Source organism: Chryseobacterium sp. G0162 (genome assembly GCF_003815715.1).
GTDB lineage: Bacteria > Bacteroidota > Bacteroidia > Flavobacteriales > Weeksellaceae > Chryseobacterium.
The window spans coordinates 1092621-1312500 of record NZ_CP033922.1 but is presented as its reverse complement, the minus strand read 5'-3'; the positions used below and the strand labels follow the sequence as shown (position 1 = coordinate 1312500).

Sequence of the window (219880 nt, the reverse complement as noted above, 5' to 3'; positions counted from 1 at the left end):
AAAGACAGTAATGTCATAGCCGAGTAGTACTAATTACCCGTAGATTTATAGCCTGATATGGCGCACGAAAGTGCAGCAAGGTTAGCTCTTTGTGAAAGTTTTTATCGCTTAAAACAGATATCAGAGATTAGATCTCAGATATCAGACAAATTCGTCTGACATCTGATGTCTTGCATCTGACATCTTATATACAACCTTTAGGGTGGTTTTAGCGGTGGGGCTCACCTGTTCCCATTCCGAACACAGAAGTTAAGCCCACCAGCGCCGATGGTACTGCTAACGCGGGAGAGTAGGCCGCCGCCAGTTTTTATTTTATTTTTAAAAGTCTCATACAATTATGTATGAGACTTTTTTTTGCTCTATACTCCACAGCAAAACAAGAATCGATAAGTAATGGGTAATAAGCAATGAGTAATATCCCCACTTCTATTGAATATTGGCTGTATACAATACAAATAGTACTTAGATTTACTCAATATATTGGACATTACAGATTGCCCCATTATTGATTATTCATACCTCTTTCCTAGCCCTGATAGGAACGGTTACCCCGCAGCATGGGTTGGCCCTTGGGTTAGGCGTAGGGTAAGGTAAAGGCAACGGCGCGAGGAGTATGAGTGGATAGCAGGATTAAGCTCCTGAAAATAAAGGATTGGATGAAATTAATTTCCGCAATAAAGGGCCGTTACTCGAATAATTTCAATAAGTTTGTATTAGTTTTCCAAAAAGAATTATAATGTCAGGAAACATTCTGATCATCGATGATGAGATCAAGCTCCTTAAGTTATTAGGAATGATCCTTTCCCAAGAGAATTTTAACGTAAAAGAAGCTTCAACAGCCCGCTCGGCTATGACGATGTTGGAGCAGTATGATTTTGATGTTGTGCTAAGCGATGTCCGGTTACCTGATGCGTTTGGAGTAGACCTTATAAGGTCTATTAAAACAAAATATCCATATCTGGAAATTATTCTGATGACTGCATTTGGAAATATTACTGATGCTGTACAGGCTATGAAAAATGGAGCTTATGATTACCTGGTAAAAGGGGACGATAATGAGAAAATTATTCCTTTGGTGTATAAAGCACTGGAGAAAGTAAAAGATAATAAAACCAGAGTAGTTCAACCATCCTCATTATTAAAGGGTTTTGAGCAAATTATTGGTAGCTCCCCTTTGATTTTGCATGCTAAGAAATTAGCTGAAAAAGTTGCGCTAACAGATGCAACAGTACTTTTAACTGGTGAAACTGGGACTGGAAAAGAAGTTTTTGCCAATGCCATTCATGAAGGAAGTGAGAGAAAGAAAAATAGTTTTGTAGCAATTAATTGCTCTGCTTTTAGTAAAGAAATTCTTGAAAGTGAGCTTTTTGGACACAAAGAAGGTGCCTTTACCGGGGCAATAAAAGATAAGAAAGGATTGATTGAAGAAGCCAATGGCGGAACATTATTTTTGGATGAAATTGGTGAAATGCCCATAGAACTTCAGGCAAAATTGCTTAGGGTTCTTGAAACCGGGGAGTTTATCAAAATGGGGGAAACTAAGGTTTCCAAATCTGATTTCAGGCTCATTGCTGCTACCAATAGAAACCTGGAAAATGAAATAAGACAGGGAAATTTCAGGGAAGATCTCTATTTCAGACTGAATGTCTTTGAGATTACGCTTCCTGCTTTAAGAGAAAGAAAAGAGGATTTGAAAATGCTGGCTAAGAATTTTATTGATCTATTTTCAAATAAGTTGCATCTGGCTTCTATTCAGGTTTTGCCGGATTATTATAAAGCCCTTGAGAAAAATGAATGGAAAGGGAATATCAGAGAATTAAGGAATGCTATAGAGCGTAGCTTGATCCTAATGAATGATAATATTCTGGATATGGAAAGCCTTCCACATTATTCTGAAAAAACTGTTCAGGAGAGTGATTCTTTAAGTATGAGATCACTTGAAAAAATTCATATCCAAAAAGTATTGCAATATACAAAAGGTAATAAAGCAGAAGCGGCCAGACTCCTTGAAATAGGAATTGCTACGTTATACCGTAAACTCGACGAATACGGACTAAAATAAATCGTTTATCATTTTAATAAAGAGCCTATCATTTTGATAGGTTTTTTTGTTTTTATACAGATTGTATACTTGGTTTAATTATTTGTTTTATAGTGTGTTATGTGTTTTATTTAAGGATTGGACCTTCTTTTGGCATATAGTCATTGAATAAAATATTTAAAAATGACAATTTCAAAAAAAACGTTTAAAAAACGGGAGCATTCCACTTTTAGTTTGCTGATTGTATCGTATGTATTGTTTACCCTTTTAACCTTAATAATAAAGATATGATGCTGATAAGTTTAATTGTGCTCTTTGCAGTATTGTTTTGGCTTTTATATAAATCAGTTGAATTTTTTGATAGAATATAAATTATGTGGAGTTTATTTTTCCTTTCAGTACTTGCCTTTGTGTATATCTGTTATGTTTTAATGAAACCTGAAAAATTTTAGAGCTCATGAATACAGAAATTTTAGGCATCATAGCCATGTTTGCTATCACATTAGTTATCGGAATATTTTTAGGTAAATATATAGCTAATGTCTATGGATACAAAAAAACTTTTCTTGATCCGGTTTTTGGACCTATTGAAAAGTTAATTTATAAAATATCAGGGATCAATTCCAATCGCCAGATGAACTGGAAACAGAATATGTATGCGATGCTGGCGATTAATCTGGTTTGGTTTGTAATAGGCTTTATTCTCCTGATGACTCAGGCCTGGTTACCTTTGAATCCAGATGGGAACCCGAATATGTCACCTGATCTGGCTTTTAATACAACCATTTCATTTTTAGTGAACTGTAATTTACAGCATTATTCGGGAGAAACGGGAGTAAGCTATCTGAGCCAGCTTTACCTGATGTTTTTACAGTTTGTAACGGCTGCAACAGGAATGGCTGCTATGGCTGTTCTTTTTAAAGCCTTCAAAGAAAAAACAGCTACAGAACTTGGTAATTTCTATGATTATTTTACTAAGTCAATGATTCGGATTTTACTTCCGATCAGCGTAGTGGTCGCTTTAATTCTTTCTATCAACGGAAGTCCAATGACTTTCGAAGGAAAAGATCATATTACAACATTGGAAGGACAAAAAATAGAGGTCTCCAGAGGTCCTGTGGCTGCTTTTGTTGCCATTAAACATTTGGGAACCAATGGTGGAGGATTCTTCGGAGCCAATTCTGCTCACCCTCTTGAAAACCCTAACTATATAACAAATATGACGGAAATGGTCACTCAGATGATTATTCCTTTTGCATTGGTCTTTGCGCTAGGTTTTTATTTAAAGAAAAGAAAGTTATCATGGGTAATTTTTACCGTAATGACCGTTGGTTTTCTTGCACTTGCTATTCCGAATATCGTTAATGAAACTGGTGGTAATCCTTTGATTACAAAAATGGGAGCAGAGAGTAGCCTGGGGGCGATGGAAGGAAAGGAAATCCGTTTCGGAAGTGCGGCATCAGGATATTGGAGTATTGCCACAACAGTGATTTCTACCGGTTCGGTAAACTCTATGCACGACAGTACGATGCCTCTTTCAGGGATGAATGAACTTCTTGCCATGATGATTAACTGCTTTTACGGTGGTTGTGGTGTAGGGATTCTAAACTACTTTATCTTCATCATTCTCGCAGTATTTATCAGTGGTTTGATGGTAGGAAGAACTCCTGAGTTTATGGGGAAAAAGATTGAGGCCAAGGAAATGAAGATTGCAATGATTGTTGCCTTGTTCCACCCATTTTTAATTTTGGTGGGGACAGCTTTAACAGCTTACTTACCGGAATTTGGAGCCAAAACATTAAATAATCCGGGATTCCATGGATTCAGTGAAATGCTGTATGAATTTACTTCTTCTTCGGCCAACAATGGATCTGGATTTGAAGGGTTGGGAGATAATACCCCATGGTGGAATATTTCAACCGGAATTGTATTGCTGTTATCAAGATTTATCCCAATCATAGGACCGGTAGCCATTGCAGGTTTACTGGCTCAGAAAAAATTTATTCCGGAAAGTTCAGGAACATTAAAGACAGATACAGCAACATTTGGTTTTATGACCCTGGCGGTTATCTTACTTATTGCTGCATTGTCATTCTTCCCTGCGTTGACTCTGGGACCTATTGCAGAACAGATACAGTATTTCTCTAAATAAATTGTGAACATTAAAAATTAAAATCAATATTCAACCATTAAGGAAGCCGAATAGTTTAGAGAACTAGTCTAAAACTTACCGAAACGTTCACTCATAATATTATCCATTTCTACTCTCTATAATTGGGTTTACCTTGATGGTTATTATTGATTTATAATGATATAAACTCTTTCAAAAAAATGAAAAATCAATCACAAACATTGTTTCAAAAAGATTTGGTAAACGAAGCGATTAAACAGTCTTTCGTGAAACTGAATCCGAAAATTATGTTTAAAAATCCAGTTATGTTCCTGGTGGAGATCGGAACAGTGGTCATGTTTATAGTAAGCATGTTCAGCCTGACTGGTGATAAAACCCAGGGAAGTTTTTCTTATAATTTCCTGGTCTTCATCATCCTGTTTTTTACGGTATTATTTGCCAATTTTGCTGAAGCGATTGCTGAAGCCAGAGGAAAAGCACAGGCTGATACCCTGAGAAAAACCCGTGAAGAAACTCCTGCTAAGCTGGTTCTTGAAAATAAGCCAGGCTTTCAGGTGGAAACAGCCTTAAAAATGTCGGCTGAAATGAAGCTAGGCGATATTTTTCTTTGTGAAGCTGGAGATCAGATCCCGATGGATGGAGAAATCATTGAAGGTCTCGCTACCATTGATGAGTCTGCCATTACCGGAGAAAGTGCCCCGGTCATTCGGGAGGCAGGTGGAGATAAGAGCTCGGTGACTGGAGGTACAAAAGTACTTTCAGACAGAATTAAAGTAAAAGTAACTACCAAACCGGGAGAATCCTTTTTGGATAAAATGATTGCTCTTGTAGAAGGAGCTTCAAGACAGAAAACACCAAACGAAATCGCATTAACCATATTGTTAGCAGGGTTTACTCTTACTTTTATTATTGTTACCCTGACTTTAAAGCCTTTTGCAGACTATGCGCAGACTCCGATTACCATCGCAGCATTTATTTCACTTTTCGTATGCCTTATTCCGACAACTATTGGAGGTCTGCTTTCTGCCATCGGAATTGCAGGAATGGATAGAGCTTTAAGAGCGAATGTTATTACAAAAAGTGGGAAAGCAGTAGAAACAGCGGGTGATATTGATGTTTTACTACTTGATAAAACAGGTACTATTACTATTGGGAACCGTAAAGCGACTCAATTTCATCCGGCCAACGGAATTAAGATTGAAGAATTTATTAAAGCTTCTGCTCTGAGTTCGGTCGCAGATGAAACACCTGAGGGTAAATCGATTATAGAACTTAGCCAGCTGAAATCAGAAGACCTGCTGGTTCCTAATCCAACATACATTGATTTTACTGCTGAAACGAGAACTTCAGGGATTGATTTTGAGGAAACAAGAATCAGAAAAGGAGCTTATGACACAATTAAAAAACTGACTGAAAAAGCCGGGAATCTTTTCCCACAGGAAACCCAGGATGCGGTAACCAAAATCTCTGAAAATGGAGGAACTCCTTTGGTAGTGGCTGTCAATGAAAAAGTATGGGGAGTGATTGAACTGCAGGATATTATTAAAACCGGCATCCAGGAACGTTTCCAGAGATTGAGAAAAATGGGGGTAAAAACGGTAATGGTCACCGGAGACAACCCTTTAACCGCAAAATTTATCGCAGAAAAAGCAGGAGTAGATGATTTTATTGCCGAAGCCAAACCGGAAGATAAGATGAACTATATTAAAAAGGAACAGCAGGAAGGAAAACTGGTTGCAATGATGGGAGATGGAACGAATGATGCTCCGGCTTTGGCCCAGGCTGATGTGGGCGTAGCGATGAACAGTGGAACTCAGGCCGCGAAGGAAGCGGGAAACATGGTAGATCTTGATAATGACCCTACCAAACTGATCGAAATCGTAGAGATTGGAAAACAGTTACTGATGACCCGTGGAACCTTAACCACTTTCAGTATTGCCAATGATGTTGCTAAGTATTTTGCTATTATTCCAGCACTGTTTATCACGTTTATCCCATCGCTTCAGAAGCTTAATATCATGAATCTTCACAGTCCGGAAACAGCCATTTTATCAGCGGTTATTTTCAATGCAGTGATTATTCCTTTCCTGATTCCATTAGCATTGAAAGGAGTGGCGTATAAGCCAATTGGAGCCAGTGCATTATTGAGAAGAAATCTTTTGATCTATGGGTTAGGCGGTGTCATCGTTCCTTTCATTGGAATCAAAATTATTGATGTACTGATTAGTTTATTCTATTAAAATTTAAAAAATGAAAAATCATATCGTTTCAGCATTCAGACTCACTTTGGTAATGCTGGCAGTTGTAGGAATTTATCTGATCATTGTATATGGAGGATCAAAAATATTGCCTACCCAGGGAAATGCAGAGATTATTAATTATAAAGGGCAAAAATTCTATGCCAATATCGGGCAGGAATTTAAATCTGAAAAATACTTCCATGGCCGTCCATCCTCAGTAAACTATAATGCTGCAGGAAGCGGAGGAAGCAATAAAGGTCCCAGCAATGAAGAGTATCTGGAAACTGTACAGAAAAGAATAGATACACTGAAATTGCAAAACCCCGAAATGGGAAGTACTAATGTTCCTGTTGAGCTTGTTACAGCAAGTGGAAGTGGGTTAGATCCTGATATTTCAGAAGAAGGAGCATTGTATCAGGCTAAAAGGATTGCCCACATGAGAAGTCTTTCCGTTGAACAGATCAACAATTTAATTAAAAATCAAACTGAAAAGCCATTTTTAGGACTTTTCGGACCCTCAAAAGTGAATGTCTTAAAGCTTAATATTGCTTTAGACCAGTTAAAATAACTAACCATTAACCATGTCAGGGTTTTAATCTTGATGTGGTTAACATCCCCTAAAGTTAACGTGAAAAAATATCTATTTATAGGTGCAGTATTGGGAACATTTTTTTCCAAAGCACAATCATCAGATTCATTAAAAACAGGAAATAAAGTGACATTTTCTGCCTATGCAGAACTCTTCTATACTTACGATTTTAATGAACCGGGAGATCATCTCCGTCAGAGTTTTTTATATTCATACAACAGGCATAATGAGCTAAACCTTAATCTGGGATTGATAAAAGCTAATTATCAGAGCGAAAATGTTCGAGCCAATCTTGCATTAATGGGCGGAACTTACGCACAGGACAATATGGCTGCGGAACAGAATGCTTTACGATATATTAATGAAGCGAATGTAGGAATCAAAATATCCAAAAATAAAGACCTATGGATCGATGCGGGAATTATGCCCTCTCATATTGGTTGGGAAAGTGCGATAGGAAGAGATAATATTAATCTGACCAGAAGTTTTGCCGCTGAGAATTCACCTTATTTTGAAACTGGAGCTAAAATTTCTTATACTTCAGATAATGGAAAATGGTTTTTAAGTGGATTGGTTCTGAATGGCTGGCAACGTATTGCAAAAGTGAAAGGAAATCAGAGTATTTCTTTTGGGCATCAGGTGACCTACAAACCAAATGATAAAGTAACTTTGAATAGCAGTTCATTTATTGGAAATGATAAAGCTAAAGATGAGAAAAGAATGCGTTATTTCCATGATTTGTATGGAAGTGTCCAATTGACGGATCAGTTTTCAGCTTTGCTAGGATTTGATATCGGAGCAGAGCAGAAGGCCAAAGGAAGTGAGCAGTATAATATATGGTACAGCCCGAATGTACAAATGAAATATCAGGTTGACAGTAAATGGGCACTGGCCGGAAGGCTGGAATATTATAATGATAAAAATGGAGTCATTATCAGCACAGGAACTCCTAATGGTTTTCAAACTTTCGGGTATTCGCTGAATGTGGATTATGCTGTGTTTAAAAATGTTGTTTTTCGTACTGAAGCAAGAGGATTTACTTCCAAGGATGCTATTTTTGCGAAAAATGATGATTTCAGAAAAGGAAATTTCTTTGTTACAACAAGTTTAGCGGTATGGTTTTAACCAAAGGAAAGAGTGTTTAAAATAAAACTAAAAAGAATAAAATCAATGTCATCAGCAAAACATTTTTTAGAATTGATCCAGAAATCCCGGAAAGGAAAATTCAAGATCTATATTGGGATGAGCGCAGGTGTTGGGAAAACTTTCCGGATGCTGCAGGAGGCTCATGCTCTTGTACGGAATGGCATTGATGTAAAGATTGGTTATATAGAAACCCATGACCGGGAAGAAACGGTAGCTTTGGTGGAAGGAATTCCGGAAATTGAAAGAAAATCAGTCTTTTATAAAGGTAAAAACCTGGAGGAAATGGACCTCCAGGCTATTATCAATGAACATCCGGAGGTAGTTCTTGTAGATGAGCTGGCCCATACCAATGTGGAAGGCTCTAAAAATAAAAAGAGATGGCAGGATGTACTGGAAATTCTGGATAACGGAATCAATGTCATCAGTGCCATGAATATCCAGCATATTGAAAGTCTTAATGAAGAAGTTAAAAAAATTACAGGGGTTGAAGTTGCTGAAAGAGTTCCGGATAAAATTTTAGCGCTGGCGGATGAAGTGGTCAATATCGATCTTACTGCTGATGAGCTGCTCACGCGATTGAAGGAAGGAAAAATCTATAAGAAAGAGAAAATTCAGACTGCTCTCAGTAATTTCTTTCAAAGCGGACACATTCTCCAGCTTCGTGAGCTTTCGTTAAAAGAAGTGGCAACGCATGTAGAAAGAAAGGTGGAAGCTGAAATTAAGACAGAGAATTTTAAACCTATAAAATTCCTTGCTTGTATCAGCAGCAATGAGAAAATTGCTAAAACGATCATTAGGAAAACAGCCAGATTGGCGAGTTATTATAACAGTCCATGGACGGTTCTCTATATCCAGAAACCTTCTGAGAATCCTGAAAAAATAGCCCTGGACAAGCAGCGGTATTTGATTAATAATTTTAATTTAGCACAGGAATTAGGAGCCAAGGTTGTCCGAATCAAGGAAAGCAGCGTTCATAACGGAATTCTGGAATATGTGATTGCCCATAACATTACCACAGTTTGTATTGGAAAACCTCATGCAAAACTCTGGCAGCGTTTGTTCGGTTATAGCTGGATCTATACTTTGATGAACAGGCTGAATGAAAGACAGGTAGACATTATTATTTTATCTTAAAAGTAATGAAATCGCGATGATTTGGAAACACAAACACCGATAAAGATGACGCGATTGCATATGTCTTTTAAAAAACAATAAGTATTCTCATATGAAACTTAAAACAAAACTCACCTTAGGCGTTGGCCTTTTATTTTTACTGATCGTCCTGCTTTCAGTGATAGGTTCTGTATATATTAATAAGCTGAAATCGGATACTGAAAAAATTCTTACAGCCAATTACAACAGTCTTGAGTTCTCTAAAAATATGCTTCTTGCCCTGGATCATATTGATACAGACAGTGCTGTTGCAGTAGCTGATTTTCAGAAAAATAACAGGCTCCAGGAAAAAAACCTTACAGAATTTGGAGAAAAAGAGGCTACCCAGAATCTGAATCTGCATTTCAGCAGCTATTTAAAAGAACCATCTTCAAATAAGGAGAAACTGATCCGGGAAGATCTCGCTAAAATTATGTCTTTGAATATGAAAGGGATTGAGCGTAAAAGTGATATCGCGATTATTACAGCCGGAAATGCCACTTTTTGGATTGTCAGCCTCGGAACAGTCTGCTTCCTGATTGCTTTTATTTTACTTTTCAATCTGCCTCAGACCATTGCTGAACCTATCAATCAGTTGACATTCAGTATCAGACAGATTGCAGATAAAAATTATAATGAAAGGGTCCATTTTAAAGGGAGTGAAGAATTCAACAGTCTTGCAGATTCTTTTAATGTGATGGCAGAAAAACTTCAGGAATATGAAAGCAGTAATCTTTCTAAACAACTGATGGAGAAAAAAAGGATCGAAACTTTGGTCAATAATATGCATGATGCTGTGATTGGCCTGGATGAAAATCATTTTATCTATATGATTAATGATGAAGCTTTAAAGATTACCAATCTCCACAAAGAAGATATCATTGGAAAAACAGCCCATGAAGTTGCCGTTAATAATGATTTGATGCGTGAATTATTGAAGAATATCGATCATCCGGTGAAAGAACCTATCAAAATTGTTCGGGAAAACAAAGAAAACTACTTTGAACAGGATATTGTTCCCATCAATATTGTCAAAACAGGGGAAAAGGAGAAGAAATATATTGGAAAAGTGATTTTGCTGCGAAATATTACACCTTTCAAAGAACTGGATTTTGCTAAGACCAATTTTATTGCAACCATTTCTCATGAGTTGAAAACTCCGATTTCTGCTATTAAAATGGGAGTACAGCTGTTGGGAAATCAGAAATTCGGAGAGCTGAATGAGCAGCAACAGGAATTATTGAAAAGCATTAATGAAGATGGGCAGCGGTTGTTGGATATTACCAGTGAACTCCTTAATCTTTCGCAGGTGGAATCCGGAAATATCAGGTTAACGGTTGAAAAATGTTCCCCTAAGGAGATTGTACTGGCAGCTGTGAAAAATGTTGAAAAACTGGCAGAGCAAAAAAATATCTCAATACATACATCATATCAGCTGGAAGATACTGATTTTGTAACTGCTGATTTTGACAAAACGGTTTGGGTAATGAATAATTTTCTTACCAATGCAGTCAAACATTCTTTTCAGGATGAAGAAATCCGGATTGTAGTGGAAAAGATGGATGCTTTTATCCAGTTTAATATCATAGATACAGGAAGTGGTATTGATGAAAAGTATCACAGACAGATCTTTGACCGCTATTTCCAGGTTCCGGGTGAACATCAGAATGGAACAGGTCTTGGGCTGGCGATCTCCAAAAATTTCATTGAGAAACAGAATGGAGAAATTGGAGTCAGTAGTGCTTTGAATAATGGAAGTACTTTTTATTTCAGACTTCCCATTGCTTAAAGTTTTATATATTTGAATCCTATCAAATAGAAACTATGAAAGAGCATCATTTTTATTCCAGTAAAATTAAAAGCCTGGTACTGCTTATCATTTCATGTGTTTTTACTTTTGGTCTTTCCTACTCGGATTTCAAGGATGAGAATATTTTTATAATAGGAATTCTTTCTCTTGGAATTACGCTTTTTTCATTTGGAATACTGTACTCAATACTGCTGCTAGTACGAACAGAGCCTTTACTGACTGTAGCAGATCAGCAGATTATTGTTTATAATGTATTGAGAAAGCCCACATTCATCAAGTTTGACGAAGTCACTTTATTTTTTATAGTAGATATGCGGCATTATGGGATTAAGACCTCATCCTATATCTGTGTTATCACGAAGAAGCCAAAAGAGAATCCTAATGTCATAGACAAGGTATCTACAACAATATTGCCTCATTTAAAAGGAATCCGTTACAGTATTCAGACCGATATCTTAAATGTAAAGGCAAAGGTTTTGCTGAAGCTTTTGAATAGCAGGATCAGACCTTATAGCTTGCTGGGTAAAGAAGATAAATGGTAGGCAAAAATTATTATTATTCTATATTTGCCCCAATTAACGAAATGAAGAAAGATATAAACTTATTAGCCATATCATTCTGTATGATTCTGAGTGTGAGTTTTTCTGCTCAAACTTTTACCTTAGAACAATTTACCACGCTCAACAAATTGGGAATGGCTGATTTTAAAAAGGAAATGAAAAGTCTTAATTACAGGTTTTATGATAAAACAGAAGGTTTAGGCTTTGTCTTGAATGAATATGAATCAGCTGATTACCAATCTAAAATCGGTAAGTTTGAATACAAAGATCAATCAGATGACCGAATTGAATATGAATTCCAAAGTAAAAAAGAGTACGACGAATACGTTAAGATCATTCTCAAATCCGGATATAAAGAGACTGAGAAAGGGAAGACAATCACCAAAGATTCTTATGTAGATTATTTTAAAAATAAGGAACACATCAGATTGGTTACTCCTAAAGATGTGAAGAATAATCGATATGCGATTCTTGTTTTTAAATAAAATACAAAAGGCTGCGAAAAACTATTCGCAGCCTTTATTATAGAGTTGTTTTATAAGTTTATTCTTTAATGAATTTCTGTACAGAAACTTTATCTTCTAAGAATAGTTTAATCAGATAATTTCCTTTCGGAAGATCCGAAACTGGAACGGAATTTCCTTTTGTACCCATAGAAGTAATGACTCTTCCGGTTGCATCATAAATTACAACCTTACTTACTTCATTTGCAGATTGAATATACAGGATGTCTTTTACAGGATTAGGATAAATGCTTATTGTATTCTTATCGTTTTTGATCTCTGAAGTAGCCAATGTACCCATCACCGATGTTGTATAAGTATTGGTAACAATAGGAAAATTGTAATCAAAGTAGATCTTGGCCGTATTGCTGAAGCTATTCCCTACCGCTAAAGTAGATTTTGTTTTAATCTTAAATGATATATATCCGTCATTGTTAGCATCATCAAAAGGCAGCTGAATATTTTCGAAAATAAATTCTATCACATTAGGATCAGTTATTCTTGTTACGTAGCTGTGGCTTCCATTCAAAGGAACTAAAGAAGAAATATCAAATTTTGAGGTATCAATCTCATCTTTTACCACAATGTTTCTGGCATTGGCTGTTCCTGTATTTTCAAATCGGATTAAGTAATGGACGTAGTCTCCAACCTGGGTTTTTGAGATAGCAGCTCCTTCAAGACAGGTTTTATCATTAGGATCAAAAGAGTTCACAACTGTTTGGTTCAGTACAAAATTATTATCTGCAGGAGTGTCATCAGTAGCTCCGTTAATCTGTGCAGTGTAATGCAGAATATCACCCCCATTTAAAGCTGGAGTTTGTGTGGGAGTATTTAGCTTAACTGTAACGATAATTTCTTTGGTTTCAAAGGGTTGAAGATTTGTGAAATTCCAGTTCAATGTTCCGGAAGATTGAGAAGATGGAGACAATGTCGCACTCATATAATCCATTAAATTATCATTGTAAGTAAATATCAGATTGCCTGATTGTGTGACAGTCCCTTTGTTTTTATAAATGATTTTATAGGTTGATTCGAAGCCCGGAGAAGCGTCTGTTACCGGTATAATTACTGTTTCCAAGTCATTATGAATCCCGTTGGGAGTTATGCAGAAATTTTGAGTAAATGGACTTGCTTGTTGAGGGAAGCTTGCTGTAAAGTTTGTAGGTGAAATATTGAAATATGTTGGGTTTTCAAGAACCGGAGTCACCGTATGGGTGCCTGCCTGAACCGGAATAGAAAAATTGCCGGAAGTATTGGCAATCGCAGTTCCTGTATTGCTGCCTCCTGTTATGATGAACTTTTGCAAAGCCTTGTTGGCATCATTGGTATCACAGCCATTGTTATTGCCATCTACTTTTACATTTCCCTGAATGGTATAAAATGTACCTCCAGGGTTAAATGAACAGTATGAATTGATTTCTGTCTTACCATTATTGACAGAAACATTATTAGCATTAAAATAATTAATTTCGTTTTCATCACAACAAATATAAGCAAGGCTTGGATTAGGAAATAAATGAGTAAGAATAAAAGCCTGAGAGGTTCCGTTCTTTAAAAAGATTTTTTGTAAATTATGATTATAACTACAAGCTACATATTGCATTGCTTTATTTTTGGAAAAATCAAGTTCTGTAAATAGATTCTCAGTACATTGAAGGGAAGTAAGATTGGTCAGAATGCTGACATCCAGACTTAGCAGATTATTAGAACTGCACCATAAAGTTTCGATATTGGTAGCTGTAGACAAATTAAGAGCAGTAAGCTTATTGTTGCTGGCATACAGAGTTATAAGATGAGGTGCGTTATTGATGGTAAGATTGGTAAGTTGGTTACTATAACATTCAAAATGCTGCAGACCATAAAGGTTGTTTAAAACTACAGAAGTAAGTTTATTATTCGAAAGATACATCATGCTGAGCAAAGGAAGATTATTAATACTCATGCTTGTAAGAAAGCAGTTTTCCAATCTTACCAAAGAAAGAGCAGTGCAGCCGTCAAGAATTGCCGTCTGAAATTTATTATTGTTACCTTCTAGTGTTTTAAGGCCTGTAAGATTGGTCAGGTCAAGATTAATTAAACCCGTGTATTGCATTGCTAAACTCTTAAGTTGTAAGGAACCGCTCAAATTGAGTTGTGATAGCTTAGATGCATTACTTATTTCCAATTCCTCCAAAAAAGGCATATTTGCTGCATTAATTGTTTCAAGATTAGAATAGCTTATCAATACTTTTTTTACTGCTGGAATTCCTTGTAGATTTAAATGTTGCAGTTGATTACCTCCGGTATATAAATTGGCTAAAGAGTTATTGGTAAGGGCCTGCGTTGAAAGATTGTTGCTTGTGATGTCAATTGATTGGAGAAGCGGGCAATTAGTAATATTTATAGAAGTCAGATAGTTAGAAGAGATGTTCAGAGATTTAAGTTCAGGAAAACTGAGAGATGCTGAGATTAGATTATTACTCATTAAATTTAATTCTTTCACATTTGAAAATGCTTCAAGACCACTTATATTAACGATTGCAGAACTCTCAACGTTAAGTTTCTCAACGGCGAGAGCTTCAGACAGCTGAATTTCACCATCATTATTGGCATCTATCTTAATACTGCTTCCTGTGGAATTCATTGCAATATTATTTGTAGCCGTTGAAGATAAAAGTTTGTTTTTTAATTTAACATCAGGAATCGTAACGATTTGTGCCTGTAGGGCAGAGAACATAGTCATCAGAAGGACTAAGTAAATTTTTTTCATGGTTTAGTTTTAGTATTAGTTTTTTATTCTTTATATAGAATATATTGCAAAAATAAACCATTAAGATAATATCTTAATGGTTTATTTAATAATTATTTAAAAATGCTTTTATTCCTTTATTGTTTCTCAATCAGATCCAAAAACTGTTGCTCATCCAGAATTTCAATCGTTCCGATATCCTGAGCTTTCTTCAGTTTACTTCCTGCCTTTTCTCCTACTACAAGATAGTTGAGGTTTTTAGAAACTGCAGAAATATTCTTTCCACCGTGTTTCTCTACCATTTCCTCAGCAGCTTCTCTGGTGAATAGAGATAATTTCCCAGTGAAAAGAAATGCTTTTCCTTCCAGAACGTTGGATAAAACTTCATTCGTACTTTCTCCTTTTTCAAGCTGTACCCCGTAAGATTTTAACCGCTCAATCATCAGTATGTTTTCGGAATTCTGGAAAAACTCAACGATGCTTACTGCAATTTTAGCCCCGATATCTTCTACCTGGCAAAGTTCTTCTACAGAAGCATTCTTTAATTCTTCAATGGTTGGGAAGTTTTTTACCAGTTTTTTTGCAACTGTTTCTCCTACATGCTTGATCCCGATTCCATACAATACTTTTTCAAATGAAATCTCTTTTGACTTTTCAATTCCTGTGATGATATTCTGAGCAGATTTCTCCGCCATTCTTTCCAGTGGAAGAAGCTGTTCTTTGGTTAACACATAAAAATCAGCAGGATTTTCAATCAATTTTTCCCTGTAAAGCTGTTCGATCGTTTCACTTCCAAGATTATCAATGTTCAAAGCTTTTCTTGAAACATAATGAATCATTCTTCCTACTACCTGTGGTGGGCAGTGAAGTTCATTCGGACAGAAATGGATCGCCTGGTCTTCAATTTTTACCAGCTCAGTTCCACATTCCGGACAATGTTTGATATATTCTATTTCTTTGCTCTCTTCGGTTCTTTTGTCTGTATTTACTCCAACAATCTTTGGAATAATTTCACCTCCTTTTTCTACATAGACAAAATCATTCTCATGAAGATCAAGCTTTTTGATGATATCTTCATTATGTAAGGATGCTCTTTTTACAATAGTTCCGGCCAATAAAACCGGTTTTAAGTTGGCAACAGGAGTAATAGCTCCGGTTCTTCCTACCTGGTAAGAGACACTTTGAAGTTCAGTTTCTACCTTTTCAGCCTTAAATTTATAAGCCATAGCCCAACGTGGAGATTTAGCCGTGTATCCAAGCTGTCTTTGCTGCTGTAAAGAATTTACTTTTAGTACAATTCCATCAATTTCGAATGGCAGATTGTGACGTTCCGTATCCCAGAATGTGATAAACTCTTTCACCTCATCCAATGTTTTACAAAGCTTTGCCTGTTGGGAGGTCTTGAATCCCCAGCTTTGTGCCTTTTGTAGCAATTCCCAGTGTGTCTCAGCAGGAATATCTTCAGAAATGAATTGGTATAATACGGAAGAAAGTGAACGTTTTCTTACCTCTGCACTGTCTTGCATTTTCAAACTTCCACTTGCCGTATTTCTGGGGTTCATGAATGGATCCAGTCCCTCTTCTTCGCGAAGTTTATTAAGCTTGTCAAAGTTCTTTCTCGTTAAATAAATTTCACCACGCATAAAGAATTGCGAAGGGAAATCACCTTTTAACGTTAAGGGAATATCAGAAATGGTACGGACATTCGGCGTAATTTCGTCTCCCTGGAAACCATCACCACGGGTTACCGCCTGAGTAAGTTTTCCGTTTTCATAAAGAATAGAGATCGAGGCTCCGTCATACTTCAATTCAGCCACAAATTCTACAGGTCCATCAATAGTTTTGATAATTCTTTTCTCCCAGTCTTCAAGATCATCAAAGTCATAAGAATTATCCAAAGAATACATTCTGAATTTATGCTGAATCGTTGGGAATACCTTTGTAATACCACCACCTACACGCATGGTAGGAGAGTTTTCATCATAAAACTCAGGGTGCTTGGCTTCCAGATCCTGAAGTTCCTCCAATAACATATCAAATTCGTAATCTGTAACGGTAGGAGTATCCAGAAGGTAGTAGCTTTCGTTATGCTGGTGCAGCTCTTTGCGGAGCTGTTCTATTTTTTGTTGAATGTTTTCAGACATCGGGTTTATATCTTTTGAGCAAAAATAACTAAAGTAATCTCATTTAAAAAATAAGAGAATTAAATATTACAGGAAAATTAATAATCTGTAACATGCTTTAACCAACTGGCTCTGTAGAAAATAAAACAGATGTTTAAAGTAATTTAACATATCGTTTCAGTTTAATTAAAAAAATGTTAAAACTCCCTTAAACAGATGCCTCTCAAAGTAAAAATACCTTTGCACATCTAATTTGAAGACATGAGAAAAGTAAAGATTGTACTGGGGTTATTGTTTTTAGGACTTGGAACTATAGCGTATGCACAGACTACGCAGGCATCCATCGTAGGAAAAGTGACCGGGCCGGGAAGTGCGGCTCAGGAAAAAGTGAAAGTAACCATCGTTAATGAATCCACAGGGTTCAGGACGGAAACGGAAACGAACTCAAAAGGAGAGTATATTTTTAAAGAAATTCCTTTGGGAGGGCCTTATACGGTGATCGTAAATGATGATAAAAGAGAAGGTTACAATGTCAACTTCGGAGATCAGGTAACGGTGAACATGGATTTGGGTAATGAAAAACATATTGAAGAAGTAAAGATTACCGGAAACCTGAAAAACAAAATCGGAAACCTGGGAGCCGCTACAGCTATTTCTGCGAAAAACATCGGTATCTTGCCAGTAAACGGACGAAACTTTACCAATCTTACAGAGTTATCTCCTTTAAGTGGAAAAGGAGGAAACCTTTCCGGGCAGCTGGGATCTTCTACCAACTTTACCATTGATGGAATGACAGCTAAAAACCCAACTTCTGCAGGATCTACTACCAGCCGAAGTGGTGCCCCTTTCTCTATCTCCATTGAAGCTGTACGTGAATTTAAAATTACCACCAACCAATACGATGTGACCTTGGGGAGAAGTGGTGGTGGAACGGTAAGTGCCGTTACCAAATCCGGTACGAATAAATTTTCCGGAAGTGCCTGGGAATACCTAAGAACTAACTGGCTTTCTAGTCCCTATGACATCAGAGGAAATAAAAGACAGAATGATTTTTCTACTTCTCAGTTCGGATTCTCTTTAGGGGGACCGATTATCAAAAATAAACTTCACTTCTTTGCAGCATGGGATCACCAGCTGGATTCAAGACCTTTGATTATTGCAGATATCAGGTCTAAAGATGATGAAAAGAGATTCAACACCACAACAGAAACGCTTAATAAATTTTTAGACATTGCAAGGGCTAAATATGGAGTGGGAAATACTCCACAGTTCGGAAGCTTTGACAAAGTAAGAAACTCTGATGCTGCGTTTCTACGTTTAGACTGGCAGATTAATGAGAAGCATTTGTTGACTTTAAGAAACAATTTTACTTACGACCTGAATAAAAATGGACTTGGTGATAATACCAGTATCAATTTCTTTGAATCTTATGGGAATGATAAAAACCTTGACAACAGTTTATTATTGACTTTAAGATCAAATTTAAAGCCTAATTTAACTAATGAATTAAAGGCTCAGTATTTATATACTTTCCAGGATAGTTATCAGAATGATGAATTAGGAAGACCTGTACCAAGAGCGATTGTTGAAGGAGTAGCATCAAGTGCAGGATCTACGAATATCCAGATCGGTGGACATCGTTTTGCCCAGGAAAGCTTCAGAAATAATGTGTTTCAGATTGTAGATAACTTATACTACAATACAGATAAAGTAAAATATACTTTCGGTGCTGATTTAATGTATACCACTTCAAAATCTGTTTACGGAAGTGAGGTCAACGGAAGATTCCATTTTAAGGATGATCCGGATAAAAAAATAAGCAGTCTTGATAATTTTGATAATCTTAAACCTTACAGATTTTATAGAGAAGTCCCTTTAATGGATGATCCGTCAGTAAGGTCTAATATCTGGAATATCGGTGTTTACGGACAATTCCAGACTAAAATTGCAAAAGGTTTAGATTTGATGGCTGGTTTGAGATTAGATTATGGAGGGTATCCAAAAGCAGAACTCAATCAAAAATTGCTTGATGAAATGGGGATCAGAACGGATAATAAAATCAAATCTTTCGTCATTCAGCCAAGATTTCAGTTTGAATGGAATATCAACGAGCAGAATAAAGACTTCTTAAAATTCGGAGCAGGGGTATTCTCTTCAGATATCAACAATTATATGATTATCAATAATCTGGTATTTGACGGAAAACATCTGGCTACAGTAGATGTAGATCCGGCAACGGCTGGACTGACACCGGATTTTAACAGTTATAGAAATAATTACGCCTCTGTTCCTACGCTTGCTAAGGATCAGGTTCCAACCATCAACTATACCGGGAAAGATGCTAAAATCCCAATTGTTTACAAAGCGAACATCTCTTATACCCACTTCTTTAATGATAGATTCAGAGCAGGATTGGCAGCCTATATGGCTTTGGGTAGAAATAACTACTATTACTACGACAGAAACATGGTAGCTAATCCATTCTTTACATTGGATAATGAAGGAGGAAGAGGAGTGTATGTTCCTACCTCTGCAATAGACGGCGCAAAAATTGACTGGAAAAAAGGAAGAATCAACAATAATTTCGGTAGAGTATTGGAGCTGGTGAGTGATGGTAAAGTCAATCAGTTTTCATTTGTAGTAGATACCAGTTACCGTTATTGGAAAGATGGGGAAATTACAGCAAGTTATACCTGGTCTGATATTAAAGACAATACATCATACAACGGAAACGTAGCGAATTCTGCAACGCTATCTACAATGGTTCAGGGAGATCCTAGAGATTTGAAAATGACATATTCAGATAACCAGTTCCGTAATAAAGTGGTTATTTATGGTAACTCACCTACTGTTGCAGGATTTACACTAGGAATCAGGTATTCAGGAATTGGAGGAACACGTTTCTCTATGACAGCAGGAGGAAATATTAATGGAGATTTTGTAGATAGCAATGATCTTGCTTATATCTTCCCGAATATTGCCCAATCTATTATTGATGATCCTAATGTAGGAAAAGCATTGAAAGATTATGTGAGTGAATACAATGGTAAAATTGCAGAACGTAACGGCGGTAAGAACGGATTCTATGGAGTTTGGGATCTGCGTATAGCCAAGAAAATAAAATTTGATAAAATTGGTGCATTTGAACTTTCTGTAGACATTTTCAATGTTGCCAACCTGCTTAATAAAGAATGGGGTGTCAATGAATCCTATGGAAATACCTCTATGTACAAAATTAAAAGCTTTGATCCGGTTACCAAAAGATTTGAATATACAAAAAATGTGAGCGGTAACGGATTAGCACCTTTGTCAGGAAATCCATATCAGATTCAGATTGGAGCGAAGTATAGTTTTTAAGAAATTATAAAATAATAGTTGGTTGCCACAAAAGACAGGATTTTTAAGAAAGGTATTCTAAAAATACAAGATTAAGACCTTTCTTTTGTGGTTTTATATTTCTCAATAAGTCCTATAATAATTACCTTTATCAAAAGTTTCAGGACTTTGTTTTAATTATCTAAATTATATTATGAAAAATTTTATCTTAGGGTTAGCAGTTTTAAGTACAGTTTTAATGAAAGCACAAACCCAGATCATTGCCCATAGAGGATATTTCCAGGCTCAGCCTCCTACAACGGAAAATTCTATTACATCGTTAGAAAATGCACAGAAATTAAAAGTTTACGGTTCCGAATTTGATGTGAGAATGACAAAAGACGGAGTATTGGTCATCAATCATGATGAGCATCACGGTAAAATGGAAATCTCTGAAACATCATTCAAAGAATTAGAAGCTTTAAAATTATCAAACGGAGAGAAGTTTCCAACTTTAAAGGATTATTTAAAACAAGGGAAAAAAGATGCTTCCGTAAAACTGATTGTAGAGATCAAACCGGCTAAAACGCCTGAGATTGAAAATGAGATCACACAAAAGACAATCAAGATGATTAAGGATATGAAGCTGGAATCTCAAAGTGAATTTATTTCTTTCAGTCTGAATATCTGTAAAGAGATCAAAAAACTGGCACCATCATTTAAAGTTCAGTATCTGAATGGAGAATTGTCACCGGAGCAGATCAAAAAAGAAGGTCTTGACGGGATGGATTATCACTACAGTGTTTTCCAGAAAAATCCAACATGGATTGCTGAAGCAAAAACGTTAGGACTTATCACCAATTCATGGACAGTAAACGATATTGCTGTATATGATGAATTGAAAAAGCAGGGAATCGGTTTTGTAACAACAAACATTCCTGAGCAGCTGAAAAATAAATAACAGTAAGCAAAATAACAACCCATAATTTTCTAAAGTCTGTCCTTTCAAGGGCAGGCTTTTGTTGTATAAAAGTTCTTATTTGTAAGGATCATAAAATCAATGTATTCAATTGTTTGATCTTATATTATCTCAGGGCAAGACAATAAAGATACACAAATAAGCGGAAATTGAAAATAGTGTTAAAAATTCTTAATTTATTAAGTGGTTGTGAGTTAGGGTTTTGCCTAATATTGTTAAGAAATACTTAATATATTATTCAATGAACATTTAATAAACGTTAAAATGTTGTTAAAATCATACTCATAATGTCGTTTTAATTTTGCGCAAACAAAAAGGAAATGCGTAAAGAGACACAAAAGTTGTTGGTTTTGTCGCTGTTAGGATTATTCAGCGCCAATCTGACCGCTCAGCAAAAAGCTAAAAAAGACACTATTAAAGGACTTGACGAAGTAGTTGTGACCGCTTTGGGAATTAAAAGGCATGATAAGTCTTTAGGGTATTCTACCCAGACAGTTACCTCAGAAGAAATTCTAAGAACCCAAAATAATAACTGGGCACAGGCGTTAGAAGGGAAAGTAGCTGGATTAAAGATTCAGACCGCCGGAGCGGGACCTTTGGGTACAAGCCGTATCACCCTTCGTGGAGATATTTCTATGAATATGGGGAATAATGATGCTTTAATTGTGGTGGACGGCGTTCCTTTGAGTGGAAAAAAAACAGGAACCGGCACAGCGGCTTATGGAGCAGGTTCAGGAGGGGATTTACCTATTGATTACGGAGACAGTTTTAATAGCATTAATCCTGATGATATTGAATCTATCTCTATCCTTAAAGGACCTACAGCATCAGCCTTATACGGTTCAAGAGGCTCAAGAGGAGCCATTATGATTACGACCAAATCCGGAAAAAGTAAAAAAGGAAGGGTTCAGGTTGCCTTCAATTCTTATTCAAGTTATGATTCCGTATTGAAATGGCCGGATTATCAATATGAATACGGGCAGGGAACTCAGCAGAGAGATAAAAACGGGAATTATTATTACTCTTATAATGCATCTCCTGATGGGGTGAATACAGGTTCTACCAGTAGTGCTTTCGGACCGAAGTTTGACGGACAATATTATTTTCAATATGATCCCAACCGAGAAGGTCAAAGTTTAGAAAGACAGCTTTGGAGACCTTATAAAAATAATATTAAAGATTTTTGGCAGGTAGGATCTAATTATTCAAATAGCTTATCTGTAGAACATTCCAATGAAACTACAGCTTTCAGGACATCACTCAGTTATCTGAAAAATGAATGGATGATGCCTAATACAGGCCTGGACAGATTCAACGTGGCTTTATCCTTAGACCATAAACTAAGCAGCAGACTGAAAATAGGAACTAAGATTAACTTTAGCCAGACGAAAAGTGATAACCTTCCTGCAACGGGATATAACAACCAGTCGATCTCCTATTTTATGATTTTCCAGAATCCAAACGTAGATCTTGCCTGGTACAGACCTATCTGGAAGAAAGGACAGGATCAGGTAGATCAGATTCACCCTTTCAGCTCTTATATCGACAATCCTTATCTGATTGCCTATGAAAACCTGAACGGAACCAATAAGAAAACAATTACCGGAAATATTAATGTCAGCTATCAATTGGCAAAAAACCTTGATGTAGCCTATAAAACAGGTTTAGAATGGAATAATGAACTCCGTACCCAAAGAAGACCATGGAGCTCTGCCAACTATGCGAAAGGATATTACAGGGAACAGTACATCCGATACATGGATCTGAATAATGATGTTTTATTCACCTATAAAAATAAATTCGGTAACATTGGGATAACAGCTTCAGCTGGAGGAAATATCAGGTATCATGAATATACCATGAATGATTACAGAGGAAACGGACTTAACAAAGCAGGGCTTTACCAGCTTTCTAATGCTCTGCAGGTAGAATACAAATTGCCAAAGCCTAATGATAATCAGGTAAACAGTGCATATGCATTGGCTAACTTCAGCTATAAAGACATGATTTTCCTGGATGTTACAGCCAGAAATGATTGGAGCAGTACACTTCCTGCTCATAACAGATCATATTTTTATCCTTCTGTATCATCATCTTTTATATTATCGGATATTTTTAAGCTAAAATCAGATAATTTAAACTTCTGGAAACTAAGATTATCATGGTCTAAAGTAGGGAACGATACTTATACTTATATGCTGGACAAGTATTATGAAAATAGCGGTTTCGTTGGGTCTGTAGAATCTCCGCTGCTATATCCAAATCCAAACCTGAAACCTGAAATGATTACCAATATTGAAGGAGGTATGGACTTTACTCTTCTTAAAAACAGGTTGACTTTCAATTTTACAGCGTATCAGAATAACTCTAAAGATCAGTCTATCATTATTCCAATGTTGTATGAAACAGGATATAATAAAAGAATTATCAATGCTGGTGAATTGAGAAACAGAGGAATTGAAATGACTTTAAATGCTTATCCAATCAAGAACAAAAACTTCTCATGGAATGTAAGTGCAAACTGGTCTATGAACCGAAACAAGATCCTTTCCCTTCCGGAAGAATATAACGGAAAACCTTATACCATGGGAAGTATAGGAGGTGTAGTGTTCTATGATGCTATAGTAGGCGGTTCTCTGGGAGATATGTATGGTGCAGGGTTATTGTATTCACCGGATGGTCAGGTTATCTATGATGCAAAAGATGGTTTAACCGCGAAGTCTACCGAAATGAAAAAAATAGGAAATGCTTATCCGAAGTGGAGGGCAGGTCTTCAGAATGAATTCAAATACAAAAATATTACAGTGAGTTTCTCTTTTGACGGTCAGTACAAAGGAATTGCTTACTCTCACTCCCATCACAAGATGTCTGAACAGGGGAAACTTACCCATACCCTTGTGGGAAGAGATAACCCGGGCGGTTTAATCGTTGGCCAGGGAGTGGTTCAGAATCCTGATGGAAGCTTTTCACCTAATACAAAAGGGATTCCTGTTGCTACTTATTATGGAGATTACTACAGAAGAGCAAACGTGGAAACCAATTCATTTGATACTTCATTCCTTAAGTTGAGAGATGCCAGAATCTCTTATTCTTTCCCGAAATCAATTGTTGAGCCTTTAAAGCTTACAGATATTACCCTTGCTGTATTCGGAAGAAATCTTTGGATGTGGACAAAGTTCCCATTATTCGATCCGGAAGCGGCTACTTTGGATGATTCTACCATTACCCCGGGAGTTGAGATGGGTCAGTTACCTCAGGCAAGAACTATTGGTTTCCAGTTAAATGTTAAATTTTAAAATCAAAAAAAATGAAAAAGTTAATCTATATATCTTCATTTCTTGCTCTTATGGGCAGTACTGTTTCGTGTGACAGAAGTCTTGATGAGATCAATAAAGATACAAGTAGAATTAATGTACCGGTTGCCAGTGCCTTGCTGGTTCCTATTCAGTACAATATGTCTGCAGTAGGGTACAATAGAGCTAATGATCTAACCTTTGATCTTATGCAGGTTTCTTTAGATTTTCCCAATGAAGGAAATTCATTGAGCCGTTACTATTTAACAGAAAAAACTGGAAACGGTTTTTGGGACAATTCTTACCGATGGCTTAAACAGGTGGATGATCTTAAGAAGGCAGCCATTTCTGAAGGTGATAAAAACTACCAGGCTATTTCGATGGTACTGAATGCCTGGATTTACTCTAATCTTACGGATACCTATGGAGATATTCCCTTTTCTGAAGCTTCACAGCTGGATGACAAAATCATGTATCCGAAATTTGACAGACAAAAGGATATTTATATCAAGTTATTGGATGATTTAAAAACAGCAAACTCTCTTTTTGTTGCTAATAAAGCACTTACCGGGGGAGATTTGTTCTTTAAAGCAGATACAGATGCTGCCAACGGAATTCTAGGCTGGAAAAAATTCTGTAATTCTCTTTCTTTGAGATTGTTGATCAGAATCTTGAGTAAGGATGGAGAAGTGAACGTGAAGGCAAGAATTCAGGAGATTATTAGCAATCCAACAACATATCCTATTTTTCAAAGTAATGCAGATGGGGTAAAAGTAGATATAACAGGGATTTTTCCTTTAATGACGCCTATTGCAAGACCTCAGGATTTTACTACAGGTAGAGCTGCTTCAGAATTTTTTGTAGAAACGCTGAAAGCTAATAATGATCCTCGTATGGCTATGTTCTTTTCGCAGGCAAAAGATCCAAACAATAATAATATAGGATATTTAGGAGCACCATCAGGATATAAATTTGGAACTGTATTTAATTACCAGCCATCCAATCTTAATCAAAACCTGGCAAAAGCACCATTGAAAATTTTAGTGTATCCTTATGCAGAACTTCAGTTTACATTATCTGAATTAGCATTCAAAGGAGTGATACAAGGAAGTGCAAAAACCTATTATGAAAACGGAGTAAAAGCTGCTATTGAACAATGGGGAGCTGTAGTTCCGGCCAATTACTTTGATAATCCGGTGGTAGCATTTGGAACCGGAGATATGAAGAAAATTATGCTTCAGAAATATGTCGCTTTATTCTTTGTAGATCAGCAGCAATGGTTTGAAAAAAGGAGAACAGGATTCCCGGAACTTCCTAACAACGGAGGTCTTTTAAATGGTGGAAATCTTCCCCAGCGATTAATGTACCCAACGAATACCAGAGTACTGAATAAAGATAACTACCAGGCTGCAGTTCAGCAGATGGGAGGCGATGATATCAATGTAAAAGTTTGGTGGAGTAAATAAGTATAACCAATAAAAAAATAAAAAATGAGTATCAATATAAAACTTTTAATGCCATGCATGCTGGTATCAGCAATGGCTTTTTCCCAGTCTTCTGTTTCAGGATATGTATATGAAGACAGTAACAAGAACCAAAAGAAAGAAAACCGCGAAAAAGGAATTGAAGGGGTAGCAGTTTCCAATGGTATTCAGGTGGTATTAACCGATAAAAATGGACGTTACAGTCTGCCAGTTCAGGAAGATCAGACAATTTTTGTTATCAAACCATCAGGATATCAAACTGCTTTAAACAGCAATAATCTGCCACAGTTCTATTACCATCACAAACCCAAAGGTTCTCCGGCAGATTTTAAATATAAAGGTGTTGCTCCAACAGGTGAACTTCCTAAAGAATTGAATTTCCCACTTTACAAACAGAATGAAAACAAAAACTTTGATATTCTGGTTTTTGGAGATCCACAGCCTTATACAGAAAAAGAATTGGATTATTTTAAAAGAGGAATCGTAAACGAGGTGAAAAATACCAAAAAGAATGCGGTATTAGGAATCAGTTTAGGAGATTTGGTAGGAGATAACCTTAGCCTGCAGAAACCTTATGCTGATGTAATGAAGGAAGTAGGATTGCCTTGGTATAATGTAATGGGGAACCATGACATGAACTATGATGCTAAAGAAGATCAATTTTCAGATGAAACTTTTGAATCCAATTTTGGCCCTGCCAATTACTCATTCAACTACGGAAATGTACACTTCATTATTTTAGATGATATTCTGTATCCTGATCCAAGAGACGGAAAAGGATATTGGGGTGGCTTCCGTGAAGATCAGCTTCAGTTCATCGAAAACGATTTAAAATTGGTTGATAAAAACAAATTGATCGTAGTGTCTTTCCATATTCCGCTGGAGCATAATAACGAAGATAGTTTCAGAAATGCAGACCGTCAGAAATTATTCGATTTCCTGAATCCTTTCCAGAATGTATTGCTTTTGTCAGCTCATACTCATATTCAGCAACAAATTTTCTACGGAAAAAAAGCAGGTTGGAATGGGATCAAAGAACTGCATGAGTATAACGTAGGAACCACTTGCGGAGATTGGTATTCCGGAACGGCTGATGAAGCTGGGCTTCCTACTTCAACCATGAGAGACGGAACTGCAAAAGGCTATTCATTTATCAGTTTCACTGATAATCAATACAAAGTAAAATATAAGACTGCCGGAAAACCGGATGATTATCAGATCAAATTGTATGTTCCGAAAGTAATTCCGTTCCCGTCAAAAACTTCTGCAAAAGTGTTGGCTAACTTTTTCATGGGAAGCAAAAAAGACAAAGTGGAATACAGAATAGACAATGGCAAATGGGAAGAAATGGAATATGATGAAACTATAGATCCAAATTTTGCTCTTTCCGTTTTTAAATGGGATACTACAGAGAAAATTCTACAGGGAAGAAGACCTTCCAATCCTGAAATGTCAAAACATATCTGGGAAGCAGATTTTCCTAAAAAACTAGCCTTAGGAAAGCATAAAGTTGAGGTGAGAGCCGTAGACATGTATGGAAATCAATTCTCAGCTTCAGAAGAATTTGAAGTACAGAATGCCATCCAGATTCCTTAAGCCTTTTCATTTTTTTACTATAATTTTTTTAGATTTATAAACCGGTTGTCTATGAGCCGGTTTTATTTTGGATTTATGTTGAAGAGTTTAAACCACAAAAGTCCCAAAAGATTATTTTGCTGTTTTAGAATAGTAAAGATTTGTACAATTTTGGATAAAAGTTCACATAAGATAAAATCTATGATTTTATAAAACTTAAGTGTCATAATAACTTCTATTTTGCTTAAGTGTTTTAGACTTTTTTGCCTTTAGTAAAACCTAAGTTTTCAATATTCCTCTGAAAACCATTAAAAAACTATTAAATCTCCTTTCTTTCCATTCCATAAAAATGTTCTTTCGTAACTTTGTCTTACGAAAAGTATTACACTATGAATATAAATGGAAAAAATGCCATCGTAACAGGTGGTGGAAGAGGACTAGGAAAAGCTGTAGCACTGGCTTTGGCGAATGAAGGAGTGAACGTTGCCATTACAGGAAGAAATGAAGAAAATCTTAAAAATACAGTTGACGAAATCCAAAAACTAGGAGTAAACTCTGCATATGCAATATTCTCTATTGATGATGAAGCAGCGGTAAAAGCAGGAATTGAAACTTTAGCTGAAAAACTAGGCGGAGTAGATATCCTTGTGAACAATGCGGGAATCGGAGATTTCGGAACTATTGAAGAGATGCCGTCTGAAACTTGGGAGCAGGTGATTAAAACTAATTTATTTGGAGTGTACTATGCTGCTAAAGCAGTTCATCCATTTATGAAAGCTAAAGGAGAAGGAGATATCGTGAATGTTGCTTCTACTGCAGGATTAAAAGGAGGTCCAAATATGTCTGCCTATGCCGCTTCAAAAGCAGCTGTCGTTTCTTTATCTCAATCAATGATGGCAGAATGGAGAAAACAAAACATCCGTGTAATCACATTGACGCCAAGTACGATTGCTTCTGACATGAGTATCCAGGGCGGACTTACAGACGGAAATCCAGACAAAGTATTACAGCCTGAAGACTTCGCAGAATGGGTAAGAGATATCCTGAAAATGAACAGAAGAGCGCTAATTGCTAATGGTTCTATTTTCTCTACCAATCCATAAGAAGTAAAGTTTAAAATTCAAGGGGTTAAAGTTGTCATAAAACAATTCTATCCAATTTTAAATTATACACAAAGAAATTCAATAGAAGCGGACTTTAGTCCGCTTTCTTTATAATGTCAAATTCCAATGGCTTTAGCCAAAACCTAAATAAAACAAACACCTTTTTATCTGCGTTATCAGTACAATCTGCAAGAGATAAAAAATCAAGAGAAGAAAGCCTTATTCCAATAAACGGAACCCAAAATCTTTCAGCTTTACCCAAAACTTACCCTTTCCATTTTTTTAACCGTAATAACATTAGTATTTTTGCAGCAAATTATTCACATGCAAAATTATTTAGAATTCAATTTCAAGATTTCTCCATTGCAACCTTGGAACGAGATATTAATGGCAGAGCTTATTGAAATAGGTTTTGACAGCTTTACAGAAGAAATTCACGGAATTTTAGGATATATCCAGACCGATTTATTTAATGAAGATCAGCTTAAAGCACTTCCGATCTTTGAAAATGAAAATGTAAAAATCGAGTACTCTTTTGAAGAAATGCCGAATATCAACTGGAATGAAGAGTGGGAAAAGAACTTTTCACCCATCAATATTGATGATAAAGTACTCATCAGAGCAGAATTCCATGAGTCTGTACCGGGAATGCACGAGATCATTATTCAGCCTAAAATGTCATTCGGAACAGGGCATCATCCTACTACCCACCTGATGATCCAGCAAATGATGGATATTGATTTCAATGGAAAGAAAGTATTGGATATGGGATGTGGAACTTCCGTATTGGCTATTTACGCTAAACAACAAGGAGCCGGAGATACAAAAGCCATCGATATTGATGAATGGTCTGTAGAAAATTCAAAAGAAAATGCAACAAGAAATAGCGTTGAATTGGAAATTGAGCAGGGAGCAGCAGATAATCTAGGAAACGAAAATTTCGACATCATTTTAGCCAACATCAACAGAAATATTCTGATCTCAGATATTCCAACGTATGTGTCTGTGTTGAATGAAGGTGGAAAATTATTGCTTTCAGGACTTTGTTTCTTTGATGTAGATGATATTCTTGAAGTGTGCAAAGAAAGTGGTCTTACCTTAAAAAAACAGCTACAGAGAGAAGAATGGGTAAGCTTACTGCTTGAAAAATAAAAAAACGAAATAACAAACATGAAAACTTTATGGACTGCTTTATTTTTACTGATGATACAACTTTTTGTAGCTCAGGAAAATGAAGTATATGCAGATGGTGTTTTTAATTTTACTGAAAACAAGAATCAGAAGATCTTTACAGATTGGACAAGAGTCAGAAAAGAACCAGGTGTTAATGCTCAGATGTTGGATTCATTGCAGAGCAATCAGCAGGTTATGATCCTTAAAAAAGAAGAAGGGGTACCGGTTTTACAACTCGGAGAAAGAAGAGCTAATTGGTATAAGATTTCTTACCAAAAAGGAGATGTTACTTCTGAAGGATATGTTTGGGGAGGTAATTTATGCGTAGGGTACCGTAATAAAAACGGCTATGACTTCCTTTTTGGTCTTTCCAAGACTGTAGATAGGAAAATTAAGGACTTGAATGAACCCAATAAGCAGAATATTGCAGGAATAAAAGTAATGGAAGGCAATACGCTGATTGATGAGGTGTATTTTGATACGGGAAAAGGGGAAGAGTTGAGTACAGCTTCTTTTAGTATTGAAAGCAATCATAAGTTGCAGGAGGTAGAATTTACATTAAAGGCAATGGTGTCAGGAGAAGCATGTGGCATTGGAACTTATGACCAATACGTTCTTTATAAAGATAAGAAACTTATTGCCCTTCCACAGTTGATGAATATAGGAGATGCCGGAGCTTACTATCATAGTGAAGAATATGTTTTTCCTAATGATAAAGGAGGAATACCTAATGCATTTATCCTGAAAGTAGAAGATATGGAAACCGATGATAAAGACCGGGAGAAGAAAAAACGTTCTTCTAAAACTTATCTTTGGAACGGAAGTTCTTATAAGCTTAAATAGATTCTTTTATTTAAAATAAATGAAACCGTTGTCATTGTACAACGGTTTTTTTGTTCAGAATATTCCTTTCTCAATTGAAAAAAATAAAATACATTTAATGATAAAAAAACTGAACAATGAATATACTGGATGATGTACTTCCCATTCTTTTCTCTGTAATTGTAGGAGGTATAATCGGGATTGAAAGAGAATATCAATTGAAGTCGGCAGGGCTTCGTACCATGATATTGGTAACCTTGGGGTCCTGTATCTTTACAATGCTTTCTATGAACCTTGGAGAGACGGGGAGTCCGGATCGTATTGCTGCCAATATTATCACCGGAATAGGTTTTGTGGGAGCAGGAGTGATTTTTAAGGAAGATAACCGAGTTTCGGGGCTTACAACGGCTGTTACCATATGGATATGTGCGGCTCTGGGAATGACAATAGGAGCAGGATATTATCAGGAAGCAACAATTGGTTCGCTGGTTGTATTTTTATTGCTAATCATGTTCAAATATATTCAGAATGTAATTGATAGGATCAGTACCCGGTATACTTATCAGATTACACTTTCCTATGAAGATGGCATAATGGAGAAATATGAAAATCTCTTTAAAGAACATGGCTTAAAATCAATCAGAGGAAAGCAGGTGAGGAGTGGAGAAAAATATACAGCGATCTGGCGGGTACAGGGAGCTTCAAGGAACCATGACGTTTGCACGAAAATGTTACTGAATGATCCAACGATAGATGAATTTAAATTTTAAAAATAATTGAGCCTTTACCTAATGTAAGGGCTTTGTTTTGCTTGTAGATATTACAAAACAAAATAGGGCTGGAATACCCAACCCTACCCAAACATGATTAAGTGTATAGTTTAGCCATAAATGGCTATAAGGAATATTTGCACAAAAAGATTTTTATTGATGCTTAACCAATGTTTCCTTAAATAATAATTAAAACTAACTTTTATACCAGCTTCCCGGTAAAAGCTTACCCTGTAAAAATACTACGAATTGAAGTTCATCAGTGGAAAAGTTAAGTTGACTCCGCAAAATAGATCAGTGAAACGGAATTTTTTTGCTGTGAAGCGTATGAGATGATCCGTTCTTATCAACCATCAATTAAAGTCGGTTATTTTTACAGTTTTGTAAATATATATTGAATCGAGTATGCTATGGTTATTTTAAAAGATGCTATAAAAAAGCAAAGTAACAATTCTTGAATTTCTCTATGAAGTAGGTTTTAATTCAAAGCTTTTCTTTAATACTGCCTTTAAAAAAATACGGGAAATACATTTTTTTTATTTTTAATGTATTGTTTATTAGTGTCTTGTAATTACTCGTACTTGGTTTTGAAAGTATTTGTACTCATTTTTTTTAACAAAAAAGATCAAGTACGTTTATTCGGTCGTATAAGGTTTTTCTATTTTTCAAATTTGTATCGAAATAAATATTTAACCTTAAAAAACGATACAATGAAAACTTCATTCACATTTTTCGCAGTACTATTATTCATCAGCAGCTTTTCTTTTGGACAAGATTTCACCCAAAAAATTGATTCCATCGTAAAAGACAATTATCAAAAAAATCCGGAGGTAGGAATCAGTGTTGGCTTTATCAATAATAATAAAGAATATTATACAGCTTATGGAAAACTGAGTAAAGAAAGTAATGTAGATATTAACAAAAATTCACTATTTGAAATTGCTTCTATTACTAAAATACTGACTTCAAACTTAATTGCACAAGCTGTTCTGGATCATAAACTAAAACTGGATGATTATATGGATCGTTATCTTCCAAAAGGATATGCTTTAAATCAAAATATCAAGAATAAGATCAAAATTTCAGACTTAGCTTCTCATCAGTCCGGACTACCTGATATAGATTTTGCCAAATTAATAGAACAAAATCCGCAGCAGCCTGTAAGTACCATTACTGAACAATCATTAACCTCTATGATTAATAGCTGTACAGAGCTTATTGACTATGGAAAATACCGTTATTCTACCATTGGGTATACTTTACTTGGGCAAATATTAGAAAAAGTATATGGAAAGACTTACGATGAGATCATTCATGAAAAAATAATAAATCCTTTAAAAATGAACCGTACATTCACAAAAGAATTTAATGTAAAAAACAAAACAACAGGTTATAATCCTAGTGGAGGTGCTCAGGAGTTTTTTAATTGGAATGTTACAGCATCAGCGGGATTGATAAAATCAGATGCTTCTGATATGGTAACCTATTTAAAAGCAATTCTGACTAAAGGAAATCCAATATCTGAAGCGGGCTTAATCACAGAAAAAATTTATTACAAAGATGAAAAGAGAGAAATGGGACTAGGACTTAACATGAGTACTGATGAACAGAATACAATCTATCTGAAGTCTGGAGATTCTATGGGGCAATCATCCATCATTTGCTACAACAGAGCCAAAAAATGGGGAATTATCATTCTCTTAACCCAAAGAAATTCAAAAATGAGACAGAATCTGCTGAACGAAATCTATGAGAAAGTTCTAAAATAAATTGGATTAGAAAATAAAAATTATTAAAAATAAAACCCCTCACAGTTTTTGTTGTGAGGGGGTTAAAATTTTGATCCTATACCTATTTTGTCAGGAGTATAATATTTATAGAATGTATTAAGGAGCTGCCTTTACAGCGTTATACATCATTGAATCTTTTTGCTGAGGGGCGTAATCATACTTGTATTGATAAAAAGAAGATTCCCAATCTCCATATCCGACATTAGGAATAATAATGAATTTTTTGCCAAACTCATTTGCTGAATTTTTCACCGCAGCTGAGCGTTCCGTTTCTGATTTTTTATCAAATAGGTTAGAGAAATCGGCGAGATTATCACCCAGCAGGAGTACAATATTGTAATTTTTGGCAATATCCAAACGTCTGGCTTCCTTACTGCTTTCTTTAGATCGAAGAATAAGATGAGCTTCACTTTGAATAGGGTAATTGTATTTTTTCAGGTTTTTCAAAGTTCCTGCACGTTCCTGTTCCACGCGATTGGTAACATAGAATACCTGCACTCCTTTACTGGCGGCATACTGATAAAACTCCTGGGAACCGGTAAGGGGTGTTGCGATGCCTTTGGCAGTCCATTCCTCCCATGTTTTTTGATCGTAATCTTTTCCCATTTTTGAACGCTCAACAGCATAATAGGAATTATCTAAAAAGGTTTCGTCAATATCTGAAACAATAGCTAATGGCTTATCCGGTTTTTGTGCTAAGGCTTCATCCAGACGAAGTTTTGCGATATTGTAGGCTTGAAGACATAGTGCTTCATATTCTGCAGCCCTTTGCTGATAAAAAGCAGCATATATTTTACCGTCACGTCCAAGATTTTGATAAGGTACATTCTGCACAGAAGCCTGTGAAACTGGAGATGCTGTTTTACACGACAAAGTCAAAGCAAAGAAACAGCTTGCGATAATGAACTTGAAATTTTTCATTGAATTAAAATAGAGAGCACAAAATTATAACAATTTGAATTTTATGACAACTATTTTCGAGGTTTATAGTTTATTTGAATCCATGAAATGTCTGAACAAAGTCTGAATGTTTTCAGACATTTTTCAGATTATTGTGGAAATATCAGAATAGCAATCTAAAATAGATCATCAGAAAACAAAAAAAGTCTCTGAAACAGAGACTTTTATAAAGTGAGCGCGAAAGGATTCGAACCTTTGACCGTCTGCTTAGAAGGCAGATGCTCTATCCAGCTGAGCTACGCACCCTTTGAAAAAAAGTCGGGGCGGCAGGATTCGAACCTGCGACCTCCTGGTCCCAAACCAGGCGCGATGACCGGACTACGCTACGCCCCGATAAGGTCATCTTTAATGAATTTTACTTCATTGTTTTAATTTTAAAAAAACAAGATGCTTTCAAAAATTAAAATAAATAAACTTACATCAATCAGTAAGTCTTTTTGTGAGCGCGAAAGGATTCGAACCTTTGACCGTCTGCTTAGAAGGCAGATGCTCTATCCAGCTGAGCTACGCACCCTTTGAAAAAAGTCGGGGCGGCAGGATTCGAACCTGCGACCTCCTGGTCCCAAACCAGGCGCGATGACCGGACTACGCTACGCCCCGATTAAAGGTCATCATTAACGAATTTTACTTCGTTTTTGCGGTTGCAAAGGTACAATACTTTTTGAAATAAAAAAATAAATTAAAGGATAATTTTTAATTAAATTTTGGAGAAACTTTTTTGTTAACTTTACTTGATTAATAACCATGGATTTAGATTATCAGAGGAATTTTACATTTTTTTATGGTTCAATAGCAGATCCACAAATTTTGCCATCACAATTTTTAAAATTTAAAAATACAAGAACTCATGATTTTCATAAAATAGACCTTCCCATTCTTGAAAAAACATATAAAATGGTGACATGAACTATGAGATTTATAAAGAAGCAGAAGGAATAAATTGATGTCATTACTTTGTATACGCACTTGAGCATCTCTACACTGATGAAACTCATACAGCCTGTATATTGGGTATTTTGAAGATATAGAAATGTTCGAAAAAGCAAAAGCATTAATTCTCCCTGGGTTTAGAACCTATCCTGATGATTTTACAGTGGGAAGGTTTACTTTAAACAATTTGTGATGGATTTCTGGATTTTAAATTTATAAAAATGTGAAAATATTTCAGTTAGGATGCAGGTAGATGGTATTGTTAAATATGGATATAGTATAGATTCCAATTATAAAAGCATTCACGAAATAAAGAAAAAAGGAAAATAGATGGAGATATTATTAAGTAATAAGGATTTAAGAATAAGTTATATAAGGTTAACGAGAAATGAAAATATAATTAAAGATAAATAAGATAGTGTCCTTCTTTATCCAGATCCTTTAATCCTTATATTTGCCCCATGAAACGATTAATGTTGATGAGCATACTTTTCCCGGCCATCCTGTTTTCACAAACAAGCGGAAAAGTAATCAAAATCTCAGATGGAGATACAATTACAGTACTTTTAAAAGGCAATACCCAAAAGAAACTTAGATTGGCGGAAGTAGATTGTCCGGAAAATGGACAGGCTTTCGGAAAAAATGCCAAACAATTCACCTCTGAGCAGGTGTTTGGAAAAACGATTACGTTTAAAGAGACCAGTACGGACCGTTATGGACGTTCCATTGCCAAAATTTATTATGATAATGATAAATACCTTTCCAAAGAAGTGATAAAGGCTGGAATGGGATGGTGGTACTTTTCTTATTCTAAAGATGATTCTCTAGGAAAGCTACAGGAAAAGGCTCAACAGAAGAAAATTGGTCTTTGGCAGGATGTTCATGCTGTTGCTCCCTGGGAATACAGAAAAATGAGACGGGAACAATCGAAAAATAAGAAAATGGAAGCATCTAAAATTCAATTGAAAACGAAAAAAGATGCTTGAAAATAGGGAAGAGCCTTAGATTATTTCTAAGGCTTTTTTTTGTTCTTAAAATTATCAGAATAAAATAAGAGGTGTAATTTATTATATTTGTGATACAGACACTTACAATAAACGCAATAAATAGTCTGTGCAATTAAAGAACTTAACTATGAAGCAGACTGCTACTTTTATACTATTGTTCTCTCTGTTCGGACACTATCTAACGGGACAAAAAAATGATAGTATTTCCATTTTTTATAATGAGTTTAAAATCGAATCTAAAAGAAATATTGAACTTTGGAATAAAGATCTCTATGGTCCTCTCCTTTTAATTGATCCAAAGACAAGAGAAATTTTTGCCAATGAGGCTGATGAAAATGATATTTTAAAGGCTAATGGCACTATTTATACCGGAGTTTTGCCTGAGAAAATTAATATTGCCAATACGGCTGTGAACTGGAATGGAAAAAGATGGGCAATGATGATGCTTCCACTTCCTAAAAATAAATACAATAGAATGGGTTTGCTGGCTCATGAGTCATTTCATCGCATACAACCCTCATTAGGTTTTGAACTAAACAATGTTGAAAATAACCACCTGGATCAGAAAGAAGGTAGGATTTATCTTCGTTTAGAACTGGAAGCTTTGAAAAAAGCGTTGAAATCTGCTTCAAAAAAAGAATTACAGGAACATCTTACGAATGCACTCACTTTCAGGAAATTCAGACATAGTCTTTACAAAGGTTCAGGTTCAAATGAAAATCTTCTGGAACTCAATGAAGGAATTGCGGAGTTTACAGGGGTAATAGTAAGTGGTAGGGATAAGACGCAGACAGCTGCTTTTTTAGTTGATGGAATTAATGATTTTTTTAAGAATGCAACGTTTGTACGATCATTTGCTTATCACACAGTACCTGTTTATGGGTATTTACTCTATAATAAAGATAAAGAATGGAATAAAAAAATCACGGCAAAAACAGATCTTACCAACTATTTTATCAAAGTATTCAATAGTAAAGTTGCTGGTGATTTAGATGAGGTTGTTAAAAGATTAGCTGAGGATTACAATGGCTCAGCAATAACTGAGGAAGAAACAAAAAGAGAAGAGAAAACAAAAAAACTCATTGCTGAATATAAAACCAAATTTATAGAGAATCCCCATTTTGAAATAAAATTTGAAAAGATGAATGTCTCTTTCGATCCAAGAAATATAATACCGATTGAAGATAAAGGAACAGTATATCCCAATATCAGGGTTACTGATAAATGGGGAATTCTGACCGTTGAAAATGGAGCATTAATGAGTTCAAACTGGGATAAGATTTCGATATCGATTCCTGCTAAAACAGAAGGTAGAAAGATATCAGGTGATGGCTGGACTCTTGAACTGACTGATGGATATGGAATAAAGAAAAATGAAACTGATGGAAATTATGTGCTGGTTAAAAAATAGCCAGACATCATAAGTGAAAAATAGAATATAATAATCAGGTGGTATTGTTGAATAATAAAAGCCTTACAATTCAAATTGTAAGGCTTTTGTTGTTTATAAATATTAAGATTTATATTTTACAAGTCATTTGGGTTTGGGAACGGACCACATAAGCATAGTCCGTTAGGGTCACAACCTCCTTGTTCAAAACCTTGCTCCTTACATAAATCTCTACAAAATCGTGGAATACATTGATTTGGTAAGGTTCCTCCTAAAATAGTTTTCAATTCATTTCTCTTTAGAGCACTGTGTTGTTTTTTGAATGTTTTCACGGTAATTGTTTTTTTATAGGTTAGTGAACCAAATATATAAAAATATCCTTTATGAGTGAAAAAATGTTTATGATAAAATTATGATTAAAAACTTTAAAGATAGAACTTAGATGATAACCTCTGTTGCGAGTGTGAAATGTTGATTCTATCGACTATTTGCTTAGAGAAGAGATAGGGCTTCTTGTTAGGTTTAGTTTAGAATTAAGCTGACTGTGAATAAATTATTGGAAAATCAATATATTCATAATATAAACAGAAAATGAGGTTTTGTAATCGCAGAAGGATTCGAACCTTTAACCGGATTAAAAAATAGGAATGTTTTATCCTTGATAATCTAAGCTTTAAAATAAAGAATGGTAATAAAACAAAAAACCTCACCATAAAATGATGAGGTTTTGTGAGCGCGAAAGGATTCGAACCTTTGACCGTCTGCTTAGAAGGCAGATGCTCTATCCAGCTGAGCTACGCACCCTTAGAAGTTGATTCTCGCTTATAATAAGCACATTAAAAAAGTCGGGGCGGCAGGATTCGAACCTGCGACCTCCTGGTCCCAAACCAGGCGCGATGACCGGACTACGCTACGCCCCGAGATATATAGAGTGCGGAGGGTAAGGGATTCGAACCCTTGCGACACTTTCGCGTCGACAGTTTAGCAAACTGCTCCATTAACCACTCTGGCAACCCTCCTTTTTGTTTATTTTTTAATGATCGTTGTTCCGTTATTGCGAGTGCAAATATAGAATAGATTTCTTTATTTACCAAATAAATTTCAAGAATTTTTTGTGTATTTTTGAGCTAATAAATTGATAAAAAACCAAACTGATGCGTAAAACATTATATATCATCGGATTAAGCACTTTAGTTTTTTCATGTACTTCTCAGAAAAATGTGAAAAAAAATACCTACCAACCGAAAACCCCCGTGGCACAGCCAAAAACAGCAGTAAAGACCCCAACTCCTGAAGCTCCAAAACCAAAAGTTGTAAGTGATCATGGAGTAGACTTTTTTACTACTAATATAGCAGACCCAGCAAAAAATGATAATACGGCAAGTTATGGTTCTATTGTCTCGGCAAAACCTGCAGGATATAAAGTCGTAAAAACTTATTTCCCTGCCATGGCACAGAACTTCAGACAACGTTATCTGATCATGCATTATACAGTGCTTCCTGATGACAAGTCTATTACCGTTCTTACCCAGCCGGGAGTAAGTGCCCATTACCTGGTAAACAATACAGGAGATAATGAAATCTACCAATTGGTAGATGAGAATAAGCGTGCCTATCATGCAGGAGTAAGCTCATGGAGAGCTGATAAGAATCTTAATGATACTTCTATAGGAATAGAAATTGTGAATCCTGGCTTTACTACGGATGCTACAGGGAAAAGGATTTTTGTTCCTTTCAGTGATGCACAGGTAAGAAAAGTGGCAGCATTGGCAAAAGATATTGTAACAAGATATCAGATTCCGGCAACCAATGTTATTGGTCATGCAGATATTGCTCCTACAAGAAAACAAGATCCGGGACCCATGTTCCCATGGAAAAAATTATATGACGAATACCAGATAGGAATGTGGTATGATGAGGCAGCAAAACAAAACTACTTCGAGCTTGCGCAAACAGAACTTCCGGCAAAGTATAGTGATACGGTCTTTATTTTCACTATACAGACTGCATTACAAAAATTCGGATATGGAATAGAATTGAGCGGAAAATGGGATGATGCTACTAAGAAGACTATTGAAGCATTTCAGTATCATTTCCGCCCACAAAATTATGACGGAATTATGGATGCCGAAACATGGGCAATATTACAAGCTTTAAATGTAAAATATTCAGTAAAATAATTCAAATTAAAGCGCATCGGATCGATGCGTTTTTGCTATCTTTAAACGATCAAAAACAGTAAAATATCTGTAATGGAAAATTTCAGAAAAGAAAGTGATCTATTAGGCGAACTGAACGTGCCTTTAGATGCTTATTATGGAGTGCAGACGCAAAGAGCAATCAACAACTTCAAAATTTCGGGACAGCTTTTGTCTTCATATCCGGATTTTATCAAAGGACTGGCTTTCGTAAAAAAAGCTGCCGCAAAAACCAATTATGAATTAGGACTTCTTGATGAAAGCCTATATTTCAAAATAGCAGAAGCATGTGATGAGATTGTAGCAGGGAAATATCATGACCAGTTTCCGGTAGATATGATCCAGGGAGGAGCAGGAACTTCAATCAACATGAATGCGAATGAAGTAATTGCCAATGTAGTATTGGAAAAATTAGGGAAAAATAAAGGAGAATACGAATTCTGTTCACCTAACGACCATATCAACCTTTCGCAATCAACGAACGATGCTTATCCTACAGCCATCAAAATGGGGCTGTTGCAGATGAATATCGGTTTGGTAGAAAGATTGGAGAAAATCATAGCTGCTTTCCGTACAAAAGGGCAGGAGTTCCATGATGTTATTAAAATGGGACGTACTCAGCTTCAGGATGCTGTTCCTATGACATTAGGCCAGGAATTCGAAGCTTATGCTGCTACCTTGGAAGAAGATATTTCCAAACTAAACAATAATGCAGATCTTTTCGTAGAAGTAAATATGGGAGCTACAGCCATCGGGACAGGGTTAAATGCTCCGGTTGGGTATGCTACACTTTGTGCTAAAAATTTAGCTCAGATCACAGGGTTTCCTATTATTTCTGCACCTAACCTGGTAGAAGCTACACCGGATACAGGATCTTATGTGATTTATTCTTCAGCTATGAAGCGTCTGGCGGTAAAATTATCAAAAATCTGTAATGATTTAAGATTACTTTCATCAGGACCAAGAGCGGGACTTTTTGAAATCAACCTTCCGCCAATGCAGCCTGGTTCATCTATTATGCCGGGTAAAGTAAATCCTGTTATCCCGGAAGTGGTGAATCAGGTTTGCTTCAAAGTAATTGGAAACGATTTAACGGTAACGTTTGCAGCAGAAGCAGGACAGCTACAGCTTAATGTAATGGAACCGGTTCTTTCTCATGCAATCATGGAAAATATCAATTTCCTTTGCAATGCATTGGATACCCTTCGTGATAAGTGTGTAGTAGGAATTACAGCCAACAAAGAAGTATGCCTGAATATGGTAAAACACAGCATCGGAATTGTAACGGCATTGAATCCTTATATCGGTTATAAACAATCTACACAGATTGCAAAAGAAGCATTGGAGACTGGGAAAAGCGTATACAATCTTGTTTTAGAGAAAGGGATCCTTTCTCAGGAAAAGCTGGATGAAATCCTTGATCCGAAAAACATGCTGATGCCACACAACAAATAATATAAAAACAATCAATAAGTGATAAGTGATGGTTTTCATCATTTATCACTTATCATTCATTACTTATAAATTACTCCGTGAGGTTTTTAATTATTATTCCTGCCCATAACGAAGAGCAGAACCTCTCCTTCACTCTGGACTCCTTACAGCAGCAAAGTAGTAAGGATTTTAAAGTGGTAGTCGTTAATGACGGTTCCACAGACGGTACTTCTGATGTTATCAGAAAATATACTGCACCTGATTCCCGTTTTGAAACCATTAATCTTCAAAAATCAGAACATCAACCCGGTTCAAAAGTAGTTCATGCTTTCAAAAAAGGTTTGCAGACACAGTCAGTAGATGATTTCCATATCATTTGTAAATTTGATGCCGATATTATTCTTCCTGAAAATTATCTGGAAACTGTAGAAAAAGCTTTTAATAACAATCCCGAATACGGATTGGTAGGAGGGTTGCTCTACGTAGAAAAAGATGGAAACTGGGTATATGAAGGGAATTCTAATAAGCATCATGTAAGAGGCCCTATGAAGGCTTACCGGAAAGAATGTTTTGTTCAGATGGGAGGCTTAAGGGAAACATTAGGCTGGGATAATATAGATTCTATTCTATTGGAGCATTTAGGCTGGAAAGAAGTTGTCTTACCTGAACTTCATGTAAAGCTTATTAAAGTAAAAGGAGCGGATTATACCATAAGACCAGCCGATTATTACGGGCGTTATTTCTATTTTTTAGGATTGAACAGATTTCTGGCTTATATTGCCTCATTAAAGGAAGCAATGAAAAGCAAATCTCCATCATTTTTCTTTGATATTGTGAAATCCTATGAAGGTTGTAAGGCTAAAAAACTGGAACTTAAAATTTCAAAAGAAGAACAAAAAGCCGTTAACGATCAACGCTGGAAAATGCTGAAGAAAAAATGGCTGAAAATGTAATGCTGTAAACCAATATAAACATCAATAGAAACGGACTTTAGTCCGTTTAATACAAAATAAAAATTCAACCGGCTTTAGCCAAAAATTAAAAATAATTCCAATCGGTCAGTGAAAAAAATAGCCTACATAGAAATAGATACCCACGCAGAAATAGTACAGGCTTTCATGAATGTCATGGAGGGATCTCAGAATTTCAGTGTAGATTATTATTTTTCCAAAAGGATCAAGGATCAGATCCGTGAGACCGGATCAAAGGTTTTTCTGTCGGATAGTTCTATGATTTTAGATCAGCTGAAGACCAGAGAATATGATTTGGTTATTATCGGAACTGTTCATCGTTTTTTCAATACATTTTTAGCGATAACAAAAAAATACAATACGGCTGTTATTACTCATAATCTCAATTTTACCAGAGCCTCAAAACTTGATTTAATAACAAATGTATTCAAAGGTGATGTCATCTACAGACTAAAACTATGGTGGAAAGAAGGATTATTGTATGCTGGTAAAGTGTATCAGCAATCAAAATCTCTGATAGTACTGGATGAAGCGCTGATCTCTGACAGGCATCAGTTTCTGCCTCTTTTTTATGCCAGAGACTATGTGTCATCTGAGAATGAAAGTCTCATGATTGTTATTCCGGGTGGTGTTTCTCAGAAGAGGAGAGATTATGCCCATATTTTTGCAGCCATTCAGAAGATAAGATCGGATCAAAAATGTGAATTTATTTTTCTTGGAAAAGCCCAGAATTATGAATTAAAACAACTTGAACGCCTGTCTTCACACTTGCCGGAGAATATCTCTGTAAACTATTTTCCAGAAAGAGTCTCGTCGGAAGACTTTGAGGCATGGATGCAGAAGGCAGATGTACTTTGGTGTCCGATTCAACAGGAAACGGAATTTTTCAGCATAAAAGAAACGTATGGGAAAACCAAGATGACAGGGAACCTTGGTGATGCTATTGCCTACGGAAAACTGGCTGTTTTCCCCAAAAATTACCCATCAAAACTGAATTTCATTTTTCCCGAAAAAGAAAATATCCTTGAGCAGATGAATGGGCTTATAAACACCCGTTTCGATTTTCAAAAAAATTACGGTAAGTCAGAAGTCCAAAGCAGATTAGAACAGGTATTAAACAGCCTTATTGCTGATTAAATTGGTCTTGTTCTGTTGTTTTTATCTTCTAAGTCTTATTTAAACTTAAAAATACTCTTAATAAACCTCATATTCAGATAATCCTCTATTGGGAAAATCTTTGTAAAGTAGTTTCCAATATAGATTAATAGGAGTACTACAGCAGGTTTGTAGATCAGATTGATGAAGTTGCTGTTGAAATTAGGCAAAACAATGGCTACAGTAATCGCTAAAGTACAAATGATTGAAATGAAGATCATTTCGATACTCAATGGTGAAACTTTGAAAAGAATATAGTTGAATAAGATTTTAACAACATTATAAATCGTAAGGGAAATGGCTGTGGATAAAGCAATTCCGATAAGTTTCAAGTCTGTATTTTTGATGAAATAATAGTTCAGCCCAATCGTTAATCCGGCTAATAAAAGCATCACCAGAATGTTGAATCTGTAATACTTTGAAAGAGAGATGATATTTCCGTTGAATCCTGTGGCTAAGTCAATTAAAACTGCAGATCCCCAGATCCATACAACCGGTTCATATTCTCTGAGCATTACCCCATTTTTTGGCATAAACTGAGTCAGGTAAGGAAACCCGACCATAATGCAGGAAAATAATACCGCTCCCAGAAAATATAACGTTAATGAAGTCTTCTTATGGAACTTATCCAGGCCTTCCATGTCACCATCAGCAAGATGTTTACTGATAATGGGTGCTGAAATATTAAATAAACCCAGCTGTGGAATAGAGATCAATGAAATAAGAGCATATAATACAGAATAAATACCATTTTCTTCCATACCCATAAACTCTCCGATCATAAAGCTATTAATCGCCAGGTAATTTCCAAATGTTCCCAGAAAGCCAAAGAAACTGTAGTTTAGAAATTCTTTCCAGAAATTGTCTTTCTTAAAATAATCTGTACTGATGTCAAAATGGATTTTCTCAAGTTTATTGGTATAATAAATATATCCGAAAAGCATTAAGGTAAACATTCCAAAGAAGAAAGCCAATGCTATATTCTGAGACAGAGAAAAATAAAAGAACAGACAGAATGCTCCCAAATTGGCTATTTTAGGGAATAGATTGTCAAAGATATTAGAAACAACAATCCTTTTATAATTAGAAGTGTATTTATTGAAAATAGCACAGATAGATAAAACTAAAATAAGAGGTAAGATAATTTTTTTAATTTTCCAGGCTTCCGAATGAATGAACTTGGGATAAAAGTAAGGAAGAACAAAAAATATAATGGAAAATATAATGAAGTTAATTAAAACAGTAACAAGCGATAAGGAAAGCATATTCTGATTTTTACCATCTTTCTGTAAAGAATGAAAAAATTTTACATTCGCATAAGAAATTCCAAAAACAACGAAAGGAACAAGCATTTCTGCAGTTTGCATACTGTAGCGGAGTTTTCCATAAAATTCGAAGTCATTGGGAAAGATGAATATTGCAGAAACTGTACCCAGCAAAAAACCAATATAACCGATAATGGAATATTTGAAGCCTTGTCTCGCTACTACGCTCATAAAGTTGTTTTAAGGGTTTTTAGGTATAAAAATAATATTGTTGATGTACTGAGTTTTATTTTTTTCGTCGTTTGTATTTTGTAGCAGAATATTCTCTGTAAGGGTTTCAAGGGTAAAGGTGTTCCTGTTCAGGTACTTTACTTCATATCCCCAGCGTTCCACTTCAGAGATTTCATTCCATATAGGTGTTTGGTGATGCCTTTGTTCCATCTCAACCATTAAAGTAGGCATAAACTGTCTGATGGTTTCTTTAGCTCCCGAAAGAGTCTTTATTTCATTGCCTTCAACATCAATCTTGATAAAATCCAGTCGGTTGAAGTGTTCCAGAGCAGCCCATTCGTCCAGTTTGATAACCTTTACTTTCTCAGTATAGCTTTTCTCTTCGCCTTTTTCTTTGTAGTCCGTATTTAAGGTTCCACGGGAAGCGATGGTTTTTCCGTTGATAATGGGAACTTTGAATTCCGCAATTGTATTTTCGTCAGAAAGTGCCAAAGGAAGTACCCTCATCGTGGGGAATAATCTTTTCAGTCTGGTGTAAAGCTTTTTATTAGGCTCAAAAGCATAAATATGCTCGTGGTCTAATTTATTTTCCAGTTGATATAGGAAAGTTCCTACATTGGCGCCAATGTCCAGTATTACAGCATTTTTTGGAAGGTATTCTTTGATCCATACCAGTTCCGGTTCTACATTGCGTTCCGAAAAATTATCTTTATTAAGATTGTTTAAGGTCTTAAAATATCTTTTCTTATAAAAATCCGGACTTATATATTGTAGTTTTTCTGCAATTTTTTGGTATAAAGACATCCTTAGCTTTTTGACGAACAGCAAAGATAAGCAAAAATGTAAAACTTTTCTTAAAAAATGTTAAATATAATGAATTGATTTTCAGTTGATAGTGTTTGTGTGTTGTTTTGTAAGACCTTGAGCTCTAGTATATTTTGAATTTGTCACATAAACGCCTTGTAGGAGTGTTTTTTACTTTGTAGAATATTTATGCGTAAAAAAACAGAATTTCATAGGTCTATACAGGCATTTTTTAGATACTACAATAGTAAATGCAGTTGCATCTGTGAAAGTCTTAGCCATCTGTAATAAAAAATACAAATGAAATCCAAAAGTTGCTTATTCTTGAACGATTTTTAATCCTGGAAAGGAGTATTCAGGAAATCATTAAAAGGTTTCATTAGTTTGAAAATCTTACTGAGATTTTTCACAGCATTTTTATCTAAAACTTCTTCATCTTTGATGGGGTATACCACAATGAAGTTTTTAAGCTTTAAATATTCCGCCATAGGATCTTCTTTTTCAAAACCCTGAGGCACCTTTTTCAGTTTATCTTCCTGATCTAGTTCAGGAAAGTGTTTTTTGAAATCTTTATGATTTAAAATTTTAAGAAAATCATCGCCATACAAAGAGATTTCCTTCCGTACTTCTTTTAAAACTGAAGATTCAGGCATATATATACCACCGGCCAGAAAAGATTTACCAGGTTCCATATGAAGGTAATATCCGCCTTTCTGATTTCCTTTTCCCATCCCCAGAGAAGCTCCGAAATTAGTTTTGTACGGGGATTTATCTTTCGAAAAGCGGGTGTCACGGTAAATTCTGAAAAGTGATTTTTTACTGTCAATTTTAGCAAGTTCTTCATCAAATCCGGACATTTCTTTAATCAAGCTGTCTAAAAAATCAATGACATTTGACTGAGATTCAGTATACAGATTCTTATTTTCATTAAACCATTCACGGTTGTTATTTTTGGTTAACTTTTTTAGAAAATCAAAGGTTTTAGAAGAAATACTGGCTGACATATTTTGTTGATGTTTATTAATTTTTCTGGTGGCTATATTCTGAATCTCATCATCCCGAAAACTCGAAACCCGTGCCCATACTCCACAACACTATCCAAATTTACATAAAACTATTCATATCTCAATGCTTCAATAGGGTCAAGTTTTGATGCTTTTAAGGCAGGATAATAGCCGAAAAATACTCCGGTGACGGCACAGACAATAAACGAAATAATAATGGATGACTCGGTAATGAAGGTAGGCCATGAAAGAAAAAAAGTAACCAACTCTGAGGAAAGAATCCCGAGGATGACTCCCAATATTCCTCCGGTAATACTGATGAGTACGGCTTCGATCAAAAATTGGTACAGAATGTCTTTTCCTCTGGCTCCAATTGACATCCTTAAACCGATTTCTTTGGTTCTTTCAGTCACAGAAACATACATAATGTTCATAATCCCGATTCCTCCTACAATCAATGAGATTCCGGCAATAGCAGAAAGCAGTACGGTCAGAAGCTGGCTGGTAGAACTCATGGTAGAGATCAGTTCCGCCTGGGTTTTTACACTGAAGTCGTCGTTGCTTCCATCAACGGGAAGCTTGTGCTGTTTTCTTAAAATTTCTGAAACCTGATCCGTAGCCTGTTGTGACGTGTTTGCATTCGTAGAAGCCGCATAAATGGTCTGCACATAAGTAATTCCCAGAAATCTTCTCTGAACTGTATTAAAAGGAGCAAGGATGACATCATCCTGGTCCTGGCCGAAAGCATTGGATCCTTTAGGAGAGAGAATTCCAATAACCTTCATGGGAACTTTATTAAACCTGATAATACTTCCTATCGGGTCTTCTCCGTTGGGGAAGAGATTCGTATAAACCGTCTGTCCAAGCAGGCAGACTTTATTGGCAGAGGAAACATCTTTCTTGCTGAAAAAATTACCACTTGCTACACTCCAATCCCTGATTTGAGAATATTCTTCATTAACACCCTGCAATTGGGTAGGCCAGTTATTGGGTCCGTTGATCGACTGTCCATTGGTTTGTACAGCGGGAGAGACATAAGAAACATCAGGTGCTCCTTTGGAAATAGCGTCAGCATCCTGTGATTTCAGTGTTTGCAATCCGGAGGCTCCTATTCTTGCCCCTCCTGAAACATTCACATTGCTTGAAGGCCGAATCGTAATCATATTGGAACCCATAGAAGAAAGCTGATCGCTGATACTCTTTTTAGAACCTTCGCCAATGGCAGTCATAGCAATTACGGAAGCAACACCAATAATGATCCCAAGCATCGTTAAAAATGCTCGAAGCTTGTTTCTTAAAAGGGCTTTCCAGGCAATTCTGAAGAGGTTTGAGAGGTTCATTGCAATGAGGTTTTAGTGTTTATTGATAATCATCATTGACAGGAAGAGCATCCAGCGCTTCTCTGGCAGATTTTATATTGTCATTTTTAACATCCTTAATTACTTTTCCGTCCCGCAGTGTGACTGTTCTGCTGCTAAAAGTAGCGATATCGGGTTCATGCGTTACAAAAACAATGGTACGTCCCTGTTTATGTAAATCCTGCATGAGTGCCATGATCTCGTAGGAAGTTCTTGTATCAAGATTTCCAGTGGCTTCATCGGCAAGGATCATAACAGGTTCATTCACTAAAGCCCGGGCAATAGCTACTCTTTGTTGTTGCCCACCTGACATTTGATTGGGAAGGTGATCTATTCTGCTTTCCAATTTTACGGCAGTCAATGCTTCTAATGATCTTTTGTGTCTTTCCTCTGTTGAAATTTTTGCATTGTAAAGAAGAGGAAGTTCCACGTTTTCCCTTGCTGTAGTTCTGGGAAGAAGATTGTACGATTGGAACACAAAACCTATTTTTTTATTCCTAAGAACAGCCAATTCATCTCGGTCAAGATTTTTAACATTAACTCCATCAAGAATATAATCGCCGCTGGAGGGTTTATCCAGGCAGCCCAAAATATTAAGCAAGGTAGATTTTCCCGAGCCACTGCTTCCCATGATCGTCACGAATTCTCCTCTTTCTACAGAAAAAGTAACTCCTTTCAACGCATGAACAATCTCTTCACCCATTCTGAATTCCCTTTTCAGATCCATGATATCAAGAATTTTTTCTGCCATGACTTTTTTTTTGCTAAATATTAGGTTAGATTTTGGGCTTTTTATTGTCTGGGTCCACCGCCGCCGCCTTTATTATTGTTACCACCACTTCTTCTTTGAGGCATAAACGGGCTTTTTGTCTGTCCACCGGAAGATTTTTTAGAGAGCAGCTTGTAGCCTGTGATGATATTATCATTTTTATCTAAACCAGAAATAACTTGTATTTCAGTATCACTGTCCATTCCTGTTTTAATCCTTTTGTGGGATATGGTGCTGTCTTTGGCAATAACCCATACACCGGCCTCATTTTTCTTGTCTGTACCTTTCTTCATCCCTTGCTTTTTCCCTTGCCCTTTTTCATGGGCCTTAGCATTGGCAAATGGTGAATTGATCTTGTATTTTTGAATAACCAGACTGTCTGGTCTGAAGCTGGTTGCAGCAGTCGGGATTTTCATTACATTCTCTAAAACCTGTGTGTAAATTGTAATATTTGCGGTCATTCCTGGCTTTAATTTCAAACCAGAGTTGTCAGCATTAATGATGGTAGTGTAGTTTACAACATTCGATGAAACGGTAGGGTGGAGCCGGACTTCAGCAACTTCACCATTAAATGTTTCATCAGGAAAAGCATCTACAGTAAAAGTTGCCTTCTGTCCCACCTTCACATTTCCAATATCAGCTTCATCTACTGAAGCACGAACCCTCATTTTAGTAAGGTCTTTAGCAATACTAAATAGAGTAGGGGTACTGAAGCTGGAGGCTACAGTCTGCCCTTCGCTTACATTCCTGTTGAGAACGGTGCCGTCTATCGGAGAATAGATATAGGTAAGTGAGAGGTTTTTATTAGCAGTAGAAAGCTGGGCAGTTACAGTACCTACCTGTGCTTTTGCCATATTGTATTGATTGGTGGCAATATCATAATCTGCTTTGCTGATGGCTCCTACTTTATAAAGCTGTGACTGTCGGTTGATGTTGATTTCATTGTAAGCAAGATTACTTTTTGCATTCTGAAGATTGGCTTTATACTGTTCAGATTGGAACTGAAGAAGATCCGGATCCAGAGTCGCTAAAAGCTGTCCCTTTTTTACAGTAGAATTAAAATCTACATAAATATTTTTGATAATTCCTGATACCTGAGTACCTACCGCAACAGTATCCACTGGTTGAATAGTTCCTGTGGCAGTAATAGAATTGGAAAATTCTCCCATTTCAGGTTTTACCGTTTCCAATTGGATTTTTATTTCTTTTTCTCTGATGAAGAAAAACCAGACTGCACCTATAGCAATGATGCCACCCACAACCCAGTATAACCATTTTTTATTCTTTGTTTTCATATGCTAGCCGTTTATTGTTTTTAAAGGTCATATGCAATCGCGTTATCCTCATCGGTATTTTGTTTGTAAATCATAGCGATTTCATAGTTTACTTTAGATTTATAGGGTTACCTGCATAAAATTCGTAAATCTGTTTATTGAGAACCGCAGTGTATTTAGCCTGCAGATAATTTTGAATAGACTGAATGTAAAGCAATCGTTGCTGTTGAAGCTGTACATAGTCAATACTGCCAATTTTCATCTGAGCATTCACAATATCGTAGCTCTGTTGGTTGAGCTCCATTTGTTTGGAGGCGGAATCGTATTGTGATACTGCATTTTGTAAATTGATATAGGATTGCTCGATCTGTTGGTTGAGAATCGTTTTGGTATTTTGAAGATCAAGATTAGCCTGCTCTATCGCAATTTTTGATTTTTCAATCTGCGTTTTGTATATTCTGTTATTATAAAGCGGAATACCAAGGCTTAATCCGATAGGCATGTAGAAATTATTACCTAATTGATTAAAATAATTGCCATTCCCATTGGTATAATTGGTTGAAACATTTCCTACTACACTTAAGGTGGGTTGAATAGAAGCCTGAGCCATTTTAAGATTGGTATTTGAATTTTCCACATTCAGTTCCCCATATTTTACTTCAGGGCGTTGGTTTTGGGCAAGACTCTGAACGTCTTGAAGGGATTTTAGCTGGTCATCCACCATGAGACTGTCCGGTTTTACAATCTGGAAGTCATAATTCGTCGGCAATTGCAAAATTTGTTTTAAATTAACAATATTGGTGCGCAAATTATTCTGAGCTGAAATTAAATTATACTGATCCTGAGCAACCTGTGATTGAATCTGAAGATAATTAAGTTTAGAAAGACTTCCCGCTTTATAAAGTTGATCTCCCTGTTTTAACTGGGTTTGGGTTGTTTTTAAAACATTTTCCAGTGAAATGATATTTTCTTCATTCATCAAGATATTAAGATATGCCTGTGTGATGCTTATGGTAATATTGTTTTCAGATTCCTGTACAGATAAATCAGCCATCTGAACGAGCATGTTTTTTGATGCTTCATTATTTTTAATATAATTGGCATGGTAAAGGGTCATCGAAGAATTGGCTCCAATACTTTGAGTTTGTGCTCCGGTTACGTGAAGCCCGTCATTTCCGTTAAGAGAAAAAAGACCTTGTGAAACCGTTCCGTTAAGGTTGGGATATTTTGCTTCTTTAGCCTGCAGCAGATCCTGCTGAGCTGAATTTTTTGAAAGCCTTAATGAATTGATAGAAATATTGTTCTCCTTTGCATATTCAATACAATTATCCAGGGTCCACCGGGTGGGATAATTGGGGGTCTGAGCAAATATTTCAAGCGTTATCAATGAGAATATCAAAAAGAAAAATCTGCGTTTCATAGTTTTGTTTTCGAAAATTCATAAATAATCCAGAAAAAATCAATCCAATTTAATAAAAAAAACTAATGTTTAACAAATTTTTAACCCAAAGCTTGTTTTTTTGGATTTAATTTTTCAAATATTAAAAAAGTATTAAAAGATTCTGAATTTAAGTTTGTATATTTAAAACTTTGTTCAAAAACAAGTCAAATATTTATTGTATCTTTGCAAAAATTTTAAAATAGTTAATGAATTTATTTACGGAAACCAATTTAAGTCCTGATATCCTTAAGGCAATTGGCGAACTGGGTTACGAAAGCCCAACAGAAATCCAAAAACAGACTATCCCTTTTATTCTTTCAGATATTCGCGACTTGATCGCACTTGCGCAGACAGGGACAGGCAAAACAGCAGCGTTTTCGCTTCCGATTTTGGATATGATTGACGATACGAGTCGCAAAATCCAATTATTGGTGCTTTGTCCGACACGGGAATTATGTCTTCAGATTTCTAAAGACATAAAGAATTACTCTAAATACATGGACATCAAAACTACTGCGGTTTATGGTGGAAGTAGTATTGTAGATCAGATGAGATCTTTAAAGGATAAACCACAGATTATCGTGGGAACTCCAGGTAGGGTAATTGACCTTATCAACAGAAAAGCATTAGACTTTTCTGCGATTCATTGGTTAGTATTAGACGAAGCTGATGAAATGCTTTCAATGGGATTCAAGGATGAATTGGAAACCATTCTAAGTGAAACTCCGGAAACTAAACAAACTTTCTTATTCTCGGCTACGATGAATAAAGAAGTGGAAAGAATTTCCAAAAACTATCTTACAAAACCACACCGTATTTCAGTAGGTTCTATCAACGAAGTGAAGAAGAACATTACGCATGAATATTATGTGGTAGGATACCGTCAGAAAAAAGAAGCATTAAAAAGATTAATTGATGCTAACCCGAACCAGTATTCCATTATTTTCTGTAGAACAAGAATGGAAACTCAGGAGGTTGCAGATTTCTTAATGCAGAACGGTTATGCAGCTGATGCCCTTCACGGTGACCTTTCTCAGGCACAGAGAGATACAGTAATGAAGAAATTCAGATTGAAAAACATTGATATTCTTGTGGCTACAGACGTTGCAGCAAGAGGATTGGATGTTAACTCTCTGACTCACGTTATTCACTTCTCTTTACCTGATGATCCTGAAGTATTCGTTCACAGAAGTGGAAGAACTGGTAGAGCAGGAAAAGACGGTATTTCTATGGCTTTAATCAAGCCTGAAGAAAGCAGAAAACTGAAGCAAATCAAATCTGCTACTAAAATTGAAATTAATGAGAAGTTCATTCCTACAGGTGGAGATATTATCAAAGCTCAGGTAGGAGGTGTTTTTGAAAAATTATTGACGGAACACGAAGATATTTTCGAATTTGATGACAGTTTAATTCCAGATCTAAGTAACTTTACAAAAGAAGAATTGGTGCACCAGTTGTTACAATTCCAATTGAAAGACCTTGCTTTATACTACAAGGATAAACATGATCTTGCTGAGCAGAAATTGAGCAGCAGAGATGATGATTATTCAAGAAGAGATCGTGGTCGTGATAGAGACAGAGATAGAGGAAGAGATCGAGACAGAGATCGCGGAAGAGACAGAGATCGTGGTGGAAAGCCAAGAAGAAAAGATGAAAACATGGTAAGATTCTTCTTCAACCTTGGTAAAAAAGATCACTTGAAAAAACTTGATGTTTTAGATATTATCAATAAAGCTACTGCTGGTGGAAAAACCAAGAAAAGAGCTGAAATCGGAGATATCGAGATTCTTGAGAAATTCTCTTTCTTTGAAGTTGAAAAATCATTCAAAGACAATGTTTTAAGTAACATTCAATCGATGAAATTTAAAGGAAAAGATATGAGAGCTGAAGTAGCTAACTAATCTCTTTTTATACCCTATAAAACTGGCAGTAATGTCGGTTTTTTTATTTGGTAATCAGCAGGTAAGCGAATGTTAACAAAACTTAATGTTATATAGTTTCAGGTACAATCCTTTTTTAAGAAATTTGCACTCGAATTATAAATACTAAAAAATGGGAATTGGTAATATTTTCCACGCTTTTCAACCAAAAGATAAAATCTTCTTTGTACTTTTTGAAAAGGTAACTGAAAACCTAGTTGCAATGTCTGAGGAATTCAATGCTGGAATCAAGGATTTCGATCTTAATGACGATTCAATGTTGAAAAAAATGAGTGATTACGAACATAAGAATGACGAGCTTACTCACGAAATCTTCGTAGAACTGGGAAAAAACTTCATTACTCCTTTTGATCGTGAAGATATTCACACACTGGCAACAGGATTAGATGATATTGCTGATTATATCTACGCTTCTACAAAATATATCTTCTTATACAAATCTCCTGAGATGAAAGCTTATTCAGATTTCTCTCTTTTGATTCACAAAGCATGTCTTGAAATTCAGAATGCAATGAAAAACCTTAAAGGGTTTAAGAACATGGAGCAGGTGAAAGAAGCTTGTATTAAAGTAAACTCTATTGAGAATATTGCAGATGATTTGCTTTCCAACTCAATGGTAGATTTATTCGAAACTAATGATGCAATTAACATTATTAAAGTTTCATCTGTATTGAACTATCTTGAAATCGTAACGGATAAAGCAGAAGATGTTGCCAATACAATTGAGAACATCATGATTAAATACGCCTAAAAGATAACAATACATAGCAAAAAATGGAATTTCCGATTTTACTTGTAGTTATTATTGCGTTGGCGTTAATCTTTGATTATATCAATGGTTTCCATGATGCGGCCAACTCAATTGCAACTATAGTTTCTACAAAAGTTTTAACTCCATTCCAGGCTGTACTTTGGGCGGCACTTTGGAACTTTGCAGCTTTCTTTATTGCTGCTTATATTATTGGAGAATTTAAAATTGGTAATACAATTGCCAAAACAGTTAACGAGAATTTTATCACGCTTGAAGTTATATTTTCCGGTTTGATGGCAGCTATTGCCTGGAACCTTCTGACATGGTGGTTTGGGATTCCTTCCTCATCATCACATACCTTGATTGGAGGATTCCTGGGAGCAGCTTTAATGCATGCTTTTATGATGGATTACCATGATGTGGCAGCAGCACAGCCTGAACTTGGGGTGTGGGAAACGACTAAAGAAGCTTTCAGCCAGGTAACTCATCAGGGAGTGGTAAAGTTTGATAAAGTTATTCCTATCTTCCTGTTCATTTTCATGGCACCGATCATAGGGATGATTATCTCGATCATTATTACATTAATTATTGTTCACCTTTATAAAAAATCAAATCCACACAAAGCAGACAAATCTTTCAAAAGATTGCAGTTGGCTTCGTCAGCACTGTTTAGTTTAGGACATGGTTTGAATGATGCCCAGAAAGTAATGGGAATCATTGGAGCGGCGGTAATTTATTATCACGTGAATATGCTTCAGGATGCACAGTATTTGAATATTCCTTCTGCAGGACGTTTCGATTATTTTGCTCAACACTATATCTGGGTTCCTCTGGTTTCGTTTATTGCTATTGCTTTAGGAACTATGAGTGGAGGTTGGAAGATCATTAAAACAATGGGAACAAAGATTACTAAAGTAACTTCATTAGAAGGAGTGAGTGCAGAAACTGCAGGAGCAATTACTTTATTCATCACAGATCACTTTGGTATTCCTGTATCTACCACACACACCATTACAGGGTCTATCATCGGGGTAGGATTAACAAAAAGAATTTCAGCAGTAAGATGGGGAATTACAGTAAGCTTACTTTGGGCTTGGGTATTAACCATTCCGATTTCAGCAATAGTAGCTGCTATCACTTATCTTATTGTAACTTTCTTATTTTAAGATAAAAAATCACAATTATCATATAAACTTTGTCCATTTGGGCAAAGTTTTTTGTTTTATAAAGCCTTGAAAAATCGTATTTTTGTTCAAATTATAAGATTTTATGGAATTTTTAGACAGATACCAGCAGCTTGTTGGGGACGCCATCAATAAGTATACTTTTAAAGATAAGCCTACGCAGTTATATGAGCCGATGAATTATATTATTTCCCATGGTGGAAAACGTCTTCGTCCCATTATGGTGCTGATGGCTTGTGATCTGTTCGGTGGAGATCTGAAGCAGGCTATAAAACCGGCTTTGGCTATCGAGTTTTTCCATAATTTCACCCTGATTCATGATGATATTATGGATGAGGCTCCTTTAAGAAGAAATAAGCCTACAATCCATACCTTACATGGAATTAATGTGGGGATTCTTTCTGGAGACGGATTGATGCTTAAAGCATATAAATTCTTTGAAGATCTTGAACCTGAAATCTTTAAAGCCTGTATCCGAATCTTTACCCATACTGGTCTTCTTTTATGTGAGGGACAGCAGTATGATATTAATTTCGAAACTCAGGAGAATGTAACTTTTGATGATTATATCAGAATGATTACCTATAAAACAGGAGTATTGAGTGCTTCTTCTTTTGAGATCGGAGCTTTAATTGCAAAGGCTGATTTTAAAGATGCTAAAGCGATTTTCAACTTTGGAAAACACATCGGAATCGCATTCCAGATTATGGATGATTATCTTGATGTATTCGGAGATCAGGCACAGTTTGGTAAAAAACATGCCGGAGATATTTATGAGAACAAGAAAACAGTTCTTTATCTGTTAGCAAGAGAACATGCGACAGAAGAAGAAAGAAAAGAACTGGATTACTGGTATTCTAAAAAGACTGATAACATCGATAAAATCTACGGTGTTGAAAAGATATTCAGAAGAACAAAAGTAGATGAAAAAGCCCTTCGTCTGATCGAAAAACACAATGAAATCGGACAAAGCTATCTGCAGAAAATTGATATTCCTGAAGAAAAGAAAAAGCCGTTCATTGAACTGGCCAACTATTTATTAAGAAGAGAAAGCTAAATAAGGTTGCAGATGATAGGGAGTAGGTCGCAGAATTGCCTGCTACCTATTGCCTCCCACCTAAAATCTATACAATGAAATTCAGAACAGAAGTTGATATTCCGAAATCAGAGAAGAAGATAGAGATTGAAGATAGGATATTCTCAATTGGTTCCTGCTTTGCCTCTGAAATGACTGAATTACTGAAAGATGGCCAGCTTCAGACGCTAAATAATCCTTTTGGGACAATTTTTAATCCCTTTTCCATCAATAATGCAGTAAAAAGGCTTCATGATTCGGAGTTTTATATAGAAGATGAGTTGATTGTTTATAATGAAGAATATATTTCTTTAGATCATCATACGAGTTTTGATACCAGGTATATTCATCAGACTTTAGACAAGATTAATGGAGCCATTGAAACAGGAAATGCATTCCTTCAGGAAGCTGACTGGATTATTATTACTTATGGATCTTCTTTCATTTATGAGTTTCTTCCAAAGCAAAAACTGGTAGCCAACTGTCATAAGATTCCTCAGAAATTCTTTGAGAAGAGGCTGCTTACCCATCAGGAGCTTACAGGGTCCATTTACAATACCATTCTGGAACTTAAGGATATCTGTAAAGAAGGAGTTCAGATTTTGTTTTCTGTTTCTCCGGTAAGGCATACCAAAGATGGAATGGTGGAGAATCAGTTAAGCAAGTCCAAGTTAATTACCGCCATTCATGAATCTATTTCCCTGTTTGAAGACTGTCATTATCTCCCTGTTTATGAGATTTTGATGGATGATTTGCGGGATTATCGTTTCTATAAAGAAGATATGATTCATCCAAGTACTCAGGCCGTTAATTATATTTTTGATAAGTTTGGAGACTCTTATTTTTCAGAAGAGACTAAAGAATTTATTAAAGAAAATTTTAAGATCATGCGGGCACTGGAGCATAGAACCAATGATGTAAAAGATCCTAAATTTATAGAATTCAGGGGAAAATTGGATCAGAGAATCGAAAATCAAAGAAAAAAAGTAAAACATACCATATTCAAATGATTGATTTTACAAAGATCGACTATCTGAAAACAGGAAATGAAAGGCAAAGAAGAGCTTATGAAATTCTCACAAAGCATCGCATTTTTGAAAAGCTAAAAGAGTATTCACCAATTTTAGCAGGAACCATTCCTATTGAAATTGACATAGAAGGAAGTGATCTCGATCTTATTTTTGAGGTGGATTTAAAATTTGAAGAAGACTTTCTAGATGATTTAATGTTGAGTCGCTTTATTCCTCATGATGTAGGAGTGGAATATCCCATTGTAAACGGCGAAAAATGCATTACATTAAATTTTATGTTAGAAGGGCTTCCTATTGAAATTTTTGGACAAAATAAACCTACGACTCAGCAAAATGCTTACCTTCATATGATTGCTGAACACAAAATATTACAGGAAAAAGGAGAAGAATTTAAACAAAAAATAATAGAACTTAAAAAAAAGGGAATCAAAACAGAGCCGGCCTTCGGAATGTTGCTGGGCCTTGAAAATCCTTATAAAGATCTGTTGAAATTTTAAATAAAATGATTGATACACATACCCATTTATATGCAGAAGAATTTGATGCAGATAGAAAAGAAGCCATTCAAAGAGCTTTGGATAAAGGAATTACAGAGTTTTATCTTCCTGCTATTGATTCCGAATCCCACGGGAAAATGTTGCAGCTGGAAGCTGAATATCCCGGACAGATTTTTTCAATGATGGGGCTTCATCCGTGCTATGTAAAACCTGAATCCTGGGAAAAAGAGCTGGAAATCGTTAAGAATTATCTTGACCAAAGACATTTTCCTGCAATAGGGGAGATCGGAATTGACCTGTATTGGGATAAAACAACTTTGGATATTCAGGTACAGGCTTTCGAACAGCAGATTGATTGGGCGATAGAAAAAGACCTTCCGATTGTAATCCATACCAGAGAAAGCTTTGATGAAACCTTCGAAGTGCTGGAAAGAAAGAAACATCCCCAATTAAGAGGAATATTTCATTGTTTTTCAGGAAATCTGGAGCAGGCACAGCTTGCAATTGACCTGAACTTCATTTTAGGTATTGGTGGAGTAGTGACTTTTAAAAATGGGAAAATTGATCAGTTTTTGAATGAAGTTCCTTTAGATAAAATTGTTTTGGAAACAGATTCTCCTTATTTAGCTCCGGTTCCACACAGAGGAAAAAGAAATGAGAGCTCGTATCTTGATCTTGTAGCCGGGAAGTTGGTGAATATTTATGGTAAAGATTTTACTGAGATAGACAGGATTACTACGGAAAATGCAAAGAAGATTTTTGCTATCTAAGAGATAAATTAAATATGAAAAGACTTCCTAATATTACTTCCTTGAGATTTTTCCTGGCTTTATTGGTTGTGATTTTTCATATTCCCCAGTTTTTTGATAACAGAGGATTGCCTACTTTTTATGGTTTACCTCTGTTTGATAAAGGACGTGAAGCTGTATATATGTTTTTCTCTTTAAGCGGTTTTCTTATTATCAGACAGCTGTTTGATGAAAAAAGAATTACCGGTAAAATAAATCTGAAGAACTTCTATATCAGAAGGATAATCAGGATTTTTCCCCTGTATTATCTCGTGGCCATTATAGGATTACTATACTACAATATTATTCTTCCACAACTAGGTTTTGAATTTAAAAGTGAATACAATCTATGGGAAGGAATAATTCTCCTTTTTACATTCTTTCCTAACATATTTGCAACTTTCGAACCAGGAGGGATTCTTGAAATACTCTGGTCTATAGGAATAGAAGAGCAATTTTACCTGCTGATTGCTCCTCTTATTTTGTTGATTTCTTTAAAGAATATCAAAGCATTCTTACTGATCTTCACCGTTCTATTCATAGGGTTATATCATATGCCCGGTCTTGAATTCTTAGATGAATATAGAATGATGTTTTTCTATTTCTCTTTTGCGGGATGGTGCTCTTTGCTAAAGTTTAAAACTAATAAATATTGCAATATTCTTCAGATCATAAGCGGTGTACTCCTCCTGATTTATTTTACGACAGACCTATTTATTAATAGTATGTCTGAATTTCAGTACAGAGTTTTCAGTATGGTTCTGTTTGGTTTTTTCCTTATTTTCTTTACCCAAAAAAAAATCAGTTTTTTTGAAAATAAAAAACTGATTTATCTTGGAAAAATTTCTTATGGAATCTATATGTATCACACCATTGTAATGCAATCCATAGGGTTTATTTTACTTCAATTGGTTTCAAAATACAATATAAGTGATTATGCCGTCATTGTTTCAAGTTATCTGATGATCCCATTGATAACAGTATGGATCGCGCACTTTTCATATCAGCATTATGAAAAAAGATTTCTTGCTCTGAAAAGTAGTTACAGAAACATCTCTCAGTAATCTTTATTTCTTTCTTGTAAAATTCTTATTCTTAGGCTTTTTAAATCCAGTAGAAGGAGTTTCTGAAGGGTTAGGCTTCTTTTTATTTCTATTATTGGGTCTGGAATTATTGTTAGGCCTCTTTGGTTTCTCCCCACCTGGCTGAACAGGCTTATTATTGGAATCTCTTTTCTGTGCTACAAGATCATCTGTATGGAACGGATGGTCTTTAATAATAGGAATTTTCTTCCCAATTAGTTTTTCTGTATTTTTCAGATTAAGAAGGTCTAATCCATCTACAAAAGAAATAGAAGTTCCTTCTGCTCCGGCTCTACCTGTTCTTCCGATTCTGTGTACATAGGTTTCAGAAACATCGGAAAGTTCAAAGTTGATAACGAATTTTAATTCATCAATATCAATTCCTCTTGCTGCAATATCAGTAGCTACCAGAACTCTTGTTTTCCCTGATTTGAAGTTATTAAGGGCGTTCTGTCTTGCATTTTGAGATTTGTTCCCATGAATAGCCTCTGCAGAGATATTGTCTTTTTGAAGCTTTCTGGCGATTTTATCAGCACCATGCTTTGTTCTGGAAAATACCAATACGGAATCCGCAATATCATTTTGGAGAATATGAGATAATAAATTTAGCTTGTTTTCTTTTTCTACAAAATAAACGGATTGTTTAATGGTATCTGCAGTAGAGGAAACCGGAGTAACTTCTACTTTTACAGGATTGTTCAGGATAGAATTAGCCAGTTTCTGAATTTCTCCCGGCATCGTTGCAGAGAAAAACAAAGTCTGTCTTTTCTGTGGTAAAAGTTTGATGATTCTTTTCACATCATGTACAAATCCCATGTCAAGCATTCTGTCTGCTTCATCAAGAACAAATATTTCAAGATTTTTTAAGCTAATAATACCCTGGGCAATGAAGTCAAGAAGTCTTCCCGGTGTAGCTACCAAAATATCAACACCTCTTTTGAGTGCAGCTTCCTGGTTCCCCTGTTTCACCCCGCCGAAAATAACAAGTTCTTTTAAAGGAAGATATTTACCGTAAGCATGAATGTTTTCCTCAATCTGAATCGCCAATTCTCTGGTAGGCGTTAGGATTAAGGCTTTAATATTTTTGTTCGGTATTTTATTTTTAGATAGATTCTGTAAAATAGGAATGGCAAATGCTGCTGTTTTCCCTGTTCCGGTTTGTGCACAGCCTAAAAAGTCTTTGCCTTGTAAAATTTCAGGAATAGATCTTTCCTGAATGGGCGTTGGAGTTGTATATCCCTGTTCCTGGATTGCTTTAGCAATAGGTTCTATTAAGTTTAAGTCTGTAAAATTCAAATGAATTATTTTAAAATTTAAATAAAAATTCCCTCTGTCTGAAAGAATTACATTCTGCAAAGGTAGGTTAAAAAATTAAGAACTTAATAACCTCTGTTTGATTGGTAGATCGTTGTAGGTGAGAAAGGGGAGAGATGAACATGTTTTTAATTTGGAATTGTCAGGATTATATCAAAAGTAGAGAAATCGAAAGGCTTAAAAAAAATAATTCCTCTTTAAAGAGGAATTATTTTTCAGAATATAATTTAGATATTTTATTTCACCTTAGTCCATTGCTGGTTCTTTCTCAGATCTTCAAAAAAATGATATACTTCTGAGAGTTTTTCACTTCCACGTTTTCCATAATCTTCCACATTTTTTGAAGTACCATCATCAAATTTGATTTTTAAATAAGAGGTAGGTAAATCCGTGATGTTTTTTTCTCCGTATTTGTCCTTCAAGTTTTTTACTTCTAAACCATCTAGTAAACTGATGAGTTTATTGTAATCCTCTTCTTTAATAGTTCCTTTAAAAGTTCCTTCGCGAGGTTTGGAAAATTCGTCTTTTGAAGGCTTATCATTAAAATTAAAGTGCTCTGCTTTAAAAACGGCTGTTCTATCCGGATTGATGGTCATTGTGAATACAGGACAGAATCCAAAACAGGGAGTTGCCTGATATTCTATTTTAGAATATTTAGAATTTACTTTCTGAGAAGTACAGGAAAATATAAATATAAAAGCACAAAGGCCTAGGACATATTTCATAGCCGACAATTTTATAAACAGTCTTCCAATAATTGTTCCAAAGAGTTTTAAGGCATCTTTTCCCAGTCCTGATTAAATCTTAGGTTGAACAAGATTTTATAAAGTTTTTTAAGCCCATAAGTTCCTACTAACCCGTAGTCTTCAATCTTCTTTATTTTTTTTATTTTTCCAGTATTGTAAACAATCGTAAGGGTAGAGGACGGATTATCAGTTGCGGAGATTGAATAACTGTTATTGAGGTTTGGAAAGTCAATATAATTCAATAGCTCTTCAATAGCAGCAATGTCTGAAGGCTTTATCTGACTTTTAAAAACCCCTTCATTTTTACCTTTATTTAAATTTCCGATTGCATTAGCTGCTGCTGCTCGATCATTATCATCTATGAAGTTAAAAGCAAATGCTGTGAATGTAGAAATCTTATTTTTATTGAGTTCTAATTCAAACATGGGGCAGGTTCCGTAGCATGGCCCTGCTTTGTAAGAAATCTGTTTAATAGAATGCTTTTTCGGTTGGGAATTGTATTCTATTCTATGAAATCATCAAATTTATAGGTTAGAATTTTAGATAACATTTTTTCGGGTGTATTAGAAAACATGCTGTTGTCTTCATAGGTGATGTTAATATAATCCATTCCATTAATTTTGATGACTTTTGGAATGGTAAAATCACGATGACGTCGCATCACATCTTTAAGTACATACCCCGATTCCAAGTCGAAGATTACCTTGACACTGGTATTACAGGAGGTCTCTTTTTTTGAGTCCATGGAAGTTTGTATACAGCTTTTATTATCACCTATAAAAAGGAGATCGGTTCTGCCATCATGATTGAAGTCTCCCTTGTAAAAGCTTTTACCAACACCTAAGGCTTTTGCTTTTTTCTTAATTTTTGGAGAAATGACCGTGTTATCAAAATCCTTGATGGTTTTCAATGTAAATTTAGAAAGAAAATCATCTTTGCTTTTGGAACAGGATCTTATAAAAGACTCAACCTCGGGGATCGTCCCGAGGCTGTCTATTTTTGAAGTATTACTTTGTGAGAAGTAATATTGATGAATTACAAAAAGTAAAACTGTAATTATTTTCTTATCCATGCAGTTGTTTCCAGATGGCATCTTTCAGTTCAATAAGACCCTCTCCGGTAACTCCTGAAAAGAATAATGGCTGTTTGTTCTCTGGGAATTCAGCAGCAATTTCTTTTTTCAGTTCATTATCCAAAAGATCAGATTTTGAAACGGAAACAATGAAGTCTTTATCTAAAAGCTCAGGATTGTATTCCTTTAATTCATTTTCCAGAATTTTAAACTCCTGGAAGTGATCTTCAGAATCTGCAGGAATCAAAAACAAGAGGATAGAGTTTCTTTCAATATGTCTCAGGAATCTGTGTCCTAATCCTTTTCCTTCTGCTGCCCCTTCAATGATTCCCGGGATATCAGCCATTACAAATGATTTGTAATTTCTGTAATCCACAATTCCAAGGTTAGGAGTCAGGGTAGTAAAGGCATAGTTGGCAATCTTAGGTTTTGCTGCAGATACAGAAGCAAGAAGTGTAGATTTTCCGGCATTTGGAAACCCAACCAATCCTACATCGGCCAAAATTTTAAGTTCGAAGACAATATAGCCTTCCTGCCCATCCATTCCGGGTTGAGCATATCTTGGAGTTTGATTGGTAGAAGATTTGAAGAATTCGTTTCCTTTTCCTCCTTTTCCTCCTTCCATCAAAATGATTTCCTGTTTGTCCTCAAGGATTTCGCCAATAATTTCTCCTTCTTCATTTTTAGCGATCGTTCCGATAGGAACATCAATATAAATATCAGAACCGTCAGCACCGGTAAGCTGGTTTTTTGCTCCGTTTTCACCACGTTCAGCTTTTATGTGACGGGTGTATCGAAGCGGAAGTAAAGTCCATTCCTGTGCATTTCCTCTCATAATGACGTGTCCACCACGACCTCCGTCGCCACCATCGGGACCACCTTTAGGGATATACTTTTCACGGCGAAGGTGGGCAGAACCAGCACCTCCGTGTCCGCTTTTACAATGGATTTTTACGTAATCTACAAAGTTAGACATATAGTATTTGTTACGAGTTGCGAGCTACGGGACGAAAATACGAATCCCGTATCCCGAATCTCGATTATTTAATTTTCTCTACCTCAGCGAAAAGTTTTTGGGAAATTTCATTAATTTCACCTACACCGTTTACTTCAACATATTTACCTTGTTGCTTATAAAGTTCGGCTACTTCTGCTGTTTTAGTATAATATTCTTTAATTCTGTTTTCGATGATCTCTACATTGCTGTCATCTGATCTACCGCTGGTTTCTCCTCTTTTAAGAAGTCTTTCCACCAAAATTTTATCTTCTACGATTAATGAGAGACAGATGTCAATCTCGTCATTTAATTCTTCTTTAACGATTTTTTCCAAAGCTTCTGTCTGAGCAGTCGTTCTTGGATATCCATCAAAGATAAAACCATTAGTGTTGGTAGGTTTTCTGATTTCGTCAATCAGCATATCTGTTGTTACCTGATCCGGAACCAATTCTCCCTTATCGATATAAGACTTAGCCAATTTTCCCAGTTCAGTGTCATTTTTCATATTGTATCTGAAAAGATCACCTGTTGAAACCTGCTTTAAATTGAATTTCTCGATTAGATTCTGAGCTTGTGTTCCTTTTCCACTTCCTGGAGGGCCGAACAGAACAATGTTTATCATAATGTTGTTTCGCTTCCGGCAATGCGCAGATGCTTCTTGCTTTTAGCTTTATTTAGTTAATATTTTACTTTATTTCGATTTAATATTTAAAGCTAAAAGCCAGTAGCTGATAGCTATAGGCATTTAATGATTGATTTGTCCGTCTTCTAACTGGTACAAATTAGGTAGGTTTCTTCCCAATTCATCATAATCCAATCCATAACCAAGAACAAATTTATTTGGAATTTCCTTTCCAATATAGTCCAGTTTGAAATCCTTCTTGTAAATCTCAGGTTTCAATAAGAAACTTGCTAGTTTTACAGATTTAGGACGTTGTGTTTCCTGGAAATATTTGAAAAGACTTTCAACCGTATTTCCTGTGTCAACGATATCTTCTACAAGAATGATGTGACGGTCTTTTACGTCTTTTGTCAGTTCCATTTTTTGGTAAACAATCCCTGTAGATTCAGTTCCTACATAAGAACTCATTTGTAGGAAAGCGATTTCGCATTCCCCAGGATAATATTTTAAAAGATCTGAGAAGAACATGATAACTCCATTCAAAACACCAATGAAAACAGGAACTTCGTCTTTGTAATCTTCATAAATTCTTAATGCGGTCTCTTTTACAATTTCCTGAATTTCGGCATCCTTTAAATAAGGAACGAAAGTTTTGTCGTGAACTTTAATACTTTCCATAAAAATTTTTAGTAGTTGGCAAAGTTACGGATTTTTGATTTTTCATTAAAATCTTTTTGTGTTTAATCATGTATTTATACTATATTTGTTCTTTCAAACCCATAAATACAGACATGTAGGATATAATTTCTTTCAGATTCAATGAAGCGGTAACCAATGAGTTGCCGGTGTTTAACCTTTATTAAGAAAGAAATCATGATTTTACTGCAAAATATATCCTTTGGGTTTCCGGGAGGAGACCTCCTTTTTAATCATATCAACTTAACAATATCATCGAATACCAAATCTGCTTTGGTAGGAAGCAACGGCGTGGGAAAATCTACCCTGCTCAAAATAATAGCCAATGAACAACAGCCATTAGAGGGAACTGTAAACATTCAGGGCAACATTTTTTATGTTCCCCAAATGTTCGGGAATTTTAATCATTTAACCATCGCAGAGTGCCTGAATATAGATCAAAAGCTTTTAGCACTTGAAAAAATTACGAGTGGGGAAGTGGATGAACACTATTTTGAAATTCTGAATGACGACTGGGATATTGAAGAGCGTTGCCAAAGCGCATTACAGTATTGGAATCTTCAGGATTTTGATTTGAACCAAAAATTAGAAGGACTAAGCGGCGGCCAGAAGACTAAAGTTTTTCTTGCGGGAATTCAGATCAATCAGCCTGATGTTATTATTTTGGACGAACCTACAAATCATCTGGATTTGGAAGGAAGAAAACTGTTGTATGACCTTATTGAAAAAGTGAGTGCTACTGTTGTCATTGTAAGCCATGACCGTACATTACTGAACCTTGTAGACACAATTTTTGAATTAAGCAATCAGGGAATTGCGACCTACGGCGGAAATTATGACTTCTACGCAGAACAGAAAGATGTGGAAGACGAAGCTTTACAAAATGATATTCATGCGAAAGAACGGGCTTTGAAAAAAGCAAAAGAAAAAGAACGTGAAACCATCGAGCGGAAACAAAAGCTTGATGCCAGAGGAAAACAGAAACAGGAAAAATCCGGGGTGGCCAGAATTATGATGAATACCCTTCGGAACAATGCGGAGAAAAATACTTCAAAACTGAAAAGTGTACATACAGAAAAGATCAGTGGCATTTCAGGAGATTTGAGAGAATTGCGCTCTTCTGTAAGAAATTCTGATCAGATGAAGGTCAATTTCAATGATTCCGGGTTACATTCAGGGAAGATTTTAATTACAGCGGAGGATATTAACTTTAGCTATGGTGAAGAAAAGCTCTGGAAAGAAAATCTTGATTTTGAAGTGCGAAGTGGTGACCGAATTTCAATTAAGGGTTTCAATGGCTCAGGAAAAACCACTTTGATAAAACTTTTGCTGGGAAATATTTCGCCTTCAACGGGAAACATCAGCAGAGCTGAATTCAACAGCATTTATATCGATCAGGAATATTCATTGATTGATAATGATCTGACAGTTTATGATTTTGTACAAACCTTTAATGATAGTGCATTACAAGAATCGGAGGTGAAGACATTGCTTGCAAGGTTTTTATTCAGTAAAGAAACCTGGGATAAAAAATGTGGGATTTTAAGCGGTGGAGAACGCCTGAGGTTACTGCTGTGCGGACTTTCCATCAGCAATAAAACTCCGGATATGATGATCCTTGACGAACCTACCAATAATCTGGATTTGCAGAATGTAGAAATTCTGACCAATTCTATTAAGGATTATCATGGAACGCTGATGGTGATCTCACATGATGAAGTTTTTCTGGAAGAGATAGGAATTGGTAAGGAAGTAATGCTGAAATAATTTGTTTCCCACAGATTACACAGATTTTACAGATGTTTATGTATGATTTTTTTCTCTGCTTGATCTGAAAAATCTGCGAGAGATAATATGATATTAATATTTTATAAATTCAATAGCAGCGGGCTTTAGCCCGCTTTAAAATAAAATGTCAAATTTCAATGGACTTTAGCCCAAACCTAAAAAACAAAATCCTGGATATAAACTCCAGGATTTTTATGTTTATCAATTTTAAATATTATTTCTTCGTTTTTTTTATGGCATCCAGATAAATTTTCTTGATGCTGTTCTTTTCCTCTTTCTCGCTCATGTTCTCAAGGGCCGGAAGAAGAGTCTTGTTGTGAGGTGTTTTCAGCTTCAGAATTTCTCCTAATGCAAATGCGGCACTCCAACGGACAACAATTCCTTCATGTTCTGTGTTTGCGATCAAATTACTGATAGCCAGCTCCAGATTATCAGGGAATCGTTGAGCTGTATTACCAATTACTTTGGCGCTTTCCCATTTTATTTTGGGGGCTTTCTCAGTAAGGGTATTGGTAACAAATGCAAATACGGTTTCATCTGCCAGGTCAGGATTTTGCTTGGTGGCATATTCCATGGCTTCTATACAGGTTCCCTTTATCGGATCTTTTGATTTCTCGGCAAAAGCGATGAGTTCATCTGTAGGTAATGAAGTGTCAATGATCCATTGGCTGATGATTTCTGTTTTTTCCTTGGCTTTGGTAGCTTTGTCTTTAAAAAGTTCTTCTATCGTCATGGTGTTTGATTTTAGTTTTTCCAGCGTTCTAATTTAGGAATTCCTTTTGAAAACAAGCCGGCTAGAATGTTAGCAATAAAAAACTCTCACAGATTTTGCAGAAGAGGCAGGTAAAAGAATACTTAGGCACCTGTGTAACCTGTGAGAATCTCATTAGAATTAAAAACTAATAAAAAATAAACTTATTGATTCATCCTGTTTCTTTCCTCTTCATTTCCAAAATTTCTATCCTTAGATTTAAGATCATTATTCCCGAATCTATAGCTCAATGAAAGCCGGAATCCTCTTGTATAATTATTATTTCTGAAATTGGTTTCAATACCATTAGACTGATAGGAGATCAAAGGTCTTTGGCTGTTCAGAAGATCAGTTCCGGTAAGAGATATGGAGAACTTTTTGTCAAGACATAGTACTTTTACAGTCACATCCAAAATATTCATCGTGGAAATATGAAAGATCTGATATCTGCCTGGAAGCTGTAATCCATAATTAACACTTACTAAAATTGTTTTTTTCTTGTTAAGAATAAAGTCATTATTGCTGTACAGGTAAGCATTATAGCCATCAATAGAAGCTGTGTAAGGAACTTTGGATTTTACGTTCTGGTAATTAACATTAAATCCTGAAAAGCTGTTCCACCATTTTATAGCGCTGAAATTATAAGAGGTTGAAAAGCCAATCTGATAAGTATCTGCATAATTTATAGGAGTATTTCTGGTAACATTGGTTTCGGGATTCAATATAGATAATGCCTGTCCGAAATCTGAAACTTTGGAAAAATACAATGAAGAAGTCCATTTTTGTCCTTTGATATAGGAGAGCTCAAGGTTATCAATAATTGAAGGTTTCAGATAAGGGTTGCCTTCAGAATAATAAAACGGACTGGTTCTCACAACAAACGGATTCAGATAATCAAAATCCGGACGTCTGATCCTTCTGTTGTAAGTCAGTGAAAAAGAATGATTATTGTTCGCAGTATAAGTAAGATAGGCTGTGGGAAACAATTTGATATAATCATTTTTATCAGTCTGGTTGCGGTTTTCAGAAAACCCAATTGTTTGAGTAGCTTCTGCTCGTAATCCCAGTTTAGCTTCCCACTGACTGTTGAATTTTCGGCTCAATGAAAAATATAAAGCTTCATTATATTCCTTGTAAATAAATGTATTGGATTGATCGGTATTCAGAAGAGCCGGACCGGTTTCTTTATCGTATGCTAAAAAATTATTGTCAGTGCGGGTGAAAGAGAAACGACCACCGAAATTAAGATCTGCCCAGAGAAGTTTGGTCTCCAGATCAGCTTTTCCTGAATAGTTACGAATTTTATTCACATTTGAATTCAATGCTGAAAAATAGGAGCCGGGAAGCATCTGCATTTTGGCATCAAGTTCGCTGCCGTAGAAATCTCTTGCATCATCTTTTTTATATTCAAAAAAATCAAAATCTGTGGTAAGTACAGTTGCTGCACTGTCCATTTTTATGGTGTTAAACCAATTCAAACTATTAATATTCGGTTTGTTGGAAGATTGGGTATCAGAAGAAATAAATGAGGTAGGCTGCGAATTTTGATAACTTATTCTTGAAGTAAGCGGTGAGCTTGAGCCAGTTTCCGAAGTGAAACTACCCAGGTATTTTAATCCGGTTGTCCATCGGTCTGTGATTTTGTAATCTACGCCTAAACTGATCCCCAGGTTTTTATTTTTACTGATCCCCTGTGTATCCATAGACCATAATTCATTTTGGTAATACGTGTTGGTTTGAGAACTGGAGCGGAGTTTTTGCTGTTCCATATATACGGAAGACTGTAGTGAAAGTTTCCCATGATTATAATTAAACATTCCCTGTACGCTGTTTCCTGCATAAAACCTTTGGGTATAATTAGTTCCTAAACTGGCGTTCCATGAATTGCTTTTAGCTGTTTTAAGTTTGATATTGATGATACCATTGTTTCCTTCAGCTTCATATTTTGCCGGTGGAGAAGTAATCACCTCAATACTTTTAATATTATCTGAAGGAATTGTTTTCAGAAAAGTAGCTACTTCACTTGCCGGAATTTTTTGAAGACGGTCATCAATCATAATCAACACTTCACCTTTACCCACAATGGAAATCGTTTCATTTTGTACCCTTACCATAGGAGCAGATTTTAAAGCATCCAAAGCATTACCACCCGTTGAGGCTGTAGAATTTTCAACATTATAAATCAGGCGGTCCACCTTTCTTTCAATGATTTTTTTCTGCTTTTGTATGACAACTGTTTCTAAAGAGGTTTCATTGGTGGTTTCTTTTTCCTGAGCATTCATTGTATTTAGGAATAAAAGAAGTATTGCTGGAAGAAGTAAAGTTTTCATAATCTTTGTCTTAATTTTTCAGCAAAACTGCAGCTTTGAGCCAGCTGAAACCAATTTTATCGACGTTCCTCCGTATTTTGTCGACAAACCCGGTGTGAGGCTTTTCCATAAAAACCTATTTTTACAAAAAAATAATAACCCATATGGGAAAACTATATCTGAATAAAAAGACAGAAATTGGGCTCCACATCTTATTTTGGTTGCTGATCCTGTACTTTATGCTGATTGGTAAACCGCTTTCTTTCGAAATGCCGGAGCTGGATTTATTCCTTAAAACCTATGCTGTAGTCTTTGTTTTGACCTTTTATTTTAATTATGGTGTTGTGATGCCAAGAATCTTCACTGATTTTAAATGGATAAAGCTATTGTTAGGAATTATCATTACTTTTCTGTTCTTTGCATTAGCCCGTTTTGTAGTAGAACAGATTATAACAGACTGGTGGCTGGGACAGGTGAATTATACAAATCCTGTGTTAGGAAGCTATCTTCTGGACAATCTTGCTTACAGCAGCAAACCAATTATTTTTAGCTCATTTTTATGGCTGATCATCCATGTGATAAGACTTTTAGAATATAATAAAGTGATTTTGGAAGAACAGAAAAATACAGAAATCAAATTTCTTAAAGCACAGATCAATCCGCATTTTATTTTTAATACCCTCAACAATATTTATTCAATGGTTCATTTTCAATCTCCGGAATCTCTTTCGGCTATTGAAAAACTCAGCAATATCATGCGTTTTACTACCTATGAAGCCCAGAAAGATCATATTGCCCTGTCTGAAGAACTTGATTATATAAAAGCCTATATAGAATTGGAAGAGTTAAGGCATTATGAAAATAATATTGTAAAATGGCACTCAGGAATTAAAGATGAAAAACGAAGAATAGCTCCCTACATTCTATCCCCATTGGTAGAAAATGCGTTGAAACATGGAACCTATTCTGAGCAAAACCCAATTGAAATCAGTATTATTACCGATGAAAAGAGTCTGAATTTTGAAGTCATCAACTCTATAGGAAATAAAAAAACAGATAAACTGGGGGGCATTGGGCTGGATAATCTTAAAAACAGATTAGATATGCTGTATCACAGTAGATATACACTGGAAACCATCCGACTTGAAAATAAATTTAAAGCATCTATACAAATTCAACTTTCATGAAACAAAAGATCAATTGTATTATCCTTGATGATGAACCCTTTGCGGTAAGGCTTTTGAATGATTATGCCTTAAAAACTGATCTGTTAAACATCGTATATGCAGGAAGTGATGTATATGAAGTGATGAAATTACTGGGTTCAGAAAGTATAGATCTTATCTTTATTGATATTCAGATGCCTGAGCTGACGGGTATTGAAATGATGAAGATGTTCAATAAAAACCATAATTTCATCGTAACCACTGCGTATGCTGAATATGCTTTGGAGGCTTTTGATTTTCATGTAGTCGATTTTTTACTGAAACCTATTACTTTTAACCGCTTTTATCAGGGGGTACAGAAATTTATACAATGGCAGCAGGCTTTTATTCCTGAACCACAAACAGAACACCTTTTTGTACGGGCAGACCGGAAGTATTACAAAATTGCTTTTGATGAGGTCATTTATATTGAAGGGTTAAAAGATTATATCAGAATTCACACGATCAATGATAAAGTGATGGTATTAGAAAATATGAAAGATATTCTAGAGAAACTCCCGGAAAACAGATTTATGCGAATTCACAGGTCTTACATTATTGCTACCGATAAAATCAAAGTTGTCGATGGAAACCGGATCCAGATGAGAAACCAGGACTTCGTGACAGTAGGAGAGACCTACCGAAAACCTTTCTCAGAATGGATTGAAAGTAGTGGCAGGTAAGAAGATTGAATACTTGTTCACTACTTTGGTAAGTAGGTTGTATTTCTTAATCGACCTAGGAATTAGGAGTGTTAAGAAAATTTCAATATAATCCGTTAAAAAATTCCCACTGTCTGAGCATGGCTGGTCCATTGAATCGAATCTACATTAAATGATCCATGCGAGTTTGGGAATTTTAGGAATATATTTAAATTTTTAGCGGATGATTCCAGTCTTGAACTTTTGTATACTTTTGTTTCAAGACAAAAGTATAACAAGAAAAAAACAGTAAGAACCTTATTTACAATGTTTCAACATCCAATCATAAATTTCACTCAGCACCTGTTCCCGTATTTCCTCATTTAAAATCTCATGGCGCATCTCCGGATATATCTTTGTCTCCACATCCTGAAAACCATCACTTTTTAAATTATTGATGGTAAGTGTAACCCCTTTACCAAAATCACCAATCGGATCATTCTGTCCGCTTACAAATAGAAAAGGAAATGATGGGGAAATAGAAGAAGCCCAATTTCTTGAAGTTGCCCTTTTATAAACTGTAAACAGCGTATAAAAAGCATTGTGAGTGAAAGGAATTCCACACAATTCATCCTGTTCAAAAGCTGTTCTGTTTTTAGGATTAATGCTGATCCAGCTTGTATCGCTAAAGTCTTTATCTTTCTTAAAATGTTTATTGTTAACTTTCGTGAAAACAGAATTTAAAAAAGTACGATGCTTTGGAGCTATAGCATTGGCTAAAAATAAATATCCTCTTAATACATCAATTCCCGGCAAAGGTCCACTGGTTCCGGTAATAATAGCTCCTGCAAATTTATGACTAGCCTTTTGAAGAAGACAACGGGTAATAAAAGATCCCATGGAATGCCCCAAAATAAAGTGCGGAACATCCGGATATTGTGCTGCAAGATGATCTGCCATCATTTCTGCATCAGCAATTAATCTTTCATCCGGTTTATCAACCTGGAAGAAACCAATCTCATTTTTATCTTTTACAGATTTTCCGTGACCAAGATGGTCATAAGTAAGGACAGCAATGCCATGATTGGCAAAATACGCCGCTATTTCCGAATATCTTCCGCTGTGTTCCTGCATGCCATGAACGATGAGGAGGGTGGCTTTTGCTGTTTGTGGGGAAAATAGGGTGGAGTAAAGCTGGGAGGCTTTGTTGTGAGGGGAGGGGAGGTATGAGGATTTAAAGTGGAGCATTATGTGATTTTATTAATTTTAAAAAGGTTAAGATACGATGTAATCTATATTTTTATGATTTGGTATCTATTTTTTTTATTATACTTACTAAATCATTTATCCAGTTAGAATTATTTAAAGAAATATAACGGTAGTCTTGAAGAAGTGGAGGAATTTCATCGTGAGTTAGATCTATATTGAGACAAATAAAGTTTTTTTTACCGGAATTTATTCTTTTTTGAATAAAGAAGTTCATTTCATTTTTTGTCCAAGGAGAATTAAGGAAATTCTTTGATAGGCATATTATTCCTAAATCAGATTTATTTAATCCTGAATTTATTTTTTCAGTAATGCTATCTCCGAAATCAATTTGATATTTATCATACCATGCTTCAATTTCTTCTTTTTGTAATTCATTAAAAATTTCATCAATTAGTTTTTTATCGTGAGATGAGTGTGATAAAAATATTATTGGATATGATTCACGACTTATACCTCCCCAAATTCTGTTATAATCTTCTTTAGAGTTATATAAAAAGAACTGATTAGGACTATGTGTTAAAAACGGTTCTATATCTTCAATTTTACTGAAAGAAAACATACTATATCTATTTTCTAGTAATAATTCTGTTATTTTTGTTGGGGTATAATTGAAGACTCTTTTCTTTTGATGGAAATTTTGTTCTAACCAGTTATCAAAAAGCTTATCATCTTTTTCGAAATATAACAATAATAGAAATTCCAGATTGTAAATATTATTATTGATAAACATTGTAACTCCTGTTAAAGTCTTATTATCAAAATTATTAAGAATAGAATTAATAAACTGTTTCTCATCCACTCGGTTGCCATAAGAAAGTTCAAATAAATAGTTTTTCATTTTAATTTTTTTATCATTATAAGGTTCCTTGTAAATATATTGTAATAAATATTTGTATTGACATTCTTAATGTATTTATTATTATGTCAACCTCATGATTTTCACCCCACCTAAAAATAAATATCCCCTATAATTTGGCAGTCATTTTTTTTAAAAGTAATTTTGCACGAATCTTAAAACAAAAGTAAAATATGTCAACTTATGTAGTTGTAGGTCTTCAGTATGGAGATGAAGGTAAAGGTAAAATCACGGATGTTTTATCAGCAAAATCGGACTATGTAGTACGTTTCCAAGGAGGAGATAACGCTGGTCACACGGTATATGTTGGTGAAGAAAAATTCGTTCTGCACCTTCTTCCTTCAGGAGTTCTTCAATGCAAAGGGAAATGTATCATTGCAAACGGAGTAGTGGTAAACCCTAAGTCTTTTATTAGAGAAGTTGGTCAGATCGAGAGCAAAAACTTGAGAACAGATCACATTTTTATCAGCAGAAGAGCGCATGTCATCATGCCTTACCACATCCTTTTGGATACTTACCGTGAAGAGGAACACGGCGGAACTCAGATCGGAACAACCAAAAAAGGAATCGGGCCTTGTTATGAAGATAAAATTGCAAGAGTCGGAATCAGAATGGTTGACCTATTAAACCCTGAGATTTTAAGAGATAAAATTGAGAAAAACTTAAAAGTTAAAAATTCTCTTTTTGAAAAATATTACGGAAAACCTGCATTAGACGTTGAAGAAATCTATAACGAATATTTAGAAATCGGAAAACAGCTTCAGGACAGAATCGTTGATACTGAATTAGAGCTAAACGAAGCGATCAGAGACGGTAAAAACGTTTTATTTGAAGGAGCACAAGCATTAATGCTTGATATCGACTTCGGTACTTATCCATACGTAACTTCATCTTCACCATCTACAGGAGGAGTTTGTTCAGGAGCAGGAGTTCCACCAACATCACTTCAAAACCTGATCGGGGTAGCAAAAGCATACTGTACAAGAGTAGGAAACGGACCTTTCCCATCTGAATTAGACAACGAATTGGGTGAGAAAATCAGACAAATCGGTGGTGAATTCGGAGCAACTACAGGGAGACCAAGAAGAACAGGTTGGTTAGACCTTGTTTCTTTAAAGCACGCTTGTATGATTAACGGAATCAATAACCTTGTCATTACTAAACTAGACGTTCTTACAGGAATTGAAAACCTTAAAATCGTTACACATTACAAAACTGAAGACGGAAAAATTATCGATTACTTTACTTCGTCAACAGAGAAATTATACAACTATGAGCCAATCTACCAGGATTTACCAGGATGGGAGGAAGATATCACAAAAGCAAGAAGCTATGATGAACTTCCTGATAACGCTCAGAAATACATCGAGTTTATTGAGAAATATTTAGGAATTAACGTATATTTAGTTTCTGTAGGTCCTGAAAGAAGTCAGAACATCATCAGAAAAGAATTATTCTAATTTTCTTAGAACATACACATAATAAGAGACTGTCAGATTTGATGGTCTCTTTTTTTTGTTTCATGTCAGGGTTTTAAACCTTGGCATGGATAATCATATATTCTCAAAATGTTGATGTTATTGAAAACCCTTATATTTACTTATAATATAATCAGATGGAAAACAATAAATTACCTCAATCTACCATGAACAATATTGTAATTAGCGTATACTTTACCATAGCATATGCTGTGTTACTAAGTGTTTATTTAGGGTTTCCAATAAATATCCGCAGTAATTTTCTGCTGATGTTATTTGTTGTTTGTAGCTTACTGTTTAGTGTTGCCGCTATATATTTTGCTGCCAAAAGTTATAAAAAAGCAAAGATCAGTTCAGTAATTCTCATTATGATCAATGCTCTGGCGTTATTAATACCATTAATAATGTTACTGATGATTTTTACATAATTCAATACTTCGATGGATTTTAGGGATATATTTTCAATAGTTGAAATGTTAAATTTTAAACATTTTCATAAAATTTTATAATATTATGTTGTTTTGGTAAAATTCTGGCAAATCTTTTGATATTGAAACATTGCTTATCGATAAGAACTAATAAAACTAATAATCACTTTTTTTAACAGTTTAAATAGTAATAGTGATGAAACACCAGAATCAGAACCAGGAATTTCGCTTCAACGAAGTTCTTTTTGAGCACCGGAACAAAGAATACGGTGCTTATGTATTAAGAAACGAATCAGATAGAATATTAACTAAAGCACTTTTTATAGGAGCAAGCTTAATGGCTGCTGTATCCATTACACCATTTGTAATATCAGCTTTTAAAGGTCCGGAGGTAATTGAACAACCATGGGAACTTCCACCACCAATGGTGATTCCCGATGAACCTGTTGATACACCACCGGTAACCATTGCACCTGTAAAACCAGCCACTGCTCCTGATACAAAAACATTTGACAGTACAGTTCCTACACCCTCAAGAAATGCTCCGGATAATGTGAAAAAGGACCCTATTCCTGATGATGCTGTAGCAGGTTTTAAGGATAATTTTAAAGGCGATGTAGTAGCTCCGAATACACATGTGCCAACAACGGCGCCTGTGGGACCGGTAATCAATATGCCACCGCCGGTAATTCCGGAAGTTGTGGATAAAAGTAAAATTGTGGAGTCAGGAGAACTTGGCGTAGAAGCCAGTTTTAAAGGCGGAATAGACTCTTTCAGAAATAAAGTCATGAAGAACTTCGACGGTTCAGGATTTGAATCAGAAGAAATAGTAAAAACTACGGTTACATTCATTGTAGAAATGGATGGAACAATTTCAGGGGTAAAAGCTAACGGAACCAATGCCGATTTTAATAATGAGGCAATCAGAACAGTGAAGTCAATTTCAAACAAAGGAACCTGGATTCCTGCCAAAAATAAAAAAGGTGAATTTGTGAGAAGTTACTTCAAGTTTCCAATCTCCATGAAGTTTGATAATTAATATCAAAAATCAATTTTTAATAGTTATCCACAAAGATTTTTTTTTGTGGATAATTTTTTTTATACTTAAATTGCTTATTAACAATATTTTAACTCTATTTTGATTTTCTCTATCTATCGGGAGCAAAGAAAAAAGTGTATTTTTGAAACTTAAAGTTCTAATAATGGCAAAAATCATAGGTATAGCTAATCAAAAAGGTGGGGTAGGAAAAACGACCACTGCCGTAAACTTAGCCGCAGCATTAGGAGTATTGGAAAAAAAAATATTGATTATTGACGCTGATCCTCAGGCCAATGCTACATCTGGTTTGGGAGTAGAAGATGTTCAGTATTCCACATATAATCTATTGGAGCATAGTGCAGATACAAGAACGTGTATCAAAAGAACGGCAACGCCGAATCTGGATATTATTCCATCACATATTGACCTGGTAGCAGCAGAGATCGAATTGGTAGACAAGGAAGATCGTGAATATATGCTGAAAAAAGCCTTAGCCAGTGTAAGAGATGATTATGATTATATTATCATCGACTGTGCACCGAGTTTAGGTTTGATTACAGTAAATGCTCTTACAGCAGCAGATTCTGTAATTATCCCGATCCAGTGTGAATATTTTGCATTAGAAGGACTTGGAAAACTTTTGAACACCGTTAAAAATGTTCAGAAGATCCACAACAAAGATCTTGGAATAGAAGGTCTTCTACTTACGATGTATGACAGCAGATTAAGATTGTCTAATCAGGTAGTGGAAGAAGTAAACCTTCACTTCCCGGAAATGGTTTTCGAAACCATCATCAGCAGAAACGTAAGATTGAGTGAAGCTCCGAGTTTCGGAGAAAGTATCCTGAACTATGATGCCGAAAGTAAAGGGGCAGTTCAGTATATTCAGTTAGCTGAAGAAGTTCTTTTAAAGAACGAAAACTTAATAAAGAATTAAATTAATAATAAATGGCCAATGAGTGATTGGTAACCATCACTTTACAAACATCATTTATCAATTATATCTATGAAGGACAAAAAAAGAGCTATGGGACGCGGCTTGGGCGCCATTTTAAGTGCAGAATCCAAAGCAACTGTAAACTCTGCTACCGATGAGGGGGCAGATAAGTTTGTGGGAAATATTGTAGAAGTTGCGCTTGAAGATATATATCCGAACCCAACGCAGCCGAGAACTTATTTTGATGAAAAAGCACTAGAGGAATTAGCACAGTCTATTAAAAATTTAGGGATAATTCAACCGATTACCCTAAGAAAAGACGGTGAGAAATTCGAGATCATATCCGGGGAAAGACGTTACAGAGCAAGTAAAATTGCAGGTTTAACAACGGTTCCGGCTTATATTCGTTTGGTAAATGACCAGGAGCTTCTTGAGATGGCTCTTGTTGAGAACATCCAGAGAGAAGATCTTGATGCAATCGAAATTGCCCTTACCTATCACAGGCTTTTGGAAGAAATCGGTCTTACTCAGGAAAATCTTAGCCAGAGAATAGGGAAAGATAGAAGTACTATTACCAATTCAATTAGGCTTTTAAGATTGAATCCGGATATTCAGAATGCGATCAGAAGCGGTGAAATTTCTGCAGGACATGGTAGAGCAATCATCAGTCTTGAAAGTGAAGAAGATCAACAGGTTTTATTCGATCTTATCATTAAAGAAAAATTAAATGTGCGTCAGGCTGAACAAGCCGCTGCAGCATTAAAAAATCCAAAGTCTCCGGCAGCTAAAAAAGCAAACGCCGAACTTTCGAATAACTATAAAAGAGCCCAGAAGACTATCGCTGACATCCTGGATGTAAAAGTGGAGATCAAGGCTTCTGGAAATGGTAAAAAAGGTAAAATTGTTCTGGACTTCAAAAATGAAGAAGAGCTGGAATATATTTTATCCCATATTAAATAAATGAAGAAAATATTTTTCACATTTTTCTTGTGTATTACTGCATTGGCATACTCACAAGTTGCACCTATTGATACTGTTCGGGTACAAACACCTACGAAAGAAGAACTTCGTTTGATAAAACCAACCAAAACAGAATCCAAGATCATCGAAGATCTTGAAAAAGCGAATGGTCCTACCAGGGTAACTGTAAAACTTAACCCAACCAGAGCTGGGCTGTATTCTGCAGTATTGCCAGGTTTGGGACAGTTCTATAATAAAAAGTACTGGAAAATTCCAATCGTTTGGGGAGCTGTAGGAGCAGGAGTCGGTATTGCAGTATGGAATGATAATCAATACAAGAAATACAGAGAATACTATATCGCTAAGCTAAACGGTACTCCAAATGAATTCGTGGATGCTCGCCCTTGGCTAGATAAAATAGCGTTAGGGAATGCTCAGGACAGAGCGAAAAGACAAAGAGATTACGCCATTGCCATTACAGGATTGATCTATATATTGAATATCGTAGATGCCGTAGTGGATGCCCATCTCTATGAAAGCCGTCATGATCCTGATTTAACCTTTAAGCCGTCATTAATCCAGGATCAATACGGATTTGATGCACCCAAAACAGGATTCGCTTTAAGTTATAGATTTTAATAGACAATACATACAGGATACAGAAAGGTGGAAGGTAACAATCAAAATAAAAAAGATTACATGAAAATAGCATTAGTTGGTTACGGTAAAATGGGTAAGATCATTGATGAGATCGCACAGAAAAGAGGTCACGAAGTAGTGGCTCGCCTGAAGGAAACCCCAACTGCTGAAAATCTTAACAATCCGGATGTTGTTATTGAATTTTCCTTACCGGAAGTTGCCTATGACAATATTAAAGCTTGCCTTGAAAATAAAATTCCGGTAATTTGCGGAACAACAGGATGGCTGGAGAAAAAAGCTGAAATTGAAAAACTGGCTGTAGATAATGATACTGCCTTTTTATATGGTTCAAACTTTAGTTTAGGCGTTAATTTATTTTTTGCTTTGAACGAAAAGCTGGCTGATCTAATGAAGAATGTTAATGAATATTCTTGTCAGTTGGAAGAAATTCACCATATCCATAAAAAAGATGCCCCAAGCGGAACTGCAATTTCTATAGCAGAAGGGATCATTAATAATAATCCAAAATTTGACGCCTGGAAACTGGAAGAAACAGAAGGTAACCAACTGGGGATTTTCGCTGTTCGTGAAGACGAAGTTCCAGGAACACACAGTGTTTTCTATAGAAGTGAAGTGGATGAAATTGAGATCAAGCATACCGCATTCAACCGAAATGGCTTTGCATTAGGAGCAGTAGTTGCTGCCGAATGGATCAAAGACAAAAAAGGAAACTTCGGAATGAAGGATGTTTTAGGGCTTTAATTGTAACAAATTCTGTAAATTGCAGACCAATATGAAAATGATGAATAGTGAATTGTCAATAGCGGAAAAGCTGTTATCATTTATTACTCATCATTTATCATTTATATCATAAGAATAGGCACAAAAAAATTATGAATTATTTTTTAACGTATACAGTGTATGTCCTCATTTTATCCGTATTAATGGGGATTTCAACATGGAAGTTGTTTAAGAAAATGGGGTATAGTCCTTTATTTGCATTTATACCTTTTTATAACTATTTTATCATTTTAAAAGAAACAAAACATCCGAAATGGTGGGCAATCCTTTCGTATCTACCGATTGTAGGGCCAATCATGATGTCTGTTTTCCATCTTTATTTAGTAAAGAAGTTTGGAAAAACGCTTTTCAAGGATCAGATCCTTACAGTGATTCTTCCGTTCATCTATATGGCAACCATCAACTATTCTAAAGATGTAGAATTGGAAGATGAAAATGCAAATGACCTGTTTCTTACTGATGAAGAAAAGGAAGCCAAAAAGAAAGATACATTTCTGGGATCTATTACTTTTGCAGTAGTATTTGCAACGATTATTCACGTTTTTGTAACGCAGCCATTTGGGATTCCTACAGGTTCCATGGAGAGAACCTTATTAGTAGGAGACTTTCTTTTCGTAAACAAATGGAGCTATGGATACAGACTTCCAATGCGTCCTTTAGCAATACCTTTCCTTCAGGGAACAATCATGGATACAGGACAGAAAGGAAACCCTAAAGATGATCCTAAATCTTATGTAGACGGAGTAAAATTACCTTATACAAGAATTTTACAGTTCAATAAGCCGCAGAAAAATGATGTAGTAGTGTTCAACTATCCTCAGGATTCAGTTCACACGGCAATCGACAGAAAAGATCCTTATGTAAAAAGATGTGTGGCTACAGCAGGTGATACTTTTGAAATGAGAGCCGGAAGACTTTTCGTCAACGGAAAACCGGAAACAGTTTTAGGAGATCAGGAAGTACAGCACAGGTATATTGTAACTACTGATAGCCAGTTAGACATTCCTACATTATACAAAGCCTATGGATTTTTACCGGTACAGGAAGTGCAGCAGAATAATGGTGGATTTATCTATGGTTTCCAGGGGCTGACAGATAAAATTGCGAAAGATATTAAAGAGCTTCCTCATGTTGTAGACATGAAAGAAGATGTTTCGGTGAAAGGTGAAGCTGCAATAGCTTATAGAGACGAAGCCAGAACTAAAATCGATACAACACAGTCTATTTTCCCTGTTAATAAACCTTGGAACCAGGATTGGTATGGTCCGGTAAGAATTCCTAAAAAAGGAGATGTGGTAGCGATCAACAACGAAACCCTTCCAATGTTCCAGTGGATTATTTCGGAATATGAGCACAACAGCTTAGAAAAGAAAAACGGGAAAATCTTTATCAACGGAAAAGAAGCGAACCAATATACCATCCAGCAAGATTACTACATGATGGTAGGGGATAACAGAGATGCTTCATTAGATGCAAGGTTCTTTGGTTTTGTTCCGGAAGAAAATATTGTTGGAAAACCAATGTTTACATGGATGAGTCTTCAGGGAGCTTTTGCAGACAGCAGCTCTACTTATCAGGCACCGTTCAAGATCCGTTGGGACAGAATGTTTAAAGCAACCAATACAGGAGAAGCTAATAAAACTTCATACTGGTGGATTGCAGCTATGATTTTAATATTATTCTTCGGTTGGGAGTATTTCGTGAAATTATTCAGAAAGAATAAGACAGAAGACGAACTATAAATAAAATTAAACTTAAAATAGAATGAAGTATTTGAAAAAATACTTCATTTTTGCATTATGAATATGAAGAATGTTTTATTGCCGGTATTTTACATGCCACCGGTTTCATGGTTTTCAGTGTTTTTAGACGCTGAAAATGAAATTGTATTGGAACAGTTTGAAAACTTTCCGAAGCAAACCTATAGAAACAGAACCAATATCTATGGGGCTAACGGAAAATTATCTCTTATAATTCCCATCAATCATAACGGGAAAAGAGCATTTAAAGATATTGAGATTTCTTACAGGGAAGATTGGAGAACACTTCACTGGAAATCAATTCAGACAGCCTATCAGAGTTCTCCTTATTTTGAGTACTATGAAGATAAATTCAGAAAGATCTTCGACCTGAAAGAAAAGTTTCTTTTGGATTTTAACCTTAAAGGGTTAGAAATCATCCAACAGATACTGAAAACAGAAAAGGCACACTCTTTGAATGAAGAATATATCAAAAATCCGGAAGGAGTCAGTTTCAGAGAAAAATTTTCTGCAAAACATCCTTCAGAATTTGAAATGGAAAGTTATTATCAGACCTTTTCAGACAAATTAGGTTTTTTGGAAGATTTATCGGTTCTGGATCTTATCTGTAACAAAGGTCCTGAATCGCTTGTTTACATAAAAAATATAAAACATTAATATAGGATCGTCACTATCAGTATAGATTACAAAAACAGATGACGGTTGTATATGACTTTAAACAAATATCAATATATGAAAAAGGTATTATTAGCTGCAGTTTTTTTGACGGGTTTTGGATTCTCCTTTGCACAGGAGTCAAAAGCTAAAAGTGTTGACCCGAATGAAGATAAAAATCTGATGATGTGGTATCACAAAGATTTTGCAACTTCAAAAGTATATGGTGTCAATACTGAAAATGCATATAAATATCTGGAATCAAAAGGATTAAAGCCTAAAACGGTAGTCGTTGGAGTGTTGGATAGTGGCGTTCAGGTAGATCATCCGGGATTGGTGAAAAATATGTGGAGAAATCCTAATGAAATACCTGGAAACGGAAAAGATGATGATGGAAACGGATATATCGATGACATTCACGGTTGGAACTTTATTGGAGGGAAAAATGGTGATATTGACATCGATAACATGGAAGTAACAAGAGTTGTAGCCAAATACAAACCTCTTTTTGAAGGAGATGACTCTGCAAAGAACAAAGCTAATCAGGCTAAAATGCCGGAAGACTTTGCCATGTATATGAAAGCTAAAGATCTTTTCACAAAGAAAAGTGTGGAATCTCAGCAAAATTTCAGAACTTATTCTATGATTAATGAGCTGATCCCTAATATGGTGAAGCTGTTGGCTGGAAAACCAGTAACGGCAGAAAATATTGCAGCCATTAAGAAGCCTACGGATCAAAAGGATGCTGTTGCTTTGGAGGTTTTAAGCCAGGTTTCTCAAAGTCCGGATTTTAAAGGAAAATCCTCTGCTGAATTTGAAGAGAGGATGAAAAAAGATATGAAAGAAGCGATTGATCATTTTGCACCGGCAGCAAAACAATATGACCTTTCATATGATCCGAGAAAAGAAATCGTAGGAGATAACTATGATGATTATTCTGAAAAGAATTACGGAAACAATCATTACGAAGGACCTGATGCAGAACACGGAACCCACGTAGCTGGAATTATTGCAGGACTTCCACAAGGAAAAGAAATTCAACATGGGATTGCTTCAAGAGTAGCTAAAATTATGACTGTAAGAGCTGTGCCTGATGGAGATGAAAGAGATAAAGACGTTGCCAATGCAATCAGATACGCCGTAGATAATGGTGCTAAAATCCTGAATATGAGTTTTGGTAAGCCGGTTTCTCCAGGTAAAAATGTAGTTTGGGATGCGTTTAAATATGCTGAGGATAAAGGAGTTCTTTTGGTAAAAGCAGCCGGTAATGAGAATGAAGATGTAGCAGAACATTTAGCATATCCTACCAACTATAAAAATGTTAATGATGAAAAACCATTTGTCAATAACGTAATTGTAGTAGGAGCAAGTACAAATGATAATAATGCCCTTAGAGCAAGTTTCTCCAACTTCAATAAGAAAATGGTAGATGTTTTTGCTCCGGGAGAAAGAATCTATTCAACGGTGAAAGGAAGTAAGTATGAGTATCTGGATGGAACATCGATGGCTTCTCCTGTAGTATCAGGAGCTGCAGCAGTTCTGCTGGCTTATATGCCCAACCTTAAACCTGATCAGATCATTGAATCATTGAAAAAATCGAGTAATCCGAGCTCAGCGAATGGTTTTACTGATTTTTCTGCTGCAGGAGGTGTTATAGACGTAAAAAAAGCCGCTGAATACGCTTATAATAATTTCTATAACGGAAGCAAAGCTCCTGGTGTTAAAGTGATTAAAAAAGCAAGTAAAGCTGTTAGAAAATAATTATTTATAAATGATTATGATATCCATTTTATGAATGGAGAAGTTGGAGATATCAATGGTGAACTACGATAAGATGCTGTTTTTGTTTTCTTCAGCAAAAATGTTAAAATATTCATTTTTAAATAGCTAATAAAAGAGTCCGAAATTTTTCGGACTTTTTTATTTTTTAAATACAATTTTGGCACGGTTTTTTGTAACTTTAATGTAACAAAATAATAAACAACAAAATGAAAAAGTTACTACTTGCAGGGATGTTAGGAACATCACTTTTTGCAGTGTCTTGTTCCTCTGTGAATAACGCAGCTACATCTCAGAATCAAAGAGCTGACTTCCTTAAATTAAAAGGAGACTGGCAGATTGTGAGCATAGACTACGACAAAGGTTATAAAATTAAGCCTTTTGACGAAGGGGCAGATGCGCAGTGTTTCGTAGGAAGCCACTGGAGATTGATTCCGAACAACTGGACAGGCGCTTATACCCTGAACGGAGGAGGAAGCTGTCCAGCCATTACACAGCCTATCAAGTTTGAAATAAAGAATGGTGATACATTTATGTTTAAAAAAGTTCTTGCAGGTACAAAAGCAAAACAGAATATTGCAGGGTATACTTTATCGGTAATCAACCAAAGCACAGATCAGTTTTCTCTTCAGCAAGACGTTCCATTTGAAGGAGGAAGTGTAAAAGTAGTTTACAACTTCGAAAGAACTGGAATGAAATAATTTAAATAACATAAAAGATTAAAAAAATGAAATTTACTAAAACATACGTAGGAGCTCTTTTCTTGTCATCAGCATTATTATTGACAAGTTGTGAAGCCGTTCAAAATTCAAATCACCAACAAAGAGGTACTGCTGTAGGGGTAGCTTCAGGAGCTGTGCTAGGTGGTATTCTTGGAAATAATGTAGGAAAAGGAGGTAACGGTGCTATTGGTGCTGTACTAGGTGGTATTATCGGTGGTGTTGCAGGTAACGTTATCGGTAACAAAATGGATAAGCAGGCAAAAGATATTAAAGAAACTTTACCAGGTGCTCAGGTAGAAAGAGTAGGGGATGGTATTAAAGTTACGATGAATGAAAGTATCGTAAACTTCGCTTTCGACTCTTCAAATCTTACTTCTGTAGCGCAAAGTAACTTAGATAAATTAGCTAAAGTATTGGCTGATAATCCTGATACTAACATTAATATCTACGGACACACAGACAGCGTAGGTAAGGATGCTTACAACATGGCCCTTTCTCAAAGAAGAGCAGATGCTGTAAAAGCTTACTTAGTAGGAAAAGGATTGGCAGGAAGCAGAATGTTCACAAAAGGTGAAGGTAAAAACATGCCGGTTGCAAGCAACGATACAGACGAAGGAAGAGCTAAAAACAGAAGAGTTGAATTTGCTATTACTGCAAATGAGAAAATGATTAATGATGCCAAGCAAGGGCAGTAATTAATTTAATATATAAATATTTTCGTAAAAGACCGCCCCGGCGGTTTTTTTTGTATTTTTATACCTGTCAATTTTGAATTTATTATTTTTGTAATTGAAATAACATAAATGAAAAAATATTTAAAGCTGCTCCGGGTGGAGCAATGGGTGAAAAACCTTTTTGTATTTGTCCCTCTATTTTTCTCCGGTAACATTACCAATTTTGATTTACTTACCAAAAGTATCTTTGCTTTTATCATCTTCTCATTTGCAGCAAGCGTTGTTTATATTCTGAATGATTATAATGACATTGAGGCAGATAGGAAACATCCTGAAAAAAGAAGACGCCCGCTGGCGAGTGGTGCCATTTCAAAATCTACGGCCATAGGAATCCTTATTGGGCTTTTGATTGCAGATATTGCTTTTGTTGGCTTTGCACAACTGTATTTCCATCAGCCGTTATGGAAATTTGCAACGATTATCGCTTTTTATGTGATGATGAATCTTGCATATACATTCAGATTGAAGCATGTTCCGATCATTGATATCTTTATCATTGCCATAGGATTTGTACTGCGTGTTCTGGCAGGTGGTTACATTACCGGAATCAGTATTTCCCAATGGGCAATCTTACTGACTTTTGTACTGGCATTGGTATTAGCCATCGGAAAGAGGAGAGGTGAACTTATTAATGCTCAGGTTTCAGGAAAAACTAGAAAGGCCCTGGATGGTTATAATGTACAGTTTGCGGACATTGCATTATCCATATCCATCACACTGGCAATTGTTTGTTATCTGATGTTTACCCTTTCGCCGGAAGTGCAGGCAAGATTTCATGAAAGAGTTTTTTATACGGTAGTTTTTGTTGTATTTGCTCTTTTAAGATATCTGCAGCAGACCCTGGTGTACAACAGAACAGAATCTCCGACAAAAATTGTGTACAGAGACCGTTATATACAGGTTACTTTATTACTTTGGGTGGCCACATTTTTAATTCAAATTTACTTTAAGAAATGAAGCCAAATTTCACACAGAAAGTTACAAACTGGGGCAATTTCCCGGTAGTGGAAAAAGAAATGAGATCTGAGGACAGCTTCAAAAATATAAAAGAGTTCGTACTCAACCACAATGAAGTTATCGCAAGAGGAAACGGAAGATGTTATGGAGATGCCTCATTGGGGGAAAGTATATTTTCCACCAAAAAATTAAATAAATTTATCAGTTTTGATCGTTTGAACGGGATCATAGAATGTGAATCCGGGGTATTGCTTTCGGATGTACTTGAAATATCAGTTCCACAAGGATATTTCCTATATGTAACTCCAGGGACAAAATTTGTTTCTGTGGGAGGAGCTATTGCTTCTGATGTACATGGAAAGAATCACCATGCAGAAGGTTGTTTTTCAGAATATGTGATTGAGTTTAAACTGATGGTTGAGAATGGGGAGATCATTACCTGTTCAAGAGAAGAAAATTCAGAAAAGTTTTGGGCTACGATTGGTGGAATGGGACTTACAGGAATCATTCTGACCGCAAAATTTAAGCTTAAAAATATAGAATCTGCTTATATCCGCCAGGAGAGCATCAAAGCAGAAAATCTTGATGAGATTTTTAAGCTGTTTGACGAAAGTGAAAGCTGGACGTATACCGTAGCGTGGATTGATTGCCTTCAGAAAGGAAAAAACATCGGAAGGAGTATTCTGATGAGGGGAGAGCATGCTTTCCAGCATGAATTGCCTCAGAGTATGGGAAAAACTCCCTTAAGATTAAAGAAAAAATTACAGCCTACTGTTCCTTTTTATTTTCCGGGATTTGTATTGAATGCCCTGACGGTAAAGATTTTTAACTGGCTGTATTATAAAAAACAATCCAAAAAAGAAGTCAAGAACTTCATTGATTACGAAACGTTTTTCTATCCTTTGGATGCCATCAATGAATGGAATAAGATCTATGGTAAATCCGGTTTCATACAATATCAGATGGTGATTCCGAAAGAAGCAGGAAAAGAAGGAATGAAGAGAATTCTTGAAACGATTGCTAATAGTGGGAACGGTTCATTCTTAGCGGTGTTGAAACTTTTCGGAAAGAATAATCCGGAGGCTTACAATTCTTTCCCTGTGGAAGGGTATACATTGGCGCTGGATTTTAAAGTCAATTCAAAACTGAAAAAGCTGGTAGACCAGTTAGATAGTATTGTTCAGGAGTTCGGAGGAAGAATTTATCTTACTAAAGACAGCATGAGCAGATCTTCATTAACTAATTACCTGAAAAATATTAGAAGTCCTAAATTTGTGTCTTTACAGCACAAAAGAATCTTAAACAACAATTCATAATGATAGTTCTGGGAAGTACATCTGAAGTGGCACAGGCTTTTGTGGAAAAAGCACTTCAGGAAGGAGAAAAGTTTGAAAAAATCTATCTTTTTACCTCAAATAAAGAAACTACAGAAAGGTTTGCAAGACATATTGATGTGAAATTTCTGCAACAGTCCGAAGTAATAGAACTGGATCTGATGAAAGAAATAGATTATAACAGATTTGATTATATCAATTCAAATGTATTATTTTGTGCCGTAGGATATTTGGGTGAAGGAACAGAGGAAGGATTGTATGATAATAAGAATACAGAACGTATCATTAATATCAATTACTCTAAACTGATTCCGGTAATGAATTATTTTGCCCATAAATTTGAAAGCAGAAGATCGGGAACAATCATCGGACTTTCATCAGTGGCAGGAGATCGTGGAAGACAGAGTAATTTTATTTACGGAAGTGCAAAGGCTGCTTTTACAGCGTATCTGAGTGGACTCAGAAATTATCTTTTTAGTAAAAAAGTACATGTACTGACGATAAAACCTGGGTTTATGGCGACTAAAATGACAGAAGGTCTGCCCTTAAATCCTAAATTAACGGCAACGCCCAAGCAGGCAGCAGCTTGTATTTATAAAGCGTTCAAAAAACAGAAGAATGTGGCATATGTTTTGCCGATTTGGAGTATTATCATGATGATTATCAGGAATATCCCTGAATTTATATTTAAAAAGTTAAAGCTTTAAAAAAAATGAAAAAGTTGTATTGTTTTGATTTTGACGGAACCCTGACGTATAAGGATACTATGTTTATGTATCTTAAATTTTACGATTCTACAAAATATAGAATACAATTTTTAAAGCATGTACCGCTTTTTATCCTATTGAAGCTTAAATTGGCAGAAACTGAAAAAGTGAAGAAAAGCTTTATCGGATCTATCTTAAAAGGACAGACCCAGGAGAAGATAGAATTGAAATCCAAGCAGTTCTTTGAATTGCATTATCCCAGAATCGTAAGGGAAAATGCACTGGATTTTATTCAAAATATCGATAGGGATCATACAAAAAGTTTATTGGTAACTGCTTCTTTGGATATCTGGGTAAAACCTTTTGCTGAAGTATTAAAAATGCAGCTTGTTTCTACACGGGCTGAGTTCAAGAACGGGGTCTTCACGGGAAACTTCATTGGAAAAAATTGTAACGGTAAAGAAAAACTGGTGCGGATAAAAGAAGAAATTAACGATTCCAGATATGACAAAATTATTGCATTTGGTGATACTTCCGGGGATAAGCCAATGTTGAAATGGGCAAATGAGGGACATTACCAATTTTTTCACTAATTTTGGGTGATAAAAGTGAAAAAAATGAAAAGTCTGTTAATGGCATGTACAGCGATCCTGATGAGCTGTGCAGGTACAACAACATCTCAACAAAAATTGTCTGATATGCAGCAGAAAGCAGAACTTCTGGTAACCAACTCTCAAGGGGGTGCCGAGCAGCCAGGTTTCAGGATCATTAAAGATGAAAAAGAATATCTTGCTTTGGGAAAAGTAGGTTTTCAAGTGATAGAAGAAGGAAAGGATGCTGCATCCAATTATCCGAAATTCCCTAAAGACAAGAAAGTTATTGTATACAATCTTGGGAGTTTCAGATCAGGTAGCCATAGTATCAATGAAATTAAAGGGGTATCTGTAAAGAATAATGTCCTGTATGTAGAAGTTCCGGCTGGAGAACCTTCCGGTGGAATGGAAATTCAGGTACTTTCCAATCCTTGGTTCGTTTTTGCTGTTCCTGCAAATTACCAGTTTACCTCCGTAGAATTAAAATATTCAAAATAATAATGGATAAAATATATTTAGATAATGCCGCAACCACTCCTCTTGCAGAAGAAGTTATAGATGCAATGGTTGGTACGATGAAGATGAACTTCGGAAACCCGTCTTCAACTCATAGCTTTGGACAGGAAGCCAAAATCCTTATTGAAAATGTAAGAAGACAGGTTGCAGACTATCTTCATGTAACTCCTGCTGAGATCATTTTTACTTCCTGTGGAACAGAATCCAACAATATGATTATCAAATCCTCGGTAGAACACCTTGGAGTAGAGAGAATTATCAGCTCGCCTTTGGAACATAAATGTGTTTCTGAAAGTATCCTGGATATGAAAGCGAGAAAAGGGGTAGAAGTAAATTATATCCGTCCTAATGAAAAAGGAGATATTGATCTTAATAAACTAGAAGAATTATTAAAAGCTTCAGATAAAAAGACTTTGGTAAGCTTAATGCATGCCAACAACGAGATCGGTAACCTTATGGATCTTAAAAAAGTAGCTGAGCTTTGTAAGGCGCATAATGCTCTTTTCCATTCGGATACTGTGCAAACGATGGCTCACATGAATCTTGATTTCTCAGATATTCCTGTAGATTTTGCTTCATGTAGTGCCCACAAGTTTCATGGACCAAAAGGTTCAGGCTTTGCTTACATCAGAAAATCAACAGGTTTAAAAGGAATTATTACCGGAGGACCTCAGGAAAGAAGTCTGAGAGCAGGAACTGAAAATGTTTGTGGTATTGTAGGATTGGGTAAAGCTTTAGAGCTTTCTCTGGATCATATGAATGAATATACCCAGCACATGCAGGAAATCAAGGATTACGCTATTGAAAGATTATCTGCTGAAGTTGGAGGGATAAAATTCAATGGAAGAAGTGCTGAAAAAGAAAACAGTCTTTATACGGTTTTAAGTGCTTTATTGCCATATAAAAACCCGTTAATCGGTCTTCAACTGGATATGAAAGGGATTGCTATTTCTCAGGGAAGCGCATGTTCTTCCGGAGCATCTAAACCATCAATGGTTATGATGATGGTACTTTCAGAGGATGAAATGGATCATTGTACGCCATTACGTATCTCTTTCAGTCATATGACTACAAAAGCTGATATAGATGCATTAGTGGATGCTTTAAAAGAGATTTCAAAAGACTATGCTATAGAAAAAACTAATGTTGAGCATAGATAGTCTTATGATGTAAAAGTCGTAATTTTGAACACTCAATAGAATTGAAAAAGAAAAATAATATTAATTAAAATAAAAGAAACAAAATGGCTTTAGAAATTACAGACAGCTCATTCCAGGATACGGTTTTAAAATCAGATAAACCAGTTTTAGTAGACTTCTGGGCAGTATGGTGTGGACCTTGCAGAACGTTAGGACCAATCATCGAAGAAGTAGCATCAGATTTTGAAGGGAAAGCAGTAGTGGGGAAAGTGGATGTTGACAACAACCAGGAGATTTCAATGCAGTATGGTATTAGAAATATCCCTACCGTTCTTATTTTTAAGAATGGAGAAGTAGTAGATAAATTAGTAGGTGTAGCTCCAAAAGAGGTAATCGCTGAAAAACTAAGCGCTCACTTATAAAAAAATAAGTTTGATAATGAATGCCTTCCACGATTGGGAGGCATTTTTTTTGAAAATAATTTGCAGGTAATAAAAAAAGGTGTAATTTTGCAACCACGAAAAAGAAACGACGTTCTTTCACAAAAAACATGATCCGGTAGTTCAGCTGGTTAGAATGCCGCCCTGTCACGGCGGAGGTCGCGGGTTCGAGTCCCGTCCGGATCGCATAAAGTTTTTCAATTACTTTTAAAAAAATTGATCCGGTAGTTCAGCTGGTTAGAATGCCGCCCTGTCACGGCGGAGGTCGCGGGTTCGAGTCCCGTCCGGATCGCAACTACAATATCAAAGTAGTACAAAAAGCTTTAAAACGTATGTTTTAAAGCTTTTTTTGTTTTATGTCTGTTCAAAGAGAACTAAAAAAGCATAATCTGAAAGTGACCTATTCAGTGACCTGTTGAAATAGGTTAAAAAGGTCACTGGAAATTCAGACAAACCCTTTTCAGCAGCTGGTTCAGCAACTGAACATCTTGTGTTAAGTTTTTACTAAGGTTAATTTTAAATCTCAAAAGCTAAACGATATGAACAAGACATTCAATTTACTTTTCTATGTGAAGAAATCGAAAATCAATTCTGTAGGAGAGTCTCCTATTTATTTGCGGATTACCATCGACGGCAAAATAACCGAAATAAGCACAAAGCGTACAGTAAAGCCTACGAAATGGAATTCTGCAATGCAGAAGGTTAGTGGCTCTTCGGAAGAATGCAGATCCCTTAATTATTATTTGAAAACATTTGAGCAAAAAGTTTACGATACCTATCACGAATTAATCAGAGATAAGGAAGCCGTAACTTCTGAGGCTATTAAGAATAAGTTAGTAGGTAGAGGTAGAATAACCCGAACACTCATTCCCGTTTTTCAGGATCATAATGATCGAATGGAGAAACTTATAGACAAAGAATTTGCCCAAGGAACGTTAACCCGTTATAAGACCTGTCTGAAACATACCAAAGATTTTTTGAAATGGAAATATAGTATTACCGACATTGAAATAAAAAAGATCGATTATGCTTTTCTAAACGATTTTGAATTTTTTTTAAGGACTGAAAGATCCTGTAATAATAATTCTGCAGTAAAATATATCAAGAATTTTGGTAAGATTATACGTATCTGTCTTGCAAATGGATGGATGGAAAGAGATCCTTTTATGAACTATCATTCTAAGTTTAATGAAGTGACAAGAATGTTCCTTAATGAAAAGGAGATAGAAGTACTTTTTGCCAAAGATTTTAAAAATGAGAGATTGTCTTTGGTAAGAGATATTTTTCTGTTCAGCTGTTTCACCGGACTAGCGTACATTGATACTCAAAAACTAACATATCAAAATATCAATTTGGGACTTGATGGCTCTCAATGGATTTATACAAAACGTCAGAAAACTAAAACTACTTCTAATATTCCCTTACTTTCTCAAACAGAGAAAATTATTGAAAAATACAAAAATCATCCAGTATGTCTTAATAATGGAAAGTTGCTGCCTATTCTGAGTAATCAAAAGATGAATGCATATCTTAAGGAGATTGCCGACCTGTGCGGAATTAACAAAGAATTGACCTATCATATTGCACGACATACCTTTGCAACAACGATAACTTTATCTAATGGGGTTTCCATTGAAAGTGTTAGTAAAATGCTAGGTCACAAGAGCATTAAGACAACACAGCATTATGCGAAAATACTTGATAAAAAAGTCAGTGAGGATATGATGGAATTGAAGCAAAAATTTACTAATAAGGAAATTGTTGTAATTTTTTAGGTAACTCATTTTTGCTGAAGGATTCTTGATAATTGTAATAATAAAGATTATCTACTGAACTCTGGAAAAAACCTTAATTTCAAGGAAATCGGACTGCGTTTTCCCATCATCTATGTGAAACACTCTTTCGATTTTTATTGATTTATAATAGCTAATTAATTGAAATCTGTGAGTATCATTTATATGTTATTTAATAAGTAATGTATTAAAAAAATGCTCAGCAAAAATAAAACAGTGGTGACTATGAGCAAGAAAATGTTGTTCTCGTAAAATGTATTATTATTAATACGTTTTTTGTTATTGTAGTAATTAATATATGAAAATAATAAAACTATAGCTCCAACAATGACAATTACAATCCCTACAAGACTGGAATGTCCATTTTGAGCGTGCACTGTGTTTTTAGCTTCTGCAACTAAAGGTATCTGCTTAAGAAATAGGGAAAATTTAACTAGTATGAATCCGAAACCCATCAATGCTATCGATGTTCGCATCCACGCAAGAAATGTTCTTTCATTTGCCAAATGTTCACTGGTATGATTTGGTTTATCTTTATTCATATCTTATTCAAAATTTATCTTATGCCTACAATAGCTAACAATACCAAATTTACAAATTAAGTTTGAAATAGATTTTTTATCTATTAGTAATTTGCAACAAAATAAAATGTTCTAGGTTACATATTGACGGTTTATATTCAGAAGAAATATATTATATTAGAAGAAATATTTTTGCAATGGAACATACTGAATTTTCTTCCGATGTCATTTCTTCACAGGAATTACTTGATAAGCTTTACCAAAATGGTAATATAAAAACCTACCGGGAAGGTGAAATCATTTTAGATGAAAATGCTTCGATCCGATCTATACCACTTGTAATGAAGGGATTGTTGAAAGTAATACGAACGGAAGAAGATGGAAGAGAAATATTATTATACTATATTAAAGCAGGTGAAAGCTGCATTATGTCTTTTCTTGGTGGAATGCATAATGAAAAGAGTATTGTAAAGGCAGAAGTTGAAGAAGATTCCGAGATACTTTTCTTACCTGTAGAAAAGGTTTCGCTCTTTATCAAAGAATATCCGGAATGGCTGGACTATATTTTCAGACTATATCACAAACGCTTTGAAGAATTACTGGATATTATTAATGCTATAGCTTTTAAAAAGGTAGATGAGCGACTACTAAATCTTCTTACTAAAAAAGCAGAAATAGCAAATTCAAATACTATAGTCGTTACTCACGAGCAGCTTGCGAATGAACTTGGAACAGTAAGAGTTGTTGTTTCCCGACTTCTAAAGCAATTGGAAGATTCTGGAAAAGTGAAATTGGGAAGAAACAAAATTATTTTTTCAGATCTGAACTAAAATTTTCTTATGTAACAAAAGTAGCGGTGCAGTAAAATAGAAATATCCATTTTTGTCATATAAAATTAAAGAGATGGAAATTTTCGGATACATTGCCGCAATATTTATTGGTATTTCCTTAGGGCTGATAGGAGGAGGGGGAAGTATTCTTACTGTGCCTGTCTTAGTATATCTCTTTGGTATAGATGCCTTCGTAGCCACAGAATATTCACTTTTCATAGTTGGAATCAGCAGTGTGGTAGGTTCATTTTCCTACTTTAAGAAAGGGCTGGTTAATATAAAAACAGCTTTGGTTTTTGGTGTCCCGTCAATAATATCTATTTTTTTGACCAGAAATTTTATTTTGCCTCTGATTCCTGATGAAGTTCTTACAATCAGTACTTTAGTGGTTACCAAAGATATCTTATTACTTCTGATTTTTGCATTATTAATGATTCTCGCATCGTACAAAATGATTCAAAGTAGAGTAGCGCCGCAGATAGAATCGATTCATTTTAATAAAAATAACAATCTTTTGGCAGCAGGGCAAGGGTCGGTTGTCGGGGTGCTTACTGGTTTGGTCGGTGCGGGTGGTGGCTTTATGATTATTCCTGCACTCGTCAATTTGCTCAAGACACCAATGAAGGTAGCCATCGGTACCTCGCTTGTCATCATTTCCCTGAATTCCCTTATCGGATTTTTCACTTCAATGCACAACGTCCCGATCAACTGGAAACTACTTGCAACGGTCTCATCCATTTCCATAGTGGGGATTATTATAGGAGCACAATTGTCAAAAAAAATAGACGGTAGAAAACTCAAACCTGCTTTCGGCTGGTTCATCTTAATAATGGGAATTTACATTATTGTAAGAGAGCTTTTAATGTAGCTTTTGAGCATCTTTTGCAGCGTGAGTTTGTCGGAAAATTATTGCATCCAGGTTCGCTGATTCTCAATAAAAGAATTCAGTTATTTTTATTCGAAAAATCTATTTTGTATTTTAGAAAAGAGAAATAAACTGCTCTGTAACAAAAGTAACCGTATATGTAATCTTAAACATATATTTTTGAAATAAATTAATTAAAATGATAGAAGTTATAAAACAACCCTGGCCGTGGTATATTGCGGGTCCGTTAATAGGGCTTACAGTTCCGGCTTTGCTGATACTGGGTAACAAATCTTTTGGAATCAGTTCATCTTTAAGGCATATTTGCGCAGCGTGTATTCCAGCCAACATTATTTTTTTCAAATACGACTGGAAAAAAGAACTCTGGAATTTGTTTTTCGTTTTTGGGATTTTGCTCGGTGGAGTTGTCGCATCTCAATTCCTTATGAATCCTGGAGAATTATCGATTAATCCGAATCTGAAAGCCGAACTTGCAACCTACGGAATTACCGATTACAGCAATCTCGTTCCTGCTCAATTGATGAATTTTGCGAGTCTTTTAACGATAAAAGGTTTCATTACTATGGTTGTCGGTGGATTTTTGGTAGGTTTCGGAACCCGTTATGCAGGTGGTTGTACCAGTGGACACGCCATTATGGGATTGGCAAATTTGCAGTTACCATCACTTATTGCCACAATATGCTTTATGGCAGGAGGTTTTCTAATGGCGAACGTGATTTTGCCGATAATTCTTTCACTTTAATTTAAAAAAATATGGCAACAGAAAAAGATATACGTCATCAGGACAGCGTTTGCACCAACGAAAGTCATCTTACTCACAAATGGTATTACAATCTTAAATACCTTTTGGTAGGAATTGTATTTGGGATTGTATTTGTAAAAGCAGAAATCATCAGCTGGTTCAGGATTCAGGAGATGTTCCGTTTGCAGTCGTTTTTTATGTACGGCGTAATCGGTAGTGCAGTTCTTACAGGAATGATTTCAGTGTTTATTATTAAGAAATTCAACATCAAAACAATTTACGGGGAAAGGATTTCAATTACACCGAAGAAATTTAACAAAGGACAAATCTATGGCGGGCTGATTTTTGGATTTGGCTGGGCAATGACGGGTGCCTGTCCGGGACCTCTTTTCGCACAGATTGGAACAGGTGCATTGGCTGTTGGAGTTACTTTGCTGAGTGCCATTTTTGGAACTTGGGTCTATGGATATTTGAGGGATAAATTGCCCCACTAATATATTTTCAGTAAAAATCTAATCGTAAGAGACTGATTCAATTTTGAATCAGTCTCTTTTTTACAATATTATTTGATGACTGTTGTTAATATTGAGGTATTTTGAGTTTATTTTTAAATTATTTTATATTTTATGCTTAGTTTTTAGCTTATGTAACAAATGTTACTTACTGTTTTTATCAGATTATTTAGCTTTACAAATCATCAAAAAGTCTGGCTATGGAAAATCATTTTCAAATCATCATTATCGGAGCAGGAACAGGAGGAATTATGACTGCTGCTTCTCTCATAAATACCAATGAATCCCTCAATGTTCTCATCATAGACCCTTCCGAGAAACATTATTACCAACCAGCGTGGACTCTCGTAGGAGCTGGAACTTACGATTTTAAAGACACAGCAAGACAGACAAAAGATTTAATTCCCAATGGTGTAACCTGGCTTAAAAACAAGGTTACAGAAATTCATCCCGAACAAAACAAGATTTCTGCAGATAATGGCACGAGTTATTCTTACGAATATCTCGTGGTTGCACCTGGGCTGGTGAATAATCTTTCTCTGGTAGAAGGTTTAGAAGAGGCGGTGAAAACGGGTATTGTTTGCAGTAACTATATAGATCCCGAGTTTACGTGGAAATCTCTTCAGAGCTTTAAAGGAGGAAATGCGCTGTTCACTTTGCCTACAACGCCCATCAAATGTGGAGGCGCGCCGCAAAAGATAATGTATCTTGCCGCAGATTATTTTAGGAGAAAAGGTATTTCAGATAAGGTAAAAATTACTTTTGCGCTTCCCGGTGGTGTTATTTTTGGCGTAAAAGAAGTCGCTGAAACGTTGATGAAAGTCATTTACCGTTACCATATCGATTTAAAAACACTGCACGGACTTTTTAAGATTGACCCGGTGAATAAAATTGCCTATTTCAAAAACGAAGATCGTATTGTTGAGATTCCGTTTAATTTTCTTCATCTTGCGCCGCCACAGGAAGCTCCACGTTTTATTAAAAATTCAGTTTTAGCTAATGAGGCAGGCTGGCTTGATGTTGATATTAACAGTCTTCAGCACAATAAATTTCAAAATATTTTCGGAGTAGGAGATGTAGCCGGACTTCCAACTGCAAAAACTGGTGCTGCAATTCGAAAACAAGTTCCTGTAGTGGTTTCTAATCTCATCAATATGATTTTAGGTGCAAAACCAGATAACAAATCTTATAATGGATATTCTTCGTGCCCGCTTGTAACAGGTTACGGAAAAATGGTTTTGGCAGAATTTAACTATAAAAATGAGTTCACACCAGACCCGAATCTCAAAAAGATGCTCATTTCAGACAGTTCAAAAGAGCATTGGAGACTTTGGATTCTCAAGAAATATATTCTCCCGTATCTCTATTGGAACAAAATGCTGAAAGGAAAAGAAGTTTGAAATGTATACCAAAAAAGTTACGTCAATAATTTTGGTGTTTGCTTTTTCAATGGTTAAAACGCAATCTGTTAATTTAGATAATCGTGATAAAGTCATCATCTCAGGAAATCTACGAAACTTTTTGATGTCAACAGACAATCTTACAGGTACCGATTATTGGGCAGATGCTTTAGCAGGAAATTTAAAGGTTGAATACAAACCCGTAAAACGTATTTCCATTGGAGTTTCTGCTTCGTATCTTTCTAAAGTTGCATCATCAGATTTGGAAGAAAAGGATTTGAAATCCGGAAAATCTTCCAAGTGGGAACGGGAACTTTTTGACTTATCTTCTCCTCAGAATCTTTATGCCGTTTCAAGGCTTAATCAGTTGTATTTACAATACGAGAAAGGGAAATCAAAATTTACGATAGGAAAAATTCCGATTAAATATTCTCCGCTTATCAATCCAAGTGACGGCAGAATGTTACCTATAGAATATGGCGGATTGAGCTGGAATTTTACTTCCGGTAAATCACAGGTTGATGTAGCATTGCTGAATTCTGTTTCAATGCGTTCAAATTCAGAATGGTCAAAAATGAAAGACGCAATCGGAGTATTGGATAACGGATTTCAACCAGACAGCTCAAAAGCAGATTATCTCAGTGAAAATAACAGCACAGGTGTTGCCATCTTTCACTACGGAAGAAAATTTCGAATTGCAGATATTAATTTTTACAACATACATTTAGATAAAACACTCAATACATCTTGGTTTCAGCTGGGTTTAAATTTTCCTAAATGGGATTTTGGGTTGATTTACAGTTATCAGATTCCGGATTCTTACCAAAGTCGATTAAAATATTACGAAAGATATGTCCAGCCAGATGAAAACGGTCAGGTTGCAAGTTTTTTGTTTCGATATAAGATCAAAAATTTCGCTTTGGAGTTTGCTTATTCTAAAGCATTTGATACCGGCAGATTTTTATTTCCGAAAGAATTGGGAAGAGATCAGTTTTTCACATCGCTTCCGAGAAGCAGATTGGAAGGTTTTGGAAATGTTGATATTATAAAAGTTTCGGTCTTATTTCATCATGGAAAATGGTCGGCTCACTCAGATTTTAGCATCAGCAACGGAGTTTCCGAAAATGATTTTAAAAATAATAAGTACAATACAGATGATTTTTTGCAATGGAATAGCTTTGTCGCTTACAAAGTCAGTCATAAACTGGAAGTTGATTTGCTTTACATTTTTAAAAGAAATCTGCAAAGCTCAAACCCAATTGCAGTCTATCAAAAGACCAATTATAATCAGTTAAATTTAATTACGAATTATTGGTTTTGAAAAATTTAACTTATGTAACAAAAGTAGCGGTATAACACTTTGTAAACCCCGAAATTTGTACTATAATATTAAAAAAGTATAACCCTAAAAAATTACATTATGTTTTTTCAGCATATTTATGATAAGAGCCTTGCGCAGGCTAGCTATTTAATAGGATGTCAGGCAAAAGGTGAAGCCATTGTTATCGATGCCAAAAGAGATATCGATACCTATCTTCAGATTGCCAAAGAAAATAATCTCACGATTACACATATTACAGAAACTCATATTCACGCCGATTTTTTGTCGGGTTCTAGAGAACTTGCGGAAGTGACGGGTGCAAAAATGTATCTTTCGGATGAAGGTGGTGAAGATTGGCAATATCAGTTTCCACATACCGGATTAACGAATGGAGATATCATTAAAGTTGGAAATTTAACTTTAAAAGTCATTCACACGCCGGGACATACGCCGGAAAGCATCAGCTTTTTATTGACCGATCATCCTGCAACGGACGAACCGGTGATGATTTTTACAGGAGATTTTGTTTTTGTGGGAGATATAGGAAGACCAGATTTATTGGAGAAGGCGGCCGGAATTACAGGAACTCAGGAAAAAGGAGCGAAAGAAATGTTTCATTCTGTTCAGGATTTTAGCAGATTGCGGGAGTTTATCCAAGTTTGGCCGGGACACGGTGCAGGTTCGGCTTGCGGAAAAGCTTTGGGTGCAGTTCCGAGTTCAACGGTAGGTTATGAAAAAATCAGAAACTGGGCTTTTCAATATGAAGAAGATGAGGAAGGTTTTGTAGAATATCTGCTGGAAGGACAGCCGGAACCTCCAAAATATTTTGCAATGATGAAAAAACTCAACAAAGTGGAAAGACCTTTATTAAAAGAAGTTCCAAAACATCCGAAACTTTCCAAAGAAGAATTTTTGAAAGCTTATCAAAATGGAGTTAAAATTATAGACACGAGAAATAAAGTAGATTTTGCCCAAGGTTTTATACCAAACAGCATCAATATTCAGGGTAATAATTCATTTTCCACGTGGATGGGATGGATTGTCAATTATTCCGAGCCGTTTATTTTGGTTGCTCAGGAAGAACAAATGGAAGATCTTACCAGAAAACTGATGAGAATCGGGATGGATCAAATGATGGGCTATATTGATGACGTGAAAAATTTAGACTTAGAATTACAGACTGCCGATATTATTGATATTGAGGAATTCAAATCTTATCTGAACAGAGATAATATTCAGGTGGTTGATGTAAGAAATAAAACCGAATATGACGCAGGACGTATTGAGAATGCTGAGAATGTCTTTGTGGGAACTTTGGAGGATAATCTGGATAAAATTTCCCATGAAAAACCAATTGTAATTCATTGTCAAAGTGGCGACAGAGCAGCAATTGCCTATTCTCTACTGAAGAAAAACGGTTTTGAGAACGTCAAAAATTTCTCTGGCGGAATGAAAGAATGGACAGAAAAAGCAAACCCTGTAAAAAATTAAGATGGATTTATTATCAATGTTATTCGGAAAAAAAGACAATGCTGCGCTGGAAACTGCGTTGGGAGAAGGTGCTTTTTTGGTAGATGTAAGAACGCCCGTAGAATTTGCTTCGGGAAGTGCTGAAGGGGCTGTTAATATACCTTTGGATGTCGTCAAAGACCAGATTTCCAAGTTCAGGAATAAGAAAAACATCATTGTTTTCTGTAGAAGTGGAAACCGTAGCGCAATGGCAAAAGGAACATTGGAACGAAACGGAATCACGAATGTTCTCAACGGTGGCAGTGTACAGAATATGATAAAACTAACGGAACAATAATGAAAGATTTTTGGGACGAAAGATACCGCCAGTCAGATTTTGTGTACGGAGATCAACCAAATATCTATTTTGCCGAAAAATTGGCTGAACTCACTCCCGGAAAAGCTCTTTTTCCTGCTGAAGGAGAGGGTAGGAATGCTGTTTATGCGGCAATTCAGGGTTTTGAAGTTGAGGCTTTTGACCAAAGTGAAGAAGGCAAAAAGAAAGCGATGCAGCTTGCTGAAATAAACTCGGTGAAAATAAATTACACAACGGTTTCGGCAGATACAATAGGTTATAAAAAAGAAAGTTTTGACCTTTTAGTAATGGTTTTTGCCCATTTTCCTGAAATATTGAGGCGGGATTTGCACAGATGGTTTTCATCGCTTGTGAAGAAAGGTGGGGGAATTATTCTGGAAGGTTTCAGTAAAGAGCATTCTAAATTTCAAGACGAAAATCCAAATGCAGGCGGACCAAAACATTGGGAAATGCTTTATGATTTAGAAGAACTGAAAACTGATTTTTCCGATTTCGATTTTCAGGAAGCATATATTTCCGAAACCATACTGAGTGAAGGCGCTTATCACAAAGGAAAAGCTTCGGTTGTACGCTTTTTTGGTACAAAAAGATAAAGAAAAGTATGGATAATTTATTTAAAAACTGGAACTTTGTAAGGTTGCTTCGTCTGGCAATGGGAATTTTCCTTGTTGTAGAAGCCACACAATCTGGAATGTGGATTTTGGTGGCTGTCGGAATGGTTTTTGTTGTAATGCCACTATTCAATATCGGCTGTTGTGCTGCGGGAAACTGTTCTGTCCCAACAAGAAATTCAAAAAAAAATGGGGATAAGGTTGAATATGAAGAAATCAAATAAAATCTGAAAAATGAATAAATTTCAGGAACTAATCAGTCAGGAGAAACCCGTATTGGTAGATTTCTTTGCAGAATGGTGCGGTCCATGCAAAATGCAGGCGCCTATTCTTCAGGATCTCAAAAAGAATATTGGTGATGTAGCAAGCATTGTTAAAATTGACATCGACAAAAACCAGGCGGTTGCCTCGCAATTCGGAATCCGAAGTGTTCCTACTTTGATGATCTTGAAAAATGGAGAAGTAAAATGGAAACAATCCGGTGTTTTTCAGGCGGATGAACTGGAAAGATTAATCAAGCAAAACCTTTAAAATGTATAAAAACCTAATCGTTGTATTTTTTCTCATCGCAATTACAGGATGCGGAAAAGCTCAGAGTAACAAAAGCGAGAGCAGTCTTCCTGCCAAAGAATTTTCTAAAAAATTGGACCAGACCAAAGATGCACAATTGGTTGATGTAAGAACACCTGGAGAATTTCGTAACGGTCATCTTAAAAGTGCAATGAACATCGACTGGAATGCAGATGACTTCACAGAGAAAGCAAAAGCGCTCGATAAGGATAAACCTGTATTTGTGTATTGTATGAGCGGACCCAGAAGTACGGCCGCCGCTGCAAAACTTCAGGAAATCGGTTTTAAAAATGTATATGAAATGCAGGGAGGAATGATGAAGTGGAGGAACGCTGAGCTTCCGGAGATCAAAGCATCAACTGCTACAGGAATTAGTCTTGCCCAGTATAAGGAAATGTTGAAAAGCAATACTCCCGTTCTGGTGGATTTTTATGCAGAATGGTGCGCTCCCTGCAAAAAGATGGAGCCTTACCTTAAAAAGATGGCTGCTGAAATGCCGGATAAGGTGAAAATTTTAAGAATAGATGCAGATGCAAATACAGAACTCTGCAAAGAACTGAATGTTTCTGCACTACCGGTCCTGAAGCTGTATAAAAACGATAAATTAGTCTGGGATAATTTAGGTTTTGCAACAGAGCAGGAAGTGAAAAACAAGATTGCACAATAATGTATTTCATATAAATTCTGTTAATGTTTTTGACCTTAGTAATTAAAAATTTATATTTGCAGGAATGACTTATCAGAAATTAAATACCAATCATATAATGAAAAGCGTTATTGCAATGTTTTTCATTATATGTATTTTAATTTCTTCCTGCGCTGTAAAATACGGTATCAAAAACCTACTCAGTCTGCAGCCTTCCGCTAAAAGTCATACCTCCGCACCAAAGGAGAAATTTACCACCAACACAACCACGGCCTCTGTCTGCAACTTTTGCAAGGAAAGAGAAATTACCGCTAAAAATGATACCCATTTTTCAGTGGCGGAATTTCAGGAGCTTGCTGCATTTACATTCATTCTATTTGCAGGGGCATTTCTGTTTATAAATCTTAGAGAACATCCATTTTACAGTACTTCCAAAATTGGAATTACGGTTCCCATCTTCATACAATACCGCAAACTTATCATTTGATTTAAAATTTAATTGGTCTCTTCTTGTAGAGACTCAAACGATTGATTTTAAATTTTTATTAATCCTTATCGGAATCATTTCGGTAACTGTTAATCTTTCATACAATGATAAGAAAAAGTCTTTCAGTCCTTATTTTTGGGCTGATTACTCAGAAGTCTGTCCTTTATGCCCAGCAAGAATCACTTTTGGGTAAAATATGGACAGAAACACAAAAAAACTATTCAGGGATCCGTGCAGCCGAGTCTGCAATAGAATCTTCAGAATATAACGAAGAGACAGTAAAATCCAAGGCATTACCACAGGTAAAGCTTCAATATCAAAATACCTACGGAACATTAGAGGGAAGCAGTGGTGGTTTTTTCCCACAGTCCGGTTTTTTTAATGTTTCCGGAAACAGGAATTCGGGCTCCTCTTTATCCTCAAACAATTTCGGCTCAGCCATTGCGGAGTACGAGATCTACAACTTCGGGCGTCAGAGATCCGAGGAAAGATCAGCAAATGAGTTCACACAAAAGCTCAGGACAGATAAAGAATCCTATTTGCTGAGGCTCAAAAAATTGCTATCACAACGTTATCTTGACTATGTCTTTAATGGCGCCAAGCTCAGATGGGCAGAGAGAAACTCGACGAGGCTCGAAGAAATCCACAGTTCAAGCAAAGCCCTTTCGCGTGCCGGTCTCAAACCGGAAGCAGATTCTGTACTTACCTATTCATCGTACGTTCAGGCATTGGCAATGCAAGATAATTGGTTTGGAAAGCAGCAGGCAGCCACAGAAAAACTTAAGGAATTTTACATTGATAATTTTAAAGTAGAGGATTACCAGGTCAGTCATTTTCTTGACCCTGAAATAAATTCTTTTAACAGTGAGAAGGTTAATCCATCACATCCTTTTTTAAAGTCCATCCATCAGGAGTCCGAATACTATCAGACCAAAGCGGAAACAGAGAGAAGATCATCACTTCCGTCGCTTAAGATCTTGGGAGGTTATGCTTACAGAGGTTCAGGATCCGATCCATATGGCAATGTCTCAGGGAAATTTACCGATGGTTTCTCCAATTCTGCCAACAATGCTCTTGTTGGACTTGGATTGACGTGGAATATCAGCAGTCTTCATACGAACAGGCAAAAAGCCAATATGCTGTCAAAAGAAGCGGAACGTCTGGGTTATCTCGAAAACCAGTATCAGCTATCAATGCAGACTGAGATTAAAGCCCTTGAAAGCAGGATTGTAGAACAGCAAAAACAACTTAAGAAAGAAAGTGCTTCTGTGAAAGGCGCATCAGATGCCTACGAAATGTATGTAGCAAGATACAAGAGTGGTCTTATTACCCTCACTGAACTGTTACAGATCCGTCAGATTCTTGAAAATGCAGAAAAAAGTCAGATCGATGCCGCAAAAGAATTCTGGGAGCAGGTCATAGCAAAGGCTGAACTCACCGGCGATTTTGATTATTTATTTACCCAACTTTAAAATTTTAGAATGAATTTAATACGTTTTGCGCTCAGAAAGCCCATTGCCGTCATGGTCGTTTTCCTGTCGGTCATTGTGCTTTCGCTTACAGCTATAAAAAAAATAAAAGTAGATATTTTCCCGGAGGTAGAGTTGCCGTCAATGTATATTGCGATGCCTTACGGAGGGCTTTCACCTCAATATATGGATGGTTTTATGTCCAATGAATTTCAAAAAGTTTTACTCTTTGTGAATGGTGTCAAGAATATTGATTTCAAAAGTGTTCAGGGACTGACCTTAATGAAACTGACCTTTTATCCAGGCACCGATATGGCGCAGGCTGCAGGTGAGGTTTCCACGCAGGTTTCACGGGCAATGGGATTTTTACCACCCGGTGCAGTACCGCCTATGGTTGTGCGGTTTGACGGTAATTCACTCCCGGTCGGTCAACTTGTCTTTGAAAGTGACAATCACTCTGTAACAGAGCTTCAGACAATGGTCCTAACCAAAATCCGGCCGATGTTTGTTGAGATTCCCGGTATTACGGCTCCGGCACCTTTTGGGGGTAACATCCGTTCGATCGTTGTAAATATTGACCCGGCTGCAATGCAGAGTAACGGACTAAGTCCGGAAGAAATTACTTTGGCGATCACAAAAAGCAGCCATCCTTCGCCAGCAGGAAATATCAGAATGGGCGAAACGAATTATATGGCACCGATCAATTCCATAGCCAAAGATCCTGCGGAGTTTCTTAAAATCCCGATAAAGACCCAAGACGGTAGAACTCTTTACGTGGGTGATGTAGCCAATGTTCAGGATGGAGCTGACCAGACATCTGGATATGCATTGGTCAATGGGAAACGCTCTGTGTATCTCCCGGTGATCAAAAAATCAGATGCTTCAACACTGACAGCAGTTGAAAATCTAAAAAAAGCAATGCCAAAACTGAGAGATCAGCTTCCGGATGATGCGAAGGTGAGTTATGAATTTGACCAGTCAAAATATATTGAACGTTCCCTTTCAAATCTAATTCATGAAGGACTTTTGGGTGCACTTTTTACAGGACTGGTCATTATTCTTTTCCTTGGTGACCTTCGAGGTGCACTGATCGTGGTCTTTACAATTCCCATAGCAATATTAACAGCCGTCTGTGTGCTCTATTTTGCAGGATATACTATTAATATAATGACCTTGAGTGGGTTAGCCCTATCCATCGGAATTTTGGTAGATGAAGCTACGGTCACGATCGAGAATATCCACCAGCATATGGAAATGAGGAAAACCAAACCCAAAGCCATTCTTGATGCAGTACTTGAAATTTCCATTCCGAAGGTGCTGATATTATTATGTATTCTGGCCGTTCTTACGCCTGCCTTCATTATGACGGGCATTCCAAAAGATATGTTTCTTCCGCTTTCTTTTGCAGTTGCATTCGCAATGATAGCTTCCTTTCTGGCATCCCAGACCTTCGTTCCGATCCTGGCTAACTGGATGATGAAGAATAAGCATATTGAGAAGCATTATGTTAAAAACAGGAGTTTTTTCTATCGATTCAGAACGGGCTACAGTCACAAAATGAGAAAATGGTCGGGAAGGACTTTGGTATTGTTTTCGGCCTATATCATTTTCTCGGGCCTTTTAATATTTTTAATGATGCGCTCATTGGGAACCGATATTATGCCTCTTTCCAACAGCGGTGATTTTCAGATGAGAATTGATGCGCCACAGGGAAGCCGTCTGGAGAAAACTGAAAAGCTGGTGAAGGATATTCTCAAAGATATTGAAGGTATTTTGCCGGAAAATGCGGTCAGCATCAGTTCGGCCTATGTCGGTTTACATCCGGCAGCAACGCCGATCAATCCCATATTTCTTTTCACCAACGGAACACACCAGTCTGTTTTGCAGGTTTCTGTAAATAAGGAGATCTTTTCAGGGTCTATGGAAGATCTGAAAGAAAAGATCCGCAAGAAGATTGCTGAAAAGCATCCTGAAGCACAAATCAATTTTGAACCGATGGAACTTACCGAAAAAATTATTGGACAGGGATCGATGACCCCGATAGAAATCAAGGTAGGATCTCCGAATCTGAAACTGGCGGCATCTCACGCAAAAAAAATAGAGGAAAAGCTGAAAAGCAACGATTTCCTGCGAGACGTCCGCATTGCAGAGCCACTTCAATATCCGACGTTACAGATCAACGTAGACCGAAATCTCGCTGCGCAGTTCGGACTGACGATGCAGGATGTGACACGCAGTCTTGTGACCGCTACCTCTTCAACCCGCTACACCGACAAGAACCTCTGGGTCGACCCAAAATCAGGACTTGTCTTTCAGACACAGGTCCAGATTCCAGAAAGTATAATGAACTCTGAAGAGATCCTGAAATCACTTCCACTGAAAAAAGACAGCCCGAGACCCGTTCTTGAAGATATCGCTACAGTTAAAAAAACGACCGCACCTGCACAGGTCAACCGAAAGGGACCTATGAGATATGTAACAATTATCGGAAATGTGTACGGAAAAGACCTGGGCTCTGCTTCCAAAGCGGTAAAAAATGCCATCAGTGAGACCGGAAAACCTCCAAAAAGTGTTTCTGTCTGGACAGAAGGCACACTGCAGCTACTGGATGATACACTCGACAGTCTTGCAATGGGACTTTTGGCGGCAGTACTAGCGATATTCCTAATGCTTTCTGCTTATTATCAGTCATTTAAAGTACCTTTTGTTGTTCTTTCCGTGATTCCTTCCGTGATCGTGGGAAGTCTTGTTTTGATTTTCATTACCGGCAGTACGCTCAACCTCCAGTCATATATGGGGATGATTATGTCCATCGGTGTTTCGGTTTCAAATGCCGTATTACTTATCAATCAGGCAGAGTACTACCGTAAACATTACCATATCAGTGCGCTTCATTCTGCGAGAATGGCAGCGGCGTCCAGACTCCGCCCTGTACTGATGACCGCTTTGGCGATGCTTGCCGGGATGATTCCTATGGCAATCGGTATCGGGGAAGGTTCTGAGCAGGTTGCTCCACTTGGTAGAGCTGTTATCGGTGGTATCATCGCATCCACTCTTACCATTCTGCTTTTGGTTCCGCATTTTTTTGCAGCAGTAATGTCCAATGCAGGACATTCAAATCCTTCCTTGGATCCGGAAGATGAGGAAAGTAAATTTTTCGTACAATCTTAAATAATTAAAAAATAATGAAAATCATCAATAAAATAAAATACATCTTCATTCCGGTCGTTCTTTTGGGAATGGCTTCCTGCTCGGGCGAAAAGGAAAGTAAAAATGAAACAAAAAAAACAGTTCAGCCTGCTCGGTCTTTCGTGACCACAGAAATCAAGCTGATAAATCCCACTTATCAGATTTCCGTTCCAGGCGAACTGAAACCTTATGAATCGGTGCAGATCTTTGCGAAGGTTGCCGGATTTATCAAGAAAATTTATGTTGACAGAGGTTCAGTTGTGACCAAAGGTCAGCTTCTTGCAGTTCTGGAAGCACCAGAAATGAATCAGGATTACCTATCCGATAAATCTTCACAGCAGAAAACATACACCGACTATCTTTATGCTAAACAGGCTTTTGAGCGATTGCAGGACGCGGCCAGTACAAAAGGAGCTGTTGCCGACATAGAACTGGATAGGGCTAAAAGCATTATGCAGAGTTCCAAAGCAACATACGAGGCATCAAAAGCGGGCACCGGTAGGTCTTCACAGATGAATCAGTACCTTAGGATCACGGCACCTTTCAGTGGTGTGATAATGGATAGGAATCTGTCGGTAGGAGCCTTGGTTGGTCCCAATTCAGGAATGGCTCTTTTCAGTATTGCTCAGAAAAATAAGCTGAGACTGACGGTATCTCTTCCTGAAAAACATGCATCAAGTGTCAATGAGGGGATAGTGGCGCAATTTACGGTCAACTCTATCCCGGGAAAAAATTTTGAAGCGCATCTTTCAAGGAATTCCGGTGTTATCAGTCAGGAAAACCGTTCGATGACCCTTGAGTTTGACGTTCCAAATCCGGGCACTGTCTTAAAAGGGGGGGAATATGCACAGGTCCAGCTCAATCTGAAAAGAAGTGCACCTACATTTTTTGTACCCACGAAAAGTATTCTGCAGACTCAATCCGGAACCTTTGTGATGACCTTCAATGATAATACGGTAAGCAGAGTTGCTGTGAAAGAAGGAATCACCTACGAAAAAATGACCGAGGTCTTTGGTGCACTATTCGGCCATGACAAAGTTCTAGTAAAACCTTCCGAAGAAATTGAGGAAGGAAAGATATCAACCCCAAAAAAAAATAAATAATGATAACGACCTTAAAATTTAAAACACCTATTTTCATTCTTATGATGACCCTGTTTTCTTTTTCTTTGAGTGCGATGCAATCAAGAGTTGAGAATCAGGATGGGCCCATCCCACAAAATAATGTAAATGATAATGAGGATATCATCTTAATCGATGAGAACGGAAAGAAAATTGCTTTGAGTGAACTGAAAGGGAAGGTGGTCTTTGTAAATTTCTGGGCCACATGGTGCAGGCCTTGTGTCGAAGAAATGCCGAGCATCAGAGACCTGAAAGACAAATTCAAGGGAAATGACAATATCGTTTTTGTCCTTCTCAATGTGGAAGCCAACCTGACAAAGTCTAAGAAATTTATGAAGGATAAAAACTACGATCTTCCGGTGTATGTAGCAGCAGACACTATTCCTTCGCAGTACTTTCAGGGAGCAATTCCGACGACTTTGATCTTTAATAAAAAAGGAGAACTCGAAGCACAGATGCAGGGAGGGCAAGATTTTGACCGACCTGAGATTTATGAAGCGCTGAAAAAGTTAACCGGACAATAATTTATTAAAATAAGAACAATGGAAAAATTTAAAATATGGCTTCGGAAGAACTGGAGTACGGCACTTTTGGTGTCAATATTCATCGTGTTGCTTGTGAGTCCCGATGCAAAAGCCTGGCTGATGCGCCAGATCATCTCTACCGGTCTTATGAACTCAAAGATTGAAGAAAAGGAAACAGAGCCGGCCGTTGAGTCGACTCCTTTGTCCAGTACTGAAAACTTCAGTGTCAGAAATGATAAAGGTGAGATCATCAATACTTCTGACCTCAAGGGAAAAGTGGTATTTATTAACTTCTGGGCGTCCTGGTGCCCGCCTTGCCGTGCGGAATTCCCTTCGATTCAGACATTCTACGTCCGATTTAAATCCAATAAAGATCTTGTTTTTCTTACAGTCAATCTGGATGAGCAGACCGCCTTGGGTAAGATGTATCTTGAAAAAGAACAATTCACTGTTCCGTTTTTAGTTGCAGAAGGTTCGATTCCAACTGCTTTTTTTAATGGTTCACTTCCTACGACCGTCGTTTTGGACAGATCAGGAAAAATTAGGATGCATCATGCGGGAATGGCAGACTACAGCAAAGAATCATTCTATCAAGAAATCAATCAACTTTTAAATGAAAAATAATGAAAAACTTAATTAAGATATTGACCTTCTCAGTTTTCCTGACAGGGTTTATGGGTTTTGCGCAAAAGGCAACAGTTTACGAACCTGCAAAATCTATTAATAAGGAGTACAAGGCTTTGTATGTGATCAATGAAGGTGATGACCAGAAAATCAGAGTCATTATCAGAAATATCAATAACGCGATGGAAGATCCCAGGCTGAAAGGCAAACTGAAGGTCGAACTGCTGGCCTTTGGGGGCGGAGTGGAAATGTTCAGAAAGAAAAACCCCTACGGGGAACTTCTTACAGGTCTGCAAGATAAGGGGGTAGTGATGGTACAGTGCGAAAATACCCTTCGTGAAAAAAAGATCGAAAAGTCCGAATTATTTGAGTTTGTAAATTACACCCCCAGCGGAAACGGGGAAATGATTTTGAGACAGGATGAAGGATGGGCAATAGTTAAACCCTAAAATTGGAAATTATGAAATTATCAATAGGATTCATCAACGATGTGCACGGCTATATGGAACCCCATCCAGAGCTGTTTTATGACTATCAGAAAGAATATGTTAAAAGTGCAGGAGGTTATGCCAGAATTCAGACCATCTTCAAAAAGATCAGGGCAGAAAATCCGAACGCATTGCTCTTTGACGGAGGGGATACGTTTCACGGAACAGTTCCGGTGGTACAGTCGAAAGGAGAGGTCTTGATTCCCATACTTAACCAACTTGGATTTGATGCAATGGTAGGACACTGGGACTTTGCCTATACACCAAGACATCTGTTAAAACTGGAAAGCCAGCTCAATTATCCCGTCTTGGGCTGCAATGTTTTTGATGAGCAGGGAAAACGATTTCTACTACCTTACAAAATATCTGAAATTGGAGGACTCAAAATTGGTATAATCGGGATCTGTTCCAATATTATCGATAAGACAATGCCGGAGAAGTTCAGTGAAGGCATAACGGTGACCGATGGAATTGAAGAGACGAATCAATGCGTCAGAGAATTAAGAGAGGATGCTGTGGACATTATTATTCTTTTGTCGCACAATGGTTATCCGCAAGATATCGAACTGCTCAAAAAAGTGGAAGGAATCGATATTTGTCTCAGTGCACACACCCATAACAGGATGTACGAAGCAGAAAAAGCAGGAAACTGCATTATCATCCAATGTGGCTGCCACGGATCATTTGTAGGAAATCTAAAGCTTGATGTCAAAATGGAATGATTACACATTTTGATTACAAGATCATTGAAACTGACGACAGTATTGATGAAGATGTAGAAGTTAAAGATCTGGTGGAAAAAAGTCTACAGTCTTTTGCTGAAATGAAAAGTACAGTATTGGGGACGACAGAACATATTTTGCACCGCTATTCCACGCTGTCTTCTACTATGGATGACTTTCTTCTGTCTGCCGTCAATTTTGCGACGGACGTTGAGATCTCCTTTTCCAACGGATGGCGCTATGGTGCACCTATAAATGTCGGAAATATTACCCTCTGGGACTTATACAAAATCGTGCCGATGAATCCGCCTATTTCCACCACAGAGCTTACTGGAAAAGAGATCTTTGAAATGTTAGAAGAAAATCTGGAGCGGACCTTTTCCGCAGAGCCGATGAAACAAATGGGAGGTTATGTTAAGCGTTGCAACGGATTGAGAATTTTGATGCGCATTGAAAATCCGCCGGGTTACAGAATTCAGGAAATCTATTTTCAGGGAAGACATTTACAAAAAGACAAGGTTTACAAAGTTGCTTTCCTCACCGAGCAGGATGTTCCAAAGAAATATGGGAAAAACCGCACAGAGACAGGATCTAATGCCATAACAGCAATGACATATTATCTTGAGAATAATTTTCACATTGAAAGATCTGAAGATTCTTTTCTTTTGGTCTGAAATAAAGGCAGAAGATCCGAAGATCCTCTGCCTTTTATTTTATGTGCTGGGCAATTACGATGATTGAATGTTGCTATAAGATCAGGCTGTTGATAAAGTTTTCCAGATTAGTAAATCCTGTTAGAGTGATGACTGATCCGTCTGCGGCATCATTCAAGTTCAGTCTGTTTTATTATTAATATAATCTAAAAATATTTGTAAAAATAAAGTAGGTTTTATATCGTAGGAAATCTGTGAGATATTAATCGTTCAAATTGAAATTTTCCACAATATTTTTTTAAGAGATAAACTACAACGAGTCTCTAGTAATAAACTTCCTATAAAAATCATTGAACTCAAAAATATTATATGTAAAAAATTCGTGTAAGTATTGCTCTACCCTTTCAATTTTTGTCATTGGCTTGTAAGTTTATTTATAGATTTAGATTACCAATCCATATTTGCTGAGTTATCAAATATTCCCTGCAAATGATCACAAAATTTTTCCATAATATCATTATCGTGCATTGCAGATTCATACATCCCATTGCTTGCATAAGGTAATATTGTGATCAAACCTTGCCCTTGGGTATATGTGAGTGCAGGTTTTAAATTGCTGCTATTCATATCAGAGATAAAAGATTCTATCAAACATATAACTTCATTATCTTTAAATTCCAGTGTGCCTTGAAAAGAAAACCTATTTTTAGTCTTATTAAAGTTCATCATTACTGGTACAGCACCGGCTCCGGAATGAAAGTGGAATGCATTGCCGTCTTTTCCAAATGCACCGTGAGCAACAAAGTTCCTTACCTGATTCCTTATCATCAGTAATTCAATATAATATTCCTTTAACATATCGTCAGATATGACAGTATTGAATTTAGTTTTCCATTCGGCATCGATTAATTTTGTGACTTCTTCCCCTGTTTTTATTTTTTGTGTAAGGATAGCAAGATGAATAAATAGATGTTCTGTCCAGCTAAAAAATGATTCAATAGTTGAAATTGCTAACCATTTTGTGCTTTGCCGTATCTTGTAGTAATTTTTGGAACCTAGAACAAAAGTGCCATCAATAGAAATCCTTTCTTTAGATAATTTTTCTAGTTTCTTATTTTCTGATTTATATAGATTTAGAAAATAGTTAAATCGTTCAAATAAATATCCATTATTATTTACAATATTTATTTCGGAACTCTTGATAGCCTCTGCTGCCAAGTGGTTAAAATATGGTCTTGAAGATTTTATCGCACCGTTAATTTTCTTAGTAATTATTTTCGCATCTTCTTCATCTTCCTTATTTTGAATAAAAACCCCAACTCCCATTTTCCTGTGTTCAATCAGAAATGCTTTACCATTAAAATCAATTGGAATAGACCAAGCCAGCTTTTCAGATCTTCCTGTGTCTTTGAAACCTAATAAATTTACAAATAGAAAATAAACTAAGTAGTAATCCTGTATCTCCCTTCCTGCATCACTTCTTTCAGCAAAAAATAATAGTTTTTCGTTTGCTTTTGTATTATCATCGACTTGCTTTATTGGAAATAATATTTTCAGGGCATTTTCTTTGTATTTTTCAATATTCATATTCTATTTTTATGCAGGTAGTTGGGTTTTCATTTTCCGGCTTTAAGCATCTTCAATGATTTAGATAAAATAATTTTAAACTATTTTAATGTGTTTTTTATATAATAAATCTAATGTATCTAAGTTCAAAATTCGAATTAATTCTTATCGATTCAACTGGCGCATTAAGATATTTGGCTAGGACTGTCTTTAATCCATTTTCATTATACCCATCAATATAATACTTCGATATTTCTTTTTTAATATCATTTCCGTTAAAGATTATTGATTCGATCACCTGGACTATTCTATCTCCAAAACCATCGTTTGTTGTTTTTTGGCTGCATTTAATTTCAATATTTATTGTCTGCGAATTTGGTAAAAATAATACAGAGTAATCCTGTTGAATTAAAATACCATTTATGAAATCGAATGATTGATTGAATGCTGGATTATCTCTTAATTTAAAAATTTCTTCTCTATAATTTCCTTTAAAATTATTAAATCTGAATTCACCTTTGCTGTCGTAATACATTTCAAATAGAATTCCATTTAGAATATGATTCTCGGAGTTTATTTGAAAATCTAGTAGTGACCTATTAAGATTTTCAAAAAATGTCATAGCGGAATTTGCCCCACCAATAGCGCATTGTAATAAATTTCTTCCTAAAATGAACATTTGGTCCTTATCTAATTGACTTACTGGTATTGTTATTAAATAATCAATTGCAGGATTTTGTTTGTACCAATTGTAGGTCTTTAGTTCTTTAATTTTTTTGTAAAATTCTGAATCTTCATAATAATTTTCATCTTTCAAAACATTCGGATTATAAGGTAGGCTTAAAATATTTAGCTTTTGATGTTTGTAAAAGTAAAAATCACCAATTAATGAGGTGTGTTCCCAAGTTGTTTGTCTTCCTCCTGACAATGCAAAAACTGTCTTTCTTACAGATTTAAATAGATCTTCGACAGCTATCCTTTCGGACGAGAGGTGCTTTATTAGTGAGCCCGTATAAATACTATTATTCTCATATCCGACATCTAAAGCACCTTCATTTGGAGATGTTGAAAATGCTATTAGTGATCCTTTAGGAGCTATAATTGGACTAAATCCAAGTGCAGTCCCGCGACCAAATGATCTTCTGCAAGCATCTAATATCACTATGTTTAATTTAGTAGGATTTTGCCTGTATATGTCAAATAAATCATTTAAAGTAATACAATTTTGTTTTGCCACATATTTATTTTCAGGAGGAATTTGCGAATCGATACTCGCCAAAAAATTCTCTCCATCTACTTCGAATCCGTGACCTGCAAAATAAAAAATAGATGCATCAAAATCTTTTAGTAAGTCGCTATATTCTTGTAAAATTTCAACTATGTTTTTTTGATCGATATTTAGATATAATTTTACCTCATAATTGTAATCTTTAAAGATTCCAGCAATTTGATTTGCATCATTTTCTCCGTTAGTTAATTCATTTCCTTTAAAGTAGTTGTTATTGCCAATTATAATTGCTAATGTTTTCATATATCTAAGTCGATTTTGGATGTTTTTAAAATATTCGTTGATAAAATGTAGAAAATTAGAATTTTGCAAGCTATTCTGATTACCTAAAAGGATAACCTTTAAACAATCAACTTGTGTTTTTCGATATTGATATTCTCCATCACTTTAGACCTCAATATACAAAAGATATTGTTAGAAAATTACGGTTTCCTCTCAATATGAAAAAAGTTTGTCGCGACAATAACGCAACCAGAATATTTAAATTTGGCAAAATAAAAGAATTGTGTTTTACTAATATGCAAGGTAACACACAGTAATAATATGAGCCGGTCTTATTCTTCTAATAAACCTGAATTTTTGGTAAGAAAAACTTTTATAATTTCATCTGAATTAAAATTATCAGAATTGTGTGTTTCCTGATTGTTGTTACTCCCTTCCCTTGAAAGATTTTCATCAAAAGTTAAATTGAGTTTTGAAGTCTTTCCCTTAGTCATAACATTTGAAGATAGATCTAACTTTTCATAATACTTTGCAATTCCTTGTGGCTGTGTTTCAGCGAAAATTAATGGTGGGCAAAGTGAATAAATTAATTCTTCACCCTGAAGTAAAACTTCATCTTCTTTATGGCAAGGTATGTAAAACTGAATGTACGAATCTTGGTAATAAAGTTTAATCCAGTGAGAAGGCAATTTACTTTCTAAATTTCTTTTTTTGAAAATTAATACATAGGGAAATTTTACATTAAAACCAGATGCCCCCCTATGAATCTGTTTGGCATGCTGTACAAAATAAGCCTCATTGTTATTTCTCATCAGAAAATCAAAACAGAATTTATAGTTGTCTACTTCAACATCAGGAATTACAGTCAAGGCAATTTTCAGTAAACATTTAAAAATGTTAATCGGTATATAAGGATTATGTATAACGTTAAATTCTATAATACCTCCATCTAATTTTTTTTAATTACCCCTTGTTTATTTGATTCTATATCAATGCCATGAAAACCATTAAAACTATTTTTTTTAGCTACAATATTACCATCGTATGATTTAAATGTTGGAGGAGTTTGTGCTCCTAAGGCATTAACACTTCTATTCAAACCTAAAAAATTTGCCATATCACTTTCGAAACCTGAGAAATGATTGTTACACTTATCACATTCGTAATCTGACACCCCAGAATTATTTCCAAATAATCTTGAAATAATGTGAGGCTTGCTTTTAAAGGTTGTTGCATCGGACTTTTTACCACAGAAGCGACAGATTCTTTCTGATATTTTTTTTAGAGGACGCCTTTGATTATTTATTGGAGGAGTATACATACTTTTTAATTGATAATCCTTATCAAAAGCTTTTAGATGCTCAATATTTCCAGAGTATGTATATATGTTCATTAGTTATCCGTATTATTTTTCATTAACTTTAAATAACTTCGATTTTTACTACCTCACTACTAACCACTTTTGTATTTGTATCATTCATCTTCTGTCTAATTGTAACTTTAATTTTATCATTCTTAGGAGTAGGAAAATTCATTAAATCTGAAATATTTTTAAAATCAAAGGCTTTACAAAGTAATGTTATATGACGAGTAGAATATTTATGTCGCTGTGTTAATGACTCCACATTACTAACAAAACTTTTGGCCAAACCCATTTTTAGGCTAAGCTGATCTTTGCTTAGTTTTTTTGCTTTGCGAATGTTTCTTACGTGATTAATAAAATCCAAATCGAATTGTGTTGTTTCTAAATAAGTAATTTGTTCCATATATTTTTAAAAAAAATAACCCAATATGTTGGGTGTTAAATAAATATTTATTATTTTTGCTTTAGCGAATAAATCATTAACCTTCAACAAGGTAAAATGAACGATGTATCTCGAATCAAAAAGACCAATTTTCCATCGAGAACCTCGTGAAATCGCTCCATGTCTAAAAGTTTCTTACTTTTGTATACGGCATGCGAGCGGTTCTCACGTATACTTTAGGTGGAAACTTTAATCTTCGGTTTAAAGTGGGTTGGTCGCCCTGATTCTAGAGTGTGAGACCGCCGCATGCTATTTTTGCGTATAATTCTCATATCTAAAAGCATCGTTCCATATATAAAAATAATATTTATGAGGACGACATTTTCAACCATTCTTCTAATTTGCCCACCGGAGTAGTCCGCCAGCATAACAGAAAAAAAATACGGCTTTATGCCAGTTTTGCTTGCAAAATGCTGGATTGGTATTACCTGGCTATTATCGACAAACTCCGAAATTCCTTTAAAAGTAAAAGGAAAGCCAGACTACAATTTAATCTCGCACATTAAAAGTACTCGCTTTCTTTTGATATTCCAAATTATTTTCAGAACGAAGGGAATTTAATACTGAAGACAAAAAAATTCAACGGTCTGAATAATGCAGATGGTTACGGCTGTTTTTAGATTTCAATAGAATGTTTTCTTATTAGAAATGACACTTTACAATGAGTAAACTCATTGCGGCTTTACAGCTTACACGGGACACAATTTCATTCATATTATTTCAAGATGTGCTTGGGAAGGAGGTTTTGATATGTCCTTACTGAAGCTTCCTCCCAAGCATCATCAAGTAGATACGCTGAAAACATATTCAAGAAACAGAAAGTAGAATGTAACCATAGAAAAACAAAAGCCCTTTCCACAAAAGTTGACCGCTAGCGTAGGAAAGAGCAAAGTCTAACGAATTAAACCTATTCAAAAGTATGAAAAAAAACTTTTGCAGCCTAAGTCATCTTCAATTGGCTTTTGGCTTCACCTTGCTCGTCTCCGGCGTAGCAATAGGGCAGATGCGCACCATTACAGGCACTGTCTCGGAAAATAACCAGCCAGTCAAAGGAGTTTCCGTATTCCAGGAGGGTAGTGAAGAAGTGGCTGTGACCAATGCAGCAGGCGTTTACCGTGTTCAGGTATCGGGAGAGAAACCCGTAATTATTTACCGCCATCCGGACTATCCCGAACGAAAAATCACTTTAGGCAGTAGGATAAACGTCAATATCTCATTAGGTAAAGAAAAAGAGATAGAGGAAGTCGTTCTCAACGCAGGGTATTATAAAGTCAAAGACAAAGAAAGAACAGGAAGCATTGCCAAAGTCTCTTCAAAAGACATCGAAAACCAACCTGTTATCAATGTGCTTTCCGCTGCACAGGGTAGAATGTCGGGCGTGAGCATTACCCAAAATTCAGGAGTTCCGGGCGGAGGATTTGATATTCAGATCAGAGGGAAGAACAGCATCCGAAGAGAAGGAAATGAACCATTGTATATTATTGATGGTGTTCCAATTCTTTCAGAAACTCCCTCGTTGTACAGTGCTGCAATTTTACCATACGCTACCATAAATCCTCTAAATTCCATCAATCCCAATGATATAGAAAGCTTCGAGGTATTGAAAGATGCCGATGCCACGGCAATCTACGGATCACGAGGTGCCAACGGAGTCATCATTGTGACGACCAAAAAAGGAAGAAAAGGAAGAACCGATTTCAAGATTAATACCTCTTATTCTCTCAGTACGGTAGCCAACCGATTGAAGCTGCTGAACACTGATGAGTATATTAAGATCAGAAAAGAAGCATTTCAGAATGACGGCATCTCCACAATTCCTGCGGCAGCGTATGATTTCAACGGTGTGTGGGATCAGACCCGAAACACCGACTGGCAAAAAGAACTCATTGGTAATACGGCAGATGCGTCTGTAGTCCAGCTTTCTTTAAGCGGAGGTTCTGAAAACACCTCCTACTTAATCAGCTACGGACATAACGAACAGACAACGGTATTTCCTGCAGATTTCAGATACAAAACTAATAATCTAACAGGGAATTTCAGTTACAGAACACCTGATAAAAAACTGGAAGTCAATCTCAGCAATACCTTTTCGTTTCAAAGTAACAATGTCCTGAATGATGATTTAACAAAGAGAAGTTTAACTCTTAGTCCGAATGCTCCAGCACTCTACAATCAGGATGGTTCATTGAATTGGGAGAACAATACGTTTACGAATCCTCTGGGTGTTTTTAAAAGCGAGTATCTCAATTCTTCCAACTTTATAAACAGCGGAGCGCAGATTTCGTACCGCTTATTTCCGTTCATTACACTAAAATTCAACGGAGGTTTAACGTATCAGAATTTTGAAGAGTTTTCACTCAAGCCCCATACGATGTACAATCCCTCATCAGGATTGACGAGCGCAAGTTCCACTTCATTTAAAAACAGCAGTTCCACATTCTCTTATATTCTGGAACCGCAATTGGTTGCCAATCAAAGCTGGGGAAACCACAGCCTCGAAATGTTGTTGGGAACCACATTACAGCAATCTGAAACCAATCAGGGTTCAATACAAGGTTATGGCTTTGAGAGCAATGCCCTGATTCAGAATTTGGGAGCAGCCAAAACAAAAGTCATCAGTGATCAGGTTAGAAACCAGTATTACTACAATGCTGCGTTTGCAAGAATCAATTATCAATTCATGAAAAGATACATTGTCAACCTTACAGGCAGACGGGACGGTTCAAGCCGTTTTGGTCCCGACAACCGTTTCGGAAACTTTGGTGCAGTGGGTGCAGCGTGGCTTGTTTCAGAGGAAAGCTGGATGAAAAATATCCCGTGGTTAAACTTTGCCAAAATCAGAGGAAGTGTGGGAACTTCCGGCAATGACCGGATTGGAGATTATCAGTATCTCAATACCTATACGATTTCATCCAATATCTACAACAACATCACCGCTCTGAATCCTTCAAGACTGTACAATCCCAATTTCAGCTGGGAGAAAACACTCAAAAAAGAAGTAGCACTGGAATTATCATTTCTGAAAAGCAGAATTAATTTTTCAGCGGCGTATTACAACAATACATCATCCAATCAATTGGTCGGTATTCCATTGCCTGCGACGACAGGGTTTGTTACGATACAGTCGAATCTTCCTGCAAAGGTTCAGAATACAGGCTGGGAGTTTGAAGCATCGATGCAGGTTTTGAGACAAAGCAAGTTCAAATACGACACGTCATTCAATCTTTCTGTTCCGCAGAGTAAGCTACTGGAATTTCCCAATCTGGAAGGATCAACCTATGCCAATCAGTATGTTTTAGGATATCCGATGTCACTTGTTAAAGTCTATCAGTTTGAAGGGGTTAATCCGGCAACAGGATTATACCAATTTACCGACTTTGACGGAGACGGAAAGATCAATTCTCCCAATGACAATAAAGTGATTGAAAGAATAGGCGTGAGATTTTTCGGAGGCTGGTTGAGCAATTTCCGCTACGGACAATGGTCGGCATCATTTCTTTGGCAATTTGTGAAGCAGAGAAACTGGAATTATAATCGTCAGATGCTGGTACCGGGTTCTATGAACAATCAGCCTGTAGAAGTTTTGGATGTTTGGTCACCTTCAAATCCTTCGGGAATGTATATGCCGTACAGTTCAGGAGCGAATGCGCAGAAAAATGCTTCGCACGTTTTGTTCCAAAATTCTACTGCTGCCATTGGCGATGCATCATTCATCAGACTGAAAAATGTACAACTTAATTACAGCATTCCCGTTCAGAAATTCGGAATCAGAGAAGCGATGATTTATGTGCAGGGACAAAACCTCTTGACCTTTACTAAATATTTTGGGGTCGACCCTGAATTTGTACTGACAGGATATTTACCGCCACTGAAGACCTACTCACTAGGCTTTCAGCTAACCTTTTAAAATGTTAAACTTTTTAGAATCTGACAATGTAAAAAGGTAAAGTTTTATAGAAGCAATAATTAGATACTGTAAAATTTAATCCTTTAAGAACTTGAGACTTGTTGAATGTAGGTTTTCTGTGAAAATTAAAAGTCAGATGATGTAAAAATTTCACATTCTAAGAATTGAATAAAAATTAAATCTTTAAAAAATTGAAAAAATGAAAACAAGAATAGAACATATTATTGTGGCAGCAATATTATCTGCTGTACTAACTACCACAATTTCCTGCGAAAAATTTGTAGAAACCGATTTTCCCAATAACCAGCTTCCGACAGAAGTTGTTTTTGAAGACGAGCAAACCGCTGAAGCGGCATTGGCAGGACTGTATGCAGGACTTTGGACTAACTCACTTATTTCGGGAGGCATCGACGGGATGGGTGCTTTGATGGGGACGTATGCTGATGATCTGACTTGTGTGTACACATCAGGATCAAACGGTATTTTAGATATAGCAAACAATCAGCAGGTGGCTACAAATACCGTTGTAACGACGGCTTGGACGAATGCTTATGGGCAGATTTATGCTGCCAACAGCATCATTGAAGGGGTAACCAATTCAAAATCATTAAGCCAGGCATCCAAAGACCGAATCAAAGGTGAAGCATTATTCGTGCGCTCTATCATCTACTTTAATCTCTATCAGATTTTTGGAGAAATAGCTTACACAGAAACAACCAATTATGTCATCAACAGCCAATTGGGCAGAATGAATAAAGATCAGTTACTCATAAAACTAGAAACCGATTTGTCTGAGGCGGTTAATCTTTTACCATCCGCTTACAGAAATGCAGAAAGAATCTATCCCAACAAATTTGCAGGATATATGGCATTGGCAAAGATGAAAATGCTACTGAAGAAATGGGCGGAAGCAGAAGTGCTTTGCAGTACGGTATTGCAATCATCTCAATATACATTTCAAACCGACCCTTCAAAAGTATTTCAAAAAAATGGAACCCATATCATTTGGCAATTGAAGCCAAAAAACACGAATGATGCGACCAAAGAGGCATCACTGTATAACTTTACAGGCGCACCTTTATCGTTTGTTCTCAATCTGAATCTCATCAATACATTTTCTTCGGGAGATTTGCGGAGACAGCATTATATCACGGCAGTACCTTTTAACCAACAGCTCAATTACCGCTCTTCAAAATATAAAAACCTTGCGGTCAATAATCCCAATGAATATTCAATAATCTATCGTCTGGACGAAGTCAATTTCATGATGGCGGAAAGCCTGATCGAGCAAAATAAAGCAGTAGAAGCCGTTCCGTATATCAACCGTTCCTGCCAACGGGCAGGATTACCAGCATTGAGCACTTCACTGACGGTTTCAGCAGCAACCGCAGAATTGAGAGAAGAAAAACGCAGGGAGTTTTTTGTGGAACACGGCATCCGTTTTTTTGATTTGAAAAGATGGGGATTGCTTGATCAGTTGATTCCTGTAAAAACCAATTGGAAAAGCTACCATGCTCAATGGCCGATACCCCAGAAAGAACTGCTGCTTAATCCAAACCTTAATCCCCAAAATACAGGATATTGATGATGAATAGAAATTGGAAAAATATGATGAAGAACAGGGAAAACATACTTGAAAGTAATAAGACAGTAAATACGATTCAAAAAATATTGTTGCTCCTCATTGTGTTTACTTTTCTATTGTTACCACTACCACTCAACGGGCAACATGATTTGAAAAAATTGGAAGCATTGGCAGAAAAAGCTGAAGTTCCTGATTTTCTGAAAATGTCTGATGACGGAAAATGGGTAAGCTGGCTGATGAAATATGAAAGTAAATCGCCGATGTACATTTTACAAAATGTACATGATAAGACTCAAAAGTTTGAACGAAAATCAATCAGGACTTCATTTTTTATGGGTAGTGAAAAATTCGCTTTTTTGAGTGGTGAGCAATTAGAACTAATTAATCTAATAGATCAAACTATTGAAACAAAAGATCATGTAAAGACGATTGATCAGATGAAACCGCAATCTTTATTTTTGATTCATTATGATGAGCATCAAAATAACAGACTGGAAGTTTACGGTAAAAACGGCAGAAAGATTCATGAGTTAGAAAATGTTATTAGATATAGCACTGTTGATGAAGAACTCATTGTTTTTCAGAAAAATGATCAAAATGAGACTGACGTTTTGAGGGTTGATACAAAAAATAAAAAGATCATAGCCCGCGCGTTCGATGAAGTCTTGAAAGTATGGAAAGGCACTGCTACGGAAGGAGGATATACCGTCTTTGGTAAAGACAAGCATGAATATACATTGAAGCATTGTGTTGATGGTTTACAGATTCCTCGAAACCTTGATTTGATGCGGAGTAAAAATTACCATTACGTAAATCTTGACTATTCATCAGATCCTGATGCATTATTTATCAAGCTAATCAGAAAGATTCCGAAAGAAAAAAAACTTTTAGAGTTTTGGTACGGCGTTGAAAAAGATCTCACTCATCATATTAAAGATATGCAGGTTGAAGAAAATTTTTTGTGGTATCCCCAAACAGGTAAAGTAATTCCGATGGATTCGATGTTTCATACAGAAATAGCGATTGGAAATTCCGGTAATTTTTTGAAGATAAAGAAAGACCAATCATTTGTAGATAAGAAAGATGATTTTTTCATGCCCAAAAGAGATTCCTTGTTTGTATGGAATTCAAGATCAAATGAACATCGTTTTCTTTGCGTGATTGATGAAAGACTGTATGTTTCACCTGATAGAAAATGGGTTCTTACGGCTGATAATAATGGCTGGAATCTTGTAAACACATTTACCCTGAAAACTAAAAAACAAATATCAGATCCTGAAGCTTCGCCATACTTTAAAGGAACTGAGCTTATTACCTGGGTAAAAGGTAATAATGTATGGCAACAAAATATTTTGAACGGCAAACTGGAGAGGAAAGTAACTTTAGATGGTGACAATGTTGAAATTATCAACAGTCAACACCAAAAGATTACGGAAGGGCTTCCTAGAGAAATTATTTCAGTGCCTGACAATAATTATTTATTTCGCATTTCAAAAGGTGATTTGTTGAAATCATATGTAGAGTGGGATCATCGTACAATAAAAAAAATTATAGCTGAAACTACAGATAAAATACGAAATTTCACCTATACAGATAATCATTCAAATTTTGTGTGGACGAAAGAAAATTACAATGAAGCGCCATCCATTGTATTTAAACAAAAACGAAAGAAAGATCATATCGTATTCACTTCCAATGCTCATGACAAAACTGCAGAAAAAATAAGAAAAATTCAGCTGTTTTACAAAGGAGCAACAGAAGAATCTTTAACTGCAACTTTATTTTTACCACATGATTATGATCCGGGTAAAAAATATCCTGTCGTACTTAATATTTACGAAAAACAGCAGAAAGGTACATCAGCCTTTTTGCTTCCGACATTAAAAAACGGGAGAGGCTTTAATGCAAGGTTGCTATTGGAATCAGGCTATATGGTGCTCATTCCGGATATTACATACGCAGATAAAGGATCAGGTCTTTCAGCACTTGAGTCTATTCATAATGTTCTGGATGAATTGGTAAAAATAGAACAAGTAGATGCGAGGCGAATTGCATTGACAGGACAGTCTTTCGGGGGATATCAGACCAACTTTATCGCAACGCACTCAGATCGTTTTGCTACATTTATTTCGGGAGCATCGGTGTCGGACATTGTTCATACTCCTTTTTCTTTCAATTACGATTTTGGAAGTCCTGACTATTGGCGGTATGAATATGGTCAAATGCGTATGGGTGGCAGCTTTGTAGAAAATAAACAAAAATACATGGATAACAATCCGTTGTATTTTGCTTCGGAGGTTAAAGCACCCATATTACTTTGGACAGGCGAAAAAGATAGTAATGTAGACCGTGAGGAAACCCGCTCATTATTTGTTGCTCTAAGAAAATACCGCAAACCTGTGATAGCATTGTTCTATCAGGAAGAAGGTCATTCGCTTCTTCAACAAATTGCACAAAAAGATTTATCTGTAAGAATGCTTGAATGGCTGGATTATTTTCTGAAAGGTAAGAATGGTGTTGAATGGATTGATAAACAAATGAAGGGTGCGTTGTAGCACCCTTCACCTTTTTAATTAGTTAGGAATTTCATACAGTGGATTCCCGCACGAGGTTCCGCCTGCATTTTGGAATAGATTATGAGTGTTGACTCCGTCTGACCAGGTACATACTTCACCTAAAATATCAGCCTGACATGACTTTTCCGTCATAATACATTTTTCAACAGGTGCTAACGGATCAAAACGATAACCGTTTTCCACTAAACTGTTTTTTTTCACAACGCTTGTAGCGTACGCACTCCCTGCGCCTAAAAGCAAAACTGCTAAGGGCAATGCGATTTTTCTCATTTTTTTCATGATGTAAAATTAAATTTGGTGCCTACTCTTGGTTCAGGTTTTCGGCTTCCCCTGCAATGAAATGTTGAGTGATGTTCTGCGCAAAACGATATTTAATGATTTCATTTCCTGTTAATACATAAAGATGCTGATCTGTAATATGAAACTGTACCTTTTTTTCCTTTTTGGGATTTGGTAGATAAAAACTTCCGATATATCCTTGTTTTACAGTTGAATAAACATCAATAATAAAAGAATTTTTCCATCGGTCCCTGTCTTCAAATTTTCCGATGAGATTTGATTCTATGAATAGCAGACCTGCATATACAAATGCTTTTTTATTGACTTTCAATGGGGGTTTGCTCATCTTCTTTTTTCCGTCCGAAAGTTCAGAAACCTTAATCTGCGGAATGCTTATCGTATCAATGGTTTTATACTTCGCTTTGACGGTAAGATGGTCATCCATTATCAAGAGCTGGTTTTTGTAATAGTGTACATAAACAGCAATCTGAGTGAGCGGGTCAAAATGTAGTTGTCCATCAGTATCAAAGATTCCGTCATTGGTTTTTCCAAGAATTCCCGATTTCAGATTCAGAGGATTTTTCTGCAAAGGATTCAACAATCCTAAAGTCTGCTTTTCTGAATCTTTGAAATAAGTGCTGATTGCAAAGGCATCTTTACTGATATTCACCAATTGGCTAAAGTACGCCTGTCCTAAGCTCAAGGTCTTTGCTTGATGATTTCCCAAGATTCCCTGATAGATTACAGGAACACTTCCGTCATACAGATAATAATTCTGGGCATTCACTTTCAGCTGTACTCTTTTAAAATCAAAGTTGTAACGATCCGGTAATACCCTGTTTTCTTTCGTTGCTTTAAAATTCAAATCAGTTGATGTCAGTAGAAATGGAGCGGTATAGTTCCCCAGATATACTGAATCTTTTGAAATGCCCGCAAAGTAATAGGAGTTGATCTGAAGATTGGACCGTTTTTCTTCTGTTATCGGATGCTGTAAAAACCTTCGTGTAAAATTATTTTCCTTTTTGATCATAAATTCTGATTGTCTGTACATCAGAATAATTGCTGAACAACTTACTATTGATAAGACGAGCAGCAGACTCACAGATTTAAAAATCTCCTGTCGTTTAGAATCTGAATATAAAATAACTGCAAAAGCAGCTATGATAACAGTGGCAATATTAAAGATCAGATGGGTTTTCCAATCCATTTTTTCTAAGATTCCACCACAAGAGCAAGGAATAAACTCGCTATAGTTCAGTATCATGTAGATATATACAGTGAATGAAACCATCAGAACAAAAGAACTGTATAATCCGATTTTTCTGGATCTCTCAAAGATCAATAAAATACATATTGCAAGTTCAATGACTAGAACTCCGTAAGACATGACATTTGAAAATGCACTCAATAGGGGAGATTGTGCAATCTGAATCTGAAAATTTTCAAAATCCATCATTTTACTGATACTTGCATAGCAGAAGAGCAATATGAAAAAATAGCTGACAAATTCTATAAATCTTGTTCTGAAGGTTTTCATAGTTTTCTTTTTTATCCTTTTCTGACTAAAATCCATTTGACATTTTTTCCACAGTAGGCGGGCATTACTTCGCCTTTTGAAACGTAAACTGCAGTGCTTATTCTTCCTTCAATCTCCCATTTTCCACTTTCGGTACACTTCTTTCCGGTACTTAAGATCACTTTCTGATTTTCCATTTTTTGAAACTGTTTCAGTTTAGCAGAAGTCGTATTTATCAGATCGTATCTTTCACTATCCTCCAGTGCTGCTTATCTTTTTTTGGTTCATCATCATCACCGGTCTCAAAATTATTAGAGCCATTTGTTTCTGAAGATCCATCTGCATTCTTTGAAGATTCTTTATTGTTTGGAATTTCAATACTTTGTTGTTTCTGTTCTGTCATGTCAGAAACAGATTCGGTTCTTTCACAAGACTGCATAGCTGTTAGACTTAAAAGTGAGATATACTTTTTCATTTTTTTAATAATGGTTTTAAAATTTATCCCGGCCGGTTGTTGATATTGATTAGAATTCTGATGTCGAAATTAGGAGGGTTAGGGAATTAAAAAAAACTATTGTTGCATCAATTGATACATTAAATGTCACTATTGATCAATTCTACCAACAAAATTTATTTGTATATCATTGATAATCAGTTTATTGTTTTGATTGTAAAGTTTGAAAAAGCGTTTAATTGTGTCTTTTTTATTAAATTTGAATATATCTTATCATAATGTATTATTGTAATAGAATTTTACCACTATTGTTCACTTTGTTTGTGTTTATGACACAAGGTAAAGAGATACAACAACAATCTTACAAGGAGATTTCCCGATTGATCAATTCCTACTCAGAGAATGACGAAAGAGCAATGGTTTTTGTCAAAATGTACATTGACAAAGCAAAAAATGACCATAACCTTAAAAAACTAATCCGAGGTTACGAAGAAGCCATCTATTACAGCAAAGAAACCAGCAGAAAATTATCATACGCTGACAGTGCCATTGTCACCGCTGTAAAATCAAACGACCAGGATCAGATCGCAAGAGCCTACGCAGGAAAAGGAATTATTTATTACTATAATCTAAGACAATATAAAAAAGCTTTAGAAGAATATTTAATAGCATTCAAATATTCAAAAAATTCAAAAGATGGTTACCTTAAAAATAAGATCATCTATCATTTGGGAATGATCAAAAGCTATTTGGGATACTATAAATATGCAGCCTTACATTTTGAAGAGACAGCTGATTTTTTTGAAAAAAATGCCAAACAGAGTTTAGATCGGAACATCAGGTTCAATAATGAATCAGGTTATTTTAACAGTATTTATCGCTTAAGCACTTGTTATAGAAATCTGAAATTATATCATAAGGAAGACTCCCTCATTAATATTGGGCTGGAAAGGCTTCATAACAACAGCGAGCTGATGATTGAGTTTGGGTACTTCCAGAAAGGAAGGGGAGTGCAGTTACTTAGAAAGGGAAAAGCAGATGAAGCATTGAAGCACTTTAAAGTGTCTCAAGATATTCTGAGCAACAATCAGGATTACGCTTCCTTGACGAGCGTCTATTTTTATATAGGGAAACTATATAGATCAAAGGGAAACAGAGCTGAATCGTTAAACTATTTTAATAAAGTTGATTCGCTGGTTAATAAATTTTGGTTTATTACCCCTGAGATCAGATCAAGTTACCTGTATCTGATCGATGATGCTAAAAAAAATGGGAATTCTGAACGGAAGATATATTACGCGGATCAGTTGTTAAAGGCCGACTCCATTATTAATGCTGACTTTGTGATGCTCACGGACAAAATTTATAGCGAGTATGATACGGACAATTTAATAGAAGAGAAGAAGCAGATGATCAGAGGTCATCAAGTTATTTTATATTCTTTCATTGGTGCGGGACTGGTAATCTTGTTTTTTTTAATTTGGAGGTTCAGGAAAAGAGAAAAGGAATTGAATGCCAGGTATCAGGAAGTGCTGGAAAAATTAAATACCTCAAAAGAAACCATTACTTTCGACGTCATAGCACCCGCTTCATCTGATGAAAACAGTTTAGACTTATACAGTTCAGAAATTATCGAGGACATCAAAACAAATCTAAAGATTTTTGAAGACGAAAAACAATTTCTTCAGCAGAATTTAACACTTGACATTGTTGCCAAAATGATAGGAAGCAACCGCACCCATTTATCGTATGTACTCAATGTACACTTTGATGTAACATTTCCAACATACCTTAAAGCTTTAAGAATCAAATATATCACCAATTTACTTGTAGAGGAAACTATATATCTTAGTTATAAAATTGAAACACTCGCCAAAATATGCGGGATGGCGAACAGGCAGATCTTCTCAGCACACTTTCTCGAGATCAACAGTATCAGGCCTAGAGATTTTATTAGAATGAGACAGGAAGAATTAAAGAAGACCTGACTTTATTATTTTTTAGCCCGATTTTTACGTTAACAAAAAATTGAAAAACGTATGAACGGACAAAATTTTAAAAAAAAAGTGGATCAGCTTTGGAAAGATCTTACAACGGCAGTGGATCAGATCAACAGAAGTGAGAATGATATTGTGATTCGGGCAGAAGAAATTCTGATGGAAACAGACGCTTCTATAAGACAATTGAAAGACCTATTGCGCCAATATCAATTTCCGGACTGGAGTAACGAAATATATTTCTTTAAAAATACCAAACCGCAGTTCGTAGCAGTTTATATTTACTACTCCAAAGTGCTTGCCATAGAAGCCTCAAAACCCTATGCTGATTCGCAGGCGTTAAGATCGTATTATGAAAACGAGAGATCCAATCTTTTATATTTCTATAATGAGCAAAGAGAATTCATCAGTTATTATCGTCGTAAATCTACATACTTGGACAAAAAATATTTCGTTCGGTTCAAATTTGATTTTAAGTTGAAGCTCAGTCCGGAATTGTACAGTTATGATGAGGAATTTTCCACTTCCCACGACCATATTGTGTCTCAAATAATGGCAAATGATCTTCTTGAACAATATTTAACAAATAAAATTGATTCAAAAGACAGTAAAGAAAACTCTATTGACCATATTAAGAATCTGGAATGGACAGCCCCGAAAGTTGCCCTTATTGAGCTGTTGTATGCACTTCATCAAACGAAGTGTTTTAATGGAGGTCATTCAGATCTGGCGGAAATTTTCCGTTGGGCAGAAAATTCATTAAATATTGGTTTAGGGAATTATCATAAAACATTCAGCGAAATACGGTTAAGAAAAACGGATAGAACAAAATTTCTGTCATTGCTTCAGCATAATTTTAATCAGTATTTGGATGACTTAGACCTATAGGAGAACAATTAGTTTCTACACATAATTCTCCAATTTCAAATAAGACCATATTCTATTTTCACCTATTAAAACTTATAACATCTTAAGCTGCCTTAATCTTGATGTACTATAAATTAAGAGTCCTTATCGTTTATAATTCCAACAATTGACCTATGAAATAGTATTTCATAGGAATTGTAATTGTAATCTTTCGGTAGTATCGATAAGCTACCGAAAGATCTTCTGTGTGATTTATTCATAGAGAAACTTTACACACACCATTATCAAAGAGATTTCTACTTAGATGATAGTTAAAAGTACTTCAAGCTAATTTGAATTCGATCAAGCTAATTCTTAAAAATGTCGGGAAAACTATAGTCTTAATGGGAAGGAATAAAAAATTTATATAAATATTGAATTATAATCCAATAAAAGTGTTGCTTATCGCAATGCATTGGAGGTTTTTTTTCCAATTTCAAAAAAAATCAGTTTAATCACCAGTAACCATTGATCTAAGACTCTTTATCCAAAGGGTGTACAAGAGAATCTTTCGGTAGTACCGAGAAACTACCGAAAGATATTAAGCGTGATTTTGAAATTTTGTCGAACAAAATAATTGACAAATGGCAATATCTATTATCACCAAGGAAGACCTTCAGCAATTCAAAATTGAACTATTGGAAGGCATTGAAATATTACTCAAGGGTAAGACGACAGAGCAAAAATTATGGCTTCGGAGTTCTGAGGTCAAGAAGCTGCTTAACATATCTTCAGGAACCTTACAATATGCATTACCTTGAATTAATGCAGCGGTTTTGGGATTTCAACCAAAAAACATCAATTGGAACAACGGGAATTTCAATGTATTTATACCTGCTGAAAATTGGTTCTGACAATGACTCTTGTGATTTTCAAATTTCAGATGTTGTCATAAGCATAGAATTAGGAGTCACTCGGAAAACAGTAAAATCCACTAAAGAAAAGCTCCGAAATTTAGGATTAATTCAATACCAAGCTACAAGCGGACTTGCGTGTAAATACAGGTTAATAGGAGATTATCCTTCACAAATTTCTAGCCCTGAAATGGTGAGTAAAGAAGAAATTGGAAAGGAAGAATTGATTCAAAAAACAGTAGAATCCGGAGTTTCATTACTTACAGATCGTCCCGTTCAAAATTTTTCTGAAAACACCATTGATCACGAAATTGAAAGCTATTTATTACAAACAATACAATCCTCACAAACACAAACAACAAATCAAAAAGGGAACGATGAAAATATTCCGTCTTTGGAAGAATTTATGACGTATGCGGAAACATTAAAAATTTATGAGCCTGAGTTAGATCCTGAAATACAATCGAAATATGAAAACTGGAAAAACAATGGCTGGAAAAATAGTTCTGATAGACCCATTACCAATTGGAAATCTTCATTGAAAAGTACGTTACCTTTTATGAATAGTCAAACGGAAAGCCATCAACTTTCACTTCAATCCATTCCGGATATAAAACGTCCAAAATCCCAAAACGGCAACCTTTGAAACCTAGGCAAATGTCTAGGATAAGAACACACTAAAAAATTGAATTATGACACTATCAGATTTAAAACCCGGTCAAAAAGTAACCATCAACGGAATGCTTGCCGAGTACAAAGGAATTCAAAAAGTGAAGATCCCAAATTTCGGTAAAGTCGAGAAAAGGGTCTTTTAAGGTGAAGGAATTAATATTTACAAATATTACAGTATTGCGGACGGTACTAAAACGATCGAAAGCGAGATAATCAAGTTGATATAAAATTACAAATCGATTTTAATCAATTTAGAATATAAGGAAGGAAAATAAAGACTGAAATTTTAAACCAAATTGAAGCATTATTATGGCTGTACCGGAAAAGGATTTACGGTTGATCCGCAAGAATTTTGAAAGTAATAATGAAGTAAATCCTGAGAGAATTCGGTTGGGAAACCATTTCGTGGACGATTTTATTTTCGAAGGTCACGAGGCTGCGGATATTCCCATCAATGCTCTTAGGGTGATATTTAATATTGTTTCTACCATCAGCAATGAGCAATTCCGGCCTGAAGACCGACCTAAACAACTCTCCTTGTTTGATGAGGAGTTTGAAACTGAGAACAATATTTTCGCTTCCTTAAAAATCAGGAACAGCAAAATTTCACCAAGCGGTTCTACTAAGCAAGTGGTAGATGCTTACGAATTTCTTACGAAGTTCAAAATGAGCTGGTACAAATCCACTAATTCCAAAGGCAAGGAAATCAAAACTTTTGGTGGACTAATTTCTATACCTAGTTATGACCAAAGAGGTTACACCACGTTTTTAATCAGCAGTTATTGGCTTAAGAAACTAATGGTCATCCCGGAATACAATTACGTTTTGTATAATTTGGTGTACAATATCAGGAACAATAAGCATATTATTTTCGCTATCTGGCTTGCAAAACTGCCTGAAAACGGAGCCGTTTTAAAACTGTCTACACTGAACAAAAAATTTGGATTGAAGTATAAAACTTCCAAGGATTTTTGTTTCAAATTTTTGAAGCCTGCAAGAACCAGTTTGAATACATTCAACACGCTTTCATTCAATTACAAGTACAGAGGAGATTCAATCTTTATTATTCCTCATTTAACTAAAACCATTTTGAACAACAATTTATCTCGTAACACAAGAGAACAATTAGAATCAAGCGAAGCATATCTGAACCATACGGAAAAAATAGCACAAAGATTAAGTTACATCAGGAAAAGATATGGTCTGCACGAAAATGAAATGCTCCAGTTTTCCCATCAATACAGAAACGTTCTACAAACCAGAGTTTTGATAGAAAAGGCATTCAAAGAATTTATCCGAACTGCTCGATTGAAGGAAATTAAATCTACGGAATTTCAGGGGAAATTATTTCTGAATGAAATTCAGGAACACATTATACAAATTTATCGGCGTACAAAAATGGGAGAATTATTACCAAATGGTTACCCGATAATTATTTGAATTCGGAATTGCGCTCACCGGAATTCGGAATTGCGGTCACTGAAGTTAAGAAAATGTTAAAGTGCCAAAATTTTTGAATGATATTTCGGAATTGCGGTCACTCCGAAATTCAAAACCCACTAGAAATATGGATAAGCATAAAAAAATGTGGATAACTACGAGTCTTGTATTAAAAATGAATGAAAATAGAATGTTGAATTCGGAATTGCACTCACCCGAAAACTGTTGTTTTTTCGGAATTGCTGTCACTCTATTTTCGGAATTGCGCTCACCAGAATTCGGAATTGCGCTCACCGAAAAAGCGGCTCAAAACCTTTACTATAAGACGATACAATGCCTCATTAAAAGTATATTAAAAGTAATTAAAAAGTCTTTTTTTTATTAAAAAGGAAAATGTGGATAAAAAATTTGCTTTAAAAAAGAAAAAAAATGAATTGCGAAGAAGTAAAAGAAAAAGTGAATATAAGAAAAGTTTTGGAATCGTTCAGCCTTTTTCCTGCAAAAGAAAATCGGAAAACTGCATTTTACTTTGCGCTTGACAGGGAGGAAAAAATCCCGAGTTTGTCTGTTGATTTTGTGAAAAATAAAGCATTTGATTTTGGAACCGGGAAAAGTTATGATGTGATTTCAATAGTTCAGCAAATGAATCGATGTTCAGTTTCTGATGCTTTGAAGTATCTTGAAAAATTTGACTTCTCAGTTCAAAATAATACTCAGATTGAAGAAGCTGTCCAAATCAAAAATTATCAAATCATAAAAGTAAATGAAATTCAGCACCCTGCTTTAATTCAATATTTAAAATCCCGAAAAGTGTGTGAACAAAAAGATTTGGTAAAAGAAATTGAGTATCGTTTGAATGGTAAGAAATATTTCGGGATTGGATTTTTCAATAATTCCGGAGGTGTTGAAATCCGAAGTAAATATTCAAAAATCTGTTTGGGCAAAAAAGATGTCACTTTGATAAAAAATGATTTGAATAATTCTAATGAAATTGTGGTTTTTGAAGGTTTTTTTGATTATCTGACTTTTAAAAATTTGGAAAGTGCAGAAAGTTCAATTTCAGATTGTTTGATTCTCAATTCTACAGCAATGCTTTTTAAAGTCGATGATAAACTTAGAGAATATTACAAAATCTCACTTTTCCTGGATAATGATGATAATGGAATTACAATCAAACAGGTTATCCGGAAAAACTATAAAAATGTTGAAGATTGCTCTTTGTTGTACAAAGATTTTAAGGATTTGAACGAGTGGTTTTGTGCAACAAAGTAAAATGTAAAAATTCTGAAAATAATTTTAAAGACCAATTAAATTTCAAGAAGTATAAACTTATAAAGCCTTAAAAAAGCAGAATTACCCAATGCTTTATTTTAATTTTCCCACTGTCAATACCGTCTATTTAATCACTTCCAACTGATGTTTGACTTTTTACTATTGCAAATGTAGGACAGCATCATTCACCTAAAAAAATATTTTTGGGTTTCTATAAAAATTCTTTCCACGAGTTCCAATAATTTTTTCAGACACTCCTGAATCCTTCGGACAAAAATATTTCGAGCCACAATCCTCCAAAGCTTTGGAGGATTGTGGTTTTATATGCCTGATACTTTCCTATGATCATCGGCAAAGAAAAAGACGGAACCTCAGTTATACGAATCAATTAAATCGCAGACGGTCTTTGACATCAACGGAAAAAACAACAAAATAAAACAACAAATAATTCTGCTTTTCCAATTGGATATAAGCAGTAAAAAAAACGAGTGTCCTCGAAACCAAATCAATCAACTCGAAAATTTTAACAAACTCGAAAATAATTATTAACAATCAAAAATTAGCATTATGAACATCGTAGGCAGAATTACAAAAAACGCAGAAATCAACACTTTAAAAAATGACAAACAGGTCGTTAATTTTTCAGTAGCCATCAATGACAGATTTAAAACCAAACAAGGCGAACTAAGAGAACAGACCACTTATTATAACTGCTCCTATTGGCTAAGTGCCAACGTAGCTAAGATTTTAACGAAGGGAACATTAGTAGAGCTTATAGGCAGAGCAAGTGCTAGTGCGTGGATTGGAAAAGATGGAGAAATAAAATCGGGACTGAATTTTCATACTTCCAATATCAAAGTACACGGAGGCGGAAAAAAGTCTGACACAGAAGAACAACCAGCTTCACAGCCACAAAAGTCCAATGCTTTTGCGGAAGATACGGACGATGATTTACCATTCTAAAAGCATTCAAATATGGAAGCACAATATAACTTTCAGATGAAGCCAAAAAGTGATAAGAATGATTGGGAAAAGGTGGAGGTCTTTTCCCAATTCTATTGCGAGAGAACGACAGCAATACGGTATGCAAAAAGTCTTTCAAGAAAATTCAAATCAGAAATCCGTCTTACAGAGGGAAAAGACCCTTTCAAAACAAGCGGAACATACATTTACGAAAACAACAATTAATACAACAAATATTATGGCAAATTGGTGCAACAATAAAGTAACATTCACAGGAAATCAAGAGGTTTTGGACAAAGTCTCGAATGTATTTCAAGAAATGATAGAAAAGGAAACTAAAGGAAATATTGGACAACTGCCCGATTTTGTCAAGAGCAAAAACGGTCACTTCTTTGAAATTTATCGAAGTGAAACAGATGAATGTTCTTTCAATTATGAGACGAGATGGAGTCCAAATATCGAAGTATTATGGATTGTTGCAAATCATTACGATGTCGGATTTGTATTGAATTACGAAGAATCTGGCTGTATGGTTTTTGGCAAGACCATATGCGAAAACCAAATCTTACAGGATTATTTTCTCAATCAATGTGACTTTCAAGACTTCATCTACAATGTAGATACAGATTGTTACGAATTCGAAGGTGAAAATTACGATTACAAAGAGGAGATTATGAGAATCCTATTAGACAGGAAAATAAATAATAACAAACAAAAAATTGCATAAATGAAAACATCACTTCAACAAACAGAATATTTACTGATAAAAACAATAACCAACAGTGAATGGGATAATGGCGATTTTGCCATTATTCACATTTCGGGAGAATGGCAAGAAATCCAAAAGAAAAGGCTCGAATCCGTACAGCCTTTGGAAAATGATTATGATTTAAAATGGCTGAATTATGCCGATACCAATGTAGAGTTTTTCAAATTTTCGGAAGAAAATTATCCCTAAGTTGAAGAATGGCTTTCGGAGAGAAGCAGGATTTTTATCGAATTGGAAAAAGAGGATTTGAAAAAATTTTTGCAACCCGAAAATAATCTGAATTGCTACCAAATGCAAGTCTATAAAAACGGAAATGCCATTTACAACGCTTTTGGAAAACAGACAGGCGAAGAATTTTGGACAGAAGAATTTTCATTATATCAATTAACTCAACAACAATGAGAGTAACAGACTTAAACGGTTGCAAGATTAAAGTAACCAATCTTGATGAAGCTATCCAAATTACAGCAGAGTAAGGAATATGAACATACAAACAAAGAATTTTCAGAATTAGATAAAAGACTGAGAAGGTTTTGGAAAGATATGTACGGAAAACTACTAAAATCAAAACAATATGAGCAATCTCGCAGACAAAACGGAGTATAAAGCATTGAACATTATTGCCAAAATGGTAAAACAATATGAAAAATTACACTATTTGGATATGACCAAAGAAGATGATTGGAATGCCACAAACGCAAGAAACCTATTACAGAGCATTATTCAAAATAATGAATATAAAATTAATTATAACAGAAATAGTAAAAAATCAATTTTAAAAACAAAATTATGCAAACCAATTTTTTCAGACAGATAGGCAAACTCAATCTTACAGGAGATTTGCAAATCACACTCCGACAAGGGGCAGAAAACAGTTTCGTTCTTTCCGTATTGCTCAACAATGAGCAATGCGGAGACGAGGCAAGGAAAACGATTCCGCCACTCAATTTAAGGGGGACAGCGGAAGAATTGGACAACGGATTTTTTGAAAGTATTTCGACACCATTGCAGACCGCATCGGGCTTAATGGTAGATATGGAAAGTTTTATGAAACAGGTCGAAGAAGCCAAGAAGAAATCGGCAATGGAAAAGGAGAAATCCGACAAGGAGAAAAAAGAAAAGGAAGGCAAAGATAAAAAGTACAAAGAAGCCTTGCAAAAAGCCGAAGAACTCGAAAAAGACGGCAAATACAAAGAAGCGTGGTCAGCTCTTCCAAAAGTATCGGAATTTCCCGATTATGCTGAAATCATCCGCAAAAAGCAGGATGAATATGAGAAACATTTTGCACCAAGCCTATTCTCTGAAACGACCAATGAAAATGTTGAATCTTAAAAATATTATAAATGTTACTTGCAACCCTATTAGACCGAGTTTTTATACTCAAAGATAACGGACAGGAAATACGTTTACCTGACCCTGAACCAAAATGGAGCGTAGAATCAGTAATGAACTTTTACGCCAACACGTACCCGATACTGACCACTTCAAAAATTTCAGCACCGAAAATCAAGGATGATGCTGTTGAATATCAATTTGAAAGTGTGATGGGAACAAAAGGATAATAAATAGTTGATGGTTTTTGGTTGACAGTTGATAGAATTACAATCTAAAAGCTAACAACCATCAACCATAAACTGACAAACAAAAATAAAATGAATGCAACGAAAAACCATATCGGGGACAATTCAACCTCCCGAAGAAAAAAAACAAAGGCAACTTCACTTACAATTGAGGGAATACGCACAATGGATGCATCAGATAAAAGACAGTTCGGAAGTTCAGAAAGACCAACGGAAATCCGTTCCAATCTCCCAACTTCCAATGCTTTTCTGAGAACCTGCTTTATGCCGAAATTAAAGGAGAATGAAATAACAATAACACAGGGCAAACGTAAGTCTGCTAAAACAGAAAGGGATTTTTATAAGTCCCTTTCTCAATTAGCAAAGCATTATGATATAACCCCAATGCCGACACAGCATTTTAATTATCCATACAATATCAGCCTTGCTTTGAGAGATATTGAAACGCAGTTGAAAACCAAGACTGAAAATTGGCAGAGTGTTAGGCTGATAGAAAAAGGGAGTAAGACTTGCTTTGCAATAGAAGAAAGATGCAACACAGGGGCAACCTTGTTTTATGTTCCCGTCGTACCGCTTTATCAATTGCTCCGCAATAAGGTACACAGAAAAGCAGCTTGCTTACTATTGTCCGTATGCACTTATCTGTATAGAAATGTAGATATTCCATATTACAGACAGGAAGATTCTTATCTCTATTGGAATTACGAAATGCTTACTGATTGGATAGAGCAGGACGAAGAAATAGAAGATAACCACATCTGCAAAAAAGAACTTCAACGGGCGGAAATCATCGGAGATATGATGGGACAAAAAATTTCCAATGCTAAGAATCTTCTTTTTTTTGAGCAACGCTTGAAACGTTTTATACCGAAAAACAGGTTTGATAAAGAATGCCTTCAATTGGCAGAAAAAACCTTTAAACTTTATTGTGATTACCCTAATGAAAGCATTTTCAGAAATGCCCACTATAATAATGCAAACAAGCCCTCAGAAATGGAGGGAGATGACAATTATAATGAGGAAACTGTTATCGCAATGGATAAATATATTTCCTTTTTTGCCGAGAGTGACGGATTGATTTATGATAATCTAACGAGTATGGTCAATAATGAGTTCAACGAATATGCTGAAACACAGCAACCAATGATTTTTAAAACCTTTGACGGAAGTGATATATTGGATAAAAACCTTGATTTTGAAAATCAGTTGTTTAAGGTCTTAAACGAATTGTGCCGATTGCTCAACTAATCTGTGCATACACGGCGCAAATAATTCAATTATAAAAACAAGCTATGAGAAATACAGCCAATACAATTAAGAACGAAGAAACCGACATAACCAATAATTTTGGAACACTTTACTATCCTAAATCAGCACTGGTCTTTTATGAGACAGAAGATTATAATCGCGATGGTTATGTTGAACATTTTGATATTGACCCTAATGGAAACCCTGTCAATGCCCACCCTTTGACTGTAAGGGAGGCACAACGACTCTCCAAATCTTTAAATATTCAAAATAAGAAAGAAAAAGATTTTCTAAGACCAAGTGGTATTATTTCTGAAACTGTACTATTTATAGATACATCGGAAAATGGAAAAGTGGTCTGGTACACAAAAGCACAGGAACGACAGTTACTATTTACCGAAAAGCTTTCCATTCCAAATGGTTTAGCGAATGTGCCACCTTTGCTATGGTGTGCCAATAAGCAGGGAATGAAAATATTCGCATTGGAGACAGACCAACGCCCCAATACAGATACACCACTATTTCACGCTCCGTTCTTTAATGTTTACGAAAGCGGAAGTGTTTGTATGGGAACGGTCGACGTAAACATTAAAAGTTCCGCATCACTCGAAGAGTTTACTAAGAAATGGGAAAACTATTTTTTCAATTCTTATTTCAGCCATTTGGTCAACAGCCATAATCCGATTAAAGGAAACTTGGTAATCCCTTGGAAAAGCCTTATTGATTCAAAAGAGCCGTTTCCGACAGATATTCTAATCAATTCAAATCTAACTTTAAAAAATCTACTCTAATGATACAATCTGAAAAAACAAAAGTCCATTTTACCGATAATAGCCTTTTAAATCCTACCAATCCTGTAATGGTAAACCTCATAGGTGCAGGTGGTACAGGTTCTAAAGTATTGACCGCCTTGATCGAAATGAACCATTCATTGATTGAATTGGGACACGCAGGATTACAGGTGCGGTTGTGGGATGATGATATTGTCACAGAAGCGAATCAAGGCAGACAGCGTTTTGCAGAATGTGAAGTAGGATTACCAAAGGCAGTTGCACTGATAAATCGGGCAAACCGATGGTCTGGAACGAATTGGAAAGCCGAAGTCAGAAAGTTTGAAAGAGATTCTTTAGGAAGAATCCAAGAGAATATGCAGTCCGCAATTTATATGTCGTGTGTTGATAATGTCAAATCACGATTTGAAATTGCTGATATTCTGAATGAATTGAAAGAGGGTAGGAGATTATACAGAAACCAGGCTAAATATTGGATGGATTTTGGCAACAACCGATATTCTGGACAGGTTTTGCTTTCTACAGTTGAGAATATAAAACAACCTGATTCCGAAAAATATCAAACAACGTCGAATCTTCCTTATGTGACGGAAGAATTTGGAGAACTGCTTTTGCAGTCTGAAACGCAAGATGATACACCAAGTTGCAGTTTAGCAGAAGCATTAGAAAAGCAGGATTTGTTTATTAATTCTACATTAGCACAAATGGGATGTTCTCTATTGTGGAACTTGTTTCGCAACGGACTGACTGAAAACAGAGGTTTTTTCCTTAATCTAAAAAATTTCCATTCTCAACTGATAAAAATATAAAAAACCGCCTGACCAAAAGTTGGGCGGCAAAAATGCAATTCCTCCCTGCGGTCGGAAACGTATTTTTGCGGAAAGCGGAACAACCCCATTTCTAAAACAATTCCGGACTTTGGCTTTGGTTTGTTTTAGAAAAAAGGTTGTAAGTATTAACTGACTATAGAAAACTCGTTGTGCATAGTTTCAATTAAGCATTAAAATAGTTAGTTGAAACTATGCACTTTCAGTGCAAGAATTTCAGTTTCTATAAATTTTTTATTCGACACAGATGCACAGATAATAAAATGAATTTTTTAATATTTTATTATCTGTGCATCTGTGGAGTTTTTTAAACGAATTTCATTCGTTGTTCAAATCTATGGACTGAAAGTCCATAGTGGTTTAGTTATTTACAACAAGCATTTCCCTCTTGAATAGGTGGGCACTTTACTGTACCGTAACTACAAAACACGCAACAATCTCCCTTTATAGGTTTTAGAGTTGTTTTGCAACTCTCACACTGATAGAAAAATTGACAAGCATCAGTTGGCATTTCTTCGGATTTCTTATGTCCGCAGGTTGGACAAGTTATTTCGGATATTAAAATGATGTCCATTATGAAATAATTTTGCTTTTTAGTGATTTGTAACCAGTAGAGTTGATAGCTTTTTCGATTTGCTCGATGCTGGTTTGTTTGTTGTCGAACTTTACAATTGCGTTGCCTTTTTCGTAAGAAACAATAACTTCAACAATGCCTTTTAGTTTGCTAATTTCTGTCTTTACATGATGTTCACATCCTGAACAAGTCATTCCTTTAATAGTAAATTCAACTTTCTGAATTTTAGAAGTCGAAGTAACAATTGCCGTGATTTTTGTCTTCGGAACAAAGATGTGAGCATAACTCGGAAATGATAGAAGTAAAACTGATATTACGGTAATACTTCCTAACAATGATTTCGTTTGCATAAAATTTTGTTTTTGATTTGTTTCACAATTACAGTCAATTTGTTTTTGAGGTTTCAGTTTTTGATACCAAGCAAAGCCAAGAACTAAAACAGTCATACCAATAAAATAAGGTCGAAAAGGTTCGAGCCACGAAAAGGTAGAAGCAATTCCGCTTGAACCCGCAACTATAGCCAAAATTGGCGTAATACAGCACAAGGACGAAGCAATTGCTGTCAAAAGTCCTGCACCGATTAATTTTTTTTCTGTTTTCATATTGCTTCCAAAATTTTGTTTTCGTTAAGGATTTTGAAAAAAGGTTTGAGCATTTTTTCATACTCTTTTGCCAACGAATAGAAAATAGTTTGCGCTTGTCTTTCCGTTTCAATGAGTTTTCTGTCTTTGAGTTTTCGCAAGTGCTGAGAAACTGCCGAAATGGTCATACTGAGAATATCGCTTAGGTCGCAAACACAAAGTTTCTTTTCTTCATAAAGAAGAAAAAGTATTTTCAGTCTTACATTGTTACCCGCTAACTCAAGTCCGCTGGATAAATAATCAACTGTCCCTTTGATTTCACTAATCCGGTCTTTGCAACGCATTATCTGCTTAACGTCCGCCTGCTGCCTTATACAAGAAAGATTATCCATAAGTACAAAGATAAGCAAATTGTTTATTTAAGCAAATACTAAAATACAAAAACATCTTTTTATACATTTTCATAAAAGGATAAAAGATTTCCGTATAAGTCTAATGCTGCAAATTCTCTTGTGCCATAATAGGTACTTTCTATCTCTGTTTTTTCATTGTGAAGCACCTCTTTTTCTTTTAGCTCTTTATACAGCTCTTCAACTCCTTTTACTTCAATTCTGCAACTGTGTGTTCCTGCTAAAAAGCTTTCTGCCCCACTACTAATCGGTTTTAGAAATAGAAAAATGCTTTTCCATTTCCAACTATAATTGCAGGAAGCCCACAAATGCAGTTCTATGTTGCCCCGAACCAAAATTGCAAAAGTGTCTTCCTTGTGCCGACAATCAAAACCAAATTTGTCTTTGTAAAATTGAACTGCTTTGTCAATTTCCCTGACAGGAAATGCGGGTGTTGCCTTTATCAGTTCTATCATTGTCATGTGCAATTTTAAATTGTAATATTGTGGTAAATAGTTGAGACAGCTCAAACGGATTGAAAAAACGTTTTCGGTTTCCTGGCTTAGCTGTTTATCCTTTGTTTTAATAATTTAAAGATAACCCAATACCCCAGCCCATATCGCTATCATAATGTGTACGAATACCCACATTTTTATTGATAATATATTTTAGCTCTGTCATATATTCCATATCGGTGTTGACCATAAAACCAGCCCTCAATCTCTTTGTGATGGGAATATCTTCACGCATTAAAGAAAGACGTACAATTCCATCGTGATATACCTCTGCCTGAAAGTTTACTAACATTGGTAATGTGTACATAAAGCCCAAGCTAATAGCTCTACGTGTATCTTTTTCATTTTTCTGTCCGAATAAATTGGTTTCGTGTTCATCCATACCCATTTTACGATACCTCCAATCAAAACCTATAAACGGCATAAACCATTGCATTTTTCCAATGTACCTTCCTAAATGTGTTTCTACTTCATAACCGTGCATATCGTTATAGCCTAATCGCCATTCTGTCCCTAAACTCCATCTTGAATTCTGAAGCATCGCATCACCATCATTTCCATTGCTAGCAAAATCATTCTGAGCCATTAAGTGTGGCATATTGCTTTCTCTTTGCAACATATTATATGCTTGTTTTTTGTTAGGTAAATTCGGATTTTGATAATCGTCAACTGCAAATACCCTGTTCATTCCTGACATCATATGATAAAGGATATGACAGTGGAAAAACCAATCTCCTTCTTCGTTTGCTAAAAACTCAATGGTATCAGTTTCCATTGGCATTATATCTATAACATTTTTTAGTGGTGATTTTTCGCCTTTGCCATTGATTACCCTGAAATCAAAACCGTGCAAGTGCATTGGATGGCGCATCATTGAGTTATTATGAATGGTAATTCGTAGAATTTCTCCTTTTTTCACAGGTATTTTATCAACTTCTGAAAGTATTTTATTATCCATACTCCACACATAACGGTTCATATTTCCGGTAAGGGTAAATTTCAATTCTTTTACTGGCGCATCTTTAGGAAGTTCCGTATTGGAAGGAGATTGTAGCATTGCATAATTCAGCGTTTTGATTTCTCCCAAAGCATTTGCATTGTAACGGTTGGGATCATTTTCCATATTCATATTGTGTTGACTATGGTCTTCTTTTGGTTTTGCCTCTCCAGTAATTTCAGGATACATTACCACGTTCATATCCATTTGGTTCAGGCTCATTTTCATTCCCATATCGTCCAAATCTCCATTCATCTTCATCATATCGTTCATCATCTTCATCCCTTCAAAATATTTTAATTTAGGAAGTGGTGATATTAATTGTTTGATGCCATTGCCCACAAAATAACTTGCGGATTGTGTTCTGTCTTCAGTAGTAGCTAGAAACTGATAAGCAACACCATCTTCAGGAATTGTTACTACAATATCGTAAGTTTCAGAAACCGCAATGATTAATCTATCTACTTCCACAGGTTCTACATCATTACCGTCATTTGCAACTACGGTAATTTTACCGCCTGCATACCGCAACCAAAAATAGGACGAAGCACCACCGTTTGAAACTCGCAATCGTACTTTATCGCCCGCTTTTAGCGTTTTGCCGTCCACCTTTTTTAAATCGGTCGTATGGTTTCCATTGATTAAAATTTTGTCATAATACACATCGCTTACATCCATTGCCAACATCCGTTTCCATTCGTTGGTTAGTTTTGTTTTGAAATGTCCTTCTCTAATAGCTTCTGCATAAGACTGTGTTGCATTTTTTTTAATAGCTGCCCAATCGTTGGCATTATGCAGCATCCTGTTGATGTTGTCGGGATTAAGATTTGTCCACTCGCTTAAAATGATGGGTACAGTCGGCAAATCGTCAATTCCTTTTCTAAAGGTTTTATCATCATCCTTTTTCTTCATTATAAAACTGCCATACATCCCAATTTGCTCCTGCAAACCAGAATGTGAGTGATACCAATGCGTTCCGTGTTGGATAATTGGGAAGCGATAGGTATAGGTTGTGCCTGCCTTAATAGGTTTTTGTGTAAGCCAGGGCACACCATCTTCTTTGTTGGGCAGGAACACTCCGTGCCAATGCAATGAGGTACTTTCTTTTAATTGGTTATGTACAACGATTTCGGCTGTATCGCCTTCGGTAAAAGTGAGCGTTGGCATTGGTATTTGACCATTTACGGAAATGGCTCTTTTTTCTTTGCCTGCGTAGTTTACAAGCGTATCTTTTACATACAACTCGTAACGAACTACTTTTTGTGCAAAGAGAGATTGCGAACATAACAGTATAAAAACTGCTTGCAGCAACCTGATCGTAACATTTTTAGGTATATTCATTTTGATATTTTTTTTCTTGAAACTTAATCCTGCTCTTTTAGCCAATTGGTTAAAACTTTGATTTGCTCATCATTCAGTTTTGTGTTTTTATGCATCATTGTATATGATGCTAAGGGCATTTGTTTAGTTTCGATTTGTTCTTTAATTGAGTTTAATAATCTTTCCTGCTTCCTATTTGAGTATGTACCCCATTCGTTGAAATTCAAATCCTCTTTTGCGTTTTTTATGTGGTTTTCTACTAATGCTCTCATAGGTTGCACATAGTCGTACCAAACATAATTAGTATTGTTACTATGACAATCGTAGCAAGAGGTTTGAAGCATCGCTTTTACTTCAACAGGCATTTTATACGCTTGGGTAAAATCGGTTGTGTAAACCTGCCCTTTATCTACATTAAGGGCAGGCTGATAAAATTGAATAGCAATAAAAATAAACAGCACTATTGTCAACATTATCTTTAATACTCTCTTCATTTTTAGAACTCTTTTTTTACAGAGCCACAGGTAAGCATCTTGCTGCCATAATAAGGATTTTTGATAGTCTTAGCTTCGTTAATCCAAACCGCACCTTTACCATCATTGTACATTGGGCAGTAGTCCTGATATAATTTTTGGGTAGTTCCAAATAATGTGATAAGGTCAGAAACGTCTTTACTTAGCGATGCTAAATGCTCTCTCTGGTGGTCTATTTTACCAGCATTGTCACTAATATGCTCTGCATTTTCTTTGGCATTTTCCGCTATTTCCATATATTCTTTATGTTTATTCGCTGGGATAGCGTTCATATCCACATTTTTTAAGGTAGTAAACAATTGCTTTCCTGCATTAGCCGCTGCTTTGTCATTATCTGCAACAAGTGCATTTTTTAAAGCCAAATAATCCTTAATTATAGGTGCGACAGTAAACTTTTGAGCTTGCTTCACATCGGACTTTTCTGCCTCTTGAGAAGATGTATCCGTTGAAGTAACAGTTGCTACCGTATCATTGTGTGTAGGTGATTGTAACTCCGGAGTTGCAGCAATTGTTGTGCTATCATTAGCTTGCTGGTCGCTATTTTTATTTGAAGATTGATTGCAGGAAATTGTTACCGCTGCAACTGTTACTAATGTAATGATTGAGAAAATTATATTTTTCATTTTATTTATTTTTGATATTATTGAAGAAATTTGTCTTATTTATTTGTTTTCAAATTCATTTAGCTTACGCTTCATAAATTCGATTTCTTGTGCCTGTGTTTCCAGTATGTTTTTTTGTAACTGTATCAATTCGGGGTCGGTAAGCTTAGCTTTTTCAGACATCAATACTGCTGCTGCGTGATGCGGTATCATACCTTTTACAAACTCTTTATTTCCCACAAATAATTGCTCCCGAATACCAAACCAAGAAAAGATACCAATCGCAAGGGAAACCGTTATGATTGCCCAGTTGATTTTTTTGCTTTCATACATTCCTTTCATTATCAATAGTTCTATAATCAACATTGCAGAAACCATCAGCAAAGTCATATACAAATTATTGATGTTCAGGATAAGGTTCTGTAAGCCGTCAATCATAGCATACATAATGAAGTACATAGCTATGAACATAGCAACAGCCATTACAGCAAAGCGTTTGTACATTGCTAAAGAGTGATTAGTATTATGCTTTTCATTCTTATGGTTATGTTGCATTTCGTGTTGGTTTTCCATACTTTCCATAACAATAGCGTTTTATTTGTTATTAATAGTTTCCTGTACGCTACCGCAAGTAAGCATTTTGGAGCCGTAATACGGGTTTTTAATTGCTTCTTCTTTGCTTAGCCAATTTGCTCCTTTACCATTATTGTACATTGGGCAATGTTGATAATAAACAGGTGTTTCTTGTTTTGAAACTTTGGCTAATTCGTACATATTATTAGCCAGTAAAGCGAAAATTTCTCTTTGTTTGGTAACATCTTTTGCTATAGCAATTTTTTCTGCATTAGCAGTTAAATCTTTCATTACTTTCATCCAAACGGTATGTTCTTCGTTGGAAAGTTTTGTCATTTCTACTGCTTTAATGGCTTTTACCAATTCGGTAGCTTTTGCGGAAGAAGTACCTGCATCAGTTTTTACCAACGCATCTTTCACTGAAAAATAGTTATTGAAAACGGCTTTTAATTGCGGTACATTTTGTGTTTCAGTGGTATTTTTTTGAGCCATATCGCTTTGGTTATGGTTGGCGTGTTCATTTTTCATATCCATACCTGCATCTCTGGTTTTTGCAACTGGTTTTAGTTCCCTTTTATACTGGCAACAGTCGGATAATTTTGCATATACATCATCTGGAGCCAAAAATTTCTCACTGTCATAACCTGCTAAGGCAATGCGTTTCAATATTTCGTCCTGATTTGTTTTTTTACCATCATAGTTGAGTGTAGCAATCTTGGTATCTTTATTCCAATCTACCGTGGCTACATTTTTTAAATTTCCTGCTTTTTCGATGGTTGTTTTACACATTTCGCAGTTGCCATATATTTTTACAGTTTCTGTTTTTGCATTTTTGATTTGTGCAAAACTGTTTACGGCTGATAGTAATACGATGATTACCATCAATATTTTTGATATTGATTTCATTTTTATTTTTTTTAATTTAATAAGATATACGAAGAGTTTGCGAAAACTGGATTCAGCTTTCGACAAGGCACACGTATGGCTAACAAGCCATCGTTTTAGCTTATTTTAGGTGGTTGCCAAATGGAAGAGTAGCCTGAAGAATAGTAGGCTTCTTTGAAACCGAATTTTTGCTTTTTAATTTCAGCAAAAGGGTTAGCTGTTTTTAAATCTATTGGTATTGGTAAGCTTACAGAAGATGAAGAAGTGCTACATCCACATGAACTGTGCTTACAATTGCCGTCGCAGTCGTGACCATTTTTGCATTTTTTACAGGACTTGTCCTTGCAACTGCTTTTATGTTCTGCTTTTGCAGATTGATCTTTTGAGCAGGACTTTTGCTCTGTCTTAGTTGTTTTTTTTGCACAAGCATAGCTTATGCTTGGCATTAGGAAAAAGCCCAAACATAGTAAGATGACAAAGCTGATATGTTTACTCAAATTTTTCAACACTACAAAATTATGAAATTATTTCTTTTAATTGCTATATTTTGCACTTTCGTGAACTGCAAACACAGAATTATAGATAAAATATCTAAATCACTAGTCTGCCTAGTCCTTTTTATGCTTATTAAAATAAATATACAGTTAATTACCTAAAGTGTTTGTTATAAGTTAAATAACTAAACAGGTTATTAGGATAAGGAAATTATCTTTGTTTAATGGTTCTATCTTAAAACCTGCTTTCTGTACAGTTTCAATTACCTGTTCTTGTGTAATTCCTTCTGATTTTACGGTAAGCACCTTGTCTTTAGTTGTATCTACTTCCCAATGGCATATTATACCATGGTATTATCCAAATGAGGTTTTACAGATGCTACACATCCACCACAGTTAATATTTGTTTTGAATCGTAAGTCTTGATTATTCTTTTCCATTTTGTTTATTGAATAATTCATTTAAAGTTTAAAACTGCGTAATCGCAATGCATTTACGATTACCGATACAGAACTTAAAGACATTGCTAAAGCTGCAATCATTGGAGATAATAAAATTCCGAAAAACGGATATAAAATACCTGCTGCAATTGGAACACCAAGCACATTGTAGAAAAAGGCAAAGAATAAATTTTGCTTGATGTTTTTCATAACAGCATGGCTCAAATTTTTTGCTTTAACGATACCTAATAAATCGCCTTTTACTAAAGTTATTTTGGCACTTTCTATGGCTACATCAGTTCCAGTTCCCATAGCTATTCCTATATTGGCTTGTGCTAATGCCGGAGCATCATTTATACCATCACCAGCCATAGCTACAATTTTCCCTTCTGCTTGTAAACGTTTAATTTCGTTGAGTTTATCTTTGGGTAAGCATCCTGCTTTATAGGAAGATAAACCTAATTCATCCGCTACTGCTTTGGCTGTATTAACATTGTCGCCAGTAAGCATAATTACTTCTACACCTTGGAGCATTAGTTCTTTTATCGCTGCTGCACTCGAAGTTTTTATCGCATCGGTAATTGAAACAAAACCAACTGTAACATCATCAACAGCAATGTAAGAAACCGTTTTACCAAGTTTTTGTTCTGCAATAATTTTGGTTTCTAAATCGTCAGAAATAGTTGCCTTAACCTGTTCCATTAGTTTTTTATTGCCTAATGCTACTTTTCTATTGGTAACCGTTCCTGTAACTCCTTTTCCTGTAACATTTTCAAAATCTTTGACTCCAATTAATGAAATAGATTTTGTTTTGGCATAATTGACTACTGCTTGTGCCAATGGATGTTCACTGTATTGGTTTAAGGAAGCTATATTTTGCAATAAATCATCCTCGTTATTAGTTGATGCGTAAATTTTTTCTACAGAAGGTTTTCCCTCAGTTAGCGTTCCTGTTTTATCTGTTATTAAAACATCCACCTTATTCATATTTTCTAAGGCTTCGGCATTTTTAATTAATACTCCAGATTGTGCTCCTTTGCCCACACCCACCATCACAGACATCGGCGTGGCTAAACCTAAAGCACAAGGACAAGCTATGATTAAAACTGCAATGGCATTTATAAATCCATAAACCTTCGCTGGTTCTGGACCAAATAGTGCCCAAACAAAAAAGGTAATTACTGAAATGATTACTACAATGGGTACAAAATATTTAGAAATACTATCGGCTAATTTTTGAATGGGTGCTCTTGAACGAGAAGCATCGTTAACCATTTGTACAATTTGAGAAAGTAATGTTTCAGAACCTACTTTTTCGGCCATCATTACAAATGATTTGTTCCCGTTGATTGTTCCCGAAATTACATTATCGTCTTTCTTTTTGTCAACGGGAATTGGTTCTCCTGTAATCATTGCTTCATCAATACTGCTTTCACCATCGGTTATTTTTCCGTCAACTGGAATTTTATCTCCTGGTTTTACGCGTAATAAATCACCTTTCTTAATATCATGAATGGAAATCACTTTATCGCCCCCTTCACCAATCAAAGTAGCTTCGGTTGGTGCTAATTGTAATAACGCTTTTATAGCTCCACTGGTTTGGCTATGTGCTCTTGCTTCTAACAATTGTCCCAACAAGACCAGTGTAATGATTACTGTTGCTGCTTCAAAATAAAGATGAATGGTTCCGTGTTCGGTTTTAAATTCTTCCGGAAAGATATTCGGAATCAGCATTCCTACAATACTAAACAAAAATGCAACTCCAGTTCCTATTCCGATAAGGGTAAACATATTTAGATTCCAAGTGATTATGGATTTCCAAGCTCGTACAAAAAACATCCAACCAGCATAGAAAACAACAGGAATTGAAAACAGAAATTGCACCCAGTTCCACATGTTGCTGTCCATTATTTGAAATAACGGATTGTTATGTACCATTTCCATCATGGCAATAATAAAAATTGGCACCGTAAAGAGGGTTGCAATTTTCATTTTTTTAAGCAAATCCAGATAGGTTTTTTTTTCTTCGGAATCGCTTGGTTCCATGGGTACTAAATCCATTCCGCATATAGGACATGAACCCGGACTATCTTGAATAACTTCGGGATGCATTGGGCAGGTGTACATCGTTTTCTTTACATTCAATTCTGCTTCTTTTACCAAATGCATTCCACAAACAGGGCAATCGCCAGCTTTATCATAAGTTTTATCGCCTTCACAATGCATTGGACAATAGTATTTGCCTTTTATATTGCTAGTCACTTCGATTGTTTTTTTATCATCGTGAGAATGAGCAGAGCAGCAGGATTTTGCCACTGGTTCATTTGTCGTGGTATGTTGTGGGCTTTTGTTATTGCTCATTTCTATGGTATATTTTCCAACAGCGGTTAATGCTTTTTGCAATTGTGTAGTTGGAATGTGTCTATCCATTGTCAGGGTAGCTGAGTTTTCATCTTTTGAAACTTCAACATTTGTCACATTTTCAACCTTTAATAAAGCTGATTTCACCTTTGCTTCGCAACCTCCACAGGTCATACCTGTTACTTGATATTTGTGTACCATTTTGTATGAGTTTTATGATACAAAGTTCCGTATTGTTTCCATTTTTTCGTTGTGGAATTTTGGGAATGATTTGTAAGATTTACTTAGACCTTATCCAAAGGTTTTCTTTTATCCTCTCGTATTCGCTTGAAATAACTTGGGGTAAGTCCTGTTACCTTTTTGAATTGGTTGCTTAAATAGGCTACACTTGAGTAATTTAAACGGAAAGCAATTTCACTCAAAGATAGTTCATCATATACCAATAATTCTTTTACCTTCTCTATTTTTTGGGCAATAAAATATTTTTCGATAGTAGTGCCTTCAATTTCTGAAAATAAATTAGAGAGATAATTATAGTCGTGGTGTATCTTGCTATTTAAAACATCCGACAAATTGTATTTTGTTTCGCCATCCTGATGATGAACGAGGTCAATAATAATATTTTTTATTTTTTCTATAATTCGGCTTTTTTTATCATCTATTAATTCAAAACCTAATACAGTCAGTGCTTGCACTAAATTGGTTTTAACGTTTTCAGCTAATTCTTTATCCAAGGTAACTTCTCCCAGCTTTATATTTTTCACAGTCAATCCAAGCTTCTCCAATTCATTCTGCACTACCATAATACAACGGTTGCAAACCATATTTTTTATAAAGAGTGTTGTCATATATTTTGTGCTTTATTTGAAATTAGCTTAAAATAAGCTCTATAAAATTACAATTAATATTTTCTTGTAATTGTAGAACAGTTGTCAATTGATGTATTTATCCACTGCGTTGTCCAATTCTTCATTTTTAATATTGCTTATATTTATATCTGCCAAATGGAAAACTGGTCAAGTAGTTTGCTGACTTTCTTTATATCATTTCTTTATTCAAAGCATCAATGAGCATTTTGGTCATAATATTTCTTCTTTAGCCACAAACTTGCACGTACCAATAATATCAGTACAGGAACTTCCACCAATGGGCCGATAACGCCCACAAATGCCTGTGGCGAATGAATACCGAAAACCGATATTGCTACGGCTATTGCCAATTCAAAATTGTTTCCTGTGGCTGTAAATGCGATGGATGCGTTTTTATCGTAAGGAACTTTAAGAGATTTATTGATAAAGAAGCTCACGAAAAACATAAGTATAAAATAGATGATTAACGGTATTGCTACTTTTACTACATCCATTGGCAACTCTACTATTTTATCGCCTTTCAGACTGAACATCAATACTATAGTAAACAGTAAAGCATACAATGTAATGGGCGATATTTTGGGTACAAATTTCCGGTTATACCATTCTATACCTTTTGATTTTACAAGGATGTATCGGCTTAAAAAACCTGCCAAGAAAGGAATACCTAAATATATCAATACGCTTTCGGTAACATCTTTCATTGATACGCTTACATTGAAATTGGCTAATACTAATTTTGCAGGTAATACGTTGATGAATAACCATACTAAAAAACTGTAAGTAAATATCTGGAAGATACTGTTTAATGCAACTAACATAGCTGTATATTCTCTGTTTGCTTTAGCTAAATCACTCCAAACGATTACCATTGCGATACATCTTGCCAAACCTATCAGTATCAAACCTGTCATATAATCGGGTTCATTCCTTAAAAATAAAACGGCTAACCCGAACATTAGCACTGTACCGATAACCCAATTCAGCAATAAGGATATACCAATTACTTTTTTATCCTTAAACGCCATAGGCAATAATGAATAATCAACCTTTGCTAATGGCGGATACATCATCAATATTAAACCTATTGCCAACGGAATATTTGTAGTGCCTACGGATAGCGCATTTGTAATTTTTGAAATACCGGGAAAAATATATCCCAATCCTATACCTACTGCCATTGCAAGGAATATCCATAAGGTAAGGTATCTGTCTAAGAATTTTAGTTTTGGTTGCATCGGCTACATTTTAATCATTGAAAAAACATAGAACATTTCCGTTGCTATCTGTAAACTTCTATCAGCATAGACCTTTGATTGTTCCGGTGTATTGTCTGAAATTTTAGGGTCTTCAAATGTGATAGGTATTCTCTTTTCTGCTCCTGCAATAAAAGGGCATCCGCCGTCTGCCTGTGAACAGGTCATAATAGCTGCAAACGCTGATACAGGATTGAAAGGGCTATCATATTTTTTGGAGAAACCAACAATCGGCAAAGAATTATCACTATACTTTATGGCATATACAGGATTGTCGGTATCTGCTATTTTGAAAATACTTAATCCCTGATGTGTCAATGCTTCTGCCACTTTCGGGAATAATGCCGTTTCTTCTGTACCACCCGAATAACAATGTACCTTTGGGATAACATAGTGTGCTGCTGCTACCTGTGCCCAAACCTGCGATAAATGGCTTCTTCGGGAATTGTGGGTACAAATGAAGTTGATACTTATTTCCTGACTATTGTTTACTTTTTGCTGTACAAAATCTATCAGTGGTCGTAATATATTTTTGCGTTCTTCACTGATGTTTTGAAAAGTAGTAACATTGTTTATTGTTTCAACTAAATTCTTATACATTTTGATTGATTTAAAGGGTTTAACAACATCCTGAATTAGGTGTGCAGGAAGCATTATTCAACGCTGATAATTTTATTTTTTGCTTTTCGACAGGAATACCGCAAGCATCCTGAGCAAGACAAGCTGTTGTTTTACTTTTCAGTACGAATGTTTTTCCGTTGAAATCCAAATCATATTTCCCGATAGTATCAATTTGATATTCTACTTCAATTTCGGCATCTTCCATACCTAATTTTTCTTCGGATAGTTTGATGATATTTAATAGTTTGGTTGGCTTCAATCTATGTTCGTAATCGTCAGCATTCCATAATTGGAAATTGACAACTTTTTCATTGCGGATTACACCACCACAATCAATAAAAATTTTATTGATTTGCCCAACTTCGGTAACGTGGAAATGTTCGGGAACAAACGTTCCGTTCTCTAATTGAAATTCAACATGCTCTAATGTTGGTAAGATTTCTTTGATTTTTGATAGTTTCATAATTTCATTATTTAATTGTTATATTGCATTATTACGATTGATTTGGTTAAAATAAATGCTTAGCAACATTTATCAATACCTATATCGTCAACAAAGAAAGTATTGAGTTCCTTCTTAATCTGCTGCCAGACATTTTCATCAATGCAGTAGCATACACTGGTTCCCTCTATATTTCCTTTGATAATACCAATGTTTTTTAGTTCTTTCAAATGCTGCGAAATGGTAGCTTGTGCCAATCCCAATTCCTCTACCAAGTCATTACAAATACAGGCATTTTGTTTAATGATATATTGCAGGATAGCTATGCGTGCAGGATGAGCCAATGCCTTTAGCGAAGTTGCTAAACGGTTCTGCTGTTCCGTGTATATTTCAGTTTTTGTAACTCCCATTTTTATCAAAAATTATACATCGCAATATTACGATTAATATTTTAACTACCAAAATTGTTTAAAAAAATATTTAGTGAAGTTTACCCCTGTTGCACCAAATGTTGCAAATTCGGATCATTTTTTTTATCCGCTCTTTTTCATTTTCAATAATATTTACAATGTTTATTTTTATCTGGCGGTAATTCAGTAAAGATATCCTGTTGTTGATTTCCGGGCAATGATGGCGGTTGCTTTTAGGGTTGGTTTTGTTGGATGTCCTTTCAAAGCCACTTCGCTTTTTTGCAAAACGCAATTCCAAAGTCTAAAGTCCTACGTTTTTCCGAACAAAAAAGCTTTGAGGGGATGTCAGGTTCTCTTCCCTTTTTTAATTTGACGGAATGTATTGTGAACTCTGCTGTAGCTTTCCCTGCAAACTGTATAAAAAGGATTATACTAGTCATCAACCTGCATAAAATAAATACAGCTTTAAATTCATACCTGTGTAAATAAGATACAGATCATCATCATAAAATAGAATCATGCCGATCATCAAACCTGCGTAATACACATACAGCTGGAGTTCATACCTGCGTAAATCATATACAGGTCACCTGCTTAAGATAAGTACAGGTCAAAATCCTTACGATTTGATCTACAATACGATAGATAAATTATCACTTTGAAAGGATTTATTATTTACTTTCGTATGCTCAGACTTCACTTCCACACATTTCCAATAAAAACAATAAAAGAATCAAAACTGCTGATTATCAATACTATTAATCGTTTTTCAGAACTCCGAAAAATAAGCGGCTTTTTTTGAGCAAGATGTGTCTTTGTATATACAAACTTTTCAAGTTTGATATCCAAAGACGATCTTGCCTTTTTTGCAAAAAGGGGAAAAAACTGCGGAACTTGTTTTTTAGATTTGCCAGCTGAAATTTTTTAAGAATAGTATTTTCTTTTGAACCATAAACTCACCCTAACTAATAAAATTAAAACTGGTACTTCTACCAGTGGCCCAATCACACCAACAAATGCTTGTGAGGAATGAATTCCAAAAACAGCTATCGCTACAGCAATAGCTAACTCAAAATTATTTCCTGTTGCTGTAAATGCAATCGATGCATTTTTGTCGTAAGGCACTTTCAATGACTTACTAATGAAAAAGCTGATGAAGAATGTAAGAACAAAGTAAATTACCAATGGGATGGCAACTTTCACAACGTCCATTGGTAGCTCTAAAATTTTATCGCCCTTCAAACTGAACATCAGTACTATGGTAAACAGCAAAGCATACAATGTTAAAGTTGAAACAGCTGGAATGAATTTTCTATTGAACCATTCCTTTCCTTTTAATTTAATAATGAAGTAACGGCTCAAAAATCCTGTAATAAACGGAATTCCCAAATAAATGAATACACTTTCGGCAACATCTTGCATTGGTACCGCAATATTGAAATTTCCTAAACCAAGTTTTTGTGACAGTACATTAATAAAAAGCCAGACATAAAAGCTATAGAACGCCAATTGGAAAATACTGTTTAATGCGATTAGCAGAGCTGCATACTCTCTGTTACCTTTTGCCAGATCGTTCCAGACAATGACCATTGCAATGCATCTTGCCAGACCTATCAAGATTAGACCAATCATATAGTCTGGCTCATCTCGTAGAAAAATAATTGCCAAAACGAACATTAAAATAGGGCTGATAATCCAATTCAGTAGCAATGATACTGACATTACTTTTTTGTCTTTAAAAGCCATTGGTAATAGACTGTAATCCACTTTTGCCAAAGGTGGATACATCATTAAAATCAAGCCTATTGCTAAAGGAATATTAGTTGTTCCTATAGATAAAGAATTTGTGACAGTAGAAATATCAGGAAAGAAATATCCCAAGCCAACACCCAAAAGCATTGCTAAAAAAATCCATAGGGTAAGAAAGCGGTCGAGGAATTTTAGTTTTGGTTGCATCAATTAATTTTTAATCATAGAAAATACATAGAACATTTCACTTGCTATCTCTAAGCTTCGCTGTGCATAAACCTGTGATTGCTCTGGTGTGTTGTCTGAAAGTTTAGGATCTTCGTATGTAATGGGAATTCTTTTTTCTGCGCCTGCAATGAAGGGACAACCTCCGTCTGCCTGCGAACAAGTCATAATTGCTGCAAATTCGGAGATAGGATTGAATGGACTGTCGTATTTCTTTGAAAAACCAATGATAGGTAAAGCATTCTCACTGTACTTTATAGCAAATACAGGATTATCATTGTCTGAAATTCTGAAAATAGTTAAGCCCTGATTTATCAGTGTCTCCGAAACTTTTGGAAATAATGCAGTTTCTTCTGTACCTCCAGAAAAACAGTTTACTTCAGGAATATTAAAATATTTTGATGCTACCTGTGCCCAGATCTGCGCTAAATGGCTTCTGCGTGAATTGTGGGTACAGATGAAATTGATATTGATGTCCTTCTTATCATCTACTTTTTGCTGAATAAAATCTATCAGAGGTTTCAATGTGGTTTTACGTTCTTCATTGATTTTTTTTGTCGCTATTTTTTCTATAGTTTTTGCTAATGCTGAATACATAATGTTTAGTTGATTCCAGTAATTTTACTTCTTCGTTCCATCAATACAGTGTCTTTCCAAACCCCATTCTTTCTTCCAATTTTTTCCCTATAGCCGACGATCCTGAAACCACATTTCTCGTGTAATCTTATGCTATTTTGGTTTTCTGCAAATATCCCGGATTGTAAAGTCCATATTTCATTTGACTCACTTTGTTTAATCAATTCATTCAACAACATTTCACCAATCCCTTTTCCTCTTGCAATTGTTGCTACATAAACACTTACTTCAGCTACGCCCGAATAAACACATCTGCTGGAGACAGGAGATAATGCAGCCCAAGCAAACATTTCGTTATTTTCATAAATACTGATCCTGCAAAAATTAAGGTGTCCTTTATCCCAATCTTCCCATATTGGCGAATCATTTTGAAAAGTGGCAATGTTGGTTGCTAATCTCTGACCATAGATCTCCACCAACTCTGGAAAATTTTCTTTGGTAATCGGCTTTATTTCCATAGCAACTGAATTAGCAACATCCGTCACCTGGTGTGCAAGAATTGTTTTGATTAACATTAAGTTCGGATAAGTTTTTCTTTTCTTTTTCTGATGCAATTCCACAAGCGTCCTGTGCTAAACAAGCTGTGGTCTTATTTTTTAGAATAAATGTTTTCCCATTGAATTCTAGATCATATTTTCCAATCGTATCACTTTGATATTCAACTTCAATATCAAAATCCTCGATTCCTAATTTATCTTCAGAAAGTTTGATAATGTTGAGTAATTTGTTAGGCTTCAAACGATGTTCAAAATCGTCTGCATTCCAAAGCTGAAAATTCACAACCTTCTCTGAACGGATCACACCGCCACAATCAATAAAGTTTTTATTAATCATACCTACTTCCGTAACGTGAAAATGTTCCGGAACGAAAACTCCATTTTCTAATTGGAATTCAACATTTTCTAATGTTGGCAAAATTTGTTTGACTTCTGATAATTTCATAATTAAATCTATATAGGTTAAATGCAATATTGCGATATATTAAGGTTAAAAAAACGCTTAGCAGCATTTTGATTTGGTAACCGTTTGTACTATTGCGGAAAAATAAGTGTTGAGAATTTCGATGGTCTTTTCGTCTATACAATAGCAGATAGCGTTTCCGGAAATGTTACCTTTTATGATCCCGGCATTTTTCAGTTCTTTCAAATGCTGAGAGACGGTCGGTTGAGCTAAAGGCAATTCGTTCACGATATCTCCACAGATACATTCATTGACTTTCATCAGATACTCAATAATCGCTATTCGCGCAGGATGCCCTACTGCTTTTGCAATAGTTGCAATTTGATTTTGTTGATCTGTAAAATGTTCTGTCTTAGTAGCTCCCATAATTTTGTTATTAAATATTGCAATATTACGATTTATACTAAATATAAAAAATAATTTATCTTTTTTCTTCAATCACGTGTAAGATAGTTTTTACTAAAAGTAAAACATAAATAAAAATTTTATACTTTTGTAAAGTGAAAATTTTGAGACTTCTATTAACATTTTATTTCGTAGCACTGCTTATCATTCCTTGCAGTGATGTTGAAACGCAGCGTGTTGTAGGTCATCATAGTGAGATTTCCATAAGTTCCGAGAATTCCCAGCCGGGTAGTAATGATGGTACTTGTTCTCCTTTTTGCATGTGCAACTGTAGCCATGTAAGTGTTATTGCCTTTAAGGTAGAACCTTTGCTGGAAATTCCTTTGCAGGTTCAATTCTATTTTTCCAAAAAAATTCTTTTTCATAAGAATAACATTGCCTATCAGGTTTATGACCATATCTGGCAACCCCCTAAGATTTAATTTTTTTTGATAGTTTTAAAGATTTTGCCGTAAAGCAGTGTCTTTAATGGTTAAGACTTCTGTACTTTTTACAGGAGTTTGTGGCTGCTTTGAATTCGTAAGCAATTTCAATAAAATTAAAATTAAATGTTAGATAAAATCATAAAATTTAGCATCAACAACAAGATCGTCATAGGAATAATGACCTTGTTACTGATACTATGGGGTGTATGGAGCGCAAACCGATTGCCCATTGATGCTGTGCCCGATATCACCAACAATCAAGTGCAGATCATAACTGTCTGTCCAACACTTGCGGGTCAGGAAGTGGAACAGCTGGTCACTTTCCCCATTGAGCAAAGCATCGCCAATATACCAGATATTGAAGAGACTCGAAGTATCTCAAGATTCGGCCTTTCTGTTATTACCGTGGTATTTAAAGAAGATGTCGATATATATTTTGCACGCCAGCTGATCAGTGAAAAATTAAAAGAAGCTTCAGAAGAAATTCCAAAAGGTGTTGGCACACCAGAACTTGCACCTGTGAGTACTGGCTTAGGAGATGTATATCAGTATATTCTGCATCCGAAGAAAGGAAGTGAAAAAAAATATTCATCTAAGGAGCTGAGAACTATGCAGGACTGGATCGTCAGAAGACAACTGAACGGAACGCCGGGAGTTGCGGAGGTCAACAGTTTTGGAGGGGAACTGAAACAGTATGAAGTGGCTGTCGATCCCAATCGGCTCCGAGCAATGGGGATCAGCATCACAGACCTTTTTACTGCATTGGAGAAAAACAATCAGAACACAGGAGGTGCTTTCATAGACAAAAAGCCGAATGCCTATTTTATCCGTGGCATAGGTGTCGTAACTTCTCTTGAGGATATTAAAAATATAGCAGTCAAGAATGACAAAGGAAATGTCCCTATTTTCATTAAAGATGTAGCTGATGTTCGTATTGGAAGTGCAGTTCGTTACGGAGCCATGACATACAATGGTAATGTAGATGCTGTTGGTGGCATTGTAATGATGCTAAAAGGTTCGAACAGCAGTGAAGTTGTAAATCTCATCAAAGATAAAATTCCTACTATTCAAAAATCTTTGCCAGACGATATTGTAATAGAACCTTTTCTTGATAGGACAAACCTTGTTGGCAGAGCAATCAGTACAGTTGAAAAGAATCTTATTGAAGGAGCACTCATCGTGATTTTTGTATTGGTTGTATTCTTAGGGAATTTAAGAGCAGGATTGATCGTTGCCTCAGCAATCCCATTATCACTCCTTTTTGCATTAGGAATGATGAATGTTTTTGGGGTCAGTGCCAATTTAATGAGTTTAGGCGCAATAGATTTTGGGTTAATCGTTGATGGTGCCGTGATTATCGTGGAAGCGACACTCCATCATTTAGGACTTAGAAAATCTACGCAGAAACTGACGCAGTCTGAGATGAATGAAGAAGTTTTTCTTTCCGCCTCGAAAATCAGAAATAGTGCGGCATTTGGCGAGATCATCATTCTGATCGTTTACATTCCTATTTTAACTTTGGTCGGTGTTGAAGGGAAAATGTTTACACCGATGGCAAAAACAGTAGGGTTTGCTATTTTGGGAGCTTTGATCTTATCTCTGACCTATATCCCGATGATGAGCGCATTGTTTTTATCAAAAAAAATATCACAAAAGGAGACTTTTTCAGATAAGCTGATGAATAAACTTCAGGGTATCTATCAACCATTACTAAAAAGAGCTATCAAAATCAAGGGTATAATTGTTTCCGTTACGGTACTTTTATTTGCAGTGAGCCTATTTATATTCAGTCGAATGGGTGGCGAATTTATCCCACAGTTACAGGAAGGCGATTTTGCTTTTCATTGCATCTTGCCTCAGGGAAGCTCCCTGTCGCAAAGCATTGAGACTTCAATGCAGGCTTCCAGAATTATCAAGAAATTTGATGAGGTAAAAATGGTGGTGGGAAAAACAGGGGCTGCCGAAGTACCTACCGACCCAATGCCTTTTGAAGCTACAGATCTGATCATTGTTTTAAAGCCACAAAATGAATGGAAAAGTGATAAATCTTATGATGAATTAGCGGACGAAATTTCAGAACAACTAGAATTGATTCCCGGTGTATTTTTCGAGAAAAACCAGCCGATACAGATGCGCTTTAATGAACTGATGACGGGAATTCGCCAGGATGTGGCCGTGAAAATTTTCGGTGAAAATTTGGATTCTCTCGCTATTTATGCGGATAAAGTTGGAAAAGTAATTCAGACTATTGACGGAACAACAGCGCCTCAGATTGAGCGTATCAGCGGACTTCCACAGATCAATGTGGAGTATGACCGCACAAGAATGGCAAATTACGGACTAAATATTGAGGATGTCAATAATACTTTAAGCACTGCATTTGCGGGTAAAGCCGCAGGTCAGGTTTTTGAAAACGAAAGACGGTTTGATCTGGTGATTCGTTTGGACAGCCTGCACAGAGCTAATATTGATGATGTCAATAATCTGATGATATCCACCAATACAGGAAACCAAATCCCACTTTCTCAAGTGGCTAATATCGGCTATAAACTCGGCCCGGCACAGATCAGCCGTGAAGAAGGGAAACGAAGAATAGTTGTAGGTTTTAATGTCAAAGGTCGGGATGTAGAAAGTGTTGTCGATGACATTCAAAGCAGACTTGAACAACAAATAAAGCTGCCATCGGGATATTATTTCACTTATGGCGGACAGTTTGAGAATCTGCAGGATGCGAGCAAGAGATTGCTGATTGCTGTTCCGGTTTCTTTACTCCTGATATTTTTCTTGTTATACTTCACCTTCCGCTCATTTAAGCAGGCTGCATTAATTTTTACTGCGATACCGATGAGTGCCATCGGCGGGATCTTCGCCTTATTGATCAGAGATATGCCATTCAGTATCAGTGCCGGAATAGGTTTTATCGCATTGTTTGGCGTTGCTGTTCTCAACGGAATTGTCCTCATAGGAACATTTAATCAGCTGGAAAAAGATGGCGAAACAAATCTTATGAAACGTGTCGTAGAAGGTACTAAAACTAGACTTCGGCCAGTTCTGATGACCGCAACAGTGGCTTCATTAGGATTTCTTCCAATGGCAATTTCAACAGGAGCCGGAGCAGAAGTTCAGAAACCTTTGGCAACGGTGGTAATAGGTGGCTTGATCACTGCGACGTTTCTGACGCTATTTGTTCTACCGATTCTTTACATCATTTTCAACAGTAACTTCAGAATTAAAAATATGAAGATGAAATCTTTGACAACAATTATCGTGTTAGGATTTCTACTTGTCGGACAAACATTGAATGCTCAAACAACAAAAACACTTTCTGTGGAACAGGCTACAGAAATGGCATTGAGCAATAGTTATTCAATAAAAACGAAAGATTTGGATATTAAAGTTTCCGAGGCCTTGAAACCGACCGCTAATGAACTGCCAAAAATGAATTTCAATGCACAGTTAGGTCAATACAACAGTCCGAAGTTCGACCAGTCGTTTTCCATTTCGCAGAGCATACCATTTCCGACTCTGTTCAAAGCCAGAAAAGACCTGATTGCAGAAGAGATTAAAGCTAAACAGATCAGTAAAGACATCACCGTCAACGAAGTTGCACGGCAGGTCAGAACTTATTTTTACCAGATTGAATATCTGCACTACAACCAGACCAAACTGATGAAGCTCGACAGCCTTTATCAGGATTTTATCAGGATAGCCACTGTCAGATTCAATGCAGGTGACATCAAAAAAATTGAAATCAGTACAGCAGAAACTCAGAAAGGGGAGATCGGTCTATTGCTAAATCAGAATAAAATTTATCTTGATAATGCATACAAAAATCTGAAAGCACTATTAAATACAGACAATGATATAAAGGTTTTGTTTAAAGAAAATTATGAGCCGATGAAAGCGGAGTATGTTCTGGACAGCACTACAATTGCCAATCATCCAACCGTCAAAGCATTCTACCAGGAAATGGAAATTGCCGAGAAAAATAAAAACGTAGAGCGATCGCAGGGCTTACCTGAGTTCAGTTTGGGTTACACGAACCAGTCAATCATAGGTTTTCATACACTCAATGGGCAGGAAAAGTATTTTGATGCAGGAAACCGATTTCACATTGCCAATGTTGGGATTTCAATTCCTTTGACTTTTGGAGCGACGAAAGCGAGAATCCAGTCTTTGGATTATCAGAGGCAAATGGCAGAATCGAACGCAAAACTCCAGCAAAAACAATTGACGGTTCAACTTGAGAATGCCTTAGACCAATACAAGCAGGATGTACAGCAATATGAATATTATGTAAGTCAGGCTATTCCAAATGCAGAAAAAATCGTAAAAGCAGGTCAGCTCGGTTACAAAACCGGAGAAATCTCCTACGTCGAATATCTTTTCGCTCTGCAGACTGCAACCAATATTCAGCTTAAGTATCTGGAATCCATTCAACAAGTCAATCAGTCTGTAATCATCATTAACTCTTTAATCAATAAATAATATGAAAAAAAATATCATCTATACTGCTTTCGTTTTTGTTATTCTTATGAGCTGTGGAAAGAAAGAGGCCAACACAGAATCGGAAAGCGAAATCAAAACTGAGCAGGCAGAAGAACGCGGTGATGAGGTTCCCCAGACCATAGCAAGCCTGTCTGAAGAACAGATTAAAGCGGTTGGCATCAATCTAGGAAAGATTGAGATGAAGGAATTGACTTCTACCATCAAAGCCAATGGAGCACTTAGAGTTCCGAACAATAATAAAGCGACCGTCACATCAATGTATGGTGGGATTATTAAAACTTTGAATGTACAGATCGGGGATTTTGTAAGAAGAGGACAGGTAATTGCCTCCATTTCAAATCCGGAATACATTCAGTTGCAAGAGCAATACCTGACCGTGAAAAGCAGGATTGCATTTGCAGAACAGGAATACAGGAGACAAAAGGAATTATTTGATAATGATGCCGGCGCAAAGAAGAACCTTCAGAGTTCAGATGCTGAACTGAAAACCCTGAGAACACAAAGATCATCTTTGCAGAGACAGCTTCAGATTATGGGCATCAATCCCGCCTATGTCAACAATGGAAATCTGCGATCGGGTTTAGTTATCACATCACCAATCAGTGGAACGATCAGTACTATTTCTGCACAAATTGGAAGTTATGTTGACATCTCATCACCCGTTGCGGAAATTATAGATAATGGTTCCCTACATCTTGATTTGCAGGTTTTTGAAAAGGATCTGCCAAAAATGAAAGTGGGGCAAATCGTTCATTTTAAATTAACAAATAATCCTGAAACCGAGTACGATGCCAAAATCTACAGCATTGGTTCATCCTTTGAAAACGACAGCAAAACAATCTCGGTTCACTGTTCTGTAACAGGAAACAAATCCGGATTGATCGACGGAATGAATATCACAGGAATCGTAAGTCTCGATAAAAGTACCACGCCGGCGGTTCCCAATGAAGCCATTGTAGAAGCGGACAGCAAATATTTCATTTTTATCAAAACAGACAAAAAGGCTGAAGAGCATCAAGAAGAGGGAGAAGGAGAACATTTAAATGAAAAGAAAATATCTAAGAAAGCAGAAAAAATGGCTAATTTCGAAAAGATAGAAGTTGTAAAAGGTTCTTCTGATATGGGTTACACGGCGATTACAGCTATCAATGAGATTCCGGCAAATGCTGAAATAGTAGTAAAAGGCGCATTTTTTGTCAATGCTAAGCTAAGTAATTCAGGTGAACACGAAGATTAAATTTTTAAAATAACTGTAATGGAACACAAACATATTTACGACGAGGAAGGAAACCAGCTTTGTTGTACAGCGCAGGAAGGCAAAATTTACAAAGACGCAGGTGCCAAAAAATTGCTTGATAATGGTAGCTGCTGCTCTACAGAGAATAATAAATCTGAAACGCAAAATGAAGATGATGGGCGCGGCCATAACGATGGGGAGAAAAATACATTTCAAATGTTTTTGCCAGCAATTATTTCTCTGGTTATACTTTTGATAGGGATCGTACTGGATAACTTTTTTCCGCAGGAGTGGTTTAAAGGCTGGGTAAGGATCGTATGGTATGCGGTGGCTTATTTGCCTGTCGGTTTACCTGTTTTAAAAGAAGCGTATGAAAGCATCGCCAAAGGTGACGTGTTTTCGGAATTTTTTCTAATGGGCATTGCTACTATAGGCGCATTTGCAATCGGTGAATATCCGGAAGGGGTTGCTGTTATGTTATTCTACAGTGTAGGAGAAGTTTTCCAGACACTTGCTGTTTCGAGGGCGAAGAATAATATCAAGGCGTTGTTGGATCAGCGTCCTGATGAAGTGACCGTTCTCGAAGGTAATCAACCAAAAACCATCCCTGCCAAACAGGCGAAAATTGGGGATATTGTACAGCTAAGATCAGGAGAGAAGCTGGCTCTGGACGGAGAGTTGGTAAGTGAATCCGCATCGTTCAATACCGCTGCATTAACTGGTGAGAGTAAGCCTGATACCAAAAACAAAGGTGAGAGCGTGCTTGCCGGAATGATCAATCTACAGACTATTGCTCAGGTAAAAGTTACAACTGCTTACGAAGACAGTAAGTTGAGCAAAATTTTAGAATTGGTACAAAATGCGACGGCTCAGAAGGCACCTACCGAACTTTTTATCCGAAAATTCGCAAGGATTTATACACCCATTGTCGTCGGACTCGCAGTACTGATATGCCTACTACCATATCTGTTCGTGGAAAATTATGTTTTCCGTGACTGGCTTTACAGAGCATTAGTGTTCTTAGTTATCTCCTGTCCTTGCGCTTTGGTTATTAGCATTCCTCTAGGTTATTTCGGCGGAATTGGCGCAGCTTCAAAGAACGGTATACTGTTTAAAGGAAGTAATTTTTTAGACATTATCGCCAATATTAAAAATGTGGTAATGGACAAGACCGGAACAATGACCGAGGGCGTCTTTAAAGTTCAGGAAGTTACTTTAAAATCTGAATTTAATAAAGATGAAATTCTGAAGATGGTAAATGCTTTAGAAAGCAAAAGTACCCATCCGGTCGCTACGGCAATCCATCAATATGTCGGCGAAATCGACCATTCTATACAATTAGAAAATACAGCAGAAATTGCTGGGCACGGATTGAAAGCCAGTATCAAAGGAAAAGATCTGCTTGTGGGAAATTTTAAATTGATGGATAAGTTCAATATCAAATATGATCTTGACCCTACGCATATCGTTTATACAATAATTGCAATCGCTTATGGCGGAAAATTTGCAGGCTATCTTACTATTGCAGACAGTATAAAAGCAGATGCACAGCTGAGCGTTGATAAACTTAAAGCTTTAGGTGTAAAAACCACGATGTTAAGCGGAGACAAGAGCACCGTAGTACAATTTGTTGCCGATCAACTGGGAATCAATAATGCCTTCGGTGACCTGCTACCGGAAGATAAGGTCAACAAAGTAAAAGAGATCAAATCACAAAATGAAACAGTTGCCTTTGTGGGAGACGGCGTCAATGATGCTCCTGTTGTTGCCTTGAGCGACGTAGGTATTGCAATGGGCGGATTGGGAAGTGATGCAACCATCGAGACTGCAGATGTAGTCATCCAGGATGATAAGCCAAGCAAAATACCGATGGCAATCAATATCGGAAAGCAAACCAGGAAGATCGTTTGGCAAAACATTTTCCTAGCTTTTGCTGTAAAAGCGATTGTATTGGTTTTGGGAGCTGGTGGATTAGCAACAATGTGGGAAGCCGTTTTTGCAGACGTAGGCGTTGCTTTATTAGCTATATTAAATGCTGTTAGAATTCAGAAAATGAAATTTAAGTAAATATTTTCTTAGAAATTATATCAAGAGATTCGATGTAACTGCAAGTAAAATTGTAAGTTGCAAAAATATTTTTTACGAGTACAAAGGACGTTAGATTAAAACTAACGTCCTTTCGCTTTAGTTATTAATCATTGTTTGTGGAATCCTTTATTTAATTTGCTTAACTATTTTATTTTCTATTAGTTCCATACTTCCAAACCTAAGTAATTTATCGTTTTATAAAGAATTATTAAATTACTAACATAAAGGAAGAACATTTCATCAACATTTTTTAGATTGTTCTTATTTTGAGCGAATATTCCAGATTAATCTTTTTTAGTCTTTTTTAATCTTCGCTATTTTCCAAACTAATCCAGATTATTCTTATTTAGCCCAAACCCTTTGAATACTATTGTTTTAGAAGGTTTTAACTCCCAATTTTGTCACAGAATTTTTAATCAAATACTAATGAAAAAATTGAGTCATCTTCTACCAGCATTAATAGTAGTATCAATCCAAGGTCAGGTCGGCATCAATACCCAAAATCCGGAAGCGACTTTAGAAGTGGTAGGAAAACCAAATGATGTCAATCATTTTGACGGAATTATTCCTCCACGAATTACAGGAAACCAACTCGCTGCAAAGACCTATTCATCTTCAAAAAAAGGAACTGTCGTCTTTGTAACATCTCCGGCTACCAATTTATCAGGACAAGTCATTCAAATAAGTGAACCCGGATTATATTATTTTGATGGTAATTTGTGGCAAACATTTTCAAAAGAAAAGCAACCCACTGAATATAGAATTCTATTGACGTTTGACCATACCAGCACTACAGCTCTTACTGCAACTTCTACCTGGTCCGCTCCGGTTAATTATAATGGAAATACAAATAATTATTTAACCGCTTCTAAATACAATACGATTGGAACCAAAAATTATGGAGGCTTAAAAGGATCCGTATCATTCAGAAAAGTTAATGGTATCGTCAATGTAAAATTTCAAATATTCAGGTCGACTGATTCAGAACCAATTACTTCAGACGCACTTATACATATCCCGGATATCTTTAGTGACATAGGGTATATTCCTAACCAGATTGTTTTTTTACATCCTGAGAATTCAACAATGCTTATTCCAGCCTTGCTTGAAAATTTTACCATAAAAATTCCTCAAGCTTCTTTAGGCGCAATATCAACATCATATTATACTTATGGAGAAGTTCAGGGCTACTCAAATTGGATCAGACCCTATCTACAATAGGATGCTAAAATTATAGCAATTAATACAAATTAAAAACATTTAATACGATTCTTAAGACAAAATGAATTTTAATCAAAAAATAAAATGAAAACACTAATTTATTTTTTTCTGCCTTTCATCGCAATATCAATTCAGGGACAGATTGGTATTAACACCCAAACTCCGGAGGCTACTTTAGAAGTTGTGGGAAAACCAAATGACACCAATCATTATGACGGGATTATTCCTCCACGGATTACAGGAAACCAACTCGCAGCAAAAACATATTCATCTGCAAAAAAAGGAGCTGTCGTGTTTGTAACATCTCCAGCTACTAATTTATCCGGTCAGGTCATTCATATCACAAAGTCCGGGTTGTATTATTTTGACGGTGATCTATGGAAGTCATTTATACAAGAAGACCCTCTAGATACAGTTGCACTCAAGGGCAACACTTCTACGGTTGAACTTATTGTCAAGAACAGTCTGCATCTTAATTTTGATGAGAAAGAAAATTACATACTGGGAAATTCCAGAAGTCCAATTACCGGTGACTACAATTCTATTTTTGCAACCGACTCTAATATAACCTCTGGAAAAGGAAACTCAGCCAGTGCTTATGCAATGTCTCAGGGTGAAGTTACAGGCAAACTTAATTATGCTGCAGGAGTTTCTGCTTTGAATGGCATAGCAAACGGCGTAATCTCCGGCAGTAGAAATATTGGAATTGGTCCAGGAGCTATGTCATATATCACATCGGGAAATGATAACATATCTATTGGATATCTGTCAGGAACGGGAAACCGAACAGGGTCTAACAATATTTTCATTGGCATTGGCGCTGGTAGCCCGGCCACAGGAAACAGAAGCGTAAGTAATAAACTAGCTATACATTCAACCCCCGTCACAACAAGTTCAACCAGCTTTTGGGATAGTATCACGAACAATTATACGGATTACAAATTTGCTTTGATTTCGGGGGATTTTTCTGAGAGATGGTTAAATATCAATGGCAAGCTCAGCGTAATACCTTCCCAAATGCCCAATGCAGACGGAGATTCATCCTATACAAAAAAAGTGGTTGCCAAAGCTGATGGATCATTTGGTTTTGCAACAGAAACGGTTCCTAACGCTCCATCTACCGGAACATATATTCTGAAAAGTGTGAACGGCGTAACAAGTTGGGTAACGCCATAATCATAAAACTATGAAAAACTTTTTTAAATCCTTCTTGCTAATAATTATCCTTTCGCTAACATCTTGTAGAGCTATTATTTCGAATCCGGGCAAACCATTAAAAGATAATTCTTTAGAAATAAATCATAAATATGAAGTTCAGGATTTTACTGCAAAAATCCACAAAATAAAAATCACATCAATTGATAATAATAGTATTTATGGCATTTCCAAGAAAGGAGAGACTATCTCAATCGATAAAAAACAAATCAGGGAAGTGAAAAAAGTAAAGGTCGTGAGTTCCATTGTTGTGGGCATTCTGGCAATTGCGGCGGTCATCTTTGTTCCAATATAGAAAACAACATTTATAAAATCAGATTTGAATTTGAAAGATGAATATTGATGAGCAAAAAGATGAAGTTATTTTTTTCAGAATTAAGAGTGAAAAGAAGAAAGATTGGAGAAAAATCTGTTCCAATAAACAAATTTCCCTGACTAGTCTAATCATCAATTCTGTAGAGAATAGAATGATGGATGACGAGAGACGAAAAGTATTGGCGTTCATTGAAAAACAGGATAACATCTTCGGAAAAATTGAAAATAATATCAATCAAGTTGCAAAAATAGCAAATGGTCAGAAGTTTATCAGCGAAAGTCAACTCAGCAATTTTTCGGATAAGTTATCAGAAATCGTAATTCTGAAAAAAGAACAGAACGAAATATTTACAAAAATCTATGCAAAGCTATCAAGATGATTGTTAAGATAATGGATCCGGCAGGTCCCAGTTTTCCAGGAGTTCATTATAACGATAAGAAAATTGACAAAGGAACCGGAGAATTAATGCTGATGAAAAATTTTCCTTCCTTCATTAACGAATCAAGCAGCAAGGAAGAAGTAAGAAACTATTTGAGAGCTATTTCGATTGGGAACAAAAAAGTATTAAAGCCTCAATTCCACGCGATGATCTCTACGAAATTTCAAGGACATTCGAAGGAAGAGCTGACTAAGATCGCTGAGAATTTTATGGATGAAATGAAATATGGCGAACAGCCTTTCATCGTGGTTTTTCATAAGGATACAGATAATAATCACGTACACATTGTTTCAACCCGGGTTGATAAACAGACAGGGAAAAAGATCAGTGACAGTTATGAAAGGTTTAAAGCCCAAAAAGCATTAAGCTTTACAATGGAAAAGTTGTATGGTAAGAAACCGGAAGAAGAACTGGAAAAACTGCTGAACTACAAAATAAGTTCATTCAATCAGTTGGAAATTTTACTCAGCAGAAATGGTTACAAGATAGGCAAAAACACAAATGATGAAAATTCTTTTAACATTTTAAAAAACGGGGTGATACAGAAGACAGTTTCAGGAAACCAGATTGTTTTTGATAACAGCAAAAATGAAAAAATGCCTAAGCAGATCAAAGCCATATTAAGCAAATACAAAGAATTGTATTCCAACAAGGTTTTTAAAGTGGAGGATAATAGAAAAAATGAAGCAGTGCTTTCAAAAGAGAGAACTATTGACGGAGGAAATGATTCAAAAATGAAGATTGCCTTTGAAAGCGAGCTCCAAAAAAAGCTGAAAGATGTTTTCGGGATCGATATGGTTTTTCATCACGAAGAAGATAAAAATCCTTTCGGCTACACCGTAATCGACCATAAAACACAAAAAGTATATAAAGGTAGTGATCTACTGAAAATGAATGAAGTGTTTGTATTTACTTCTGACAAGCTGGATAAGAAGACTTTTGAAATACTCAAGGATTATAATATTCGCAGCCAGGAATCAAAAAAGATCCTGCTTCAATTTTTTAATAAGAATAAACCGGAAACAGAGATCAAGGACTTTATGCTTTTTAAAAACCGGGGTAAAAAGGATATGGAAACCTATCGAAAAGTCCACTTTGAAGTAAAGGATTTTATTAGAAATAACAAAAACACAAATGATGAAAAAAAAGATATTTCTATAACGACTGCAGAAGACGGAAAGCTTTATGCTGTTCATACCAGATTTCATTACGTGGGTGAGCTTCAACCGTTAATCGGAGAAAAGGAATATCAAAAATTTCTGAATCCCATAAGAGTAAATGAAGTGCAGACAGAAAACCGGACTGAAAATAATGAAAAAACAGAATTAAACAAAGCCGTCAACGCACTGCTTTTTGAGTTGATGAAAAGTTCGGGAACTGCAAAAGATCCTGCCGAAAATGAACTCAAAAAAAGACGCAAAAAGAGACGATAAAGTTGATGGAAAAATCATCTTCAGTCCAATAAAAATCAACTAAAACCTATGATCATCACATTTGCTACCCAAAAAGGAGGAACCGGAAAAACGACATTAGCCATCGCTTTTGCCAATTACATTTCCGCACTTTCAGATAGGAAACTCAATGTTTTCGATTTTGATTATCAGAAGTCATTCTATCACAAATGGAAAGAAGATGAGCTGTTGGACATTCCAAAATTGTACGATGTAGAAATTATTGGCGAGGAAGAAAAACAACCTTTTTCAGACTTTGAAACTCTCATTAATTTAAAAGAAAGCGATGAGATCAACCTCTTTGATTTGGCCGGAACATTAGATGCGAAATATAGCGATCTGCTTATTTACAGCGATTTTATCGTAACACCTTTTGAATATTCCGATGTTTCTGTAAAATCGACTTTGGTCTTCATCAATATGCTGGGACTACTGGAAAGTGAGGCCGAAAGAATATTTATTCGTTCCAAATATGATAAAGGTTACAAGTATCTGAATCAGGAAGCAATGGACATTGAGCTCGCAAAATATGGAATGCTGCTGCCAAGTCCGGTATTCAAAAGAAACTGCCTACAAACTATTAATACCAGAAGCCTCATAAGCAAACAAAAATATGCAGTAGAACATACATTCGATGAACTTATAAAATACATCAATGAAAGCTCAAAAATCAAGATACAAGTAATTAAAAAGAAGGAAAAAATCAAAGATTCAATACCAACATAAAACAACGATTGACTGACAACTAAATCAATAAAAAATGATAAAAATCTCACTTACCATTCTGGCTGTTTATCTGATGTATTATGCAGGTAACATTGTATACGATCTGTTTCTGAAGAAAGAAAAAAAAAGTTATAAACAAGAGACTAAGGAATTTTCCTTGTCCGAAATTTCCGAACAGTACGAAGATCTTACTAAAAATGTAGGGATTGAAGATGTAGAAAATCTCAACACTCCCAAATCCTTTAATAAAAATCCAATCCATTCTGATATCACTGGAGGAAATGAAGAAAGACAAGATCTTGAGTATTTGAGGGAACAATTTGAATCTGAACAAGATCTGGATGAATTCGACAATCCATCAAAAAAGGATTTTACCGAAATTGAAAACCAACCTTATCCTGAAAATGCTGAATCAAGCGAAGAGTATTTTGACCAAAAGGAAAAAATATCAACAGAAAAGGAAAATCAGAAACCTAACGAAGTTATTAGCGAAAACCCAATCACGGTTAGTGCAGACCAGGAAACTTCGAGAATAAAAGATTGGAAGGCGATGCTGAATCTTTCTGAAACCTTGGTTCAAATGGTTGCGAACTACGACGGATACAAAGTTTATCAATCCATTATGTAGTTAGCCAACTTAACCAAAATCTAACGTACTGATTATTAGACTTAACAGCGGATTTCCATCCGTTGTCCGGGACTCCTATGCCCAAAATTTAACACTCAATTGATTATTAACCCTTTATAAATTTTTTGAATTATGATGAAAAATTATTTCACAAAAAACGTGACAACAAAAAAAGTTCTAACTCTAGCCTTGGCAATTATGGCAATAACCCCCGCATTTGCACAAGGAGGAGCAACAGCGATCTCGAATGCAGCAAGTGATATTACAGATTATTGGGACCCCGTGAAGCTGATCTTGAAAGCAGTAGGAGGATTGGTCGGTTTTATTGGAGGTCTTCGGGTTTATAACAAATGGACGAATGGTGACCAGGACGTCAACAAAGAGATCCTTGGTTATGGAGGAGCAATGATCTTCTTGATTGTAGTTCCGGAATTCGTAACCGCATTCTTTGCCTAGTATGGGATTCTACCTTTATAAGGGGCTGAAAAAGCCCCTTGTATTCTTCGGGCTTAAAGGAAAATACATCTTTTACGCAGTCGGTGTCATCGGAGGCGGGGTCATTTCAGCATTGGTGCTCTCGAAGTTCGGTCTCTTAGGCTCTTTACTTGGTCTTGCAGTCACCGCAGGCGGGGTTTATCTCATTTTCAAAAGACAGGACAAATATGGTTTGTATGACAAAACCAAAAACTTCGATCATATCTTAATTTTTCCAAAAAGGTTAGACAGTAATAAACTTTTAAAGAATGGCAAAAACAAAAAAACAGGCATTTAGCATTCCATTTATCGGATATGATTATGGAAAGGATTTCAATTGGGATTTTGATGTTCTTTTCGGACAATACGGGAATCCCATTATTGGCATCAAGATTAAAAATATTGTTGAGCAATATTCAGCAGACCCGGATAGCTATCTCAATTTCCACACGGTTTTAAATCAGGTTGTATCGATTATTGGAGAAGGAAGAATTGTTCAGAAGCTCGATATTTTTTCTAAAAAAAGATACACCGCTGAACAATCAAACCAATTTCTACAACAAAAATATTCGGAACATTTTGACGGCAGGCTTTTCAAGACCATTGAAACGGTTCTGTTCTTTACCGATATTATTGATGATAAGCTGAAAAAGAAAAGAAAGCATTACAATTTCTCTGAAAAAAGCTATAAAGAGCTACGGGACAAATGCCAGAAAGTATTGATGCTTTTGAAACAGAATAATTGCGAACCTGAGTTTTTATTTGAGAGAGATTTTGAGTACTACATTTCGGGAGTTTTGTCGATGCAGTTTACCGAATCTCCAACATTTGATAATATCAAAAGCACCAACGAATTTCTGCAGATTGGAAACAGGTTTGTAAAAAACATCTCCTACGTGGATGTAGAAAATATTGATTTGCCTTCAGAAATTGAGCCTTATTCTGTTCTCGGCGGTAACGGTGCAGCAGCTGAGACAGCAGTTGATAATTTTAGTTTTATCAATGAACTGGAAGACTACGAAACGATTGTCTATAACCAGATCATTACGATTCCGCTTCAGGCACAACAGCAAAGGGAGCTGGATAAAAAAAAGAAAAAGCACGAAGGAGCAGCCAACAATTCTCCGTCCAACGCGATCATAGCAGATGAAATTCAGACACTGCTTCATAATATTGCCATTGATGGACAGCTCGTTGTGAATGCCCATTTTTCAATCTTATTTTCCGCAGAAACATTGGAGAAAATGGAAAATATTCAGTCAATGATTGAAAATAAACTGTTCACAAAAGGAATCATCGTTTCCAAAAATGCCTACAACCAATTGGAACTTTGGCGATCAGCAATTCCTGGAAATGGAACAGAACTCAGGGAGTATGATCTATTTATGACGACAAGCGAAGCGGCCTTGTGTTTTTTTTTTAAAGAAAGTTACCCCGTCAATGAAGAATCCAATTTCTACATGAGATTTACGGACAGACAAGGCGTTCCGCTGAAAGTAGATCCTTCGGATTTACCGATGAAAACGGGAAGAATAAACAACAGGAACAAATTTGTATTAGGACCTTCCGGTTCGGGGAAATCATTCCTGATGAACAATATTATCGAGCAGTATTTGACCTACAATTATGATGTGGTCATTGTCGATACAGGAGATTCTTATTCAGGAACCTGCAAATACAAAGGAGGAAGATACATCCAATACACCGAAGAAAGACCAATCACGATGAATCCTTTTCTGATGGATAAGAAAGAATTTAATATCGAAAAAATAGAATTTTTAACCAACCTGATTTTCCTTATCTGGCAAGGTCCGGATTCTTCAATGTCATCAACACTAAAATCCGTTTTAGATAATGTTTTGATGTCTTATTACCATCAATATTTTAACTCAGGAACAGAGTGGTATGAAAATAAAACTTCTGAAGAACTCATTCTCTATCTGGGTAAATACAACATTCACGAAGACGATCTTTTTTCTGAATATGAAAACGAAACCAAAGGACAGCATACTTACTATGATATTTTGGGAATTACTTTCGATGCCAGTTCCGATGAAATAAAGGAAGCGGGAAGAAAATTATTGAAATTTTATCATCCTGACAAGAACATCAATAATCCGGAATATGAAAGCGAAAACTTCTATAAAGTGTATGAAGCGTATGACACGCTGAACGATGAAGAAAGAAGGAAAATATACAATGAAACGCAGTTGATTTTAATCAAGTCGAATGACATCATCAGGCAATCCAGATCAGCAGAAGAATGGAATGAATCCTTTAGAAAAGCCATTATCAGAAAAATAAAAGAACTGGAAGAAAAGCTGGTTGTAACAGAACTTTCCTTCAATGGGTTTTATGATTATTGCGATCAATTTCTTCCTATTTACCTGAATAATAAAAAACATAATATTATAGAGAAAGAGTTTAATCTGCGCACCTTTTTATTTGTACTGAAAGATTTTTACAAAGGCGGAAGGTACGGAACAACGCTCAATGAAAGTGCAGATAATACGCTGTTCGACGAATCTTTCATCGTTTTTGAAATTGATAATGTTAAGGATAATCCGAAACTGTTTCCGATTGTCACGCTCATTATTATGGACACCTTTATTCAGAAAATGAGGTTAAGAAAAGACCGCAGAAAAGCACTCATCATCGAAGAAGCGTGGAAGGCAATTGCGAGTAAACTGATGGGAGGCTACATTCTTTATTTATACAAAACGGTGAGGAAATTTTGGGGAGAAGCGGTGGTGGTAACGCAGGAATTGGATGATATTATTGGCAATGCGGTGGTCAAAGATTCAATTATCAATAATTCGGACACTTTTATATTGCTTGACCAGACGAAGTTCAAAGACAACTTTGATAAAATAGCTTCATTGCTATCACTCAATAAAGTAGAGCAAAACAAGATTTTTACCATCAACAATCTCAACAACAAATTCGGGAGAAGCCGATTTAAAGAATTCTATTTAAAGAGAGGTTCAAAAGGAGAAGTCTATGGAAATGAGGTTTCATTGGAGCAATATCTCACCTATACCACAGAAAAACCGGAGAAATCAGCAGTGGAGTATTATGTTCACCGTTACGGTGACTATGATGAAGCACTACGCAAAATAGTTGGTGATCTCAAAACCTTCGGAGACAGTCTGGAAAACTTAGTGTCACTCGTGAACTTATATCAAAATCCATTGGATGATAAAATCAATTCTTTCTACAGAATGATGAAAAAAGAACACATAGGGAAGAATGTTTTCAAGACTATCACACAGGAATTAGAAGACCAGAATATCAGTTTTTCAGAATTAATAAATAAACAACGATATGAAAAAATTTAGCATTTTATTTTTAGGTTTTGGAAATTTCCTCTATTCACAAAACACTTACATCGACCCCACAGTAACGGCGGCAATGATTCTCTATTCTGAAAATCTAAAAGCCAAACAAAACGAAGTCATTGAGGAAACTTCAAAGTTAAAAGATGCACAAACCTGGGTCGGAACACAGATGGTGGCAGCTAATGACATTCAGAATAAAATTCTGAGGGGTTTAAAAGAGGTTTCCGGCACTTTACAAAATGGAATCCAAGCACAGGAGATCTACTCAGAACTCAATAAATGCTATAATTATTCCTCACAAGTAGTACAATTGGCATCAGAACATCCGGAATATGCCATTTTTGGAGTTAAGGCTTCACAAAAAACCTATGAGCAAAGTTTAAAGATTGTGACCGATGTTTCTGACATTCTCGCCTCCGGACAGCTGAATCTGGCTACTGCCGGAGATCGATATAAAATTCTGCATAATATTTCCGGTAATGTCAAAAATCTGAAGCTTTGGCTTTTGGCGATAAAATTACGACTGGAAAAAGCAAACCGATTAGGATTCTGGAATTCTATTAATCCATTTGCAGGGTATATCAACACCGACAAAGGTATTGTTGAAAACATAATGAACAGGTATAAACGGAATTTTTAAATTTTTCTATTATGAGAAGAAGAATTCTTGTAAGCTTATTTATTCTGACCGCTTACTTCGTATTGACATCTTCCGGTGGTGGTTCTACACCAGCATGGCAACAGGAAAATGTTTCCTTTCCGATGATGGATATAGAAATCAATGCCACAATGAAAGAGCACGACAGGCAAAAAGAAATGCGGCAAAAGCAAATTGCGAATGCTACTGTAGAAACAGCCAACAGAACCCAATGGAACCAATTCAAAGATAAGATTACCAAAGTTCAGGACAGATTGCGAATTGTTTCATTTGCCATTCAAGCCATACCAACCGGAATAGCAATGAGCAGGGAAATAACAAAAATAACAAACAATCAAACTGCTATTATCAATGAAATAAACGATGCTCCTTATTCCATTGTAGCCGTTTTGCCTTCTCAAGTTCAGTTTGTAGATGACCTGCAAATGGTAACAAGGCTCGTAATGGGAATCGTAATTTCTTATGGGGCAGTTAACCAAATGGAAAAATCAGAACGTAAAGTATTATTGGACTATGCTTTAGGCGAAGTAAAAACATTGAGCAGGAATTCCACACACATGCTTTTGAAGATAAGAGATATTAAGGCCAAAGTAAAACGTAACAAAAGAGCCTTTCAATATTATGTCAATAGGGATAAGCAAGTAGTTGAAAGCATAATGGATAACATCAAATCCTTTTAGAATTGAAATCGAAGATTATTTCCTTTCAGTCGATGAAATCGAAGATTCGGCAGCCCCCAATGTATTCGCAAATTTCATAATGAAAAAATAATAACAATATGAGCAAAAAAATAGTAGCCTTTGGAATGTTGGTACTTTCAGGAATCACTGTTGATAGCCAGCAAATAGTAATTAATGATAAACTTCTGTCACAGATCACCGTCAATCACGGAGTTAGATTAGCAAGCGAACAAACTTTTTTGGATTCGTACGAAAAGCAAAAAGAATTGTATGACGATATCAACAATAAGATAACACAGATCATAGCCATTCAGGAGTACATCTATCAACAGCTGAAAAATGTTAATTCAGCACTTACCCAGAGTAAAAAACTTATCTACCTCTATCAGTATTTGGGTAAAATCGTGACGAACTCCAATAAAATGCTGGATCTATCCGCACAGCATCCTGAATATTCGGTACTCATTTCAAAATATTATGTTGAAATAGGGAAGCAGACGATGAAGCTTCAACAGGAAGTTACTCAGGATATTCTCAAAGAGGACAAAGATTTTCTGATGGATGCAATGGATAGAGAAATGCTGATTGAAAAGATCTTTACCCGTGTCAGAAATATCAATGGAAATATTTTATACATCAATCTGCGATTAGAGAATGCTAAGAAAATTCCCTACCTGTATCAAGTTCCTGTTCTCCGCAACTACATCAATATAGACAAGGCCATTGTTGGCGACATCATTACGAAATTCAATCACATCTTTAATTAAAACATCATGAAAAATTTAGTAAAAAAAATAAGCATCCTACCACTTTTACTCTTGACAGTTGCACTCTCTGGACAATTCAGCGTCAAGAGATTAAATGACCCTTCCATTGTTGCTCAACATAAAAGAATGGTCTTTCAAGATTGGGGAGATTGGAGACCTTATCCAAAATATTTTTTAGGCATCCAAACCAATTTTGCTTATGCAACGGTTTGGGGGTTGTGGTCTCCAAAAATCAACAGGGATTATAAAAATGGTGAAGACATTAGACCATTAAAACCGACAGGGGTGCAAAATCAAAGATTCGCTCAATTAAAATTTCAGGAAGAAGAAGCAAAAAAAATAAAAGCCGCTTCGGACACCATCCATAAAAGAAGCGTTCAGGATTTTGCCCATTGGACTTCCGCCACCGTTGACGCAGACCCACTTTGGTTGCTGTATTACAAAAGAATGCTAAAACCAATTACAGAATTCCCCGACCATCCACAAAATTTTATTGAATGGAGATTGAAAGACCAACAAACGTTTGAAACGCTCAGCACAACAGGAACAATAAAAAGACTTCAGGAAGAACTGGATTTAATCAAAGAAAAATATTCAATGTCCAGAAGTATGGATATGCCAAGAGGAAAACGATTCATAATGTACCACCAAACCCTCATCAAGTGGAGAAAATTTGTAACGGAATTAAGGAAGCACAATAACAAGACAACACTTCTTACAGATTACAAGAATATTCTGAAAAACCATTCAAATTATGCTTTGCCACCTGCGTGGACACCGGCATCAGACCAACAAATTGTTCATAATATGATGAATCATTATAAACACCGATTTTAAAAATGAATAAAACGATAACATTAACTTTTTGCTTATTAGCAATTCTTTTACCTGCTATGGGTTTCGCCCAAACAGACGGCGATTATAGCAATCTACTCCAATTTTTAAAAGGTGACGGTGCTTTTGAGAAATGGTTTATGGAGGTTTTTACAAAGCTTGATAACAGAGTACAAGAAAGTGCTGCAGGATCTGCTTTGGTAGGTAAAGCAATTGGCGGTTTAGGCGCTCTGATGTACCTCGGATATATGGGCTGGCAAATGGCAGCCGGAGATAGAGAATGGGAAATCACACCGATGCTGAAACCAATCCTTATAGGATTTACCCTTGTTTACTGGAGCGGATTTGTCAGTATGATTCAAGCACCATTTGAAGCCATTGCCGAACCCGGAATCTCAATTTTCAGCGAAATAGAATCTGAAGTTAACGACTTACGTGTTGAGAGATTTAAAAAGCAGCAACAATTACTCGATGCCGTCATAAAACTGAAAGCGGAAGAAGATGCGAAGCAGGAAGTCATTGAGAACACTACTGAAGATGCCGATAATTCATGGTTTGACATCAGTGAGGGATTGGATAAATTAATACAGCCTATCAAAGAATGGTCTATCAGGATGGAGTTTCAAATGCAAAAATTAGTCGCGGAACTTATTGAATTTTGTTGCCTTTCTATTCTTCGGATTTGTGTCTATCTTATTTTCTTCATTCAAAAAATATGGGCTTATATATTAATAATTCTAGGTCCTATAGCTGTTGGAATGGCATTGATTCCCGGATTTGAAAATTCATTATACAGTTGGGTCTCCAAATTCATCAACATTAATCTTTACACTTTTGTTGCCTATACCGTAATCAATATCGGTCAGCAACTTATCGCTTCCGGTTACACAATGGAGATCGAAAGATATGATACCTTATTATCCAATGGAACCATTACCAACTTAGACGCTTTAATGGTCTATGTGAGTAATTCGGGAATGATCTATAACCAGCTCTTTACCTGTGTTGCCTATGTTGTAACAGGCATCGGGGTTTTAATGACTCCAACTATTGCCGACAGTATTGTTTCAGCAGGAGGAGCCGGAGCAATGACGAAAATGAAAAGTGCCGCAGGAAAAATGGCGAGTAGTGCAAAGACAGCAATCTTGGCTGCAAAAACAGGAGGTGCTTCAGTAGCAGCAAGTGCAGCAGCAGGTTCCGCTTCGGGAAGGGTAAAGGAAGCGATGAAAAACGGAAAATAATCACAAAAAACACCACAAATGCTTATTAAAAACATAGAACAAAGAATTAAAATCAACAAGATTATTTCAATCTCAACCATTGCTTTTGCCGTTTTCATTGTCATTGCAGGGTTTTTCTTTGCTTACAGAATGATCGAGGATTCCAGAAAATCAATTTACATTTTAGACAATGGTGTTCCGGTTCTTGCCAAGCAAACAGATGTCTTGTTGAACCGACCTGTTGAATATAAAGCTCAAATTGAATTATTCCACCGATTGTTTTTCACGCTCGCACCCGATGATACTTATATCAAGGATAATATTCAAAAGTCATTGTATCTCATTGATGACAGCGGGAAAAAAGAATATACGAATTTAAAGGAAAAAGGTTTTTATAATCAGATCATTGCCGCCAGTTCGATGGTCAGTATTCATACCGATTCTATCGCCCTGAATATGGAACAGAAGAAATTCTCTTTTTTCGGGAAACAAATGATCACAAGAAAATCTTCTGTCATTACCAGAAAGCTCATCACCGAAGGTTTCTTTGAAGACATCATCCGAAGTCCAAATAATCCTCACGGCGTGATTCTTAAAAACTGGCGGATCATCAATAACGAAGAACTATCCAATCAAAATAAAAACTCTTACTAAAAATGGAAACTACATTAAAACAAAAGGCTCAGAAGTGGCTACAATGGGCAGTTCAAAATCCAAAGAAATTCTTCACCTATTTAATGATTTTACTGTCGGTTTCGTTTATAGGGTCTCTAATTCAAGGTATCTTTTTCCCTTCCGAAACAGCATTTAAAATAAGACCTCCGGTCCTCTATTCTAAGAGTAAGATGAGTCAAAATTTATCAGTCAACAATGATAAAGAAATGGAGAAAATAGTGAACGAACTGAAAGCTTTAAAAGTGAAAAGAGACCAAAACACTCTGAAAAAAGAAGACAGCTTACGAATTGACTACCTGTTTAACCAATACCAAAAATTAAAATATGGACATTAAAAAAATAAATTTTAAAGAAAAAAAATATGTTTTGCCACTTCTGGCTTTACCGTTTCTTTTTCTTTTCGGCTATGTAGGAGCGCAGTTTGTCAAAGAAGACACGTCTGAAAAAGATAAACCAAAAGAATTGTCTCTTTCACTGGGCGATACGCAGGATTCCATTATGACCAAAAATGATGCGTACGATGCGTTTTTCAAAAAAGAGGACAACAGAACGATGCTTGGTGGTTTGGACAAAGAAGAGGATAGTTTACTGAACTATGATGATCAATTGTCCTTAGCACAAAAAAGGAAAATAGATTCATTAAAAGCAGTCAATGGCAGACAAAATCAATATGAGGCGAAAGGAAATCAATCCTCCTATTACAAGCCAAATCAACCGCAGAGGGACGATAAAGATTACAATAGATCTACAGAAATCATCAAAATGCTGAATGAAAAATCCTACGGAAATGAAGGTAATAAATATGCTGATTTTCAAAAAGAAAAACCTCAGACCGCCCAACCTGACCCTGTAAAATATCTCAAGGAACAAATGCTGGTAATGGATTCTTTAGAAAAATCCCGTGATCCTGAGTACCAAAGTAAACTCGCAGCAGAACAAAAACTGAAGTCCAATAAAGAGAAAATGGAAGATTTTCTTAATTCAACTTTCAATGTGAGCAAATCCGGAATCAACAGTGGTTTCAATGCTTTCTATAAGGAGAAAGAAAACAGCTTTATCAAAGCAGTGATTGATGAAAACAACAAAGGATTTTTAGGAAGCCGGATCAGATTTCGATTGTTGGAAGACATCTTTGTTGGAAACAAAAAAATAGGAAAGGGTTCGATATTATACGGACAAATCTCAGGATTTTCAATGCAGAGAGTCAATCTCAATATTGTATCTGTATTGACAAAAGGAGAAATCTATCCAGTCAATCTTTCGATTTATGATGTTGACGGGATGAAAGGATTGTACGTTCCGCAAAGTGTTTTCAGAGATATGATGCGGGAAATGGGAAGTAACTCCGTACAGGGAACTCAGATGGATATGGGCGGAAAAGGATTCTTCTCAAGCATCGGAACCAGCCTTTTTACATCAACATCCAAATCTATTGCTAACCTGATCAAAGAGAACAAAGCGAAATTGAAATACAATTCTTACGTCTTTTTAATCGATGAAAAACAACTGAAAGATTCACAAAACCAACAAAAAAAATAAAACAATGAAACTTACTTTATATATCCTTTTACTATTGGTGTCAAATTTTTTAACTGCACAAACTGCAACTAAAGAACAGATTATTTCCGATTTACCGGAGATTGAAATTACTGAAGGTATCAACCTGCATATTATTTCACCGGAACCAATTCAATATGTAGATCTGTCAACAGAAAAACTGACTGGAGATTTACCAGCTACTAATATTGCCAGAATAAAAATCACAGACAATCCTGATTCTGACGAAAAAGGAAAAGTCAAAATACCATCGCTTCTTTGTAATGGAGATAAAATCGGAGTGATAACCGTTGTTGCTCAATCTTTCATAGCACAATACAAAGTAGTGTACAGAAACCAAGATAATCTAAACACTATTACAAACATCCACATTCAACCCGAAGCGATGCAGCCCATAGAGTTTGATAAAATGGTTTTCTCAAATCTTGAATTGCGGAAATTTGCGATGGATATTATTCAAAAAAAATCTGAGAAAAATCCGATTAGAGAAGAGAAAAATCTAAAACTCAGCTTTCAGCTCAATAATGTCTATGTGATCAGTGATTATATCTTTTTAGATATGACCATCAAAAACAATTCTAATCTGAGCTATGATATTGAGGATTTGAAATTCTCATTAGAAGACAAGAAAATCCACAAAGCAACCAATAACCAAAGTGTAGATCTGACTCCCATTTTAGAACTCAATCCTCAAAAACACTTCAAAAAAAATTTCAGGAACATCTATGTTTTCAAAAAATTCACTTATCCAAATAGCAAAGTAATGATGATTCGTCTCATTGAAGAGCAACTCTCTGGACGCGCCATTGAAATGAAGGTGAACTATTCTGAAATTCTTAAAGCTGATACCTTCTAATTATTAATACAATGAAAAATTCTTCAATTATACTGTGCTTCGCACTCATTCTAATAATATTTACCTACCAGTCTGTTATGATAATCATTTTCGATAAAAAGCGAAAAGTGCTCATCAATGACTATGAAAGGCTATTAAATCTTAAAGATTGGTATGAGAAAATATCTGAAGAGGCAGGTCGCTTATACATTATCGAAAGTGTCGAAAAAAGAGCAAATGAACTAATTAATCAATTGAATCTGTTGAATTCCAATCTTATTGAAATACAGGAACAGCAGAAAAAATTGCAGGAACAGCAACAAAAGCTGCACAGTAACCTATTAGAAGAACACAAATTACTTAATCAATATTTCGAAAATTATTCATAATGCAAGAACAACAACATCAAATCAAGATCTATGGCTTTTTACAAAAAGCAGTTTATGCAGTCGTTGCACTCGATTGTGCTTCGCTTTTCTACTTTAATGCTGATGTTCCGGTAGTATCCAACTTGTTGAAAAATTTTTCAAAGCTGAGCTTTATCCACCCACCTATCAATGCCAAATTTGCAACCTTGATTTTGATAGGATTAGTTGCGATTGGTACAAAAGCCAAGAAAAAGAAAGACCTCAATGTTGCTACAGAAATTATCGTTCCTATGACTTTGGGATTGCTGATAATTTTCTCTTCGCTGATATGGCAAAATGAGGCAGGAAATGCGAAGCTTCCCAAAGTATTTCCAGGCTTCAATCTCTATCAGGTAATTTATGCTGTTCTTTCTTTTTTAGGAGCCGTTATCCTTCAAATGGGAGCAGACAGTATCTCAAAACTGATGCAGCAAAAAATGGGAAAAGACCGATGGAATGTTGAAGAAGAATCTTTCGACCAAAATCAGGAATTGGTAACATCGGATTTTACAATCAATATCCCATATTTGTTCCGTTACAAAAACAAAAGCAATAAAGGTTGGATGAACATAAATCCCTTTAGGGGAACAATGGTCATCGGAACACCGGGAAGCGGAAAATCTTTCGGAGTCATCAATCCTGCTATAAGACAGATGATATCAAAAGATTTCTGTCTTTGTATTTATGATTTTAAGTTTCCGGATTTGGCACAGATTGCATACTATCATTACTTGTTGAAAAAAAGTAAAGAATCAGATTATCATTACAATTTCCACGTCATTAATCTGAACGAGGTGGAAAAATCAAAAAGAGTAAATCCGTTTCATAAAAAGTACATTCAAACTTTAGCAGAAGCCCAGGAAATGGCAGAATCGATGGTTTCATCTTTGCAAAAGGGTGGTTCCAGTTCCGGAGGTGGTTCTGAAGCTTTCTTTACCCAATCTGCGATCAATTTCCTTTCGTCCTGCATTTATTTTTTTGCAACATTCGAAAACGGAAAATATTCTGATCTGCCCCACATTCTTTCCTTTATGAACAGGAGTTACAAAGAGATTTTCGATACTCTTTTTACAAATGAAGAAATTTTTTCTTTGCTGTCACCTTTCAAGACGGCTTATGACAATAAAGCATTTGACCAATTAGAAGGACAAATCGGAACCTTGAAAATATTCCTTTCCCGATTGGCTACTAAAGAAAGTTTCTGGGTGTTTTCCGGAGATGAAGTAGAATTGAAGATAACCGACAGAGATAATCCTTCCATTATTATTCTGGCATCAGACCCGGGAACACAGGATATTAATTCTGCATTGTATTCTTCTGTATTAAACAGGACTTTAAGATTGATCAACTCCAAACACAATTTACCCGGAGGCATTATAGCTGATGAGTTTCCCACCATCTATATCCACAAAATTGATAACATCGTGGCAACTGCAAGAAGCAACAGGGTTGCTGTAATGCTTGGACTTCAGGAAATTCCGCAGCTCAGACAGTTCTACAAAAAAGAAGTTGCAGATACGATATCTGCCATTGTTGGAAATGTTCTTTCCGGTTCTGCCAGAGACAAAAATACATTGGATTGGTTGGAAAAACTATTTGGGAAAATTAAACAGAAATCATACTCCCAATCCATTTCCCAGCAAGGGACTACCACCAGTATCAATGAAAAAATGGACAATATGATTCCTGCCGGAAAAATTGCGGCCTTGAAAACCGGAGAAATGGTTGGAATGATAGCGCAGGGAGAAGAAAACGATGCTGAGGAATATAAAACTTCTGCAGTTAGCGGTAAAATTAATTTAGATATGAAAGCGATTCAGGAAGAAGAAAAAAACTATGTTAAAATGCCCACTTATTACTCTTTTCTAGATAAAAAAGGAGCTAACCGCAAAGAAGAAGTGCTGATGACCAACTTTAGAAAGATCAACAAAGAAGTGGAACTCATTGTGAATGAAAATATCAACGCTGCATAAAATGAAAAAAATACAATCAAAATACACATTTACTTTGATGCTGTTATTGTTCAGTTACCTATCATTTGCACAGTTTAATACACTTAGAATAGCAGTGCCAAAAAAATCTGAAAATCAAAAAGCTTCTGAAAAATCTAATATCGAAGAACCGCTCAACCAAAAAAGGAATAAAAAATCTTGGAAAGAGCTTTTAAATATGACCACAAAGTCAGATTTAATAAGTCAAATCGATTCTTTGAAAATGATGATTAAAGATTATAAAAGTGTAAAAGCAGTACAGAGAAATGAGTTTGAAAAACTCAAAGATTCTTTGCTGCTGCAAGCACACAATAGAGTAGAACAAACAAAACAGACATCAAAAAGACAGAAATCTTCCACAACGTATGAATTTGTTAATGAACCGGCGGCATATTTTTCAAAAGTCGTAATGCCTCTAAATAATAAAATTACAGTCACCTCTTCTTATGGCACAAGAACACATCCTATTTTCGGAACAAAAAAAATGCATAATGGGATTGACTTAAAAGCCAGATTCGAAAATGTGTATTCCGTTTTGGACGGAATTGTTACTGCAACAGGCTGGGATTCTAAAGGCGGTGGAAATTTTATAAAAGTAAAACATTTTGACCGTTTCGAAACCTCTTACCTACATCTCTCAGAAATATATTATCGAGCTGGAGAAATAGTAAAAGCCGGATTTATCATCGGAAAAAGTGGGAATACCGGAAACTCCACGGGACCACATCTGCATTTTTCGGTGAAAGAATTCGGACAAAATATCAATCCTTCTCATTTTTTAAATGACCTCATAAAAGTAAACAATTTAATAGCAAACCATTATGAACAATAATACTTTACCAACAGACGAGCTAAAAAAATACGGAATTATCAATGAAGATCTGTTATTCTCTGAAAAACTGAATGCAGATGATATTCAGAAATTTCTGCAGGGATATACCATCGTTGCAGACCACGACAAAAACAGGGCGACTTTTCAGCTAAGTGATAATAACACCCAATTGAAAGTTATCTTTTTAGAAAGAGACAAAAGTATTTCTGAAATTCTTGTAAACAGTAAAAACAAAATTGAATACAGCGAAATTCAAGACATATCAAATCAAAAAGAAGCGGGATTTACCATTGAGAAAAAAGCTTTCATTTTCGATAAAGAAACCAACAAAATAGTTGAGTTTGATTTCATTAAAAATGCAAGAGAACTCACAGCAATTATTGCTGACAAAAAGAATACGGAAGAACTCAACCGTTACATAGCAGAACTTCTAAAACTAAAATCTTTTCTGCAAGATAAAATTGTCCAGTTCCCAGAAATGGCAAAAAAAATTACGAATGATTTGAATATTGTGTCCAAAGAATTCAATACGGTTGCTGGAATTTCTGAAAAGCAAAATCACTCTCAAAAACAGGAAAAATCAAACGTACAACTAAATGTGAATGACCCCGATGTTTATCAGGATGCCAATCGAATGAGAGAAGAGGAAAGCCAAGATCAGGACGAGGAAATTCAAAAATCGAGAGGATTCAGAAGATAAATTAAGAACCTGGAAAAATGGAAGATGAACTAAACTGGATGGATAGGAATATAACTCCAAGAACAGGAGCCTATAAAAATTTTGTAAAAGAAATGGAAAGTATGTCGCCTGAACAGTTTTTTCGGGACGGAGAGCGGAGGTTTACTGATAAAGAGAAAAAGTTTATGGCAATTTATCAATCTAAGGGTAAAGAATTTATTCAAGGTTCAAATTTTACATTGAAAACATTTTTCAATTCAAATCAGGGTTTCCCTATTGAGGATAAATTTAATACTACCGCTGAATTAGTAAGATTTATTGAAAAGCAGCAACTAGCCAATAAACATTTGATTTTGCAAAATAACAGGGAGTCTACTGAAATTACTATAAGTAATGAGTCCATAAAGCAGAAATTTCTCTCTGATCTCTGGGCTAAAGAATTGGAGAAAAAAACTGATTTAAGTTCCGGATTGACCTATTCACAAATTGATGAAAAGCAAGCTCATCATTATCGAAATTATGAAGTTGAAGCTGCAAAGTTATCATTAGAAGGAGGCCATCAAATTGAAATGACTGATCTGGAAGAAAATGCAGACTTTTTTTCAGATGAAGGCTTTGAAGAAAATTTAACCCCTGCATCTGACCTTCCGGACGGCTGGACTTGGAACGATTACGATGATGGAAGTGGCTCGCTGAAGAGTCCAAGCGGTCATAGGTATTACAGCTATGATCTGCAAAATCAGGAATATACCTTACCGTACGGTCGGCGAGAATGGACAGGTATGAGAGATTTTTATGACGCTCCAAAAAGTTTGAACGAATTCAAAAGCTATGTCGAAAGCGACTTAAAAGCAAAAGCAGTGCAAAATAATCTTTATCCGAAACTTTCCGAAGAGGAAAAAAATGGTATTCTCAATTACAGGATCTTTATGAAAGAAAACGAATTCATACTGGAGAACTTGCAGATCACATCAAACCAGAGAAAGGCTTATTCAGAAAAAATGGAATTCGGAACAACAGATGGAGATTATTCTCTTACAAAGGCACAAATGGACGCAATCCCAAATGTTATTGATGGTCATACGTTGTCAAAAAATGACAAATACGAATTGGCTTTCGGCCTATTGGAAAAACAGCTATATGGGGAATCCTACGAATTATTGGATAGCGGTGAAATTCTAAAAAATTATCTGGATGAAAATGTTTTTTCAAGACACAGAATATTAACAATGAATGATATAAAATTTAACAATCAAAACCCAAACATTATGGAAACACAGAAAGAATATGAACCATCTCAGTATCCGAAATTTCAGTTAAAATATCTTGGTTTCGGAGAAGGAGAACAACTGCACAAAGATTTAGAAAATGGTATTAATGCTCCCGAAAAAGAGTTCGAAATTAAAACCACTTCCGACAAAACGATGCCCGGAAATGAAATGGAATTCACATTAAAATTCAATAAGATAGAAAATGGAAGTGTCTTTATGAATTTTTATAATGCTAAACTCACTAAAGAAAATGGCGACGTTATCTCCCACAATTTTCCTGTTAACAGGGTAAATACATTTACTGCTAAAGAAGCAGTCAACCTTTTGGAAGGGCGTACGGTAAAAATAGAATTTCACAATCCGAAAACGGAAAAATTAGAACCTGCATTTGCCAAACTGAATTTTAACGAACCCAAAACTGAAAAAGGAAATTACAATTTCCAGAATTTTTACAAAAATTATGGTGTTGATACGGCTCAGATCGTAGAAAAATCCAAATTGATCTTCGATAAGCCGGAATGGAAGGAAAGTACCATAAAATCTTTGGAAAAAGGAAATATCGTCAAGGTAAAATTTGAATTGGACGATAAGGTGGTAGAAGGCAAAGCGGTACTGAATCCGCAATACAAAAATCTGAATCTGTATGATTCCGATATGAACAGAATCAATACCAACAAGCCTTTAGAAGGTTTGGAACAAGACAACAAGCACGAAAAAAATAACGTGAAAGAACAAAGTATTAAACGATAGATAACACGTACAACCAATCATTTATTTCCCAGCGGTAAGTCAAATTAATTAGGCTGCCGCTTTTTTAAACCCTATATCTATGAAAAAACTTTTAATACTACCCAGCTTGTTTTTTCTTTTTGTAAGCACTTCCTGCCACAAAGAAATCAAATCCGAAAAAGGAGGAATCGATGTTGTCTCCAATGTCTATTTTGATGTTTCCAAAAATCTGGATAAAATCCAAAGTTTTCATTTGTCAAGCCTTAACTATTCAGGAGATGCTATTATAGAAAGGATTCCGGATGCTGATGCTCCCGAAGTAACCCAACAGATTTATTTCATAAAAGATTCATTGTGCTATACTATTGAAAATGAAAATCCCGGCAAAATTATTCTGTCAGACATCATAAAGAAACAAAAGCCGCTTTCAGTTGAAATGAAAAAAGGAGGGACATTGTTTTCTCAGGAAAAAATCCCCAATTACAGAAACAGAAAAAATCTGAGTGATACGGTTTTGTTTAAGAAAAAATACAAACGATTTGAAATCAACTCACCTTGGATGTACACCCGGTTTTACATTTATCCAACGGATACTATTTTACCGTACTCTATTTACAAACACGCGGAAAAGGACTACCACGGAAGGCTCGAAAGGATTGATTCTTACAATAAAAAGACGGACATATTCGTGACTCTTCAACTAATATCAAGAAAAAACTGGGACAGTGAAGCCAAAGAAATTTTTGAATTTAACCACTTCATAAAAAACAGAAAAAAGTGAAAGATGAAGATTTTTTTAATGAGATCAATGATGACATTTCTGTAGTTGAAGGAAATAAAAAGGAACTGATTGTTTTCACAAACAGTAAGGATACGCTTTCATTCTTGGAGCTTCTTCAATTGAATAAGCAAGTCAATAATAGAACACTTATTACCTTAAATTCCGGTTCCAATAGCAAAAAGTTTCTCAATAGATACCAGAACTATGATGGCAAAATGTTTCTATGTCTTACAGGAGACAGAACAGGAAATGCAATAACCAGAAAAATTCTAACAGAATTTAATGGCAAAAATATCAAAGACGTTCGTCCTTTTTATGAAATTTCTGAAAATGGGAATCAAGACCTGACCGAATATCTACAGAATAAACTCAAGCTTCAAGATAAAAATACTAATTTAGTTGAACGAAAAATTTCTGAAAATGAAAGCAATGCAATTGAATCCGGAAGAACATCCGATTCTCAGCAAGTGGGAAAAGGAACACCTGAACAAAACACTCGAGAACTTAGCCCTAAGATCCAATCCGAGCAAAATGGAAGTTACGGAAGAGGACAAGCAGTGGGCAGCAAAAATGCTGGAAATGGACTTGCAGTCACAGAACGGAGCGATTTGGGAAACCGAGACCGAGGAAGAGGATCCAATGGTGGAACACAACCGCAAAATGCTCAACAAAATGAGGGAAGAGAACATTCCGTGGGCGGAATCATATCCGGGAGATTTGTATCCGATAGAAGAAGATCCGATGCAAGACCTTCCGAGGTAAGTGAAAATTCGACAAATAATGTAGAGCTAGATGCTCTTATTTCAAAATATAAAGGGCGAAAACTGAATAATGATCAAGTTGCAGAAGTAGTTTCTGCTGCTTGTTTTGTTTCCGACAATCACAAAATTAATCTGAAGGAAAATCTTAACATCACTGATGACTTAATAGAAATTTGCAACCAATTCCAAAGTGGCGGAACGGCAAAAGAAGGACGAGGGATTTTAGACGAATATTATACGCAGGATAAAATTGTTGATGCAGTTCATAATTTAATTAAAGACCATTTCAAAACTCAAAAAGAAATTTCCGTTTTAGAACCAAGTGTTGGAACTGGAAATTTCATCTATGCCACTCATGAATTATCAGTGAATTCTAAAATTACAGGATTTGAAGTCAACGACACCACCGCAAAAATTGCCAAGATTCTGCATCCCGAAGCTGACATCAATCTTCGTTCGTTTGAAACTGAATTCATAGATGAAAAAGGAAATAAAAAGGACTTTTCTCAGCAATACGATTTGGTCATCGGGAATCCGCCCTACGGTGAACATCGGGGACTTTATAAAGGATTGGGAGAAGAGCCTAAAATTTCAAAATACGAAGATTATTTTGTTAAGCGGTCTTTGGATTCATTAAAACCTAATGGAGTTTTGGCGATGGTACTTCCATCATCTTGGCTGAACCGTCAAAGCAATTTGAAAAATGCCAATATTCTGGAAGGTTTCCGCTTACCCAATGGAGCTTTTGCAGGAACACAAATAGGAACAGACATTATCATTCTAAGAAAAAACACTCAAAATATCTCTTGTGATATTTCTGATTACTTCGATAATAACCCAGCAAGAATTTTGGGAGAGATCCGAGAAAAAACCAACCGTTTCGGGCGATTAGAAAACTATATCCAGGGAAATTTAGATGAAGCTTTATTTAAGATCGAACAGTTTAAAAATAAGAGAGAAACCCAGCGGATCGGAAATCTGTTTGAAGATTTGTTTTTAGAGGAAGAACCTAAAGTTGAAAACAAAGTTCCTGTACCAAAAAAAAGAATTACAGAAATCGAAGATTCCGTGAGGATTGAAAACCAAAATAAAAATGAATTAAATGTAACAGAAACTCAAGAAAAAATTGAACTGGTGCTTTCTAAACTCAATAACATTAAGTTTAAATCTCCAACAATTACGATTGAAATAAGCAAGTATGAAAAACTGCGCGAAGATCTAATCACAAAACCAGCATCATTTTCGGAGGAAAACTTAAAAGAACTTATTGAGAAAAGTGATAGAATAATTTCTATTCACAATACTAAAGCCGGGAAGGAATATCAACTTCAAACAAAACCGGAAATAAAGAAAGGTGTTTTAAAATATCAATTCTCCAAACAGGATGAAATTGTAAATACTTCCTTGCAAAATAGTTCTGATATTACAAAAGAACAAATTGAAGCATTCAGAGATACCTCTTATGACGGCACATTAAATAATCGTGGAAAGCATTATCAATTTGCGAACTTCATTGATGGAAAATGGGTTCACGATTTTTATTACACTGAAGGAAATATTTACGCAAAACTGGAACAGTTGGAGCGGGATTTTTGCCGAAGTTCGGCTTCCAATTTTTTAATTAATGATAAAATTGGCGCCGGCACTGCCGGTCAATACGAAAAACAAAAAGCATTATTAGAAAATGTTCTACCAAAAGCGAAATCGCTGGATGAGATTTATATCAGTCCGAACCATGAGTTCGTACACAAATTTGAGTTAGGTCAAACAGAAAAAGACCAATATAATCATATTACAAAACGAACCGAATCGGTCATTGTAGATTACAATCTTGCGGAAAAATTCAAAGATTTTGTTGGCACTTTGTCAAGTGAAGCCTTTGCAGGTTCTTCAGCTTGGGAAGTCCGAAGCTTCGTAGATAACGAAACAGTTACAGGAAGCGATAAAGAGAGAAATGCGTTAGTTAGAGAAAGACGAAAAGCTGCTGCGAATGATTTGTTTTACAAGTTTGTCCGGGAAGAACTTTCCGATGATATTAGAAATCGTTTTGTAAAAGACTTTAATCGCAATTACAATAATATCCACGTTCCGGATTATTCTAAATTCCCATTATTTTCCAGAATCTATCTGCATTTCAAAGGTCAAGAATTGCGTTTGACCGAAGTTCAGAAAGCAGGAATCGGAAGACAGACCACAAAAGGAGTAGGGCTCTTAGCGCACGAAGTTGGTTTTGGAAAAACGCTTTCCGGAATCCTTTCTATGCACGAAGCAATGGAGCGAGGAAATGCGAAAAGACCGATCATCGTAGTTCCGAATGACAGTATTTTGAAACAATGGGTGGAAACGATTTTTGAAACGATTCCCAATGCGAAAGTCAATGTTTTAGGGAATTTGGGGAAAGATTATGATCTCTCAAAATTTGACAACAAAGACGGAGAAATTACCATCGTTACTTATGAGGGCTTTAATAATATCGGGTTTTCATCAGAAATAACCGGAGAACTTTCTTCAAAATTCAGTTACATCTCTACAAGCGAAATGAAGGGAGTTACCAATACGGAAAGAGACCTCCAAATTGAACTGCAGAAAGAAAAGGAAATTGAGGGTAAAATGAAGCGTGGGAAAATTTACAATTGGGAAGATTTCGGATTTGATCACTTGACTTTCGATGAAGTTCATAATGCCAATCATATTGTAGGAAAAGTAAAGATTGAAGACAGAAGGTTTGCTTCTGATTTTAGAAGTCAGAACCAGCAAACCTCCAAATTAGGGATCAATACCTGGATGGCAGCTCAGTATATTCAGGACAAACAAGATGGCAGAAATGTAACCTTGCTTTCCGCAACGCCATTTACGAACAAACCTTTGGAATATTATTCCATTCTTTCTTTAATAGCAAATAAAAGATTAGAAGAATCGGGATATTTCAATGTGAATACATTCTTCGAGACCTTTATGGAAGCGGACAATGATATGGAAATTGATGCAAAAGGTGATGTGAAGTTTAAAGCAAATGTTCGGAGGTTTAAAAATAATTCTTTGTTTCAGCAATTACTTTCGGAATTCATTGATATAAAAGGAGAAGAAGACAATCCTGAATTGATTCGTCCCAACAAAATTAACAAAGAGTATAAAATTGAACAGAATGATCTGACAAGAGAACAATATGACCTGCTCAATGAAAATTTCAGTGAAACTGAAAAGGGGGCAATTCTTACTCATATTCTCAATGCCAGATTGATTGCTATTTCGCCGTATTTGTCGCCATATTATGATGATGAAGAACCTTCTGTAAAAGAATTCATAGAAAATTCTCCAAAGTTGAAACAGACGATGGATTTAATAAGGCAGAACAAAAAAGATCTTCCTGACTCCGGACAAATTGTTTATTCTGAATTGGCGGTTGCTCAATTTCCAAAACTGAAAGAATATCTCATAACAGAAATCGGTTACAAACCCGAAGAAATTGGAATCATTACCGGAACGACTAATAAAAATCAAAGAATTTCTATTCAAAATGATTTTAATGAAGGAAAAATAAAAGTGGTTATTGGAAGCGAAGCCATTCAGGAAGGAATGAACCTTCAGGAAAACACAACCGATGTTTATATGCTTACATTACCCTATAATTTCACTTCTTTGCGACAGGTGGAAGGACGGGCGTGGAGACAAGGAAACATAAACGAAAATGTGAGAATTAATTTTATGCTGACTAATGATAGTATTGATGTTTTTATGCTTCAAAAACTGCAGTCCAAACAAGCCAGATATTTAGAAGCGATGAAAAAAGGAGCCGATGTTTTGGACATATCTGATATTAGTACGCAAGAGCTTAAAACGTCCATCATTACCAATCCCGAAACCAGAGCCAACATTGAAATCGAATTGTTGAAAAAAAGGATCGAAAGTGAAAAAAATAAACATCTCGCAGATAGTGCTTTTGTATTGAGAAAATACGAAGATGTTTTGAAAGTTCAAGAGTTAGTCACCAAAGCTGAGCATTCATATAATAGAATTGAAGGCTATTCAAAAAATGGCGATGCAAATGCTGACTATTGGAAAAAAGAATTTCCATCTTATCAAAAAACAATCGACCTACATAAAGCTCAAGTTCAAGAAGTTATTGAAAATTTAGCTCAGAAAGGAATAGATGTTACTCAAATTGAATATCAAACCAAAATCACTGAAGCAAAGATTGCAGAACTGGATAAAAAGCTGGAAGAACTTCCGGAGATAAAGAATAATTTAATAACTCAATATAAGAATGAAAAAGATGAACAAATGAAAATTAATGAGCAAAGAGATTATGTGAAAGAAAGAGCCCTTGAGAATAAAACTCTTTTTGGCACTAACCAGCTTGAATCAGGAACTATGCATAAAGGAAATCAATTGTTGAAGCAGGAGGGAAAATACGAGCAAAATTTTTCGACATCATCAGGGAGGAAAAGATAAATCAAACTCAGCGACAATCTTTTTCAGAGTGAAAAAGGTGTCTTTGTGTAAGTGATACAAATGGCATACTTCTACCATGCAAAAGATATAGTTGATAGCACGGCCAAAAGAGCTACATAGTGTTAATTATGGAGTTTTCCTTTGTGTTTTCATGGTGTACGGTAACAAAAATATTTCTAAATCTATTTGGTTTGATTTTCCACTTGCCGGAATAATTAATATATTAACACTACCAAACTTAATTTATGATGCATTTTAACTCAGGAAAATCAATTGTTTCACCGACTCAGATACAGTATACTCTATTCAGCGGGGGTGCTTCCAATGAATACAACGATTTCCATCGAGTTGCTTTGAATCTTTTGCGGAGTTTTCCTAAAGATCTCATGCAATTGGAAGACGCAGCTGATTTTTACGATTGGTCTTTTCGTACGGGTCGCAGTACGGGCATTAACTTATACCTTCTTGATTCAAAGCTATTTATAGCTGAAAGGGAATCAAATAGCACTTTCTTCAATGAATACGCCGGATTTTTTAATAAGGGTTTAGTAAAGGTCTTTTTGATAGATTGCAATATCAGTAACCATAAGGAGATTGCTCAGCTTGTTGCCGATACTAGCTTTGGGTATTATACGATCATTAATGATCCAAAGGAAGAAAATGCTGCTTTCTATGACGATAAGAATTTCTTTGCAGATGTAGAACAACTGATTAAACTCGTTGAAAGAGATTTGCCGCAAATCAATAATATCTTAAAAAAAGAGTACGGTATTGAAATCGACACGTTTAATTTTCAGACCAACCCCAAATCCGATGAATTGAATCCTTTCTATCCAACAATGTACAGCCATTCTAATTATTTTCTTCTGAACCAGATACTGGCTAACGATTGGGAGAAAAAACATCAGTGGCCCAAAAAAGAGGATATGACAATGTTCAGTAAGAAAAGAGCGTCAATTCAATTGCAGCAGGCAACAGTAATTGACGGTCTGTCACAAGTTGTCCGTATCAAAGAGCCTGCTTCACTTATAGAACCTCTTTACCCGCCGATGGTCATTATTGCGCCTTTTCATTTCCCAAAGTACAAAAGGACAGCAGCAAAACCCTTTGAAACGAAAAAGCAGAAAATGTTATTTAGAGTGTCCCAGACCGAGCAAAAACTTGACTACACTTTCATTGTGGAAGAAGATACACAGCGCGTTCTGGGACATGATTTAATAGGCAGGACATTAAGTTTTTTGACTGAGAGGTTAAGTATGCTAGACTTTGCTGGATATCTTCACGCACAGTTGGCGTACTCACCAATATTTCGCATGCCTATTGTAGGGAAATCTCTCAATATGGACCTGTCACATTTCGAGAATGATTTTTCCACGAGAAAGCATGCTATAAAAAAAATTGAAGCAGTAGGGGAATTGATACGTAAAAAAATGGTGGTTCCTGAATTAAAAGAATATTTAGAGGAGAGAAATGGACAAATTGTTTTTATTTCCGATCTACCCATGGAATGGTTGAGATTGGACAAATATCCGATTTGTCTCACCCATGATATCTGTCGTATACCAGAGTTCAATTTTAGCAGTCTAATCAATAATTTCGTCCATAATCAGCGACTTACATTCCAGATCGCACCGGATATTTTAGAAAGAACACTTATAGTCCATTGCGCTAGTGAAGAAGATGTGGATATGCATCATTTCTTTAATGCAATTGCTGGAATGCAGAAAACGTTGGGATTTAAAAGTGTATTCTGTAAGACTGTCGACGATATTGAGAGTGCGGTAAAAGAATTTAAACCGCACTTGCTGATTTTTGATTGTCATGGTGATATCGATAGTAAGGATCTGTCCAGCTTTCTTGTAATCGACAACAAAAATAAGGTGCGATTAACTGGCGAAGATATTATTGCTCGTGGAATAAGCGCACCTCTTGTATTTATATCTGCCTGCAGTACTATGCCAAACTATGGTTACGTGAAATTTTTATCAGATGCCTTTATGCAGGCTGGTGCATTCTCTGTTACAGCTACATTTCTTCCGATCATGATGAAAGATGCAGCTGCACTTATTTTACGAATTTTAAGTAACCTGAAGCAACAGGAAAATAAAGTGATCTTTTCAAATTGGCTGGCTTTTATTTCACATACTTTAAGAAGCACGTTGATTTTCGAAACGGTAAGGAAAATACGTCTCAAATACAATATCGATAATGAAATTGATGATGAGAAAATAGCTGATATGCTTTTGAGATTGATGGTTTTTGATACACGAGAAAATGTCTTAGATGAATTGAGGGATTATTTACAAAGTATTATTCCAGAGGCAGATGTGGCATTTGACAATTTAGATCATGAATGGTTGTCCTATACAACGTTGGGGCGTGCAGATCTTATTAAGTTTGAACTTTGGCTGAATAAGCATCAAAAAGTCAATGAACTTAATGGCTAATCTCCAACTTGAATCTCAAATTTTCGTTCAATTTCAGAAAATACTTTTAAAGTTAAAAATATAAGAAATTTGCCCTAACAGAGATCGCTACTTCAGAAATAGGATGTTCTCTTTTTCTGTGTAAAATTAAAAATTCAAGCCAGAGTTTACACTTTGGCCTGAACTTCCATTTAAGATAACTTAAAAAAATTAGCTATCGTCGACCAAATCCTAGCTTTGGTTTTGATAGGTTTAGCGGGTAGTTCTGAAAGAGATTGGTCACACTCAAAGTATTGAGTCTTATGATTCTTATCCTGTACACGACCTCCATCGATCTCTTCTTTTGTCCAACGGCCTGCATATTCGACTTTGTTGTTTTTGATCCAGTAATGAGATTGGCATTCAAAATTCCAATTTCCAATAGATGGATGAAGGGAAATAGCTTTACCATTAAAGCTCAGTTTCCAATCCGTGGGCGATATCGGCGTTACAACCTCATTTCCGCAGCCACAGGCGCATCTGTGTATTGCGGTACAGAAATCAAGTGAGATATATAAAATACCTTCTTCAATTTTATGTGGAATAAATTCCACAAACTTATGTTGCAACATCTTCATTAAAAATTTTAGATACACCGATGGAATACGAGCTATGATGTTCATTTTCAAAATCTACATAAATACCACTAAACTTCTTCCATTTCAGAATTGCAAAAATGGCATTTAATGCATTTAATTCAGCAATTTGAATGTTAGTACCATATTCATTATTATCTGAATCTTCAGGAAATATGCGAAGAGGTAAATGATCGTTTTTCTTCTTATTAGCTGAAGTTACCCTTACAGCACCTGTCAGCTTGTCATCAACGATATTGACCCCCAGACCAACATCGCTAAAGGGCACTGTTTTATCCACTAAGTAATCTGTTATTGCTTTCCTTGCACTATTACGGTCTACGCATATGAAAACATAATCCATATGTTCCAATTCAATAAGATTATCTTTTGTAATGTAATAATTGTGAACATGAATGCTTCTGTGCATGTTTGAATAAATCTTATAATAGTATTCTGTCTTTTTCTGTTGTAATTTTAAATCATCAATTGATGCAGCACCAGGAGAACGAAATGCATTATGCTGATCAAAACTGTCACCATCATAAAGATGTATTTCTTTAACAGGGGTTTTCGCGACCAAATCCAAAATATAGGCCCCAGTTCCTCCTAGGCCGATGATTCCGATCTTTTGCTTATCTAATTTTGCATTGATCATTTCAATATTTGCACGGCTTGAATTGGTGTCAATGTATTGAAATATTGTCTCCTGATGACTATCAGGGATAACTTCGAACGTTGTTGCAGTAACTGATGAATCCATATATTTAGCGGGCGCAGAAATAATCTCAACGTACCTCTTCACTTTTTCATAGTAGTTAGGATAACCATTCTGAGGACGATTTGAAAATGTTCTATTGATTGTTATCTGGTCAGTTAAGATTGTCAACGCGTTATTGTTCTGTATTGAAGTAATAAAAGAACCATCTATCTCACATGGATCATCGCCAATAAAGTGAATTACATGATCGTCCGGGGTAGTTGTTGTCTCATTGCTACTCAAGGTAAGCGTACTTACTAGTACACCATAATGTATTTCTTTATTTTGCGTCACATAAGGTATATGGTGGATAAGTAAATATCCACCACGAACCTCGATTTCATAACCTTCGTCTCTAAGACGTTTAAGGTCGGGACTATGATTTATCAGTAGCTGTGACATCGAAAATCATTTTATTTTTAACACGTACTGCAGAATTTTTAACCATTGTTCCTTCCGGTTTAGGAGACCAACCTCTACTGTAGGTAACGGTATAGCCTGTGTTAGGATTATTATCATACGAACCAAATGCTAAAACAATAAGTTGTTCAAATGATATAGTTTCATCCTTCCAAATATGCTGGCGAGCATTTACTATAATCATAAACTCAGTTGATTTAGGTTTGGAAAAGAATTTCTCTTTCCCTGGACGAGCTAAATCAACCACTTCATCATCAAATATTTGATCATCTTGCCAGTCTGCATTAATATCCAAGAATATATCTTCATCAGTCGAAATATTACCTAATTCTCTAATTTGAACTCCACGGATATACTGTTTGTACCAAGTAAACGGCTTGTCGTTTATGAAAAAGTGAAGCTTTTTCTTGACAAAAAAATACTCTGTTTCTGGTCTTGCAAGATTTATCCGTGTAGAATTTTCAATTAATTCATCTTGATAAGGTTTACTTATGGATAAGAACAATTCTGTTTCTAGCGGTATTCCTGCAAGTTGCTTCAATTCTGCTCCGGTCATATATTGATCGAAGGTTTCATATTGTTTTTCCTCAATTATAAATTTAAGAGGTGTGTTTGGAGCGGGTTTATGTGCTCCGAAGTGTAGATTATTTGAATCCATCGTAATTTAATTTAAAATTTTAATTAATAATAACTGATCATTGCCTATCGTTTCAGCAATAAATAGGGCTCTGCCCTGGAAAATCAATACGTAATGTGCAATAGATTTTTTAGACAATTATTACCAGAGCCTACTATCTGGATTCTCCAGTAGAGGTTAAAAATCACGAAAAGCTTGTTTAATTCAAATAAAGGAAGTAGTTTTGAAGTGCGAATAAAAAATTACTATCAATAGCCTTGCAAGGGCTGTTGTTCCTTTAAGGAATCAAGCCAGGTGACTTTTGCCTGGTTTTTTTATTTATTTCTCATTTTATAAAAGTTTCAGCATTTATTTTAATATCCAATTTAAACTCTTGGGACAATTCGCGCTGCTGTTTTAATATCAACAGCTTTAACTCCCAGTGATTGAAGCATCTGTCTCATATCATTGAATACAGGTTTTTCTTTAGTTGGGTCTGATATTGTCAAAATAGCAGTAAAAGGCACACCTCCCTTTGGTATAGTTACTCCATCACGCGCTAAATACTCCACATCCAACTTCCATTCGGTAGTCGGTCCTACACCACGAGGGAAGGTTTTTTCGTATACTTTTACTGGACTCCATTTAAAGGAATGTTCAATCAGATCTTTTTCATATAAACTTCCATCCCCTTCATCCGGCGTGTAGATTGCGTTTAAACGTCCTAAATATTTTCCGTTTTTCTGCATCTGACGGAGGGCTGCATCGATATTAATTCGAACAAATTCGGATCCGTATTTATAATCGAATTTCGGAGTACTTACTATTGTGAGTTTTGCATGACCGAGACATTTTCCATTTTGCACCAGGCTTGGTGGCCATGAAAATTTAAAGCTCATCTTATGCCCACTTATTGCCCTATTTGCAAATACTAAAGTGATTGCAGAAGGATCTCCGTTTAATATTTGTTCTGACCCATTAGGTATGCCAAATCCCACTAAATCTTTTGTAACATTTCTCAAGCTTTTGTCATTTAATGATTCGGGTAAAACTGCGTGATGGATTCCCAAAGCGATAAGTGTTTCTCTTGAAACCATTCCTTCTATGTTGTGATCAAGACTCGCTAAAGTTTTTGCCACATTTGGGGCAGCGTAACTCGTTCCGCACCCATCCACAACTGAGCTTTCTGTATTTAATGATAGTAACCCATGCCCTAAGGTAGGATGAGCTGTGCCCGATCCTCCAACATGTGCTAAATCAGGTTTTAGTCCAACCCTAAGCCCTGGTCCTCTACAGCTGTAATTACTCAATGCATAAGGCACAATTCCATCCATGTCTGGAGGATTCAGTGCCGTAACACTTATATTGCGACAGCTTTCAGCAGGTTTTTTGATAACATCATTTCTCGAAGATGCAAGGGTTTTCAGTGCATCAAAATGGTCTTCAGGCCATTCTTTTCTCATATCTCTTGGATGTGTGTTACCAGCTGAGATTACAAAAATAACATCATTTTCCTCCGCTATTTTATCTAAAATTTGTGCTGGCAGACTATAGCCCGATGTTGAAACATGTTCTTCAATATTTAAACTGAAATTGAATATCCGTACACCCGTTCTGGCTTTAAGTTCCTGGACTGCATTTTCCAACTCACTAAAAAATTCCATAGCTTTGGAAAAATAGGTGTCATACCGATCTGCTTTGGGTAATATATCAAGATCTATGATTCTGCATCCATCAATTTCTCGACAAATGGCTTTACCATTTAAGGTTTGGCCCAGTATTGCCAGTCCAGCAATAAAAGTTCCGTGATTTTCATTCTTGTCAGCTGGACTTATTAAGCCCCAACGATCCTCAATCCAATCACCATATATATTTGATACGCCCCCATCGACGATGCAAATCTTTGGATATGCTTCGTCCATATGTACTCCAGGTACCTCATAGGAATCACCTTTTTTCCATACATCACTTACAGTAGCGCTCTGAGTTACGATCGGTGGGAGTGTGATTTTTTTCACTAGCGGGTGGTTACCTAAGAAGTTCAGTAAGCTGTTGTGTCTTTCTAAATCCAGGTCTATCTCTTTTTTCTCCTCAGATTTATTGTTGGAGGAGCTGGCGGAGAAAAATTGGAAAACGGGAAGTGCATTGCTTTTTTCTATTTTGATTCCGTAAATTAATGCGGATCCATCGCCTGAGGTAATTCTGGAGACCAAAATACCTTTACCCAGGTTTTCCAGTCCAGTAATAAATGACTGAAATAGTTCGAATTTATAAACGTTCAGCAAATCCCAGTCTTTTCTAAGGGGAATACCTTCAAAAAGCTCAATGATATATGCCCCTCCAGTCTGTGGCTTTGATAACCATTCAACAGCTTCTTTCGCAGAAAACTTTCTTTTATCACTCGCTGTATAAGGTGTAATTTCCTGAATAGCTCCGACTTCGCTTCTTAATCTTGATGGACTGGGTTCAATTTTTCCATTTTTTTCTTTATATCGTGTTTCTGGCTCAGCCTGTCCAACTTTGAATCGTAAAGTATCAATAATTTCAGGAGTTAATTCAACAAATAATTCACCAAGATCACCTGCACCAACTACAGGCGCAACATCCTTCTTAAACAACTGTGTAGTTGGTCGGTGGCTTTTAGCCAGGGCTGCCTGTTTCAAATTTACCTTTGCAAATGAAACCTTTGCAAAACTGTTGACCATTTGCATATTTTTAATTTCATTGAGCTGATGTTGAAGGTTTTCGCGGTGTTCTACAAATTCTGAATCACTTCCAGCGAAAAAGTCTTTGAAAGAACCACCTCCATTATTTTCCAATGCTTCTATAAAGTCATTAGAATTTAAAACGATTTGAACAGGACTATTTGCCATAACTTATATTTTTTCTGTGTCTTTACTCTTCGATAATTGTTTACTTAGGGATGATGGTGTTATACCAAAAAAAGGAGCAATATCTTTTTGTTTGAACGAATACGTTTTATCATTTAGTAACATATTAATAAATTCTTCATCGCTATGCAACATGACATTTCTTTTAGTTGGTTCAACTCTTCCTGCATTCAGCAACGTGAATTGTTTCATCATATCAATAAAACTGTTGCGTTTATCTAAAACAAATGATCTTTTCAACCATTTTGCTAGCATTTCGGCGTCAGCTCCTGAAGATCCTTCAAGACACCACGCTAAGAACTTTATTTCGCTGTCGTTGTATTCTAATGGAGCTACAAATTTTTTCAGTAAGTGAATCATAACTTCCGGGCTAGGTTTGGGTATTTCGATCTGTATGTCAAACCTTCTCCAAATTGCTGGATCGAGGAGGCTTTCGTGATTAGTAACACCTATCGTAAATCCTTTTTCACGTCTTGTGTCTAGACTTTGTAACAATGTGTTCACAACTCTTTTTACTTCGCCAACTTCTTGCGGATCGTTTCGCAGTTTGGCAATTGCATCAAATTCATCAAGTAAAAGAACGCACTTGTATCGGTTAGCGAAAGCAAATAGGTTTCCAATATTTCGTGATGTTGTGCCCAAATATGAGGACATTAGACCTTCCAATCTGGCTAAAACTACGGGCAATCCTATCTGTTTTGCGATCCATTTGGCTAAATGAGTTTTTCCTGTTCCTGGTGCTCCGTAAATTAAACATGAACTCGCAGGGGTAGCCTCTATTTCTAACAATTTGTCAAATTTGGTCCATTCACTGACTATTGATTGGATCGCTAATTCTATATTCTCTCCAAATAAGGGTTCCTCAGCCGGGAGATCAGCTGGGAAAAAAATTTCTGCGAGAGGAGTGGAGGTTTCTTTGTCAACTGGGATTGCAGTTTTTTTTGTTATTTCTTCGCCGCCACTCACAATGAAAGATTTCTGGATTTTACTTGGTGACATATCAGCACTTGATTGTGAAGAAGATAATATACCTTCTAACGATTTAGCCTCTTTACCATGCCCGTCTTTTTCTAAACTTTCTATTAATCTATTTATCTGATGTAAAATAGCATCGTTTGGATTTGTAAGAGCAGAACGGCAAAGTGCCTGAATTATACTAAAGTATTTGATCATTGTGGTATCTACATAAATTTATTACAATACAAATATATGGAATAAATTTCCATAGTTTCAAGTTAAATTTCCAAAAAAGTCATTTAATTTCCAAATTAATTAATTTAATTCCAATTTTATGTTATTTGTTGTGTATTAAGATGCTGAAATAGTGGAACTTTTGTCAGGATCATTGTAGATACTATAATTATGTTTCATGTAATAGAAATACCTTAATTTTAACAGCTAAGGTTACTTTTGAGGATAACTCCAATCAAGTATATATTCATGATATCATTGATGATTTGAATTCCCTAATGTTACTCTATTCTGAGTTACGTTTATCCATATCATATAATTTGAGGAAGAAATTTTTATATTTGATACTGTGATGCTTGTAAACGTTTTTTGTCATTGGATGTAAATTTATTTGCAAAAACTAAAAAAAGACATATATTTGCACCAGTAAAAACGACGATCTCTAAATTGTTTAAAAAAGTGACCTATTCGGTGACCTCTTAAACAAGAGAACAATATAAAGCTTATGGATAGGGCTTTTTTGAAAAAATAACAAGTCCCGTCCGGATCGCAGAAGTTTTCTCAATTTCTTTTTAAAAAAATTGATCCGGTAGTTCAGCTGGTTAGAATGCCGCCCTGTCACGGCGGAGGTCGCGGGTTCGAGTCCCGTCCGGATCGCAGAAGTTTTCTCAATTTCTTTTAAAAAAATTGATCCGGTAGTTCAGCTGGTTAGAATGCCGCCCTGTCACGGCGGAGGTCGCGGGTTCGAGTCCCGTCCGGATCGCAAAAAGTCTTCTAGAAATAGAAGACTTTTTTTTGTTTTATACCCTCATAGTCTTTGTTATCTGGAGTTTTGATATATTCTTTAAAGACTTTTGTATTACAGGAAATCCTAGCAATTAAAATGATAAGAATTGGGGAAGGGAAACTTATTATACTTTGCATACAAATGCTTCAAGCGATTAAAGAAGGTAAGACTATCTGCGATAACAATAAAATATAAAAAATTCCGACAATAAATTAAAAACCGGTTCTGGAACAGAACCAGTTTTAGTTTACTTACATGAAGTATTGACAGGATTATTAAGATAGTCTTTTCCCTGAGGAGGCTGTACAAAATAAGGAGTACCGTAAGTATTTCCCGGATGGAAAAAATCGGTAGAAATAATCTGTGCACCGCTGCTAAAGGCTGCTTTGGAGCGGGTAAAATCATTGACCTTGGCTTCATAGGTCTCAATGTCTGATCTTGTTCTTACGATATAGCCTTGCTTTACCAGTTCCTGAATTTCTTTTTGCCTCACAATGGCATTATCCCGCAATATGAAACCCGCGAAAGAATCATCGGGTTCACTGTTCAGAAACATGACTCTTTCTTTTAATGAGTCATTGATGAGATAAGGATTGTTTTTAGAGGATAAGGTTCCTGCACTTCCGGGTAGCAGCATAAAGATGAATTTCCCTTTGCTGTCATTCAGTTTTGGCCAGTTATTATGGATAACAGCTTCTTTTAATGTGCTGTATTTTCCCTGGACTTCTTTTGGGGTAATGATTTTATCCTTTCCCAAATATTTTACAATTTCAGCATCCAGATCATCGTAAGCCTTTTTATCAAATGGTAAAACCTTTGTGCTGTTTTCAAGAATAGGAAATCCTGAATCTTTTTCTTCAATCATCATAAACACCGGAGTGTGTTCTGGATGTTGATCAGACCATACTTTAAGAGTAGTAAGTGCATCTTTTAAAGTGGGATAATGAGTTCTGAAATCAATATCAGCCATATGCAATACTTTAAACCCAGGCTGATCCAGTCCTTGGGTATTGAAAGGAGCTAAATCTGTTACTCCTTTTGCTTTTAAAGCTTCATATGAGGCAGGATGACTGAATCTGTTACCTTCCGGATCATAATAAACGTCTATCTCCAAGCCGCGAAGATTAGCGTTGAGTTGTTCTGTGAAATCCGGATGGTTGTAGTTCAATCCTTCTTTTATATCCATTCCGTTAGGGTGATATTCTTTGAACTTTGCTTTTTGCTCTTCAGACATCATGCTATCGTATTTTTGCATCATTCCTTTAATGATTGGATTCACCATATCCAATACTTTGGGATCTGCCGGTTGAGCATATGAATTGTGAGTTCCCACAATCTGCAGTTGATTGATTCCTGGATTTTTACATTGATTCTGTGCCTGTAATAATGCTGTCATACAAAATGCAGCTCCAAATATATACTTTTTCATTGATGAATAAATTTTAATTAGAAGTTGTAAGTGAATCCTATTTGTCCACGCATTCCTGAGTAGGAAATGTTCTCTACACGGTCTTTGGTAGCCATATAATAGCGGTTGGGTTCATTGAAAATATTGTTAAGCTCCAAAAACAACCGGACTTTCTTTGAGATACTGTATGAGGTAGAAAGATCTATGGTAAAGTTTTTATCGAAGTATTGGTAGTGATCTGCGCCTGCTGCAGCCCTGATTTCACTTACATAGTTGCCTTTATAGTTTCCTGCAATCCGAAGCATCAGTTTACTGGTTTCGTAAAACAAGATGGTATTGAAAATATGTTTGGCCTGGTTAGGGATTGTAGTGGACATGGTACCTGTCTGCTGACCGTTTTCATAGATTGGCATATTCATCCTGGAAGAGATGTAGGTATAGTTCCCTTCAAAACCTAAATTTTTCAAAAATCCAGGCAGGTTTTCAAAACGTTTGGAAATTCCAAATTCAAAACCAAATAATGTAGCTCCTTCCAGATTTTTAGGAGCGGTAAAGGTGTAAGTTCTGCCTCCAATATCTGTTACTGACTGATCTTTATAAATGAGATTGGTGATGTCTTTATAGAACACTCCGGCGGTAATCAGATCCAGTTTTCCAAAATAATTCTCGAACATAAGATCAAAGTTGTTGGAAAATGTAGGATCAAGTTTAGTATTTCCCTGAGTGATAGTGTTGGTAATATCATTAACGATGGTTCCGGGATTCAGGTCATTGAAATCAGGTCTTGCAAAAGAACGGGTGTAAGCTAGTCTTAGAATACGATCATTGCTGATATTCCATTTCAAATTAACCATAGGAAGCACTACATTGTAGGTTTTACTGTCTTTAATATCTTCCGTTTTATTATCCTTGTCTGAAACTACTTTTTTACCCCAGAATGTAATGTCATTATATTCATTTCTGAAACCTCCCAATACCTGAAGCTGATTGGTCACTTTCCAGGTTCCCATCATATAAGCTGCCCATACGTTTTCAGTTCCTCGGTAAGAACTCGTGATATTGGAACTACTGTCTTTGCTGCTTACCTGCATCAGTCCTAAACTATTCTGTGTCGCGGGATTGTACATCTGATCGATCTGTCCGTTGGTAATCTGATTAATAATAGCTGAGTTATAAGGATTTCCAAGAGGATTCATGAAACCACCTCTGTAAGGAAAAGCTTCACGTTCAAGTTGATTCATATAAGTTACAGGAGTTCCGGGAATTCCAAGAGAGGATTTAGGCATCCATACCAGTAAAGAACTGTCTACATTTTTGTTCTTATTATTGTATTTTGTTCCGAATTTAAGCTCAAAATTATCGGATACTTTATACTTTAAATCTACCTGTCCTCTAAGATCTGTTTCACTGTTGTGGTTCTGACTGAGGATGACTTGGTTTAATCTTAATTGATCTGCTGCTATAGTCTGTTGGTTATAAGGTAAAGTGAAGCTTCCGGTATCTCCAACACCTTCTGGAGCATCCATTGCCAGGTATTTTCTTCCATCTGTAAAAAGGTTTCCGTAGGTCATAGGTTGTATAAAATTGACCATAGGATAACCTCTTTCATTTTTGTCCAGATTTTTCGGAGAATTGAATCTGAATTCTGAACGTGCTTTGGATAAGGACCAGTTTACTTCCAGACGCTGTCCTACCTGATGATTTCCACCCAGTTGCATAGAATACAGATCGGTAAGGTAATCCGCATGGCGTGCTTGAAGCGTTACATTTTTATTGTCAAAATTAAAATAGGTTTCCCTTACAGATTGGCCATCTTTATATTGGCTGTATAAGCCTTTAAAATAGAGTTTATTCCTGCTGTTTATTTCATAATCCAATCCCATATTAAACCCGAGTGTTCTCCGGTTGGCTAAATAATCGCGAAGCTGCAGCTGATTGATAGAGTAGGAGGCTGTTTTATCTTTCAGTCCGTAGTTAAAAATATTTCTCATTTGATCTATAGCGGTAGAGCGCTCCCAGATCACAGCAGAAGAGATAAATTTCAGTTTATTGGTAATCTTGTTTCCGTAAACAATAGAGGAATTATACGTTGGCGATTTTGACATATTAACATACCCGGAAGACATACTGATCGCTAGGGTTTCCTTATTGGGAGAAGTTTTGGTAATGAAATCTACATTTCCGCCAATAGCATCTCCATCCAAATCCGGAGTTAAAGCTTTAGATAAGCGAACATTCTGAATAAGTTCTGACGGGAAAATATCCATTTGCACCCCGCGATTGGCATTATCTCCGCTCGCACTAGGCATTCTGTTACCATTTAAAGTAGAAGCTGTCCATTGTATAGGAGTTCCTCTTACCGCCACAAAGCGTCCTTCCCCCATATCACGCTCAATGGATACTCCCTGCATCCTTTGTACGGCATCTGCTGCATTACGATCCGGAAGTTTTCCAATGGCATCAGCAGAAAGAACTTCCGTGATGGTATTAGAATTTTTCTTCATCGTGATAGCTCTGGCTTGCGAGGCTTTGTAAACACTGGTAACCACTACTTCCTGAATACTGTTTTCCTTAAGCCTGGCTCCGAATTTAACCAATCCAAGATCAACTTCCTTTTTGTCTGTTACGTTAAAAGGAATGTAAACGGTATCATATCCTTTGTATTCTACAACAAGGTTGTAGTTGCCATCATGAATATTATTCAGAACAAAAGATCCATCAGTATTGGAGGTAACCTTTTGACTGCTGTTTTCAATATATACCAGGGCATTGGGCAGGTTTCCCTGGCTGTCTACTACAGTTCCGTGAACTGAGGTTTGTGCAAAGGCGAAAGGGCCCAAAAGAAAAAATGCTGCTTTTGTTAGAAAAAGACTTTCTCGTGACATCTTAGTGAAATTTTATGCAAAGATGTCCGCTCGCCAAACAGTTTTAGTTCATTTAAATTTCAGACTACTATTTCTGTTGAGTTCGAGGTGAACTGTTTTGTAAATCAATAGGTTACTAATATTAAATAATTGTAACTTAATGGATGAGCTGAGAAGGCAGACAATCAAATTCTTTCTTAAAATATTTATAAAAAGTTGATTTGGACTTAAAACCACATTGAAATGCAAGATCAATGACACTTGCAGAAGGATCTTCCGATAATATCTGTTTAAAATGTTGTATACGGTTTCTGTTGGTATATTCGTGGAAGTTGGTATTGAGGTGTTTATTAAAGGTAATACTTAAATCGGATTTGCTTATTTTTAAATGGCTGGAAAGCTGATCGAGAGTAAACTCTTCATCAAGATACTCGTTACTTTCCTTATAAAAGGTAACAACGGCATTTTGTACTGTCTCAAAATCTATTTTTGAAAGGTCCTTATACTGATAGGTTTCTTTAGGAGCAGAAAAATGAGATCTATTCTGTTGTTCCAAAATTCTGTGCTGGTACGTTAAAATATAAACATACAAAATCCATCCAAATTGGAAAAGGAATAGTAAACTGTATATCTTCTGATAGATCAGTGTATCCCAGCCCAGTTGATAAACCGTCCAAAAAATCAATACTCCCATTAATACATAATAAACCAGATAACGAAAATTACTGGCTACTGGATGGGTAATGTTTTTACGGTATTTGGTCAGGAAATAAATACAGGTAGCAAGACATGCCACCCAATAATAGCTGTAGTATGCAAAATAAACCTGGTAAGATTTTATGGCCATATCCGCCCAGGATAAATCAAAGATTTTGGCTGTCAAAGCAATGGCATGGTGAACAACCACTAATGTAAGTGGAATGATCAGGTATTTAAGTCGGTCTCTCCATTTTGCATGAATTAAGTAGGTGGTAATATATAGGAAAATGAGTCCTTTAAACACGCGTAGGCTTCCAGGAATTTCATACAGAACAGATTCATAGCCGAATCTCTGAATAATGAAATATTCATAGCCCATATCCAATGCTACCACTCCGATATACAATAACAGCATATTCAGAACAGATTCCCTGTTTTTAATGAGATAGAGCAATAGGGTGAGGGTGATAAGTGCCTGTAGTACAACTACCATAATGATGTATAACATGATAACTGATATTTTGTCAAAATTATAGATAATATGAGCATGGTATCTTTAACAAATTATTAAATATCAGTCAGAGAACGAAGGGAATAGGATTTTTGTCAATCGAATAGTTATTATTACTTTAGCATTTAAAGCGGAATTTAATGTCAAAAAATAAATACATTCTATTATCAATATTGAAAACCTGGCTGATCTCAACTGTCGTTTCAATGATCCTTCTCATTGTATTTATGACATTAACGAGAGAGCCTGTAAGAGAACATCCAAGAAATTGCGATATGAGTGGGCTGGTGTACGGAATTACCGTATTTTGGATATTGTTCATGAGTATAGTATCATTCAGCAGCTTATTATCGCTTTTGCAACCATTTCAGTCTACGGTAAAATCAGGTTTATGCTGGTTTTTCTTTCCGATACTTTCTCTTGGATATTATTTATTTCAGATGGTAGAGCTTAAAATCGATGGCGAAATGATTTTAGTATTTTTGATTATGAATTTGCCCTGGTTTATACTTTGGATCTTTTATTATACTAGATTCAGAACTCTTTACTTTAATCAGAAAATTCAGTAATAAGATAATAGGTTGGTTACACCTCATTTGTATCATTGATAGATAATGCGAGATAAAAAAAATTACTGTCTGATAGGACAGTAATAGTAAAAATCAGTGATAGGGTGGTTTGATCAGTTTGTAATTTAAAGCAGAGATTTATGCTGTTTAAAAGGCTGATCGTTGATGTTGCTTTTGACTCGGTCAATTATTTAATATTTAGTCTGAATTAGGTGTCATTGTCTGAGTTATTTTACGATAAAAACTTGACGAATCAACTTTGTTTGGACCGAATTTTTGGCAACTTCTATATCATGGTTATTGATGACATGTTGGTTTGCTTTTTCTGATTGTTTGTATACTGCATTTCAGGATTCATCCTAACGATGGTATTTCTGAAAAAGGTACAATCATGCAAATCGTTTGCAAATCTATATCACAGCATTTTGAGAATTGCTACACTTTTGTGTAGATTTGTGGTATAAAAGTTAAAAACTATCCTTTAGTGTAGTAGTGAGAAAAGCTTTTAAAAAATATGGAACAGATTAAAAGATTTTTTAACGAAAAAAATGAGGTCAGTAAAGATGCTGACATTGATTTCAGTCAGGACGCGGATTATCTTGAGGCTGTAAAAGCACTTGCCAGAACCACCTACCAAAGCCTGTATGTTATCAATTATCAAACTAAGGGGTTTGAATATGTTTCAGAAAACCCTCTTTTTCTATGTGGTAAAACCTCAGAAGAAGTAAAGAATCTCGGTTATGCATTTTATTTCCAGAATGTGAAACCGGAGGATTTGGAAATGCTGGTTAAGATCAATGAAGCAGGATTTAAATTTTATGATAAGATTCCGATAGAGGACAGGAAGCTTTATTCTATTTCCTATGACTTCAATCTGATCAATAGTAAAAAGAATATGATTCTGGTTAATCATAAACTGGCGCCTATGTTCCTTACCGAAGATGGGCAGGTTTGGAAAGCTTTGTGTGCTGTTTCCCTTTCTAATAATACGTCTTCCGGAAATGTAGTCCTCAGTAAGGAAGGTTCTGATGAAATCTGGAAATATGATCTTATAGCAGATAAATGGGAGAAAAGTGAAAAGATAAAACTATCTTCAAGAGAATATGAAATTTTAAGCCTGTACACCAGTGGTCATACGATCAGTGAAATTGCAGATAAACTTTTTATTACGGCAGATACTGTGAAATTTCATCGCAAAAAACTTTTTGAAAAAATTGGTGTAAGCAATATTGCGGAAGCGTTATCTTATGCGAAAACCAATAAACTGCTTTAAAAAAATATTGAATCACCGTTTTTTTACGGTATTTTTCATAATGTCTTTTAGGATTCAATTTTAGGTCTGATATTTGTACTGGGTAGCCAAACTAAATGACCTTAATTTATTTATGAAGAACATATCTGTGAAAAAATCATTTCTATACGCCTGTTTATGTGCAGTATTCCTTGTTTCCTGTAAAAAGGAAATAGAAAAAATCAGCGATACTTTTAAAGATACTGTTTCTGCTTCCGAAACTCCGGAAACAGAGCAAGACTCTATAAAGAAAGATTCAGTGCCTGTGGTTAAAAAAGAATCTGCTCCGCCTATGATGCAGGAGAATGGTTTTTATAATGCCTTTGTCCTTCCAAAAGATAAAAAAATGCGGGATTCTGTATATGCAGCATTCAGTAAAAAGTATGATGAGAAGGAACGCACGGCTATTTTAGCATTAAACAGACTGGATTCTAAAAGCAAATGGAATGCTGATACCTTGGTAGTTCCTGCTAAAATAGACACTACCTTAATGGCGTATTCTCCATTTCCTATGCAGCTTGACGTGTTAAGTGGTGTGAAGAAATTCGTGATCTTTTCTTATCCGATCCAGGCTTATGCGGTATACTCTAACGGAGGTCTTGTGAAATGGGGACCAACCAGTATGGGGAAAAAGACTGCACAGACAACGAGAGGACTCACTTTTGCCAACTGGAAAAAGAAACTGTCCATTTCTACAGTAAGCAGTGAATGGAAACTTCCTTACAATTTTAATATCCATAACATAGGGGGTATCGGCTGGCACGAATATACACTTCCTGGATATCCTGCATCACATTCCTGTTTAAGACTATTAAGAAAAGATGCACAATGGCTGTATTCTTATGCTGATACATGGATACTGAATCCAGGGGGTGCCACTACAAAGGCGAGAGGTACAGCGGTAATGGTATTTGGTGATTATAATTGGGGCGGAAGAAGACCATGGAAAAAGCTTCTAAATGACCCAAATGCCAATAATATATCTGTTGAAGAGCTTACAAAATTATTGGAACCGGATGTTCCTAAAATGCTGAAGGAACAGGCTAACAGAGAAAAAGTAGCCGATTCCATTAAAACAGCAAAAGCAATGGCTACTCCTATTCAGAATGAAAGGCCTACAGATACTTTGTCTAAATAATCTTCTTCTCAAATTGTAAAGTAGATTCTTCAGCAAACTGTCTTAACTTAAGCATTTCATCTTTCCCTTTATGCTGCCCGAATCTTGCCGCAATATAAGTGAGAAGAATAAAAAATAACATGATAAAAGAAGCGCTCAGTGCCCAAGGGTATTCGGCGCTTTTTATTTGTTTTTCCACGTAATACATAGTGAAAAAGGTCATCCAAAGAATAGAAAAGGAAAAGTAAAGAAACATGAAGAATGTCCATACCGCAGAGCTGGGACCAAAAACTCCCCGTATTACTGTTTCATCATCTTCCATTTCGACGCGCAAAGCAAGACGCGGTTTCCAGTAATTATCAAATTTTGTTTCCACCCAAATGGTAGCAACCTCTTTATTGATGTTGCCAGAAAACTCATTTTTATGTTCAGCGAGATATTTTTTCAGATTTTCAGCATACTCTTCCTTGGTAAGATGAGTAAACATCTTAAATCTTGGTCGCGTTCTTATTCTGTCTAAGGTAGTTTCTTCAGTTGTCATATTGTTTATTCTTGATAAGGGATCGGATCTTCCAAATTAAAACGGAAAGTAAGTTTTTCTTCTTGCCTCTGAATAACCATGGTGATCGTTCTTCCTTCTGAGGACTTCATGATTTCAAGGATTTTCTCAAGCTTCATGTCTGCTGTTTTGTCTCCATTGATACTGATCACTTTGTCGTCTTTTTTTAAGCCTGCTACATAAGCCGGTGAATCTTTTCTCACTCCAGCAATAGAAAATAAAGGTTTCAGACTGAATTTATATTGAAAAGAGTCTTTATATACCTCACTTGTATTAGTTGTACTACCCATTGTTTGAGTTTCAATTTTCACTCTATCCTGCTGCCATTCAAGTCCGTCCTGTTTAAAATCCAGTCCACTCATATTAAAATGGAAAGGATCGTCAAAATTTCTGTTTTTCTTCAAATATAGCTTATTGTTAGCATAATCAAAAATAATAGAAAATCGTCTCATGATTTCACCTCCTACAGAGCCTTTCCGGTCTTTGACCAGGCTCACATGCTGAATAGAGAACTCATCAGGCATAGCGGTAAGCGGTTTTTCAAATTTAAAATCACCAAGATAAAAATTATGGATTCTGCTTCTTTTACCATAAATATCTCCATTGAATCCACGGCCCAGAAAATCATCAATATTAGGACGGTTATAAACAAAATCTTTAATAAGAGTAGGGAAGAGCCAGATTGCATCACTGTTTCCAAGATCAATAAGAAGTTTTGATTCTTTCTTTTCACGGGTCATTTCTACGCCGGCGTTTAGATAAGGTTTATCTTTTTCAATACTGATCGGCATTTCATCAAATTTTCTAATCTTCCTTTTTAAAGGATCCATATTCTCATAAACCGTTATTTTTTTAGAAATATAGTCAATAGCGATCGGGTGATCCTTAAAAAAATGGTAACCAATAACGCCGTTTACAGGAATTCCTACATGAGAGGAAATATTGAATTCCTCATCAAGAATCACATAAAGAGACATAGAAGTATTGATGATCTCATCTCCAATTCTACCGATATTACGTTCTGATTTTAATCCATCTATACTTAGGCTTCCTCCAAGCCCGGAAAACTTTATTTTTTCAACATTACTCAGCTTAACTTCTTTATTGTCCAGGCTGAAAAGAATGGTTTCTGCTACTCCGGTGTCCACCATAAAGGTTAGGTTGGCTCCATTTATGTTGACTGGGATAAAAATCAGATTGTTGATAAGCTGAAAAGGGATGACTGTTTTCTGAGTATTGAGTAGTCTGAAAGAGTTCTGTGCATGGATAAAAATACCCAATAATAAACCCAGTAAAAGTAGCTTTAGTTTCATATACTCAATTTACTGAATTTATCTTTATGGTAATAAAAAAACATTCCAAATACTGGAATGTTTATACGAACTACAATAGATTTGTTATTTTTATTGAATTTATTTTAAAATTGGAATCTGCTTATTTTGAGAAGAAATCCATTAAATCCATATAATTTTTCTGATTGACTCCATGCCCGCTCATATATTCTCTGAATGTGAAATAACAATTGAGGTCATAAAGAAGCTCAGCAGCCTTTCTTCCCCAATCAATAGGAATCACAGCATCATCTGTACCGTGAGATACAAAGAATCTCAGCTTTTCCAGTTTCTTTTTGTCCTTTACAATTCCATCCAGAATCTTTTCTTCTGCATAAGAACTCAAACAGGCAACATTTGTAAATAATTCAGGATATTTTAATGCCAGAGCATAGCATAATATTCCTCCCTGGCTGAATCCGCATAAATGAACTTTGCTTTCAGTGAGACCATAATTATTTATGATTTTTAATATACTTTCCAGTACAGCATTTAAAGATTCTTTAGCCTGAGGAACATCAATGAAATTTTCAGGGTCGTTAAAATTAATATCATACCATGAATATCCCTCAAATTGAGTATCTCTGGGAGCTCTGAAACTAATGATGATCCAATCTTTTGGAAGGGTTTCTCTAAAGCTGAAAAGGTCCTGCTCATTGCTGCCGTAGCCGTGAAGCATAAAAAGTATAGGAGTAGCAGAGGTAATATTTTCCGGCTCTCTTACTAAATAATCTAAATTCATACAGCAAATATAATTAATAAATTACATTGTAAATCTTAACTTTTATGATTCATATATGAGAGCTAAAAAAATCATTTTCAAAAGATAAAAAGTAAACGCTAATCTTTAAATAAAAACACAATAATTCTATTTTTGTAATGTTACTTTTTATGAGTATTAAAATAATTCTAAATATAATGATGTTTTATGTTTAATAATTAGAGGATTGCGTTGTATTATTGGGTTTTTTAAAGTGAATTCTGTTTTTGTTGATTTGATATTTTTTGTAAAAAAATGTTGTAAAATTTTCACTAAAGATATTTTTATATTAATAAAAAACTTATATTTGGAACATTAAAAAATCTATTTGGAGAAATGAAGCAATTTTACAATTTAAAAAGTTTACTTAGACTTTCTTCTTTATTCGTTTTGTTATTTTCAGTGATTACTGTGGTAAATTCGTGTAAAAAAGATGACGATGATGAATTTCAGGATCATGTGGTTCAATTTGTAGCGAAAGCTACTACAGGATCAGAGCTTATCTCTGTGGTAACCCAGGTAGGAACTGCACAGAATACTATATACAGTACGCCTACTGCACCTTTAAAAGAAAGTTGGACAAGTGGTGAAATGTGGGTTAATTCCAGCCAGGCACAGATCAATTTTGCTGCGAATGCTGTATTGCCACAGGCAAATTCAGAACTTACCATTACTCTTTTGATAGATGGAGAGGTTGCCAGAACTGCTAAAGTTACAGGAAAAGGTGATAATCAGGTTGTAAAAGTTGCTTTTAGCTTCCTTGAGCCATAAATAAAGTTTACTATATAAAATAAAAACCGCTGCAAGAGCGGTTTTTTTTATTTTTCAATCAGATTATATTCTATAGCCTGGTTTACGAGTTCTGTAGAATTTTTAGCCTGAAATTTCTGCAGAAGATTTTTCCGATGGGTATCTACAGTGAGTGGGCTTAGAAAAAGCTCTTCTGCAATTCTATTGCTTGTTTTACCCTGTGCTACAAGATGCAGGATTTGCTTTTCTCTTTTAGTAAGCCTGGGAATTGGCAACTCATTTTGAGAAGGTCTGCTGATGATCTGTTTGGTTTCATTACAAAAAACAATGTCACCGGATAATGCTCCTTGGATGCAAATCACCAGTTCTTCAATAGATGTATTTTTGAGAAGGTAACCACTGGCTCCGTTTTGGATAGACTGCATGATGATACTCCTTTCCGAACGATTACTGAACATAATCACTGACGTTTCTGGAGATTTCTTTTTGATTTCCCTGCATAGTTCTGTACCATTCGCATCAGGTAGTGTGATATCTAAAAGAATAATATCAACCTTATTGGAATCCATAAAACGGATGATCTCCGAACCGGAAGTAAAAGTTTCCGGAATATTGAATGAAGGCTGGCTTTTCAGCATCATTTTCAGACCTTCAATGACGATAGGGTGATCGTCTACGATGACAATATTTATTTTTTCATTCTCCATCTATGTTGAGTTCTATATTAATCGTTGTACCTTGGCTGTCTGAGTTGATCTCCATGTTTCCTTTCAGGTAATCCACCCTGTTCTTTAAATTACGGAGCCCCATGCTTTTGGTTTTTTGTTCTTTGTTGTTTACAAAACCTTTTCCATTGTCTTCAATCGTGATGAAAAAATCTTTTTCAGATTGGGAGCATTGTAATAAAATACCGGTGGCTTCAGAATGCTTGATAGCATTAGCCAATAATTCCTGTGCAATCCTGTAAATGTTAAGCTGAATATTTAATGGTAGATTCTTTTCAATATTGATTGCCTGGAAATCAATTTCAATATCTTTTCTGTTGTAAAATTCACAAAGGTCATTGAGGGCGGTTTCCAACCCGAAATTAAGCAATGATTCAGGCATCAGGTTTCTTGCCACATGCCGAAGTTCGCCTACAGAATTATCCAGCTGTCCCAGGATTTTATAAAACTCCTGGTCTTTTTTAGGATCCAAATGACTGGCAGACCATGTTGAAAAATTGATTTTTACTCCAGCTAGCATTCCCCCTAATCCATCATGAAGATCTCTTGCAATACGTTCTCTTTCCCTTTCTTCTCCCTCAAGAATAGCTTTTGTTAAAGAGAGTTCTTCCTTTTGTTTGATCTCATTAATCTTCTGCTTAGAGATTTTTTTATTCTTTCTCAAAATGATATAAAGGAAGATCAAAAGACTTATAACTAATAATAAAATAAGGCTTAATCCCCATAAATAGGAGTTTTTCTTGTTGACTTCCAGTTCTTTTTGGTTCTTTTCAGCGTTTAAAGTGGCAATTTTTCTTTCTTTTTCTGCTGTATTGAACTTGGCTTCAATTTTATTGATCTCAAGCTTCACATTTTCACTATTCAGACTATCATTAAGTTTGGAATATCTCTGTTCCCAACCTAAAGCTTCTTTTGTATTCCCCATCTCTTCATGTAAAGAAGAAAGCTGCTTATAAATGGTCTTTCTGTTATTGAGATCAAGAGCAAGCGATTTTTCTGTTAAAATATCTTCTAAAGCACCTTTAGCCTCATTATACCTTTTTAATTTTCTTAAAATGTCATATTTGTTGAAATAAAACATCTGCGCCAATAGATTCTGATTAAAAGTTTTAGCATAATAAATACCTTTTTCAATAACGGGTAATGCTTCCGGGTTCTTTTGTCGGGTAATAAAATAAAGCGTTTTACCATAATAATAAAAAGCATTCACGGAGGAATCCGGATGAGGACCAATGAGTGCTTCGGCTTTATCCAAAAACTTTTTAGCTTCATCCCCTTTGGCCTGATAACAGAAATTATTGGCTAAATTTAAGTAGGTGAAGAATAGTTCAGGAGAATTGGGATAGTTTTTTTCAAGA

At 35.9% G+C, this 219880-nt stretch carries 196 protein-coding genes, 11 tRNA genes, 2 rRNA genes and 1 pseudogene (2 of these 210 only partly in view); 137 read left to right on the top strand and 73 right to left on the bottom strand.

What is annotated here, in order from left to right:
- The 11 genes from EG344_RS06065 to EG344_RS06010 all read left to right on the top strand — a co-directional run.
- A 23S ribosomal RNA gene (locus EG344_RS06065) occupies positions 1-53 on the top strand (it extends 2706 nt beyond the left edge of the window).
- A gap of 145 nt (positions 54-198) precedes the next feature.
- Positions 199-306: ribosomal RNA gene (rrf, locus tag EG344_RS06060) — 5S ribosomal RNA — on the top strand.
- A 430-nt stretch (positions 307-736) separates the two neighbouring features.
- Positions 737-2062 carry a sigma-54-dependent transcriptional regulator gene (locus EG344_RS06055; RefSeq protein ID WP_123908710.1) on the top strand — a complete coding sequence of 442 codons (1326 nt, stop codon included), beginning with the start codon at positions 737-739 and terminating at the stop codon, positions 2060-2062.
- A 436-nt stretch (positions 2063-2498) separates the two neighbouring features.
- The gene (gene kdpA / locus EG344_RS06045) at positions 2499-4193 is read left to right on the top strand and encodes a potassium-transporting ATPase subunit KdpA (RefSeq protein WP_123908709.1); all 1695 of its coding nucleotides are present in this window, start codon (positions 2499-2501) and stop codon (positions 4191-4193) included.
- Between the two features lie 179 nt (positions 4194-4372).
- A complete protein-coding gene (gene kdpB / locus EG344_RS06040; RefSeq protein WP_123908708.1) occupies positions 4373-6412 on the top strand; it encodes a potassium-transporting ATPase subunit KdpB in 2040 nt (679 codons plus the stop codon).
- Between the two features lie 10 nt (positions 6413-6422).
- Positions 6423-6980, top strand: coding sequence for a K(+)-transporting ATPase subunit C (gene kdpC / locus EG344_RS06035; protein ID WP_123908707.1), 558 nt, complete (start codon positions 6423-6425; stop codon positions 6978-6980).
- Positions 6981-7040: 60 nt separating this feature from the next.
- Positions 7041-8126 carry a porin gene (locus tag EG344_RS06030; protein WP_228412864.1) on the top strand — a complete coding sequence of 362 codons (1086 nt, stop codon included), beginning with the start codon at positions 7041-7043 and terminating at the stop codon, positions 8124-8126.
- 45 nt (positions 8127-8171) lie between these two features.
- Positions 8172-9281: a sensor protein KdpD gene (locus EG344_RS06025; RefSeq protein ID WP_123908705.1), complete on the top strand. Its 1110-nt coding sequence runs from the start codon at positions 8172-8174 to the stop codon at positions 9279-9281.
- A 91-nt stretch (positions 9282-9372) separates the two neighbouring features.
- On the top strand, positions 9373-11088 hold the full coding sequence (locus EG344_RS06020; protein ID WP_123908704.1) for an ATP-binding protein: 1716 nt from the start codon (positions 9373-9375) through the stop codon (positions 11086-11088).
- Between the two features lie 35 nt (positions 11089-11123).
- Complete coding sequence (locus EG344_RS06015; RefSeq protein WP_123908703.1) at positions 11124-11651, top strand: STM3941 family protein; 528 nt, start codon at positions 11124-11126, stop codon at positions 11649-11651.
- 41 nt (positions 11652-11692) lie between these two features.
- On the top strand, positions 11693-12154 hold the full coding sequence (locus EG344_RS06010) for a hypothetical protein (RefSeq protein ID WP_123908702.1): 462 nt from the start codon (positions 11693-11695) through the stop codon (positions 12152-12154).
- Positions 12155-12212: 58 nt separating this feature from the next.
- Here EG344_RS06010 and EG344_RS06005 read toward each other — a convergent pair whose 3' ends face one another.
- Complete coding sequence (locus EG344_RS06005; RefSeq protein ID WP_123908701.1) at positions 12213-14921, bottom strand: T9SS type A sorting domain-containing protein; 2709 nt, start codon at positions 14919-14921, stop codon at positions 12213-12215.
- A gap of 116 nt (positions 14922-15037) precedes the next feature.
- Entirely contained in the window at positions 15038-17044 is a 2007-nt protein-coding gene (gene ligA / locus EG344_RS06000; RefSeq protein ID WP_123908700.1) for an NAD-dependent DNA ligase LigA, read from the bottom strand.
- A gap of 240 nt (positions 17045-17284) precedes the next feature.
- Between ligA and EG344_RS05995 the strand changes: the two genes are divergently transcribed.
- The 10 genes from EG344_RS05995 to EG344_RS05945 all read left to right on the top strand — a co-directional run bounded on the left by EG344_RS05995 (position 17285) and on the right by EG344_RS05945 (position 33306).
- Entirely contained in the window at positions 17285-20380 is a 3096-nt protein-coding gene (locus EG344_RS05995; protein WP_123908699.1) for a TonB-dependent receptor, read from the top strand.
- A 172-nt stretch (positions 20381-20552) separates the two neighbouring features.
- The gene (locus EG344_RS05990; RefSeq protein WP_123908698.1) at positions 20553-21299 is read left to right on the top strand and encodes a glycerophosphodiester phosphodiesterase family protein; all 747 of its coding nucleotides are present in this window, start codon (positions 20553-20555) and stop codon (positions 21297-21299) included.
- Between the two features lie 338 nt (positions 21300-21637).
- Complete coding sequence (locus EG344_RS05985) at positions 21638-24613, top strand: SusC/RagA family TonB-linked outer membrane protein (protein WP_123908697.1); 2976 nt, start codon at positions 21638-21640, stop codon at positions 24611-24613.
- A gap of 11 nt (positions 24614-24624) precedes the next feature.
- A complete protein-coding gene (locus EG344_RS05980) occupies positions 24625-26076 on the top strand; it encodes a SusD/RagB family nutrient-binding outer membrane lipoprotein (RefSeq protein ID WP_123908696.1) in 1452 nt (483 codons plus the stop codon).
- Between the two features lie 48 nt (positions 26077-26124).
- Entirely contained in the window at positions 26125-27690 is a 1566-nt protein-coding gene (locus EG344_RS05975; RefSeq protein ID WP_123911763.1) for a calcineurin-like phosphoesterase C-terminal domain-containing protein, read from the top strand.
- Positions 27691-28058: 368 nt separating this feature from the next.
- The gene (locus EG344_RS05970) at positions 28059-28772 is read left to right on the top strand and encodes a 3-ketoacyl-ACP reductase (protein ID WP_123859363.1); all 714 of its coding nucleotides are present in this window, start codon (positions 28059-28061) and stop codon (positions 28770-28772) included.
- A gap of 324 nt (positions 28773-29096) precedes the next feature.
- Positions 29097-29924, top strand: a complete 828-nt coding sequence (gene prmA, locus EG344_RS05965) for a 50S ribosomal protein L11 methyltransferase (RefSeq protein ID WP_123908695.1) — start codon at positions 29097-29099, stop codon at positions 29922-29924.
- 18 nt (positions 29925-29942) lie between these two features.
- Complete coding sequence (locus EG344_RS05960) at positions 29943-30788, top strand: SH3 domain-containing protein (protein WP_123908694.1); 846 nt, start codon at positions 29943-29945, stop codon at positions 30786-30788.
- Between the two features lie 116 nt (positions 30789-30904).
- Positions 30905-31537 carry an MgtC/SapB family protein gene (locus tag EG344_RS05955; protein WP_123908693.1) on the top strand — a complete coding sequence of 211 codons (633 nt, stop codon included), beginning with the start codon at positions 30905-30907 and terminating at the stop codon, positions 31535-31537.
- 710 nt (positions 31538-32247) lie between these two features.
- On the top strand, positions 32248-33306 hold the full coding sequence (locus EG344_RS05945; RefSeq protein WP_123908692.1) for a serine hydrolase domain-containing protein: 1059 nt from the start codon (positions 32248-32250) through the stop codon (positions 33304-33306).
- Between the two features lie 117 nt (positions 33307-33423).
- On the opposite strand, the gene EG344_RS05940 is transcribed toward EG344_RS05945, so the two are convergent.
- The 5 genes from EG344_RS05940 to EG344_RS05920 form a co-directional block, all read right to left on the bottom strand.
- Positions 33424-34248: a 5'-nucleotidase, lipoprotein e(P4) family gene (locus EG344_RS05940; RefSeq protein ID WP_123908691.1), complete on the bottom strand. Its 825-nt coding sequence runs from the start codon at positions 34246-34248 to the stop codon at positions 33424-33426.
- 211 nt (positions 34249-34459) lie between these two features.
- Positions 34460-34533 (bottom strand) — tRNA-Arg (locus tag EG344_RS05935).
- Between the two features lie 12 nt (positions 34534-34545).
- A tRNA-Pro gene (locus EG344_RS05930) sits at positions 34546-34620 on the bottom strand.
- Positions 34621-34727: 107 nt separating this feature from the next.
- Positions 34728-34801, bottom strand: a tRNA-Arg gene (locus tag EG344_RS05925).
- A gap of 11 nt (positions 34802-34812) precedes the next feature.
- Positions 34813-34887, bottom strand: a tRNA-Pro gene (locus tag EG344_RS05920).
- An 809-nt stretch (positions 34888-35696) separates the two neighbouring features.
- Between EG344_RS05920 and EG344_RS05915 the strand changes: the two genes are divergently transcribed.
- On the top strand, positions 35697-36203 hold the full coding sequence (locus EG344_RS05915) for a thermonuclease family protein (protein WP_228412863.1): 507 nt from the start codon (positions 35697-35699) through the stop codon (positions 36201-36203).
- A 148-nt stretch (positions 36204-36351) separates the two neighbouring features.
- Positions 36352-37635: a hypothetical protein gene (locus EG344_RS05910; RefSeq protein ID WP_123908689.1), complete on the top strand. Its 1284-nt coding sequence runs from the start codon at positions 36352-36354 to the stop codon at positions 37633-37635.
- Positions 37636-38344: 709 nt separating this feature from the next.
- Here the strand turns inward: EG344_RS05910 and EG344_RS05905 are convergent.
- The 3 genes from EG344_RS05905 to EG344_RS05895 form a co-directional block, all read right to left on the bottom strand.
- A tRNA-Arg gene (locus tag EG344_RS05905) sits at positions 38345-38418 on the bottom strand.
- A 41-nt stretch (positions 38419-38459) separates the two neighbouring features.
- Positions 38460-38534: transfer RNA gene (locus tag EG344_RS05900), tRNA-Pro, on the bottom strand.
- A gap of 14 nt (positions 38535-38548) precedes the next feature.
- Positions 38549-38633: transfer RNA gene (locus tag EG344_RS05895), tRNA-Ser, on the bottom strand.
- Between the two features lie 135 nt (positions 38634-38768).
- Here EG344_RS05895 and EG344_RS05890 point away from each other — a divergent pair.
- From EG344_RS05890 to EG344_RS05875, 4 genes are all read left to right on the top strand, one after another.
- Complete coding sequence (locus EG344_RS05890; protein ID WP_123908688.1) at positions 38769-39794, top strand: N-acetylmuramoyl-L-alanine amidase; 1026 nt, start codon at positions 38769-38771, stop codon at positions 39792-39794.
- 72 nt (positions 39795-39866) lie between these two features.
- Positions 39867-41267 (top strand): aspartate ammonia-lyase, encoded by a 1401-nt coding sequence (gene aspA, locus EG344_RS05885; RefSeq protein WP_123908687.1) that lies wholly within the window; start codon positions 39867-39869, stop codon positions 41265-41267.
- 77 nt (positions 41268-41344) lie between these two features.
- Positions 41345-42199, top strand: a complete 855-nt coding sequence (locus EG344_RS05880; RefSeq protein WP_123908686.1) for a glycosyltransferase — start codon at positions 41345-41347, stop codon at positions 42197-42199.
- Positions 42200-42307: 108 nt separating this feature from the next.
- On the top strand, positions 42308-43354 hold the full coding sequence (locus EG344_RS05875; protein WP_123908685.1) for a hypothetical protein: 1047 nt from the start codon (positions 42308-42310) through the stop codon (positions 43352-43354).
- 35 nt (positions 43355-43389) lie between these two features.
- Here the strand turns inward: EG344_RS05875 and EG344_RS05870 are convergent, their stop codons facing one another.
- The 7 genes from EG344_RS05870 to EG344_RS05840 all read right to left on the bottom strand — a co-directional run bounded on the left by EG344_RS05870 (position 43390) and on the right by EG344_RS05840 (position 51497).
- On the bottom strand, positions 43390-44868 hold the full coding sequence (locus tag EG344_RS05870; RefSeq protein WP_123908684.1) for a lipopolysaccharide biosynthesis protein: 1479 nt from the start codon (positions 44866-44868) through the stop codon (positions 43390-43392).
- Between the two features lie 9 nt (positions 44869-44877).
- Entirely contained in the window at positions 44878-45672 is a 795-nt protein-coding gene (locus EG344_RS05865) for an FkbM family methyltransferase (RefSeq protein WP_123908683.1), read from the bottom strand.
- Positions 45673-46007: 335 nt separating this feature from the next.
- Positions 46008-46676, bottom strand: coding sequence for a DUF2461 domain-containing protein (locus EG344_RS05860; RefSeq protein ID WP_123908682.1), 669 nt, complete (start codon positions 46674-46676; stop codon positions 46008-46010).
- A 110-nt stretch (positions 46677-46786) separates the two neighbouring features.
- Positions 46787-48016, bottom strand: coding sequence for an ABC transporter permease (locus tag EG344_RS05855; RefSeq protein WP_123908681.1), 1230 nt, complete (start codon positions 48014-48016; stop codon positions 46787-46789).
- Positions 48017-48035: 19 nt separating this feature from the next.
- Positions 48036-48785 (bottom strand): ABC transporter ATP-binding protein, encoded by a 750-nt coding sequence (locus EG344_RS05850; RefSeq protein WP_123908680.1) that lies wholly within the window; start codon positions 48783-48785, stop codon positions 48036-48038.
- Between the two features lie 41 nt (positions 48786-48826).
- Positions 48827-50098 carry an efflux RND transporter periplasmic adaptor subunit gene (locus tag EG344_RS05845; protein ID WP_123908679.1) on the bottom strand — a complete coding sequence of 424 codons (1272 nt, stop codon included), beginning with the start codon at positions 50096-50098 and terminating at the stop codon, positions 48827-48829.
- An 88-nt stretch (positions 50099-50186) separates the two neighbouring features.
- On the bottom strand, positions 50187-51497 hold the full coding sequence (locus EG344_RS05840; RefSeq protein ID WP_123908678.1) for a TolC family protein: 1311 nt from the start codon (positions 51495-51497) through the stop codon (positions 50187-50189).
- 227 nt (positions 51498-51724) lie between these two features.
- Between EG344_RS05840 and EG344_RS05835 the strand changes: the two genes are divergently transcribed.
- From EG344_RS05835 to EG344_RS05800, 8 genes are all read left to right on the top strand, one after another.
- Positions 51725-53419, top strand: a complete 1695-nt coding sequence (locus EG344_RS05835; RefSeq protein ID WP_123908677.1) for a DEAD/DEAH box helicase — start codon at positions 51725-51727, stop codon at positions 53417-53419.
- 151 nt (positions 53420-53570) lie between these two features.
- Positions 53571-54209, top strand: a complete 639-nt coding sequence (locus EG344_RS05830) for a DUF47 domain-containing protein (RefSeq protein ID WP_045494045.1) — start codon at positions 53571-53573, stop codon at positions 54207-54209.
- 23 nt (positions 54210-54232) lie between these two features.
- Complete coding sequence (locus EG344_RS05825) at positions 54233-55375, top strand: inorganic phosphate transporter (protein WP_123908676.1); 1143 nt, start codon at positions 54233-54235, stop codon at positions 55373-55375.
- A gap of 103 nt (positions 55376-55478) precedes the next feature.
- Positions 55479-56450 carry a polyprenyl synthetase family protein gene (locus tag EG344_RS05820; RefSeq protein WP_123908675.1) on the top strand — a complete coding sequence of 324 codons (972 nt, stop codon included), beginning with the start codon at positions 55479-55481 and terminating at the stop codon, positions 56448-56450.
- 74 nt (positions 56451-56524) lie between these two features.
- Complete coding sequence (locus EG344_RS05815; RefSeq protein ID WP_123908674.1) at positions 56525-57478, top strand: GSCFA domain-containing protein; 954 nt, start codon at positions 56525-56527, stop codon at positions 57476-57478.
- Positions 57475-57996, top strand: a complete 522-nt coding sequence (locus EG344_RS05810; protein WP_123908673.1) for a DUF4269 domain-containing protein — start codon at positions 57475-57477, stop codon at positions 57994-57996. Before EG344_RS05815 ends, EG344_RS05810 begins: the two co-directional genes overlap by 4 nt.
- A gap of 5 nt (positions 57997-58001) precedes the next feature.
- Complete coding sequence (locus tag EG344_RS05805; protein WP_123908672.1) at positions 58002-58766, top strand: TatD family hydrolase; 765 nt, start codon at positions 58002-58004, stop codon at positions 58764-58766.
- Positions 58767-58780: 14 nt separating this feature from the next.
- The gene (locus tag EG344_RS05800; protein ID WP_123908671.1) at positions 58781-59848 is read left to right on the top strand and encodes an acyltransferase family protein; all 1068 of its coding nucleotides are present in this window, start codon (positions 58781-58783) and stop codon (positions 59846-59848) included.
- A 3-nt stretch (positions 59849-59851) separates the two neighbouring features.
- On the opposite strand, the gene EG344_RS05795 is transcribed toward EG344_RS05800, so the two are convergent.
- The 7 genes from EG344_RS05795 to EG344_RS05765 all read right to left on the bottom strand — a co-directional run bounded on the left by EG344_RS05795 (position 59852) and on the right by EG344_RS05765 (position 65295).
- Positions 59852-61162, bottom strand: a complete 1311-nt coding sequence (locus tag EG344_RS05795; protein WP_123908670.1) for a DEAD/DEAH box helicase — start codon at positions 61160-61162, stop codon at positions 59852-59854.
- A 254-nt stretch (positions 61163-61416) separates the two neighbouring features.
- Positions 61417-61905: a DUF6438 domain-containing protein gene (locus EG344_RS05790; RefSeq protein WP_123908669.1), complete on the bottom strand. Its 489-nt coding sequence runs from the start codon at positions 61903-61905 to the stop codon at positions 61417-61419.
- 47 nt (positions 61906-61952) lie between these two features.
- On the bottom strand, positions 61953-62351 hold the full coding sequence (locus EG344_RS05785; protein ID WP_123908668.1) for a DUF6438 domain-containing protein: 399 nt from the start codon (positions 62349-62351) through the stop codon (positions 61953-61955).
- A gap of 77 nt (positions 62352-62428) precedes the next feature.
- Positions 62429-62998 carry a hypothetical protein gene (locus EG344_RS05780; protein ID WP_123908667.1) on the bottom strand — a complete coding sequence of 190 codons (570 nt, stop codon included), beginning with the start codon at positions 62996-62998 and terminating at the stop codon, positions 62429-62431.
- Positions 62991-63974 (bottom strand): GTPase ObgE, encoded by a 984-nt coding sequence (obgE, locus tag EG344_RS05775; RefSeq protein WP_123908666.1) that lies wholly within the window; start codon positions 63972-63974, stop codon positions 62991-62993. Before obgE ends, EG344_RS05780 begins: the two co-directional genes overlap by 8 nt.
- A 64-nt stretch (positions 63975-64038) precedes the next feature.
- Positions 64039-64617: an adenylate kinase gene (locus EG344_RS05770; RefSeq protein WP_123908665.1), complete on the bottom strand. Its 579-nt coding sequence runs from the start codon at positions 64615-64617 to the stop codon at positions 64039-64041.
- A gap of 123 nt (positions 64618-64740) precedes the next feature.
- Positions 64741-65295: a phosphoribosyltransferase gene (locus EG344_RS05765; protein ID WP_045494079.1), complete on the bottom strand. Its 555-nt coding sequence runs from the start codon at positions 65293-65295 to the stop codon at positions 64741-64743.
- Between the two features lie 195 nt (positions 65296-65490).
- Here EG344_RS05765 and abc-f point away from each other — a divergent pair, with 195 nt between their 5' ends.
- Positions 65491-67080 carry a ribosomal protection-like ABC-F family protein gene (gene abc-f / locus EG344_RS05760; RefSeq protein ID WP_123908664.1) on the top strand — a complete coding sequence of 530 codons (1590 nt, stop codon included), beginning with the start codon at positions 65491-65493 and terminating at the stop codon, positions 67078-67080.
- 235 nt (positions 67081-67315) lie between these two features.
- Here abc-f and EG344_RS05755 read toward each other — a convergent pair whose 3' ends face one another.
- Complete coding sequence (locus tag EG344_RS05755; RefSeq protein WP_123908663.1) at positions 67316-67834, bottom strand: HEAT repeat domain-containing protein; 519 nt, start codon at positions 67832-67834, stop codon at positions 67316-67318.
- 182 nt (positions 67835-68016) lie between these two features.
- A complete protein-coding gene (locus tag EG344_RS05750) occupies positions 68017-70182 on the bottom strand; it encodes an outer membrane beta-barrel family protein (RefSeq protein WP_123908662.1) in 2166 nt (721 codons plus the stop codon).
- Between the two features lie 143 nt (positions 70183-70325).
- On the opposite strand from EG344_RS05750, the gene EG344_RS05745 reads away from it, so the two are divergent.
- Both EG344_RS05745 and EG344_RS05740 read left to right on the top strand, forming a co-directional pair.
- Entirely contained in the window at positions 70326-71348 is a 1023-nt protein-coding gene (locus tag EG344_RS05745) for a sensor histidine kinase (RefSeq protein WP_123908661.1), read from the top strand.
- Positions 71345-72049, top strand: a complete 705-nt coding sequence (locus EG344_RS05740) for a LytR/AlgR family response regulator transcription factor (RefSeq protein ID WP_123908660.1) — start codon at positions 71345-71347, stop codon at positions 72047-72049. Before EG344_RS05745 ends, EG344_RS05740 begins: the two co-directional genes overlap by 4 nt.
- A gap of 276 nt (positions 72050-72325) precedes the next feature.
- Here EG344_RS05740 and EG344_RS05735 read toward each other — a convergent pair whose 3' ends face one another.
- Together EG344_RS05735 and EG344_RS05730 are read right to left on the bottom strand one after the other, a co-directional pair.
- Positions 72326-73255, bottom strand: a complete 930-nt coding sequence (locus EG344_RS05735; RefSeq protein ID WP_164464396.1) for an alpha/beta fold hydrolase — start codon at positions 73253-73255, stop codon at positions 72326-72328.
- A 52-nt stretch (positions 73256-73307) separates the two neighbouring features.
- Positions 73308-74114 carry a toll/interleukin-1 receptor domain-containing protein gene (locus EG344_RS05730; RefSeq protein WP_123908658.1) on the bottom strand — a complete coding sequence of 269 codons (807 nt, stop codon included), beginning with the start codon at positions 74112-74114 and terminating at the stop codon, positions 73308-73310.
- 191 nt (positions 74115-74305) lie between these two features.
- Between EG344_RS05730 and EG344_RS05725 the strand changes: the two genes are divergently transcribed.
- From EG344_RS05725 to EG344_RS05620, 22 genes are all read left to right on the top strand, one after another.
- A complete protein-coding gene (locus tag EG344_RS05725) occupies positions 74306-75592 on the top strand; it encodes an adenylosuccinate synthase (protein WP_123908657.1) in 1287 nt (428 codons plus the stop codon).
- A gap of 155 nt (positions 75593-75747) precedes the next feature.
- A complete protein-coding gene (locus tag EG344_RS05720; protein ID WP_123908656.1) occupies positions 75748-76038 on the top strand; it encodes a hypothetical protein in 291 nt (96 codons plus the stop codon).
- A 196-nt stretch (positions 76039-76234) separates the two neighbouring features.
- Positions 76235-77077 carry an energy transducer TonB gene (locus EG344_RS05715; protein ID WP_123908655.1) on the top strand — a complete coding sequence of 281 codons (843 nt, stop codon included), beginning with the start codon at positions 76235-76237 and terminating at the stop codon, positions 77075-77077.
- 163 nt (positions 77078-77240) lie between these two features.
- Positions 77241-78014 (top strand): ParA family protein, encoded by a 774-nt coding sequence (locus tag EG344_RS05710; protein WP_115973537.1) that lies wholly within the window; start codon positions 77241-77243, stop codon positions 78012-78014.
- A gap of 69 nt (positions 78015-78083) precedes the next feature.
- A complete protein-coding gene (locus EG344_RS05705) occupies positions 78084-78974 on the top strand; it encodes a ParB/RepB/Spo0J family partition protein (RefSeq protein WP_123908654.1) in 891 nt (296 codons plus the stop codon).
- A complete protein-coding gene (locus EG344_RS05700; RefSeq protein WP_123908653.1) occupies positions 78975-79613 on the top strand; it encodes a DUF5683 domain-containing protein in 639 nt (212 codons plus the stop codon).
- 60 nt (positions 79614-79673) lie between these two features.
- Entirely contained in the window at positions 79674-80375 is a 702-nt protein-coding gene (gene dapB / locus EG344_RS05695) for a 4-hydroxy-tetrahydrodipicolinate reductase (protein WP_123908652.1), read from the top strand.
- Positions 80376-80506: 131 nt separating this feature from the next.
- Positions 80507-82156, top strand: coding sequence for a signal peptidase I (lepB, locus tag EG344_RS05690; protein WP_123908651.1), 1650 nt, complete (start codon positions 80507-80509; stop codon positions 82154-82156).
- Between the two features lie 57 nt (positions 82157-82213).
- Positions 82214-82831, top strand: coding sequence for a WbqC family protein (locus EG344_RS05685; protein ID WP_410493996.1), 618 nt, complete (start codon positions 82214-82216; stop codon positions 82829-82831).
- 75 nt (positions 82832-82906) lie between these two features.
- Positions 82907-84589, top strand: coding sequence for a S8 family serine peptidase (locus EG344_RS05680; protein WP_123908650.1), 1683 nt, complete (start codon positions 82907-82909; stop codon positions 84587-84589).
- A 227-nt stretch (positions 84590-84816) separates the two neighbouring features.
- The gene (locus tag EG344_RS05675) at positions 84817-85308 is read left to right on the top strand and encodes a lipocalin family protein (RefSeq protein WP_068941648.1); all 492 of its coding nucleotides are present in this window, start codon (positions 84817-84819) and stop codon (positions 85306-85308) included.
- A gap of 26 nt (positions 85309-85334) precedes the next feature.
- A complete protein-coding gene (locus EG344_RS05670; protein WP_123908649.1) occupies positions 85335-86024 on the top strand; it encodes an OmpA family protein in 690 nt (229 codons plus the stop codon).
- Positions 86025-86132: 108 nt separating this feature from the next.
- Positions 86133-87020: a decaprenyl-phosphate phosphoribosyltransferase gene (locus EG344_RS05665; RefSeq protein WP_123908648.1), complete on the top strand. Its 888-nt coding sequence runs from the start codon at positions 86133-86135 to the stop codon at positions 87018-87020.
- Positions 87017-88336: an FAD-dependent oxidoreductase gene (locus EG344_RS05660; RefSeq protein WP_123908647.1), complete on the top strand. Its 1320-nt coding sequence runs from the start codon at positions 87017-87019 to the stop codon at positions 88334-88336. The genes EG344_RS05665 and EG344_RS05660 overlap by 4 nt, the downstream gene beginning before the upstream one ends.
- The gene (locus tag EG344_RS05655; RefSeq protein WP_123908646.1) at positions 88336-89061 is read left to right on the top strand and encodes an SDR family NAD(P)-dependent oxidoreductase; all 726 of its coding nucleotides are present in this window, start codon (positions 88336-88338) and stop codon (positions 89059-89061) included. The genes EG344_RS05660 and EG344_RS05655 overlap by 1 nt, the downstream gene beginning before the upstream one ends.
- Positions 89062-89066: 5 nt before the next feature.
- Entirely contained in the window at positions 89067-89654 is a 588-nt protein-coding gene (locus tag EG344_RS05650) for an HAD-IB family hydrolase (protein ID WP_123908645.1), read from the top strand.
- 24 nt (positions 89655-89678) lie between these two features.
- Positions 89679-90152: a hypothetical protein gene (locus EG344_RS05645; RefSeq protein ID WP_123908644.1), complete on the top strand. Its 474-nt coding sequence runs from the start codon at positions 89679-89681 to the stop codon at positions 90150-90152.
- Positions 90153-90154: 2 nt separating this feature from the next.
- The gene (locus EG344_RS05640) at positions 90155-91330 is read left to right on the top strand and encodes a cysteine desulfurase family protein (protein WP_123908643.1); all 1176 of its coding nucleotides are present in this window, start codon (positions 90155-90157) and stop codon (positions 91328-91330) included.
- Positions 91331-91413: 83 nt separating this feature from the next.
- Positions 91414-91731: a thioredoxin gene (gene trxA, locus EG344_RS05635; protein WP_027374941.1), complete on the top strand. Its 318-nt coding sequence runs from the start codon at positions 91414-91416 to the stop codon at positions 91729-91731.
- A 130-nt stretch (positions 91732-91861) separates the two neighbouring features.
- A tRNA-Asp gene (locus EG344_RS05630) sits at positions 91862-91935 on the top strand.
- Between the two features lie 32 nt (positions 91936-91967).
- Positions 91968-92041 (top strand) — tRNA-Asp (locus EG344_RS05625).
- 247 nt (positions 92042-92288) lie between these two features.
- Positions 92289-93524 (top strand): site-specific integrase, encoded by a 1236-nt coding sequence (locus EG344_RS05620; protein WP_034741491.1) that lies wholly within the window; start codon positions 92289-92291, stop codon positions 93522-93524.
- A 179-nt stretch (positions 93525-93703) separates the two neighbouring features.
- Here the strand turns inward: EG344_RS05620 and EG344_RS24505 are convergent, their stop codons facing one another.
- Positions 93704-93997: a DUF202 domain-containing protein gene (locus EG344_RS24505; RefSeq protein WP_346986600.1), complete on the bottom strand. Its 294-nt coding sequence runs from the start codon at positions 93995-93997 to the stop codon at positions 93704-93706.
- A 263-nt stretch (positions 93998-94260) separates the two neighbouring features.
- Between EG344_RS24505 and EG344_RS05610 the strand changes: the two genes are divergently transcribed.
- The 21 genes from EG344_RS05610 to EG344_RS24230 all read left to right on the top strand — a co-directional run bounded on the left by EG344_RS05610 (position 94261) and on the right by EG344_RS24230 (position 112704).
- Positions 94261-94893 carry a Crp/Fnr family transcriptional regulator gene (locus EG344_RS05610; RefSeq protein ID WP_034976043.1) on the top strand — a complete coding sequence of 211 codons (633 nt, stop codon included), beginning with the start codon at positions 94261-94263 and terminating at the stop codon, positions 94891-94893.
- A 73-nt stretch (positions 94894-94966) separates the two neighbouring features.
- Entirely contained in the window at positions 94967-95761 is a 795-nt protein-coding gene (locus EG344_RS05605) for a sulfite exporter TauE/SafE family protein (RefSeq protein WP_034741481.1), read from the top strand.
- A 196-nt stretch (positions 95762-95957) separates the two neighbouring features.
- The gene (locus tag EG344_RS05600; protein ID WP_034741478.1) at positions 95958-96521 is read left to right on the top strand and encodes a YeeE/YedE family protein; all 564 of its coding nucleotides are present in this window, start codon (positions 95958-95960) and stop codon (positions 96519-96521) included.
- Between the two features lie 11 nt (positions 96522-96532).
- On the top strand, positions 96533-97015 hold the full coding sequence (locus EG344_RS05595) for a DUF6691 family protein (RefSeq protein WP_034741476.1): 483 nt from the start codon (positions 96533-96535) through the stop codon (positions 97013-97015).
- A 218-nt stretch (positions 97016-97233) separates the two neighbouring features.
- The gene (locus EG344_RS05590) at positions 97234-98433 is read left to right on the top strand and encodes an FAD/NAD(P)-binding oxidoreductase (RefSeq protein ID WP_034741473.1); all 1200 of its coding nucleotides are present in this window, start codon (positions 97234-97236) and stop codon (positions 98431-98433) included.
- 124 nt (positions 98434-98557) lie between these two features.
- A complete protein-coding gene (locus EG344_RS05585) occupies positions 98558-99754 on the top strand; it encodes a hypothetical protein (RefSeq protein WP_040995549.1) in 1197 nt (398 codons plus the stop codon).
- Between the two features lie 99 nt (positions 99755-99853).
- Positions 99854-101245, top strand: a complete 1392-nt coding sequence (locus EG344_RS05580) for an MBL fold metallo-hydrolase (RefSeq protein WP_034976041.1) — start codon at positions 99854-99856, stop codon at positions 101243-101245.
- Position 101246: 1 nt separating this feature from the next.
- Positions 101247-101561, top strand: coding sequence for a rhodanese-like domain-containing protein (locus EG344_RS05575; RefSeq protein ID WP_034741465.1), 315 nt, complete (start codon positions 101247-101249; stop codon positions 101559-101561).
- Positions 101561-102172, top strand: coding sequence for a class I SAM-dependent methyltransferase (locus EG344_RS05570; protein WP_034741462.1), 612 nt, complete (start codon positions 101561-101563; stop codon positions 102170-102172). Before EG344_RS05575 ends, EG344_RS05570 begins: the two co-directional genes overlap by 1 nt.
- A gap of 8 nt (positions 102173-102180) precedes the next feature.
- Positions 102181-102414 carry a hypothetical protein gene (locus EG344_RS05565; RefSeq protein ID WP_034741459.1) on the top strand — a complete coding sequence of 78 codons (234 nt, stop codon included), beginning with the start codon at positions 102181-102183 and terminating at the stop codon, positions 102412-102414.
- A gap of 10 nt (positions 102415-102424) precedes the next feature.
- Positions 102425-102721, top strand: a complete 297-nt coding sequence (gene trxA, locus EG344_RS05560; protein WP_034976039.1) for a thioredoxin — start codon at positions 102425-102427, stop codon at positions 102719-102721.
- Between the two features lies 1 nt (position 102722).
- Positions 102723-103427, top strand: coding sequence for a thioredoxin domain-containing protein (locus EG344_RS05555; RefSeq protein ID WP_034741451.1), 705 nt, complete (start codon positions 102723-102725; stop codon positions 103425-103427).
- A gap of 97 nt (positions 103428-103524) precedes the next feature.
- A complete protein-coding gene (locus tag EG344_RS05550) occupies positions 103525-103893 on the top strand; it encodes a hypothetical protein (RefSeq protein ID WP_123851096.1) in 369 nt (122 codons plus the stop codon).
- Positions 103894-103997: 104 nt separating this feature from the next.
- Positions 103998-105365, top strand: a complete 1368-nt coding sequence (locus tag EG344_RS05545) for a TolC family protein (RefSeq protein ID WP_034976037.1) — start codon at positions 103998-104000, stop codon at positions 105363-105365.
- Positions 105366-105374: 9 nt separating this feature from the next.
- On the top strand, positions 105375-108533 hold the full coding sequence (locus tag EG344_RS05540) for an efflux RND transporter permease subunit (protein ID WP_034976035.1): 3159 nt from the start codon (positions 105375-105377) through the stop codon (positions 108531-108533).
- 14 nt (positions 108534-108547) lie between these two features.
- Positions 108548-109654: an efflux RND transporter periplasmic adaptor subunit gene (locus EG344_RS05535; RefSeq protein WP_042279168.1), complete on the top strand. Its 1107-nt coding sequence runs from the start codon at positions 108548-108550 to the stop codon at positions 109652-109654.
- Entirely contained in the window at positions 109654-110196 is a 543-nt protein-coding gene (locus EG344_RS05530) for a TlpA family protein disulfide reductase (RefSeq protein ID WP_034741440.1), read from the top strand. The genes EG344_RS05535 and EG344_RS05530 overlap by 1 nt, the downstream gene beginning before the upstream one ends.
- Positions 110197-110289: 93 nt before the next feature.
- A complete protein-coding gene (locus tag EG344_RS05525) occupies positions 110290-110820 on the top strand; it encodes a TlpA family protein disulfide reductase (protein WP_228412862.1) in 531 nt (176 codons plus the stop codon).
- Positions 110820-111269: a DsrE family protein gene (locus EG344_RS05520; RefSeq protein WP_034741435.1), complete on the top strand. Its 450-nt coding sequence runs from the start codon at positions 110820-110822 to the stop codon at positions 111267-111269. The genes EG344_RS05525 and EG344_RS05520 overlap by 1 nt, the downstream gene beginning before the upstream one ends.
- Positions 111270-111280: 11 nt before the next feature.
- Complete coding sequence (locus EG344_RS24235) at positions 111281-112030, top strand: metallophosphoesterase (RefSeq protein WP_228412861.1); 750 nt, start codon at positions 111281-111283, stop codon at positions 112028-112030.
- Positions 112027-112704, top strand: a complete 678-nt coding sequence (locus EG344_RS24230) for a 5'-nucleotidase C-terminal domain-containing protein (RefSeq protein ID WP_228412860.1) — start codon at positions 112027-112029, stop codon at positions 112702-112704. The genes EG344_RS24235 and EG344_RS24230 overlap by 4 nt, the downstream gene beginning before the upstream one ends.
- 426 nt (positions 112705-113130) lie before the next feature.
- Here EG344_RS24230 and EG344_RS05510 read toward each other — a convergent pair whose 3' ends face one another.
- The 5 genes from EG344_RS05510 to EG344_RS05490 all read right to left on the bottom strand — a co-directional run bounded on the left by EG344_RS05510 (position 113131) and on the right by EG344_RS05490 (position 117525).
- Complete coding sequence (locus EG344_RS05510) at positions 113131-114270, bottom strand: hypothetical protein (protein ID WP_034976031.1); 1140 nt, start codon at positions 114268-114270, stop codon at positions 113131-113133.
- Positions 114271-114367: 97 nt separating this feature from the next.
- The gene (locus EG344_RS05505; protein WP_034741428.1) at positions 114368-115780 is read right to left on the bottom strand and encodes a caspase domain-containing protein; all 1413 of its coding nucleotides are present in this window, start codon (positions 115778-115780) and stop codon (positions 114368-114370) included.
- Positions 115781-116091: 311 nt separating this feature from the next.
- Complete coding sequence (locus tag EG344_RS05500; RefSeq protein ID WP_034741425.1) at positions 116092-116628, bottom strand: hypothetical protein; 537 nt, start codon at positions 116626-116628, stop codon at positions 116092-116094.
- Between the two features lie 80 nt (positions 116629-116708).
- Complete coding sequence (locus EG344_RS05495) at positions 116709-117152, bottom strand: HNH endonuclease (protein WP_034741422.1); 444 nt, start codon at positions 117150-117152, stop codon at positions 116709-116711.
- A gap of 28 nt (positions 117153-117180) precedes the next feature.
- Positions 117181-117525, bottom strand: coding sequence for a helix-turn-helix domain-containing protein (locus EG344_RS05490; RefSeq protein ID WP_034741419.1), 345 nt, complete (start codon positions 117523-117525; stop codon positions 117181-117183).
- 958 nt (positions 117526-118483) lie between these two features.
- On the opposite strand from EG344_RS05490, the gene EG344_RS05485 reads away from it, so the two are divergent.
- From EG344_RS05485 to EG344_RS05475, 3 genes are all read left to right on the top strand, one after another.
- Complete coding sequence (locus EG344_RS05485) at positions 118484-121471, top strand: SusC/RagA family TonB-linked outer membrane protein (RefSeq protein ID WP_034976027.1); 2988 nt, start codon at positions 118484-118486, stop codon at positions 121469-121471.
- Positions 121472-121670: 199 nt separating this feature from the next.
- Entirely contained in the window at positions 121671-123056 is a 1386-nt protein-coding gene (locus EG344_RS05480; protein ID WP_034976025.1) for a RagB/SusD family nutrient uptake outer membrane protein, read from the top strand.
- Positions 123056-125611 (top strand): alpha/beta hydrolase family protein, encoded by a 2556-nt coding sequence (locus tag EG344_RS05475; RefSeq protein WP_081780172.1) that lies wholly within the window; start codon positions 123056-123058, stop codon positions 125609-125611. The genes EG344_RS05480 and EG344_RS05475 overlap by 1 nt, the downstream gene beginning before the upstream one ends.
- A gap of 18 nt (positions 125612-125629) precedes the next feature.
- Here EG344_RS05475 and EG344_RS05470 read toward each other — a convergent pair whose 3' ends face one another.
- Genes EG344_RS05470 through EG344_RS05460 form a run of 4 tightly spaced genes read right to left on the bottom strand, consistent with a single transcriptional unit; the run spans position 125630 to position 127902 of the window.
- Entirely contained in the window at positions 125630-125911 is a 282-nt protein-coding gene (locus EG344_RS05470) for a DUF6520 family protein (RefSeq protein ID WP_034976021.1), read from the bottom strand.
- Between the two features lie 22 nt (positions 125912-125933).
- On the bottom strand, positions 125934-127448 hold the full coding sequence (locus EG344_RS05465) for a MauE/DoxX family redox-associated membrane protein (RefSeq protein WP_040995564.1): 1515 nt from the start codon (positions 127446-127448) through the stop codon (positions 125934-125936).
- Positions 127449-127459: 11 nt separating this feature from the next.
- On the bottom strand, positions 127460-127624 hold the full coding sequence (locus tag EG344_RS23800) for a hypothetical protein (RefSeq protein ID WP_155859112.1): 165 nt from the start codon (positions 127622-127624) through the stop codon (positions 127460-127462).
- 38 nt (positions 127625-127662) lie between these two features.
- A complete protein-coding gene (locus tag EG344_RS05460) occupies positions 127663-127902 on the bottom strand; it encodes a hypothetical protein (protein WP_040995566.1) in 240 nt (79 codons plus the stop codon).
- 308 nt (positions 127903-128210) lie between these two features.
- Here EG344_RS05460 and EG344_RS05455 point away from each other — a divergent pair, with 308 nt between their 5' ends.
- The 16 genes from EG344_RS05455 to EG344_RS05375 all read left to right on the top strand — a co-directional run bounded on the left by EG344_RS05455 (position 128211) and on the right by EG344_RS05375 (position 141182).
- Positions 128211-129869, top strand: a complete 1659-nt coding sequence (locus tag EG344_RS05455) for a helix-turn-helix domain-containing protein (protein ID WP_034976012.1) — start codon at positions 128211-128213, stop codon at positions 129867-129869.
- Between the two features lie 51 nt (positions 129870-129920).
- On the top strand, positions 129921-130766 hold the full coding sequence (locus EG344_RS05450; RefSeq protein WP_034976009.1) for an RteC domain-containing protein: 846 nt from the start codon (positions 129921-129923) through the stop codon (positions 130764-130766).
- 648 nt (positions 130767-131414) lie between these two features.
- Positions 131415-132284, top strand: coding sequence for a hypothetical protein (locus EG344_RS05440; protein WP_164464395.1), 870 nt, complete (start codon positions 131415-131417; stop codon positions 132282-132284).
- Positions 132285-132330: 46 nt separating this feature from the next.
- Positions 132331-132453, top strand: coding sequence for a hypothetical protein (locus EG344_RS24370; RefSeq protein WP_262697904.1), 123 nt, complete (start codon positions 132331-132333; stop codon positions 132451-132453).
- A 166-nt stretch (positions 132454-132619) separates the two neighbouring features.
- Positions 132620-133750, top strand: a complete 1131-nt coding sequence (locus EG344_RS05435; RefSeq protein ID WP_123908641.1) for a hypothetical protein — start codon at positions 132620-132622, stop codon at positions 133748-133750.
- 429 nt (positions 133751-134179) lie between these two features.
- Entirely contained in the window at positions 134180-135022 is an 843-nt protein-coding gene (locus tag EG344_RS05430; protein WP_123908640.1) for a toprim domain-containing protein, read from the top strand.
- A 567-nt stretch (positions 135023-135589) separates the two neighbouring features.
- Entirely contained in the window at positions 135590-135985 is a 396-nt protein-coding gene (locus EG344_RS05425; RefSeq protein WP_123908639.1) for a single-stranded DNA-binding protein, read from the top strand.
- A 12-nt stretch (positions 135986-135997) separates the two neighbouring features.
- On the top strand, positions 135998-136210 hold the full coding sequence (locus EG344_RS05420) for an addiction module toxin RelE (protein ID WP_123908638.1): 213 nt from the start codon (positions 135998-136000) through the stop codon (positions 136208-136210).
- Positions 136211-136223: 13 nt separating this feature from the next.
- Complete coding sequence (locus EG344_RS05415) at positions 136224-136712, top strand: hypothetical protein (protein WP_123908637.1); 489 nt, start codon at positions 136224-136226, stop codon at positions 136710-136712.
- Positions 136713-136943 carry a hypothetical protein gene (locus EG344_RS05410; protein ID WP_123908636.1) on the top strand — a complete coding sequence of 77 codons (231 nt, stop codon included), beginning with the start codon at positions 136713-136715 and terminating at the stop codon, positions 136941-136943.
- A gap of 385 nt (positions 136944-137328) precedes the next feature.
- Positions 137329-137571 (top strand): hypothetical protein, encoded by a 243-nt coding sequence (locus tag EG344_RS05400; protein ID WP_028122591.1) that lies wholly within the window; start codon positions 137329-137331, stop codon positions 137569-137571.
- Entirely contained in the window at positions 137544-138086 is a 543-nt protein-coding gene (locus EG344_RS05395; RefSeq protein WP_028122592.1) for a PRTRC system protein E, read from the top strand. The genes EG344_RS05400 and EG344_RS05395 overlap by 28 nt, the downstream gene beginning before the upstream one ends.
- 11 nt (positions 138087-138097) lie before the next feature.
- Positions 138098-138316, top strand: a complete 219-nt coding sequence (locus EG344_RS05390; RefSeq protein ID WP_027379053.1) for a PRTRC system protein C — start codon at positions 138098-138100, stop codon at positions 138314-138316.
- 90 nt (positions 138317-138406) lie between these two features.
- Positions 138407-139582: a hypothetical protein gene (locus EG344_RS05385; protein WP_028122593.1), complete on the top strand. Its 1176-nt coding sequence runs from the start codon at positions 138407-138409 to the stop codon at positions 139580-139582.
- Between the two features lie 44 nt (positions 139583-139626).
- Complete coding sequence (locus tag EG344_RS05380; RefSeq protein ID WP_123908635.1) at positions 139627-140373, top strand: PRTRC system protein B; 747 nt, start codon at positions 139627-139629, stop codon at positions 140371-140373.
- A gap of 2 nt (positions 140374-140375) precedes the next feature.
- On the top strand, positions 140376-141182 hold the full coding sequence (locus EG344_RS05375; RefSeq protein WP_123911761.1) for a PRTRC system ThiF family protein: 807 nt from the start codon (positions 140376-140378) through the stop codon (positions 141180-141182).
- A 382-nt stretch (positions 141183-141564) separates the two neighbouring features.
- Here the strand turns inward: EG344_RS05375 and EG344_RS24225 are convergent, their stop codons facing one another.
- The 22 genes and pseudogenes from EG344_RS24225 to EG344_RS05265 form a co-directional block, all read right to left on the bottom strand.
- On the bottom strand, positions 141565-141774 hold the full coding sequence (locus EG344_RS24225) for a GDCCVxC domain-containing (seleno)protein (RefSeq protein ID WP_072410579.1): 210 nt from the start codon (positions 141772-141774) through the stop codon (positions 141565-141567).
- Positions 141774-142376 carry a mercuric transport protein MerTP gene (merTP, locus tag EG344_RS05365; protein ID WP_034975961.1) on the bottom strand — a complete coding sequence of 201 codons (603 nt, stop codon included), beginning with the start codon at positions 142374-142376 and terminating at the stop codon, positions 141774-141776. Before merTP ends, EG344_RS24225 begins: the two co-directional genes overlap by 1 nt.
- Complete coding sequence (locus EG344_RS05360) at positions 142373-142747, bottom strand: ArsR/SmtB family transcription factor (RefSeq protein WP_027381139.1); 375 nt, start codon at positions 142745-142747, stop codon at positions 142373-142375. The genes merTP and EG344_RS05360 overlap by 4 nt, the downstream gene beginning before the upstream one ends.
- A gap of 59 nt (positions 142748-142806) precedes the next feature.
- Entirely contained in the window at positions 142807-143220 is a 414-nt protein-coding gene (locus EG344_RS05355) for a bleomycin resistance protein (RefSeq protein ID WP_198417452.1), read from the bottom strand.
- 106 nt (positions 143221-143326) lie between these two features.
- Positions 143327-145597, bottom strand: coding sequence for a multicopper oxidase family protein (locus EG344_RS05350; protein ID WP_034742681.1), 2271 nt, complete (start codon positions 145595-145597; stop codon positions 143327-143329).
- A gap of 23 nt (positions 145598-145620) precedes the next feature.
- Positions 145621-146070, bottom strand: a complete 450-nt coding sequence (locus EG344_RS05345) for a heme-binding domain-containing protein (protein ID WP_072410580.1) — start codon at positions 146068-146070, stop codon at positions 145621-145623.
- 2 nt (positions 146071-146072) lie between these two features.
- Positions 146073-146732, bottom strand: coding sequence for a DUF3347 domain-containing protein (locus tag EG344_RS05340; protein ID WP_034741371.1), 660 nt, complete (start codon positions 146730-146732; stop codon positions 146073-146075).
- Between the two features lie 39 nt (positions 146733-146771).
- The gene (locus EG344_RS05335) at positions 146772-147293 is read right to left on the bottom strand and encodes a DUF305 domain-containing protein (RefSeq protein ID WP_034741369.1); all 522 of its coding nucleotides are present in this window, start codon (positions 147291-147293) and stop codon (positions 146772-146774) included.
- Between the two features lie 12 nt (positions 147294-147305).
- Positions 147306-148190: a DUF3347 domain-containing protein gene (locus EG344_RS05330; RefSeq protein ID WP_034741366.1), complete on the bottom strand. Its 885-nt coding sequence runs from the start codon at positions 148188-148190 to the stop codon at positions 147306-147308.
- 226 nt (positions 148191-148416) lie between these two features.
- Positions 148417-148599, bottom strand: coding sequence for a hypothetical protein (locus EG344_RS05325; protein ID WP_028122604.1), 183 nt, complete (start codon positions 148597-148599; stop codon positions 148417-148419).
- Between the two features lie 241 nt (positions 148600-148840).
- Positions 148841-149103, bottom strand: a pseudogene (locus EG344_RS24220) (heavy-metal-associated domain-containing protein).
- Between the two features lie 21 nt (positions 149104-149124).
- On the bottom strand, positions 149125-151665 hold the full coding sequence (locus EG344_RS05315; RefSeq protein WP_123908634.1) for a heavy metal translocating P-type ATPase: 2541 nt from the start codon (positions 151663-151665) through the stop codon (positions 149125-149127).
- Positions 151666-151748: 83 nt separating this feature from the next.
- Positions 151749-152312, bottom strand: a complete 564-nt coding sequence (locus EG344_RS05310) for a helix-turn-helix domain-containing protein (protein WP_028122606.1) — start codon at positions 152310-152312, stop codon at positions 151749-151751.
- Between the two features lie 215 nt (positions 152313-152527).
- Positions 152528-153571 carry an ACR3 family arsenite efflux transporter gene (gene arsB / locus EG344_RS05305; protein ID WP_034741357.1) on the bottom strand — a complete coding sequence of 348 codons (1044 nt, stop codon included), beginning with the start codon at positions 153569-153571 and terminating at the stop codon, positions 152528-152530.
- A gap of 3 nt (positions 153572-153574) precedes the next feature.
- Positions 153575-154189 carry a low molecular weight phosphatase family protein gene (locus tag EG344_RS05300; RefSeq protein WP_034741354.1) on the bottom strand — a complete coding sequence of 205 codons (615 nt, stop codon included), beginning with the start codon at positions 154187-154189 and terminating at the stop codon, positions 153575-153577.
- Between the two features lie 19 nt (positions 154190-154208).
- The gene (locus EG344_RS05295) at positions 154209-154673 is read right to left on the bottom strand and encodes a DUF6428 family protein (protein WP_028122608.1); all 465 of its coding nucleotides are present in this window, start codon (positions 154671-154673) and stop codon (positions 154209-154211) included.
- 59 nt (positions 154674-154732) lie between these two features.
- Positions 154733-155062, bottom strand: a complete 330-nt coding sequence (locus EG344_RS05290; RefSeq protein ID WP_028122609.1) for an ArsR/SmtB family transcription factor — start codon at positions 155060-155062, stop codon at positions 154733-154735.
- 924 nt (positions 155063-155986) lie between these two features.
- Positions 155987-157018, bottom strand: a complete 1032-nt coding sequence (gene arsB, locus EG344_RS05285) for an ACR3 family arsenite efflux transporter (protein WP_123908633.1) — start codon at positions 157016-157018, stop codon at positions 155987-155989.
- A 3-nt stretch (positions 157019-157021) separates the two neighbouring features.
- Positions 157022-157633, bottom strand: coding sequence for a protein-tyrosine-phosphatase (locus tag EG344_RS05280; protein ID WP_123908632.1), 612 nt, complete (start codon positions 157631-157633; stop codon positions 157022-157024).
- A 5-nt stretch (positions 157634-157638) separates the two neighbouring features.
- Positions 157639-158130 (bottom strand): GNAT family N-acetyltransferase, encoded by a 492-nt coding sequence (locus tag EG344_RS05275; protein ID WP_123911760.1) that lies wholly within the window; start codon positions 158128-158130, stop codon positions 157639-157641.
- A gap of 10 nt (positions 158131-158140) precedes the next feature.
- Positions 158141-158614 (bottom strand): DUF6428 family protein, encoded by a 474-nt coding sequence (locus EG344_RS05270; RefSeq protein WP_123908631.1) that lies wholly within the window; start codon positions 158612-158614, stop codon positions 158141-158143.
- A gap of 57 nt (positions 158615-158671) precedes the next feature.
- Entirely contained in the window at positions 158672-158998 is a 327-nt protein-coding gene (locus tag EG344_RS05265; RefSeq protein ID WP_123908630.1) for an ArsR/SmtB family transcription factor, read from the bottom strand.
- Between the two features lie 134 nt (positions 158999-159132).
- On the opposite strand from EG344_RS05265, the gene EG344_RS24430 reads away from it, so the two are divergent.
- The 31 genes from EG344_RS24430 to EG344_RS05110 all read left to right on the top strand — a co-directional run bounded on the left by EG344_RS24430 (position 159133) and on the right by EG344_RS05110 (position 198680).
- Entirely contained in the window at positions 159133-159459 is a 327-nt protein-coding gene (locus EG344_RS24430) for a DUF6660 family protein (protein ID WP_123908629.1), read from the top strand.
- A gap of 126 nt (positions 159460-159585) precedes the next feature.
- On the top strand, positions 159586-163950 hold the full coding sequence (locus EG344_RS05255; protein ID WP_123908628.1) for a CusA/CzcA family heavy metal efflux RND transporter: 4365 nt from the start codon (positions 159586-159588) through the stop codon (positions 163948-163950).
- A 1-nt stretch (position 163951) separates the two neighbouring features.
- Positions 163952-165208 (top strand): efflux RND transporter periplasmic adaptor subunit, encoded by a 1257-nt coding sequence (locus EG344_RS05250; protein ID WP_123908627.1) that lies wholly within the window; start codon positions 163952-163954, stop codon positions 165206-165208.
- A gap of 18 nt (positions 165209-165226) precedes the next feature.
- The gene (locus tag EG344_RS05245) at positions 165227-167275 is read left to right on the top strand and encodes a heavy metal translocating P-type ATPase (protein WP_123908626.1); all 2049 of its coding nucleotides are present in this window, start codon (positions 165227-165229) and stop codon (positions 167273-167275) included.
- Positions 167276-167722: 447 nt separating this feature from the next.
- Positions 167723-168517, top strand: a complete 795-nt coding sequence (locus EG344_RS24130) for a hypothetical protein (protein WP_185145592.1) — start codon at positions 167723-167725, stop codon at positions 168515-168517.
- 84 nt (positions 168518-168601) lie between these two features.
- Positions 168602-169693: a hypothetical protein gene (locus EG344_RS05235; protein WP_123908625.1), complete on the top strand. Its 1092-nt coding sequence runs from the start codon at positions 168602-168604 to the stop codon at positions 169691-169693.
- A 10-nt stretch (positions 169694-169703) separates the two neighbouring features.
- Positions 169704-170027: a bacteriophage spanin2 family protein gene (locus EG344_RS05230; RefSeq protein WP_116037051.1), complete on the top strand. Its 324-nt coding sequence runs from the start codon at positions 169704-169706 to the stop codon at positions 170025-170027.
- 37 nt (positions 170028-170064) lie between these two features.
- Positions 170065-170427, top strand: coding sequence for a hypothetical protein (locus tag EG344_RS05225; RefSeq protein WP_123908624.1), 363 nt, complete (start codon positions 170065-170067; stop codon positions 170425-170427).
- Positions 170424-171920: a relaxase/mobilization nuclease domain-containing protein gene (locus EG344_RS05220; protein WP_123908623.1), complete on the top strand. Its 1497-nt coding sequence runs from the start codon at positions 170424-170426 to the stop codon at positions 171918-171920. Before EG344_RS05225 ends, EG344_RS05220 begins: the two co-directional genes overlap by 4 nt.
- A gap of 48 nt (positions 171921-171968) precedes the next feature.
- Positions 171969-172664 carry a ParA family protein gene (locus EG344_RS05215; RefSeq protein WP_123908622.1) on the top strand — a complete coding sequence of 232 codons (696 nt, stop codon included), beginning with the start codon at positions 171969-171971 and terminating at the stop codon, positions 172662-172664.
- Positions 172665-172698: 34 nt separating this feature from the next.
- On the top strand, positions 172699-173292 hold the full coding sequence (locus tag EG344_RS05210; protein WP_123908621.1) for a hypothetical protein: 594 nt from the start codon (positions 172699-172701) through the stop codon (positions 173290-173292).
- Between the two features lie 135 nt (positions 173293-173427).
- Positions 173428-173748: a DUF4134 domain-containing protein gene (locus EG344_RS05205; protein ID WP_379883807.1), complete on the top strand. Its 321-nt coding sequence runs from the start codon at positions 173428-173430 to the stop codon at positions 173746-173748.
- A 1-nt stretch (position 173749) separates the two neighbouring features.
- The gene (locus EG344_RS05200; RefSeq protein ID WP_123908620.1) at positions 173750-174064 is read left to right on the top strand and encodes a DUF4133 domain-containing protein; all 315 of its coding nucleotides are present in this window, start codon (positions 173750-173752) and stop codon (positions 174062-174064) included.
- Positions 174036-177104, top strand: coding sequence for a TraG family conjugative transposon ATPase (locus EG344_RS05195; protein ID WP_123908619.1), 3069 nt, complete (start codon positions 174036-174038; stop codon positions 177102-177104). Before EG344_RS05200 ends, EG344_RS05195 begins: the two co-directional genes overlap by 29 nt.
- Entirely contained in the window at positions 177091-177744 is a 654-nt protein-coding gene (locus EG344_RS05190) for a hypothetical protein (protein WP_123908618.1), read from the top strand. The genes EG344_RS05195 and EG344_RS05190 overlap by 14 nt, the downstream gene beginning before the upstream one ends.
- A gap of 11 nt (positions 177745-177755) precedes the next feature.
- Positions 177756-178442 carry a hypothetical protein gene (locus EG344_RS05185; RefSeq protein WP_116037060.1) on the top strand — a complete coding sequence of 229 codons (687 nt, stop codon included), beginning with the start codon at positions 177756-177758 and terminating at the stop codon, positions 178440-178442.
- Positions 178443-178540: 98 nt separating this feature from the next.
- Complete coding sequence (locus EG344_RS05180; protein WP_116037061.1) at positions 178541-179209, top strand: hypothetical protein; 669 nt, start codon at positions 178541-178543, stop codon at positions 179207-179209.
- Between the two features lie 6 nt (positions 179210-179215).
- Positions 179216-180046, top strand: coding sequence for a hypothetical protein (locus tag EG344_RS05175; protein ID WP_116037063.1), 831 nt, complete (start codon positions 179216-179218; stop codon positions 180044-180046).
- 2 nt (positions 180047-180048) lie between these two features.
- Positions 180049-181284 carry a hypothetical protein gene (locus EG344_RS05170; RefSeq protein ID WP_123908617.1) on the top strand — a complete coding sequence of 412 codons (1236 nt, stop codon included), beginning with the start codon at positions 180049-180051 and terminating at the stop codon, positions 181282-181284.
- An 18-nt stretch (positions 181285-181302) separates the two neighbouring features.
- Complete coding sequence (gene traK / locus EG344_RS05165) at positions 181303-181917, top strand: conjugative transposon protein TraK (protein WP_123908616.1); 615 nt, start codon at positions 181303-181305, stop codon at positions 181915-181917.
- 2 nt (positions 181918-181919) lie between these two features.
- Complete coding sequence (locus EG344_RS05160; protein ID WP_123908615.1) at positions 181920-182273, top strand: hypothetical protein; 354 nt, start codon at positions 181920-181922, stop codon at positions 182271-182273.
- Complete coding sequence (gene traM, locus EG344_RS05155) at positions 182269-183477, top strand: conjugative transposon protein TraM (protein ID WP_123911759.1); 1209 nt, start codon at positions 182269-182271, stop codon at positions 183475-183477. The genes EG344_RS05160 and traM overlap by 5 nt, the downstream gene beginning before the upstream one ends.
- A 4-nt stretch (positions 183478-183481) precedes the next feature.
- Positions 183482-184351 carry a DUF4138 domain-containing protein gene (locus EG344_RS05150; RefSeq protein ID WP_123908614.1) on the top strand — a complete coding sequence of 290 codons (870 nt, stop codon included), beginning with the start codon at positions 183482-183484 and terminating at the stop codon, positions 184349-184351.
- 77 nt (positions 184352-184428) lie between these two features.
- Complete coding sequence (locus EG344_RS05145) at positions 184429-184719, top strand: hypothetical protein (RefSeq protein ID WP_123908613.1); 291 nt, start codon at positions 184429-184431, stop codon at positions 184717-184719.
- Positions 184719-186710, top strand: coding sequence for a type IV secretion system DNA-binding domain-containing protein (locus EG344_RS05140; RefSeq protein WP_123908612.1), 1992 nt, complete (start codon positions 184719-184721; stop codon positions 186708-186710). Before EG344_RS05145 ends, EG344_RS05140 begins: the two co-directional genes overlap by 1 nt.
- A gap of 1 nt (position 186711) precedes the next feature.
- Positions 186712-187560, top strand: coding sequence for a M23 family metallopeptidase (locus EG344_RS24425; protein ID WP_317126489.1), 849 nt, complete (start codon positions 186712-186714; stop codon positions 187558-187560).
- A complete protein-coding gene (locus EG344_RS05130; RefSeq protein WP_123908610.1) occupies positions 187550-188260 on the top strand; it encodes a hypothetical protein in 711 nt (236 codons plus the stop codon). The genes EG344_RS24425 and EG344_RS05130 overlap by 11 nt, the downstream gene beginning before the upstream one ends.
- A gap of 17 nt (positions 188261-188277) precedes the next feature.
- On the top strand, positions 188278-190260 hold the full coding sequence (locus tag EG344_RS05125; RefSeq protein WP_123908609.1) for a hypothetical protein: 1983 nt from the start codon (positions 188278-188280) through the stop codon (positions 190258-190260).
- 79 nt (positions 190261-190339) lie between these two features.
- A complete protein-coding gene (locus EG344_RS05120) occupies positions 190340-191020 on the top strand; it encodes a hypothetical protein (protein ID WP_123908608.1) in 681 nt (226 codons plus the stop codon).
- Positions 191017-196233: an Eco57I restriction-modification methylase domain-containing protein gene (locus tag EG344_RS05115; protein WP_123908607.1), complete on the top strand. Its 5217-nt coding sequence runs from the start codon at positions 191017-191019 to the stop codon at positions 196231-196233. Before EG344_RS05120 ends, EG344_RS05115 begins: the two co-directional genes overlap by 4 nt.
- Before the next feature lie 245 nt (positions 196234-196478).
- Positions 196479-198680 (top strand): CHAT domain-containing protein, encoded by a 2202-nt coding sequence (locus tag EG344_RS05110; protein WP_123908606.1) that lies wholly within the window; start codon positions 196479-196481, stop codon positions 198678-198680.
- A gap of 170 nt (positions 198681-198850) precedes the next feature.
- Here EG344_RS05110 and EG344_RS05105 read toward each other — a convergent pair whose 3' ends face one another.
- From EG344_RS05105 to EG344_RS05085, 5 genes are all read right to left on the bottom strand, one after another.
- Entirely contained in the window at positions 198851-199276 is a 426-nt protein-coding gene (locus EG344_RS05105; RefSeq protein WP_228412859.1) for a DUF6527 family protein, read from the bottom strand.
- Positions 199257-200435 carry a ThiF family adenylyltransferase gene (locus EG344_RS05100; protein WP_123908605.1) on the bottom strand — a complete coding sequence of 393 codons (1179 nt, stop codon included), beginning with the start codon at positions 200433-200435 and terminating at the stop codon, positions 199257-199259. Before EG344_RS05100 ends, EG344_RS05105 begins: the two co-directional genes overlap by 20 nt.
- Positions 200410-201111: a multiubiquitin domain-containing protein gene (locus tag EG344_RS05095; RefSeq protein WP_123908604.1), complete on the bottom strand. Its 702-nt coding sequence runs from the start codon at positions 201109-201111 to the stop codon at positions 200410-200412. Before EG344_RS05095 ends, EG344_RS05100 begins: the two co-directional genes overlap by 26 nt.
- A 344-nt stretch (positions 201112-201455) precedes the next feature.
- Positions 201456-203942, bottom strand: coding sequence for a S8 family peptidase (locus EG344_RS05090; RefSeq protein ID WP_123908603.1), 2487 nt, complete (start codon positions 203940-203942; stop codon positions 201456-201458).
- Between the two features lie 3 nt (positions 203943-203945).
- Complete coding sequence (locus tag EG344_RS05085; RefSeq protein WP_185145591.1) at positions 203946-205133, bottom strand: AAA family ATPase; 1188 nt, start codon at positions 205131-205133, stop codon at positions 203946-203948.
- A gap of 601 nt (positions 205134-205734) precedes the next feature.
- On the opposite strand from EG344_RS05085, the gene EG344_RS05080 reads away from it, so the two are divergent.
- Positions 205735-205808 (top strand) — tRNA-Asp (locus EG344_RS05080).
- Positions 205809-205840: 32 nt separating this feature from the next.
- Positions 205841-205914 (top strand) — tRNA-Asp (locus EG344_RS05075).
- A gap of 271 nt (positions 205915-206185) precedes the next feature.
- Here EG344_RS05075 and EG344_RS05070 read toward each other — a convergent pair.
- The 3 genes from EG344_RS05070 to EG344_RS05060 all read right to left on the bottom strand — a co-directional run bounded on the left by EG344_RS05070 (position 206186) and on the right by EG344_RS05060 (position 211417).
- A complete protein-coding gene (locus EG344_RS05070) occupies positions 206186-207367 on the bottom strand; it encodes a phosphatidylinositol-specific phospholipase C domain-containing protein (RefSeq protein ID WP_123908602.1) in 1182 nt (393 codons plus the stop codon).
- 17 nt (positions 207368-207384) lie between these two features.
- Positions 207385-210231 carry a TonB-dependent receptor gene (locus tag EG344_RS05065; protein ID WP_123908601.1) on the bottom strand — a complete coding sequence of 949 codons (2847 nt, stop codon included), beginning with the start codon at positions 210229-210231 and terminating at the stop codon, positions 207385-207387.
- A gap of 136 nt (positions 210232-210367) precedes the next feature.
- On the bottom strand, positions 210368-211417 hold the full coding sequence (locus EG344_RS05060) for a helix-turn-helix transcriptional regulator (protein ID WP_123908600.1): 1050 nt from the start codon (positions 211415-211417) through the stop codon (positions 210368-210370).
- A gap of 143 nt (positions 211418-211560) precedes the next feature.
- On the opposite strand from EG344_RS05060, the gene EG344_RS05055 reads away from it, so the two are divergent.
- From EG344_RS05055 to EG344_RS05045, 3 genes are all read left to right on the top strand, one after another.
- A complete protein-coding gene (locus EG344_RS05055; RefSeq protein ID WP_123908599.1) occupies positions 211561-211989 on the top strand; it encodes a hypothetical protein in 429 nt (142 codons plus the stop codon).
- A 514-nt stretch (positions 211990-212503) separates the two neighbouring features.
- Positions 212504-213262 carry a response regulator transcription factor gene (locus tag EG344_RS05050; RefSeq protein ID WP_123908598.1) on the top strand — a complete coding sequence of 253 codons (759 nt, stop codon included), beginning with the start codon at positions 212504-212506 and terminating at the stop codon, positions 213260-213262.
- Between the two features lie 112 nt (positions 213263-213374).
- Positions 213375-214418 (top strand): L,D-transpeptidase, encoded by a 1044-nt coding sequence (locus EG344_RS05045; protein ID WP_123908597.1) that lies wholly within the window; start codon positions 213375-213377, stop codon positions 214416-214418.
- On the opposite strand, the gene EG344_RS05040 is transcribed toward EG344_RS05045, so the two are convergent.
- From EG344_RS05040 to EG344_RS05030, 3 genes are all read right to left on the bottom strand, one after another.
- Positions 214411-214938 carry a hypothetical protein gene (locus tag EG344_RS05040; protein ID WP_123908596.1) on the bottom strand — a complete coding sequence of 176 codons (528 nt, stop codon included), beginning with the start codon at positions 214936-214938 and terminating at the stop codon, positions 214411-214413. The genes EG344_RS05045 and EG344_RS05040 overlap by 8 nt on opposite strands.
- Positions 214939-214943: 5 nt before the next feature.
- On the bottom strand, positions 214944-216269 hold the full coding sequence (locus EG344_RS05035; protein WP_123908595.1) for a PDZ domain-containing protein: 1326 nt from the start codon (positions 216267-216269) through the stop codon (positions 214944-214946).
- Between the two features lie 121 nt (positions 216270-216390).
- Positions 216391-217029, bottom strand: coding sequence for an alpha/beta hydrolase (locus EG344_RS05030; protein ID WP_123908594.1), 639 nt, complete (start codon positions 217027-217029; stop codon positions 216391-216393).
- Positions 217030-217383: 354 nt separating this feature from the next.
- Between EG344_RS05030 and EG344_RS05025 the strand changes: the two genes are divergently transcribed.
- Positions 217384-217818: a hypothetical protein gene (locus EG344_RS05025; RefSeq protein ID WP_123908593.1), complete on the top strand. Its 435-nt coding sequence runs from the start codon at positions 217384-217386 to the stop codon at positions 217816-217818.
- A 47-nt stretch (positions 217819-217865) separates the two neighbouring features.
- On the opposite strand, the gene EG344_RS05020 is transcribed toward EG344_RS05025, so the two are convergent.
- Positions 217866-218504: a response regulator gene (locus tag EG344_RS05020; protein WP_123908592.1), complete on the bottom strand. Its 639-nt coding sequence runs from the start codon at positions 218502-218504 to the stop codon at positions 217866-217868.
- On the bottom strand, positions 218494-219880 hold the 3' portion of the coding sequence (locus EG344_RS05015) for a tetratricopeptide repeat-containing sensor histidine kinase (RefSeq protein WP_123908591.1). 587 nt of this gene lie beyond the right edge of the window; only the last 1387 of its 1974 coding nucleotides appear in the window; its start codon lies beyond the right edge, outside the window — the gene reads right to left on this strand; the stop codon is at positions 218494-218496. The genes EG344_RS05020 and EG344_RS05015 overlap by 11 nt, the downstream gene beginning before the upstream one ends.

Excerpts from the sequence above, each read along its gene's own strand:
- EG344_RS05810 (WP_123908673.1), top strand. The coding sequence starts at position 57,475 with ATGATTGATTTTACAAAGATCGACTATCTGAAAACAGGAAATGAAAGG.
- EG344_RS05585 (WP_040995549.1), top strand. The coding sequence starts at position 98,558 with ATGTCAACAGACAATCTTACAGGTACCGATTATTGGGCAGATGCTTTA.
- EG344_RS05815 (WP_123908674.1), top strand. The coding sequence starts at position 56,525 with ATGAAATTCAGAACAGAAGTTGATATTCCGAAATCAGAGAAGAAGATA.
- EG344_RS05170 (WP_123908617.1), top strand. The coding sequence starts at position 180,049 with ATGAATAAAACGATAACATTAACTTTTTGCTTATTAGCAATTCTTTTA.
- EG344_RS05520 (WP_034741435.1), top strand. The coding sequence starts at position 110,820 with ATGAAAAACTTAATTAAGATATTGACCTTCTCAGTTTTCCTGACAGGG.
- merTP (WP_034975961.1), bottom strand. The coding sequence starts at position 142,376 with ATGAAAACAGAAAAAAAATTAATCGGTGCAGGACTTTTGACAGCAATT.
- EG344_RS05840 (WP_123908678.1), bottom strand. The coding sequence starts at position 51,497 with ATGAAACGCAGATTTTTCTTTTTGATATTCTCATTGATAACGCTTGAA.
- EG344_RS05025 (WP_123908593.1), top strand. The coding sequence starts at position 217,384 with ATGAAGCAATTTTACAATTTAAAAAGTTTACTTAGACTTTCTTCTTTA.
- EG344_RS05400 (WP_028122591.1), top strand. The coding sequence starts at position 137,329 with ATGAGCAATCTCGCAGACAAAACGGAGTATAAAGCATTGAACATTATT.
- EG344_RS05765 (WP_045494079.1), bottom strand. The coding sequence starts at position 65,295 with ATGGAAAGTATTAAAGTTCACGACAAAACTTTCGTTCCTTATTTAAAG.
- EG344_RS05580 (WP_034976041.1), top strand. The coding sequence starts at position 99,854 with ATGTTTTTTCAGCATATTTATGATAAGAGCCTTGCGCAGGCTAGCTAT.
- EG344_RS05330 (WP_034741366.1), bottom strand. The coding sequence starts at position 148,190 with ATGAAATCAATATCAAAAATATTGATGGTAATCATCGTATTACTATCA.
- EG344_RS05340 (WP_034741371.1), bottom strand. The coding sequence starts at position 146,732 with ATGAAAAATATAATTTTCTCAATCATTACATTAGTAACAGTTGCAGCG.
- EG344_RS05910 (WP_123908689.1), top strand. The coding sequence starts at position 36,352 with ATGAAGCAGACTGCTACTTTTATACTATTGTTCTCTCTGTTCGGACAC.
- EG344_RS05595 (WP_034741476.1), top strand. The coding sequence starts at position 96,533 with ATGGCAACAGAAAAAGATATACGTCATCAGGACAGCGTTTGCACCAAC.
- EG344_RS05475 (WP_081780172.1), top strand. The coding sequence starts at position 123,056 with ATGATGAATAGAAATTGGAAAAATATGATGAAGAACAGGGAAAACATA.
- EG344_RS05720 (WP_123908656.1), top strand. The coding sequence starts at position 75,748 with ATGGAAAACAATAAATTACCTCAATCTACCATGAACAATATTGTAATT.
- EG344_RS05805 (WP_123908672.1), top strand. The coding sequence starts at position 58,002 with ATGATTGATACACATACCCATTTATATGCAGAAGAATTTGATGCAGAT.
- kdpC (WP_123908707.1), top strand. The coding sequence starts at position 6,423 with ATGAAAAATCATATCGTTTCAGCATTCAGACTCACTTTGGTAATGCTG.
- EG344_RS05770 (WP_123908665.1), bottom strand. The coding sequence starts at position 64,617 with ATGATAAACATTGTTCTGTTCGGCCCTCCAGGAAGTGGAAAAGGAACA.
- EG344_RS05570 (WP_034741462.1), top strand. The coding sequence starts at position 101,561 with ATGAAAGATTTTTGGGACGAAAGATACCGCCAGTCAGATTTTGTGTAC.
- EG344_RS05650 (WP_123908645.1), top strand. The coding sequence starts at position 89,067 with ATGAAAAAGTTGTATTGTTTTGATTTTGACGGAACCCTGACGTATAAG.
- EG344_RS05540 (WP_034976035.1), top strand. The coding sequence starts at position 105,375 with ATGAATTTAATACGTTTTGCGCTCAGAAAGCCCATTGCCGTCATGGTC.
- EG344_RS05125 (WP_123908609.1), top strand. The coding sequence starts at position 188,278 with ATGGAAGATGAACTAAACTGGATGGATAGGAATATAACTCCAAGAACA.
- EG344_RS05195 (WP_123908619.1), top strand. The coding sequence starts at position 174,036 with ATGGCAAAAACAAAAAAACAGGCATTTAGCATTCCATTTATCGGATAT.
- EG344_RS05185 (WP_116037060.1), top strand. The coding sequence starts at position 177,756 with ATGAGAAGAAGAATTCTTGTAAGCTTATTTATTCTGACCGCTTACTTC.
- EG344_RS05940 (WP_123908691.1), bottom strand. The coding sequence starts at position 34,248 with ATGAAAAATTTCAAGTTCATTATCGCAAGCTGTTTCTTTGCTTTGACT.
- EG344_RS05190 (WP_123908618.1), top strand. The coding sequence starts at position 177,091 with ATGAAAAAATTTAGCATTTTATTTTTAGGTTTTGGAAATTTCCTCTAT.
- EG344_RS06025 (WP_123908705.1), top strand. The coding sequence starts at position 8,172 with ATGTCATCAGCAAAACATTTTTTAGAATTGATCCAGAAATCCCGGAAA.
- EG344_RS05415 (WP_123908637.1), top strand. The coding sequence starts at position 136,224 with ATGGCAAATTGGTGCAACAATAAAGTAACATTCACAGGAAATCAAGAG.
- EG344_RS05780 (WP_123908667.1), bottom strand. The coding sequence starts at position 62,998 with ATGGATAAGAAAATAATTACAGTTTTACTTTTTGTAATTCATCAATAT.
- EG344_RS05575 (WP_034741465.1), top strand. The coding sequence starts at position 101,247 with ATGGATTTATTATCAATGTTATTCGGAAAAAAAGACAATGCTGCGCTG.
- EG344_RS05600 (WP_034741478.1), top strand. The coding sequence starts at position 95,958 with ATGATAGAAGTTATAAAACAACCCTGGCCGTGGTATATTGCGGGTCCG.
- EG344_RS05095 (WP_123908604.1), bottom strand. The coding sequence starts at position 201,111 with ATGGATTCAAATAATCTACACTTCGGAGCACATAAACCCGCTCCAAAC.
- EG344_RS05065 (WP_123908601.1), bottom strand. The coding sequence starts at position 210,231 with ATGTCACGAGAAAGTCTTTTTCTAACAAAAGCAGCATTTTTTCTTTTG.
- EG344_RS05070 (WP_123908602.1), bottom strand. The coding sequence starts at position 207,367 with ATGAAAAAGTATATATTTGGAGCTGCATTTTGTATGACAGCATTATTA.
- EG344_RS05275 (WP_123911760.1), bottom strand. The coding sequence starts at position 158,130 with ATGGAAATAAAGCCGATTACCAAAGAAAATTTTCCAGAGTTGGTGGAG.
- EG344_RS05800 (WP_123908671.1), top strand. The coding sequence starts at position 58,781 with ATGAAAAGACTTCCTAATATTACTTCCTTGAGATTTTTCCTGGCTTTA.
- EG344_RS05620 (WP_034741491.1), top strand. The coding sequence starts at position 92,289 with ATGAACAAGACATTCAATTTACTTTTCTATGTGAAGAAATCGAAAATC.
- ligA (WP_123908700.1), bottom strand. The coding sequence starts at position 17,044 with ATGTCTGAAAACATTCAACAAAAAATAGAACAGCTCCGCAAAGAGCTG.
- EG344_RS05710 (WP_115973537.1), top strand. The coding sequence starts at position 77,241 with ATGGCAAAAATCATAGGTATAGCTAATCAAAAAGGTGGGGTAGGAAAA.
- kdpA (WP_123908709.1), top strand. The coding sequence starts at position 2,499 with ATGAATACAGAAATTTTAGGCATCATAGCCATGTTTGCTATCACATTA.
- EG344_RS05030 (WP_123908594.1), bottom strand. The coding sequence starts at position 217,029 with ATGAATTTAGATTATTTAGTAAGAGAGCCGGAAAATATTACCTCTGCT.
- EG344_RS05270 (WP_123908631.1), bottom strand. The coding sequence starts at position 158,614 with ATGAAATTATCAGAAGTCAAACAAATTTTGCCAACATTAGAAAATGTT.
- EG344_RS05060 (WP_123908600.1), bottom strand. The coding sequence starts at position 211,417 with ATGTTATACATCATTATGGTAGTTGTACTACAGGCACTTATCACCCTC.
- EG344_RS05730 (WP_123908658.1), bottom strand. The coding sequence starts at position 74,114 with ATGAAAAACTATTTATTTGAACTTTCTTATGGCAACCGAGTGGATGAG.
- EG344_RS05235 (WP_123908625.1), top strand. The coding sequence starts at position 168,602 with ATGAAAACACTAATTTATTTTTTTCTGCCTTTCATCGCAATATCAATT.
- EG344_RS05045 (WP_123908597.1), top strand. The coding sequence starts at position 213,375 with ATGAAGAACATATCTGTGAAAAAATCATTTCTATACGCCTGTTTATGT.
- EG344_RS05505 (WP_034741428.1), bottom strand. The coding sequence starts at position 115,780 with ATGAAAACATTAGCAATTATAATTGGCAATAACAACTACTTTAAAGGA.
- EG344_RS05050 (WP_123908598.1), top strand. The coding sequence starts at position 212,504 with ATGGAACAGATTAAAAGATTTTTTAACGAAAAAAATGAGGTCAGTAAA.
- EG344_RS05110 (WP_123908606.1), top strand. The coding sequence starts at position 196,479 with ATGATGCATTTTAACTCAGGAAAATCAATTGTTTCACCGACTCAGATA.
- EG344_RS05460 (WP_040995566.1), bottom strand. The coding sequence starts at position 127,902 with ATGAAAAAGTATATCTCACTTTTAAGTCTAACAGCTATGCAGTCTTGT.
- EG344_RS05150 (WP_123908614.1), top strand. The coding sequence starts at position 183,482 with ATGAAACTTACTTTATATATCCTTTTACTATTGGTGTCAAATTTTTTA.
- prmA (WP_123908695.1), top strand. The coding sequence starts at position 29,097 with ATGCAAAATTATTTAGAATTCAATTTCAAGATTTCTCCATTGCAACCT.
- EG344_RS05085 (WP_185145591.1), bottom strand. The coding sequence starts at position 205,133 with ATGATCAAATACTTTAGTATAATTCAGGCACTTTGCCGTTCTGCTCTT.
- EG344_RS05450 (WP_034976009.1), top strand. The coding sequence starts at position 129,921 with ATGAACGGACAAAATTTTAAAAAAAAAGTGGATCAGCTTTGGAAAGAT.
- EG344_RS06020 (WP_123908704.1), top strand. The coding sequence starts at position 9,373 with ATGAAACTTAAAACAAAACTCACCTTAGGCGTTGGCCTTTTATTTTTA.
- EG344_RS24370 (WP_262697904.1), top strand. The coding sequence starts at position 132,331 with ATGACACTATCAGATTTAAAACCCGGTCAAAAAGTAACCATCAACGGA.
- EG344_RS05785 (WP_123908668.1), bottom strand. The coding sequence starts at position 62,351 with ATGTTTGAATTAGAACTCAATAAAAATAAGATTTCTACATTCACAGCA.
- EG344_RS05210 (WP_123908621.1), top strand. The coding sequence starts at position 172,699 with ATGATAAAAATCTCACTTACCATTCTGGCTGTTTATCTGATGTATTAT.
- EG344_RS05290 (WP_028122609.1), bottom strand. The coding sequence starts at position 155,062 with ATGGGAGTTACAAAAACTGAAATATACACGGAACAGCAGAACCGTTTA.
- EG344_RS05750 (WP_123908662.1), bottom strand. The coding sequence starts at position 70,182 with ATGAAAACTTTACTTCTTCCAGCAATACTTCTTTTATTCCTAAATACA.
- EG344_RS05915 (WP_228412863.1), top strand. The coding sequence starts at position 35,697 with ATGAGCATACTTTTCCCGGCCATCCTGTTTTCACAAACAAGCGGAAAA.
- EG344_RS05865 (WP_123908683.1), bottom strand. The coding sequence starts at position 45,672 with ATGTCTTTATACCAAAAAATTGCAGAAAAACTACAATATATAAGTCCG.
- EG344_RS05200 (WP_123908620.1), top strand. The coding sequence starts at position 173,750 with ATGGGATTCTACCTTTATAAGGGGCTGAAAAAGCCCCTTGTATTCTTC.
- EG344_RS05205 (WP_379883807.1), top strand. The coding sequence starts at position 173,428 with ATGAAAAATTATTTCACAAAAAACGTGACAACAAAAAAAGTTCTAACT.
- EG344_RS05675 (WP_068941648.1), top strand. The coding sequence starts at position 84,817 with ATGAAAAAGTTACTACTTGCAGGGATGTTAGGAACATCACTTTTTGCA.
- EG344_RS05670 (WP_123908649.1), top strand. The coding sequence starts at position 85,335 with ATGAAATTTACTAAAACATACGTAGGAGCTCTTTTCTTGTCATCAGCA.
- EG344_RS05465 (WP_040995564.1), bottom strand. The coding sequence starts at position 127,448 with ATGAAAACCTTCAGAACAAGATTTATAGAATTTGTCAGCTATTTTTTC.
- EG344_RS05605 (WP_034741481.1), top strand. The coding sequence starts at position 94,967 with ATGGAAATTTTCGGATACATTGCCGCAATATTTATTGGTATTTCCTTA.
- EG344_RS24505 (WP_346986600.1), bottom strand. The coding sequence starts at position 93,997 with ATGGGTTTCGGATTCATACTAGTTAAATTTTCCCTATTTCTTAAGCAG.
- EG344_RS05295 (WP_028122608.1), bottom strand. The coding sequence starts at position 154,673 with ATGAAACTATCAAAAATCAAAGAAATCTTACCAACATTAGAGCATGTT.
- EG344_RS05425 (WP_123908639.1), top strand. The coding sequence starts at position 135,590 with ATGAACATCGTAGGCAGAATTACAAAAAACGCAGAAATCAACACTTTA.
- EG344_RS05140 (WP_123908612.1), top strand. The coding sequence starts at position 184,719 with ATGCAAGAACAACAACATCAAATCAAGATCTATGGCTTTTTACAAAAA.
- EG344_RS05845 (WP_123908679.1), bottom strand. The coding sequence starts at position 50,098 with ATGAAAACAAAGAATAAAAAATGGTTATACTGGGTTGTGGGTGGCATC.
- EG344_RS05985 (WP_123908697.1), top strand. The coding sequence starts at position 21,638 with ATGCGTAAAGAGACACAAAAGTTGTTGGTTTTGTCGCTGTTAGGATTA.
- EG344_RS24225 (WP_072410579.1), bottom strand. The coding sequence starts at position 141,774 with ATGGACATCATTTTAATATCCGAAATAACTTGTCCAACCTGCGGACAT.
- EG344_RS05640 (WP_123908643.1), top strand. The coding sequence starts at position 90,155 with ATGGATAAAATATATTTAGATAATGCCGCAACCACTCCTCTTGCAGAA.
- EG344_RS05490 (WP_034741419.1), bottom strand. The coding sequence starts at position 117,525 with ATGGAACAAATTACTTATTTAGAAACAACACAATTCGATTTGGATTTT.
- EG344_RS05995 (WP_123908699.1), top strand. The coding sequence starts at position 17,285 with ATGAGAAAAGTAAAGATTGTACTGGGGTTATTGTTTTTAGGACTTGGA.
- EG344_RS05645 (WP_123908644.1), top strand. The coding sequence starts at position 89,679 with ATGAAAAGTCTGTTAATGGCATGTACAGCGATCCTGATGAGCTGTGCA.
- EG344_RS05355 (WP_198417452.1), bottom strand. The coding sequence starts at position 143,220 with ATGATAGAACTGATAAAGGCAACACCCGCATTTCCTGTCAGGGAAATT.
- EG344_RS05850 (WP_123908680.1), bottom strand. The coding sequence starts at position 48,785 with ATGGCAGAAAAAATTCTTGATATCATGGATCTGAAAAGGGAATTCAGA.
- EG344_RS05215 (WP_123908622.1), top strand. The coding sequence starts at position 171,969 with ATGATCATCACATTTGCTACCCAAAAAGGAGGAACCGGAAAAACGACA.
- EG344_RS05160 (WP_123908615.1), top strand. The coding sequence starts at position 181,920 with ATGGAAACTACATTAAAACAAAAGGCTCAGAAGTGGCTACAATGGGCA.
- EG344_RS05980 (WP_123908696.1), top strand. The coding sequence starts at position 24,625 with ATGAAAAAGTTAATCTATATATCTTCATTTCTTGCTCTTATGGGCAGT.
- EG344_RS05685 (WP_410493996.1), top strand. The coding sequence starts at position 82,214 with ATGAATATGAAGAATGTTTTATTGCCGGTATTTTACATGCCACCGGTT.
- EG344_RS05470 (WP_034976021.1), bottom strand. The coding sequence starts at position 125,911 with ATGAAAAAAATGAGAAAAATCGCATTGCCCTTAGCAGTTTTGCTTTTA.
- EG344_RS05315 (WP_123908634.1), bottom strand. The coding sequence starts at position 151,665 with ATGGTACACAAATATCAAGTAACAGGTATGACCTGTGGAGGTTGCGAA.
- EG344_RS05610 (WP_034976043.1), top strand. The coding sequence starts at position 94,261 with ATGGAACATACTGAATTTTCTTCCGATGTCATTTCTTCACAGGAATTA.
- arsB (WP_034741357.1), bottom strand. The coding sequence starts at position 153,571 with ATGCAACCAAAACTAAAATTCTTAGACAGATACCTTACCTTATGGATA.
- EG344_RS24130 (WP_185145592.1), top strand. The coding sequence starts at position 167,723 with ATGAAAAAATTGAGTCATCTTCTACCAGCATTAATAGTAGTATCAATC.
- EG344_RS05555 (WP_034741451.1), top strand. The coding sequence starts at position 102,723 with ATGTATAAAAACCTAATCGTTGTATTTTTTCTCATCGCAATTACAGGA.
- EG344_RS05105 (WP_228412859.1), bottom strand. The coding sequence starts at position 199,276 with ATGAAGATGTTGCAACATAAGTTTGTGGAATTTATTCCACATAAAATT.
- EG344_RS05300 (WP_034741354.1), bottom strand. The coding sequence starts at position 154,189 with ATGTATAAGAATTTAGTTGAAACAATAAACAATGTTACTACTTTTCAA.
- aspA (WP_123908687.1), top strand. The coding sequence starts at position 39,867 with ATGGAAAATTTCAGAAAAGAAAGTGATCTATTAGGCGAACTGAACGTG.
- EG344_RS05725 (WP_123908657.1), top strand. The coding sequence starts at position 74,306 with ATGTCAACTTATGTAGTTGTAGGTCTTCAGTATGGAGATGAAGGTAAA.
- EG344_RS24235 (WP_228412861.1), top strand. The coding sequence starts at position 111,281 with ATGAAATTATCAATAGGATTCATCAACGATGTGCACGGCTATATGGAA.
- EG344_RS05835 (WP_123908677.1), top strand. The coding sequence starts at position 51,725 with ATGAATTTATTTACGGAAACCAATTTAAGTCCTGATATCCTTAAGGCA.
- EG344_RS05420 (WP_123908638.1), top strand. The coding sequence starts at position 135,998 with ATGGAAGCACAATATAACTTTCAGATGAAGCCAAAAAGTGATAAGAAT.
- EG344_RS05960 (WP_123908694.1), top strand. The coding sequence starts at position 29,943 with ATGAAAACTTTATGGACTGCTTTATTTTTACTGATGATACAACTTTTT.
- EG344_RS05565 (WP_034741459.1), top strand. The coding sequence starts at position 102,181 with ATGGATAATTTATTTAAAAACTGGAACTTTGTAAGGTTGCTTCGTCTG.
- EG344_RS05090 (WP_123908603.1), bottom strand. The coding sequence starts at position 203,942 with ATGGCAAATAGTCCTGTTCAAATCGTTTTAAATTCTAATGACTTTATA.
- EG344_RS05410 (WP_123908636.1), top strand. The coding sequence starts at position 136,713 with ATGAAAACATCACTTCAACAAACAGAATATTTACTGATAAAAACAATA.
- arsB (WP_123908633.1), bottom strand. The coding sequence starts at position 157,018 with ATGCAACCAAAACTAAAATTCCTCGACCGCTTTCTTACCCTATGGATT.
- EG344_RS05225 (WP_123908624.1), top strand. The coding sequence starts at position 170,065 with ATGAATATTGATGAGCAAAAAGATGAAGTTATTTTTTTCAGAATTAAG.
- EG344_RS05055 (WP_123908599.1), top strand. The coding sequence starts at position 211,561 with ATGTCAAAAAATAAATACATTCTATTATCAATATTGAAAACCTGGCTG.
- EG344_RS05825 (WP_123908676.1), top strand. The coding sequence starts at position 54,233 with ATGGAATTTCCGATTTTACTTGTAGTTATTATTGCGTTGGCGTTAATC.
- EG344_RS24425 (WP_317126489.1), top strand. The coding sequence starts at position 186,712 with ATGAAAAAAATACAATCAAAATACACATTTACTTTGATGCTGTTATTG.
- EG344_RS05735 (WP_164464396.1), bottom strand. The coding sequence starts at position 73,255 with ATGCTCCACTTTAAATCCTCATACCTCCCCTCCCCTCACAACAAAGCC.
- EG344_RS05700 (WP_123908653.1), top strand. The coding sequence starts at position 78,975 with ATGAAGAAAATATTTTTCACATTTTTCTTGTGTATTACTGCATTGGCA.
- EG344_RS06005 (WP_123908701.1), bottom strand. The coding sequence starts at position 14,921 with ATGAAAAAAATTTACTTAGTCCTTCTGATGACTATGTTCTCTGCCCTA.
- EG344_RS05035 (WP_123908595.1), bottom strand. The coding sequence starts at position 216,269 with ATGAAACTAAAGCTACTTTTACTGGGTTTATTATTGGGTATTTTTATC.
- EG344_RS05265 (WP_123908630.1), bottom strand. The coding sequence starts at position 158,998 with ATGGGAGCTACTAAGACAGAACATTTTACAGATCAACAAAATCAAATT.
- EG344_RS05530 (WP_034741440.1), top strand. The coding sequence starts at position 109,654 with ATGATAACGACCTTAAAATTTAAAACACCTATTTTCATTCTTATGATG.
- EG344_RS05350 (WP_034742681.1), bottom strand. The coding sequence starts at position 145,597 with ATGAATATACCTAAAAATGTTACGATCAGGTTGCTGCAAGCAGTTTTT.
- EG344_RS06015 (WP_123908703.1), top strand. The coding sequence starts at position 11,124 with ATGAAAGAGCATCATTTTTATTCCAGTAAAATTAAAAGCCTGGTACTG.
- EG344_RS05975 (WP_123911763.1), top strand. The coding sequence starts at position 26,125 with ATGCCATGCATGCTGGTATCAGCAATGGCTTTTTCCCAGTCTTCTGTT.
- EG344_RS05360 (WP_027381139.1), bottom strand. The coding sequence starts at position 142,747 with ATGGATAATCTTTCTTGTATAAGGCAGCAGGCGGACGTTAAGCAGATA.
- EG344_RS05740 (WP_123908660.1), top strand. The coding sequence starts at position 71,345 with ATGAAACAAAAGATCAATTGTATTATCCTTGATGATGAACCCTTTGCG.
- EG344_RS05310 (WP_028122606.1), bottom strand. The coding sequence starts at position 152,312 with ATGACAACACTCTTTATAAAAAATATGGTTTGCAACCGTTGTATTATG.
- EG344_RS05860 (WP_123908682.1), bottom strand. The coding sequence starts at position 46,676 with ATGTCAGCCAGTATTTCTTCTAAAACCTTTGATTTTCTAAAAAAGTTA.
- EG344_RS05945 (WP_123908692.1), top strand. The coding sequence starts at position 32,248 with ATGAAAACTTCATTCACATTTTTCGCAGTACTATTATTCATCAGCAGC.
- EG344_RS05790 (WP_123908669.1), bottom strand. The coding sequence starts at position 61,905 with ATGAAATATGTCCTAGGCCTTTGTGCTTTTATATTTATATTTTCCTGT.
- EG344_RS05345 (WP_072410580.1), bottom strand. The coding sequence starts at position 146,070 with ATGAAGAGAGTATTAAAGATAATGTTGACAATAGTGCTGTTTATTTTT.
- EG344_RS05665 (WP_123908648.1), top strand. The coding sequence starts at position 86,133 with ATGAAAAAATATTTAAAGCTGCTCCGGGTGGAGCAATGGGTGAAAAAC.
- EG344_RS05380 (WP_123908635.1), top strand. The coding sequence starts at position 139,627 with ATGAGAAATACAGCCAATACAATTAAGAACGAAGAAACCGACATAACC.
- EG344_RS05395 (WP_028122592.1), top strand. The coding sequence starts at position 137,544 with ATGCAAACCAATTTTTTCAGACAGATAGGCAAACTCAATCTTACAGGA.
- traK (WP_123908616.1), top strand. The coding sequence starts at position 181,303 with ATGCTTATTAAAAACATAGAACAAAGAATTAAAATCAACAAGATTATT.
- EG344_RS05325 (WP_028122604.1), bottom strand. The coding sequence starts at position 148,599 with ATGCTTGTGCAAAAAAAACAACTAAGACAGAGCAAAAGTCCTGCTCAA.
- EG344_RS05020 (WP_123908592.1), bottom strand. The coding sequence starts at position 218,504 with ATGGAGAATGAAAAAATAAATATTGTCATCGTAGACGATCACCCTATC.
- EG344_RS05250 (WP_123908627.1), top strand. The coding sequence starts at position 163,952 with ATGAAAAAAAATATCATCTATACTGCTTTCGTTTTTGTTATTCTTATG.
- EG344_RS05855 (WP_123908681.1), bottom strand. The coding sequence starts at position 48,016 with ATGAACCTCTCAAACCTCTTCAGAATTGCCTGGAAAGCCCTTTTAAGA.
- EG344_RS05245 (WP_123908626.1), top strand. The coding sequence starts at position 165,227 with ATGGAACACAAACATATTTACGACGAGGAAGGAAACCAGCTTTGTTGT.
- EG344_RS05655 (WP_123908646.1), top strand. The coding sequence starts at position 88,336 with ATGATAGTTCTGGGAAGTACATCTGAAGTGGCACAGGCTTTTGTGGAA.
- EG344_RS05955 (WP_123908693.1), top strand. The coding sequence starts at position 30,905 with ATGAATATACTGGATGATGTACTTCCCATTCTTTTCTCTGTAATTGTA.
- EG344_RS05705 (WP_123908654.1), top strand. The coding sequence starts at position 78,084 with ATGAAGGACAAAAAAAGAGCTATGGGACGCGGCTTGGGCGCCATTTTA.
- EG344_RS05510 (WP_034976031.1), bottom strand. The coding sequence starts at position 114,270 with ATGAATATTGAAAAATACAAAGAAAATGCCCTGAAAATATTATTTCCA.
- EG344_RS05820 (WP_123908675.1), top strand. The coding sequence starts at position 55,479 with ATGGAATTTTTAGACAGATACCAGCAGCTTGTTGGGGACGCCATCAAT.
- trxA (WP_027374941.1), top strand. The coding sequence starts at position 91,414 with ATGGCTTTAGAAATTACAGACAGCTCATTCCAGGATACGGTTTTAAAA.
- EG344_RS05100 (WP_123908605.1), bottom strand. The coding sequence starts at position 200,435 with ATGTCACAGCTACTGATAAATCATAGTCCCGACCTTAAACGTCTTAGA.
- EG344_RS05175 (WP_116037063.1), top strand. The coding sequence starts at position 179,216 with ATGAAAAATTTAGTAAAAAAAATAAGCATCCTACCACTTTTACTCTTG.
- EG344_RS05485 (WP_034976027.1), top strand. The coding sequence starts at position 118,484 with ATGAAAAAAAACTTTTGCAGCCTAAGTCATCTTCAATTGGCTTTTGGC.
- EG344_RS05870 (WP_123908684.1), bottom strand. The coding sequence starts at position 44,868 with ATGAGCGTAGTAGCGAGACAAGGCTTCAAATATTCCATTATCGGTTAT.
- EG344_RS05715 (WP_123908655.1), top strand. The coding sequence starts at position 76,235 with ATGAAACACCAGAATCAGAACCAGGAATTTCGCTTCAACGAAGTTCTT.
- EG344_RS05220 (WP_123908623.1), top strand. The coding sequence starts at position 170,424 with ATGATTGTTAAGATAATGGATCCGGCAGGTCCCAGTTTTCCAGGAGTT.
- EG344_RS05120 (WP_123908608.1), top strand. The coding sequence starts at position 190,340 with ATGAAAAAACTTTTAATACTACCCAGCTTGTTTTTTCTTTTTGTAAGC.
- EG344_RS05180 (WP_116037061.1), top strand. The coding sequence starts at position 178,541 with ATGAGCAAAAAAATAGTAGCCTTTGGAATGTTGGTACTTTCAGGAATC.
- EG344_RS05455 (WP_034976012.1), top strand. The coding sequence starts at position 128,211 with ATGACACAAGGTAAAGAGATACAACAACAATCTTACAAGGAGATTTCC.
- EG344_RS05430 (WP_123908640.1), top strand. The coding sequence starts at position 134,180 with ATGAATTGCGAAGAAGTAAAAGAAAAAGTGAATATAAGAAAAGTTTTG.
- EG344_RS05040 (WP_123908596.1), bottom strand. The coding sequence starts at position 214,938 with ATGACAACTGAAGAAACTACCTTAGACAGAATAAGAACGCGACCAAGA.
- EG344_RS05335 (WP_034741369.1), bottom strand. The coding sequence starts at position 147,293 with ATGGAAAGTATGGAAAACCAACACGAAATGCAACATAACCATAAGAAT.
- dapB (WP_123908652.1), top strand. The coding sequence starts at position 79,674 with ATGAAAATAGCATTAGTTGGTTACGGTAAAATGGGTAAGATCATTGAT.
- EG344_RS05890 (WP_123908688.1), top strand. The coding sequence starts at position 38,769 with ATGCGTAAAACATTATATATCATCGGATTAAGCACTTTAGTTTTTTCA.
- EG344_RS05660 (WP_123908647.1), top strand. The coding sequence starts at position 87,017 with ATGAAGCCAAATTTCACACAGAAAGTTACAAACTGGGGCAATTTCCCG.
- kdpB (WP_123908708.1), top strand. The coding sequence starts at position 4,373 with ATGAAAAATCAATCACAAACATTGTTTCAAAAAGATTTGGTAAACGAA.
- EG344_RS05130 (WP_123908610.1), top strand. The coding sequence starts at position 187,550 with ATGAACAATAATACTTTACCAACAGACGAGCTAAAAAAATACGGAATT.
- EG344_RS24230 (WP_228412860.1), top strand. The coding sequence starts at position 112,027 with ATGATTACACATTTTGATTACAAGATCATTGAAACTGACGACAGTATT.
- abc-f (WP_123908664.1), top strand. The coding sequence starts at position 65,491 with ATGATTTTACTGCAAAATATATCCTTTGGGTTTCCGGGAGGAGACCTC.
- lepB (WP_123908651.1), top strand. The coding sequence starts at position 80,507 with ATGAATTATTTTTTAACGTATACAGTGTATGTCCTCATTTTATCCGTA.
- EG344_RS05545 (WP_034976037.1), top strand. The coding sequence starts at position 103,998 with ATGATAAGAAAAAGTCTTTCAGTCCTTATTTTTGGGCTGATTACTCAG.
- EG344_RS05680 (WP_123908650.1), top strand. The coding sequence starts at position 82,907 with ATGAAAAAGGTATTATTAGCTGCAGTTTTTTTGACGGGTTTTGGATTC.
- EG344_RS05495 (WP_034741422.1), bottom strand. The coding sequence starts at position 117,152 with ATGAACATATATACATACTCTGGAAATATTGAGCATCTAAAAGCTTTT.
- EG344_RS05385 (WP_028122593.1), top strand. The coding sequence starts at position 138,407 with ATGAATGCAACGAAAAACCATATCGGGGACAATTCAACCTCCCGAAGA.
- EG344_RS05280 (WP_123908632.1), bottom strand. The coding sequence starts at position 157,633 with ATGTATTCAGCATTAGCAAAAACTATAGAAAAAATAGCGACAAAAAAA.
- obgE (WP_123908666.1), bottom strand. The coding sequence starts at position 63,974 with ATGTCTAACTTTGTAGATTACGTAAAAATCCATTGTAAAAGCGGACAC.
- EG344_RS05550 (WP_123851096.1), top strand. The coding sequence starts at position 103,525 with ATGAAAAGCGTTATTGCAATGTTTTTCATTATATGTATTTTAATTTCT.
- EG344_RS05970 (WP_123859363.1), top strand. The coding sequence starts at position 28,059 with ATGAATATAAATGGAAAAAATGCCATCGTAACAGGTGGTGGAAGAGGA.
- EG344_RS05590 (WP_034741473.1), top strand. The coding sequence starts at position 97,234 with ATGGAAAATCATTTTCAAATCATCATTATCGGAGCAGGAACAGGAGGA.
- EG344_RS05755 (WP_123908663.1), bottom strand. The coding sequence starts at position 67,834 with ATGACGATAGAAGAACTTTTTAAAGACAAAGCTACCAAAGCCAAGGAA.
- EG344_RS06055 (WP_123908710.1), top strand. The coding sequence starts at position 737 with ATGTCAGGAAACATTCTGATCATCGATGATGAGATCAAGCTCCTTAAG.
- EG344_RS05830 (WP_045494045.1), top strand. The coding sequence starts at position 53,571 with ATGGGAATTGGTAATATTTTCCACGCTTTTCAACCAAAAGATAAAATC.
- EG344_RS05145 (WP_123908613.1), top strand. The coding sequence starts at position 184,429 with ATGATAATCATTTTCGATAAAAAGCGAAAAGTGCTCATCAATGACTAT.
- EG344_RS05435 (WP_123908641.1), top strand. The coding sequence starts at position 132,620 with ATGGCTGTACCGGAAAAGGATTTACGGTTGATCCGCAAGAATTTTGAA.
- EG344_RS23800 (WP_155859112.1), bottom strand. The coding sequence starts at position 127,624 with ATGGAAAATCAGAAAGTGATCTTAAGTACCGGAAAGAAGTGTACCGAA.
- trxA (WP_034976039.1), top strand. The coding sequence starts at position 102,425 with ATGAATAAATTTCAGGAACTAATCAGTCAGGAGAAACCCGTATTGGTA.
- EG344_RS05255 (WP_123908628.1), top strand. The coding sequence starts at position 159,586 with ATGTTAGATAAAATCATAAAATTTAGCATCAACAACAAGATCGTCATA.
- EG344_RS05535 (WP_042279168.1), top strand. The coding sequence starts at position 108,548 with ATGAAAATCATCAATAAAATAAAATACATCTTCATTCCGGTCGTTCTT.
- EG344_RS05390 (WP_027379053.1), top strand. The coding sequence starts at position 138,098 with ATGTTACTTGCAACCCTATTAGACCGAGTTTTTATACTCAAAGATAAC.
- EG344_RS05480 (WP_034976025.1), top strand. The coding sequence starts at position 121,671 with ATGAAAACAAGAATAGAACATATTATTGTGGCAGCAATATTATCTGCT.
- EG344_RS05990 (WP_123908698.1), top strand. The coding sequence starts at position 20,553 with ATGAAAAATTTTATCTTAGGGTTAGCAGTTTTAAGTACAGTTTTAATG.
- EG344_RS06010 (WP_123908702.1), top strand. The coding sequence starts at position 11,693 with ATGAAGAAAGATATAAACTTATTAGCCATATCATTCTGTATGATTCTG.
- EG344_RS05230 (WP_116037051.1), top strand. The coding sequence starts at position 169,704 with ATGAAAAACTTTTTTAAATCCTTCTTGCTAATAATTATCCTTTCGCTA.
- EG344_RS05745 (WP_123908661.1), top strand. The coding sequence starts at position 70,326 with ATGGGAAAACTATATCTGAATAAAAAGACAGAAATTGGGCTCCACATC.